220 protein-coding genes, 4 tRNA genes and 2 pseudogenes (2 of these 226 only partly in view) are annotated in these 228,358 nt (G+C 69.9%); 130 read left to right on the forward strand and 96 right to left on the reverse strand.

Going from position 1 to position 228,358, the window contains the following annotated elements; translation table 11 throughout:
• The 6 genes in view from DDV73_RS18115 to DDV73_RS18140 are tightly spaced (at most 26 nt apart) and all read right to left on the reverse strand, a layout consistent with a single transcriptional unit that may run on beyond the window.
• Positions 1-1,640: the 5' portion of an Ig-like domain-containing protein gene (locus tag DDV73_RS18115; RefSeq protein WP_109508669.1), read on the reverse strand. The gene continues 241 nt to the left of window position 1, outside the view; the window shows 1,640 of its 1,881 coding nt (coding positions 1-1,640); the start codon lies at positions 1,638-1,640; the stop codon falls past the left edge of the window.
• Positions 1,637-2,899: a hypothetical protein gene (locus DDV73_RS29510; protein ID WP_109508670.1), complete on the reverse strand. Its 1,263-nt coding sequence runs from the start codon at positions 2,897-2,899 to the stop codon at positions 1,637-1,639. Before DDV73_RS29510 ends, DDV73_RS18115 begins: the two co-directional genes overlap by 4 nt.
• A gap of 1 nt (position 2,900) precedes the next feature.
• Positions 2,901-4,040 carry a hypothetical protein gene (locus tag DDV73_RS18125; protein ID WP_109508671.1) on the reverse strand — a complete coding sequence of 380 codons (1,140 nt, stop codon included), beginning with the start codon at positions 4,038-4,040 and terminating at the stop codon, positions 2,901-2,903.
• Positions 4,037-4,834, reverse strand: coding sequence for a heme ABC transporter ATP-binding protein (locus DDV73_RS18130; protein ID WP_109508672.1), 798 nt, complete (start codon positions 4,832-4,834; stop codon positions 4,037-4,039). The genes DDV73_RS18125 and DDV73_RS18130 overlap by 4 nt, the downstream gene beginning before the upstream one ends.
• Positions 4,835-4,842: 8 nt before the next feature.
• A complete protein-coding gene (locus DDV73_RS18135; protein WP_206050965.1) occupies positions 4,843-5,925 on the reverse strand; it encodes a FecCD family ABC transporter permease in 1,083 nt (360 codons plus the stop codon).
• A 26-nt stretch (positions 5,926-5,951) separates the two neighbouring features.
• Complete coding sequence (locus DDV73_RS18140) at positions 5,952-7,049, reverse strand: heme/hemin ABC transporter substrate-binding protein (RefSeq protein ID WP_109508674.1); 1,098 nt, start codon at positions 7,047-7,049, stop codon at positions 5,952-5,954.
• A 151-nt stretch (positions 7,050-7,200) separates the two neighbouring features.
• Here DDV73_RS18140 and DDV73_RS18145 point away from each other — a divergent pair, with 151 nt between their 5' ends.
• Entirely contained in the window at positions 7,201-7,671 is a 471-nt protein-coding gene (locus DDV73_RS18145) for a hypothetical protein (RefSeq protein ID WP_109508675.1), read from the forward strand.
• A 33-nt stretch (positions 7,672-7,704) separates the two neighbouring features.
• On the opposite strand, the gene DDV73_RS18150 is transcribed toward DDV73_RS18145, so the two are convergent.
• From DDV73_RS18150 to DDV73_RS18160, 3 genes are read right to left on the reverse strand one after another with little or no spacing between them, the layout of a single operon-like run.
• The gene (locus DDV73_RS18150; RefSeq protein ID WP_109508958.1) at positions 7,705-8,847 is read right to left on the reverse strand and encodes a 5'-3' exonuclease H3TH domain-containing protein; all 1,143 of its coding nucleotides are present in this window, start codon (positions 8,845-8,847) and stop codon (positions 7,705-7,707) included.
• Positions 8,848-8,874: 27 nt separating this feature from the next.
• Positions 8,875-9,843, reverse strand: coding sequence for an NAD(P)-dependent alcohol dehydrogenase (locus tag DDV73_RS18155; RefSeq protein WP_109508676.1), 969 nt, complete (start codon positions 9,841-9,843; stop codon positions 8,875-8,877).
• Positions 9,844-9,899: 56 nt separating this feature from the next.
• Positions 9,900-10,790 carry a LysR family transcriptional regulator gene (locus tag DDV73_RS18160; protein ID WP_109508677.1) on the reverse strand — a complete coding sequence of 297 codons (891 nt, stop codon included), beginning with the start codon at positions 10,788-10,790 and terminating at the stop codon, positions 9,900-9,902.
• A 70-nt stretch (positions 10,791-10,860) separates the two neighbouring features.
• On the opposite strand from DDV73_RS18160, the gene DDV73_RS18165 reads away from it, so the two are divergent.
• The 8 genes from DDV73_RS18165 to DDV73_RS18200 all read left to right on the forward strand — a co-directional run bounded on the left by DDV73_RS18165 (position 10,861) and on the right by DDV73_RS18200 (position 16,914).
• A complete protein-coding gene (locus tag DDV73_RS18165; RefSeq protein WP_109508959.1) occupies positions 10,861-12,105 on the forward strand; it encodes a pyridoxal phosphate-dependent aminotransferase in 1,245 nt (414 codons plus the stop codon).
• 61 nt (positions 12,106-12,166) lie between these two features.
• Positions 12,167-12,643 carry a GNAT family N-acetyltransferase gene (locus tag DDV73_RS18170; protein ID WP_109508678.1) on the forward strand — a complete coding sequence of 159 codons (477 nt, stop codon included), beginning with the start codon at positions 12,167-12,169 and terminating at the stop codon, positions 12,641-12,643.
• A gap of 53 nt (positions 12,644-12,696) precedes the next feature.
• Positions 12,697-13,293, forward strand: a complete 597-nt coding sequence (locus DDV73_RS18175) for a TetR/AcrR family transcriptional regulator (protein ID WP_109508679.1) — start codon at positions 12,697-12,699, stop codon at positions 13,291-13,293.
• Positions 13,290-14,864 carry an FAD-binding oxidoreductase gene (locus DDV73_RS18180; protein WP_206050946.1) on the forward strand — a complete coding sequence of 525 codons (1,575 nt, stop codon included), beginning with the start codon at positions 13,290-13,292 and terminating at the stop codon, positions 14,862-14,864. The genes DDV73_RS18175 and DDV73_RS18180 overlap by 4 nt, the downstream gene beginning before the upstream one ends.
• 107 nt (positions 14,865-14,971) lie before the next feature.
• Positions 14,972-15,514 (forward strand): hypothetical protein, encoded by a 543-nt coding sequence (locus DDV73_RS18185; protein ID WP_109508680.1) that lies wholly within the window; start codon positions 14,972-14,974, stop codon positions 15,512-15,514.
• A gap of 31 nt (positions 15,515-15,545) precedes the next feature.
• The gene (locus DDV73_RS18190) at positions 15,546-15,797 is read left to right on the forward strand and encodes an antitoxin (protein WP_109508681.1); all 252 of its coding nucleotides are present in this window, start codon (positions 15,546-15,548) and stop codon (positions 15,795-15,797) included.
• On the forward strand, positions 15,798-16,178 hold the full coding sequence (locus DDV73_RS18195) for a type II toxin-antitoxin system VapC family toxin (RefSeq protein ID WP_109508682.1): 381 nt from the start codon (positions 15,798-15,800) through the stop codon (positions 16,176-16,178). It begins immediately after the preceding gene.
• Between the two features lie 13 nt (positions 16,179-16,191).
• Positions 16,192-16,914, forward strand: coding sequence for a suppressor of fused domain protein (locus DDV73_RS18200; protein ID WP_109508683.1), 723 nt, complete (start codon positions 16,192-16,194; stop codon positions 16,912-16,914).
• A 153-nt stretch (positions 16,915-17,067) separates the two neighbouring features.
• Here DDV73_RS18200 and DDV73_RS18205 read toward each other — a convergent pair whose 3' ends face one another.
• Positions 17,068-17,739, reverse strand: coding sequence for a class I SAM-dependent methyltransferase (locus tag DDV73_RS18205; protein ID WP_206050947.1), 672 nt, complete (start codon positions 17,737-17,739; stop codon positions 17,068-17,070).
• 54 nt (positions 17,740-17,793) lie between these two features.
• On the opposite strand from DDV73_RS18205, the gene DDV73_RS18210 reads away from it, so the two are divergent.
• On the forward strand, positions 17,794-18,207 hold the full coding sequence (locus DDV73_RS18210; protein WP_154402803.1) for a hypothetical protein: 414 nt from the start codon (positions 17,794-17,796) through the stop codon (positions 18,205-18,207).
• Between the two features lie 27 nt (positions 18,208-18,234).
• On the opposite strand, the gene DDV73_RS18215 is transcribed toward DDV73_RS18210, so the two are convergent.
• Entirely contained in the window at positions 18,235-20,076 is a 1,842-nt protein-coding gene (locus tag DDV73_RS18215; protein ID WP_109508685.1) for an LVIVD repeat-containing protein, read from the reverse strand.
• Positions 20,077-20,236: 160 nt separating this feature from the next.
• On the opposite strand from DDV73_RS18215, the gene DDV73_RS28260 reads away from it, so the two are divergent.
• Positions 20,237-20,899 carry a DUF305 domain-containing protein gene (locus DDV73_RS28260; protein ID WP_161962451.1) on the forward strand — a complete coding sequence of 221 codons (663 nt, stop codon included), beginning with the start codon at positions 20,237-20,239 and terminating at the stop codon, positions 20,897-20,899.
• Positions 20,900-21,010: 111 nt separating this feature from the next.
• Here the strand turns inward: DDV73_RS28260 and glnA are convergent, their stop codons facing one another.
• Positions 21,011-22,429 carry a type I glutamate--ammonia ligase gene (gene glnA / locus DDV73_RS18225; protein ID WP_109508686.1) on the reverse strand — a complete coding sequence of 473 codons (1,419 nt, stop codon included), beginning with the start codon at positions 22,427-22,429 and terminating at the stop codon, positions 21,011-21,013.
• Positions 22,430-22,619: 190 nt separating this feature from the next.
• Between glnA and DDV73_RS18230 the strand changes: the two genes are divergently transcribed.
• Complete coding sequence (locus DDV73_RS18230; RefSeq protein ID WP_109508687.1) at positions 22,620-23,030, forward strand: RDD family protein; 411 nt, start codon at positions 22,620-22,622, stop codon at positions 23,028-23,030.
• A gap of 72 nt (positions 23,031-23,102) precedes the next feature.
• Positions 23,103-23,993: an SCO4651 family lipoprotein gene (locus tag DDV73_RS18235; protein WP_109508688.1), complete on the forward strand. Its 891-nt coding sequence runs from the start codon at positions 23,103-23,105 to the stop codon at positions 23,991-23,993.
• A gap of 1 nt (position 23,994) precedes the next feature.
• Here the strand turns inward: DDV73_RS18235 and DDV73_RS18240 are convergent, their stop codons facing one another.
• From DDV73_RS18240 to DDV73_RS18270, 7 genes are all read right to left on the reverse strand, one after another.
• Complete coding sequence (locus DDV73_RS18240; protein WP_109508689.1) at positions 23,995-24,267, reverse strand: hypothetical protein; 273 nt, start codon at positions 24,265-24,267, stop codon at positions 23,995-23,997.
• 19 nt (positions 24,268-24,286) lie between these two features.
• On the reverse strand, positions 24,287-24,991 hold the full coding sequence (locus DDV73_RS18245; RefSeq protein ID WP_109508690.1) for a DUF4191 domain-containing protein: 705 nt from the start codon (positions 24,989-24,991) through the stop codon (positions 24,287-24,289).
• 37 nt (positions 24,992-25,028) lie between these two features.
• Positions 25,029-26,009, reverse strand: coding sequence for a lipoyl synthase (lipA, locus tag DDV73_RS18250; RefSeq protein ID WP_109508963.1), 981 nt, complete (start codon positions 26,007-26,009; stop codon positions 25,029-25,031).
• 69 nt (positions 26,010-26,078) lie between these two features.
• Entirely contained in the window at positions 26,079-27,056 is a 978-nt protein-coding gene (locus DDV73_RS18255) for an ABC transporter permease subunit (RefSeq protein WP_109508691.1), read from the reverse strand.
• The gene (locus tag DDV73_RS18260) at positions 27,053-27,997 is read right to left on the reverse strand and encodes an ABC transporter ATP-binding protein (RefSeq protein WP_109508692.1); all 945 of its coding nucleotides are present in this window, start codon (positions 27,995-27,997) and stop codon (positions 27,053-27,055) included. The genes DDV73_RS18255 and DDV73_RS18260 overlap by 4 nt, the downstream gene beginning before the upstream one ends.
• 45 nt (positions 27,998-28,042) lie before the next feature.
• Entirely contained in the window at positions 28,043-28,792 is a 750-nt protein-coding gene (gene lipB / locus DDV73_RS18265) for a lipoyl(octanoyl) transferase LipB (protein WP_240617352.1), read from the reverse strand.
• A 157-nt stretch (positions 28,793-28,949) separates the two neighbouring features.
• Positions 28,950-29,366, reverse strand: coding sequence for a DUF2000 domain-containing protein (locus tag DDV73_RS18270; RefSeq protein WP_206050948.1), 417 nt, complete (start codon positions 29,364-29,366; stop codon positions 28,950-28,952).
• Between the two features lie 49 nt (positions 29,367-29,415).
• Here DDV73_RS18270 and DDV73_RS18275 point away from each other — a divergent pair, with 49 nt between their 5' ends.
• Complete coding sequence (locus DDV73_RS18275) at positions 29,416-30,216, forward strand: helix-turn-helix transcriptional regulator (RefSeq protein ID WP_109508694.1); 801 nt, start codon at positions 29,416-29,418, stop codon at positions 30,214-30,216.
• A 62-nt stretch (positions 30,217-30,278) separates the two neighbouring features.
• Positions 30,279-30,788: a hypothetical protein gene (locus tag DDV73_RS18280; protein WP_109508695.1), complete on the forward strand. Its 510-nt coding sequence runs from the start codon at positions 30,279-30,281 to the stop codon at positions 30,786-30,788.
• Between the two features lie 287 nt (positions 30,789-31,075).
• Here the strand turns inward: DDV73_RS18280 and DDV73_RS18285 are convergent, their stop codons facing one another.
• Positions 31,076-31,966 (reverse strand): TIGR01777 family oxidoreductase, encoded by an 891-nt coding sequence (locus DDV73_RS18285; protein ID WP_109508696.1) that lies wholly within the window; start codon positions 31,964-31,966, stop codon positions 31,076-31,078.
• 61 nt (positions 31,967-32,027) lie between these two features.
• Here DDV73_RS18285 and DDV73_RS18290 point away from each other — a divergent pair, with 61 nt between their 5' ends.
• Positions 32,028-32,852: a hypothetical protein gene (locus DDV73_RS18290; protein ID WP_154402804.1), complete on the forward strand. Its 825-nt coding sequence runs from the start codon at positions 32,028-32,030 to the stop codon at positions 32,850-32,852.
• Between the two features lie 9 nt (positions 32,853-32,861).
• Here the strand turns inward: DDV73_RS18290 and DDV73_RS18295 are convergent, their stop codons facing one another.
• The 5 genes from DDV73_RS18295 to lpdA all read right to left on the reverse strand — a co-directional run bounded on the left by DDV73_RS18295 (position 32,862) and on the right by lpdA (position 39,299).
• Entirely contained in the window at positions 32,862-34,526 is a 1,665-nt protein-coding gene (locus tag DDV73_RS18295) for a copper resistance CopC/CopD family protein (protein WP_109508698.1), read from the reverse strand.
• Entirely contained in the window at positions 34,523-35,293 is a 771-nt protein-coding gene (locus DDV73_RS18300) for a YcnI family copper-binding membrane protein (protein WP_109508699.1), read from the reverse strand. The genes DDV73_RS18295 and DDV73_RS18300 overlap by 4 nt, the downstream gene beginning before the upstream one ends.
• Before the next feature lie 142 nt (positions 35,294-35,435).
• Entirely contained in the window at positions 35,436-35,975 is a 540-nt protein-coding gene (locus DDV73_RS18305; protein ID WP_109508700.1) for a hypothetical protein, read from the reverse strand.
• A 49-nt stretch (positions 35,976-36,024) separates the two neighbouring features.
• Positions 36,025-37,854: a 2-oxoglutarate dehydrogenase, E2 component, dihydrolipoamide succinyltransferase gene (gene sucB / locus DDV73_RS18310; protein WP_109508701.1), complete on the reverse strand. Its 1,830-nt coding sequence runs from the start codon at positions 37,852-37,854 to the stop codon at positions 36,025-36,027.
• Between the two features lie 68 nt (positions 37,855-37,922).
• On the reverse strand, positions 37,923-39,299 hold the full coding sequence (lpdA, locus tag DDV73_RS18315; protein ID WP_109508702.1) for a dihydrolipoyl dehydrogenase: 1,377 nt from the start codon (positions 39,297-39,299) through the stop codon (positions 37,923-37,925).
• Between the two features lie 161 nt (positions 39,300-39,460).
• Between lpdA and DDV73_RS18320 the strand changes: the two genes are divergently transcribed.
• On the forward strand, positions 39,461-39,778 hold the full coding sequence (locus DDV73_RS18320) for a hypothetical protein (protein WP_109508703.1): 318 nt from the start codon (positions 39,461-39,463) through the stop codon (positions 39,776-39,778).
• A 6-nt stretch (positions 39,779-39,784) separates the two neighbouring features.
• Here DDV73_RS18320 and DDV73_RS18325 read toward each other — a convergent pair whose 3' ends face one another.
• Entirely contained in the window at positions 39,785-41,296 is a 1,512-nt protein-coding gene (locus DDV73_RS18325) for a leucyl aminopeptidase (RefSeq protein ID WP_109508704.1), read from the reverse strand.
• Between the two features lie 54 nt (positions 41,297-41,350).
• Here DDV73_RS18325 and gcvT point away from each other — a divergent pair, with 54 nt between their 5' ends.
• From gcvT to DDV73_RS18340, 3 genes are all read left to right on the forward strand, one after another.
• Entirely contained in the window at positions 41,351-42,493 is a 1,143-nt protein-coding gene (gene gcvT / locus DDV73_RS18330) for a glycine cleavage system aminomethyltransferase GcvT (RefSeq protein ID WP_109508705.1), read from the forward strand.
• A 77-nt stretch (positions 42,494-42,570) separates the two neighbouring features.
• Positions 42,571-43,101 (forward strand): RNA polymerase sigma factor, encoded by a 531-nt coding sequence (locus DDV73_RS18335; protein ID WP_109508706.1) that lies wholly within the window; start codon positions 42,571-42,573, stop codon positions 43,099-43,101.
• Positions 43,101-44,264 carry a hypothetical protein gene (locus DDV73_RS18340; RefSeq protein ID WP_154402805.1) on the forward strand — a complete coding sequence of 388 codons (1,164 nt, stop codon included), beginning with the start codon at positions 43,101-43,103 and terminating at the stop codon, positions 44,262-44,264. The genes DDV73_RS18335 and DDV73_RS18340 overlap by 1 nt, the downstream gene beginning before the upstream one ends.
• Before the next feature lie 6 nt (positions 44,265-44,270).
• On the opposite strand, the gene DDV73_RS29750 is transcribed toward DDV73_RS18340, so the two are convergent.
• From DDV73_RS29750 to DDV73_RS18380, 8 genes are all read right to left on the reverse strand, one after another.
• Entirely contained in the window at positions 44,271-44,792 is a 522-nt protein-coding gene (locus tag DDV73_RS29750; protein ID WP_109508708.1) for a DUF4189 domain-containing protein, read from the reverse strand.
• A gap of 118 nt (positions 44,793-44,910) precedes the next feature.
• The gene (locus DDV73_RS18350; protein ID WP_109508709.1) at positions 44,911-45,426 is read right to left on the reverse strand and encodes a DUF4189 domain-containing protein; all 516 of its coding nucleotides are present in this window, start codon (positions 45,424-45,426) and stop codon (positions 44,911-44,913) included.
• Between the two features lie 157 nt (positions 45,427-45,583).
• The gene (locus DDV73_RS18355; protein ID WP_240617354.1) at positions 45,584-46,336 is read right to left on the reverse strand and encodes an adenosylcobinamide-GDP ribazoletransferase; all 753 of its coding nucleotides are present in this window, start codon (positions 46,334-46,336) and stop codon (positions 45,584-45,586) included.
• Positions 46,333-46,857, reverse strand: a complete 525-nt coding sequence (locus tag DDV73_RS18360) for a bifunctional adenosylcobinamide kinase/adenosylcobinamide-phosphate guanylyltransferase (protein WP_109508710.1) — start codon at positions 46,855-46,857, stop codon at positions 46,333-46,335. The genes DDV73_RS18355 and DDV73_RS18360 overlap by 4 nt, the downstream gene beginning before the upstream one ends.
• Positions 46,854-47,672 carry an ECF transporter S component gene (locus DDV73_RS18365; RefSeq protein ID WP_109508711.1) on the reverse strand — a complete coding sequence of 273 codons (819 nt, stop codon included), beginning with the start codon at positions 47,670-47,672 and terminating at the stop codon, positions 46,854-46,856. Before DDV73_RS18365 ends, DDV73_RS18360 begins: the two co-directional genes overlap by 4 nt.
• Positions 47,669-49,285 carry an ABC transporter ATP-binding protein gene (locus DDV73_RS18370; protein ID WP_109508712.1) on the reverse strand — a complete coding sequence of 539 codons (1,617 nt, stop codon included), beginning with the start codon at positions 49,283-49,285 and terminating at the stop codon, positions 47,669-47,671. The genes DDV73_RS18365 and DDV73_RS18370 overlap by 4 nt, the downstream gene beginning before the upstream one ends.
• Entirely contained in the window at positions 49,282-50,400 is a 1,119-nt protein-coding gene (locus tag DDV73_RS18375) for an energy-coupling factor transporter transmembrane component T (protein WP_109508713.1), read from the reverse strand. Before DDV73_RS18375 ends, DDV73_RS18370 begins: the two co-directional genes overlap by 4 nt.
• Positions 50,401-50,572: 172 nt before the next feature.
• The gene (locus DDV73_RS18380; RefSeq protein ID WP_109508714.1) at positions 50,573-51,307 is read right to left on the reverse strand and encodes an SCO2322 family protein; all 735 of its coding nucleotides are present in this window, start codon (positions 51,305-51,307) and stop codon (positions 50,573-50,575) included.
• A gap of 216 nt (positions 51,308-51,523) precedes the next feature.
• Between DDV73_RS18380 and DDV73_RS18385 the strand changes: the two genes are divergently transcribed.
• Positions 51,524-51,781, forward strand: coding sequence for a hypothetical protein (locus DDV73_RS18385; RefSeq protein ID WP_109508715.1), 258 nt, complete (start codon positions 51,524-51,526; stop codon positions 51,779-51,781).
• Positions 51,782-51,859: 78 nt separating this feature from the next.
• On the opposite strand, the gene DDV73_RS18390 is transcribed toward DDV73_RS18385, so the two are convergent.
• Entirely contained in the window at positions 51,860-52,435 is a 576-nt protein-coding gene (locus DDV73_RS18390) for a class F sortase (protein ID WP_161962453.1), read from the reverse strand.
• Between the two features lie 16 nt (positions 52,436-52,451).
• On the reverse strand, positions 52,452-52,697 hold the full coding sequence (locus tag DDV73_RS28265) for a hypothetical protein (protein WP_161962454.1): 246 nt from the start codon (positions 52,695-52,697) through the stop codon (positions 52,452-52,454).
• A 195-nt stretch (positions 52,698-52,892) separates the two neighbouring features.
• On the opposite strand from DDV73_RS28265, the gene DDV73_RS18395 reads away from it, so the two are divergent.
• Together DDV73_RS18395 and DDV73_RS18400 are read left to right on the forward strand one after the other, a co-directional pair.
• Positions 52,893-53,687 (forward strand): thymidylate synthase, encoded by a 795-nt coding sequence (locus tag DDV73_RS18395; protein ID WP_109508717.1) that lies wholly within the window; start codon positions 52,893-52,895, stop codon positions 53,685-53,687.
• Positions 53,677-54,171 carry a dihydrofolate reductase gene (locus DDV73_RS18400; protein WP_240617355.1) on the forward strand — a complete coding sequence of 165 codons (495 nt, stop codon included), beginning with the start codon at positions 53,677-53,679 and terminating at the stop codon, positions 54,169-54,171. The genes DDV73_RS18395 and DDV73_RS18400 overlap by 11 nt, the downstream gene beginning before the upstream one ends.
• Positions 54,172-54,200: 29 nt before the next feature.
• Here DDV73_RS18400 and DDV73_RS18405 read toward each other — a convergent pair whose 3' ends face one another.
• The 6 genes from DDV73_RS18405 to DDV73_RS18430 form a co-directional block, all read right to left on the reverse strand.
• Complete coding sequence (locus DDV73_RS18405; protein ID WP_109508719.1) at positions 54,201-54,704, reverse strand: GNAT family N-acetyltransferase; 504 nt, start codon at positions 54,702-54,704, stop codon at positions 54,201-54,203.
• Positions 54,701-54,979, reverse strand: a complete 279-nt coding sequence (locus DDV73_RS18410; RefSeq protein ID WP_109508720.1) for a type II toxin-antitoxin system TacA family antitoxin — start codon at positions 54,977-54,979, stop codon at positions 54,701-54,703. The genes DDV73_RS18405 and DDV73_RS18410 overlap by 4 nt, the downstream gene beginning before the upstream one ends.
• Positions 54,980-55,076: 97 nt before the next feature.
• Entirely contained in the window at positions 55,077-55,505 is a 429-nt protein-coding gene (locus DDV73_RS18415; protein WP_154402806.1) for a hypothetical protein, read from the reverse strand.
• A gap of 9 nt (positions 55,506-55,514) precedes the next feature.
• On the reverse strand, positions 55,515-56,003 hold the full coding sequence (locus DDV73_RS18420) for a dihydrofolate reductase (RefSeq protein ID WP_240617356.1): 489 nt from the start codon (positions 56,001-56,003) through the stop codon (positions 55,515-55,517).
• Between the two features lie 36 nt (positions 56,004-56,039).
• Positions 56,040-57,134: a CapA family protein gene (locus DDV73_RS18425; protein WP_154402807.1), complete on the reverse strand. Its 1,095-nt coding sequence runs from the start codon at positions 57,132-57,134 to the stop codon at positions 56,040-56,042.
• 27 nt (positions 57,135-57,161) lie between these two features.
• Positions 57,162-58,262, reverse strand: coding sequence for a CapA family protein (locus tag DDV73_RS18430; protein ID WP_161962455.1), 1,101 nt, complete (start codon positions 58,260-58,262; stop codon positions 57,162-57,164).
• Positions 58,263-58,308: 46 nt separating this feature from the next.
• Here DDV73_RS18430 and dapA point away from each other — a divergent pair, with 46 nt between their 5' ends.
• From dapA to DDV73_RS18445, 3 genes are read left to right on the forward strand one after another with little or no spacing between them, the layout of a single operon-like run.
• Positions 58,309-59,208: a 4-hydroxy-tetrahydrodipicolinate synthase gene (gene dapA, locus DDV73_RS18435; RefSeq protein ID WP_109508725.1), complete on the forward strand. Its 900-nt coding sequence runs from the start codon at positions 58,309-58,311 to the stop codon at positions 59,206-59,208.
• A gap of 9 nt (positions 59,209-59,217) precedes the next feature.
• Positions 59,218-60,909, forward strand: a complete 1,692-nt coding sequence (locus DDV73_RS18440) for a ribonuclease J (RefSeq protein ID WP_109508726.1) — start codon at positions 59,218-59,220, stop codon at positions 60,907-60,909.
• A 54-nt stretch (positions 60,910-60,963) separates the two neighbouring features.
• Entirely contained in the window at positions 60,964-62,031 is a 1,068-nt protein-coding gene (locus tag DDV73_RS18445; RefSeq protein ID WP_109508727.1) for a hypothetical protein, read from the forward strand.
• On the opposite strand, the gene DDV73_RS18450 is transcribed toward DDV73_RS18445, so the two are convergent.
• Both DDV73_RS18450 and DDV73_RS18455 read right to left on the reverse strand, forming a co-directional pair.
• A complete protein-coding gene (locus DDV73_RS18450; RefSeq protein WP_109508728.1) occupies positions 62,006-63,418 on the reverse strand; it encodes an MFS transporter in 1,413 nt (470 codons plus the stop codon). The genes DDV73_RS18445 and DDV73_RS18450 overlap by 26 nt on opposite strands.
• A gap of 10 nt (positions 63,419-63,428) precedes the next feature.
• The gene (locus DDV73_RS18455) at positions 63,429-64,178 is read right to left on the reverse strand and encodes an SDR family NAD(P)-dependent oxidoreductase (RefSeq protein ID WP_109508729.1); all 750 of its coding nucleotides are present in this window, start codon (positions 64,176-64,178) and stop codon (positions 63,429-63,431) included.
• A gap of 150 nt (positions 64,179-64,328) precedes the next feature.
• On the opposite strand from DDV73_RS18455, the gene DDV73_RS18460 reads away from it, so the two are divergent.
• The 3 genes from DDV73_RS18460 (at position 64,329) to DDV73_RS18470 (ending at position 66,342) form a co-directional block, all read left to right on the forward strand.
• A complete protein-coding gene (locus tag DDV73_RS18460; protein WP_109508730.1) occupies positions 64,329-65,378 on the forward strand; it encodes an RNA polymerase subunit sigma-70 in 1,050 nt (349 codons plus the stop codon).
• 40 nt (positions 65,379-65,418) lie between these two features.
• Complete coding sequence (locus DDV73_RS18465; protein WP_109508731.1) at positions 65,419-65,928, forward strand: hypothetical protein; 510 nt, start codon at positions 65,419-65,421, stop codon at positions 65,926-65,928.
• Between the two features lie 81 nt (positions 65,929-66,009).
• Positions 66,010-66,342 (forward strand): cupin domain-containing protein, encoded by a 333-nt coding sequence (locus DDV73_RS18470; RefSeq protein ID WP_109508732.1) that lies wholly within the window; start codon positions 66,010-66,012, stop codon positions 66,340-66,342.
• Between the two features lie 9 nt (positions 66,343-66,351).
• Here the strand turns inward: DDV73_RS18470 and pdxR are convergent, their stop codons facing one another.
• Positions 66,352-67,755: a MocR-like pyridoxine biosynthesis transcription factor PdxR gene (gene pdxR, locus DDV73_RS18475; RefSeq protein ID WP_109508733.1), complete on the reverse strand. Its 1,404-nt coding sequence runs from the start codon at positions 67,753-67,755 to the stop codon at positions 66,352-66,354.
• A 71-nt stretch (positions 67,756-67,826) separates the two neighbouring features.
• On the opposite strand from pdxR, the gene DDV73_RS18480 reads away from it, so the two are divergent.
• From DDV73_RS18480 to DDV73_RS18490, 3 genes are read left to right on the forward strand one after another with little or no spacing between them, the layout of a single operon-like run.
• Positions 67,827-68,705, forward strand: a complete 879-nt coding sequence (locus DDV73_RS18480; RefSeq protein ID WP_109508734.1) for an NAD(P)-dependent oxidoreductase — start codon at positions 67,827-67,829, stop codon at positions 68,703-68,705.
• Positions 68,702-69,484, forward strand: coding sequence for a metallophosphoesterase (locus DDV73_RS18485; protein ID WP_109508735.1), 783 nt, complete (start codon positions 68,702-68,704; stop codon positions 69,482-69,484). The genes DDV73_RS18480 and DDV73_RS18485 overlap by 4 nt, the downstream gene beginning before the upstream one ends.
• Positions 69,481-70,263, forward strand: coding sequence for an inositol monophosphatase family protein (locus DDV73_RS18490; RefSeq protein WP_109508736.1), 783 nt, complete (start codon positions 69,481-69,483; stop codon positions 70,261-70,263). The genes DDV73_RS18485 and DDV73_RS18490 overlap by 4 nt, the downstream gene beginning before the upstream one ends.
• 25 nt (positions 70,264-70,288) lie before the next feature.
• Here the strand turns inward: DDV73_RS18490 and DDV73_RS18495 are convergent, their stop codons facing one another.
• Positions 70,289-71,449 carry an alpha/beta fold hydrolase gene (locus tag DDV73_RS18495; protein WP_109508737.1) on the reverse strand — a complete coding sequence of 387 codons (1,161 nt, stop codon included), beginning with the start codon at positions 71,447-71,449 and terminating at the stop codon, positions 70,289-70,291.
• Between the two features lie 145 nt (positions 71,450-71,594).
• On the opposite strand from DDV73_RS18495, the gene sph reads away from it, so the two are divergent.
• Positions 71,595-72,572: a sphingomyelin phosphodiesterase gene (gene sph, locus DDV73_RS18500; protein ID WP_109508738.1), complete on the forward strand. Its 978-nt coding sequence runs from the start codon at positions 71,595-71,597 to the stop codon at positions 72,570-72,572.
• A 1-nt stretch (position 72,573) separates the two neighbouring features.
• Here sph and DDV73_RS18505 read toward each other — a convergent pair whose 3' ends face one another.
• Both DDV73_RS18505 and DDV73_RS18510 read right to left on the reverse strand, forming a co-directional pair.
• The gene (locus DDV73_RS18505; RefSeq protein WP_109508966.1) at positions 72,574-73,311 is read right to left on the reverse strand and encodes an SDR family NAD(P)-dependent oxidoreductase; all 738 of its coding nucleotides are present in this window, start codon (positions 73,309-73,311) and stop codon (positions 72,574-72,576) included.
• 183 nt (positions 73,312-73,494) lie between these two features.
• Positions 73,495-76,917 carry a M4 family metallopeptidase gene (locus tag DDV73_RS18510; protein ID WP_161962456.1) on the reverse strand — a complete coding sequence of 1,141 codons (3,423 nt, stop codon included), beginning with the start codon at positions 76,915-76,917 and terminating at the stop codon, positions 73,495-73,497.
• A gap of 274 nt (positions 76,918-77,191) precedes the next feature.
• Here DDV73_RS18510 and DDV73_RS18515 point away from each other — a divergent pair, with 274 nt between their 5' ends.
• The 7 genes from DDV73_RS18515 (at position 77,192) to pgsA (DDV73_RS18540) (ending at position 86,668) form a co-directional block, all read left to right on the forward strand.
• Positions 77,192-79,807, forward strand: coding sequence for a DNA translocase FtsK (locus DDV73_RS18515; protein WP_109508740.1), 2,616 nt, complete (start codon positions 77,192-77,194; stop codon positions 79,805-79,807).
• Positions 79,804-81,576, forward strand: a complete 1,773-nt coding sequence (locus DDV73_RS18520) for a helix-turn-helix domain-containing protein (RefSeq protein WP_109508741.1) — start codon at positions 79,804-79,806, stop codon at positions 81,574-81,576. Before DDV73_RS18515 ends, DDV73_RS18520 begins: the two co-directional genes overlap by 4 nt.
• A gap of 326 nt (positions 81,577-81,902) precedes the next feature.
• Positions 81,903-82,553 (forward strand): OmpA family protein, encoded by a 651-nt coding sequence (locus DDV73_RS29515; RefSeq protein ID WP_154402809.1) that lies wholly within the window; start codon positions 81,903-81,905, stop codon positions 82,551-82,553.
• A 10-nt stretch (positions 82,554-82,563) separates the two neighbouring features.
• Positions 82,564-82,713: a hypothetical protein gene (locus tag DDV73_RS28465; protein ID WP_170126039.1), complete on the forward strand. Its 150-nt coding sequence runs from the start codon at positions 82,564-82,566 to the stop codon at positions 82,711-82,713.
• A complete protein-coding gene (locus DDV73_RS29755) occupies positions 82,713-84,500 on the forward strand; it encodes a sunset domain-containing protein (protein WP_109508743.1) in 1,788 nt (595 codons plus the stop codon). The genes DDV73_RS28465 and DDV73_RS29755 overlap by 1 nt, the downstream gene beginning before the upstream one ends.
• Before the next feature lie 105 nt (positions 84,501-84,605).
• Positions 84,606-86,069, forward strand: a complete 1,464-nt coding sequence (rimO, locus tag DDV73_RS18535; RefSeq protein ID WP_109508744.1) for a 30S ribosomal protein S12 methylthiotransferase RimO — start codon at positions 84,606-84,608, stop codon at positions 86,067-86,069.
• On the forward strand, positions 86,066-86,668 hold the full coding sequence (gene pgsA / locus DDV73_RS18540) for a CDP-diacylglycerol--glycerol-3-phosphate 3-phosphatidyltransferase (protein WP_109508745.1): 603 nt from the start codon (positions 86,066-86,068) through the stop codon (positions 86,666-86,668). The genes rimO and pgsA (DDV73_RS18540) overlap by 4 nt, the downstream gene beginning before the upstream one ends.
• 61 nt (positions 86,669-86,729) lie before the next feature.
• On the opposite strand, the gene DDV73_RS18545 is transcribed toward pgsA (DDV73_RS18540), so the two are convergent.
• Positions 86,730-92,303, reverse strand: a complete 5,574-nt coding sequence (locus DDV73_RS18545; protein ID WP_161962457.1) for a VWD domain-containing protein — start codon at positions 92,301-92,303, stop codon at positions 86,730-86,732.
• Positions 92,304-92,451: 148 nt separating this feature from the next.
• Between DDV73_RS18545 and DDV73_RS18550 the strand changes: the two genes are divergently transcribed.
• The 5 genes from DDV73_RS18550 to DDV73_RS18570 all read left to right on the forward strand — a co-directional run bounded on the left by DDV73_RS18550 (position 92,452) and on the right by DDV73_RS18570 (position 101,787).
• The gene (locus DDV73_RS18550) at positions 92,452-93,615 is read left to right on the forward strand and encodes a hypothetical protein (protein ID WP_109508747.1); all 1,164 of its coding nucleotides are present in this window, start codon (positions 92,452-92,454) and stop codon (positions 93,613-93,615) included.
• A 241-nt stretch (positions 93,616-93,856) separates the two neighbouring features.
• On the forward strand, positions 93,857-99,103 hold the full coding sequence (locus DDV73_RS18555) for an ExeM/NucH family extracellular endonuclease (protein ID WP_161962458.1): 5,247 nt from the start codon (positions 93,857-93,859) through the stop codon (positions 99,101-99,103).
• Between the two features lie 67 nt (positions 99,104-99,170).
• Positions 99,171-99,680: a CinA family protein gene (locus tag DDV73_RS18560; protein WP_170126038.1), complete on the forward strand. Its 510-nt coding sequence runs from the start codon at positions 99,171-99,173 to the stop codon at positions 99,678-99,680.
• A 57-nt stretch (positions 99,681-99,737) separates the two neighbouring features.
• Positions 99,738-100,049, forward strand: a complete 312-nt coding sequence (locus tag DDV73_RS18565) for a helix-turn-helix domain-containing protein (protein WP_109508750.1) — start codon at positions 99,738-99,740, stop codon at positions 100,047-100,049.
• A gap of 403 nt (positions 100,050-100,452) precedes the next feature.
• On the forward strand, positions 100,453-101,787 hold the full coding sequence (locus tag DDV73_RS18570) for an alpha/beta hydrolase (RefSeq protein ID WP_276310137.1): 1,335 nt from the start codon (positions 100,453-100,455) through the stop codon (positions 101,785-101,787).
• Positions 101,788-101,956: 169 nt separating this feature from the next.
• Here DDV73_RS18570 and DDV73_RS18575 read toward each other — a convergent pair whose 3' ends face one another.
• From DDV73_RS18575 to DDV73_RS18595, 5 genes are all read right to left on the reverse strand, one after another.
• Positions 101,957-102,145 (reverse strand): hypothetical protein, encoded by a 189-nt coding sequence (locus tag DDV73_RS18575; RefSeq protein WP_109508751.1) that lies wholly within the window; start codon positions 102,143-102,145, stop codon positions 101,957-101,959.
• A 25-nt stretch (positions 102,146-102,170) separates the two neighbouring features.
• Positions 102,171-102,962, reverse strand: a complete 792-nt coding sequence (locus DDV73_RS18580) for an Fpg/Nei family DNA glycosylase (protein ID WP_109508752.1) — start codon at positions 102,960-102,962, stop codon at positions 102,171-102,173.
• Positions 102,955-107,502, reverse strand: coding sequence for an ATP-dependent helicase (locus DDV73_RS18585; protein ID WP_109508967.1), 4,548 nt, complete (start codon positions 107,500-107,502; stop codon positions 102,955-102,957). The genes DDV73_RS18580 and DDV73_RS18585 overlap by 8 nt, the downstream gene beginning before the upstream one ends.
• 114 nt (positions 107,503-107,616) lie before the next feature.
• On the reverse strand, positions 107,617-108,783 hold the full coding sequence (locus tag DDV73_RS18590; protein ID WP_109508753.1) for a hypothetical protein: 1,167 nt from the start codon (positions 108,781-108,783) through the stop codon (positions 107,617-107,619).
• 2 nt (positions 108,784-108,785) lie between these two features.
• Positions 108,786-109,385: an RNA polymerase sigma factor gene (locus DDV73_RS18595; protein WP_109508754.1), complete on the reverse strand. Its 600-nt coding sequence runs from the start codon at positions 109,383-109,385 to the stop codon at positions 108,786-108,788.
• 110 nt (positions 109,386-109,495) lie between these two features.
• Here DDV73_RS18595 and DDV73_RS18600 point away from each other — a divergent pair, with 110 nt between their 5' ends.
• Entirely contained in the window at positions 109,496-109,876 is a 381-nt protein-coding gene (locus DDV73_RS18600) for a hypothetical protein (protein ID WP_109508755.1), read from the forward strand.
• A gap of 89 nt (positions 109,877-109,965) precedes the next feature.
• On the forward strand, positions 109,966-110,742 hold the full coding sequence (locus tag DDV73_RS18605) for an SDR family oxidoreductase (RefSeq protein WP_109508756.1): 777 nt from the start codon (positions 109,966-109,968) through the stop codon (positions 110,740-110,742).
• An 18-nt stretch (positions 110,743-110,760) separates the two neighbouring features.
• On the opposite strand, the gene DDV73_RS18610 is transcribed toward DDV73_RS18605, so the two are convergent.
• The 8 genes from DDV73_RS18610 to DDV73_RS18645 form a co-directional block, all read right to left on the reverse strand.
• Positions 110,761-111,978, reverse strand: a complete 1,218-nt coding sequence (locus DDV73_RS18610) for a hypothetical protein (protein ID WP_109508757.1) — start codon at positions 111,976-111,978, stop codon at positions 110,761-110,763.
• Between the two features lie 6 nt (positions 111,979-111,984).
• On the reverse strand, positions 111,985-112,488 hold the full coding sequence (locus DDV73_RS18615; protein WP_109508758.1) for a SigE family RNA polymerase sigma factor: 504 nt from the start codon (positions 112,486-112,488) through the stop codon (positions 111,985-111,987).
• A 141-nt stretch (positions 112,489-112,629) separates the two neighbouring features.
• Complete coding sequence (locus DDV73_RS18620; protein WP_109508759.1) at positions 112,630-113,769, reverse strand: M23 family metallopeptidase; 1,140 nt, start codon at positions 113,767-113,769, stop codon at positions 112,630-112,632.
• Entirely contained in the window at positions 113,766-114,278 is a 513-nt protein-coding gene (locus tag DDV73_RS18625; RefSeq protein WP_109508760.1) for a SigE family RNA polymerase sigma factor, read from the reverse strand. The genes DDV73_RS18620 and DDV73_RS18625 overlap by 4 nt, the downstream gene beginning before the upstream one ends.
• A 100-nt stretch (positions 114,279-114,378) precedes the next feature.
• Entirely contained in the window at positions 114,379-115,296 is a 918-nt protein-coding gene (locus DDV73_RS18630) for an NAD-dependent epimerase/dehydratase family protein (protein ID WP_109508761.1), read from the reverse strand.
• Between the two features lie 25 nt (positions 115,297-115,321).
• Positions 115,322-115,897: a dihydrofolate reductase family protein gene (locus tag DDV73_RS18635; protein WP_240617357.1), complete on the reverse strand. Its 576-nt coding sequence runs from the start codon at positions 115,895-115,897 to the stop codon at positions 115,322-115,324.
• Between the two features lie 26 nt (positions 115,898-115,923).
• Complete coding sequence (locus DDV73_RS18640) at positions 115,924-117,252, reverse strand: FAD-binding oxidoreductase (protein WP_206050950.1); 1,329 nt, start codon at positions 117,250-117,252, stop codon at positions 115,924-115,926.
• Positions 117,253-117,262: 10 nt separating this feature from the next.
• Positions 117,263-118,117 (reverse strand): helix-turn-helix domain-containing protein, encoded by an 855-nt coding sequence (locus tag DDV73_RS18645; protein WP_109508763.1) that lies wholly within the window; start codon positions 118,115-118,117, stop codon positions 117,263-117,265.
• Between the two features lie 90 nt (positions 118,118-118,207).
• Here DDV73_RS18645 and DDV73_RS18650 point away from each other — a divergent pair, with 90 nt between their 5' ends.
• From DDV73_RS18650 to DDV73_RS18690, 9 genes are all read left to right on the forward strand, one after another.
• Positions 118,208-119,161 (forward strand): ABC transporter ATP-binding protein, encoded by a 954-nt coding sequence (locus DDV73_RS18650; RefSeq protein ID WP_240617358.1) that lies wholly within the window; start codon positions 118,208-118,210, stop codon positions 119,159-119,161.
• Between the two features lies 1 nt (position 119,162).
• Positions 119,163-119,978, forward strand: coding sequence for an ABC transporter permease (locus DDV73_RS18655; RefSeq protein WP_109508765.1), 816 nt, complete (start codon positions 119,163-119,165; stop codon positions 119,976-119,978).
• Positions 119,975-120,754: an ABC transporter permease gene (locus DDV73_RS18660; RefSeq protein ID WP_240617359.1), complete on the forward strand. Its 780-nt coding sequence runs from the start codon at positions 119,975-119,977 to the stop codon at positions 120,752-120,754. The genes DDV73_RS18655 and DDV73_RS18660 overlap by 4 nt, the downstream gene beginning before the upstream one ends.
• 87 nt (positions 120,755-120,841) lie before the next feature.
• Positions 120,842-121,261 (forward strand): DM13 domain-containing protein, encoded by a 420-nt coding sequence (locus DDV73_RS18665; RefSeq protein ID WP_240617360.1) that lies wholly within the window; start codon positions 120,842-120,844, stop codon positions 121,259-121,261.
• Positions 121,262-121,310: 49 nt separating this feature from the next.
• Positions 121,311-121,937 carry a class I SAM-dependent methyltransferase gene (locus DDV73_RS18670; protein ID WP_240617361.1) on the forward strand — a complete coding sequence of 209 codons (627 nt, stop codon included), beginning with the start codon at positions 121,311-121,313 and terminating at the stop codon, positions 121,935-121,937.
• The gene (locus tag DDV73_RS18675) at positions 121,934-122,128 is read left to right on the forward strand and encodes a DUF3046 domain-containing protein (RefSeq protein ID WP_109508767.1); all 195 of its coding nucleotides are present in this window, start codon (positions 121,934-121,936) and stop codon (positions 122,126-122,128) included. Before DDV73_RS18670 ends, DDV73_RS18675 begins: the two co-directional genes overlap by 4 nt.
• A complete protein-coding gene (locus tag DDV73_RS18680) occupies positions 122,125-123,369 on the forward strand; it encodes an MFS transporter (protein WP_109508768.1) in 1,245 nt (414 codons plus the stop codon). Before DDV73_RS18675 ends, DDV73_RS18680 begins: the two co-directional genes overlap by 4 nt.
• Positions 123,370-123,421: 52 nt before the next feature.
• Complete coding sequence (locus DDV73_RS18685; RefSeq protein WP_109508970.1) at positions 123,422-124,216, forward strand: S-methyl-5'-thioadenosine phosphorylase; 795 nt, start codon at positions 123,422-123,424, stop codon at positions 124,214-124,216.
• Positions 124,213-125,253, forward strand: a complete 1,041-nt coding sequence (locus tag DDV73_RS18690) for an NAD-dependent epimerase/dehydratase family protein (RefSeq protein WP_109508769.1) — start codon at positions 124,213-124,215, stop codon at positions 125,251-125,253. Before DDV73_RS18685 ends, DDV73_RS18690 begins: the two co-directional genes overlap by 4 nt.
• 128 nt (positions 125,254-125,381) lie before the next feature.
• Here the strand turns inward: DDV73_RS18690 and DDV73_RS18695 are convergent, their stop codons facing one another.
• Positions 125,382-126,713 carry a hypothetical protein gene (locus tag DDV73_RS18695; RefSeq protein WP_109508770.1) on the reverse strand — a complete coding sequence of 444 codons (1,332 nt, stop codon included), beginning with the start codon at positions 126,711-126,713 and terminating at the stop codon, positions 125,382-125,384.
• 147 nt (positions 126,714-126,860) lie between these two features.
• Here DDV73_RS18695 and DDV73_RS18700 point away from each other — a divergent pair, with 147 nt between their 5' ends.
• The 14 genes from DDV73_RS18700 (at position 126,861) to DDV73_RS18765 (ending at position 137,539) form a co-directional block, all read left to right on the forward strand.
• Entirely contained in the window at positions 126,861-127,391 is a 531-nt protein-coding gene (locus DDV73_RS18700) for a hypothetical protein (RefSeq protein ID WP_109508771.1), read from the forward strand.
• A gap of 101 nt (positions 127,392-127,492) precedes the next feature.
• Complete coding sequence (locus DDV73_RS18705; RefSeq protein WP_109508772.1) at positions 127,493-128,152, forward strand: glycosyltransferase family 2 protein; 660 nt, start codon at positions 127,493-127,495, stop codon at positions 128,150-128,152.
• A 98-nt stretch (positions 128,153-128,250) separates the two neighbouring features.
• The gene (locus DDV73_RS18710) at positions 128,251-128,892 is read left to right on the forward strand and encodes a TIGR04282 family arsenosugar biosynthesis glycosyltransferase (protein WP_206050952.1); all 642 of its coding nucleotides are present in this window, start codon (positions 128,251-128,253) and stop codon (positions 128,890-128,892) included.
• A complete protein-coding gene (locus tag DDV73_RS18715; protein WP_109508774.1) occupies positions 128,892-129,527 on the forward strand; it encodes a class I SAM-dependent methyltransferase in 636 nt (211 codons plus the stop codon). Before DDV73_RS18710 ends, DDV73_RS18715 begins: the two co-directional genes overlap by 1 nt.
• On the forward strand, positions 129,527-130,672 hold the full coding sequence (locus DDV73_RS18720; RefSeq protein ID WP_109508775.1) for a molybdopterin-dependent oxidoreductase: 1,146 nt from the start codon (positions 129,527-129,529) through the stop codon (positions 130,670-130,672). Before DDV73_RS18715 ends, DDV73_RS18720 begins: the two co-directional genes overlap by 1 nt.
• Complete coding sequence (locus DDV73_RS18725) at positions 130,669-131,091, forward strand: hypothetical protein (RefSeq protein WP_109508776.1); 423 nt, start codon at positions 130,669-130,671, stop codon at positions 131,089-131,091. Before DDV73_RS18720 ends, DDV73_RS18725 begins: the two co-directional genes overlap by 4 nt.
• Positions 131,069-131,764 carry a response regulator transcription factor gene (locus tag DDV73_RS18730; protein ID WP_109508777.1) on the forward strand — a complete coding sequence of 232 codons (696 nt, stop codon included), beginning with the start codon at positions 131,069-131,071 and terminating at the stop codon, positions 131,762-131,764. The genes DDV73_RS18725 and DDV73_RS18730 overlap by 23 nt, the downstream gene beginning before the upstream one ends.
• Positions 131,761-132,882 carry a sensor histidine kinase gene (locus tag DDV73_RS18735; protein WP_109508778.1) on the forward strand — a complete coding sequence of 374 codons (1,122 nt, stop codon included), beginning with the start codon at positions 131,761-131,763 and terminating at the stop codon, positions 132,880-132,882. The genes DDV73_RS18730 and DDV73_RS18735 overlap by 4 nt, the downstream gene beginning before the upstream one ends.
• A gap of 175 nt (positions 132,883-133,057) precedes the next feature.
• Positions 133,058-134,104 (forward strand): recombinase RecA, encoded by a 1,047-nt coding sequence (recA, locus tag DDV73_RS18740; RefSeq protein WP_109508971.1) that lies wholly within the window; start codon positions 133,058-133,060, stop codon positions 134,102-134,104.
• Between the two features lie 2 nt (positions 134,105-134,106).
• On the forward strand, positions 134,107-134,748 hold the full coding sequence (locus tag DDV73_RS18745; RefSeq protein ID WP_109508779.1) for a regulatory protein RecX: 642 nt from the start codon (positions 134,107-134,109) through the stop codon (positions 134,746-134,748).
• A 27-nt stretch (positions 134,749-134,775) separates the two neighbouring features.
• Positions 134,776-135,480 (forward strand): GNAT family N-acetyltransferase, encoded by a 705-nt coding sequence (locus DDV73_RS18750; RefSeq protein ID WP_109508780.1) that lies wholly within the window; start codon positions 134,776-134,778, stop codon positions 135,478-135,480.
• Positions 135,481-135,492: 12 nt separating this feature from the next.
• Positions 135,493-136,362, forward strand: coding sequence for a polyphosphate kinase 2 family protein (locus DDV73_RS18755; protein ID WP_420818483.1), 870 nt, complete (start codon positions 135,493-135,495; stop codon positions 136,360-136,362).
• Complete coding sequence (locus DDV73_RS18760) at positions 136,359-137,132, forward strand: HipA family kinase (RefSeq protein ID WP_109508782.1); 774 nt, start codon at positions 136,359-136,361, stop codon at positions 137,130-137,132. Before DDV73_RS18755 ends, DDV73_RS18760 begins: the two co-directional genes overlap by 4 nt.
• Positions 137,129-137,539, forward strand: a complete 411-nt coding sequence (locus DDV73_RS18765; RefSeq protein WP_109508783.1) for a DUF3037 domain-containing protein — start codon at positions 137,129-137,131, stop codon at positions 137,537-137,539. The genes DDV73_RS18760 and DDV73_RS18765 overlap by 4 nt, the downstream gene beginning before the upstream one ends.
• A 91-nt stretch (positions 137,540-137,630) precedes the next feature.
• Here the strand turns inward: DDV73_RS18765 and DDV73_RS18770 are convergent, their stop codons facing one another.
• The 3 genes from DDV73_RS18770 to DDV73_RS18785 all read right to left on the reverse strand — a co-directional run bounded on the left by DDV73_RS18770 (position 137,631) and on the right by DDV73_RS18785 (position 141,104).
• Positions 137,631-138,374, reverse strand: a complete 744-nt coding sequence (locus DDV73_RS18770; RefSeq protein ID WP_109508784.1) for a sirohydrochlorin chelatase — start codon at positions 138,372-138,374, stop codon at positions 137,631-137,633.
• Between the two features lie 85 nt (positions 138,375-138,459).
• Positions 138,460-139,203 (reverse strand): phosphoadenylyl-sulfate reductase, encoded by a 744-nt coding sequence (locus tag DDV73_RS18775; protein WP_109508785.1) that lies wholly within the window; start codon positions 139,201-139,203, stop codon positions 138,460-138,462.
• A gap of 185 nt (positions 139,204-139,388) precedes the next feature.
• The gene (locus DDV73_RS18785) at positions 139,389-141,104 is read right to left on the reverse strand and encodes a nitrite/sulfite reductase (protein ID WP_109508787.1); all 1,716 of its coding nucleotides are present in this window, start codon (positions 141,102-141,104) and stop codon (positions 139,389-139,391) included.
• A gap of 403 nt (positions 141,105-141,507) precedes the next feature.
• Between DDV73_RS18785 and DDV73_RS18790 the strand changes: the two genes are divergently transcribed.
• On the forward strand, positions 141,508-142,983 hold the full coding sequence (locus DDV73_RS18790) for a glycine hydroxymethyltransferase (protein WP_109508788.1): 1,476 nt from the start codon (positions 141,508-141,510) through the stop codon (positions 142,981-142,983).
• A gap of 59 nt (positions 142,984-143,042) precedes the next feature.
• On the opposite strand, the gene DDV73_RS18795 is transcribed toward DDV73_RS18790, so the two are convergent.
• From DDV73_RS18795 to DDV73_RS18810, 4 genes are all read right to left on the reverse strand, one after another.
• A complete protein-coding gene (locus DDV73_RS18795) occupies positions 143,043-143,732 on the reverse strand; it encodes an anti-sigma factor family protein (RefSeq protein WP_109508789.1) in 690 nt (229 codons plus the stop codon).
• Positions 143,729-144,286, reverse strand: coding sequence for a sigma-70 family RNA polymerase sigma factor (locus DDV73_RS18800; RefSeq protein WP_109508790.1), 558 nt, complete (start codon positions 144,284-144,286; stop codon positions 143,729-143,731). Before DDV73_RS18800 ends, DDV73_RS18795 begins: the two co-directional genes overlap by 4 nt.
• 20 nt (positions 144,287-144,306) lie before the next feature.
• Positions 144,307-145,170 (reverse strand): DUF4394 domain-containing protein, encoded by an 864-nt coding sequence (locus DDV73_RS18805; RefSeq protein WP_109508791.1) that lies wholly within the window; start codon positions 145,168-145,170, stop codon positions 144,307-144,309.
• A 410-nt stretch (positions 145,171-145,580) separates the two neighbouring features.
• Positions 145,581-145,838: a hypothetical protein gene (locus DDV73_RS18810; protein ID WP_109508792.1), complete on the reverse strand. Its 258-nt coding sequence runs from the start codon at positions 145,836-145,838 to the stop codon at positions 145,581-145,583.
• Positions 145,839-146,402: 564 nt separating this feature from the next.
• On the opposite strand from DDV73_RS18810, the gene DDV73_RS18815 reads away from it, so the two are divergent.
• Positions 146,403-147,290: an NsdA family TPR-like regulatory protein gene (locus tag DDV73_RS18815; RefSeq protein WP_154402810.1), complete on the forward strand. Its 888-nt coding sequence runs from the start codon at positions 146,403-146,405 to the stop codon at positions 147,288-147,290.
• Positions 147,291-147,343: 53 nt separating this feature from the next.
• Here DDV73_RS18815 and DDV73_RS18820 read toward each other — a convergent pair whose 3' ends face one another.
• Positions 147,344-148,084, reverse strand: a complete 741-nt coding sequence (locus DDV73_RS18820; protein ID WP_109508794.1) for an SDR family oxidoreductase — start codon at positions 148,082-148,084, stop codon at positions 147,344-147,346.
• Between the two features lie 94 nt (positions 148,085-148,178).
• On the opposite strand from DDV73_RS18820, the gene DDV73_RS18825 reads away from it, so the two are divergent.
• The gene (locus tag DDV73_RS18825) at positions 148,179-148,706 is read left to right on the forward strand and encodes a SigE family RNA polymerase sigma factor (RefSeq protein WP_109508795.1); all 528 of its coding nucleotides are present in this window, start codon (positions 148,179-148,181) and stop codon (positions 148,704-148,706) included.
• Positions 148,703-149,824 carry a hypothetical protein gene (locus DDV73_RS18830; RefSeq protein WP_109508796.1) on the forward strand — a complete coding sequence of 374 codons (1,122 nt, stop codon included), beginning with the start codon at positions 148,703-148,705 and terminating at the stop codon, positions 149,822-149,824. The genes DDV73_RS18825 and DDV73_RS18830 overlap by 4 nt, the downstream gene beginning before the upstream one ends.
• Before the next feature lie 17 nt (positions 149,825-149,841).
• Here the strand turns inward: DDV73_RS18830 and DDV73_RS18835 are convergent, their stop codons facing one another.
• Positions 149,842-151,992 carry an alpha/beta fold hydrolase gene (locus DDV73_RS18835; protein ID WP_109508797.1) on the reverse strand — a complete coding sequence of 717 codons (2,151 nt, stop codon included), beginning with the start codon at positions 151,990-151,992 and terminating at the stop codon, positions 149,842-149,844.
• 37 nt (positions 151,993-152,029) lie between these two features.
• Entirely contained in the window at positions 152,030-153,118 is a 1,089-nt protein-coding gene (locus tag DDV73_RS18840; protein ID WP_109508798.1) for a class I SAM-dependent methyltransferase, read from the reverse strand.
• 123 nt (positions 153,119-153,241) lie between these two features.
• Here DDV73_RS18840 and DDV73_RS29520 point away from each other — a divergent pair, with 123 nt between their 5' ends.
• The 9 genes from DDV73_RS29520 to DDV73_RS18885 all read left to right on the forward strand — a co-directional run bounded on the left by DDV73_RS29520 (position 153,242) and on the right by DDV73_RS18885 (position 164,016).
• Positions 153,242-156,016, forward strand: a complete 2,775-nt coding sequence (locus DDV73_RS29520) for an ATP-binding protein (RefSeq protein ID WP_276310132.1) — start codon at positions 153,242-153,244, stop codon at positions 156,014-156,016.
• 7 nt (positions 156,017-156,023) lie between these two features.
• Complete coding sequence (locus tag DDV73_RS18850; RefSeq protein ID WP_109508799.1) at positions 156,024-156,707, forward strand: 4'-phosphopantetheinyl transferase family protein; 684 nt, start codon at positions 156,024-156,026, stop codon at positions 156,705-156,707.
• A 10-nt stretch (positions 156,708-156,717) separates the two neighbouring features.
• The gene (locus tag DDV73_RS18855) at positions 156,718-158,505 is read left to right on the forward strand and encodes a hydrolase/aminopeptidase (RefSeq protein WP_109508800.1); all 1,788 of its coding nucleotides are present in this window, start codon (positions 156,718-156,720) and stop codon (positions 158,503-158,505) included.
• A gap of 78 nt (positions 158,506-158,583) precedes the next feature.
• Positions 158,584-159,744, forward strand: a complete 1,161-nt coding sequence (locus tag DDV73_RS18860; protein WP_240617362.1) for a YhjD/YihY/BrkB family envelope integrity protein — start codon at positions 158,584-158,586, stop codon at positions 159,742-159,744.
• A 5-nt stretch (positions 159,745-159,749) separates the two neighbouring features.
• Positions 159,750-160,097: a hypothetical protein gene (locus DDV73_RS18865; protein ID WP_109508801.1), complete on the forward strand. Its 348-nt coding sequence runs from the start codon at positions 159,750-159,752 to the stop codon at positions 160,095-160,097.
• 10 nt (positions 160,098-160,107) lie between these two features.
• Positions 160,108-161,202, forward strand: coding sequence for a potassium channel family protein (locus DDV73_RS18870; protein WP_109508802.1), 1,095 nt, complete (start codon positions 160,108-160,110; stop codon positions 161,200-161,202).
• Positions 161,199-162,542, forward strand: coding sequence for a TrkH family potassium uptake protein (locus tag DDV73_RS18875; RefSeq protein ID WP_109508803.1), 1,344 nt, complete (start codon positions 161,199-161,201; stop codon positions 162,540-162,542). The genes DDV73_RS18870 and DDV73_RS18875 overlap by 4 nt, the downstream gene beginning before the upstream one ends.
• 8 nt (positions 162,543-162,550) lie before the next feature.
• Positions 162,551-163,210, forward strand: coding sequence for a potassium channel family protein (locus DDV73_RS18880; RefSeq protein ID WP_206050953.1), 660 nt, complete (start codon positions 162,551-162,553; stop codon positions 163,208-163,210).
• Between the two features lie 5 nt (positions 163,211-163,215).
• Entirely contained in the window at positions 163,216-164,016 is an 801-nt protein-coding gene (locus DDV73_RS18885) for a peptidoglycan-binding domain-containing protein (RefSeq protein WP_109508805.1), read from the forward strand.
• Positions 164,017-164,031: 15 nt separating this feature from the next.
• Here DDV73_RS18885 and DDV73_RS29525 read toward each other — a convergent pair whose 3' ends face one another.
• The 5 genes and pseudogenes from DDV73_RS29525 to DDV73_RS18910 form a co-directional block, all read right to left on the reverse strand.
• Positions 164,032-164,727, reverse strand: coding sequence for an acyltransferase (locus DDV73_RS29525; RefSeq protein WP_276310134.1), 696 nt, complete (start codon positions 164,725-164,727; stop codon positions 164,032-164,034).
• Positions 164,728-164,749: 22 nt separating this feature from the next.
• Positions 164,750-164,836, reverse strand: a pseudogene (locus DDV73_RS29760) (excalibur calcium-binding domain-containing protein); the annotation flags it as partial.
• A 30-nt stretch (positions 164,837-164,866) separates the two neighbouring features.
• A complete protein-coding gene (locus DDV73_RS28030) occupies positions 164,867-165,574 on the reverse strand; it encodes a PASTA domain-containing protein (RefSeq protein WP_240617363.1) in 708 nt (235 codons plus the stop codon).
• Positions 165,575-165,649: 75 nt separating this feature from the next.
• Positions 165,650-165,754: pseudogene (locus DDV73_RS29765) on the reverse strand (DUF2510 domain-containing protein); the annotation flags it as partial.
• Between the two features lie 166 nt (positions 165,755-165,920).
• Positions 165,921-166,994, reverse strand: coding sequence for a serine hydrolase domain-containing protein (locus DDV73_RS18910; protein WP_240617364.1), 1,074 nt, complete (start codon positions 166,992-166,994; stop codon positions 165,921-165,923).
• 166 nt (positions 166,995-167,160) lie between these two features.
• Between DDV73_RS18910 and DDV73_RS18915 the strand changes: the two genes are divergently transcribed.
• Positions 167,161-167,550 (forward strand): VOC family protein, encoded by a 390-nt coding sequence (locus DDV73_RS18915; protein ID WP_109508807.1) that lies wholly within the window; start codon positions 167,161-167,163, stop codon positions 167,548-167,550.
• A 63-nt stretch (positions 167,551-167,613) separates the two neighbouring features.
• Here the strand turns inward: DDV73_RS18915 and DDV73_RS18920 are convergent.
• The 3 genes from DDV73_RS18920 to DDV73_RS18930 form a co-directional block, all read right to left on the reverse strand.
• Positions 167,614-167,688: transfer RNA gene (locus tag DDV73_RS18920), tRNA-Val, on the reverse strand.
• A 1-nt stretch (position 167,689) separates the two neighbouring features.
• Positions 167,690-167,760, reverse strand: a tRNA-Cys gene (locus DDV73_RS18925).
• Positions 167,761-167,784: 24 nt separating this feature from the next.
• Positions 167,785-167,857 (reverse strand) — tRNA-Gly (locus DDV73_RS18930).
• 134 nt (positions 167,858-167,991) lie between these two features.
• On the opposite strand from DDV73_RS18930, the gene DDV73_RS18935 reads away from it, so the two are divergent.
• Positions 167,992-168,813: an aminotransferase class IV gene (locus DDV73_RS18935; RefSeq protein WP_109508808.1), complete on the forward strand. Its 822-nt coding sequence runs from the start codon at positions 167,992-167,994 to the stop codon at positions 168,811-168,813.
• Between the two features lie 40 nt (positions 168,814-168,853).
• On the opposite strand, the gene DDV73_RS18940 is transcribed toward DDV73_RS18935, so the two are convergent.
• Positions 168,854-169,291, reverse strand: coding sequence for an SsgA family sporulation/cell division regulator (locus DDV73_RS18940; RefSeq protein WP_109508809.1), 438 nt, complete (start codon positions 169,289-169,291; stop codon positions 168,854-168,856).
• A gap of 160 nt (positions 169,292-169,451) precedes the next feature.
• Between DDV73_RS18940 and DDV73_RS18945 the strand changes: the two genes are divergently transcribed.
• Both DDV73_RS18945 and DDV73_RS18950 read left to right on the forward strand, forming a co-directional pair.
• Positions 169,452-169,931, forward strand: coding sequence for a TIGR02611 family protein (locus DDV73_RS18945; RefSeq protein WP_206050955.1), 480 nt, complete (start codon positions 169,452-169,454; stop codon positions 169,929-169,931).
• 65 nt (positions 169,932-169,996) lie between these two features.
• A tRNA-Val gene (locus DDV73_RS18950) sits at positions 169,997-170,068 on the forward strand.
• A gap of 236 nt (positions 170,069-170,304) precedes the next feature.
• Here the strand turns inward: DDV73_RS18950 and DDV73_RS18955 are convergent.
• Entirely contained in the window at positions 170,305-171,357 is a 1,053-nt protein-coding gene (locus tag DDV73_RS18955; RefSeq protein ID WP_161962459.1) for a helix-turn-helix domain-containing protein, read from the reverse strand.
• 88 nt (positions 171,358-171,445) lie between these two features.
• On the opposite strand from DDV73_RS18955, the gene DDV73_RS18960 reads away from it, so the two are divergent.
• Positions 171,446-171,736: a hypothetical protein gene (locus DDV73_RS18960; RefSeq protein ID WP_154402812.1), complete on the forward strand. Its 291-nt coding sequence runs from the start codon at positions 171,446-171,448 to the stop codon at positions 171,734-171,736.
• 27 nt (positions 171,737-171,763) lie between these two features.
• On the opposite strand, the gene DDV73_RS18965 is transcribed toward DDV73_RS18960, so the two are convergent.
• Complete coding sequence (locus DDV73_RS18965) at positions 171,764-172,984, reverse strand: helix-turn-helix transcriptional regulator (RefSeq protein ID WP_109508813.1); 1,221 nt, start codon at positions 172,982-172,984, stop codon at positions 171,764-171,766.
• 127 nt (positions 172,985-173,111) lie between these two features.
• Between DDV73_RS18965 and DDV73_RS18970 the strand changes: the two genes are divergently transcribed.
• From DDV73_RS18970 to DDV73_RS18985, 4 genes are all read left to right on the forward strand, one after another.
• Complete coding sequence (locus DDV73_RS18970; RefSeq protein ID WP_109508975.1) at positions 173,112-173,315, forward strand: hypothetical protein; 204 nt, start codon at positions 173,112-173,114, stop codon at positions 173,313-173,315.
• Positions 173,312-173,590 (forward strand): hypothetical protein, encoded by a 279-nt coding sequence (locus DDV73_RS18975; RefSeq protein ID WP_109508814.1) that lies wholly within the window; start codon positions 173,312-173,314, stop codon positions 173,588-173,590. Before DDV73_RS18970 ends, DDV73_RS18975 begins: the two co-directional genes overlap by 4 nt.
• Positions 173,591-173,711: 121 nt before the next feature.
• Complete coding sequence (locus tag DDV73_RS29770) at positions 173,712-174,128, forward strand: Imm1 family immunity protein (protein WP_109508815.1); 417 nt, start codon at positions 173,712-173,714, stop codon at positions 174,126-174,128.
• 30 nt (positions 174,129-174,158) lie between these two features.
• A complete protein-coding gene (locus tag DDV73_RS18985) occupies positions 174,159-174,710 on the forward strand; it encodes a GNAT family N-acetyltransferase (RefSeq protein WP_109508816.1) in 552 nt (183 codons plus the stop codon).
• On the opposite strand, the gene DDV73_RS28470 is transcribed toward DDV73_RS18985, so the two are convergent.
• Genes DDV73_RS28470 through DDV73_RS29530 form a run of 4 tightly spaced genes read right to left on the reverse strand, consistent with a single transcriptional unit; the run spans position 174,686 to position 177,078 of the window.
• Positions 174,686-175,246, reverse strand: a complete 561-nt coding sequence (locus DDV73_RS28470) for a collagen-like protein (protein ID WP_109508817.1) — start codon at positions 175,244-175,246, stop codon at positions 174,686-174,688. The genes DDV73_RS18985 and DDV73_RS28470 overlap by 25 nt on opposite strands.
• A gap of 40 nt (positions 175,247-175,286) precedes the next feature.
• The gene (locus tag DDV73_RS18995; RefSeq protein ID WP_154402813.1) at positions 175,287-175,841 is read right to left on the reverse strand and encodes a hypothetical protein; all 555 of its coding nucleotides are present in this window, start codon (positions 175,839-175,841) and stop codon (positions 175,287-175,289) included.
• 2 nt (positions 175,842-175,843) lie between these two features.
• Positions 175,844-176,446, reverse strand: coding sequence for a hypothetical protein (locus DDV73_RS28475; RefSeq protein ID WP_109508819.1), 603 nt, complete (start codon positions 176,444-176,446; stop codon positions 175,844-175,846).
• A complete protein-coding gene (locus DDV73_RS29530; RefSeq protein ID WP_276310135.1) occupies positions 176,443-177,078 on the reverse strand; it encodes a hypothetical protein in 636 nt (211 codons plus the stop codon). Before DDV73_RS29530 ends, DDV73_RS28475 begins: the two co-directional genes overlap by 4 nt.
• 76 nt (positions 177,079-177,154) lie before the next feature.
• On the opposite strand from DDV73_RS29530, the gene DDV73_RS19010 reads away from it, so the two are divergent.
• Positions 177,155-177,739, forward strand: coding sequence for a CG0192-related protein (locus tag DDV73_RS19010; protein WP_109508821.1), 585 nt, complete (start codon positions 177,155-177,157; stop codon positions 177,737-177,739).
• Positions 177,740-177,838: 99 nt separating this feature from the next.
• Complete coding sequence (gene thrS / locus DDV73_RS19015) at positions 177,839-179,818, forward strand: threonine--tRNA ligase (protein ID WP_109508822.1); 1,980 nt, start codon at positions 177,839-177,841, stop codon at positions 179,816-179,818.
• A gap of 94 nt (positions 179,819-179,912) precedes the next feature.
• Here the strand turns inward: thrS and DDV73_RS19020 are convergent, their stop codons facing one another.
• A complete protein-coding gene (locus DDV73_RS19020; protein ID WP_109508823.1) occupies positions 179,913-183,272 on the reverse strand; it encodes a S8 family serine peptidase in 3,360 nt (1,119 codons plus the stop codon).
• 138 nt (positions 183,273-183,410) lie between these two features.
• Positions 183,411-185,051: a helix-turn-helix transcriptional regulator gene (locus DDV73_RS29535; RefSeq protein WP_161962460.1), complete on the reverse strand. Its 1,641-nt coding sequence runs from the start codon at positions 185,049-185,051 to the stop codon at positions 183,411-183,413.
• Between the two features lie 138 nt (positions 185,052-185,189).
• Here DDV73_RS29535 and DDV73_RS19030 point away from each other — a divergent pair, with 138 nt between their 5' ends.
• From DDV73_RS19030 to DDV73_RS19055, 6 genes are all read left to right on the forward strand, one after another.
• On the forward strand, positions 185,190-186,023 hold the full coding sequence (locus DDV73_RS19030) for an alpha/beta fold hydrolase (RefSeq protein ID WP_109508825.1): 834 nt from the start codon (positions 185,190-185,192) through the stop codon (positions 186,021-186,023).
• Positions 186,020-187,075, forward strand: a complete 1,056-nt coding sequence (locus DDV73_RS19035) for a trypsin-like serine peptidase (RefSeq protein WP_109508826.1) — start codon at positions 186,020-186,022, stop codon at positions 187,073-187,075. Before DDV73_RS19030 ends, DDV73_RS19035 begins: the two co-directional genes overlap by 4 nt.
• A gap of 183 nt (positions 187,076-187,258) precedes the next feature.
• Positions 187,259-187,795 carry an HIT family protein gene (locus DDV73_RS19040; protein ID WP_240617365.1) on the forward strand — a complete coding sequence of 179 codons (537 nt, stop codon included), beginning with the start codon at positions 187,259-187,261 and terminating at the stop codon, positions 187,793-187,795.
• Complete coding sequence (locus tag DDV73_RS19045) at positions 187,792-188,568, forward strand: inositol monophosphatase family protein (RefSeq protein ID WP_240617366.1); 777 nt, start codon at positions 187,792-187,794, stop codon at positions 188,566-188,568. Before DDV73_RS19040 ends, DDV73_RS19045 begins: the two co-directional genes overlap by 4 nt.
• A 75-nt stretch (positions 188,569-188,643) precedes the next feature.
• Complete coding sequence (locus tag DDV73_RS19050) at positions 188,644-189,123, forward strand: DUF3995 domain-containing protein (protein WP_109508828.1); 480 nt, start codon at positions 188,644-188,646, stop codon at positions 189,121-189,123.
• Positions 189,120-190,022, forward strand: a complete 903-nt coding sequence (locus DDV73_RS19055; RefSeq protein ID WP_109508829.1) for an endonuclease/exonuclease/phosphatase family protein — start codon at positions 189,120-189,122, stop codon at positions 190,020-190,022. Before DDV73_RS19050 ends, DDV73_RS19055 begins: the two co-directional genes overlap by 4 nt.
• A 10-nt stretch (positions 190,023-190,032) precedes the next feature.
• Here DDV73_RS19055 and DDV73_RS19060 read toward each other — a convergent pair whose 3' ends face one another.
• Positions 190,033-190,497: a hypothetical protein gene (locus DDV73_RS19060; RefSeq protein ID WP_154402814.1), complete on the reverse strand. Its 465-nt coding sequence runs from the start codon at positions 190,495-190,497 to the stop codon at positions 190,033-190,035.
• Positions 190,498-190,634: 137 nt separating this feature from the next.
• On the opposite strand from DDV73_RS19060, the gene pgsA (DDV73_RS19065) reads away from it, so the two are divergent.
• The 8 genes from pgsA (DDV73_RS19065) to DDV73_RS19100 all read left to right on the forward strand — a co-directional run bounded on the left by pgsA (DDV73_RS19065) (position 190,635) and on the right by DDV73_RS19100 (position 198,460).
• Positions 190,635-191,267: a phosphatidylinositol phosphate synthase gene (pgsA, locus tag DDV73_RS19065; RefSeq protein WP_109508831.1), complete on the forward strand. Its 633-nt coding sequence runs from the start codon at positions 190,635-190,637 to the stop codon at positions 191,265-191,267.
• Positions 191,268-191,420: 153 nt separating this feature from the next.
• Positions 191,421-191,954, forward strand: coding sequence for a hypothetical protein (locus DDV73_RS19070; RefSeq protein ID WP_109508832.1), 534 nt, complete (start codon positions 191,421-191,423; stop codon positions 191,952-191,954).
• 59 nt (positions 191,955-192,013) lie between these two features.
• The gene (gene pdxS / locus DDV73_RS19075) at positions 192,014-192,928 is read left to right on the forward strand and encodes a pyridoxal 5'-phosphate synthase lyase subunit PdxS (protein ID WP_109508833.1); all 915 of its coding nucleotides are present in this window, start codon (positions 192,014-192,016) and stop codon (positions 192,926-192,928) included.
• Complete coding sequence (locus DDV73_RS19080; RefSeq protein ID WP_109508834.1) at positions 192,925-193,503, forward strand: DUF6891 domain-containing protein; 579 nt, start codon at positions 192,925-192,927, stop codon at positions 193,501-193,503. Before pdxS ends, DDV73_RS19080 begins: the two co-directional genes overlap by 4 nt.
• Positions 193,503-194,078: a pyridoxal 5'-phosphate synthase glutaminase subunit PdxT gene (pdxT, locus tag DDV73_RS19085; RefSeq protein WP_109508835.1), complete on the forward strand. Its 576-nt coding sequence runs from the start codon at positions 193,503-193,505 to the stop codon at positions 194,076-194,078. Before DDV73_RS19080 ends, pdxT begins: the two co-directional genes overlap by 1 nt.
• 395 nt (positions 194,079-194,473) lie before the next feature.
• Positions 194,474-194,680 carry a hypothetical protein gene (locus tag DDV73_RS19090; RefSeq protein WP_109508836.1) on the forward strand — a complete coding sequence of 69 codons (207 nt, stop codon included), beginning with the start codon at positions 194,474-194,476 and terminating at the stop codon, positions 194,678-194,680.
• 110 nt (positions 194,681-194,790) lie between these two features.
• Positions 194,791-197,622: an AfsR/SARP family transcriptional regulator gene (locus tag DDV73_RS19095; RefSeq protein WP_109508837.1), complete on the forward strand. Its 2,832-nt coding sequence runs from the start codon at positions 194,791-194,793 to the stop codon at positions 197,620-197,622.
• 73 nt (positions 197,623-197,695) lie between these two features.
• On the forward strand, positions 197,696-198,460 hold the full coding sequence (locus DDV73_RS19100) for a YebC/PmpR family DNA-binding transcriptional regulator (protein ID WP_109508838.1): 765 nt from the start codon (positions 197,696-197,698) through the stop codon (positions 198,458-198,460).
• Positions 198,461-199,044: 584 nt separating this feature from the next.
• Here DDV73_RS19100 and DDV73_RS19105 read toward each other — a convergent pair.
• Both DDV73_RS19105 and DDV73_RS19110 read right to left on the reverse strand, forming a co-directional pair.
• A complete protein-coding gene (locus DDV73_RS19105; RefSeq protein ID WP_109508839.1) occupies positions 199,045-199,596 on the reverse strand; it encodes a TetR/AcrR family transcriptional regulator in 552 nt (183 codons plus the stop codon).
• Positions 199,596-200,390 carry an alpha/beta fold hydrolase gene (locus tag DDV73_RS19110; RefSeq protein ID WP_154402815.1) on the reverse strand — a complete coding sequence of 265 codons (795 nt, stop codon included), beginning with the start codon at positions 200,388-200,390 and terminating at the stop codon, positions 199,596-199,598. The genes DDV73_RS19105 and DDV73_RS19110 overlap by 1 nt, the downstream gene beginning before the upstream one ends.
• Positions 200,391-200,506: 116 nt before the next feature.
• Between DDV73_RS19110 and ruvC the strand changes: the two genes are divergently transcribed.
• The 8 genes from ruvC (at position 200,507) to DDV73_RS19150 (ending at position 208,999) form a co-directional block, all read left to right on the forward strand.
• The gene (gene ruvC, locus DDV73_RS19115; RefSeq protein WP_109508840.1) at positions 200,507-201,037 is read left to right on the forward strand and encodes a crossover junction endodeoxyribonuclease RuvC; all 531 of its coding nucleotides are present in this window, start codon (positions 200,507-200,509) and stop codon (positions 201,035-201,037) included.
• 4 nt (positions 201,038-201,041) lie between these two features.
• Positions 201,042-201,644 (forward strand): Holliday junction branch migration protein RuvA, encoded by a 603-nt coding sequence (gene ruvA / locus DDV73_RS19120; RefSeq protein WP_109508841.1) that lies wholly within the window; start codon positions 201,042-201,044, stop codon positions 201,642-201,644.
• Between the two features lie 4 nt (positions 201,645-201,648).
• A complete protein-coding gene (gene ruvB / locus DDV73_RS19125) occupies positions 201,649-202,719 on the forward strand; it encodes a Holliday junction branch migration DNA helicase RuvB (RefSeq protein ID WP_109508842.1) in 1,071 nt (356 codons plus the stop codon).
• 83 nt (positions 202,720-202,802) lie between these two features.
• Positions 202,803-203,075, forward strand: coding sequence for a preprotein translocase subunit YajC (gene yajC / locus DDV73_RS19130; protein WP_161962461.1), 273 nt, complete (start codon positions 202,803-202,805; stop codon positions 203,073-203,075).
• 3 nt (positions 203,076-203,078) lie between these two features.
• Entirely contained in the window at positions 203,079-204,806 is a 1,728-nt protein-coding gene (gene secD, locus DDV73_RS19135; protein WP_109508844.1) for a protein translocase subunit SecD, read from the forward strand.
• Positions 204,806-206,056 (forward strand): protein translocase subunit SecF, encoded by a 1,251-nt coding sequence (gene secF / locus DDV73_RS19140; RefSeq protein ID WP_109508845.1) that lies wholly within the window; start codon positions 204,806-204,808, stop codon positions 206,054-206,056. The genes secD and secF overlap by 1 nt, the downstream gene beginning before the upstream one ends.
• 4 nt (positions 206,057-206,060) lie before the next feature.
• Positions 206,061-206,603 (forward strand): adenine phosphoribosyltransferase, encoded by a 543-nt coding sequence (locus DDV73_RS19145; RefSeq protein WP_109508846.1) that lies wholly within the window; start codon positions 206,061-206,063, stop codon positions 206,601-206,603.
• 164 nt (positions 206,604-206,767) lie between these two features.
• On the forward strand, positions 206,768-208,999 hold the full coding sequence (locus tag DDV73_RS19150; RefSeq protein ID WP_109508978.1) for a RelA/SpoT family protein: 2,232 nt from the start codon (positions 206,768-206,770) through the stop codon (positions 208,997-208,999).
• Here DDV73_RS19150 and DDV73_RS19155 read toward each other — a convergent pair.
• From DDV73_RS19155 to DDV73_RS19165, 3 genes are all read right to left on the reverse strand, one after another.
• Positions 208,989-209,612, reverse strand: a complete 624-nt coding sequence (locus DDV73_RS19155) for a class IV adenylate cyclase (RefSeq protein WP_206050956.1) — start codon at positions 209,610-209,612, stop codon at positions 208,989-208,991. The genes DDV73_RS19150 and DDV73_RS19155 overlap by 11 nt on opposite strands.
• Positions 209,576-210,427 (reverse strand): helix-turn-helix domain-containing protein, encoded by an 852-nt coding sequence (locus DDV73_RS19160; RefSeq protein WP_109508848.1) that lies wholly within the window; start codon positions 210,425-210,427, stop codon positions 209,576-209,578. Before DDV73_RS19160 ends, DDV73_RS19155 begins: the two co-directional genes overlap by 37 nt.
• Before the next feature lie 517 nt (positions 210,428-210,944).
• Positions 210,945-212,180 carry a DUF349 domain-containing protein gene (locus tag DDV73_RS19165; RefSeq protein WP_109508849.1) on the reverse strand — a complete coding sequence of 412 codons (1,236 nt, stop codon included), beginning with the start codon at positions 212,178-212,180 and terminating at the stop codon, positions 210,945-210,947.
• A gap of 104 nt (positions 212,181-212,284) precedes the next feature.
• Here DDV73_RS19165 and DDV73_RS19170 point away from each other — a divergent pair, with 104 nt between their 5' ends.
• The 14 genes from DDV73_RS19170 to mltG form a co-directional block, all read left to right on the forward strand.
• Positions 212,285-212,995: an MBL fold metallo-hydrolase gene (locus DDV73_RS19170; RefSeq protein WP_109508850.1), complete on the forward strand. Its 711-nt coding sequence runs from the start codon at positions 212,285-212,287 to the stop codon at positions 212,993-212,995.
• 4 nt (positions 212,996-212,999) lie between these two features.
• Positions 213,000-214,367: a histidine--tRNA ligase gene (gene hisS / locus DDV73_RS19175; RefSeq protein ID WP_109508979.1), complete on the forward strand. Its 1,368-nt coding sequence runs from the start codon at positions 213,000-213,002 to the stop codon at positions 214,365-214,367.
• Complete coding sequence (gene aspS / locus DDV73_RS19180) at positions 214,364-216,136, forward strand: aspartate--tRNA ligase (RefSeq protein WP_109508851.1); 1,773 nt, start codon at positions 214,364-214,366, stop codon at positions 216,134-216,136. The genes hisS and aspS overlap by 4 nt, the downstream gene beginning before the upstream one ends.
• A 140-nt stretch (positions 216,137-216,276) precedes the next feature.
• The gene (locus DDV73_RS19185; RefSeq protein ID WP_109508980.1) at positions 216,277-217,308 is read left to right on the forward strand and encodes an ABC transporter permease; all 1,032 of its coding nucleotides are present in this window, start codon (positions 216,277-216,279) and stop codon (positions 217,306-217,308) included.
• 130 nt (positions 217,309-217,438) lie between these two features.
• Entirely contained in the window at positions 217,439-219,103 is a 1,665-nt protein-coding gene (locus tag DDV73_RS19190; RefSeq protein ID WP_161962462.1) for an ABC transporter substrate-binding protein, read from the forward strand.
• A 244-nt stretch (positions 219,104-219,347) separates the two neighbouring features.
• The gene (locus tag DDV73_RS19195) at positions 219,348-220,364 is read left to right on the forward strand and encodes an ABC transporter permease (protein ID WP_109508853.1); all 1,017 of its coding nucleotides are present in this window, start codon (positions 219,348-219,350) and stop codon (positions 220,362-220,364) included.
• A gap of 9 nt (positions 220,365-220,373) precedes the next feature.
• Positions 220,374-221,456, forward strand: coding sequence for an ABC transporter ATP-binding protein (locus DDV73_RS19200; protein WP_109508854.1), 1,083 nt, complete (start codon positions 220,374-220,376; stop codon positions 221,454-221,456).
• The gene (locus tag DDV73_RS19205; protein ID WP_109508855.1) at positions 221,456-222,679 is read left to right on the forward strand and encodes an ABC transporter ATP-binding protein; all 1,224 of its coding nucleotides are present in this window, start codon (positions 221,456-221,458) and stop codon (positions 222,677-222,679) included. Before DDV73_RS19200 ends, DDV73_RS19205 begins: the two co-directional genes overlap by 1 nt.
• A gap of 89 nt (positions 222,680-222,768) precedes the next feature.
• Positions 222,769-224,178: a replication-associated recombination protein A gene (locus DDV73_RS19210; protein ID WP_109508856.1), complete on the forward strand. Its 1,410-nt coding sequence runs from the start codon at positions 222,769-222,771 to the stop codon at positions 224,176-224,178.
• Positions 224,179-224,201: 23 nt separating this feature from the next.
• On the forward strand, positions 224,202-224,678 hold the full coding sequence (locus tag DDV73_RS19215) for a hypothetical protein (RefSeq protein WP_154402817.1): 477 nt from the start codon (positions 224,202-224,204) through the stop codon (positions 224,676-224,678).
• Positions 224,675-224,929: a DUF6167 family protein gene (locus tag DDV73_RS19220; protein ID WP_109508858.1), complete on the forward strand. Its 255-nt coding sequence runs from the start codon at positions 224,675-224,677 to the stop codon at positions 224,927-224,929. The genes DDV73_RS19215 and DDV73_RS19220 overlap by 4 nt, the downstream gene beginning before the upstream one ends.
• Positions 224,929-227,640: an alanine--tRNA ligase gene (gene alaS / locus DDV73_RS19225; protein WP_109508859.1), complete on the forward strand. Its 2,712-nt coding sequence runs from the start codon at positions 224,929-224,931 to the stop codon at positions 227,638-227,640. Before DDV73_RS19220 ends, alaS begins: the two co-directional genes overlap by 1 nt.
• Positions 227,637-228,098 carry a Holliday junction resolvase RuvX gene (gene ruvX / locus DDV73_RS19230; protein ID WP_109508860.1) on the forward strand — a complete coding sequence of 154 codons (462 nt, stop codon included), beginning with the start codon at positions 227,637-227,639 and terminating at the stop codon, positions 228,096-228,098. Before alaS ends, ruvX begins: the two co-directional genes overlap by 4 nt.
• 170 nt (positions 228,099-228,268) lie before the next feature.
• A protein-coding gene (mltG, locus tag DDV73_RS19235) for an endolytic transglycosylase MltG (protein ID WP_109508861.1) crosses the window boundary here: on the forward strand, positions 228,269-228,358 show its 5' end (the start). 1,428 nt of this gene lie beyond the right edge of the window; only the first 90 of its 1,518 coding nucleotides appear in the window; its start codon is at positions 228,269-228,271; its stop codon lies beyond the right edge, outside the window.

Consider the following 228,358-nt stretch of genomic DNA (forward strand, 5'->3'; position numbering starts at 1 on the left):
TTCCCGGCCTTGGTCGGCGTCGGCTTGGTGAGGAGCTTGCCGGTCAGCGCCGGCTTGGCCTTGGCGACGGTGACCCGGACCGTGGAGGTCGCTGCCTCGGTGGCCGCGTCGCCGCCGTACGTCACGCTCAGGGTGTGCGTGCCGGCGGCGAGCAGCCGGCTGACCGTGACCGTGGCCTTGCCGGCCGTGACGGTGCCGCTGCCGAGCGTGCTGGTGCCCTTCTTGACGGTCACAGTGCCGGTGGCGGTGGTCGCCCCCGCGCCGCTCAGGGTGGCGGTCACCTTGGCCGACGTACCGAAGGTGCCCTTGGTCGCGGTGGCCTTGAGCGTCGGCTGCGCCTTGCTGAAGGTGATCGGCGTGGCGGTCTCGTACGGCGCGTGGACGGCGCCGCTGCCGGCGTAGGTGTAGATGCCGTAGTTGCCGGTGGCGGAGGCCGCGTCGGCGGCTGCCTTGTCGACGGTCAGGGTGGCGGTGAAGGTGCCGTCCGGCTCCAGCTCCACGGCGCCGGCGGCGGGGCCACCGATGGTGCCCATCTGCGCGGCCGGGACCGCCCACTTCTGGGTGACCGCGACCCGGCTGCTCGACGGCGCGCCGGCCGACGGCCGCCAGGTGTCGGCGAACTTGCCGAAGATGACGTACGCGCCGGAGGGCTGGCCGGCCAGCGGCGGCCGGGTGCCGAGCGGTGTTGCCGGGTCGAAGCCGGAGCCCTCGATGGTCACCTGGTGCTGGCCGGTGGGGGACAGGTCGGTGTCGGAGACGGTGACGGTCGGTGTCTCCACCACCGGCTCGATGCCGAGGTCCAAGTCGACCGGCAGCGGCGGCTTGTTGTCCTGCATGCCGCCGCAGCCGGTGGAGTAGAAGTGCGGGCGGACCGAGGCCGGCACCGTGGTCACGAACTCGGCCGGCCAGGAGCCCCACCAGCCGGTGGCGGTCTCGCTGGGCGTGCAGTTGCGGACCTGCTCACTGCCGTCCGGGACCGTGACCTCCACGCCCTGATAGCCCGGCGTCAGCCGGAAGCCGTCGGGGGTCGCCGCGTCCGAGCCGGCGCCGAACGTGAGCAGCGTGAGCCGCCCGAAGTCCTGGGCCGGGATCGGGTTGCCCTCCATGTCCACGCCCTCGCCGAGCGCGAAGTTCATGGTCAGCTCGCCGGAGCCGTCCGCGGCGATGTCCAGCTCCGGGTTGGAGTAGATCTCGTCCGGTGCGCCGAACTGCGGCGGGTAGGCGTTGACGGTGTAGCTGCCGGTCCAGGACAGGTCGGCGGCGCCGGTCTCCGGGTCGGCGGTGCCGGCGCCGGCGGTGAACTTCACCGCGTTCGGCGTCTTCTGGGTGCCGGAGTTGGCGGGCATCGAGGTGACCGGGACCGGGTCGACGGCGTACTCGGTCTGGGTGCCGCCGGAGACCGAGCCGACCAGCTGGGTGACGTTGCCGGTCAGGTCCGAGAAGGTCCACGGCCCGAAGATGCCCTTCTGGGCGTAGCCGCTGAGCCCCCAGGTCAAGGTGGCGTCGTCGGTGGGCGTCACGGCAGCGTGCGCCGCTGCGGTCCCGAGTCCAGTGGTGGTGAGTCCGGTGGTGAGTGCGGTCGTGGCGACAGCGGTGGACACCGCGGCCGACAGCAGCCGCCGCATGGAGGTGGCGGTCATCGTGTTCCTTTCAGGAGCGAGCTGAATGTGGTGAGCGCTGCTGCAGCGAGCAACAGCAGCGAGCCGAGCCACCACTGCCAGCGGTGGTCGGAGTCGGAGGTCCCCGGCTGGGCCGCGGACGAGGTGTGGGCGTAGACGACCGGGGGTGCCTGTTGCGCCGCGATCGTGGTGGCCGGTGGGGTGGTGGTCTCGACGACGCTCGCTGGCGCTCGCTGCTCGACCACCCGGGGTGCGGTCGGCGCCGGCGGCTGTGTCGGTGCCGGAGGCTGGCTCGGCGTTGGCGTCGGGCTCTCCGAAGGTGGCTCCGGGGCCTCGGGCTGGGTCGGGGTGCCGGGGCCGGGCGTCGGGGGCGGTGGCGCGGGTGGGTCGACCGGGTCGCCGGCCGAGTAGCTCACGGTGATCGGCAGCGCGATCTTGTGGGGGTCGGCGGCTCCGCCGGAGGAGTACCAGTACGGCGCGGCGCCGGCCTTGACCATGAAGTCGACGTACGACGTCGGGAACGAGCCCCAGTCCGGCCCGCTGCGGACGTGGTCGGTGCCGCCGTCGGGGGCGTCGTACCGCACGCCTCGGTATACCGGGGTGGCGTTGAAGCCGCCCTCGTCCGGCAGCTCGAGACCGGCCCGTGGGATGTTCGCCAGCGTGGCCTGGGTCGGCGGCAGCGGCACCCACTTGTCTGGGTCGTTCCGGTCGGTCTCGAAGCCGCCGAGCGTGCCCAGCAGCCGGGCCGAGGTCGCCGTCACCACCAGCCGCGGATCGGTCACGGTGAAGTAGGTGTAGCCGGAGTAGTAGAGCACCGTGAACGTGCCCTGCCACCGGATGTCGGCGGTGCCGGCCTCGGGGTCGACGGTGCCGTCACCGCCGCCGATCACCACCTGGTGGCCGCTGTTGCTGCCGCTTCCCGCCGCGCCGAGCGGTGCCCCGTTGGTGTCGGTCTGGGTGCCGGCGTACGTCGCCCGCGCGTAGCTGCCGTCGGCGCGCCGCTTCTCGAGCCACACCTGACCGGCCGTCGCCCGCCAGTCCTCCGGCTTGATCGCGACGCCGCCGCGCCCCGGGTTCGGGATCTCACCGGCCGAGAACAGGTTGTAGGTGCCGGGCGCGAACGCGCGGCTGTTGCTCTCCACGTTGAGGCCCCAGCGGAGCTGGGCGTCGTCGATGGTGAACGAGGCCGGCTCGTCCTCGGCGCTCGCGCCGGCGACCAGGCCGACGGTGACCGCAGCGGTGGCGAGGGCGAAGGCGACGGTGGTGTGTAGGAGCCGCATCTCAGTGACCTCCCAGCAGGGCCGGGCGACGGCGGCTCCGCGCGACCCTGAGTACGGCGGCCACCAGGGCCACCACGAACACCAGGCCGGCCGCGCCGAGGAACAGCGCCGACAGCGGCCAGTCGCGCTCGTCGTCGAACTCGGCGTCGGCCGACGACGTGCTCGCCTCGGTGGTCGCCGCCTGGACCGGGAACCGCTCGAGGACCTTCACGCCAGACGCCGCACCGGTGAGCCGGAGCTCGTGGGTGCCGACCGGCAGGTCGGCCGGGAGCCGGAGGATCCCCGCCACCTCGCCGCTGAGGCCGGCGACCAGCGGTCCGAGGGCGGCGACCCCGTCGTCGAGCACCGCCAGCACCTGCTCGCCCGGCTGGAACCCGGTGCCGGTGAACGCCAGGGCGTGTCCGGCCTTCGCCGTGGTGCGGTCCGTGACCACGGCCGGCTTGCCGCGGCGGGTGGTCGGCGGGCTGCCGGTGGTCGTCCCGGGCGCCGCCTCCTCGGCCGGCTCGCCGGACGGCCGCGTCGGCTCCGCGCCGGGAGCGGGGGTCTCCGAGGGCGTCGGCGCCGGCGGTGCGTCGTACACGTTCCCGAACCGGACCGGGGTGAACGTCTCGTTGCGTGGGTTCTTCACGCCGTGGGCGCCGATCGTGATCACGCCGCAGGTGACCTCGCGGCAGTCGATGTCGCTGACCTTGCCGGCGCGGTCGACGCTGCGGAACACCGGGCCGGGCACGGTCAGGTCGACCGAGAAACCGCCGCTCGCCGACATCACCGCGTTCGCCTCGGCGGCGGTGGAGCTGCCTGGAAACGCGACAAAGCGGAGGTAGCCCTGGTTGTTGGCGCTCTCGGAGTCGGGCAGGTAGCGGTAGTCCTTGCCGGTGACGCCACCCCGGGACGGCTTCCACGAGTCGCCGGCCGGGTCGTCGACCCACCCGAACATCACGTAGACGCCGCCGAAGCCGCCGCGGACCGCCTGGAAGCCACTTCCGGAGATGGTCAGCGGGGTCCGGTACTTGCCGTCGGCCTGCGCCGTACCGCGGTCGTTGATGACACCGATGCGAGGGTCGGCGGCGTCGGCCGTCGGTGCGATCAGCAGCTGACCGGCGAGCGCGACGGCGGCCGCCGACAGGACAAGGCTCTTCACAGGAGGCTCCTCTGGGCGTGCCGGTCCGGCAGCACCAACAGGTCGCCCTGTCCATCCGCGCCGGGCCGGGTGATCACGGAGATCGGGTGGTCGTAGACCTCGGACAGCAGCTCCGGTCGCAGCACCGCGCTGGGTGGCCCGTCGCTGACCACCCGGCCCTGGTGCAGGAGCACGATCCGGTCCGACCAGGCGGCGGCGAGGTTGAGGTCGTGGAGTACGGCGACGGCCGCGGCGCCCTCCCGGACCCGGGATCGCACGCTGTCGAGCAGCGTCTCTTGGTGCCGCAGGTCGAGTGAGGCGGTCGGCTCGTCGAGGAGCAGTACGCCGGTCTGCTGGGCCAGCACCCGCGCGTACGACGTCCGCCCCTTCTCGCCGCCCGACATCGAGCCGAAGGCGCGGTCCGCGAGGTGGGTCACCTCGGCGGTGTGCATCGCTGCGGCGACCTCGAGCTCGTCGAGGTCCTCCTCGGGCCGGCCGCGCCAGGGCGCCCGGCCCATCGTGACGACCTCGCGGGCCGAGAACGGGAAGGCGATCCGCTGCTCCTGGGTGAGCATCGCGCGCTCGCGGGCCAGCGCCCGCAGCCTCCATTCGGCGACGGGCCGGCCGAGGATCTCGACGGTGCCCGAGGTCGGCTCCTGGTCGCCGGAGAGCATCGCGAGGAGGGTCGACTTGCCGGCCCCGTTCGGCCCGACCAGCGCGACCAGCTCGCCCCGGTCGACGCGCAGGTCGACGCCGGCCAGCACCTCGGCGGCGCCGTACCGGACCACGACGTTGCTTGCGGTGAGGACGCTCATGCCCGCCGTCATGCCCAGCCTCCCGCGGTCCGGCGCGCCCGGCGCAGCAGCCAGAAGAAGAACGGGCCGCCGACCAGTGAGGTGAGCATCCCGAGCGGGAGGTCGGCGTAGGCGACGAGCGTGCGGGCGACCAGGTCGGCCACGGCCAGGACCAGACCGCCGGCCAGGCAGGAGCCGACGAGAAGCATCAGATGGCTCGGGCCGGTCACCATCCGGACCAGGTGCGGCACCACCAGGCCGACGAACGCCACGATCCCGCAGAAGCTGACGGCCGCGGCGGTGAGCAGCGCGACCACGACGATCAGCACGATCCGCAGCCGCTCCACGTGTACGCCGAGGTGCCGGGCCGAGCGCTCGCCGAGGGCGAGGAGGTCGAGGCTGCCGGCGGCGAGGAACGCGACCAGGATGCCGGCCGCCGCGATCGGCGCCACCACCCAGACGTACTGCCAGCGGCTGCCGCCGAGGCTGCCGAGCTGCCAGAAGACGATCTGCTCGCGGGCCTGGGTGTCGCCGAGGAACATCAGCAGCGCGAGCACGGCGCCGGCCACCGCGTTGACCGCGATCCCGGTCAGCACCAGCGTGACCACCTCGGTGCGGCCGTCCGAGCGGGACAGCAGGTAGACCAGCAGGGTTGTGGCCAGACCGCCGACGAAGGCGCAGGCCGCGATCGTCCACGCGCCGGCAAAGCCGAGGCCGAAGACGATCGCGGCCGCGGCCGCGGCGGCCGCGCCCGATGAGACGCCGACGACGCCCGGCTCGGCGAGCGGGTTGCCGAACACGCCCTGCATCAGCGCGCCGGCCACCGCCAGCGTCGCGCCGACCAGCAGCGCCATCGCGATCCTGGGGAAGCGGACCGTCCAGAGCGTCGCGTCGCCGCGCGGGTGGCTGGGCATCGGACCGAGGTCCAGGTGCAGCCGGTGCAGGATCGAGCCGGCCACCTCGTCCGGCGCGATCCGGAGCTGGCCGGACCCTGCCGAGACCAGCACCACCGCGACCAGGGCCACGACCAGGCCGGTGAGGAACAGCGTGGCCCGGGTGCGCCGTACCGCCGGCGGCGCGGGAGTACGGCGGCCGCGGTTGGCGGTCGACACCTTGGAGACCGGTGAGGCCGTCGCGGTCACAGCGCCTCCGGCGCGTAGAGCGCCACCGCGAGTGCATTGAGTACGCCGGGAGTCCGGGGCCCGAAGCTGAGGATCTGGCTGTCGCTCATCGCGACCACGCGCTCGTTCTCGCCGGCAGGGGTCTGCGCCAGCGCCGGGAACCGCTCGACCAGGCCCTCCACGCCGCCGACCGACTCCAGGCCCTTGCTCATCATCAGGATTACGTCGGGCTGGGCGGAGATCAGCGCCTCGTCGTTGACCGGCCTCATCCCCTTCCAGCCGATCTCCTTGCTGACGTCGTACCCGCCGACCGCGTCGATCAGGGTGTCCGCGCCGGAGCCCTGGCCGAACATGTAGTAGACGCCGGCCTGGCCACGGAGGTAGAGGAAGACCGTGCGCAGCCGGCCGGTCAGCTGCTCGGGCACGGCGTCCGCAATGGCCGTCTGCACCTCGGTGGTCTCGTCCTCGATCCGCTGGCCGAGCCGCTTGCCCTCGTCGGGCAGGCCGAGCGCGTCGCCGACCTCGCGGGTGAGCGAGGACAGGTTGTCGAGGGTGCGCTCGGAGTCCATGACCACGACCGGGATGCCGACATCGCGCAGCTGGAGGATCACGTCCCACGGGCCGAGTGAGGTGTCGGTCAGCACCACCGTCGGGTCGAGTTCGAGGATCGCCTCGGCATTGAGCTCATGGCCGTTCTGGGTGACCAGCGGCCGGTCCTCGATCTCTTTGAACGACGACGACACGTCCCGGCCGACGACGTTTTCGCCCAGGCCGAGCTCGAACACGGTCCGGGCCAGCGTGCCGTAGATGTCGAGCGCCAGGATCCGGCTGGTGTCCATCACCGTGACCGTGGTGCCCTGCGCGTCCTTCACCGTGGCCGGCAGCTGCGGCGCCGGGTCGTCGGCGATCGGCTCGACGGGCTCGTCGGGCAGCTCGATGTCGATCACACCCTGGTGCGCGCGGACGTCGTCGGCCGGCTGCACGTCGGCGATGTGAGGGACCGAGGTGGAGGGCCCGGAGTCGTCGCCGTGGTTGGGGGAGTCGATCAGCGGGCCGCAGGCGGACAGCAGCAGCGCGAACAACGGGACCAGGACGCTCGAGGCGGCGCGATGCATGGCAGGGAGGTCGCTCTTCGTTGGCCGCCCGGATGGCGACGGGGGCTCAGGCTATCGCAAATAAGGTAAGGCTTACCTAATTTCTTGCCTGGCCTGTCTTCAGTTGCGCGTGGCAAAGTGGGCTGAACGTCGGTCTCCGAGAGGACGGATCATGGGCGAGCCCGCGAAGTTGGACGCCGCTGCCAAGCAGCGGATCAAGGATGCGCTGGTGGCGCATGTCGCGGCTCACCTCGGCGCGGCCGGTGAGACGGCCGCTTACGAGCGCGCCGCGGCGCAGCTGGACCAGGCGGCGTCGCACTCGGTCGACGACCTCTCGCAGTCCGACGAGGAGGGCGAGCTGTCGGGCCTGATCGCGGCGGCCGGCGAGCGGCAGCAGGCGAATCTGGCTGCCATCCGCGACCTTGACTTCGGGCCTAAGGACGTCGTGGAGCCCGGAGCGGTCATCGCCTTCGGTGGCGACCACTACGTGGTCGGCGCGGTCGCCGACGCCTTCGAGTGCGACGGGGTCACCTACGAAGGCGTCTCGGCCGACTCGCCGGTGTACGCCGCCAGCGCGGGCCTGCTTGCGGGCGAGACCTTCACCGTCAACGGGCGCGAGCACCGTCTCGACCTGGTCACCTAGTCCTTGTCCGCTGTCGAACGGCTGCAGCGTCAGTCACCAGAGATGGTCCGCGCCATCCTCAACACCCGGCTCTCGGTCCTGTTCACGGAGCGAATGCTGATCATGCTCGGCCTCGACCCGACTGAGGCCGCCCGCCTGGTCGCCCTGGACCTGCCCACCGCTCCGCAGCCCACCTGACGCGGAGGCGGGATTGGTGCTGAGCACCCGGATCGCCAGGTCTGTGGTGGCCTGGACGTTGAGGAAGCCGACGACCCGGGTCACCCGGTCGAGGTCGAGGGGGAGCAGTCCGGGGCTGCCCGGGACGTCGGGAGTGAGGCCGAGGTCGAGGTCGTCGCGGCCCGACATGATCCGGACGTTGAAGTCGTAGCGCTCGCGGGCACCCGGCGCGGACAGTCGGCGCACGATGGTGGCGCCGGTACGACGGCCGCCGGTCTCCTCGGCCCAGCTGTCGAGGGCGGCGACCACGGCCCGTCCGTCGTTGTGGTCGATGTCGGCCCAGACCGTGTCCATCGAGCCGGCCTGCTCGAGCAGCACCGCCGCGGACTTCTCCCCGATTCCCGAGACGCCGGGCAGGTTGTCGCTGGCGTCGCCGCGGAGGGCGGCGTACTCGAGGTAGCGGTCGGCGGAGACGCCGTACATCAGCCGTAGCTTGGTCGGGTTCAGCAGCGGTGAGCCGTTGATGCCGCCGTCGATCAGGCGCAGCACCTGCGTGTGCTCGCTGATGTGGGCGAAGGCGTCCCGGTCGGAGGTGATGATCACGCAGTTCCAGCCGTTGCGCTCGGCCCAGGTCGCGCCGGATGCGTTGACGTCGTCGGCCTCAAGACCCGGGGGAGTGAGGGTCGCGAGGCCGAGGGCGTCGAGCAGGCCGCCGGCCCGCTCGAGCTGGTCGACAAGCTCGGGATGCTTCTCGGCCCGTCCGGCCTTGTAGTCCGGGTAGAAGTCGCGGCGGACCGATGCCGTGCGGTCGTCGAGCCCGAAGATCACCGCGTCCGGTGCGAAGCCGTCGATCGACTCGATGATCTGCCGGAGCATGCCGTGCAGCGCCCACGCCGGCCGTCCGGAGCGGTCGGTGATGCGGGTGTAGGCCCGCGCGTGGTGGTTGCGATGGAGCAACGAAGGCGCGTCGACGACTAGCAGCAGCTTGCGAGGGCGGTCGTACGGCTCAGATGTCGGCATGGCGATCGGCGCCATCGTAGGCCGAACTCAGAGGACGATGGCGACCTTGCCGCGTACCTGTCCGGACTCGAGGTAGCGCATCGCCTCCGGGACCTGGTCGAGTGGATAGGTGCGGTCGACGCTGGGGATGACCTTGCCGGCCTCGAGGAGCGGGGCGAGGAGCTCCAGGTCGCTCGCGCGCTCCTTGCTGACGAGCATGGTCAGCCGCTGACGCACGAAGAGCGAGAGCAGCGGCGCCCGAAGTGACTGGCCGAACCCGCCCGTCACCTTGCCGCCGTCCTCGCCGCCGACGATGACGAGCGTCCCGGTCGGCGTGAGCGCCCGGCGCAGCCGGGGGAGCGACGGGTTGCCGCCGATGTCGAGGATGAGGTCGTAGGTGTTGGTGCCGTCGGCGAAGTCCTCGCGGGTGTAGTCGATGACGTGACTGGCGCCCAGGGCGCGGACCAGGTCGAGCTTCGGCGTGCTGCACACGCCGGTGACCTCGGCGTCGAACGCCTTGGCGAGCTGTACGGCGAAGCTGCCGACTCCACCGGATGCGCCGATGATCAGGACCCGCTGACCTGCCACGACGCGGCCGGCATCGGTCAGGGCCTGCAGCGCCGTGCCCCCAGAGATCGGGACGACGGCGGCTTGGTCGAATGTGAGGCTGGCCGGCTTGCGGGCCACCTTGTCCTCCCGCGCGGCGGCGTACTCGGCGAAGGACCCGCGGGAGATGCCGTATACCTCGTCGCCCTCGGAGAATCTGGTGACCGAGGCCCCGACCGCCGTGACGGTGCCGGCGACGTCGAGGCCGGGTACCGGGTTCCTCGGGCCGCGGAACCCGAATGCAAGTCGCATCAGGTACGGCAGGCCGGCCATCAGGTGCCAGGTCCCGCGGTCCAGGCCGGCTGCACGCACCTTGATGAGCACTTCGTCTTCCGCGATCGCGGGCCGGTCGACCTCGCCGAGGCGCAGGACATCGGCCGACCCGTACTTGTCCTGGACGATGGCGCGCATCAGGTGACCCTCCCGCGGTCGACCATACGCACCCGGACGCTCGTGGTTCAGCGGAATCAGCGCTTGGCTCGCAGGCTCCGGCGCAGATCAGCGGCGACCTCGCGGACCGACGGCGCAACAGCCCGTGCGTCGCGCACCGCCAGGCACACCGCACGTGCGGCGTTCAACCTCGTGTGCGGTGTCTCGGCGCGGCTGGCCAGCACGGAAGCGGGGAGTACGCCGTTTCCCAGCCCCGCCTCGACCAGCTCGGCGATCGTCGCCAGGCCCTCGAGCTCCCAGCGCGCCCGGGGTACGGCGCCGGCCGAGGCGAGCAGCGCGTCGCCGTACTCACGCGACGGGTGTCCGGCGGGCGGGCACAGCCACGGGTGCCCGGCGACGATCTCGGGCAGCCGCGCGCGCAGGCTGGATCGCCCGGTCGCGGCCGGGCCGGCGAGCACCAGACGCTCGTCCACGAGGCGGTGGACGGTCACGCCGGGCCAGGCGGCCTGCTCGTTGCCTGGCCAGAGGTCGATGACGGCAAGGTCCAGCCGTCCCTGGGCCACCAGATCGCCGGCTGGTCCCGACTCCACCTGGTGCAGAGCGACCCGTAGGTCCGGGAAGCGGCTTGAGGCGGCCGCAATCCCACGTGCGGTCCGGCCGGCGAGGGTGGGGACCGACCCGACCGTGACCGCACCACCGACCTCACCGGAGGCGGCCTTCACCTCCGACTCGACGTACTGCGCCTGCGCCAGGAGGCCGAGTGCGTGCTCGGCGAGGACGACTCCGGCACCGGTCAGCCGGGCGCTCCGCGGGCCGCGTTCCAGCAGAGCGGCTCCGACCTCGCGCTCAAGTGTCGCCAGCTGCTGGGAGACCGCGGACGGCGTGAAGCCCGCCTCGTCGGCCACAGCGGCGATGCTGCCGAGCCGGGCGAAACGCGCCAGCAGGTCGACCCGATCCAGACTGAGCATAAGCAGACCTTAGTCCCGGGATCAGATTTTCGCGCTTTACCTGATGCTCGACACCGTCGATGATGGACGTGTGACAGTCTCCGCCACCCTCGCCATCAACCAAGAGATCGCCCGCCGCCGAGCCGCCGGCCACGACACCATCCCGCTCGGCTTCGGCGAGGCGAGCATTCCGATCCACCCGGAGCTCACTCGCCGCCTTGGCGTGTACGCCGAGCTCGGCGGCTACGGCCCGGTCGCGGGCATACCCGCCCTCCTCGACGCCGCAGCCGGCTACTGGTCCCGGCGCGGGGTGCCGACCCGCGCCGACCAGGTGGTGGCCGGTCCCGGCTCCAAGCCGCTGCTGTACGCCGTCCTCCAGGCGCTGGGCGGCCCGGTCGCGCTGCCCCGGCCCAGCTGGGTCAGCTACGCCGCCCAGAACGCGCTGCTCAACCAGGAGTCCGTGCTGATCGACACCTTGCCCGGGCAGGGCGGGGTGCCGGACCCGAGGGCTCTCGAGGTCGAGGCCGTCCGTCGCCGGCGAGCCGGGGCCCCGCTCAGCTGCGTCCTGGTCACCATGCCCGACAACCCGACCGGGACGGTCGCCGCGCCCGCCGTCGTACGAGAGCTGTGCGCCGTGGCCCAGCGCCAGGACCTCATGGTCATCTCCGACGAGATCTACCTCGACCTGGTGCACGATGCCGCGACCTCGGTGCTGACCCCGTCCGAGCTGGTCCCGGACCTGACGATCACCACGACCGGCCTGAGCAAGAGCCTGGCCCTCGGCGGCTGGCGGATCGGGGTGGCCCGCTTCCCGGACACCGACCGCGGCGCACTCCTGCAGCAGGCCGTCACCACCGCGGCCAGCGAGATCTGGTCGACGCCGGCGCATCCGGTGCAGGCGGTCGCGGCCTGGGCGTTCACCGAACCCGTCGAGCTTCGGGACCACCTTGCCCACAGCCGGCGCCTCCACGGGGCAGTGGCCTGGGCCGCGGCTGAGGTGTTCCGGGCCGCCGGCGCCTCTGTGCCGCAGCCCGCGGCGGGCTTCTACCTCTACCCGGACTTCACCGGATCCCGGGCCCAGCTGGCGAGGCTCGGGATCCGTACCAGCGGCGACCTGGCCGCCCATCTGCTCGACAAGCTGGGGATCGCGACCCTGCCCGGCTCGGCGTTCGGCGACGTACCGGAGCGGCTCACGCTCCGCATCGCCACGCCGATGCTCTACGGACCGGACGAGACCCGGCGCTGGCAGGCCCTTCGCGCGGAGGACCCGACCGCTCTTCCCTGGCTGGCCGAGTCACTTGCCACGGTCGGAAAGGCCGTTTCTGGGATGCTGTGAGCGTGGCAGGCGGATCCGTGGTGGGCCGACTCGTCCGGACGCCTGCGGATAGCCTCGACGGGTGGACTCACTAGAGGTCGGGGAGCGTCGGCTGACGATCGACCGCGCGACGGAGTCCGACGTGCCGGAGCTGGTTGCGCTGCTGGCGGACGACGTCCTCGGCGCCGGCCGGGAGGTGTCCGAGCTGGAGCCGTATCTCGCGGCCTTCCGGGACATCGACAGCGACCCGCACCAGTACCTGGCCGCGGTGCGGGACGTTGACGGCAGCCTCGTCGGCACGATGCAGCTGACGCTCATTCCTGGGCTGGCACGTGGCGGCGCCAAGAGGCTTCAGATCGAGGCGGTGCGTCTCGCCTCGAGTGTGCGGGGGACGGGACTCGGCACCGCGCTGTTCGCATGGGCTCACGACTATGGCCGCCAGCATGGCGCATCCCTCGCCCAGCTGACCTCGGACAAGACGCGCGTCGACGCCCTCCGCTTCTACGAGCAGCTCGGCTACCAGGCCAGCCACGAAGGCTTCAAGCGCCACCTCTGTTGACTTCGGAGTAAGTTACCGAGAATTCAATAAGGGCGGTAGGGTCTCTGCCGTGACTGTCACCACCGCCCGGCGCATGCAGCGCCGATCGTGAACGCCAGCTTCTTGACGTAGCCGCCGCAGAGTTCGGTGCCCGTGGCTACGCCCATGCCTCCATGGACCGGATCGCCGAAGAGGCCGGGGTCACCAAGCCGCTTCTCTACAACTACTTCGGGTCCAAGGACGGTCTGGCCGTAGCGTGCGTCGACCACGCGGGGGCGCGGCTGGTGGAGGCTGTCGCGGCCGCGCAGACCGGGCCCGCTCTCGGTCGGGTCACGCAGACGCTGACCGCGATCTTCCGGATCCTCGAGGGCAGCCGGTTCGACTGGGCGGTCCTGTACGACGCCACCCTGCGGCCCGGCACCGAGCCTTGGGAGCGTGCCCGCAAGCATCGGCGGGCGCTCGCTCGCCTCAGAGCCGACGGTGTGCGCGAGGTGGTGCCGGCCGGCGACCGGCTCGACGCGGACCTCGCCACCCACCTGTGGTTCAGCGGCGTGTCGGCCGCCGTCGCCTGGTGGCTCGACCATCCCAGGGAGTCCGCTGACGCCATGGAACGGCGGCTCTCCCGGATCGCGGCGGCCCTGGTCGAGGCGCTGGCCGAGGAGGCGTTGTGAGCAGGTCCTGGTGGGGCTGGGGAGACGAGGAGGCGCAGCTCGGAGCGGCGGAGGTCGCGACGCTCACCGAGCGGGTGAACATGCTCCTGCCCGACCATGACCTCACCGATCACCAGCCGCCACGCCCGGCCGACCTGGTGCTGCCCGAACCGCGGATCGACGCTCCGGCTGCCCTCGCCGAGCTCTGTTCGACCACGCCTGCGGACCGCCTGGGCCATGCCCGTGGCAAGGCCTTCCGTGACGTCGTACGCAACCTGCTCGGGGACGTCGGCCACCTGCCTGACCTCGTCGTCCGTCCGCGTTCGGAGCGGGACATCGTCGATGTCCTGGACTGGTGCAGCGGTGCCGGCATCGCGGTGCTGCCGTACGGCGGCGGCAGCTCGGTTGTCGGCGGAGTGGAACCACGCTTCGACGGGCCGTCGATCAGCCTCGACCTCGAGCGCCTCGACCAGGTGCTGGAGATCGACGCCACGAGCCGCGCGGCGCGGGTGCAGGCGGGCGTCTACGGCCCGGCGCTCGAGGACCAGCTGCGACCGCACAGCCTGACCCTGCGGCACTTCCCGCAGTCCTTCGAGTTCTCCACCCTCGGAGGCTGGCTCGCCACCCGCGCAGGCGGCCACTACGCCACGCTCTATACCCACATCGACGACCTGACGGAGTCGATGCGGGTGGTCACTCCTCAGGGGATCAGCGAGTCACGTCGCCTGCCGGGGTCCGGAGCCGGACCGTCGCCGGACCGGTTGTTCCTCGGCTCGGAGGGCACGCTCGGTGTGATCACGGAGGCTTGGATGCGCCTCCAGGACCGGCCTCGCTGGCAGACGACGGTCTCGGTCTCGTTCGCGACGTACGACGAAGCCGTCGAGGCGACGCGGGCCATCGCCCAGTCGGGGCTGTACCCCACGAACTGTCGGCTACTGGATCCGGGGGAGGCCCTGGTCAGCGCCGGCGTCGCCACCGGCGGACTCCTCATCATCGCCTTCGAGTCCGCCGACCATCCGGTCGAGGCGTGGATCGCCAGGGCTACCGAGATCGCGCTCGGCCACGGCGGCACGGTCGAGGCGACCCGGGACCGAGGGGAGCAGGACGGCGACTCCGCGGGCACCTGGAAGTCGAACTTCCTGCGCATGCCCTACCAGCGTGACGCACTCGCACGCCGGAGCATGGTGGTCGAGACGTTCGAGACGGCGTGCACCTGGGACCGGTTCTCCGCCTACGACGCGGCCATCCGAACCGCGGCCCAGGGCGCCCTGGATGAGATCTGCGGAGGCGGACTGATCACCTGCCGCTTCACCCACGTGTACCCGGACGGGCCGGCGCCGTACTACGGGATCTACGCCCCGGGTCGCTGGGGCAGCACGCTCTCCCAGTGGGACGAGATCAAGGCCGCCGTCTCGGAGGCGATCGCGACCAACGGCGGCACCATCACCCATCACCACGCCGTCGGCCGCGATCACCGCCCGTGGTACGACCGCCAGCGACCCGATCCGTTCGCGATTGCTCTCACCGCAGCCAAGCGAGCGCTGGACCCGGCCGGCGTCCTCAACCCCGGCGTACTGATCGACCTGGACTGACCCCTCGGTCTACGCCGTACGTCGCCAGGGTTCGCCGAGTCGGAGGTTATCCACAGCCAAGCGAAGCGGCCTTGTTGACGGGCGGGGCTGAGCGGAGGGTTGTGTCCATGGGATACCAGACAGACTTCGTCGGCTACCTGCACGTCGATCCACCACTCAACGCCCGTGAGATTGAGCTGATCAACAGCATCTCCCACTCGATCTACCTCGACCGGCGGCCAAGCGGTCCTCGGGCGCTGGGCGAGGACGAGGGGGTGATCAACGCGGTGAAGGCGGAGGCGCCATGGGGGTGGTCGAACTGGACCTCGTGCGCCAAGGGCTGCTGCTTGAGCTATGACGGCGGCGACAAGGCCAACCAGATGGTGCCGTGGCTGAAGTACCTGATGGCGTCCTTTCTCGTGCCGGGTGCAACGGTGCAGTCGTTGCCGGAGGCCGGGGCGCTGACCTGTGACCACGTGCTCAACGGGATGGTGGTCGGCTCTCGCCGCGACAACCGCGAGCTCTACTCGATCACCGTGCGCGACAGCGCCGTCGAGGTGGAGCTTCTCTGGCCCGGGGTCAAGGAGTGGAGCGACTATCCGCCCCTGGCGTACCAGGTCGAGATCGACCGCTTCCGCGCCTGGGTGCTCGAACGCCGCCGAAGCACATGAGCTGAGCAGCGATAGGCGTATGGTTAGGCGTATGCCACGCATGCAGGTCTACTTGCCCGATGCGCTCTACAAGCAGGTGAAGGAGCGCGGCCTGCCCGCGTCCGAGCTGCTTCAGGAGGCGATCGTCGCTGAGCTGCGCCGGCAGGAGCTCGAGACGCGTGCCGACGAGTACCTCGCGGACCTGCTCGCCGAGGTCGGCGAGCCGACGGAGACCGAGACCGCCCGCGCGGACGCGATCGCCCGGCGACTTCAGGAACGAGCGCTGTCCGCAAGGGCAGGCTAAATGCTGGTTCTTGATTCGGGTGGTCTGAGCCGTCTCGCGAAGCGCGATCGCCAGACCGCCGCGTTGCTTCTGGCCCTTCGTCGACGCGGACTCTGGCCCGCGGTGGTTCCGACAGTTGTTCTCGCGGAGTCGCTCACCGGCTCACCACAGCGGGACGCGAACGTCAATCGGCTTCTGAAGGCCTGCGACATGCGGCCGGCCGTCTCTGAGCGGATGGCACGCCGGGCGGCGGAGCTGCGCACGAAGTCTCGCCGCGGCTCTGCTGTCGACGCGCTGGTCGTCGCCATCGCCGAGCCCGGGAGTACCGTGCTGAGCTCCGACGGGGAAGACCTTGGCGCCTTGGCGGCTAACGCTGCCGATGTCTTCATCGAGATTGTCTGAAGGGAGGATCTGAATGAAGCTCCGACGGAGGAAGAACGGCAGCAGGGTCCTGCGTCACCAGCCCCGGGACCGTGAGTTCGAGTACGCGGGTGGCGGCTGCAGCGAAACCATCGACGCCATCGACCGTCATCTGGCGACCCACATCGGACCGGTGGCGACCGTGTTCCACGAGATCGTCTCCGACCTCGTCCACATCGACGTGCACCTGGTGCCGGCTGCCGCCGACCGCCCGTTCCACACGTTGGTCACCTCAGGCATGAGCGACCTCCCGATGTCCGTCCCACCAGACCTCGTCGGCGACGTACCCGAGCACGTTGAAGTGATGATCCTGCTCCCGGAATCCTGGCCGACCGACGAGGAGTCATGGCAGGACGAGCGTCACTACTGGCCGATCCTGACGCTCAAGATCCTGGCCCGCTTGCCGCACGAGTACGACACCTGGCTGGGCGCCTGGCACTCGATGCCGAACGGCGATCCGGCAGCGCCGTACGCCGATGACACCGACTTCTGTGGCGTGATGCTTGCGCCGCCGCTCCGCTTCCCGCGCGAGTTCGGCTCGCTGCGCACCGACGACGGCCGCGAGATCCACCTGCTGGCGGTGCTTCCGCTGCTTCCCGATGAGCTCGCGGCCAAGGTCGAGCGGGGCTCCGACGTACTCCTTGACGGGTTCGACGAGCACGGCATCAGCGAGCTGTTCGACCCCCACCGCGGGTCCGTGCTGCAAGCTCGCGGCTGACTGCGAAGGCTAGCAACGCGAAACGGCGGCTGACGCTGTGATGTCGCAAGAGTGATCGAACTCAGGCGTGAAAAGACGCCAGTTTCAGCGTTTGCTGACACATCGATGGCACAGAAGACATCATCGACAGGCGCGGAGCCGGCCACGAAGGCTTCAAGCGCCGCCTGTAGTGGCGCCCGCGCCGCCCTTTGCCGCGAGCAGTATCACCTGGTCGTCACGTTCGGCGCCGACCGGACGGCGATCGAAGCGAGCGATCGCTGGGAGTCCTGCGGAGGTGAGCCACTCGATCACTTCCTCGGCTTGGAAGCGGTAGCGGACCAGAGTGACGTCGTGGCCGTACGGCGCGTAGGTGGCCGAGGTGTCGTGCATGCCCTCGCCGGCCTGGAATCCAACAAGCAGGTGGCCGCCGGCACGCAGGACGCGGCCGGCCTCGTCGTACAGCCGCTGCTGATGCTCGCGCTCGGTGTGGATGGTGGAATACCAGAGAAGGACGCCGTCGAACACGCCGCTCTCATACGGCAGGTCGCTGATCGAGCCGACCCGGAACCGGAGATCCGGATGGTCCCGGCGGGCCATCGCGACCATGCCGGGAGACAGGTCGACCCCCTCCACCGCGAGGTCGCGATCGGCGAGATAGCGGCTCAGCCGACCGGCGCCGCAGCCGGCGTCGAGCACCCGCCCTCCTGAGCCGACGGCCGCGACGAACGCGTCCACCATCGCGAGGTCCAGCGTCGCCTCAGGACGCAGGTCCGGGATCAGTGCCGCGTAGCTCTCCGCGACGGTGTCGTAGGCGTCCTGCACACTCGCGTACCGCTCGGCTTTCACGGTGCGACCGTAGACGCAACCCAGCGGGGAGAACGATCTGGGTAGACTTCGAACATGCGTTCGGGCCGGTCGGGTGTGGGTGAGGAGCCGCTTCCGTTCGAGTTGGAGCCTGGTCCGGAGCGACCGGCCAAACAGCCCCGGCCACCCCGTGCGGTCCGCGTGCCGGTCGCGGTCCGGATCGGCGACGAGCTCGCTGTCGCGCGCGGGTGGCCGGCCGGGACCGAGGTGGTCATCGATCGGTCCAGGCGGGCGGTCCGCGGCGACGTCGTACTCTTCCGCGAGCGCGGGGTGCTGGCTGCTGCCACGGTCGATCGGCAGTTCGGTCGCCCGGTGTTGCGCAACGACAGGGGGATCTCGTGGATAGGCCTCGGCGCCGACGTCGTCGGCGTGGTCGTCCTCGTCGGCCAAGCGCTGTGCCAGCTACCCCCGGCCCCCGACGTTGCGGAGCCCGAGGCCGACGTTCTCTGATGAGAACAGCGTCGCCGGGGCTCCGCTCTACGGACGCAGCGAGTCGCGCAGGGCCGCCAGTGCGTCTCGCAGGTCGGAGTCGTCGAGCACCCGGATCGCCTTGTTCAGCTGATCGATGGCCGAGGCCGCCTCGCCGTTGGCGACCAACTTCTCAGCCTTCGCGAGGTGTCCGCCGACCTTGGCCTCGGTCTTCTCGGCCAGCGAGCCAGCTCGGACCGCCTGGTCGTAGTACGCCCCTGCGACGTTGAAGCTCGGCGCCCAGGTGATCTCCGTCTGGTGCTGGGCGTTGAACTCGTCGACCTGGTACTCCTTCGCCGCCCCGAGCTCGTTCTCTGACAGCAGGTCGCTCTCGAGCAGCCCGAATGTGTCGAAGCCGCGGGCGATCTCGGTGCCGTAGACCTTGCCGTTGTACCAGTAGGTCGCCCACAGACCGCCGAGGTTCAGTCCGGTGGGGTTCTGCGGGACCGCGATGGGTCCGCGGTCGAAGTAGCCGATCTCGACCGGGTTCGCCGCGTCGGTGAAGTCCACGAGCGAGAGGCCGCCCTGGTACCAGGCCTGAACGAGGATGTCCCGGCCCGGCACGGGTACGAGCGAGGCGTTGTGCGCCACGCAGTTCTCCTGCGAGGTCTGCACAGCCGGCATCTTGAAGTAGCTGGCGAACTCCATCTGGCCGCCGTTGATCTCGTAGAAGGAGTCCGCGCCCCATTCGAGCTGGTCGGTGGCGCGGCAGCGCGCGCTCGTCCCGCCGCCCCACTCGTCGGTGAACATCGCCGTCGTGCCGTCGTTGTTCAGTGTCGCCGAGTGCCAGTAGGAGTAGTTCGGATCACTGACGGCGTCGAGCCGAACCGGGTTCACCGGGTCGGTGATGTCGAGCAGGATGCCGTTGCCCTGGCATGCGCCGGCGAGGACACCGAGCTCGGGGTAGGCCGTCATGTCGTGACAGGTGTTGGTGTTCGGCAGCGGCGAGTACCCGGTTCCCGACGGGTGTGTCTGCTCCGGTGTCGGGGGTACGCCAGGCACGAGGGGCGGCGTGTTCTGCAGCCCGTTGAAGGCACCTGTGACGGGATCCGTGAAGATCCGCGGCTGGCTGACGATCGACGCCGTTTCCGGAGCAGCCAGCGGGACCTGGATGACGTCGATCCGCCACTGCGTCGGGTTCCCCGTGGTCACCGGGTCCTTGGTGAGCGCGGCGTTCTCACACCCGGCCAGCTCGGCCGCCGGCCGCACGCCGGCTGTGCCGGAGTTGTAGATGTAGACGTTGTCGGGGTCGTCAGGATCGGTGACGACCGTGTGCGTGTGGGACCCCCGGCACGTCTGCACACCGGGCAGCTGCACCGGGTTGTCGATGTCGCTGATGTCGAAGATCCGTACGCCGCGGAACCTCTCGGCACTGACGGGCGTGCCGGGAGGGAAGCCCTGGGTGCCGCAGTCGATCCGGCCGCGGGTCTCCTCAACGGAGATGAAGAGCAGGTCGCCGTAGACCGAGGGGTCGCCCTGGCCACCGGGGCACACGAAGCTGGTGCGCAGCGTCGGGTCGTCCGGGTCGGAGATGTCGTAGACCTGGAAGCCGTTGAAGCTGCCGACGATCGCGTGGTCCCCGGTGAAGGCGAGGTCGGAGTTGGCCGTCGCGATGCCGGTGAAGCCGATCGGAGGGGTGTCGAACGCGCCCGCCCGCGGGTCGTTGTCGAGATGGTCGACGTTGCTGGACACCTCGGTCCACGGGAAGTACCCGGGGGACAGTCCGACCCGCGGATCATTGGGGTCCGGTGGGTCCGCCAACGCCGATGTCGGCGCCAACGTCGCAACCAGCACCGCGGCACCTGCCCCCGCGATGGTGCGGCCCACCAGACTGCGAAGCTTGCCGTTCATAGCGACGTCCTCCCACCGTGTGCCGGTCCGGTCGCCCACGGGGTCGCAGATATGCGGCGTGGGAGCCGAGAAGGACCTAGTCTTAGGCAGACTAGTGTCGTTCGTCGTGACACGCCAGAGGCGAGCCACGTCTCGAAGTAGATGCGAGGGACCTGATCTGATGCTGACCCGCCCGCGGAACCTTGCGGCTCAGGCTCTCGCGCTGGCTGCCCTGACTGTCCTCTCGGCATGCACCTCCGACGGTGGGGACGAGTCGGAGGACCGGGCACCTGTCGTCCAGCTCGGCGGTCCCGGAGGCACCAACCGGGAGCTGACCGAGGACGAGGTCGATGCGATCGAGGAGCCGACGCACACCAAGGCGGACGTCGCCTTCGTGCAGAACATGATCCCGCACCACGAGCAGGCGCTGACGATGATCGACCTGGTTGACGCCCGCGCCGACAGCGCCGACCTGCCGAAGCTCACGAAGCGGATGGCCATCTCGCAGCTGGACGAGATCACCCAGCTCGAGACCTGGTTGACCCAGCGAGGCGAAGACTTGCCCGGGGCCCATCACGAGCACGGCAGCGGGCACGACATGCTGATGCCGGGGATGCTCACCGAGGCCGAGCTTGCTCAACTGCGGGGAGCGCGCGGGGCGCGGTTCGACCGGCTGTTCCTGCAATACATGATCCGCCACCACGAGGGCGCGGTCATCATGGTGCAGGACTTGCTGAACGGAGGCGGCGGACAGGAGCCGGCGATCTTCCAACTGGCCCAGCACATCGAGTCTGACCAGACGATCGAGATCTCCCGGATGAAGCACCTGCTCGTCGAGAAGTAGCAGCTGTGATCGCTGACCGACGATTCCGCGCTTCCAACTGACGGTGGCCCCCGGGAGGAGTCTCGGGGGCCACCGCTCGATCGAATATGAGCGATCCGATCAGTTTACGACCTAGATGTCGTAGTAAAGCTCGAACTCGTGCGGGTGGGGGCGGAGGGCGACGGGGGCGATCTCGCTCTCGCGCTTGTAGTCGATCCAGGTCTCGATCAGGTCGGGGGTGAAGACGCCACCCTCGAGCAGGAAGTCGTGGTCGGCCTCCAGCGAGTCCATGACCGCCGAGAGCGAGCCGGGGACGGTGGGGATGTTGGCGTGCTCGTCCGGCGGCAGCTCGTAGAGGTCCTTGTCGACCGGCTCGTGCGGCTCGATCTTGTTCTTGATGCCGTCGATGCCGGCCAGCAGCATCGCGGAGAACGCGAGGTACGGGTTGGCCGACGGGTCGGGGCAGCGGAACTCGACGCGCTTGGCCTTCGGGTTGGCGCCGGTGATCGGGATCCGGATGCAGGCCGAGCGGTTGCGCTGGGAGTAGACCAGGTTGACCGGGGCCTCGAAGCCGGGGACCAGACGGTGGTAGGAGTTCACGGTCGGGTTGGTGAACGCCAGCAGCGACGGCGCGTGCTTGAGCAGGCCGCCGATGTAGTAGCGCGCCATGTCGGACAGGCCGGCGTACCCGGTCTCGTCGTAGAACAGCGGCTCGCCGCCGTTCCAGATCGACTGGTGGCAGTGCATGCCCGAGCCGTTGTCGCCGAAGATCGGCTTCGGCATGAAGGTCGCGGTCTTGCCGTTGCGCCAGGCGACGTTCTTGACCAGGTACTTGAACTTCATGACGTTGTCGGCGGTGACCAGCAGCTCGTCGAAGCGGAAGTTGATCTCCGCTTGACCGGCGGTGCCGACCTCGTGGTGCGCACGCTCGACGACCAGGCCGGAGGCCTCGATCTCCTTGACGATCTCGTCGCGGAGGTCGCCGAAGTGGTCGTACGGCGCGACCGGGAAGTAGCCGCCCTTGTACTTCACCTTGTAGCCGCGGTTGTTCTCCTCCGACCCGGTGTTCCAGGCGCCCGCCTCAGAGTCGATGTGGTAGAAACCGGCGTTCTGCTTGGTCTCGAAACGGACCGAGTCGAACACGTAGAACTCGGCCTCGGGCGCGAAGTACGCCGTGTCGCCGATGCCGGTGGACTTGAGGTACTCCTGCGCCTTCCGGGCAATGTTGCGCGGGTCGCGCGAGTACGCCTCGCCGGTGAGCGGGTCGTGGATGAAGAAGTTGACGACCAGCGTCTTCGCCTCGCGGAACGGGTCGAGGTACGCCGTGGTCGGGTCCGGGAACAGCGACATGTCGGACTCGTGGATGGCCTGGAAGCCGCGCACGGACGAACCGTCGAAGTTCACGCCGTCGTCGAAGACCGACTGGTCGAACGACGACACCGGGATCGTGAAGTGCTGCATGACACCGGGCAGATCGCAGAAGCGGACGTCGACCATCTCAACGGCCTCGTCCTTGAGGTACTTCAGCAGCTCGTCGCTGTTTGCGAACATTCGTCCTCCTTGGCCGCGCGCGAGGGCTGGCCGGTTGCTATGCGGTTGGAGCGTCGGTGCCACGCTGCATCGATCTCCCCGCAACCTAAGCAGGGGCAGTTTCTTGACCGTATCTGGTTTGTTTCGGGCACGTAACAGGTCTGACGGAGCACGTGCGCTCGGGCGTGGCGCCGGGGCATAGGGTGCAACGGTGATCGAGACCGCTTCCTGGCTCCGCCGCATCGTGGCCCTGCTGGTCGACTGGTTCGCGTGCATGCTGGTCGCGGTACTGCTCGTCGAGACCGGCGCGCTGCCCGGAAACCCCAACGGGTTCTTCACCCTCGGCCTGTTCGTCGTCGAGTCGACGCTGCTGACCGCGCTGATGGGAGGCTCGTTCGGCAAGCTCGCGACCCGGCTCCGCGTCGTACGCATGGACGGCAGCGGCCGGCCACCGGACCTGTTGCGCTCGCTGCTGCGGTCCGTGCTGATCTGCCTGGTGATCCCGCCGCTGGTTTTCCGCCCCGACGGCCGCGGTCTGCACGACATGCTGGCGGGTTCGGCGACGGTGGAACTGGGTAAGAACCGGGCCGGATCCGGCACCGGCTCAGGGTCCGAGGGCTAAATTCGTCAAAGCACAGCATTCGATCCCAGACCGTACGTCGAGCACCGGAGCGACCTCATGCGCCGTCCGTCCATGTCACCGCACAGGATCCGCCGCCTGGCCGCGCCCAGCGTCGCGGCGCTGGCCCTGGTGGCCGTCACCGCCTGCGGTGCCCAGCAGAACGACGGCGACGCCGATGCGGCCGACGCCAACAAGTCCGCCAGCCAGGCCGGCGCGAACGCCGTACCCGCTGACGCGCCGGCGGCTGCGCTGGCCGCCGACAAGGACAGGGAGAGGGTCGACCCGGACATCTTCGTCGCCGACCTGCGCGCCGCCCTGGCCGAGGCGGAGACCGGACACCTGGTGGTTACCGCCGACCTGTTCGGTACGCCGTTCGAGGTCAGCGGCGACGTCGACTTCCGCGGAGACACGCCCGCCGTGGCCGGCGTGGTGAGCGGCGGCATGGCCGGCGAGGGAACCGAGGTGCGGCTGGTCGACGGCGTGCTCTACGCCAAGGTGCCCGGCATCTCCGACGGCAAGTTCCTCAAGCTCGACCTGGGCAGCCTCGGCAGCTTCGGAGGACTCGGCGAGATCGACTCGATGTCCGACCCACTGGCGGCCCTGGACGAGTACAGCGACGTGATCAGCTCGGTCACCCTGGTCGGGACCGACACCATTGACGGCGAGCCGACCGAGCACTACCGGGTCCGGCTCGACCCGGCGAAGCTGAAGAAGCACGACCGGATGTCGGCCGGTCACGAGCTGCCGAAGAACGTCGCGTTCGACGTGTGGGTCGGCGCGGACGACAACCTGGTCCGCAAGCTGGTCGTCGACCTGCCCCGCATGGGCGACTTGTCGCTCCGGGCATCCGACTGGGGACAGGACGTGAAGATCACGGCGCCCAAGCCGTCCGAGGTCACCGACCTCACCTTGGGTGACCTTCTCGGCGACCTGAGCGAGCTCGGCGCCGGCTACGACTCCTGAGCTACGCCGAACCGTTGACGGAGAACCGCTCGACCTCGCCGTCCGCGGTGACCGTGGCGTTCCAGTAGCAGGATCCACACCGTCTCTTCACGACGATGTAGGACTCTTCCCATGACATGTCGCTGACGTCGCAGAGCGCGTTGATGGCCGCGACGTAGTCGGCAAAGCGCGCGACCGGCCGAGCCTCGGTCGCGATGCTGGGTCCGTCGTCGAGACCACGGCTGCTCCAGTTGAGTGGTCTCGACGACGGTTGCTGCGCAACCTGCTCGACCACCGACGTGCAGCCAGACGTCTTAGCGGCCGCGCATGTTCTGGCGGGCGCCCTTGAGGTTGGTCGGGATCGGGCCCTTCGGCAGCGGGATGTTCGGCCGGTTGGCGTCCAGTGCCTTGAGCCGGTTGAGGATGTCGGTGATCTCCGCGGGCTTCACCTGGCGGCCGAGCTTGGTGATGTGCTTGACCAGCTTGGAGATCGGCACCTCGCCGTCGTCGTTGCCGCAGACGACCTCGTGGACCGGCGTCTCGGCGGCCACCCGCTCGTGCTTGCGGCGCTCGGTGGCGAGCAGTGTCTTGACCCGGTTCGGGTTGCCCTCGGCGACCAGCACGATGCCGGGCGGGCCGACCACCCGGTGGACGACGTCCTGCTGCTTGGTGAAGGCGATGACCGGGTCGGTCTTCCAGCCGCGCCGGAGCATGCCGAGGGCGGCGGCGGCCGCGCCGGGCTGCCCCTCCATCTGCATGTACGCCGCCTTCTGGGCGCGCCGGCCGAACAGGATCACGACCGCGAGAAAGCCGACCAGCACGGCTCCGACGACAGCGAACACCCACTGCAGGATCCCGCTGCCGGGCAGGAACCAGAACAGCGCGAAGCCGAGGCCGCCGACCACCAGGAAGGTGAGCAGCAGCAGCCACCCGATCCTCGGGTCGCTCTTCTTGGTCATCCGGTAGGTCTGGACGACCTGCTGGCGACGGCTCAGGTCGGACGGCGCGGGGGTAGACATGTTGCTGCCTTTGCTGGAGATGCGGGGACGAGATCGATTATCGCGCAGCGGATGCCGCGGTACTCATGGACGGGGTCACGGCGTCGCGTGCCTCCATGGCCTGACGGTACAGGCGCCCAGCCCGGTACGACGAGCGGACCAGCGGACCGGACAGGACGCCGGAGAAGCCGATCTCCTCGGCCTCGGCCGCGAGCTCGACGAACTCCTGCGGCTTGACCCAGCGCTCCACGGGGTGGTGGCGCACCGACGGGCGGAGGTACTGGGTGATCGTGACCAGCTCGGTGCCGGCGTCGTACAGGTCGCGCAGCGCCTGGCTGACCTCCTCGCGGGTCTCGCCCATGCCGAGGATCAGGTTGGACTTGGTGACCAGGCCGAAGTCGCGGGCGGCGGTCAGGACGCCGAGCGAGCGGTCGTAGCGGAACGCCGGCCGGATCCGCTTGAAGATCCGCGGCACGGTCTCGACGTTGTGAGCCAGCACCTCGGGCCGCGACTCGAACACCTCGGCCAGCAGGTCCGGCTTGCCGTTGAAGTCGGGGATCAGGTTCTCGACACCGGTGCCGGGGTTGACCTCGTGGATCACGCGCACGGTCTCGGCGTACAGCCAGGCGCCGCCGTCGGGCAGGTCGTCGCGGGCGACGCCGGTGATCGTGGCGTACTTCAGGCCCATCTTCTGCACCGACTCCGCGACCCGGCGCGGCTCGTCGCGGTCCAGCGGCTGCGGCTTGCCGGTGTCGATCTGGCAGAAGTCGCAGCGACGGGTGCACTGGTCGCCGCCGATCAGGAACGTCGCCTCACGGTCCTCCCAGCACTCGAAGATGTTGGGGCAGCCCGCCTCCTGGCACACGGTGTGCAGGCCCTCGGACTTCACCAGGCTCTGCAGCGCGGTGTACTCGGGGCCCATCTTCGCCCGGGTCTTGATCCACTCCGGCTTGCGCTCGATCGGGGTCTCCGCGTTGCGGACCTCCAGACGAAGCAGCTTGCGACCTTCAGGGGCGGGACTCGTCGGCGCTTGGGTCACGTCAGCCAACTGTACGCGGCAGCTCAGGGCCACCCAATTCAGCCGGCCGTCGGCCGGCTGCGGCGTCGATCACGGTACGTCGCGGCGGTGGAACAGCCACAGCGAGAGTACGGCGACGATCGCCAGCGGGACCCCGAAGTAGAGCATGCCCTGGGTGAGCGTGATGACCTTCTCGATGCCGTCGCAGGAGTCGTCCATTCCGCTGCACGGAGGGAAGAAGGTGTACTCGTAGCGGCCGGCAAGGACGGCGTAGATGTTGGTCGGAGTGAGCCACCGCTCGGAGTCGTCGAGTGGCAGGAGACCGATCAGGATGTTCCCGGCGACCGCGATCCCGAACATCAGCGAGATCGTGGCGACCGTGCTCCGGAACAGCATGGTCAGGGCGTAGCCGGCCAGGGCGGCGCCAGCGCCGACCAGGACGCCGCGGCCATTGAGGGCGAGGATCTTGCGCCACTGGTCGCCGGACACCGCGATGTCGCGGGACTCGGTGAGCGCCCAGATGCCGAGCCAGAACGCCGCGAGGATCGCCGCGCTGGCGAGCGCGGCGACCAGGGCCACCGCGGCCGCCTTGGCCAGCCAGACCCGGACCCGGCGTGGCTCGAACAGCAGCTGGTTGCCCATCGACCCGGTCGCCCAGTCGTGACCGGCGTAGGTCACCGACGCGATCATCAGCAGCGCCGCGACGACGCCGGCCAGGCCGACGCCGATGCCGGTGCGGGCCTCGCCGATGTCGAGCGGCTGCCGGGAGACGTAGAACTCCGCGCGCGGGACCACCGCCTCCTCGCAGTCTGCCTCGCTCGCCGTACCGGGCAGGCCCCAGTTGCTGGGGTTCTCGATGCAGTCCCGCAGCGACTCCTCGACCCAGGGCTGGTTGGCGTCGGCAGCGGCCTGCCGCTCGGCCTGGGCCAGCTCTTCGTCGGACACCGGTCGGCTGTCCCAGGCGGTGCCGGCGAACATCAGGATGGCGATCACCGCTGCCAGTCCGAGCAGCACGAGTACGGCGCGGCGCAGGCGGAGTCGGGTCAGCTCGACGGTGAGGAGCCTCACTGGTTGTCTCCCTTGGCTGCCTCGGCACCGAGCGTGTCGCCGCTGGTCAGGTCGAGGAAGAAGCTCTCGAGATCCTGGCGGACCGGCGTCAGCTCGGCGACCCAGAGGTCGTGGCTGGCGAGGTGCCGGGTGATCTCGGCGGGTGACCGGTCGGTGTCGACCCGGACGATCTCGCCGTCGAGGGTGGCGGGCAGCTTGACCTCGTTGAGCACGGCCACGGCGCGCTCCGGGTCGGCCACCCGGACGGCGTACGACGTCCCACGGGCGAGCAGGTCGTCGACCTTGCCCGACGCGAGCACCCGGCCGTTGCCGATGATGGTCGCGCTGGTGCAGACCTGCTGCACCTCGGCCAGGATGTGCGAGCTGAGCAGCACGGTCACGCCGGACTCGCCGAGGACCCGGATGGTCTCGCGGACCTCGCGGATGCCGGCCGGGTCCAGCCCGTTGGTGGGCTCGTCGAGGATCAGCAGCCGCGGCTGTTTGACGAGCGTCGCGGCGATCGCGAGCCGCTGCTTCATCCCGAGCGAGTAGGACTTGTAGCGGTCCCGGTCGCGGCCGGTGAGCGAGACCGTCTCGAGCACCTCGTCGACGCGCTCGTCCGGCGTACCGATCGCGCGGCCGAGCAATTGGAGGTTCTGGCGGCCGCTGAACGTGGGCGAGAACTTCGGCGCCTCCACGACGGCGCCGACCTGGGTCATCACCTCGGGAAGGTGATGGGGGACCGGTCGCCCGAACAGCGCCATCGTGCCGGCCGTCGGCCGGGCCAGGCCGAGCAGCATCCGGATCGTGGTGGTCTTGCCGGAGCCGTTGGGGCCGAGGAAGCCGTGCACGCCGCCGGCGCGCACGTTCAGGTCGAGGTTGTTCACCGCCACCAGGCGGCCGCCGCGGCGCGACACGAACTCCTTGCGTAGCCCGGTCGTCTCGATGACGAAGTCGCTCACGAGCGCCCTCCCCGTTGATGGTGGGGAGGATCCTGCCAGAACGAGCTAGCCCGCGGGCGTAACCAGCTCGATCCGGGGATGGCGGCCGGGCTCGGGGCGGGGCTCGTAGTCCGGCGTCCTGGTGTACGGCGCCCACGCGAGCAGCTCGCTCAGGTGTCGTCGTACGCTCGGCAGCACGTCGCGAACCGTCACCTCGCGGCCCAGCTCCCGGCTGAGCGAGGTAACGCCGGCGTCGGCGATCCCGCACGGCACGAACCGGTCGTACCAGCCGAGGTCGATGTCGCAGTTGATGGCGAAGCCGTGCATGGTGATGCCCCGGCTGACCCGGATCCCGATCGCCGCGAGCTTCCGTTCCGGCCGTCCGGTCGCGGGGTCGGCCTGCATCCAGACGCCGCTGCGGCCGGGCACCCGGGCGGTCTCCAGCCCGAGGTCTCCGCAGACCGCGATCAGCGCCTCCTCGAGGCGACGTACGTAGTCGACGACGTACACGTGGGCAGGCAGCCGCACGATCGGGTAGCCGACCAGCTGGCCGGGCCCGTGGAAGGTGATCTTGCCGCCGCGGTCGACGTCGATCACCGGCGCGCCGCCAGAGTCGAGCGGCCGCTCGTCGGGGGTGGTGCGCTTGCCGGCGGTGAACACCGGTGGGTGCTCCAGCAGCAGCACCGTCTCCGGCCCCGTGCCGGCGTCGACCGCCGCATGCCGCGCGCGTTGCAGGTCCCACGCGGCGAGGTAGTCGGTCGCGTACTCGCCGAACCCGACCTCCTCGAACCGCAGCTCGGTCTTCACGTCGCTCACCCTGCGAGCCTAGATCACCAACCCCAAGGGCTCGCTTGCTGCCGTCGGCCCGCCCTCCCAGGGGGCAACCCCCGTCCTCCGGCATCATTCAACCGCGGCTCGGCGCGCGACGGGCGCCGGCGCCACCTGCCTGTGGACAGATCGGCCTGTGGATAGGTCAGCGGTGCAGGTGGGTTCCCTTGAGGATCTTGTCGACCGCATTGCGCGGCGCGTGGACGGCCAAGCCGACCAGGTCGAGGTGGTCGCGGCCGACCGCGCGCACGACGGCCCGGTTGTCGTCGTCGTTGCCGGTGCGGAACATGTCCGAGGTGAACACCGCGGTCGCCGCCTCACGCCGTACGGCGCGGGCGTGGGCCTCGGTGATCGCCTCCTTGGACCCCTCGAAGACCAGCACCGGCTGCCCGAAGACCGCGAGGTACGGCGTGCCGTCGGCGTCCTCGTAGGGCTCGCCGATGATCTGCGGGAACGCGGCGGCGATGCCGCTGGCGAGGAACGCGGTCACGTTGAGCCGCTGCCAGGTCTCGAGGTCGTCGCGTAGGACGATGGCGATCTTGGTGTCGAAGCGTCGGTCCATGCCCTGATCGTCGCCCGGCGCGGTGTGGCCGGTCTTGTACGTTCTTGACATGGCGCCGGCAGCACAGGTGCGAGCGTGGCGGCCTCCGGTCGAGGGCGTGGCGGAGGTGCTGCATGCCCGGTTCCACGACCACGCCTACCCGCTGCACACCCACGACACCTGGACGCTGCTGATCGTCGATGACGGCGTCGTCACCTACGACCTGGACCGGCATCCGCACGGCGCGCTCGACGGCGTGGTCACGCTGCTCCCTCCGCACGTGCCGCACGACGGTCGGGCGGCGGTGGCGGGCGGCTTCCGGAAGCGGGTGGTCTACCTCGAGGAGGACCAACTCGACCTGGGCCTGGTCGGTGCCGCCGTCGACCACCCCGGGTTGCGCGATCCGGAGCTGCGGGCCGCGGTCGCGGCGCTGCACACCTCGCTGGCCGCGCGTGGCGACGAGCTCGAGTCCGAGTCGCGGCTCGCGATGGTCCGCGACGGCCTGGTACGGCGGCTTCGCCCGGCGGCCGCGCCACCCGTCGTACCCAGCGACCCGGCCTTGGCGGGCCGGCTCCGCGAGCTGCTCGACGCACGCGTCGTCGACGGCGTCTCGCTCGACCAGGCAGCAGCCGAGCTGGGCGCCGCGCCGACCCACCTGGTGCGCAGCTTCGGTCAGGCGTACGGCATCGCCCCGCACCGCTACCTCACCGGCCGCCGCGTCGACCGGGCCCGACGGCTGTTGCTCGACGGCCGACGTCCCGCGGAGGTTGCCGCGGAGGTTGGCTTCTACGACCAGGCCCATCTCTCCCGGCACTTCCGCCGAACACTCGGCGTCACGCCGGGTGCATTCGCGAACGGTGCGCGCGGCTGAGCCAGATCGGGCCTGTGGATAACTTTCGACGGGTTTCGGCGGATTCCGGCAGGCTGAGCCGGGTGAACCTGCACCGTGCGCTGCTCCTGGTCGCCTTCCTCCTGGGCGTGGCCGCCATGCTCACCGGTGCGCTGTGGCAGCTCGACCGGGCGGGTCGAGCCGAGGCTCCGGCCGAGTCGCGCCAGGAGTCGCCGCCGTCCGAGCGGGAGCGGGCACTCATGGTGCTGCGCGACTGGGACGCCCGACGATCCGAGGCCTACGCGACGGCCGACGTCACCGCGCTGATGCGCCTGTACGCCGCCGACTCATCGGCCGGTGCCAACGACGTCGCGATGCTGCGCCGGTACGCCGCCCGCGGACTGCGGGTCACCGGCATCCGGACCCAGATCCTGGCCGCCGACGTACGAGAGCTCTCGGCCACCACGATGCGGTTGCGGGTCACCGACCGGATGGTGGGCGCCCGTGCGGTCAGCCGCTCGGAGACCGTCGACCTGCCGCGCGACCGGGCCAGCACCCGCACCATCTCGTTCGTACGCCGCCACGGCAGCTGGGTCGTCGCCGAAGTCCGCTGAGACGGATCCCCGACCCGGCCCGTCTTCACGCGGTACGGCGTCGACCCGGCCGGTGTTCACGGGGTACGGCGTCGACCCGGCCGGTGTTCACGGGGTACGGCGTCGACCCGGCCCGTCTTCACTCACCCAAGCGTCAACACGGGCCGGGTCGGCGCTTCCAGGCGTTAACACGGGCCGGGTCGACGCTTCTAGGCGTTAACACGGGCCGGGTCGGCGCTGGTAGGCGTGAAGACGGGCCGGGTCGGCGCTGGTAGGCGTGAAGACGGGCCGGGTCGGCGGTGGCAGGTTCAGGAAAGCGCGGCGGCGATCACGTCGATCGCGTCGTGGTCACGGAACTCGAAGCCGGCGTCCTGGAGCGCCATGGGGCGGACACGCGTCGAGCCCAGCACCTCCGGCGCCAGCCTCCCGGCAAGGGTGCGCAGCACGGTCGCCGGCGCCGCGAGCCGGGCCTTCCGGCCGACAGCGGACGCCAGGGCCTGGGTGAACTCGCGGTTGGTCGGCGCGATCGGACAGCTGACGTTGTACGGCCCCGCGGGCAGCTCGGACTCGGCCAGGAAGGTGACCGCCGCCAGCCAGTCGCGTAGCGAGACGATCGGGAAGAACTGCGACCCGTCGCCCAACCGGGCGCCCAGGCCGAGCCGCCAGGGGAGCAGCATCTGCTTCAGCGGCGGTGCGGCTCGGTCGATGACCGGGGAGGTCCGCAGCACGATCACTCGGGACCCGTGCTCCGCGGCCGGCTCGGTAGCCGCCTGCCACTCCCGGCAGACCTCGGTCATGAAGGAGTCGCCCACGCTCGCGGTCGACTCGGTCACCTCCCGGTCGCGGTGGTCGCCGTACCAGCCGATGGCGTTGCCGGCCACGAGCGTCGGCTTGCCGGTCCCGCCGGCGATGGTGTCGGCGAGCACCCGGGTGGTGACGACCCGGCTGTTTCGCAGCTCGCGCGCCCACTTCTTGGAGTGCGGGTTCCCGGCGGTCGGGGCGCCGGCGAGGTTCACGACTACGTCGGCCTGGCGGACCAGCGTCCGGTCCAGGGTCCCCGCGTACGGGTCCCACCGGGACTCGGACGGCGAGGTCGGCTCGCGCCGTACCAGCCGGGACACCTCGTGGCCCCGGGCCTCCAGGTGCGTCACCAGATGGCTGCCGAGGAAACCGGACGATCCGGCGATCACGAGGTGCATGACACCACTCTGGCATGGCCCGGAGTACGCCGCCCGCAGACCGCTTTGCCAGAATCGAGCGGTGCGTCGGTTTCTGTGTCTGCTCGTGTGCGTGCTGGTCGTCACCGGCTGTTCCGACGAGCCGTCGCCGGAGCCGGCGGGGCACACCCATTCCGGCGGCGCATCTGTGTCACTGCCCGTCGGCGACGGCACCGCCCGTTACGAGGTCGGCTACGAGATGGCCCGGGTCGGGCTGCCGGAGCGGGCTGGGACTGCCGGCGAGCTGACCTTCCGGATCCTCTACACCGGCCGCGCACAGACCAGGTTCCTGTTCGAGCAGACCAAGAAGATGCACGTGTACGTCGTCCGCGACGACCTCGCGGTCTTCCGGCACGTGCACCCGGAGATGACCGAGGACGGCACCTGGAAGGCGCGGCTCACGCTGCCGTCCGGCGGCGGCTACCGGGTGGTCGCGGAGTTCGTCGCCGAGGACGACGGCGGCAACGGCGACCACCTGATCCTCGGCGACACCATCTACGTCGCCGGCACGACGACCCCGGCGCCGAAGCCGCCGACCCGGCAGGCCGACGATGGCATCGTGCAGGCGGCGGTCAACGGCGACGGCAGCGTCGGCGAGCAGGGCAGGCTGTCCATCACGGTCGGCCGAGCCGGCGGTGGCGGCGTGCGCCTGGGCACCTACTTGGGCACCTACGCCCACCTGACCGGCTTCGCGGAGAGCGGGGCGATGGTGCACATGCACCCGCTCGGCTCGCCCGAGCCGGACGCAGGCGGCTCCCAGCTCCAGTTCCACTCGGCGTTCGCGCAGGCCGGGAGGTACCGGCTGTTCGTCCAGGTGCGGGTGGACGGGCTGGTACACACGGTGCCGGTCGCCGTTACCGTCCGATAGTGGTCGCGCCTACTCCGGTACGGCGATCTCGAGCGTGGTCACCGGGTTCTCGAACTCGCTGACCTTGACGCTCACCTGGACCTCCCAGGTCCCTGCGGTCGGCAGCACGACCGAAGCGGTGTAGGTGCCGCTGTCGACGGCGGTGAGCGGCAGCGAGCCGAGGTCGACGCTGCCTGACCTGACCGATACCTCCGGCGCCGCGGGAGGTTCCCAGGGCTCGCCCCGGTCGTCCTGGAGCTGCACGGTCAGCGTGTTGCTGCCGACCTTGCGTGGAGTCATCACGGCGAGCACCCGGAGCTCGCCCGCTGTCTCGGCGACCACGCCGGTCGGTTCGGCCACCGCGGTCGCCGCCTCGCCGCGGGGCGGCTTGTGGACCAGATAGCCGGTGACCATCAGCAGCGCGACCAGCAACGCCGCCTCAACCCCGACCGCGGTCCGCAGCAGCGTGGCTACCTGCCGGCGGTCGGTGTCGCCGACGGCGTTCTGGGCCCGGGGCAGCAGCACGAACCGGTTCCAGGCGGCCACCAGCCCGACGACTGCGGCCACGCCGATCTTCACCAGCAGCAGCCGGCCGTACGCCGTACCGAAAAGGTTGTCCCACGACCCGACCAGCCGCCAGGCGAGCAGGCTGCCGCAGACGGTGACCAGGCCGAGCAGGACGGCGGCCGTCGCGGAGAAGCGGCTCAGCAGCTCCGCGGCGACCCGCTCCCGGCCGGCGAGGGCTACCAGGCACAGGATCAGACCGAGCAGTCCGCCCAGCCAGACCGCGCCCGCGGCCACGTGGAGGACGTCGGTGACGGTCAGCAGCGGGCTGGGGGAGTAGGCCCGGTTGTGGCCGACCACCGCCGGGCTGATCACCGCCAGGGCGGCGCCGGCGAGCGGGGCCCGCCGCCACGCGCTCCCGGCCGGCGTGAGCGGCAGCGTGAACGAGCTGAGCGCTAGGCCGACCACCAGCAGCCCGGCCGCGAGCAGCTCGGAGCCGACCAGGTCGGGGGAGATCGTGACGAGCCGGACGTCGCCGAAGTCCTCACCGAGTTTGTCGAGCCCGGCGATCGGGACCGTGATCGCCGCGGCCACTCCGGCCACGGCCGTCGCGACCCGGATCGTGCCGCGCAGCTGGCGGCGTACCCGGTCCAGCCGGTGGCGCTCGGGAAGCAGGAGGCAGGCGAACGCGGTCAGTCCGGCGGCGACGAACAAGCCGACGTACATCAGTCCCTGCACGACGTCGCCGACCCGGGTCACCCAGACCGAGGTGGTCCGCACCTCCGGCTCCTCGACGACCGCGCTCGGCGCGCCGACCGCGAAGCTCAGCGACCCGGCCACTGGATGTCCGTCGGCCGAGATCACCCGCCAGGCCACCACGTAGCTGCCCTCGGCGAGGTCCTCGGGTACGTCGACGGTCACCACCTTGTCGACCGCACGGGCGTCGCTGTCGAGCTCACCGGCGGCGTCGTAGGTGCCGACCGCATCCGCACCGAGCCGGACCGGCTCACTGAACGTCAGGGTCACCTGGTCCGGGGCCTCGGCCAGGACCGCGCCCTCCGCCGGGTCGGTGCTGACCAGCTCGGCGTGTGCGCTGGCAGGCGTCGCCACGCCGAGGACCGACGCGGCGACGACCAGGGCGAGGACGGCGAGCCGCGCGGCCCACCGTCCCCGCCTCGTTGGGTCGGTCACTGGCGGCGGCGTACCTGGAGCAGTGCGGCACCGCCGGCCAGCAGACCGAGGACTCCGGCGCCGAGGCCGGTGTAGCCGACTGCGGGGGAGACGTCGTCGGAGTCGTCACCGGAGTCGCCGGACTCGCTCGACTCGGCGCTGTCGTCGGCGTCGTCAGCAGCCTCGTCGGGCTCGTCAGGCGCCTCGTCCGCCTCGCCGTGTGCGTCGTCCGCGTCGGCCTCCGTGACGACGAAGACGGGTGCCGGGTGCTCCAGCTCCTCCGCGTTCCCGCCGTCCGCAGCCACCTCGGTCCATCCGGTCTGACCCTTGGTGCAGGTCTGGATGGTCGGGAAGGCGAGCGTCTCGCCCGCGGTCTCCGGCAGCTGCAGCGAGAGCTCGAAGGTGTCCCGGACTCCGTCCGGCAGAGGGGACTTCGCGGTGTAGGTGACCGTGGCGACGCGCTCGGTCACCTCGTTGCCGTGCGCGTCCTGGACCGGCGTGGCGAGCTTCTTCATCTGGATCGACTCGGTCCAGAACGAGTTCCGGGTCGGCGTCACCGACAGGATCGGCTCGGGGATCTGGATCGCGACCTTGGTGGTCGGCGAGCCGTCGCAGCCGTGCGGGACGCTGACGGTCAGCACGGTGTAGGCGCCGGCGGCGGTCTCGGACGGGGTGATGGTCACGTGGGCGTTGGCGGTCCCCGCGGTGGCGAGGGTGAGCACGCCGACCGCGGCCGGCAGCGCGGCCAGTCGGAGCAGCGGGCGCGCGAGAGTACGTCGGGTTGTCATGGGTCTTCTTTCGTCGTTTTCGTCCGGTCGGGAGCAGGCCCGTGTCCGGGCGCTTGAACGATCGTTCGTTCAAAGAACGCCGCATGAACGAACGGTCGTTCAAAGCGCGGATGGGCTCAGTGTCGTATCGGTTCTTGCGCACTCAAGGGCGCGCGAGAGCGACCGGAGGCCCGCGGGGAGCAGCGCAGAGCTCGACAAACCTGGCGTGCGGCCGGGTCGGCGTACGCCGGAGGACGGGGACCGCGCCGACCGGGGCGGCGGGCCCGGCCCGCAGCCAGCCGACGGCCGCCTCGAGGGCACGAGCGCGCAGCGACCAGACGGCGGCCACCACCAGCGCGCTGACGGCGTGCGCCAGGATCATGCTGCCGCTGGGCACCGCCGCGCCGAGGTCGACGGCGGTGGTGCCGACGGCGGTGTCAACCGCAGGGCCGGCGTGGGCGCCATGCGCCGCGTGCGGTTCGGCGCTGGCCGGGAGGGCGGCGTACCCGATGTGGACAGCGACCTGGGCCAGCGAGCCGACGGCGACCGCAGGCAGGTAGCCGATCCGGCCGCGCAGGAACGCCGCCGACAGCCCGAACACCAGCAGCGTCAGTGCCGCGATCGTCCAGGGGTCGGGCAATGACCCACCCGCGAGCACGTGTGCGGCGGTGACGCCGAAGACGATCTCAGCGGTCGCCAGCAACGCCGCCGGGAGCCACCGGTCGGCACGCCGGATACGGACTGCTCGCAGATCAGACCTCGAACTGGCCGGACTCGAGCCGGGCCTTCACATCGGTGAGGAACCGCGCGGCGTCCGCACCGTCGACGAGCCGGTGGTCGTAGGTGAGGGCGAGGTAGACCATCTGCCGGACCGCGATCGTCTCGCCGAGGTTCGGGTCGTCGATCACGACCGCCCGCTTGACCACCGAGCCGGTACCGAGGATCGCGACCTGCGGCTGGTTGATGATCGGGGTGTCGAACAGTGCGCCGCGACTGCCGGTGTTGGTCAGCGTGAAGGTGCCGCCCGCGAGGTCGTCCGGACCGATCTTGTTGTTGCGGGTCCGGTCGGCGAGGTCGGCGATCTTCTTGGCCAGCCCGGAGATCGACAGGTCGCCGGCCTCCTTGATCACCGGCGTGAGCAGGCCCTTCTCGGTGTCCACGGCGATCGCGAGGTTCTCGCGGTCGAAGTAGGTGACCTCGCCCTTCCCGCCGTCGATCGTCGCGTTGAGCGACGGGTGCACCTTCAGCGCGTCGATCGCTGCCTTGGCGAAGAACGGGAAGTACGAGAGCTTCACACCCTCGCGCGCCGCGAACTCGGCCTTGACGCTGTCACGCAGCCGCGAGATCGCGGTGACGTCGACCTCGACGACCGTGGTCAGCTGGGCGCTGGTCTGCAGCGACTCGACCATCCGCGCGGCGATCACCTTGCGGAGCCGGGTCATCGGCTCGGTCTTGCCACGCAGCGGCGATGGCGCGGCCGGTGCAGCGGCGGCGGGGGCACCGGCGGCAGCAGCGGCCGGCGCAGCGGCGGGGGCAGCCGCCTCCTTCGCCTTGGCGGCGTCGACGACGTCCTGCTTGCGGATCCGTCCGCCTACGCCGGTACCGGTCACGGTCGCCAGGTCGACACCGTGCTGGGCGGCGAGCTTGCGGACGAGAGGGGTGACATAGCCGCTCGGCTCCGCCGCCGTCGCGATCGGCGCGGCCGGCTCGGCGGGGGCCGACGGCTGCGTGGGTACGGCGACCGGCGGCGCTGCCGGTGCGGCCGGTGCCGCAGGAGCGGGTGCGGCCGGCTGAGTAGGCGCAGGCGCAGGCGCAGGCGCAGGAGCCGGGGCTGCCGGGGCCGGCGCCTCGGGGGCAGCGGGTGCGGGTGCCTCGGCGGCGGGGGCTTCTGGCTGGGCCGGCGCAGGGGCGGCTGCGGCGGCGCCGGAGCCGATGATTGCGAGTTCGGCGCCGACCTCGACGGTCTCGTCCTCGGCCACCTTGACCTCGAGCAGCGTCCCGGCCACCGGGGAGGGGATCTCGGTGTCGACCTTGTCGGTGGACACCTCCAGCAGCGGCTCGTCGACCGCAACCTCTTCGCCGACCTGCTTCAGCCAGCGGGTGACGGTGCCCTCGGTGACCGACTCACCGAGCGCCGGCAGCGTGATCGACGTACCGCCGCCACTGGGTGCGGCCGGAGCCGGCGCGGCTTCCTGAGCGGGAGCCTCGGCTGCGGGTGCCTCCGCGGCAGGAGCCTCGGGCGCGGCCGGTGCCTCGGCGGCGGGCTCTTGCGCGGCGGGCTCCTCGGCGGGAGCGGCCTCGGCGGCCGGTGCCTCGGCCGCAGGCGCGGAGCCGGCGCTCTCGCCGTCCGCACCGATCACAGCGAGGATCGCGCCGACCTCGACGGTGTCGTCCTCGTTGGCCTTGATCTCGAGCAGGGTCCCGGCCACCGGGGAGGGGATCTCGGTGTCGACCTTGTCGGTCGACACCTCCAGCAGCGGCTCGTCGACGGCGACGGCCTCGCCGACCTGCTTCAGCCAGCGGGTGACGGTGCCCTCGGTAACAGATTCTCCGAGAGCCGGGAGGGTTACTTCAGTGGCCATTGCTGTCCTTCGCTCAGTCGGTGACGATCAGACTCTAGTGACACTAGCCAGTGAAACTAGTCAGTAACTCAGGCGTGGGCATGGAGGGGCTTACCGGCCAGCGCCAGGTGGGCCTCGCCGAGGGCCTCGTTCTGGGTCGGGTGGCCGTGGACCAGCGGCGCCACGTCCTCGGCGTACCCCTCCCAGTTGTAGATCAGCTGGGCCTCGCCGATGAGCTCGCCGACACGGGCGCCGACCATGTGGATGCCGACGACCGGGCCGTCCTTGGCCCGGATCAGCTTCACGAAGCCCTGGGTCTTCAGGATCTGGCTCTTGCCGTTGCCGCCGAGGTCGTAGGTGATCGACTCGATGCCGTCGGCGCCGTACTTCTCCGTGGCCTCCGCGGTGTCGAGGCCCACCGAGGCGATCTCCGGGTCGCTGTAGGTGACCCGCGGGATGCCGGCCTCGTCGATCGGGGTCGGGTCGAGGCCGGCGATGTCCTCGGCCACGAAGATGCCCTGCTGGAAGCCACGGTGGGCAAGCTGCAGGCCGGGCACGATGTCGCCGACGGCGTACACGCCGGGCACGTTGGTGCGGCAGCGCTCGTCGGCGAGCACGAAGCCGCGCTCCATGGCGACGCCCTGCTCGTCGTAGCCGAGCCCGTCGGTGGTCGGGCCGCGCCCGACCGCGACCAGCAGCAGCTCGGCCTCGATCACGTCGCCGCCCTGGACGGTCACCGCGACCCCGGAATCGGTGGTCTTGACCGACTCGAACGGGGTGCCGGTGAGGAAGTTGATCTTGCGCTTGCGGAACGCCCGCTCCAGCGCCTTCGACGACGCCTCGTCCTCGGCCGCAACCAGCCGGGGGAGCGCCTCGACGATGGTGACCTCGGCGCCGAACGAGCGCCATACGCTCGCGAACTCGCAGCCGATCACGCCGCCGCCGAGCACGATCACCGACGCCGGCACCCGGTCAAGGGTCAGCGCCTGCTCGGAGGTGATCACCCGCTCGCCGTCGATGTCGAGGCCGGGCAGCGACTTGGAGTAGGAGCCCGAGGCGAGCACCACGTTCCTGCCCGTGTACGTCGTGTCGCCGACCGTGACCGCGTTCGGCCCGGTGAGCCGGCCCTCACCCTCGATGACCGTGATGCCGCGCGAGGCGATCAGGCCGGTGAGGCCCTTGAAGAGCCGGGAGACGACGCCGTCCTTGTACTTGTTGACGCCGGCCATGTCGATGCCGTCGAAGGTGGCCTGGACGCCGAACTGCGCGGACTCACGAGCCAGGTCGGCGACCTCGGCAGCGTGCAGGAGGGCCTTGGTCGGGATGCAGCCGACGTGCAGGCAGGTGCCGCCGACGTTGCCCTTCTCGACAAGCGCGACGTTCAGCCCGAGCTGGGCCGCTCGCAGCGCACAGGCATAGCCGCCGGAACCTGCTCCCAGGATGACCAGGTCGAACTCGTCGGACACGTCAGGCCCCTCTCTCCACGTTGCGGTCGCCGGATCGCGGCGTACTCGTCGGCCATCTTCGCACCCTTCGCCAGTCGAACCACACCGGCCTCCTCGGGCTTCGGTGCCACACTGTGCGCATGGGATTGTTTGATCGGTTCCGCGGCACGTCGGGACCGCGCATGAGTCGACCGTCCGGCGACCGCAGGGGCACCGGCTCCACGCGGGTCCGCGCCGCCGACCGCGACGACGAGCAGCACCTGCTGGACTTCGTCACCTCGCGCCGCGGCGTCGAGGGGTTCGTGGAGCCGCGGACGGCCGTCAGCGACGTGACGCTGCTGCTGGTCGCCCACGACGGCGAGTGGACCCGCCGGCGGGTGCCGTCGGTGCAGTGGGCGCACAAGTTCGCGAACAAGCACCAGGTGCCGTCGTACGACGCGGCCGTGGTCGGCATCCCGCAGCGGATGCGTGAGTACAACCGCCGCCAGAAGGAGCGCTAGCCCCGCCTACGCCTCGGCCAGGCCGCGCGCGTAGTCGACCAGCGTGGTGATCGCGAACCCGGTGCCGCCGGAGGTGACGTGGCCCCACGCAGCACCTGAGTTGAACGCCGGGCCGGCGATGTCGAGGTGTGCCCACGGCACCTCGCCGGTGAACTCCCGCAGGAACGCCGCCGCGAACAGCGCGCCGCCCCAGCGCACCCAGTCGTGCTGGGAGAGGTCGGCGATCTTGCTGCTGTGCACGCGCTCGGTCATCTCGGGCGGGATCGGCAGCGGCCAGAACGCCTCGCCCGCGGACTCGGCGGCCGTGGTCACTGCTCCGACGATGTCGTCGGAGCCCATCACGCCGGCCATCCGGGTGCCGAGCGCGGCGACCATATGGCCGGTGAGGGTGGCTACGTCGATGATCACGTCCGGCTCTGCTTCGGTGGCCAGATGCAGGGCGTCGGCGAGGATCAGCCGGCCCTCGGCGTCGGTGTTCGCGATCTCGACGGTGCGGCCGCCGTAGATCGTGATCACGTCGCCGGGCCGCATCGCGCTGCCCGAGATCATGTTCTCCGCGAGCGGGAGGTACGCCGAGATACGGACCGGCAGCCCCAGTTTGGCGATCGCCAGCGTGGCCTGGGCGACGGCGGCCGCGCCGGCCATGTCGCTCTTCATCTCCGGCATCGAACCGGACGGTTTGATGGTTAGGCCGCCGGAGTCGAAGGTGATCCCCTTGCCGACCAGTGCGACGTGGGCCTTCGGCTCGTCGGGGGTGTAGTTGAGCTGGACCAGTCGCGGCGGCGCGTCCGAGCCCTTGCCGACGCCGATGATGCCGCCGTACCCACCCTTCGCGAGTGCCTTCTCGTCGAGCACCTTGATCGTCAGCTTCGGGGCGTCTGCGTCCTTGGTGGCCGCGGCGTGCGCCTCGGTCAGCCGGTCGGCGAGCATGGGCGGCGTCAGGTCGCCCGGCGGCTCGTTGACCCAGTCGCGGGCGGTGATCACAGCGTCCGCCAGCACCTGGGCCAGCTCGAACGCCTGGTTCGCGTCCTGGGTGCGCGCCGCCGGGCTGAGCACCACGATCTCGCCGGGCCGGGTGTCCGGCTTCAGGCTGTCGCGCTGGTACGTCGTGAACGTGTAGCCGCCGAGCAGGAACCCCTCGGTCGCCGCCCGCACCAGCTCCGGCGAATCAGCCGGCAGCGCCAGCGCGACCGAAGCTGCATTCGTGACCGCGCGAGCCGCCACACCGGCGGCCTGTCGGACCGCGTTCGGACCGAGCTTGTCCTGGTCGCCGAGCCCGACGATCACTAGGAGCGGCGTGGTGACCTGGTCGCCGGTCGGAACCAGCGCCTTCTCACCTGCCTTGCCGGTCAGGCCGAGGGTCGCGAGCAGCGGACGGAACTTGCGCCCGTACGCCGACACCACCTCTTCGGAGCCGGGTGCCGGCGCCACGCCCTTGGCGGTCTTAACCACCCCGATGACCACGGCGTCGGCGCGCGTCTTGGCAGGACTTGCGTTGCGCAAGGAGTACGACGTCACCGACGCATGTTAGCGATGCGCGGACGAACGACCGCATTGCGATAGGTTCCAGCCATGTCTGAGCAGACTCCCCAGGAGCCCGGTCCGGAGGCCGCGGGCACCCTCCTTACCTCGCCGCTGCACGACCGCCACGAGGCGCTCGGCGCGAAGTTCGCGGAGTTCGGCGGCTGGTCGATGCCGCTGGAGTACACGACCGGCGTGGTCAAGGAGCACACCGCCGTTCGGGAGGCGGTTGGCATCTTCGACGTCAGCCACCTCGGCAAGGCCATGGTCACCGGCCCCGGCGCGGCGGCGTACGTCAATGCGACGCTGAGCAACGACCTCGGCAAGATCAGCCCGGGCAAGGCCCAGTACACGCTCTGCTGCGACGCCGAGACCGGCGGCATCGTCGACGACCTGATCGCGTACCTGCAGAACGACGAGCACGTGCTGCTCATCCCGAACGCCGCCAACACCGCCGAGGTGGTACGCCGGCTCGCCGCGGAGGCGCCCGAGGGTGTCTCGATCACCGACCACCACCAGGAGTACGCCGTACTCGCGGTGCAGGGCACCAAGTCCGACGAGGTGCTGGCCAAGGTCGGGCTGCCGGTTGGCCACGAGTACATGTCGTTCGTCGAGGCCGACTTCGGCGGTACCGGCGTGGTGGTCTGCCGCACCGGCTACACCGGCGAGCGCGGCTACGAGCTGGTCGCGAAGAACCAGGTCGCCGGCGAGCTCTGGGACGCGATCGTGGCGGCGGGCGAGGAGTTCGGGCTGCTGCCCGCTGGGCTCGGTGCCCGCGACACGCTGCGGACCGAGATGGGCTACCCGCTGCACGGTCAGGACATCACCCTCGACGTCACCCCCAACCAGGCTCGCCTCGGCTGGGCCGTCGGCTGGAAGAAGGACGCCTTCTGGGGCCGCGACGCGCTGCTGGCCGAGAAGGAGGCCGGTCCGAAGCGGCTGCTGCGTGGCCTGGTCGCCGTCGGCCGCGGCATCCCGCGGCCCGGCATGGGCGTCACGCTCGTCCAGGACGTCCCCCTCTGCGACATCACCTCCGGCACCTTCTCCCCAACCCTGAAGAAGGGGATCGGCATGGCCCTGGTGCCGACCATGGTCAACCCCGACGCCGAGGTCGGTGTCGACGTCCGCGGTCGCCGCGAGATCTTCCAGCTCGTGAAGCCGCCGTTCGTCGACACCTCCGTCCGCGAAAGCTGACTACGGATCCAGCCAACCTTCTCGGTCGCAGCGTCGTATCTACGGTGTGACCGCTAGCTCGGGCTGAAGGAGATCGGGTGGGGCGTAGGGACGACGGGAGGTACGCCGAGTTCGTGGCGGCGTACCAGCACCGGTTACGAGGTACGGCGTACCTGATGACCGGTGACTGGGCGACGGCTGCTGATGTGACTCAGGAGGCGTTGATCCGGGTCTATGTGGCGTGGCCGCGGTTGCAGAAGGACGGCGCCGGGGTGTCGGCGTACGCGCATCGGGCGTTGCACTCGGCGGTGGTCGACCAGTACCGGAAGAACTCGCGTCGGGAGAAGAACGAGGACCGAGTTCCGGTCGTGGCTACCGTTGCAGATGGCGCCGAGGAGCGCGCGGACCGTGATCTGTTGGCGCAGGCGCTGCGTGCGTTGCCGGAGCGGCAGCGGGCGTGTGTGGTGTTGCGGTACTTCGAGGACCTGAGCATTGCCGATGCTGCGGCAGCGTTGAAGGTCTCGACCGGGACGGTCAAGAGTCAGACCTCTCACGGTCTGGCCGCGTTGAAGCAGGAGCTGGCGCGGCTTGGCGGCCCGGATCTGGTGGGCATGGGAGGTGAGGCGTGATGGATGAGCTTCGTCGAGCCATGCTGGACGCCGGTGCCCCTCGCGATGAGTGGCAGGCCGACCTGACCGGTCTGATGGCTGCGGGTAAGCAGCGGGTGCGCAAGCGCCGGATGATCGCCACCGGTATCGCGGCCGCCGTCGTTACGGTGATCGGTACGACCGCTGCCCTGGCCGGCGTGCCCGGTCTGAACAAGTCCGACCCCGACCCGGTCAAGGACCGGCACAGCGGCGTGTACGTCGAGGAGCGCATCTCCCCGGCCGAGGTTGATCGCCGGTGCAACATCGTGCTCGCGCTGAAGGGGATGAAAACCCAGAATTGGGTGGCCGGCGTCGGCCGGGATGGGCGCGCTGTTCCAGCGTCGGAGTCGTCCCGTACCGTCGAAACTCGCGTCGGTTCGCTGATTGATCTCGCACCCGAGGGAGCGCAGGTGAGCGTCAGTACCGACGGCGGCGCTGGCGGATCGCCGAGCGACAGGTCGGCCGAATGCATCATCCCGCAGATCAACATGCTTGACGCCGACGCGTGGCGCGGAGGCACAGGGCTGCCCGATCTTGATGACAATGCTCGAATCGCGGAGGTGTGCTCGCGAGTGGCTCGCTATGACCTCGAAGGATGGGAGGTCCTCGTTAGTTCGGAGAGCAGAACCACGAGAGTGGCGATATTGATGTCTGACAATGGCTACTCATCAGTGTGTGAGTTGTGGCATGGCGGCGGACGCGTCAGCATCGACCCGCAGCCGTGGAGTGATAGTAGCGGCCAGCCAGTCCTCCCCGATGCAGACAGCGGACCAGAGGACCCTGATCGGTACCGAGGATTGGTGCCCATCTGCGCCATGGACGGCGTCGGCATGGCGGACTGCAGCCTTGTGGCGGTTATAGCCGGTCTTCCCGACGGATTTCGCGTTGAGACCATGCTGCCCGACGGCACGTACGTCGGTGCCAAGACGGTGCGGGGTGCGGTTGCCTACCGTTTTAGCGCACGTGAGAACCACATCAGCAACTGGCAGTTCCCCGTACGAGTGCTGGATTCACGCGGAGCAGAGGTCTGGTCGGGTCGGCCGGAGAACCAGACCCAGCCTGGCGGCGGCGTGGCATCTAGCGAGGTCTTTATGCCTGGTCCTGCCACGCACCACGGCGGCGGGAAGCGTGGCAGGACCAGGTGATGCGACTCAGTAGTTGCGGGAAGTGCAGAACCAAGCGCGAGCTTCGGCGCCATTGGCGGCGCGCCGCGCCTTCCGCTTCGCCTGCTTCACCGTGTACCCGGCGGCTGAGTGGATCCAACCACGGACCGTGCCGTCCTCACGACGTCGGTAAGCCGTCGCACCACAGCCGTTGCGAACCGAGATGACGGTCGCGCACTGTGATGGGTAAGACTCTCGGCGGCAGGCTTGGTACACGGCGCGTCGCACGCCGTCCCGGCCCCGTTCGTGCGCGTAGTTGTAGGCGAGGACCCAGTAGCCCGTGTACTTGTTTACGGCGATTGCCCCCCAGCAGTTGGGGCGCTGGCAGCGGCGGGCGGCGAGCTTCATACCTGCGTCTGTCTTGGCGATTGTGACTGGTTGATGGGGGGCGGTCCCGTCTGAGCCGGATTGCGTCACCGCAGAGCTAGTGGCGGCTGTCCCGGTGACGACGAGGACGGCGGTGAGAAGTGCGCCAAGGACGAGGCGTGTTTGCACCCTGATTGGGTTCATTGAAACTCCTGGTTCGGTAGTTCGACAGGTGCCACTACCCTTACCAGTCGATTGCGTTTGCAAACCTGTCGGGTGCGGCGAGCCTGCGTTTCGTTCGAACGCAGGCTCGCCACATCTCCTAGCTGGGCCGGTAGCGGCTCGTGCATGCCCGTCCGCGGGTCTGAGCGCCTGGACCGGCTTCCTTCTTCGCGCGGCGCACAGCGTCCCACTCGTTGTAGTAGTTCTTGCCGTAGCCCCAGCTCACAACCTGACCTCCCGAGTAGACGAGGGCAAGGGCCGCGCAGGTGTTCCTGAAAGTGGTGATGCGACGGCAAGTTCCGGAGTGCTTGGCGCATTCCTTGTAGGCCCTGCGGTTGGCGTAGGTCGCGTTTCTGTAGTCGGTGGAGAAACCCACAGCGTCGCGCGACGGGCTGTAGTAGATCGCGCCGTAGCACGCTAGGCGATGAGGCGGCGCGGAGGTGTTGCAGCCGTAGCTGCTGGCAACCCTCGTCGAACGTTCGGAGGTGCCGGGGACGATCTCGCGGTTGGTCCCTGCATCGGGCTTCGCGATTGCGGTCGTCGTGCCCGCCACGATCAGGCCGATGGCGAGGAGCGCACCGACGAGAACCCGCGCGGGTGTGGTCAAGCTGTGCATAGAGGGATCTCCTGTGTCTTTTCGGACATTGGTTGGTGGCGCACCAGCACGCAGCCGCGGCACCCAGGAAATCCCTCAAACGGCACGTGCCGAACACGTGCGCCATCGATAATGTCACCCTACTTAGTTGACTTTAAACTCGACCCTAGGGTTGGACTCAGACCGCGAACGCGGCAACCATCAGGGCAGCGGTGAAGGTGACCTCGACGCAGGCGCCGTACACGTCGCCGGTGAGGCCGCCGAAACGCCGCCGAGCGTGGAGCGCAAGTCCGACGCCGGCAAGCAGGCCGAGGGCGGCGAATCCCAACCGTGGCGCATCGTCCACCACGAGTACGCCGACCACCAGCGCCGCGGCGACCAGGAGGCTGACCAGGGCGCGAAGGGGAGGGACGCTCCCGGCGACCAGGCTGCCGAGGCCGTCCGCTCGGGCAGCGGGGAACCACGCCGTACACAAGACCGGAAGCACGGTGCGGCTGACCACGAGTGCGACAGCGAGGGCGGCGGGCGCGTGCGCACCGCACTCGGCCAGCGCCGCGACCTGGATAAGCAGCGACAGCACCAGCGCGACGACGCCGAAGGGCCCGATGTCGGACTTCCGCATGATCGCGAGCGCCTCGTCACCGCGCCGCCCGGAGCCGAGGCCGTCGGCGGTGTCGGCGAGGCCGTCGAGATGCATGGCCCGGGTGAGTACGGCGAGTACGGAGACCGCGAGCGCGCCCATCAGCAGGGGCTGGCCAAAGCCGTCGTACTCCATCGCCAGTGCCCACGGGCCCGCGACCAGCAGCGCCAGCACGCCGCCGGCGAGCGGCGCGAGCGTCATCGCCCAGCTCGCGACCGGTCGCGAGACGGTCGTGGGCGGGCGCACCGGGAGGATCGTCAGCGTCCCGAACAGCAGGCGGAGTGCGTTCACAGCCGGACGACTCGTCCGGCGATGCACCACAGCACGTCCTCGCACACGTCGGCAACGGCAGTGTTCAGCAGCCCCATCTGGTCTCGGAACCGACGCCCGGACGGGGTCGCGGGGACCACACCCTGGCCGACTTCGTTGGTGACGAGTACGACGTCACGCGAGGTCGCTCGGAGCGCCGCGACCAACCGGTCGCCCGCGGCCTCGACGGCGGCGACCGCGGCGGTAGGCTCGTCCGCCCACGCACCCGCGTGATCCATCGTCCGGGTCAGCCACAGCGTGAGGCAGTCGATGAGCAGCGGCCCGCCGTCGACGCCCAGCAGCGTGACCAGGTCGGTGGTCTCCACGGTCGCCCACTCGGCCGGCCGGCGCTCCTGGTGGATCCGGACCCGCTCCTGCCATTCGACATCGTCGCCGGGCGAGTAGGCGGTCGCGACGTAGGTGACATCGTCGCGCCCGGTCAGCAGCCCTTCCGCCGCGCGCGACTTGCCCGACCGGGCGCCACCGATCACCAGGGTCTTCACGACAGCTCCTTCACAGGGTCAGCAGGTTCGAACCGCACCGGTACGTCGAACGCGGCCAGCCGCGACACCCTGCGCAGCGCTCGCAGCAGCGGTGCACCCGCCACCAGGATCACCAGGCAGGTGAAGACGCCGCGGCTGACGTCCCAGATGACCGAGGTGGCGGCGTAGTAGCGCGCATAGCGGGCCAGGTTGCCGACCGCGGACGAGGTGGCCTCGTAGCTCAGGCCCTCGCCGTAGTGGGCGAACGGCCAGAACCACAGGTTCATCAGCGCGCCGTACACCACCCCGAGCAGGAATCCGACCGCCGCCAGCATCAGCACCTCCCACCGGCCGCGGACCCGCGGCAGCGACCCGGAGACCATCCCGACCCAGCCGGCCGCGATCATCTGGAACGGCAGCCACGGCCCGACGCCGCCGGTCAGCAGCGCGCCCACGAACAGCGTCAGGCAGCCCTGCACGAACCCGAACCCGCGCCCGAACACCCGGCCGCCGAGCATGATCACCGCGAAGCTCGGCTCCAGACCGGCGATGCCGGGGGAGAGCGCCCGGAGGGCGCCCCCGATCGCCGACAGCATGCCGAGCAGCGCGATCGCCTTCGCATCCAGCCCGCCCGCGTTCACCTCGCCGAGCACGATCATGGCCAGCAGTGGCAGCACCAGCACGAAGATCCACGGCGCGTCCGCGGAGTGCGACGACGCCTCGGCGACCGTCGACGGAGGTACGACGAAGGGCCAGCCGAACGCGCCCAGCGTCACGATCGACGCCAGCACTAGCGCGATCGTCGCCGTCCAGGAGAACCGGATCACGCCCGTCATCGTTCCTCCGGCGTGGTCTCGACGACGCTCGCCGGCGCTCGCTGCTCGACCACCGAAAGGGCGTCCGCGACGTCGCGCGCGGTGAGCCACGGCTGCGGGGCCATCACTTTGGCGACCTGGGGGGCGAAGGCAGGCGAGGAGACCACGACGTCGGGTGCCGAGCCGTCGGCGACCACCTCGCCGTCGGCGAGTACGACGACCCGCGAGGCCACCTCGGCGACCAGCTCGACGTCGTGGGTGGCGAGCACGATGCCGTGCCCATCGTCGGCCAGCTCGCGCAGGATGCTCACCAGCCGCCGCTTGGCGGTGTAGTCCAGCCCGCGGGTCGGCTCGTCGAGGAGCAGCAGCTTGGGCCGGGCGGCGAGGACCACGGCCAGCGCCAGGGTCAGCTTCTGGCCCTCGGACAGGTCACGCGGGTGCTGCTCGTCGGGCACGCCGGGCGCCAGTCGCTCCAGCAGCGCGCGGGTGGTGCCGGGCGCTGCGCCGGCGTCGCGGTCGGCCGAGGCGCACTCGGCGGCCACGCTGGCGGCGTACAGGATGTCGGAGGGGACCTGCGGGACCAGGCCGGCGGCCGCCACGTCCACCCGGCCGGAGGTCGGCTTGTGGATGCCGACCACGGTCTTCAGCAGCGTCGACTTGCCGGCACCGTTGCGGCCCATCAGCGCGACCACCTCGCCCGCGCGGACCTCCAGCGTCAGGCCGCGAAGCACCGGCCTCCGGGCATAGCCGGCGACCAGGTCGCGGCAGCTGGCAACCGGATCGCCAACCGTGGCGGCGCGGTGCGCGGGCGGCTCGGCGCCGGCCAGCCGGTCGCGCAGCTCGCCGGCCCGGCGCCGCGCGTCGCGCACGGTGAGGGGCAGTGGTGACCAGCCCGCGGTGCGGCCGAGCTCGACGACCGGCGGCGCGATCGGTGTACCGGCCAGCACCTCGGCGGGTACGCCGTCGACCGGCGCCGCGCCGGCACCGGGCAGCCAGACGATCCGGTCGGCGTGCTGAACCACCCGCTCCAGCCGGTGCTCGGCGAGCACGACGGTCAGCCCGAGGTCGTGGACCAGCCGCTGCAGCGTGGCCAGCACGTCCTCGGCCGCGAGCGGGTCGAGCGCGGAGGTCGGCTCGTCGAGGACCAGGATCCGCGGGTGCGCGGTGAGCACCGAGCCGATCGCCACCCGCTGCTGCTGGCCGCCGGACAGGTGCGCCAGCGGCCGGCCGCGCAGGTCGGCGAGGCCGAGCAGGTCCAGCGTCTCCTCGACCCGCTTGCGCATCACCGGCGCCCGCACGCCGAGCGACTCCATCGCGTAGGCGAGCTCGTCCTCGACGTTGTCGGTGACGAACCCCGCGACCGGGTCCTGCCCGACGAAGCCGACCACGTCGGCCAGGTCGCGCGGGCGGTGGGTACGGGTGTCGCGGCCGTCGACCTCGACCTTGCCGCGGAGGGTGCCGCCGGAGAAGTGCGGGACCAGGCCGTTGATCGTGCGCAGCAGCGTGGACTTGCCGGAGCCGGTGCTGCCCATGACCAGCACCAGCTCGCCCTCGGGCACCTCGAGGTTGACGCCGGCCAGCACTGGCGTGGTCGCTCCGTCGTAGGTGACCGAGACGTCGTGGAAGCGGATCATGCGGCCACCTCGAACGCGGCCGAGCTGACCGGGTACGGCGGCGCGAGCACGGCCGGCAGCAGACCGGCCAGGATCCCCACGCAGGCCAGCACCGGAACCGGCGGTACGTCGGTCGGCGAGGCGAGCGTGAGCAGCGCAGGGGAGTGGTCGGCGGTCCAGAACATGGCCGCGGCCACCAGCACTCCGCTCCCCGCGACCAGCACCTCGGGCAGGGCCCACGGGTCCGGCCGGTACCGGGTGCGTCCGGTACGGCGACCGCCCAGCCACAGCCCGGCGACGCCGAGCGCGGCGCCGGCCAGCAGCAGCGGGGTGCCGAAGGAGTGCGCGGTGAGCAGTCCGTAGACGCCGACCATCAGCCCGAACGCGCCGATCAGGACCAGCGCCGCGGTGGTGCGCCGGGCAGCGGCCGACTCGCCCGTCGTACGGCCGTAGCCACGGGAGTCCATCGCGGCCGCCAGGTCCACCGACCGCTCCAGCGAGCCCTCGAGGATTGGCATCGCCAGCCGACCGAACGCGCGCAGACCGCGTCGCGAGCCGCGAAGCCGCCCCGCGGACCGCACCCGGGCGGCGTCGGCGGCCAGCTGCGGCGCGAAGGTCAGCGCGATCACGCAGGCGATCCCGATCTCATAGAGCGCGCCCGGCACGTATCGGAGCAGCCGGCGGGCGCTGCCGAGGGCATTGGCCGCGCCGATGCAGCAGAAGATCGTGGCCAGCTGCAGGCCGTAGTAGACCGCGGTCAGCACCGCCTCGAGCGTCACCGCGCCGCCCAGCTTGATGCCGGTGGAGTCGGGCAGCGGGATCTCCGGCAGCGTGAACAGCACGGCCAGCCCCTGCGCCTGCGAGGACAGCAGGGCCTGGAAGAAGACGTGGATCGCGATCACGATCAGTGCCAGCCGGAAGAACAGCCCGTAGGAACTGGCCCAGGGGGTGTCGCCGCGGCGCGCCGTCACCACGAACCAGGTGACCGCGATGATCAGCACCAGCGGCACCGGGTTCGTCGTACGCGTCGCGGCCGCCGCAAGCCCGAGCGCCCACAGCCACCAGGCGCCCGGGTGCAGGACACGCGGGTAGTAAGTGCCCCGAATGCGAAGTCTCTTCACGCGTGGCGCGCCCATGGCGCGCACCTCGCTGCGTTGGCGACCCTCGACAGACAAACCCGGTCTGCCTTGGTGTCGCCGCCTTGCGATGCGCACACCCTGAGCACGCCACGCACGAAGCGACTTCGCATTCGGGGCACTCGGAAGGTGGTGGGGACGCACGGGCTCTCGGTTCGCGGCGGTACGCCGCTTACGCGGCGGTCTTGTTGCGGCGGCTCAGCAGGACGCCGCCGACGATGATCGCGAGTACGACCGCACCGATCGCGGCCAGCAGCGGGACGTTGCTGCCCTCGTCGCTCTCCTCGGCCGATGCGTCGGTCGAGGCGCCACCGTCCTCGTGATGGTCGCCCTCGTGGCCGGCCAGCTCGAACTCGACCGGGTCGGCCGGGTCAGCCGGCGTCGCCTGCTCCACCAGCACCGAGCAGCCGGCGGCCGGGTAGCCCTCGATGGCGCAGAGCAGGCCCTCCTCGGCGCGGGTCTTGGCCACCGCGCTCAGAACCTGGAGGCCGGTCGCCTTCTCGTCGGCCTGCGCGCAGGCGGCGGTCGGCGCGGGCGGCTCGGCGCCACCCTCGGCGTCCTCGGGTACGCCGTAGTCGATGATCACCGCGACCCGCTTCTTGCCGTCGGCGGCGTCGACGTGCTCGCAGATGGTGTCGAAGGTGAGCTCGCCGAGGTCGGCGCGCGGCAGGTTGGGCTTGGTGAAGTCGGCCGGTGCGGCGAACCGGTAGGCCTCGATCGAGCCGTCGGCCGGGACGGTGGCGCCGACGCCCTTGGTTGAGGTGACGAACTCACCGTCGGTGACCTGGAAGTAGGTCCAGTAGCGGTAGATGTCGGCCCTGGCCTCAGCCGGGCTGGTGGCGACGAGTCCGCCGCAGATGGTGAACAGCGTCGCGAGCAGCGCTGCAAAGAATGCTTTCCGGGCCATGAGTGGCACCCTTCCGTAGACCTCGACGGTATTGAGTGGAGCCGTGACCCCACTCGGTGTTCCGGCTCACCTCGCGCGGTCTGCGCGGGCCTACGGTTGCGGGTCAGCGCCGGACTTCGACCGGCTTCCCCGAACGGGATACAACCGATGAAGTCTTGCTCGCGCCACGGCTCCCCGTCAAAGCGGTCGGCGCCGTTCGCGCGTTAATCTCGACACATGACGCTGCCCGAACAGCCGCCGACGTTCCGCCCGGCCCCGGCCGCCGCCCGCCCGTGGTGGTGGCGCCTCGAGGACGCCGCGGGTTCCGAGGTCAAGGTCAAGGGCCAGCTCGCCGGGGTCCGCTTCGCCTCCCAGGCCGACGCCGAGTCGTGGGTGGGGGAGTTCTGGGCGGAGCTGGCCGACCTGGGCGTCGACGGGGTCACGCTGTTCGAGGCCGACCGTCAGGTGTACGGGCCGATGTCGCTGCACGCGTGACGGCGGCCTTGGTTTACTTCGAGACGGTCGCTGCGCGACCTCCTCAGCACAAGTCGAGACGGTTGCTGCGCAACCTCCTCAACCGGCAGCGGTAGCGAAGACCACGACGTTGTCAAGGTAGCGACCGGCGCGCCGGTCGTAGGCGCCGCCGCAGGTGATCAGCCGCAGCTCGGCGCCCGGTGTGGCGCCGTACACGCGGCGGGTCGGGAAGCGCTCCTGGGCGAACCGGCCCACGCCGGTGATGGTGAACGTCCGGGACCCGCCGTCATCGAGGCGCACCACGATCCGATCGCCACGACGGGCCTCGCCGAGCCGTGCGAACACGTCCGGGCCGTGCGCGGAGTCGAGGTGGCCGGCGATCACGGCGGCGCCCTTCTCGCCTGGCTCCGGTCCGGCGGCGTACCAGCCGGCGATGCCGTACGGCGGCGGCTTGAGCTCGCCGTTCGTGCCGAGTAGCAGCGGCCGGAGACCGGCCCGGATGCCGAGCCGCGGCACTGAGACCCGGCTCGGGTCAGCGACCTCCGAGACGGGTGCCGCGGTAGCGGTGGCTGTCGGACCGGCCGATCCGGACGTCGTTTGGCCGCCGTTCGCACATCCACCGCCGGTCGTGACCAGGGCGAGCACCAGGCCGGTGGCGGCGGCTGCGCGCCGCACCGGCCCGATGCTGGGACTAGTGGCTGGCAAGGCCCCCGCCTCCGGTGTCGACTCCGCCACGCGGCGCCTGCCCGTCGTCGCCGTCGTCGCTGTCGTCATCGTCAGCGCCGTCGTCGTCATCGTCGTCGTCGTTCACGACGGCGGTGTACGACGAGCCGTGCGTACCCGGCGCGGCGTTCGCGGCGGCCGACGTCAGGCCGGCTCCCGTCAGGGCAGCAACGAGCACCGCTAGGGCGATCAGCGTTCTCTGGATCAGCTTCACGTCAGCTCCTCCTTGGTCGAAGCAGCGGGCCTCTGGTCCGGTCCGCCGTCGGTCTTCACCGTGGTGGGCGCAGATGGGGTCAAGGTGAGGAGCGGCTGAGAGCCCTTCATGTCCGATAGCGGATAGTTCTGGCCTGTTGTGGGCTGGGTCTTGGTTCAGCGGCCACGGCGCGGGATCGCAAAGTAGGCTGGCGATGTGCAGGCCTATCTCGATCTGGTACGACGGATTCTCGACGACGGCGTGACCAAGGACGACCGCACCGGCACCGGCACGCTCAGTGTCTTCGGCCATCAGATGCGGTTCGACCTGCGGGCCGGATTTCCGCTGGTCACGACCAAGAAGATCCATACCCGGAGCGTGTTCGCCGAGCTGTTGTGGTTCCTGCGCGGCGACACCAACGTGAAGTGGCTGCAGGACCGCGGCGTCACGATCTGGGACGAGTGGGCCGACGAGGCCGGCGACCTCGGGCCTGTCTACGGCTACCAATGGCGGTCCTGGCCGGCCCCCGATGGCCGCCATATCGACCAGATCGCGCAGATTGTGTCCAAGATTCGCAACGATCCCGACTCGCGTCGCCACATCGTCAGCGCCTGGAACGTCGCCGACATCCCGCAGATGGCGCTGGCACCGTGCCACACGATGTTCCAGTTCTACGTCGCCGATGGTCGCCTTAGCTGCCAGCTCTACCAGCGCAGCGCGGACGTGTTCCTCGGAGTCCCGTTCAACATCGCGTCGTACGCGCTGCTCACCCACATGGTCGCCCAGGTCACCGGCCTGGAGGTGGGCGACTTCGTGCATACCCTCGGCGACGCACACCTCTACTCCAACCATCTCGAGCAGGCCCGGCTGCAGCTGACCCGCGAGCCGCGGCCGCTGCCGTCGCTGTGGCTCGACCCGACGGTGACCGAGCTGGATGCCTTCGACCTGGAACACATCGAGGTCCGGGCCTACGACCCGCACCCCGGCATCAAGGCTCCCATTGCCGTCTGAGGGGGAGGTCTCGGGCAAGCGCGTGGTGATGGTGGCCGCGGTCGCTGACAACGGAGTGATCGGCAAGGAGGGCGGCGTACCCTGGCACCTGCCCGAGGACATTGCGCATGTACGCCGGGTGACCACCGGCCACACGATGGTGATGGGTCGGCGTACCTTCGAGCAGATCGGCCACCCGCTGCCGTTCCGCACGAACGTCGTGATCACCCGGCAGCCGTACTGGAGCTTCCCTGCCACCTTCGCCGCGCGCGACGTCAACGATGCGCTCAGCCTGGCCGATCGGTTCGACGGTGATGTCGTGATCTTCGGCGGCGGCGAGGTCTTCGAGGCCGCCTTCCCGTTCGCGACGCACCAGATCCTCACCGAGGTCCATCAGTCGCCCGAGGGCGACACCTTCTACCCCAAGTGGCACCGGGAGGACTGGAAGGAGACCCGCCGCGAGCCTCACGACGGCTACGACTTCGTGTGGTGGGAGCGCGCTTAGCACCGCTCGTTGCTCACCAACCTGCAAGATCAGGTGGCGTCGAGAGAAGCGCGAGCGTCCTTGATGAGCAACATCAGGTGAAGCGGGTCGGTGGGTGACGACTCGAAGCCTTCGCGTGCGTAGAACTCACGTGCCCGGTCGTGCAGGGCATGAACCAGGAGGACCCGGACGCCGATCAGATCCGCCGCCTCTATGGTGCGGCGGATCGCGTCCCGCAGCAACTGTCTGCCCAACCCGCTGCCTTGATGTTCTTGGTCGACGGCGAGTCTCGACAGGAGTACGCCAGGTACTGGGTCGGGCATGTTGCGGCGCACGCGACCGCGCAACTCCTGGTGGTAGATCGCAGCGGACGCGAGCGCGTAGTAGCCGACGACCTGTCCACCGTGGGTGGTGACGATGCAACGCGACGCGCCCTCTAGATGGTTCGAGAGAGCGCGCTTGCGGAGGTACTCGTCCAGGCTCGGCTCACCGCTGTCGAATGCCGCGACTTCGTCATCAGCAGCCAGTGCGCGCGGGCGCGTGTACCCGGTCATGCCTCGTCGACGAAGACCGACGGCTCGGCGAGCAGCTCGACCAGCGCGGGGTTCGTCTGAACCGGACGGTCGAGCACAGCGCGGAAGTCCGCCCAGGCGGCGTCATTGAGGACGAACACGTGCCGGTCGGCGAGAACGTCGATCGCATGAGTGACGGTGGCCCTGACCGTAAAGTCCGTAACAGTGGCACCTTCGGACTCTGCGGCACGCTTGATCAGTGCCTCCTGGTCGGCAGAGAGGCGCACGGCGATTCTGGAGTCTTTGGTGACAGCCATGGCAGTCAGTGTGTGCCTACCAGGCACACAAGGTCAAGGTGACAGGCAAGCCTGATAGGCGACGGCTACGACCTCGTGCGATGAGAGCGGCTGTAGATCAGCAGAGCTCGGCCGGGAGTACCCACGCCAGTGAGCCCGCGGCAACGAGCACCCCGACGGCCGCGAGCGCCGGTGCGCCGTACTTGACCGCCGAGTTGCCGCGGCGCCAGGCCGGCGCCAGCTCGACGCCCGCTGAGAAGGCGCTCGCCCGCTTTCGAAGGATGAGCACCACAGGAAAGAACGCGAGGATGGCCGCGACAGCGACAGCTGCCAGCCAGACCTGGTCGTTGAAGATGAGCACAATCAGGCATCCGGCGCTGAACAGCGCCGCAATCCCGTCGAGGTAGGTCGGCCTTCTTTGCTGGAAGGCGCTCGACGGAAGCCAGGCCAGCGCGCACCCGATGAGAGCGACTATCGCAATGGAACCGCTAGCGAAGACAACAAGCATTGCCGTGTCGATCTGGTGCTCGGTCAGGCATCCGGCCACGGGCATACCTCAGTCCGCGCGCTCGTAGGTCACCCAGCTGAACTCGTCGCGGTCGTCGGTGGCCACGACGACCCAGCCCGACGGGTCGATCTCCGGGAAGAACGTGTCGGCGCCGTCGACCTTGTCGTGGACGTGGGTGAGCTCGAGGCGGTCGGCCAGGTCGAGGGTCGCCCGGTAGATCTCCGCGCCGCCCACCACCATCACGGTCCGGTCCGGCTGCAGGGTGGCTGCCAGCTCGATGCCCTCGTCAACGGTGTGTACGACGTGCACGCCGGGCGGCGCGGGCCAGTCGAGCTGCCGGGTGACCACGATTGTCGTCCGGCCCGGCAGCGGCCGCCCGATCGAGTCGTAGGTCTTGCGGCCCATCAACAGCACGTGGCCGAGCGTCAGTTCCTTGAACCGGGCCAGGTCGGCCGGCAGCCGCCACGGGAGGTCGCCGTCCTTGCCGATCGCGTTGTTCTCGTCCATCGCGGCGACGAGGGTGAGTGGATGCGGCACGAGCCGGAGTCTAGGCGGTGACATCCGGCCGGACCGTCAACCCCGCTGGCGCTTCGGCGGTCCGGAGAGGCTGATCGCGGCCTCGCCGTGGGGTGCGGCGGACATGTCGAAGTGGGTCGGGATCGTGCTCAGCTTGACGACCTTCGCGGGCGCGTCGCCGAGCTGGCTGAGGGTCACGACGGCGATCAGGCCGTCCATGGTGCCGGGCGCCACACCCTCCTGGTCGCCGACGATGTTGCCGAGGCCGTAGACCACCCACTTGCCGTTGACCTTGCCGATCTCCTGGACAACGTGGGCGTGGTGGCCGTAGACCATGGTGATCGCCTTGCTCTTGGTGAGCTGCTCGGCGATCTCGGTCTGGTAGGCGCTGGGCTCGGTGGTGTACTCGTCGCCCCAGTGCAGCGCGACCAGGACCGCGTCGGCGCCCTCGGCGCGGGCTCGCTTGGCGTCCGCGATGATCCGGTCCGCGTCGATCAGGTTCACAGACCACGGCTTGTCGGAGTCGACCGGCATCCCGTTGGTGCCGAAGGTGTAGCTCAGCCAGCCGATCTTCATGCCCTGCTTCTCGAAGAAGGCGATCTTCTTGGCCTCCTCCGGGGTGCGCGCGGTCCCGGTGTGCTTCAGCCCGGCCTCGTCGAGCGCGTCGAGCGTGCTCTCCACGCCGTCGAAGCCCTGGTCGACGCTGTGGTTGGACGCGGTCGAGCAGGCGTCGTACCCGATGGCCTTCAGGTCGGGCGCGATCTGCGGCGGCACCGAGAACAGCGGGTAGCTCTCGTACGGACCGCCCTCGCGCGCGATCGGCGGCTCCATGTGGCAGATCCCGATATCCGCACCGGAGATCGCCGGCTTGATCGCGGCGAACATCGGCCGGAAGTCGAAGTCACGCTGGCCGCCCTCGCGAGCCGCGGTCTGCGCGGCCGAGCCCCAGACCGTGTTGTGGAGGAGTACGTCGCCGGTCATCGCCAGCGTGACCTTGGTCGGCTTCGGAGGCGCCGACTCGCTCGCCGATGGCGCTCCCTGCGGGTCGTCGCCCTCGCCGGAGCCCGACGAAGAGGAGCAGGCGCCCAGGGCGAGCGCGGCAAGCGCCAGCCAGGCAGCCGTGAGTTGGGTGGCCCGAGAACGAGTAGTCACGGGGTCCAAGGAAACCACAGCTCCCTATCAGGGCCGCTGGGGCCCGCCGGTCAGCCGCACCCTGGTCTCGCCGTACGGCGGCAGGTCGTGCTCGATCACCGTACGCCGGGTCACCAGCTTGCTCACCTTGGCCTGCCGCTCGCCCCTCTGCGTGAGGGTCACGATCGCGACGAGCCCGTCGTTGACGCCGTCGGCCTCGGTCTCCTGCTTGGCCAGCGAGTTGCCGAGGCCGTAGACCACCCAGGTGCCGTTGACCTTCTCGACCGGCTGTACGACGTGTGCGTGGTGGCCGTAGACCATGGTGATCGCCTTGCTCTTGGTGAGCTGCTCGGCGATCTCGGTCTGGTAGGAGCTGGGCTCGGTGGCGTACTCGTCGCCCCAGTGCAGCGCGACCAGGACCGCGTCCGCGCCTTCCGCACGTGCTTGCTTGGCGTCGGCGATGATCCGGTCCGGGTCGATCAGGTTGACCGACCACGGCTTGTCGGAGTCGACCGGGAGCCCGTTGGTGCCGAAGGTGTAGCTCAGCCAGCCGATCCTCATGCCCTCGGCCTCCAGCACCGTGGGCTGGTCGGCCTCGGCACGGCTGCGAGCGGTGCCGGTGTGGACCAAGCCGGCACGGTCCAGCGCGTCGAGCGTGGTGGTCACCCCGTCGAAGCCCTGGTCGACGCTGTGGTTGGACGCCGTCGAGCAGGCGTCGTACCCGATGTCCTCGAGGTCGGCGGCAAGCTGCGGCGGCACCGAGAACTGTGGATAGCCGGAGTAGGGCCCCCCCTTGGGGGCCAGCGGCGTCTCCAGGTGACAGATCGCGAGGTCGGCCTCGGCGACGACCGGCCGCAGTCCCTTGAGCATCGGCCGGAAGTCGAACTGGCGCGCCCCGCTCTTGCGCTCGGCGTTGTCGGCGGCAACCTCGAAGAGCGTGTCGTGCGCGAGTACGTCGCCGGTCAGCGCGATCGTCACCTTGGTGGGCCGCGGCTTGCCCTGGGCGGCGGTGGGCGACACCGACGCGCTCGGGACCTCCTCCGGTCCGGTCTTGCCGGAGTTGCCGATCAGGGCCGCGTAGACGGCGGCTGGGACGCACACCAACGCGAGACCCGCGACGGCTAGCACCCAGCCCGTTGGGTTGCGCACGAGGATGCATGAAACCACAAACGTGATCAACGGATAACCTTGCACCATGACGGTCTCTTCCCCTGCTGCCCCGTTCGGCCGGATGCTCACGGCCATGGCGACCGCCTTCCACGACGACGGCACGCTCGACCTGGACGGCACCGCCCGGATCGCGGCCCACCTCGTGGACAACGGCAACGACGGCGTCGTGGTCTCCGGGACCACCGGCGAGTCGCCGACCACCAGCGTCGAGGAGGACGGCCAGATCCTGCAGGCGGTCAAGGACGCGGTCGGCGGCAGGGCCAAGGTCGTGGCCGGCGTCGGCACCAACGACACCCGACACTCCGTCGAGCTCGCGGTCCAGGCCGAGAAGATCGGCGTCGACGGCCTGCTGCTGGTCACGCCGTACTACAACAAGCCGTCCCAGGCGGGGCTGGTCCACCACTTCAAGCAGGTCGTGGACGCCAGCGACGTACCCGTGATGCTGTACGACGTGCCGCCGCGCGCGGCGGTCAAGATCGAGCTCGACACCTACCTTCGTGCCGCCGAGTGGGACACCGTGATCGCCGTCAAGGACGCCACCGGCGACCTGACCAGGGTGCCCCGGCTGATCGACGCCGGGTACGCCGTCTACTCCGGTGACGACGCCGCGACGCTCGGCTTCCTCGCCCACGGCGGCTGCGGGCTGGTCAGCGTGGTCGGCCACGTCGCCGGCCGCGAGCTCGCCGAGATGATCGACACCTTCCTGGCCGGCGACCACGCCGCCGCCCTCACCATCTTTACGCGGCTGCTCCCCGCGTTCGACGCCGTCATGGGCGTCCCCAACTACGGAGCAACCACCGCCAAGGCAGCTCTCCAGCTGCGTGGCGTGCTCGACAACCGCAACGTGCGGTCCCCGCTCGTTCCCCTCACCGACGACGAGGTGGCCGCTCTCCGAGCGGGCCTCGAAGCGTCCGGCCTTATCTAGGAGTCTGTATTGAGTCATCCGCACCCCGAACTCTCCGCGCCAGCCGAGCTGCCGAAGGGGGGACTGCGGATCATCCCGTTGGGCGGCCTCGGCGAGGTCGGCCGCAACATGACGGTCTTCGAGTACGACGACCGGCTGCTGATCGTGGACTGCGGGGTCCTCTTCCCGGAGGACCATCACCCCGGAGTCGACCTGATCCTGCCCGACTTCGACGCGATCCGCGGCAAGCTCGACAAGGTCGAGGCGCTGGTCCTCACCCACGGGCACGAGGACCACATCGGCGCCACGCCGTACCTGCTCCGTGAGCGCGAGGACATCCCGCTGGTCGGCTCCGAGCTGACCCTGGCCCTGCTCGGCAGCAAGCTCCGCGAGCACCGGCTCAAGGAGACCGTGCACCACGTCGTCCGCGAGGGTGATCGGATCGCCTTCGGGCCATTCGATCTGGAGTTCGTCGCGGTCAACCACTCGATCCCCGATGCGCTGGCGGTGGCGATCCGCACCGGTGCCGGGCTGGTCCTGCACACCGGCGACTTCAAGATGGACCAGCTGCCGCTGGACAGCCGGATCACCGACCTGCGGGCGTTCGCGCGGCTCGGCGAGGAGGGCGTGGACCTGTTCATGACCGACTCGACCAACGCCGAGGTGCCCGGCTTCACGACCGCGGAGAAGGAGATCTCGCCGGTCCTCGACCGGGTCTTCCACCAGAGCAACCAGCGGATCATTGTGGCCTGCTTCGCCTCCCACGTGCACCGGGTCCAGCAGGTGCTCGACTCTGCGGTCGCCCACGACCGCAAGGCGGCGTACGTCGGCCGGTCGATGGTGCGCAACATGGCGATCGCCAAGGAGCTCGGCTACCTCAACGTGCCGGCCGGGGTACTCGTCGACGCCAAGGACCTCGCCGACCTGCCACCGGAGAAGCAGGTGCTGATCTCCACCGGCTCCCAGGGTGAGCCGCTGTCCGCGCTCAGCCGGATCGCACAGCGCAACCACAACTTCGTGCACATCGAGGAGGGCGACACCGTCGTGCTCGCCTCGTCGCTGATTCCCGGCAATGAGAACGCCGTCTACCGGGTGATCAACGGCCTGGCCCGGTGGGGTGCGAACGTGGTCCACAAGGGCAACGCACTGGTCCACGTGAGCGGCCACGCCAGCGCCGGTGAGCTGCTCTACTGCTACAACATCGTCAAGCCGCGCAACGTGCTGCCGATCCACGGCGAGATCCGGCACATGCGGGCCAACGCCGCGCTGGCCCGGGAGACCGGCGTACCGGACGAGCATGTCGTGATCGCCGAGGACGGCGTGGTCGTCGATCTGATCGACGGCAAGGCGGCCATCGCCGGCAAGGTCGACTGCGGCTACGTCTTCGTCGACGGCTCCTCGGTCGGTGACATTACCGAGACGTCGCTGAAGGACCGCCGGATCCTCGGCGAGGAGGGCTTCATCTCGGTGATCGTGGTCGTCGACTCGGTGACCGGGAAGGTGTGCGGCGGACCGGAGATCCACGCCCGCGGCTTCGCCGAGAACGACACCACCTTCGACGCGATCAAGCAGCCGATCATCGACGCCCTGGACCGTGCGGTCGCCGACGGCGTCGACGACTCCTACCAGCTGCAGCAGACGATCCGCCGCGTGGTCGGCCGCTGGGTCAGCAACACCCACCGGCGCCGCCCGATGATCATCCCGGTCGTCCTGGAGGCCTAGGGGAGGGCACCCACTCCTAGGGAATGCCGGGCGGCGGGAGGTAAGTTTCGTCGCGTGGCCGAGTCGCTGAGGGAGCTTCGGGACGCGCTGCTCCTGGCGGTGCGTGCTCCTGCGGCGTCGGCGGACGACGCCCGGACCCGGGCCCGGCGGTTCATGGAGGCGGTCGAGAAGGCGTCGCCGGACGACGCTGAGCACGCGGTTCGCGAGTACGCCGAGGTGCTCACCGACGTCGACCTCGAACGGCTGCCGTTCGCCGCGATCATCGGGGGAGCGCTGGTCGAGCGGGGTGCCGACCCGGACTGGGTCGAGCCGCGGCTGACCGGCCGGCTGGCCGTCGTACTCGAGGACGCGGTGCCGGTCGCCGACCTCGCCAACGCCCGGATCAACCGGGCCGACCCGGACGAGGACACCGACCAGATCTTCGCCGGCGTCCGCGAGGAGCTGAAGACCGCGCATCCCGACCAGCTCGCCGCGCTCGACGCCCTGGACCGGATGCTGCCGCCGTGCATGGCGATCTACCAGCGCAGCGCGCACGCCCGCCGGTACGGCGGCGGCCTGCTCGACCGGTTCGAGGCGATCGGTGACTGGAGCGAGACCGCGCACTGGATGTCCCGGCTGCTGAAGGTCCTCGACAACGAGCCGTTCGTGGCGATCGAGCCCGCCACCGGGCTGGGCATCGAGGGCCGCCTCAACGGAGTCTCCGACAACTTCCAGCTGCACACGCTGCTGATGGACGCGTTCCCGCTGGCCAACGGCTCCGTACCGCCACGCCTGAGTCCGTCGGTCGCCGCCACGGCGTGGGGCGTGGGCGAGGTCGACGCCGGCGTTGAGGTGGTCGGTACCTGGAACCTGCACTCCGCCGCCGCCCTCACCAGTGAAGGCCGGGTCCCGTCCGGGGTCGAGGGAATGAGCACCTGGATCTGGAACGAGGGCACGCCCGCCGACATCCCGCCGCTGGACGGCTACCGGGTGGTCCTCCTCGGCCCCGCGTCGTACGAACGGCTCTGGCCGGCCCGCCGGATGTTCGCCAACCTGCGGGCCGAGCTCGGCGCCCGGGAGCTGGCGTACGACGAGATCTCGGGCTGGCTGGGCCGGATCATCGCGACACGGCGTCCCTCGTAGGCAGGGCGTCGGTGACGCGAGCCTCTCGGGGAAAGCCCAGGAGTGCGGTGACGGCTCCCAAGGTCGCGATGGTGAAGATCACCCAGATGGCGGCGTGGAGACCGTCGAGACCGGTCTGGGCGATCAGCACAGTCGACACGGCCGCCACCCCGACCGCTCCGCCGATCTCGCGGGAGGTCTCCACCAGCCCGGATGCGAGTCCGGTCATCGCGCCGTCGACTCCGGCCAAGGCGCCGATCTGCGCCGCGGGGGCAGCAGCTCCCACGGCGATTCCGGCCAACAGGAAGGCAGGGAGCAGGTCGGCGGCGTACCCGGCGTCGGCGGGGACGCGGGCGAGCAGGACCATCGCGGTCGCCAGGAGCGTGAGCCCGCCGACCAGCACCCGACGCACGCCCCAGGCTTCGGCGAGCTTCCCGCCGGTGATCGCCGCTGCGAAGAACGAGATTCCGGACGTGGCCACCCAGGCGACACCGGTGCGGGTGGGTGAGTAGGCGAGGACCTGTTGCATCAGCAGCGTGCCGACGAAGATGAGGGCGAAGAACGCTCCGAAGGTGAAGAACGCCGAGAGGTTCGCCGCAAGGAGTGTCCGGTTCCGTACGGCGGTCGCAGGGACGAGCGGCGACCGGGACCTGATCTCCACGACGACGAAGGCGACCAGCAGGGCTGCTGAACCTGCGAACAGACCGGCTGTCGAGGTCGAAGCCCAGCCGTGCTCGGCTCCCCTGCTCAAGCCGTAGACGAGGAGGAGCAGCCCACCGGTCACGGTGACGGCGCCGGCGACGTCGAACGGCTCCCGGGTGCGTGAGGGCGTGTCCATCGGGAGAGATCGCAAGGCCGTCGCCACGAGGGCAACTCCGATAGGGACGTTGATCAGGAAGATCCAGCGCCATCCGGGTCCGTCGGTCAGCAAGCCGCTCGCAATCACGCCGACCGTTGCAGAGATGCCGGCGACGGCGCCGTACAGGCCGAGAGCCCGGTTCCGCTCGGCGCCCTCGTCGAACGTCACGGCGAGAATCGACAGCGCTGCGGGGGGAATCATGGCCGCCCCGAACCCTTGGAGCGCGCGGGCACCGACCAGGAGCTCGGCCTGCCCGGCTGTCCCAGCGAGGAGTGACGCGCCAGTGAAGATCGTGAGGCCGGCGACGAGGATGCGGCGACGGCCGAGATGGTCGGCGAGCCGGCCGCCCAGCAGAAGGAAGCCGCCGAGCGTGAGACCGTACGCGACAACGACCCACTGCAGGCCGCTTTGGGTGAACCCCAGGTCTGCCCGGATGGTCGGGAGCGCGACGTTCACGATCGCGATATCGAGTACGACGATGAACTGAGCCGCGCAGGTGAGCGCCAGAAGGAGGCCCTTGTGGGTCGCGACGGGGGTGGTCTGGGTCATCAGAGATCTCCTAGTCGTCCGTGCTGCCGAGGGTGAGATTGATGGTGGTGCCGGTGAGGCCGCTGCCACGGTCGGAGGCCACGAACGCCGCAGTGGAGGCCATCTCGTCGAGGGTCATGAGGCGGTGCGGATGCGTTCGGCTGGCTAGGAGCTCCTGCCACTGCTCCCAGGTCACGCCAGTTGCCTTCGCGCGCGGCTCGAACGCCCGCTTGATCGTGCTGCTCTCCGGCATCCCTTGTGGCCGGAGTCCGACGACGCGAACACCGTGCTGGGCGAGTTCCGCCGACAGGTGGCGAGTGAGCGCCTCCTTGGCGGCCTGTGCGGGTCCGTACCCACCGACCAGCGGTACGCCGATGCGCGAGTGCAGCGCGGAGACGGTCATGATCACGCCGGACTTCTGCTTGACCATCCGTCGCGCCGCAAGGCGGGCCGTGAGGAAGTACGACGTCACGTAGTTCGTCAGCGGGGTGCTGAATCCGTCGACGTCGAGGTCGGTCAACGGGACGCCGAGAACCTCCTGGTCGTGCAGACCGACGGCATTGAAGGAGATGTCCACGCGACCGTGCTCGTCAACCACCGTCTCGAGGTGCGCGTCGATCGACCGTTCGTCGAGCGCATCGACGACCGCAGTCACCGATCCTTCGCGGCGCCCGGTTACGTGAACGATCGCTCCCTCGTCGGCGAAGGCACGAGCCACCGCGCCGCCGATGGAACCGCCGCCGCCGTAGATCACCGCCACCTTGTCCTCCAACAACCTCACCGGTTTCCTCGCTTTCGTGGGTCGACAAGCCGTCAATCGATACAGAGGCCGGGTGGTCCGGAAACTGGGCGGCGACCGACCGCCCAGTTTCTGTCCGCCCCGGAGTCGACCTAGGTGACGCGCACGAACGACGACAGGAGACTCGGAGTCATGACCGCAGCCGCGACGCTGATAGAGCGTGCCCAGACCGGTGACGGCGAGGCGTTCGGGGAGCTCACCGAGCCGTTCCGCCGCGAACTGCAGGTGCACTGCTACCGGATGCTCGGGTCGCTGCAGGATGCCGAGGACGCGGTCCAGGACACGCTGGTCGCCGCGTGGCAGGCGTTGGCCGACTTCGAGGGGCGCTCGTCGGTGCGCACCTGGCTCTACCGAATCGCGACCAACCGCTGCCTCACGCTCCGGCGTGCCGCCAGTCGGCGTCCAGCAAAGGAGTGGAACGTGCCGAGCGTCGTACCGCCCGAACCGACAAGCTATGGCGAGGTCCCGTGGCTCGAGCCGTACCCGGACAGCCTCCTGGATGGCGCCCTTGCAGGCCCCTTGGGCCCGGAGGCGCGCTACGAACAGGCCGAAGCCGTCTCTCTCGCATTCATCACCGCGCTCCAGGCGCTGCCGCCCCGCCAGCTGGCTGTCCTCATCCTGCGCGATGTCCTTGGCCTTCGCGCGAAGGAGACTGCCGAGATCCTGGATGCCACCGTCGATACGGTGAACAGCCTTCTGAAACGGGCGCGTTCTGCCCTCGGGTCGCATCGAGCGGCTGGGACGACCATGCCGCCGGCCTCGGTGGCGACAGGCGCGGAGGAAGCGATCGTGCGGCGGTTCGTGGATGCCTACCAGGCAGCGGACCTGGACCGCGTCGTCGCCCTCCTCACCGACGACGTGTTCATCTCCATGCCTCCGATGCCCTTCGAGTACCAGGGCAGAGACACCGTGGCGCGGTTCCTGTCGAGCATCTTCGACGCCGGCCGGCGGTTCGACCTGGTCGCGACGCGGGCGAACAGACAGCCGGCCTTCGGCGCCTACGTCCGTTCCCCGAACGGGATCTCTCACGGGGCCGGGATCTATGTGCTCACCCTCAACCCCAGCGGAAACGCCATCGCGGCCCTCACCCGATTCGAGAACACGCTGCTCCCGTGGTTCGGCCTACCGCGCACGTTGAGCGGGTTCCCAGATCCGAGCGCGGCTCCGAAGACGCGCCACTGATCGCCGGTATCAGCAGGCGCGCCGGCACCCTCCTACTGGCATGGACAACAACTGGGCAGGGCTGGTGCCGCGGGCGGTACGCCGTGACCTCGAGCGCGCCCGGTACGTCCTCGCCCATGACCAGCGGCTGACCGCGGAGCGGCGCGAGGCGCTGGCCGGGCACGTGCGCTGGATGCTCCGGCTGGTCGCGACCGGCGATGCCCAGCTGGCCGCCGCGGTACGCCGTACCGCCGAGGCCGCGAGTGCCGTCGGCGCCTGCCACGAAGGCACGCCGCGCCGCGACGCGGTCGTCGCGATCACCGAGCTGTGCGACCTGCTCGATCGGCGCCGGGTCGTCGCCGCTACTGCCGCGCTGCCGACCGTGGCCCGCCAGGTGCACTGGCTGGTCGACGGGATGAGCGCCGCGGACTGCGAGCACATCACCCGGGCCCTGGTCCCGAGCCGCCGCAAGCCGCTGCTCCGCCCGCTCGCCGTCGCGTACCGGCGCCGCAAGCAGCTGCTCTGGGGGACCAGCCACGCCCCCGACGTGCTGCCTGCCCTCGCCGGCTGAGCGCAGCGCCGGCCACCGACACCGGGTAGCTCAGCCCGGATCCAGTTGCCGCAGCGGAGCGGCGCCGCCAGAGTTCTCCGCGTGGAGATCATCGAGCGAGCCGGCCGCTGGGCCGAGCCCGACAGCACCGGGGCGACGTACGTCGAGCACTGGGCGACCCCTGACCTCAGCGTGGGCACCTACTCGCTGCGCGCCGGGGCGGCCGACCCGCAGAGCCCGCACACCGAGGACGAGGTGTACGTCGTTACCGGCGGGCGTGGGCGGTTCACCAGTGACGGGCGAACGGTCGACGTCGCTGCCGGGACCGTGCTCTTCGTCGGCGCCGGTGAGGTGCACCGCTTCCATGACATCGTCGAGGATCTGGCCGTGCTGGTCTTCTTCGGGCCGGCATACGGGTCTCGCGCCGCGGACTGACCTCGCGGTCTAGTGGTAGAACTCGGTGAGGACCGCGACCAGCGTGTCGAGGGCGGGCCGGTAGCCGGAGTCGGACGGTGCGGCGAAGCCGACGAGCAGGCCAGAAGGCCGCGGGTGGGTATGGTCGTCGTACAGCTCGCTGAGGCCACGCAGAGCCAGTCCGCGCGTGGCCGCGGCTGCCAGCACCTCCGCCTCCGGGGGTCCTCCGGCCGGCAGAGCCAACAGGGTGTGCAGGCCGGCCGGTACGCCTTTCGCCGTGACTGCAGATAGCGCACCGAGTCGCTCGAGCAGCATCTCGCGCCGACGGCGATAGCGCAGGCGGCTGGCCCGGATGTGGCGGTCGTAGGCGTGGCTGGTGATCAGGTCGGCGAGCACCAGCTGGCCGAGAGTCTCGGTGAACTGGTCGTCGTCGGCCTTCGCCCGTACGACGGGCCCGACCAGCGCCTGCGGCAGCACCATCCAGGCAAGTCGCAGGCCCGGCCCGAGACTCTTCGACGCCGTACCGCAGTAGGCGACGTGCTCGGACGCCATGCCCTGCAGTGCGCCGACCGGCCGGCGGTCGTAGCGGTACTCGCCGTCGTAGTCGTCCTCGAGAACCAGCCCGCCGGTCGCCCGCGCCCACCGGGCCACCTGCTGACGGCGCGACGGGTGCAGTGGCACACCAACCGGATACTGATGCGACGGCGTGAGCAGGGCCGCCGAGACCGCGGCGCCGAGTGTTTCCACCACTGCTCCGTCGTCGTCGACGGGCAGCGGCACGGTCCGCAGCCCGCTGCGCCGGACGACGCTGCGGAAGGCATCGTGGCTGGGCTCCTCGATGGCGATGGTTCGCGCCCCAGCCGCTGTGAGCGCCATGCCCAGCAGTTGCAGCGACTGGAAGTAGCCGGAGGTGATCACCACTCGGTCCGGCCCGGCGATCACGCCGCGGGTCCTGCCGAGGTAGTCGGCGATCGCCGTGCGTAGCTCGATCCGGCCCTGCGGGTCTCCTGGTCCGAACACGTCCGGGCGCGCGGCGGACAGCACTCGGCGGGTCGCGGTGAGCCAGGCACGGACGGGGAATGCGCTGAGGTCGGGCCTACCGGGGCGCAGGTCGTGGGTCGGCGCGAGGTCGCCGCCACCGGCGGACACCGGCCCGGGCAGGTTGGGCGGCAGCGCTGCGACGGTGGTCCCGGACCCAGCACGAGCGGTGAGGTATCCCTCCGCAGCCAGCTGGTCGTACGCCGCCGTCACGGTGCCGCGGGCCACGCCGAGCTGGTGCGCAAGGACGCGAGTGGAGGGCAGCGCCGTGCCTCGGGCGAGCCGTCCGGCGCGGATCGCGTCCCGGATCGCGGCCTCGAGCGCGGACCGCCGACCGCGCACGGAGGCGACGTCCAGGTGCAGGTCGATCCCAAAATCGGACCAAGAACTTGGCATAGAACTGGACCTTAACCTGGTCCGATCTGAAGCCTAGATTCTCGACATCGACGAGAGGATGGGTTCCAAGGATGGGCAACGAGAAGGTAGCGGTCATCGGGCTCGGGGCAATGGGCGAGCCGATCACTCGCAGGCTGCTGGCCACCGGGCGGGAGCTGACGGTCTGGAACAGGTCGCCGGCGCCTGTCGCCAGGCTGGCGCGAGCGGGTGCGGCCGCGGCTGCGTCGCCGGCAGCCGCGGCCGCCTCCGCGGACATCGTGATCGTGATGGTCTCGGACTCGGTGGCGCTGCGTGCAGTGACTGCCGGCCCCACGGGACTACTGGCCGGCCTCCGGCCTGGTGCCGTGGTGGTGCAGATGTCGACGGTCGCGCCGACCGACGTCGTGCGCCTGGGCGAGGAGCTCCCGGCCGGCTCCGAGCTGCTGGACGCTCCGGTCCTCGGCAGTATCGGTGAAGCACGCGACGGCACCCTCACCATCTTTGCGGGCGGCGCTACCTCGGTCGTGGAACGCACCCGCACGGTGCTGGCTCACCTGGGCGAGGCACTGCATGTCGGCCCGCTCGGTGCAGGTACCGCTGCGAAGCTGGTCGCCAACCAGTCGCTGCTCGGCGTACTTGGTGTGCTCGGCGAGTCACTCGCTCTGGCAGGCACTTTGGGGTTGTCGCCGGACGCGGCGTACGACGTCTTGGACCGCACTCCGCTCGCAGCCCAGGCTCACCGCCGCCGCCTGTCGATCGAGGAGGACGTCTACCCGCCGCGGTTCCGGCTGGCCCTGGCCCGCAAGGACGCCGACCTGATCGTCGGGGTCGCACGACGAGGCCGGCTGCGACTGGCCGAGGCAGTGGCGAGCTGGCTGGCCGAGGCAGAAGCGGCCGGCCGTGGCAGCCAGGACTACACCGCGCTGCTCGCACACATCGCCGAGCCTGCGGTGAGCGGAGGCTCGCGATGATCGTGGTTGCCCACCTCAGCGACATCCACATCGACGCCGGACAACGCAGTGTGGATCGCGCTCGTGCCGTCATGGACTACCTGGAACACCTGCCTCACGACCTGGACGCCGTGGTGGTGACCGGCGACATCGCGGACCACGGCCTGCCCGACGAGTATGAGACCGCCGCGCAGCTACTGACCTCACGGCACCCGGTGCTGGTCTGCCCCGGCAACCACGACGCCCGTGCCCCCTTCCGCCGGCACCTGCTGGGCGTACCGCCGTCGGACGAGCCGGTGAACACGCTGTACCGAGGCAGCGGCTTCACGATCGCGTTGTGCGACTCGTCCATACCCGGTCGGGACGACGGTCGCTTGGACGACAGCACGATCGCCTGGCTGGACGGCGGTCTCGAGGAGGTGCCGGCCGACGAGCCGGTGCTGGTCGGCTTCCACCACCCGCCGGCCGAGCTGCACGAGCCGTTCGTCGACAGCATCCGGCAGTTCGACACCGAGCCGCTCGCCGCACTGGTCAAGCGTCGTCCGAACATCGTGGCGCTCCTGTGCGGTCACGCGCATACGGCGGCCGCCACCAGCTTCGCCGATCGCCCGATGCTGGTCGCCCCCGGCGTTGTCTCGACCCTGCGACTACCGTGGGAGCGCGCAACCGCCGAGACCCCGTTGGCCTCCCACGACGACCCTCCGTCGCTGTCGTTCCACGTGCTCGCCGACGGCCGCATCACCACTCATCATCGGAGCGTCATGACCAACCTTCCAGTGCCTCGCGAGCGAGAGTCGTGAGGGACGCCGGAGACGACCTCGAGCTCGCATTCGAGGCCTCCGATCAGGCAGCGGAGCTCGCTCTCGCGCACTTCACGTCCGGTGTCTCGGTCACCGAGAAGGCTGACGGCAGCCCGGTTACCGAAGCCGACCGAGCGGTTGAGCGGCTGCTGCGGGAGGCGTTGTCCGAGGCGCGACCCGATGACGCGCTACTCGGCGAGGAGCTTGGCGCCCTCGGTGAGTCCGATCGGGTCTGGATCCTCGACCCGATCGACGGCACCGGCTTCTTCGCTGGCGGTGATCCGAACTGGAGGATCCACGTCGCGCTCGAGGTCGACGGGGACACCGAGCTCGCAGTCGTCACCTCGCCTGCGCTGCGACGCTGCTGGTGGGCGACGCGAGGTGGCGGCTCCTTCGAATGCTCCTGGCCGCGCCAGGACGACCAGACACGGCGCCTCGAGGTGAGCACGACCTCGGCACTCGAAGGCGCCCTCCTCGATGCGCTCGACGACGAGTCCAGAGCTCGCCTCCCACACACCGCGACCCGCCCAGCGACAAGCCCATTGCCGCTGGTCGAGCTTGTTCGTGGGGAGATCGACGCCTTCCTGGTCGAGCGCTTCCACAAATGGGATCACGCGCCGTGGGTTCTCCTCGTCGAGGAGGCCGGCGGCCGCTTCACCGACCGGGCAGGCGGCCGGTCCAGCGACCAGGGCGGCGGGCTGTACTCGAACGCCAGCCTCCACAGCCGACTACTCGCCACGCTGAACTACCCGGTTCCACGAACGAGTCGTCGGCCGTGAGACGCGGTGGCTGGTCGGCCTGACCTCAGCAGTTGCCCGAGGTTGGCTTTCCGGCGAGCCGGTCGGCCACCCAGCTGGTGACCTGCGGACTCATCACGGCCGCAGTGAACGCGTGCGCGCCGGTGTTGGTGCGCCAGTAGGTCACGTTGCCGCCGCGACCGCACCACGCCGTACGCAGGCTGTCGCTCGTCGCGATCGGGATGATCTCGTCGCCCTGCGAGTGGTAGAGGAGGGTCGGCGCCTTCGGCTTGATCTTGCCGAGGTCCTGCTCGGCCACGCGGGCCGCCCAGTCCGGCCGGTTCATCAGACCGGGGGAGGTGGTGTAGGAGTCCATCGACTGGCCGGCGTACTTCTCGAAGTCGGCGGTGCAGTCGTCGGCGATGTCGGCCGCCGCGGCCGTCCCGGCCGCGTTGAGGTCGTCGGCCAGGTCCAGCTCGGGGTACGCCGCGTCCAGGCCGACGCCGGCGGCGAAGACGAAGCCGGCCTCCGCGTCGCCGTTGTTGTACTCGGCGACCGCGCGCAGATCCGACGGCGGAGCGCCGGCGGCGAACGCCTTGATGTTGAGCTCCGGTGCGTACGACGCCGCCAGCTCGGCCGCCCAACCGGCGGTCTGCCCGCCCTGCGAGTAGCCGACCACGCCGACCGGCGCGTTGTTGCCCAGCCCGGAACCGGTGACGCGCTGCGCGGCCCGTACCGCGTCGAGTACGGCGTGGCCCTGGGAGCGCCCGACCGAGTAGGTGTGCGGGCCGGGTGCGCCGAGGCCCTCGTAGTCGGTGACCACGACCGCGAACCCCTTGCGGGCGTACTGGTGCATCAGCAGGCCCTCGTTCTCGTCGCCGGCGCGCAGGTGCCGCGACGGCGCGCACGGGTCGCCGAGGCCATGGGTGCCCGGCGCGTAGCCGACGATCGGGGTAGACGCTGTGGAGCCGTTGGGCACGACCAAGGTGCCGGTGACGGTGTTGCTGGTGCCGGTGGCGGAGGTCGAGCGGTAGGTGAGCTGCCAGACCTTGGCGTACTCGAAGCCGGGCGCCCAGATGCGGGACGCCGAGACGACGTCGCCGGGTGCCGCGAAGGCGGGGCCGGACGGAGCGGATGCTGCAGCTGTGGCTGGTGTGGCAGCGGCGAGGGCGAGACCGGCCGTGGCGATAGCGGCCGACCGGAACGAGGACCTGAGAGAACCGAACATGGGCACTCCTCGAAGGGAAGTCGGGCCTGCGGGGGTGCGGCCCGCTCTTGACCATCTTTGTGGCCCAGGTCACATCTGGGCAAGGGTCCAGGGCATCCGACTTGGTCTATTGACCGGACAAAGTGAAGTCCGTCACCCTGACCCCATGACGATCTCGCTGTCCCTCCGTGCCGGACTGCTCACGGCTGCCCTCGCCCTGTCTTCGGCGGCCGCTGCGCCGGCAGCGACTGCGTCCGGCCCGTCGGCTGTCGCGGCGCCGCGGATCGCGTCGTACAACGTGTTCATGCTGGCCCGCTCGCTCTACCCCAACTGGGGTCAGCTGACCCGCGCCGACCTGATCGACCGGGAGCGGGTGCTGGACGGTCAGGACGTGGTGGTGCTGCAGGAGCTGTTCGACAACGAGGCCGGCAACCGCCTGCTCGCGAACCTCAAGGACACCTACCCGAACCAGACCCCGGTCGTCGGCCGCTCGCGGAGTGGCTGGGACCAGACGCTGGGGGAGTACTCCGGCGCCGCCCCGGAGGACGGCGGCACCGCGATCGTCAGCCGCTGGCCGATCGTGCGCAAGATTCAGCACATCTACACCGAGGCGTGCGGGGTCGAGGAGTTCTCCAACAAGGGCTTCGCGTACGTCGAGCTCAGGTCGCCTGACGGGCCGGTCCATGTGATCGGCACCCACGCGCAGGCGACCGACTCGACCTGTGACCTGGCGCCGGCGGAGGTCCGGTCGATCCAGTTCGGCGAGATCGCGGACTTCATCGCGGCCCGGGGCATCCCCGCCAGCCAGCCCCTGTACGTCGTCGGCGACCTCAACGTCGACCGCTACACCCCTGAGTACGCGGACATGCTCGACCGGCTGGACGCGGTCGGTCCGACGCACACTGGCCACAGCCACTCCTGGGACTGCGACGACAACAGTGTGTGTCGCGACCAGTACGGCACCGGCTGGCGGTCCGAGCACCTCGACTACGTGCTGCCGATCGCCGGCCACCCGGCGCCCGCGACGTACGTCAACGAGACCCGGCGGGTGAAGAGCTCGGTCTGGAAGGTGACGTCGTGGTGGACGACGTACTCCTACAACGACTACTCGGACCACTACCCGGTCTTCGGGTACGCCTCCTAGGTCAGAGGCGGGCCAGCACCATGCCGCCGTGGATGCCGACCACCTGACCGGTGGTGAAGCCGGCCTCGGCCGAGGCCAGGTGGGCGACGAGGGCGGCGATCTCGGCGGGCGTGCCGGGGCGGCCGACCGGCGTCTTCGAGACACGATCGGCGATCAGGGCGTCGGTACGCCGGCTGTCCCAGAAGCCGGTCTCCGGTACGAAACCTGGCGCGACCGCATTGACTGTGATCCCCTCGGGCGCGAGCTGTCCTGCGAGATCGGTGACCCAGTTGTTGACCGCAGCCTTGGCTGCGCCGTACGAGCCGGCGCCCTTGAGGGAGGCCACCGAGCTCACCGCGACGATTCGGCCGCCCGGCCGGGTGAGTCGGGGGAGTAGTGCTTCGGTCAGCAGCACCGCGGAGACGACGTTGAGGCGGTAGGTCTCGATCCACCGCCGCGCTGTGCCGGCGAGGGACTCATCGTCGACGGTGACGCTTCCACCGGCGTTGTGGACGAGTACGTCGACGTGGTCAGGCAGCCCGTCCGCGAGTGCGGTCACGTCGGCCACCGAGGTGACGTCGGCAGGCCAGGTGAAGACCCGGTCGGCGCCGACCTGGGCGTTGATCTCCTTCGCCGCCTCGTCGAGCACATCGGCCCGCCGGCCGACGATGACGACCCGGTCGCCGTCGCTCGCCATCCGCTCCGCGATCGCCCGTCCGATCCCCGTCCCGCCACCGGTCACCACTGCCAGTCGTGTCACGGCAGCGAACCTATCGCCCGGTTGGTCGAGCAGGTTGCGCAGCAACCGTCGTCGAGACCACCACCTCGCTGCTCGACCACCCAGAAAAGGCGGAAGCCCCCGCCGGATCGCTCCGGCGGGGGCTTCGTGCCTTGGTTTCGAGATGGTCGCTAGCGCGACCTCCTCAACCAGCGGCTGTTGGTGTTACCTGGTGACCTTGATGGTGACCGAACCCTGGCTGGCTGCCACGGTGGTCGATCCGGCGTACTTCACGGTCAGCTTGTGTGAGCCGACGCTGAGCGAGCCAGTGCCGACGGTGATCTTCACGGTGCCGCCGACCAGCTTGCCGGAGGCGAGCAGGCGGGTGCCCTTGAAGATCTTGACCGAGCCGGTCGGGGTCACGCCGGTCGCGGTGACCTTGGCGGTCACCACGAACTTGTTGCCCTTCTTGACCGACGTCGGCTTCACCGTCGCCGTGGTCTTGGACGTCGCCTTGACCACGGTCGCCTTGGCGGTGCCGGTAGCGGCGTCGTAGTTGGCGTCGCCGCTGTAGTTGAGGGTCAGCGTGTTGGTGCCGACCGCCAGCGTCTTGGGCAGGGTGAGCGAGCCGGTGCCGGTCGCCGAGAGGGTGACCGTGCCGAGCGTGCTGCTGCCCTTCTTGACCACGACCGTGCCGGACGGCACGTCGCTGCCGGACGGGCCGGCGACCTTGACGTTCAGCTTCGACGCGGTGCCGAACTTCGACGGCTCCGGGACGTGCGTGCCCGTCACGGTCGCGGCGATCTCGCAGAGCGCGATCTTGATGTCGTCGACATACCAGCCGTCGTTGCCACCACAGCCGTCGCGACCCACAGCAAGCCGGAGCTTGATGGTGTCGCCCGCCGCCACGCCAGCCGCGGCGAGGTCGATCTGCGACTCGCCCCAGCTGCCGGTGACCTTGCCGCCGTCGGTGCCGGTGAAGCCGTCCTGGCCGGCCAGCGGGTTGGTGTTGCCCCCCGCCGCCGAGGTGAACTTGCCCGGCTCGTTGAAGAGGTACGCCGCCGCCGGGACGGTCGCGAACGCGCCACCGTTCTTGCTGATCTGCACGGTGCCGCCGTCGAACCCGAGCTCGGTGGCGACGTAGTGGCGGAACGACAGACGCGGGTTCATGCCCTCGGCCGTGCCGACCACGATGTCACCGCTCGTCAGGTAGTTGACGCTGGAGAAGTCGGACGTGCTGCCGTCGCACTGACCGAAGTCCGGGGCCGGGCCCTGGGCGCCGATCGTGTTGTTCGTGCCCGGCATCTCCGAGTCGGTCTTCCAGTCCTTGGTCGGGCCGCCGAACGGGTTCTCACCCGAGGTGGTCCAGCCGGTCAGACCGTCTTCGAAGTCCTCCTCGTAGACGACGTCCTCAGCGGTGCCCGGGCCGCAGAGCGCCGGGGCGTTCGGGTCGAGCAGCGGCTGGTAGTTGCACTGCGCCGGGTCCTTGCGGAGCTCCACGGCCTTGGCCATCTGCTCGACCGCCGCGCAGTCCGCCGCGCCGATCTTCAGCTGCGACGGCTGGTAGGTGTTCGGCTCGGTGGTCGGCTCGTTGATCCGCTTGCCGGTCAGGTCCGCACACGAGGCCGCAAGCGCGTCCGCGTGGTCGGCGAAGCCGCTGGCCGGGGTCTGGTACTCGTTCTGCGCGCGCCAGTAGATCGCGGCAGCCTTGGTGAAGCCGACCGCCGGAACCGTGATGCCGTTGTAGGTACCGCCGTCGACCAGCAGGGCGTAGCCGTGGTTCGGCACACCCGAGTTGCTGTGTACGCCGCCCGCGTCGCCGGTGCCGCAGAAGTACTCCGCGTCGCTGACCTTTCCGGGGTGGCCGTAGCAGGTCGGGTTCCACATATCGCGGATCGCGCCGCCGAAGGCGTCGGACTTCTCACCCATCAGCCAGCGGAAGGAGTCGACCCGGTCACCGCTGGCGTCCTTCATGGTCACGTTGACCGTCCCGGTGGCCGTGTTGATGGCCTCCCAGTCGGTCCGGTTGATCATGACCGTCGAAATGGTCGGGTCCGGCTGCGCATCGCCCGACATCGGGAACACCGCGGGGTCACGGTTGGCGATGACGACAGCGATGGCGCCGGCGGCCTGGCCGTTGCGGGCCTTGACCTCGAAGCCACACAGGCCGCGGTTGAGGAGCACGACCTTGCCGGCGACGTCAGCTGCGTTGGTGAGCGGGCTGCAGCCGTCGAACGTGCTGCCCTCGAGGTCGAACGGGTTGGGGTCGCCGTCGCCGTCCTCGTCGGCGTCCAGTCCCTTGACCAGATCACCGGTCACGCCGGTGCCGGTGAGCTGCGGACCGAAGGCGGCACCAGCGGTGTCGCAGTCACGGGCGATCGGGGCCGGGCTGTTGATCGTGAGCAGCGGTGTGGCGGGGGAGTGCGTCGAGCACTGGCCGGCCGGGCGCTTGGCGTTGATGTCGCCCTCGCCCTCGTCGAGCCGGCCGTTGAGGAGGTCGACGGTCTCGCCCCAGATGTCGGAGTAGGCCTCGTTGAGGGCACCCGGCTGGTACTGGTAGATCAGGCCGTGGGTGTACTCGGTGTACGCGTGACCCCACTCGTGGGCAACCACGTCGTCGGAGGAGACGCCGTCACAGTAGTTCGTGGTGACACCGTTCCAGTTGGCGTTCGGGCAGCTGATGGTTGGGTCGTTGTTGACCGTCAGCATCGTGGTGCCGTCGCCGGTGTAGGAGTCCCGGTTGAAGGTGTTCTTGAAGAACCAGTAGGAGTCGCCGGTGGAGCGGACCAGACTCTCTTGGTCGGCGTTCAGCGTCCCGGGAAGCGGGTCGCCCTCCTCCCAGACCGGCTCGGTCTCGCGGCTCACCTCGTAGAGCTTGCGGTCGAGCTCGTTGTGGATCATGGAGTACCGGTTGACCACCTTGCCGCTGTCCGCGGCAACCAGCACGACGTCGCGGATGTTGCGCTCGTTGGTGACCTCGACCTGGTAGACCAGGCCGGTCTTGCCGCCGGCCTGTCCCTTGATCAGGCCGGTGCGGTAGACGTACAGCTCGGTCGCCTTCGCCTTCAGGCCGGAGGTGTTGACCTTGCCGCGGTCCTGGCTGTCCGGCGGGTCCGCCTTGACCATGCGTACGGCGCGCTCGCCGGCCTCGGTCTCCGAGAGCCGCGGCGTGGTGTCGAGCCCGCTGACGGGAGCCGCCTCACCGTTGACGCTGGTCAGCTGGCCGTCGGCGTCGACGTGGGCGCGCAGCTGGGTGCCCCACACGGGGATGCCCTTGTAGGACTGCGCGAAGCTCACCGTCCAGCCGTGCCCGTTCTTGCGCACCGACTGCTGGCTCAGCTGGTCCGCCTTGGCGCCGAACGCCGCGGCGTACTTGCGGACGTAGCTGGTGGCCTTCGCGACCGGGTCGCCCTTGCCGGCCTTGCTCGGCATCAGGTCCGAGTTCTCCGCGCTGGCGCGGACGAAGGTGATTCGCCCGGTGGCCTTCTCGGAGCTGATCTTGACCGCGCCGTCGGCCTCTTCGCGGATCTGCGCGACGAGACTGTCATCCGCAGCCGGGGCTCCGGACTGCGCGGTTGCTTGCAATGCGGGCACGGCTGCTAAGCCGCCCAGCAAAGCGAGGCAGACGCCTTGCTTGAGGAACTTCACGGTGCTTCCTCCACTTTCCACGGTGAGTCGGCCGCCGGTTCTTGGGTGGTGGTGCAGGGTGACCAGCGGACACTGGGTCAACCTAGGCTGCACGTAACGGACAGGTCCAGGGTTCAGATCGGATTTCCTCGGGTATCTGGACAGACCCATCACCTGTGCGGATTCCTTACCGTGGAGCGAGAGACCTTCCTATTCGCCCGCCGATTGGAGACCGCCGTGCGACACGCTCCTGTGAAGCGTGATGCTGGTGTGACTTTCCCGTACGTTCGAGACCATGGCGACCCGTACGTCTTCCCCGCCGGGTTCGCGGAGCAAGGCCGTGCCTAAGAAGCAGTCCAAGAGGCAGGGTTCGAGCACCCGATCCCGGAGTACCGGCAGCCAGGCCCGGAAGCAGCAGCCGACGCAGGCGAAGCGGACGCCCACCAAGGCGACCCGCACGCCACCGCGAGCGGTGCGCAACGGACCTGGCCCGATCGCACGCCTGTTCACTGCGCTGGCCCGCGCCATAGCCGCGATCTGGCTCGGCGTCGCCCACGCGCTCGGCGCCACCGCTCGCAGCATCGGCCGGACCGCGCGCGACCTGGAGCCGGAGCACCGTCGCGACGGCTTCGGGCTGCTGCTGGTCGGCTTCGCGCTCGTCGCCGCCGCCGCCGTCTGGTGGCGGCTGCCCGGCGGGATCATGGACGCCACCCGCACGGTCGTCGAGGGCTCGGTCGGCAAGATCGGCTGGCTGGTGCCGGTGCTGCTGGTCTTCGGCGCCTGGCGGAACATGCGCGACCCCGAGCACAACGGCCCGGTCGGCCGTCAGGTGATCGGCTGGGCGGCGCTCGGCTTCGGCGTGCTCGGCATCGTGCACATCGCCAACGGCAGCCCGACCCCGGACAACGGCAACGCGGACCCGCTGCGCGACGGCGGCGGGGCGATCGGCTTCGTGGTGTCCAGCCTGCTGCTGGACCTTCTGCGGACGCCGTACGTCGTGGTGCCGCTGCTCATCCTGCTCGCGCTGTTCGGCGTACTCGTGATCACCGCGACCCCGGTCTACAAGATCCCCGAGCGCCTCGCGCACGCCCGCGACTGGCTGCTCGGCCGCGACCACTTCGACGAGGACGACGTCGACACGCAGCCGATCCGCGCGCGCGGCCGGCGTTCGGGTCGCGGCGGAGACGACGAGATCGACCCCGAGATGGGGGACCCGGCGTACGACACTCCGGTGCTGTCGGACCGCGAGCTGAAGAAGCGCCGCAAGAGCCTCGAGAAGGCCGAGCGGGACGCGCTGGACGTCGCCATGGAGGAGGACGACACCGCCGACCAGGCGGCCGTCCCGACCGCTGTCGGCCGCACACCCGGAAAGAAGGCCGACCTCGAGCCACCGCCGCACACCCAGCTGCCGCAGCGCGTCGAGCAGCTCGCACTGTCCGGCGACATCGCCTACATCCTGCCGTCCAGCGACGTGCTCAAGCCCGGCTCGGTGCACAAGGCGCGCTCCAAGGCCAGCGACGCCGTGGTGGAGCGGCTGACCCAGGTGCTCGAGGACTTCGACATCGACGCCCAGGTCACCGGCTACACCCGCGGCCCGACCGTCACCCGTTACGAGGTCGAGCTCGGCTCGGCGGTGAAGGTCGAGAAGGTCACCGCGCTCTCGAAGAACATCTCGTACGCCGTCGCGTCGGCCGACGTCCGGATCCTCAGCCCGATCCCCGGCAAGTCCGCGATCGGCATCGAGATCCCGAACTCCGACAAGGAGATCGTCTCCCTCGGCGACGTGCTCCGGTCCAACACCGCACGCAGTGACCACCACCCGATGGTGGTCGGGCTCGGCAAGGACGTCGAGGGCGGCTTCGTGGTCGCCAACCTGGCGAAGATGCCGCACCTGCTGGTCGCCGGCGCCACCGGCTCCGGTAAGTCCAGCTTCATCAACTCGATGATCACCTCGCTGCTGATGCGGTCCACTCCGGACGAGGTGCGGATGATCATGGTCGACCCGAAGCGGGTCGAGCTGAACGCCTACGAAGGCATCCCGCACCTGATCACGCCGATCATCACCAACCCGAAGAAGGCAGCCGAGGCGCTGGCCTGGGTGGTGCGCGAGATGGACATGCGGTACGACGACCTCGCCAACTTCGGCTTCCGGCACGTCGACGACTTCAACAAGGCGGTGCGGGCCGGCAAGGTCCAGGTGCCGCAGGGCAGCGAGCGGGTGCTGGCGCCGTACCCGTATCTGTGCGTGGTCGTCGACGAGCTCGCCGACCTGATGATGGTCGCGCCGCGCGACGTCGAGGACGCGGTCGTCCGGATCACCCAGCTCGCCCGGGCCGCCGGCATCCACCTGATCCTGGCGACCCAGCGGCCGTCGGTCGACGTGGTCACCGGCCTGATCAAGGCCAACGTGCCGTCGCGGCTCGCTTTCGCGACCTCGTCGCTGGCCGACTCGCGGGTCATCCTCGACCAGCCCGGTGCCGAGAAGCTGGTCGGCCAGGGTGACGGTCTCTTCCTGCCGATGGGCGCGAGCAAGCCGGTGCGCGTCCAGGGCTCGTGGGTCACCGAGGCGGAGATCGCCCAGGTGGTGAAGGCGTGCAAGGAGCAGCTCGCGCCGACGTACCGCGAGGACGTCACGGCCCCGGCCGCCGCCAAGCGCGAGCTCGACGACGACATCGGCGACGACATGGACCTGGTGATCCAGGCGATCGAGCTGGTGGTGTCCACGCAGTTCGGCTCCACCTCGATGCTGCAGCGCAAGCTCCGGGTCGGCTTCGCCAAGGCCGGCCGGCTGATGGACATTCTCGAAAGTCGTGGCGTGGTCGGGCCGAGTGAGGGCTCCAAGGCACGCGACGTCCTGGTCAAGCCTGACGAGATCGACGGAGTCATCGCGACCCTCCAGGGGGAGATGTGAGTACCGCAGAGGCCTTTGCCCGGACCAACGAACCCACCGGCCCCGACGAGACCACCGGCGAGCGGCTGACGGTCGCACCCCAGGCGGTGGAGGTACGCCGCAACAGCGGCCTCGCCGCCGCTGTGGGCGCCTGCGCCTCGGCGGTCGCGATCGGCTACCTGGCCCGCGCGGCCCAGACCGGTCACCTCCTGGACTGGCTGCTGGTCCTGGTGATGGGCGCCATCGGCGGGCTCCACCTGCGGGCCTTTGTCGATGCCCGCACCCCACTGCTGGTGGCCGACCCGCACGGCGTGCGGATCCGGCTCGGGCGGACCTGGCGCGGACTGCCGTGGGGCGCCCTCGCCGCGGTGGAGCACAACCCGCGCCGCGGGCTGCTGCGCGACGGCCGGCTGACCCTGGTGCCCCACAACCCGCAGCGCGTCCTCGACGAGCTGGACGCCAACGGGCGCTGGCAGACCCAGATGAGCGAGAAGCTGTACGGCGCCCCGTTCGCCGTACCGCTGGGCATCGGCACCCGGGTGACCGGCGTCGGGACCGACCTGACCGAGGCGCTTCAGAGCGTCGCGGGGCCCGCGGCAGCGGTCGTGCAGGTGCTGTCTCCCGACACCGACGAGTCACCGACGCGAGCGATGCCCGAGTGGCTGGCCAAGCCGCGTGACCCGCGGCCCGCGCTCGCACACGCGATCGGTGCCGTCGCCGACCGCCTGCAGCGGGAGCGGACCGACGACCTCGATGAGACTTACGTCGATGAGCCGGAGGCGCCTGAGGCCGAGGTCGAGGCCGCGGCCGAGGTTGAGTCTGCCGAGCCCGCGATCGTCGCGAGCGCTACGCCGGCGCCGCTGCGCGAGCCGACGGCGGGGCAGCGGGCCGAGGTACACCGGTCGATCGACGAGCGGCCCAACACCGAGCCCGAGCCGCAGCCGAGCGGCAAGGAGCTGCGCCGGCCGGGCAGCGTGAACCTGGTCGAGGAGACCGTCGCGTGGGGCGACCGGGTGCGCCCGATCGCCCAGGCGCAGGCGCCGGTTGAGCCGCTGGTGATCGAGGACTTCGCCGTCGAGCCCGCCGACAACCCGGTGATCGGTCCGGAGCTGGCCGCGGCCCGCACCCGGATCGGGCTCACCGTCGACCAGCTCGCCGAGCGCACCCGGATCCGCCCGCACGTGATCGAGTCGATCGAGGTCGACGACTTCGCCCCGTGCGGCGGCGACTTCTACGCACGTGGCCATCTCCGGACGCTGGCCCGGGTGCTCGGTGCCGACATCGGCCCGCTGCTCGCGGCGTACGACGAGCGGTACGCCGACGCACCGATCAACCCGCGCCGGGTGTTCGAGGCCGAGCTGGCGACCGGCGCCAACGGCACCATCCGCGGTACCCGTGGTGGCCCCAACTGGTCGCTGGTGGTGGCGGCGGTGATGACGCTGGTCCTCGCCTGGTCGATCGCCCGGCTACTGCTCGACGAGCCGGAGACGATGCGCCAGGAGTCCCCGTCGATCGGCAGCCAGCCGCCCGCCGCTCCGGCGCCGGCCGGTCCCATGAAGGTGGAGCTCACCGCAGCCGACGGTCCGGCGCATGTCGTCGTACGCAACGGCAACGGGCGCGTGGTTGCGGCTCGCGATCTCGCCGAGGGCGGCGTGGTCCGGCTGCAGGCAGGGGCGCCGGTGACCGTCGAGGTGACCTCGGGAGCGGTCCAGGCGACCGTCGCCGGCCGCGACGAGGGCCTCATCGGCGGTGCAGGACGGGCGGCAAAAGCCACCTTCCGGGCGGGATAGGGAGACAGACCGGATAAATCGGCCTAGTGGCGTGTCGACGCGCCACGCGGATCGTTGGGCCGATGCCGGGGCCTAAGGGAGGCATCCCTTAGGTTCCATTCCGACTATTGTGTCCCTTCAACTCGGGAGTCTTGATGGCTGACCGTGACGATGCGACGAGCTCGTCGTCCTACACACAAACTGATCGCGATACAGATACGCGATTCGCTCACAAGAACCTGGGCTGGCCGTGGCTGCTGGCCCTTTTGCTTGTCCCGCTACTACTGGCTGCGATGCTAGCCGGGCTACGTGGCGGTGACATCGAGTCGGACCTCAAGGACCGCTCCTTGTCCGACCTGAAGGCCGAGGGCATCGACGCCGACGGCATCGATCTGGAGTTCGACGGTCGCGACGCCACGCTGAAGGCGGCGTCCGGCGCAGGCCTGAGCAAGGCCGACCTCGACAAGGCGAAGGACGTCGTCGCGGATGTGGAGGGCGTTCGAGTCGCCGACGTCGACACCGCCGGCCTGGCCGACTCCGGTACCGGCGCAGAGCCGGGCGACGACCCAGCGGGCGAGCCCACCGACGAGCCGACGGCGGAGCCGACCGAGGAGCCCACCGAGGAGCCCACGGCAGAGCCGACCGAGGAGCCGGCCGCCTGCGATGTCGCCACTGTCCAGGGCGAGCTCACCCGGATCCTCGGCGCGGACTTCATCAAGTTCGGCAGGGGCAAGGGCGACCTGGCCGGGTCCGGTGCGACCAAGGTCGCGGAGATCGCTCCGCTGCTCGCGCCGTGCACCGACGCCGCGGTCACCGTGACCGGCTACGCCGACCTGTACGGCAAGGACGGACAGTTGCCGATGCTGCGCGCACTGGCCGTCAAGAACGCACTGGTCGAGGCCGGCGTCAGCGGCGACATCATCACCGCGGCCGGTGGCGGCGAGGGTGAGTTCGCAAACCGCAACCAGAACCGCTACGCGGTCATCGAGATCGGCTGAGGAGACAGAGATGACTTGGTTGTTCGGAGAGCTTTGGTTCTTGATCCTCTTGGCATTCCTGGTGGGCTCGGTCCTCGCGTGGCTGGTGGCGAAGATCGCCCTGCCGCACGTCGAGGACGTCGAGCGTGAGACCGGCCAGCGGGCGGAAGGTGTCCTCTGATGATGTGGCTGATCAAGGAGAACTGGATCTGGCTGCTGCTGGCAGCGATCCTCGGGGCGGTCATCACCTGGCTGCTCATCATTCGCAAGGTTGCCGTGAGCAGCGTCAGCGAGCGGACGATGACGGCGGCCGCCGGTGGTGCGGCAGTGGGCGCGGCCGGTGCGGCCGGCGCCGGGCTGGCGCTCGACAAGCCCGACGCCGATGCCGACCTGGACGCCGACGTGGACGTGCCCAGCGCGGACGCGGACGTCGATCTGGACAAGCCGAGCTTCGGCCTGGACAAGCCCGAGGCCGAGGCGCCGAGCGTGGACGCCGACCTTGACACCCCGAGCTACGACGCGGACTTCGAGGACACTCGGATCCGCCCGGCCGTCGACCTGTCAGGTGACGCGCCCTCGGGTGACCTGCCGTCGGGCGATCTGCCCGAGGCGAGCGGTGGCCTGGACGTCGGTGACGGCGCACTCGCCGGCGGTGCTGGTCTGGCCGGTGCCGGTCTGGCCGGCGCCGCATACAGCGGTGGCGACGAAGACCTGGACGCCGGGGTCGGCGAGACCACCCGGATCCGTCCGGGTGGTAGCCACCGGGCCGACATCGGCGACCTGTCCGCGTCGTCCGACGCTGACCTGTCGGCCTCTGACGCCGACCTGGCAGCTCCCGAGGCTGACCCCCTATCGGCCCCGGCGGCCGACCTGTCGGCGCCTGAGGCGGATCTGTCCACGCCCGAGGCCGACCTTGCAGCGCCGGAGGCCGACGTCGCAGTTCCCGATGCGGGCACCGACGCCGACGCAGGCGCGGACGCCGGGGACCTCGGTGCGGCAGCCGGCCTGGCCGGCGTCGCCGGTGCGGGCGGGTTCGTAGCCGGGAAGTACGCCGGCTCGGCCGCGCCGTCGGCGGACGGGTCGGCACCCGCCGGTTACACCGTCAAGGGCAACGAAGACTCGATGATCTACCACTCCACCGAGTCGCCGTACTACAGCCGGACCAAGGCCGAGGTGTGGTTCGACTCCGACGCGAGCGCCGAGGCCGCCGGGTTCCGGCGCTGGAACGCGCCCGACTTCCTGGGTGGTGGCGCGGCCGGCCTGGCCGCGGTACCCGCGGCGGGTGCGTACGGCGAGGGTTCGGCCGACCCGCTCGAGGGTGGGGACTCGCCGCACGAGTCGTTCACGATCAAGGGCAACGCGGACTCGATGAAGTACCACACCACCGAGTCGCCGTACTACGGGCGGACGGTTGCGGAGACGTGGTTCAACAGCGAGGACGCCGCCCGGGGTGCCGGCTTCGTCCGTTGGGACGACCGCTCCGCGGATGAGGCTCCAGCTGCCTTCGCGGCGCTGCCTGCTGCGGGCGCGTACGGCGTCGGTTCGGCGGACCCGCTTGAGGGTGGGGACTCGCCGCACGAGTCGTTCACGATCAAGGGCAACGCGGACTCGATGAAGTACCACACCACCGAGTCGCCGTACTACGGGCGGACGGTCGCGGAGACGTGGTTCAACAGCGAGGACGCCGCCCGGGGTGCCGGCTTCGTCCGTTGGGACGACCGGTCCGGTGCGGCGGCCGAGCCCGCCACGCTGGTGAGCGTGCCCGAGGGCCAGTTCGGCCCGGGCTCGGCGGACCCGCTCGAGGGCGGGGCGTCGCCCGACGGATCGTTCACGATCAAGGGCAATGCGGACTCGATGCTGTACCACACCGAGGAGTCGCCTTACTACGGGCGGACGATCGCGGAGACGTGGTTCAACAGCGAGGACGCCGCCCGCGGGGCCGGCTTCGCCCGTTGGGACGAGCGCTGACCACAGGCAGACCCAAGACCGCTGAGTCGGCGCCGGTTCGCGAAACCGGCGCCGACTCCGCGGTTAACGGCCCGGTGCGGTAAGGCGGCATACTCGGGGGCGATTATGACGACGACTGATGCTGGCCACGCCGCCGACGAGCTGCTCTCGGTGGCCATGGTGACTCTCGGGTGCGCCCGCAACGAGGTCGACTCCGAGGAACTCGCGGGGCGGCTCGAGGCCGACGGCTTCCGCCTCGTCGCCGACCCCGAGGACGCCGACACGGTGGTCGTCAACACCTGTGGCTTCGTGGAGTCCGCCAAGAAGGACTCGGTCGACACCCTCCTGCACGCCGCCGACCTCAAGGACGGCGGTCACGCCAAGGCGGTGGTGGCCGTTGGCTGCCTCGCCGAGCGGTACGGCAAGGACCTCGCCGCCGAGCTGCCCGAGGCCGATGCGGTGCTCGGCTTCGACGACTACCCCGACATCGCCGCGCGGCTGCGCGCGATCGTGGCGGGGGAGACCCACCACCCGCACACCCCGCAGGACCGCCGCAAGCTGCTGCCGATCTCCCCGGTCGAGCGGGATGCGAGCGGGATCAGCGTGCCCGGCCACCTGGAGATCGCCACGGTCGATGAGATCGGCGACCACGCACCCGAGTCCGGCCCCCGCGCCGTACGCCGCCGGCTTGACGGCGGCCCGATGGCGCCGCTCAAGCTGGCCAGCGGCTGCGACCGCCGGTGCTCGTTCTGCGCGATCCCGAGCTTCCGCGGCTCGTTCGTCTCGCGCCGGCCCAGCGACGTACTCCACGAAGGCCAGTGGCTCGCCACCCAGGGCGTCAAGGAGCTGTTCCTGGTCAGCGAGAACTCCACGTCCTACGGCAAGGACCTTGGCGACCTCCGGCTGCTGGAGACGCTGCTGCCCGAGCTGTCCGCGATCGACGGCATCGAGCGGGTGCGGGTGTCGTACCTCCAGCCCGCCGAGACCCGGCCCGGGCTGATCGAGGCGATCGCGCAGATGCCCGGCGTCGCGGCGTACTACGACCTCTCCTTCCAGCACGCGAGCGCGACCGTGCTGCGCCGGATGCGCCGCTTCGGCGACCCGGACAGCTTCCTCGACCTGCTCGAGCGGATCCGCGGGCTCGCCCCCACGGCCGGCGTCCGCTCCAACGTGATCGTCGGCTTCCCGGGCGAGACCGAGGACGACCTGCAGACCCTGTGCGACTTCCTCGAGGCCGCGCGGATGGACGTCACCGGCGTGTTCGGCTACTCCGACGAGGACGGCACCGAGGCCGCGTCGTACGACGGCAAGCTGGACGCCGACGAGATCGAGGACCGCACCGCCCACGTCACCGCACTGGTCGAGGAGCTCAACGCCCAGCGCGCCGAGGAGCGGATCGGCGAGCAGGTCGTGGTTCTCGTCGAGAGCGTCGACGGCGACGCAGCCGAGGGTCGCGCAGCCCACCAGGGCCCCGAGGTCGACGGTACGACGACGCTCGAGACCGCCGCCGGCGTCGCAGTCGGGGACCTGGTCACTGCCACTGTCATCGCCACCGACGGCGTCGACCTGATCGCGAGGCCCGTGCTGTGACCGAGACCCAGACCGTCTCCAACTGGAACATCCCCAACGTGCTCACGAGCCTGCGGATCGTGATGGTGCCGTTCTTCGGCTACGCGCTGCTGCAGGACGGCGGCGACTCGATCACCTGGCGCTGCGTAGCGTTCGCGCTGTTCACGCTCGGCATGATCACCGACAAGATCGACGGCGACATCGCCCGGGCCCGCAACCTGGTCACCAACTTCGGCAAGATCGCCGACCCGATCGCCGACAAGGCGATCACCGGGATGGCCTTCATCGGGCTGTCCATCGTCGGCGACATCTGGTGGTGGGTGACCATCATCGTGCTGCTCCGCGAGTGGAGCGTCACCCTGCTGCGGCTGTCGATCCTCAAGAACGTCGTGATCGCGGCCGCCCAGAGCGGCAAGATCAAGACGGTGCTGCAGGCGATCGCCCTGTCCACGCTCTGCCTGCCGCTGCGTCAGGTCGACGGCTGGCTCGACGTACCCGGCGACGTGATCTTCTACGCCGCCCAGGTGCTGCTCGCCGGCGCGGTCGCGATGACGATATGGTCCGGCTACGAGTTCTTCCGCGACGTCTGGAAGCAGCGTTCCGCCGTCCGCACCTCCTAGCGACAGCGCGGACGTTGGTGTCGAGTCCGTCCGTCTGTTCTCTCAGATAGAGGGGACGTCGTCACTCAAGTTCCCTGCCGCAGCACTCCCAAGCGAGCGTGAACCCATACGGTCCCGGGGTCTGTGTCGGAAACACAATCCGGAAGTCAGAACAGTTCGGGAGCTGCTGCGAGAGACACGACGAGTCTTCGGCGGCATAGATTCGGGCGGAGCCTTGGCCACTGTCGACCACCTCTTGGTTCCACTCCTGGACTAGTTGCCATCGCTTGTTACCTGTGAGACTGAACCAGAGGTATTCGTTTCGGTCGCCGCCGAGGCTGAAGTTGTAGATATCGCTGGCGGCAGCGTTCTCCAGGTTCCCGGCTCCGGGCTCCGGGCTCCCATCGGCAACCGAGGCGGGCAGTTGTTCTAGCTCAAACTCCTGCGGGACCTCCGCCAGCTTGAACGAGTACGTTCTGCTGTTGCTGTTCGCGGGGTCGACGAAAAAGTCGAGCACGTAGTCGCCAGCCGGCAGGGTCATATGACCCGCGTGCCCGACTCCTTCACGCAGAGTCTCGTCCCAGGTCATGAACGGATCGACCGATCCCGCGTCCCGAAGCGCCCAGAGCGCTCCGCCCGCCAGGATGTTGAGTCTCAGGGGTGTGCTCGGATCAGTCACGGTGAACTCGTACTGATCAACTGATCCGGGCGTCTCGAGGTTTCCCGAACCGGTCCATGGGGTCCCGTTCGAAACCTCCGTCCCCAACTGATAGTTGAAGACATCCGGAGGAGGCGGTGGCACCTTGAGGCGGAACGAGTACGCGCCCGGCGGATGCCAGTGCGGGTAGGCATAGAAGTCCAGCTGGTAGTCCCCGGCGGGAAGCGTTCTCGCCGATCCGTCCTGATTGAAGTACTCATCACGGCCCGTAGTGAGGTTGGTCAGCCTATGGATGGGCTGTCCAGCAAGTACCTCGTACTGGACGGCGAGGCCCCCCGCCGGGATGGTGAACCGGTATCTGTCTGTCGAGGCGAATTCTTCGATGTATCCGGCGCCCGGCGCAGGCACCGCGTCGGAGACAGTCGACCCGATCTCATAGTCGAAAACTTCAAGGGCAGGCGCCTCGTAGATCGAGTACGTGTATGACCATGGGTACCCCTGAGCGAAGATCTCCGCACGATAGCGGCCTGCGGGTAGGTCGAACTTCGAGTACGGCGTCGTACTTGCTATGAGTGCCCCCGTCGTGTCGTTGTACAAGCGGTACGACATGAAGGAGGAGCCATCTCCCAGCTGGACTCGAGCGCCGCCCTCTGGCACCGAGAATCGATACACGTCTGTGGACGCGCCAGTTTCCAGCTTGCCTGCGCCTGGGCCTGGCACGCCATCTGAGATTGCCTGCCCGAGTTCGACATCGAACTCCTGCGGCGGCGGGACCTCGTAGATCTTCATCGTGTAGGTCGTCGTGGACGGGGTCGTGAAGTTCGCGACCGTGATCGTGTAATTGCCTGCGGGTAGGGTGTGCTGGCCGAGGGTAAAGCCGGTGCCGACGGTTGCGCCATTTGCGACGTTGGTGATCGTGTAGGTCCTCATATGGCTGGCGGGCGGATCATGCGGGATCTCTACCTGAACCTTCATGCCGCCTGCGGGAATGGCGAACCGGTACACGTCCTTCGAGGCGCCGGTTTCCAGCCGTCCAGCACCAGGACCCGGAACGCCATCCGTGACTGTGCTGCCCAACGTGTAGTCAAACTGCTGGTCCGGAGGCGTCTGATAGAGGGTGAATGAGTACTTGCCAGGCTCCTGCTCTGGAAAGATCAGCTTGTAGTTGCCCGCCGGCAGGTCATGCTGATGCCGGTAGTTCCCGGACCCGACTGTCGTGCCGGTTCCATCCACGATTCGGTACATCATGTAACCGGAGATCGCCTCGTACTGAAGACTCGTTCCCCCATCCGGCACCGTGAACGTGTAGACGTCGCTGGACGCATGCGTCTCAAGGTTGCCAGCGCCCGCGGCGGGGACACCGTCGGAAACCGTCGTCCCGAGTGTGTACTGGAAGACCTGTGCCTCCGGCGTCTCCTGAAGGACGAACGAGTACGTTTTCGGTCCGCCGCTCGGGTACTCAAGCACGTATGCGCCGGGTGGGAGCACGATCCGATCACCGCCATCGCGGGCGTGCAGCACCACTTCGCCCGAGCTGGCGTTCCGGATCTCCCAGGTGAGGGGCCGTTCGAGCTCATCGAGTCGGAGGGGCCGCATGGCAGCGGTCACGTTGAACCGGTAGTGGTCAGACGAGCCGGCGGTTTCCAGGTTTCCGGCGCCTTGCCAAGGTTGCCCATCCGAGACAACGGTTCCCAGCGGATAGTCGAAGACTTGGGGGGCTGGTACCGGATACAGATTGAACGAGTACGGGCCAGGTAGATCGCGGGTGATCTCAAGCCGATACTGGCCCGCCGCAAGTGTGATCCTTCGATTCGACGCAGACCTGACGACGACCTGGCCGTCGGATCGGTTGGTTACGGTCCAGCCCGGATCAGAGGTGAGCTGCTCGTACTGCAGTTGGAGCCCGCCTGCGGGAACAGTGAAGTCGTACCTGTCGCTCGACGCGTACGTCTCAAGGTTGCCGGCGCCGGGCCAGGGGCTGCCATCGGCGACCACAGTGCCGAGTTCATAGGCGAACACCTGTGGGTCCGGCACGCCCGAGATACGGAAGGAATAGGGACCGGCGAAGTCACCGGTGACCTTGAGTTGGTACTCGCCGGCCGCTAGGTCGAACGCCTCGTTGCGGTTCCCGGTCGCGACTACCGCACCACTAGCCACCCGCGTCAGCGCGAACTCGGCGTGACCCGCAAGTTCCTCGTACTGCATCGAGCGGCTGCTCGGGACGGTGAAGCGGTACTGGTCGACGGACGCTATGGTCTCCAGATTTCCGGCGCCAGCTGACGGCACGCCATCCGAAACCACCGACCCAACGGTGTAGTCGAAGATCTGAGGAGCCGGCACCTGCGCCAGCGAGAGCTTGTACGTTCCGATGGCTGTGGCAGTCGCTTCGAGGCGGTAGGGGCCTGGGTCGAGTTCGGGGGTTGTGAAGTCTCGGCAGATTGACTTTGTGCGCGCCCCAGACGCGACATTCACCACCGCGAGCGTTAGGCCAGCCGTGCACTGCGTCATGTCCACCACGAGAGACGATCTCGTGGTCAGGTTGAAGACGTAATCGTCCTGACCACCCGGCTCCTCTATCGCGCCGGCACCGCTCCCGCCCGGAGCCTGGGTCGACGGCACGGTCAACGGGAGTGCGACGTCGAAGCGATCGGGCTCGGGCACGACCAGAGAGAGCCGAACATTGTCGACTCCGAGAGATGTATTCAGTACACCGCGGAAGTTCTTCGGAACGAACCTCAGGTCAAGCGACGAGGTCGAGTGTGGAATGTTCACATCGAGCGCAAACTTACTGAACGGCGTCCCATTGGTCGTCGTGTTCACCGCTGTTCGTTCCACGGTGCCGGTCAGGCCGCCTGAGAGCGTCGGCCCTGCGGCCGCGTCGAAGTTGACGCGTCCGAGCACGGTGTCACCCGACCGGAGCTCTAGGGCCTGCGCGATCGAGTCGTCCCCGATGTTGCCGAACGCGTAGAGGTCGGTGACCAGTCTCAGTGACTGGTGACGTCGGATCTCACGCGCAGTCACCTGATAGCCGGGCGAGTCGAAGAGGGGCCCAGCGATACGGGAGGTATTCGCGTCTCGCAAGTAGCGTGGCGCGGCGAAGTTGGACCCGACAGTGCCCTCGAAATCTTCTGCAAGGTTGCCGGCGTCGTCGAATGGCTTGGCGGCCGGGTCGACCAAGACATCGTCCACGACAGCTGCTTGATCCGCATACGCCTCGTCGCCGGTGGCGACCACATCGAATACGCAGTCCTCGAACTGTGGGCCAGGCGCTACGTCCGCGTCCTGGCAAACCTGGGTGGCGGCGGCGATCTCCTCCTCTGAGAAGTCGGCGAGCGTGATGATGTTCTGGGGAAAGGCGAGGTCCGTGTAAGTCGCAGTCGACTCTCCGTTGACGTACGCGAAGACGGATTCCTCGTCGGTGATTCGCCAGGAGTCGGCGAACCGACCGTGCAATTCAGCGGCCGAGGTGGCCGCATTGAGCTGAGTGCCGTCGCGGAGCGCAAGGTCGTCCTGCGGGTCACCGTTGTTGTTTCCGAGCAGGCCTCGGGTCGTTGCGCCCTCGGGCACGCGGAAGCCGACGCCCATCGCGCCGCTCCAGCCATCCACCAGCATGGTCAGCCGCTCGCCGTGGCCGGGCCAGGTCACCGCGAACTTCCGGCCGTTGCGGACGACAGACGCTCCGTCGCCGAGATCGAAGATCTCCCCAGTAACGAGTGGTTGAACCTCGCCATCTATGCGCAGAGTCTCGCCCTTGATTTCCACGAGGACGTCGTTGATTTCGGCCGCAATTGACTTCATGGCGGAGATGTTGTCCCCGCGCGGTCCGAATCTAGCCTGCACATCGATCCCGTCGTCCGGAACCTCAAGCAAGTGGAACTCGCCCACGGACTGCAGGTCGTAAGCCAGGCCGTCCAACGTGGCGATATGCGGATCGCCGAACACATTCCAGTACGCTTGGCTGGCCAGGAGGTTGAACATCAGTGAGCTCAACTGTGCAATGGTCGTAATTGCGGATTCCGCCGTGCGCAGGATTGTGCTAATTGTCTTGAAACACTCAACGGCACCGCACAACTCGGCAACAGCAACAAGCATCGCCGCCACTGAGGCAACCAACTCGTAGTCGTCCTGTGAACTTGGCGAGCCGCTTGGATCTACGACCCAGGGGAAGTCGAATTCCGGATACTGCTTCTTGAACCACTCCCAGAAGTCATCCTCGCCGTTGGCGTTTCGGTCCGCGCCTGGTGGAGGGACATAACAGATGGCGGCCACTGGGAACTGGCATAGCTGCCGATCGTCCTGCTTGGTTCCGTCCGAGCACTTGATCACCTCGATCGACGGATTGGTCACCAGCAGCACTCCGGGTGCTGACGAGGACGTCACATACTGCCGGACTTCACGCGTGCCCTGCGCGTTCGGACAGTCCCGCGCCACGATGCGGAACTCGTCGGTGCCCTTGTCCAGGGGCAGGATGTAGCGACCACGTGGGCGTCCTGCCGAACCTGGCGCCCAGTTGGTTACGTAGTCGGTCACCTGCCGAGCCGCGCCGACGGCATCGTGCAACTTGGCTTCGACCATCCCAAGCTGCTTCGAGGGATCGTGGCGGTCGTAGTACACAACGTCGACCCGCTTGTTGAACCTCGTCCGGACCTCCCACTGCACGTCCGGCGACGCTGGGCCACCGAGGCGGGCGATGAGCCGTGACTGCGCGACCGCCTCCGCCTGGATCGTCTTGAGACCCTTGCACTCGCCGAGCCGATACTCCGCGTTCGGCGTGAGTGCTTTGGCCCAGCAGTCCTTGAGGTAGCCCCGGCTTGACCGGAGTGCCTCCGCAATGCAGCGGACCGCGGAGACCGTGGAGGGGTCCTCGGAGTTCGGCGGGCAGCCTTCGGCAGTGTCCGCCGCGGCGGCGGCAGGCGATGCGGTGGTGGGCGCGGCCGCCGACGGTGAGGCTGGCTGGGTCGTTGCGGAGATGACGGCGAAGCCGAGGATGGCGATCAACAGGATGCGACGTAACGGTTGCATGAATCCCCCGTACTGAGTGCCCGGTCACTGGCTATCGTTGCCGAGGCAACATGCCGGTGACCGTACAACGGATTCGGGGTACGGCGCCGGGAATGCCGCAACATCGGGGAACGGGAGACGAACAATGGCGGGATCCGTGAAGGTCCAGTTGGCGTCGATCAAGAAGGCGTGGCGTGATTCGCCGTCACGGGAGGCGTGGGTCGCCCTGCGCACCAATGACGGCACCTTGGAGTCGTTCTGGGACGCCTTGGACGCCACTAACCACCGGCTGGTCGAGCGGTACGGCGCCGAACTACCGGTCGAGGCAGCCGGGCTGACCGTTGTCCCCGGTGGGTACGCCACCCAAGTGGGTGCCGACGAGCTTCGACCCGAACTCCTCGACGAGTGGGCCATCCTGGTCGTCCCCGAGCTGGAAGTCCGCGGGTTCACCGGAACTCTGGGCGGAGCGAAATATCAGAACCCGCCGGACTGGACCGTACTAGGACCGCCCTGCCTGACGGTGTTCGTCGCCTATGGGATGGACCTGGCAGCCCGGGCGCTGGACCCGGAGTCAGGAAACTGGCACGTGCCGCACGCCGCCACTGACCAGATCGTCCGGTTTGCCGCAGACTGGGCACAGCTCCCGGACGCCCGGGTGTTCCTTACCCAGCAGGTGTTCTCCTTCGAAGCGGCCCCCGACACTGAGGTCGCTACGCCTCTGCTGAACGCAGTGCAGTCGGTGAGTAGCGCCTCCGTGACTTACGTCGACGAGCCACATCGGCACGCGACCCGAGCATGGGTCGGCGCCAACTCCCGAGGGGTCTTCAATGTCGTTGGGGATCCGCCGCCCAACAACTCGGCGGCCGACGGTTGGGTCCGCCGGGTAGACGCGCTTTGCGAGGTCGTGCGAGCGGTGCCCGAGCACGCGGACCTTGCCGTACTCAGGATCGCATACCCGCTGGCTTCCGTTTGGGGCGACCTCGGTCAGTTCCAGCCGCTGCCGGATGGCGAGACCGGGTCCCGGCTTGAGGATCGCGCCGACTTGTTTGCGTCTTACGTCCCTGACGCGCATGGCGTCCAACTCCTCACCGGTCGTCACCTAGAGCGTGCTCGAAATCTCTCGACCTGGCAGATCACGGACCTCGGCCGCGACCGCTACCTCGTGGAGGCCCCAGACCTGGCGCCCTGGTACGCCCAAGAACTGCCCGATCCCGCCGTGCTTGCTCAAGCGCGCGCAGACTTCGGCGACATGATCCTCACAGTGCAGACAATCAAGGAGAATCCGGTCACTTGGACCCCCTCGATCTGAAGCCGTCGTCCACCGGCTCGACATGCGGTCGACGGTGTTCCCACGTCACACCCACCTAGGGACCCTGGCCGCAACCGGTCGTTCACCAGAAGGGGCAACCCTGACCCCCATCTCGGGGTTATCGTGACGCGGTCACGCGTCTGGTCATCGCCCGAAAGGTCGCCAAACTTTGTCCTCCCCTGCCAACGGCCCCGCAATCAGCCGGGCACGTCACCACCGTCGCGCGCTCGGGGCGCTCGCCGTGGCTGCACTGGTCGCTTCGCCACTTGCCGCCTCGCTCACGTCCTCGTCCGCCAACCCGGCCGGCACCGGCCTGGTCATCAGCGAGGTGTACGGCGCCGGTGGCAACTCGGGGGCCGCCTACAACGCCGACTACGTCGAGCTCCACAACCCGACGGCTGCCGAGATCTCGCTGAGCGGGCTGTCGATCCAGTACCGCTCGGCCACCAACGGCTCGGGCGGTACGCCGTACGCGCTGACCGGCACGGTCCCGGCGGGCGGCCGCTGGCTGGTCCAGATGAGCGGTACCGGCGCCACCGGCGCCGCGCTGCCGACCCCGGACTCGGTCGCGACCCCGGCGTTCAACATGGGTGGCTCCGCCGGCCAGGTCGCGCTGATCAACGGCACTGCGCCGTTCACCGGCACCGGCAACGTCGCGGGCAACGCCGGCCTGGTCGACTTCGTCGGGTACGGCGGCACCGCGGTGACCTTCGAGGGCACCGGGCCGACCGCTGCCCCCTCGGCGGCGGCCTCGGTCAACCGCAACGACGCGGGCGCGGACACCGACCAGAACGGCGCTGACTTCGTGGCGGCCGCGCCGAGCCCGCAGGGCCAGGGCGGCGACCCCGAGCCCCCGGAGGAGTTCGAGGGCACGATCGCGGAGATCCAGGGCACCGGCGCGGCCTCGCCGCACCTCGGCAAGAACGGCACCACCCAGGGTGTGGTCACCGCGACCTACCCGACCGGTGGCTACAACGGCTTCTACATCCAGACGCCTGGCACCGGCGGCGCGACCGACGCGACCCCGGGCGCCTCGGACGGCCTGTTCGTCTTCGGCCCGTCCTTCGACGAGAACACCCTCGCACCGGGCGACCTCGTCGAGGTGACCGGCCCGATCAGCGAGTTCGAAGGAACCACCGAGATCACCGTTGCCGCCGATGGCGTCACAGAGTTGGCCGACGCTCACGACCCGGTGACTGCCCTGGCGGCGGCCTACCCCACCACCGAGGCGGACCGCGAGGCTCACGAGGGCGAGCTGCTTGCGCCGACCGACAACTTCGTTGTGACCAACTCGTTCGAGACCAACCGGACCGCGGCCATCGGCTTGGCCACCGGCGGCAAGCCGCTGCTCCAGCCGACGGACGTGGCACGGCCGGGTACGCCGGAGCTGCAGGCGGTCAAGGACGACAACGCGAGGCGTGGGGTCCTGCTGGACGACGGCGCCAAGATCGACTTCCTGCCGAGCGGCGGGGGCGCCAATCAGAACATTCCACTGCCGTACCTCAAGGCCGACAAGTCGATCCGGGTCGGTGCGAAGGTGACGCTGACCGAGCCGGTGATCCTCGACTTCCGGGCCGAGTCCGGCAGGGCGAGCACCGCGGCGTGGCGGCTCCAGCCGCGCCACCAGGTGACCGCGACCGACGCCGGCCCGGCGACGTTCGAGGACACCCGGGCGGCCAACGCCAGCCCGCAGCCCGTCCCCGGTGACCTGCACCTGGCCACCTTCAACGTGCTGAACTACTTCAACACCACCGGCGAGGCGTTCGTGGCTGCGGGTGGTACCTGCACCTACTTCAACGACCGCGCCGGCAACCCGGTCGCCAACAACCAGTGCACCCCGAACGGTCCGCGCGGCGCCGCGCAGACCGAGGACTTCGAGCGGCAGCAGGCCAAGATCGTCACCGCGATCAACAAGCTGGGCGCCGACATCGTCGCGCTGGAGGAGATCGAGAACTCGGTCAAGCTGATCGGCGAGACCAACCGTGACGACGCGCTCTCCGCGCTCGTCGCCGCGCTCAACGCGGCTGCGGGCAGCGCGGTCTGGGACTACGCCGTCTCGCCGGCCGCCGCCGATCTTCCGGCGCTCGACGAGCAGGACGTCATCCGCAACGCGTTCATCTACAAGCCGGCGACCGTCGGCCTAGTCGGCCCGTCCAAGGTGCTGACCGGCAGCGCGCCGTTCGCCAACGCGCGCGAGCCGCTGGCGCAGGCGTTCAAGCCGGCCGGCGCCGAGGACTCCGAGGCGTTCGCGGTGGTCACCAACCACTTCAAGTCCAAGGGCGGCTCCGGCACCGGCGACAACGCCGACACCGGCGACGGCCAGGGCGCGTTCAACGGCGACCGGACCCGGCAGGCGGCGGCGCTGGTCGAGTTCGCGAACGCGTTCGCGGCCGAGCGCGGCACCGACAAGATCTACCTCGCGGGCGACTTCAACTCGTACAGCAAGGAAGACCCGATCCAGGTGCTGGCAGACGCCGGCTTCACCAAGATCGACTCGGACACCGAAGGGGAGGCGTCGTACAGCTTCTCCGGCCTGTCCGGCTCGCTCGACCACGTGCTGGCCAACCCGGCCGCGCTGGCCACCGTGGCCGGTGCCGACATCTGGGAGATCAACGCCAACGAGCCGGTGGCCTTCCAGTACAGCCGGCACAACTACAACGCGACGCTGTTCTTCGACGCGGACAGCCCGTTCGCGGCGTCCGACCACAACCCGGAGATTGTCGGCATCAACGCCGACGAGCCGACCGGCCCGGTGACGCTGAACCTGCTCGGGGTCAACGACTTCCACGGCCGGATCAACGCCAACACCGTGAAGTGGGCCGGCACCGTCGAGCAGCTGACCGCCGAAGGCGGCGAGGACAGCACGGTGATGGTGGGTGCCGGTGACCTGATCGGTGCCTCGGAGTTCGCCTCCGCGGTCGCCGGCGACCAGCCGACCATCGACATGTTCAACGCCCTCGGGCTGGACGCGTCGGCGGTGGGCAACCACGAGTTCGACAAGGGCTGGGTCGACCTGCGTGACCGCGTGATCGGTCCGGAGAACGACCGGAACGCGCTGTGGAGCTACCTCGGCGCGAACGTCTACGCCAAGGGCACCCAGGACCCGGTGCTGCCGGAGTACGCGCTCTACGAGATCCAGGGCGTGACTGTCGGCGTGGTCGGCGCTGTCACCGAGGAGACCGGCTCGCTGGTCAGCCCCGGCGGCATCACCGAGATCGAGTTCGGCAACGCCACCGAGGCGGTCAACCGGGTCGCGGGCGAGCTCAGCGACGGTAACGCCGAGAACGGCGAGGCCGACGTGATCGTGGCTACCTTCCACGCCGGCGCCACCCAGGGCGTGGGCTCGAACTACGAGACCGAGGTCGCCAAGGGGGGCGAGTTCGGTGACATGGCCAACCTGGTCGCGACCGTCGACGTGATCTTCAACGGTCACACCCACCAGGCCTACGCCTGGGACGCGCCGATCCCGGGTCAGCCCGGCAAGTCGCGGCCGATCATCCAGACCGGCCAGTACGGCGACAACGTCGGCCAGGTGAAGCTGACCGTCGACCGGGAGACCGGCGACGTGCAGTCCTACCAGTCGCGCAACGTCGCCCGGACCACCGTGCCGGACGCCGACCTGGTCGCGCAGTTCCCGCGCGTGGCCCAGGTCAAGACGATCGTCGACCAGGCGCTCGCCAACGCCGCTCAGATCGGCAACCAGCCGGTCGGCGAGGTGTCCGCGGACATCACGACGGCGTTCCTCAACGGCAGCTACGTCAACGGCAAGTACACCGGCGGCACCCGCGACGACCGGGCCTCGGAGTCCACGCTCGGCGACCTGGTCGCCAACGCGCTGCGCGACGGGCTGCCGGCCGAGATGGGCGAGGCGGACCTCGGCATCGTCAACCCGGGCGGTCTGCGAGCCGAGCTGCGGTACGCCGGCGACACCGCCAACAACCCGGCCAACACCGACGGCGTGGTCACCTTCGCCGAGGCCAACGCGGTACTGCCGTTCGTCAACAACATCTGGACCGTCGACCTGACCGGCGCCCAGCTGAAGGCGGTGCTCGAGCAGCAGTGGCAGCCGGACGGCGCCTCGCGTCCGTTCCTGTCGCTCGGCCTGTCCGACAATGTGCGGGTGGTCCAGGACCCGGCGCAGCCGCGGGGCTCCCGGATCGTCTCGGTCGTCGTCGGCGGCGAGCCGCTCGACCCGGCGGCGACGTACACGGTGTCGACGTTCAGCTTCCTGGGCACCGGCGGTGACAACTTCACCGCCTTCACCCAGGGCACCTCGCGCGACACCGGCCTGGTCGACCGTGACCTGTGGATCCAGTACCTCCGGGACCACAAGCCGCTGGCGCCGGACTTCGCTCGCCAGCAGGTGGTGGGTGCCGGCATCCCGGCCGATGTCGCGGCCGGTGACCAGGTCCACTTCACGCTGAACAAGCTGAACCTGACCTCGCAGGGCAGCCCGGAGAACACCTCGATCGACGTGTTCCTCCGCAACGCCGAGGAGACGGTCAAGGTGGCGACGGTGCCGGTCACCAACGGCTCGGCCACGGTGGACTTCACCGCGCCGTCGAACCTGACCGGCCGGTTCACGGTCGCCGTCCAGGCGACGCCGTCCGACACCTTCGTCGGGCTGCCGCTGACCAGGACCACGACCACGACCACGGCGACCGCCGACGAGATTGTGTACGGCGCCGGCGGCGGTGTGCACGTGACCGTCCAGGCGGAGACCACGGCCACCGGTGACGTGAACGTCTACGAGGGCGACACGCTGCTCGGCACCGGCAGCCTTGCCGGTGGCGCGGTCGACGTACCGCTGGCCGGGGACCTGCTCGACATCGGCACCCACTCCCTCCGGGTGGAGTACGTCGGCGACGAGAACAACCGCCCGTCGTCGACCACGCTGACGGTCAAGGTGGTCAAGGCGACGCCGCAGATCAACGCGGTGATCTCCCCGACCACGCTGAAGGTCAAGAAGGACACCGCGTCGGTCTCGGTGACGGTGACCGCCACCGGGTTCACGCCCACCGGCGTGGTCGCGGCGTACGTCAACGGCCAGCTGGTCGACGCGGTCAACCTGGAGGACGGCAGTGGCTCGCTGGTGGTCGGGCCGTTCGGCCAGGTCGGCGACCGGCCGGTGCTGATCCGCTACTTTGGTGACGACTTCGCCAAGGCCGGCGAGGTCACCAAGACGGTCAAGGTGGTCAAGCAGACGCCCAAGCTGACGCTGACCCACTCGCCGTTGAAGGTGGTCGTGAACGAGACCAAGGCCAAGCTCAAGGTCGAGGCCGTCGCCAGCGGCCTCGTGCCGACCGGCACGGTCACCGTGAAGATCGGTGGCACGGTGGTCAAGACCTCCTCGCTGTCCGAAGGCCAGACGACCGTCACGCTGCCGACCTTCGGCAGCACCGGCAACAAGACGGTCACCGTCACCTACAGCGGCAGCGGTACCGCCAACCCCGTCACGGCCACCCACACCATCCGGGTCACGCGCTAGACCAGGTCGTCCCTCTCACCGAGTGCCACTGCGCACGGTGAGGGGGACGACTGCGTATTCTGCGGCTGTGCACGAGCTGGCGGCCGCTGCGATCACAGCCCTGAAGGATGAGGGGGCGACGCTGGCCACCGCGGAGTCGCTGACCGGTGGGCTGCTTGCGGGGCGGGTGACGGGGGTGCCGGGCGCGTCTGCGGTGTACGTCGGTGGCGTGGTGTCCTACGCGACCGCGGTGAAGCAGCGGCTGCTCGGCGTACCCGACGAGGTCGTCGCGGAGTACGGCGTGGTGTCGGCCGAGTGCGCGACCGCGATGGCGGAGGGTGCTCGCGCGCTGCTGGGCTCGACGTACGCGGTCAGCACGACCGGCGTCGCCGGACCGGACCGGCAGGAGGACAAGCCGGTTGGCACCGTGTACGTCGCGGTCGCGGGGCCGTCGGGCACCACGGTCGAGGCGCTGACGCTGGCGGGGCAGCGGGCAGCGATCCGAGACTCGACCTGCGCGGCCGCGCTGGCGACACTTGTGGCAGCTTTGTCCACAGATCAGGCCGGCACTGCCCGGGAAGAAACACCTCTCGGGTAGCGTTGGCCGTGGTCAGAGTCGGAAGCAGAGCAAGACCTCACAGGAGAGGATGGGCCCATGGTGCTTTTTCGTCGGCTGCTCGGCGACGTGCTCCGCAGCCAGCGGGTACAGCGCGGCATGACCCTGCGCCAGCTCTCCGCCGGTGCCCGGGTGAGCCTCGGGTACATCTCTGAGATCGAGCGCGGCCAGAAGGAAGCCTCCTCCGAGCTGCTCTACTCGCTCTGCTCCGCGCTCGACGTGCCGCTGTCCGACGTGCTCCGTGAGGTCAGCGATGCGGTGGCGCTCGAAGAGGCCGCCCTGGTGGCGCCGGTGAGCATTGGCTCGCCCGCCCTCAAGCGCGCCGACAGCCCGGACTTCGCCGCCGCCTGAGCCCGCGGCCGGTTCCTGCCATTGCCGGAATACGCCAGCCTGCTGGCTGGACTTAAGTGCGGCCGCCACGACAGGCCGACCGGGCTTTTGTCAGCAGCCCAGGGAGCAGACTTGAAAACGCATTGCAGCCGCCTTGTCGGCCGTCACTTTGACCCTTGGCCTCACCGCGAGCACCATCGCGGCCGATGCCACCCCAGCCCGCACCGCCGCACCGGCTACCGCCGCCGCGGCCGGCTACGTGCCACCGCCGATCCAGTAGCAGGCGTGCACCGACCCCGACCTCGTTGAGGCCGGCGCCAAGTGTGGCTACCTGACCGTCCCGGTCAATTACGCGAATCCGGGCGGCAAGAAGATCAAGCTCTACGTCTCGCGGATCCTGCACAAGTCGTCCGATGAGGACTACCTGGGTGTCGCGCTCACCAACCCGGGCGGCCCGGGTGGCTCCGGCGTACGCCTGTCCCGCCTCGGTGGCTGGATCCCGAACGGCGTCGGTGACCGCTTCGACTGGATCGGTTTCGACCCGCGCGGCGTCGGCCAGTCCAAGCCGGCGCTGACCTGCAGCAAGACCTTCCCCGGTGGCGACGACCGTCCCAACTACGTCCCGCACCGGGCCGCGGACAAGCGCTACTGGAGGACCCAGACCGCCAAGTACGCCGCCGCGTGCGGCCGCTCGGCCGTCGCGAAGATCGGGCTGCTCAACCACCTGAAGACCAAGGACTCGGTCGCCGACATGGAGAGCATCCGTAAGGCTCTCGGGGTCAAGAAGATCAGCTACTACGGCTTCTCCTACGGCACCTACCTCGGCCAGGTCTACGCCACCAAGAACCCGACCCGGGTCGACCGTTTCGTCTTCGACGGCAACGTGAACCCGGGCAAGGTGTGGTATCAGGCGAACCTCGGCCAGAACGTCGCGTTCGACCTGAACATGGACCGTTACTGGAAGTACCTCGCCAAGAACCCGGACGCCTACAAGCTCGGCACGGACTGGCGCGCCATCAAGCGCGGCTACTACGCGTTGCTCAAGAAGCTGGACCGGAAGCCGGCGTACCAGGGCAAGCTCGGTCCCGACGAGCTCAGCGACGCGATGCTCGGTGCCGGCTACTACGTCTACGGCTGGGTCGAGACCGGCCTGGCGTACTCCAAGCTGGCCCGCGGCAAGGGCGGCAAGGCCGTCTACGACATGTACGGCGGCGGCGGGCTCGGCGACGACAACGGCTACGCGATGTACAACGCCACCCAGTGCACCGACGTGCAGTGGCCGAAGAGCTGGGACCGCTGGGAGCGTGACGCGTGGCGCCAGCACTCCAAGCACCCGTTCCTGACGTGGGGCAACACCTGGTACAACGCGCCGTGCCTGAACTGGAAGGCCAAGGCCGGCACGCCCACGAAGGTCACCGGTCGCAACGTGAAGTCAAAGATCCTGCTGATCAGCGAGACCTTCGACGCGGCGACGCCGTACTCCGGGAGCCTGGCGGTGCGCCGCCTGTTCCCGACCGCCTCGCTGATCGAGGGCGTCAACGGCACCACGCACTCCGGGTCGCTGAGCGGCGTCCCCTGTACCGACAACACCGTCGCGCGCTACCTGGCCACCGGCCAGGTGCCGAAGCGGCTCGCGGGCAGCCGCTCTGACAAGAAGTGCCGGCCGGTTCCCGCGCCGCAGCCGGGTGCCACACTCGCCCGGCCCGGCATCCCCGCCGAGGACCGTGCCGCGCTCCTCGGCACCATCCCCGGCCTCTAACCGACCCGGCCCTTCTTCACGCCGGACGACGCCGACCCGGCCCTTGTTGACGCAACCCGCGTTAACAAGGGCCGGGTCGACGCGTTTCTACGTGAAGACGGGGCGGGTCGGCGTGTTTGTGCGTGAAGACGGGGCGGGTCGGCGTGTTTGTGCGTGAATACGAGCCGGGTCAGCGGGACTGGGCGGCGAGGAGGGCGAGGACGATGAGGGCGAGGAACGCCCAGACCACCCACGAGCCGAACAGACCTGAGCCTGAGCGACCTTTGCTACCGCGACCGAGCGCGAAGGTGTACAGCGCGCGGACCAAGATCACGATGCCGACGATCAGTAGCAGTGTCTTGGCGGCATCGTCGCTCATGGGCGTCTCCTTCGATTGACGGCAGTCAGGGTGCCGGCTGGCAGGCCGGGCACCAGTATGTCGCCCGCTCGCGGCCGGGCTCGCCGGTCATGGTGACCTCCACGGTGGTGTCGCACCGCAGGCACGGCTGCCGCTCGCGGCGGTAGACCCAGGTACGGCGGCCGCGCCGCAGGTCACCGGTCGTGGTCTGCTCGGCTCGCTCCTTGTTGGCCTCCAGCATCGCCTTGGCCCGATGCACCATCCGCTCCAGCTCGGGTACGGCGGCGACCGGCGTGGCTGGATGTACGCCGCTGGTGAAGCACAGCTCGCTGCGGTAGAGGTTGCCGATGCCGGCCAGGCAGGTCTGGTCCAGCAGCGCCTCGGCGATCGGCCGGTCCGGGTGCGCCCGGAGCCGGCGTACCGCCTCGGCCTGGTCCCAGTCCGGCCCGAGCAGATCGGGGCCGAGGTGGGCCACCGCGTCGGGTTCGCGCTCGCGGGGGAGGAGCTCGACGATGCCGAGCGAGAACCCGACCGCCTGGCGGACCGCGGTGGTGAGTACGACGCGGGCCTGATGGGCCGGCCGGCGCCAGCGGTCGCCCTTGGCGTAGACCTGCCACATCCCCTCCATCTTGAGGTGGGTGTGCAGGGTCCACAGATGGTCGCCGTCGATCCGGGTGAGCAGGTGCTTGCCGCGGGTGGTGGTGCCGACGACGGTGGCGCCAGCGAGGTCGGCGGTCGCCAGGTCGGGTACCCGGAAGTCCGTTTTGGTGAGCACCTGGCCGGCGAGCGCGCGGTCGAGTACTCGGGCCGTCCGCCAGACGGTGTCGCCCTCAGGCACGGATCCGCAGTCCTTTGGGGGTGGCGACGAAGCCGGCCGCCTGCAGCGCCACCCGCAGTGGAGTGGAGCCCGCCCCGAGCAGCTGCTCGCCGTCGGCCTTCTCCACCGTCAGCCGGCCGAGCTCGCCCCGGCGGACCGCGTCGGCCAGGGCCGTTGCTGCCGGGACGAGATGGTCGGAGTCGTCGGTGAACGTCAGCAGCGTGCGGCCGCCGCGCTCGACGTACAGCGTCAGCTCGCCGTCGATCAGCACCACCAGGGCGCCGGCCTTGCGACCGGGGCGGTGTCCCGCGCCGTCGCCGTCTGCTCCTGCCGTGGCCCGGTCCGGCCAGGGCAGCGCGGCACCGAAGGGGTTGGCCGGGTCGGTCGCTGCCAGCGTCACCGCGACCGGCTTGGCGTCGGGCGGGGGCTCGGCGAAGGTGCGCAGCCGGTCGATCGCGCCGGCTGTGCCGAACTGCGCCGCTCCCAGTCCCTCGACGAAGTAGCCACGCCGGCACCGGCCCGAGTCCTCGAAGGCCGACAGCACCTTGTAGACGGCTGCGAACCCGCCCGGCAGTCGCTCACTGACCACGCCGCCGCGGGTGACGATGCCGTGCCGGTCGAGGAGGGCCTCGGCCGCGGCGTGGGCCCGGCGGGTCGGGTCGGCGTCCACCTCAGGAAGCAGCGACCAGCGGCCGGCTGTCTCGGGCGGGCCCGTCCGCGAGGGCATCGCAGCCCTGCCGACACCGCGGGACGGCCCTCGGACGCCGCGGGTCCGCGGCGGTGGCCGGCGGGTGCGGTGGGCAGTGCCGCCGGCGCGGGTGAGCGCACGCAGCGGGGCCAACGTGTCGTTGCTGACCCGGGACGCCCAGACCAGCTCCCACAGGGCGTCGGCCAGCTCGCGGTCCGAGGTCGACCCGACCGCGTCCGCGAGCTGGCGGAAGAACCAGGCGCCTCCGGGCGCGAGCGCGTCGAGGATCGCCTGGTGGAGCTCGGAGTGCTCGAATTCCTGCGGCTCGGGCATGGTCAGCTCGGCCTGGTCGGCGAGGTGGAGCGAGACCCAGCCGTCGGTGCCGGGCAGCGAGGCGTGGCCGGCCCAGACCGCCTCGCCGGTCGCGGTCAGCTCGTCGAGCATCGCCGGCTCGTAGTCGCGGACCCGGGCGGCCAGCACCAGTGGCTCCAGCGCCGAGGCCGGCACCGGGCAGCCCGCGAGCTGCTCGATCGCGGTGAGTACGCCGTCGACGCCGCGCAGGCCACCTCGGTTCGTCGTCACCTGCTGCCAGGCGGGGAGGAACCGCGCCAGCGCCGCGGCCGGCACCGGCTCCACCTCCTTGCGCAGCCGGGCCAGCGAGCGGCGGCGCAGCTTGCGCAACACCTCGGCGTCGCACCACTCGCTGCCGGAGCCGGCCGGGCGGAACTCGCCGTCCAGGACCCGTCCCTGCGCGGCGAGCCGCTGCAGGGTGTGCCGGACCACGGCCGCGCCCAGCCCGAGCCGGGTGGCCACGTCGTCGGTGGTGAACGGGCCGTGGGTGCGCGCGAACCGCGCGACCAGGTCGCCGAGCGGGTCCTCGACCGGATCGGTGAACGCCTCGGGAGTGCCGGGCGGGACGGGAGTGCCGAGCCCGTCGCGGAGCCGGCCGATGTCCTCGACGGCGACCCAGTGGTCGGCGCCGGCTATCCGGACCTCGACCGCGCGTCGTACGTCGGCGAGGGCGGTCAGCCAGGCAGCCGCGTCGCTTCCGTCGAGACAGCGCGCCTGGACCTCGTCGGTGGTCAGCGGACCGAGAAGGCGGAGCAGGTCGGCGACACCTTCGGCGTCGCGCACGCGTCGGTCGGGCGCCAGCCGTTGCAGCTCGGCCTCGACCTCGGTGAGCACCGCGGGGTCGAGCAGCTCGCGCAGCTCCGCGCGGCCGAGCAGCTCGGCGAGCAGGCCCTGGTCGAGGGTGAGCGCGGCGGCCCGGCGCTCGGCGATGGGGGAGTCGCCCTCGTAGACGAACTGGGCGACGTACCCGAACAGCAGGCTGCGCGCGAACGGCGACGGCTGTGGAGTGGCCACGTCGACCACCCGCACCTCGCGCCGCTCGACCCTGCGCATCAGCCCGGTCAGCGACGGCAGGTCGTAGACGTCCTGTAGGCACTCGCGCACCGCCTCGAGGACGATCGGGAACGACGGGTACCGGGCCGCGACCTCGAGCAGCTGGGCGGAGCGCTGGCGCTGCTGCCACAGCGGCGAACGGCGCCCCGGATCGCGGCGGGGTAGCAGCAGCGCGCGGGCCGCGCACTCGCGGAACCGGGAGGCGAACAGCGCCGACCCACCGACCTCGCTGGTGACGATCTCCTCGATCTCCTCGGGGTCGAACACGATGGCGTCGCCGCCGGGCGGGTCGGCGTCGGTGTCGGGGATCCGGATCACGATCCCGTCGTCGGAGGCGATGGCCTGGCCGTCGACGCCGTACCGCTCGCGCAGCCGGGTGTTGATCGCCAGCGCCCACGGCGCATGCACGGGCGTGCCGTACGGCGAGTGGACCACCAGCCGCCAGTCGCCGAGCTCGTCGCGGAACCGCTCGACGAGCAGGGTGCGGTCGCTCGGCAGCAGGTTGGTGGCCTCGCGCTGCTCGTGGAGGTAGGTGACCAGGTTGGCCGCGGCGTACTCGTCGAGGCCGTCGGCCCGGACCCGCTGCTCGGCCTCGGCCTGGGGCAGCGCGACCAGCTCGCGGGTGAAGGTCCCGATGGCCTCGCCGAGCTCTGCGGGGCGGCCCAGGGTGTCGCCCTTCCAGAACGGCAGCCGCGCGGGGATGCCGGGCGCAGGCGTCACCAGCACCCGGTCGTGGGTGATGTCCTCGATCCGCCAGCTGGTGGCGCCGAGCGCGAACACGTCGCCGACCCGCGACTCGTAGACCATCTCCTCGTCGAGCTCGCCGACCCGGCGCCCCGGACCGGAGCCGCCGACCAGGAAGACACCAAAGAGTCCACGGTCGGGGATCGTCCCGCCGCTGGTCACCGCCAGCCGCTGGGCGCCGGGCCGGCCGGTGAGGGTGCCACTCACCCGGTCCCACACGATGCGGGGGCGGAGCTCGGCGAACTCGTCGGACGGGTAGCGGCCGCTCAGCAGGTCGAGGGTGGCGTCGAAGGCGCTTCGCGGCAGCTGGGTGAACGACGCGCTCCGGCGGACCAGCTCGAACAGCTCATCGACCGGCCACGCGTCGAGCGCGGTGGCGGCGACGACCTGTTGGGCGAGTACGTCGAGCGGGTTGGTCGGCACCCGCAGCGACTCGATCGCGCCGTTGCGCATCCGGTCGACGGCGACCGCGGTCTGGGCTAGGTCGCCGCGGTGCTTGGGGAACAGCACCCCGCGCGACACCTCGCCGACCTGGTGGCCGGCCCGGCCCACGCGCTGCAGGGCACTGGCGACGCTCGGCGGCGACTCGATCTGGATCACCAGGTCGACCGCGCCCATGTCGATGCCGAGCTCGAGGCTAGAGGTCGCGACCACGCACGGCAGCCGGCCGCGCTTGAGGTCGTCCTCGATGATCGAACGCTGCTCCTTGGAGACCGACCCGTGATGGGCCTTCGCGATCACCGCCGGCGCGGCGTACGACGCGCCGGACTGGGCCATGATCTCGGCCGGCGACTCGACCGCGCGGTCGACGGCCTCGCCGGCCCGCTCGGCGGCGATCTCGTTGAGTCGGGCGGTCAGCCGCTCGGAGGTACGGCGGGAGTTGGCGAACACGATCGTCGAGCGATGCTGCTCGATCAGGTCGACGACGTGCTCCTCGACATGGGGCCAGATCGAGGAGCTGCGGGCGTCGTCCTCGAAGTCGCCGCCGAGCGCCGTCATGTCCTCGACCGGCACCACGACCTTCAGGTCCCAGCGCTTCTCTGACGGTGGCGCCACGATGTCGACCGGCGCCGTACCGCCGAGGAACCTGGCCACCTCCTCCAGCGGCCGCACGGTCGCCGACAGCCCGATCCGCTGCGCCGGCTTGGGCAGCAGCGCGTCCAGCCGCTCGAGGGTGATCCCGAGGTGGGCGCCGCGCTTGGTCCCGGCGACCGCGTGCACCTCGTCGACGATCACGGTCTCGATCCCGCGCACCGCGTCGCGCGCCTGCGAGGTCAGCATCAGGAACAGTGACTCCGGCGTGGTGATCATGATGTCCGGAGGTGTGGTCGCCAGCTTGCGGCGCTCGCCGGCAGGGGTGTCACCCGACCGGACGCCGACCCGGACGTCGGGCACCGGCGCGCCCAGCCGGTCGGCGGTGTGACGGATGCCGGTCAGGGGCGAGCGCAGGTTGCGCTCGACGTCGACCGCCAGCGCCTTCAGCGGGGAGACGTAGAGGACCCGGCAGCGCGCGAGCTTGTCGGCGGGCGCAGGCGTCGAGATCAGCCGGTCGATCGACCACAGGAACGCGGCCAGGGTCTTGCCGGAGCCGGTCGGCGCGACCACCAGCGCGTTGCGGCCGGCACCGATCGCCTCCCAGGCACCTTCCTGGGCGGGCGTCGGCTCGGCGAACGCCGCGCCGAACCAGGCGCGGGTCGCCTCGCTGAATCGGTCGAGTGCGGCCATGTCGCCCATCTTGACGCACGGCACCGACAGTCAGCGCCGGGTAGGCCCGCTGGTTGAGGGGGCCTTGGTTTCGAGACGGTTGCTGCGCAACCTCCTCAACCAGCGGTGTCTGGTCTAGGCGCAGCCCCAGCCCTGGCGCCAGCTGTCGAAGGTGCGGTCGTCGGCGAGCTCCTGGACGAGGTCGGCCGTCACGTCCGCGTAGTCTCCGTCGTCCATCGCCTGCAGCACCGCCCAGTCCGCGCTGCCCTGGAGAGTGTCGAGCGCGGCGTCGTCACCGTCGATGTACCGCTGCGCCCAGCCACACAGCACTTTGGACGCGAAGCTGGCACGGGCGTGGTAATCCGACTGCGGCAGCTCAAGGTCGGCCACCGTCACCGTCATGCCCTGTGGCAGCGGCACGCCCTGGCCAGCCTGGTCGAGGAAAGCCTGGCCCTCACCAGGGGTAACGGTCGCCCGGTCGATTACGGCGTTCCAGGCCTGACCGTTCACGCGGGAGAGCTGCGCCATTACGGCGTCGTACTCCGCCTCGTCGATCACGGAGGCGTCGAACTCCAGGAAGAAGTCACCGACCGGCGGCAGAACCGTCATCACGCGCAGGTTGTTGCCCGGGTCCTCCCCGTCCGGTCCAAGTGTCGGCTCGGTTTCCACGTAGAGGCTCTGGTCGCCCGACTTCTTCAGGTCGATGGCCTGATGGAAGGCCTCACCCTGCTGGCCGAGGACGGTGGCGTCCCGCGCCGGCCCGATGTCGCGCCGGTCGGCGAGGTAGGACTGATACTCCGAAGCGGGGTACCACGTCACCTGCAGCGCCTGCTTGCCCTTCGACCAGGACAGCGAGCCGCCGTACACCTCGTCGTTGTTGAGGTTGCTGATCTGCCACGCGCCGTCGTTGAGTACGACGTGGTACAGGTTCTCGGGCGTCGGCGGCAGGCCGGGGTCGGCCTTCGGCGGCTTGGCCTGGGCGCGGTTCTTCTCCAGGCCTGGTTTCGGGTCAGCCTTGACCGAGCTCGCCGGGCCTGGGTTGGCCGGGCCGGCGCCGTCATCACCCCCGCGGATGACGACACCTCCTGCGACCACCGCGGCAACGGCAGCCGCGGCCGCCACCGGCAGCACCCACCGCCCGTGCCGGCGCAGCAGCGGGTGCGCCCGCAGCGGGGTCTTCTCTTTCGTCGTGGACATGATCTCCTCCATCAGCTCGCGACCCTCGGCATCGAGGTCGAGGGCTACCCGGGAGGGCGCGTACGGGTCCGCGGCCTGCATGGCTCGGACATCGTCGCTGGTCATGTTCATCGCCCCTTTCCGGGTGCGGGTTGTGGGAGCGAGGCTCCCTGGACGTCGAGTTCATGTCCGCCAGCGGCGCGGGCGTCTCTTCCTACTTTCGAGCTGACCTCCGGGCCGAGCTCGGCACGGAGCCTGGCCCGGGCCCGGGACAGACGGGTGCGGGCGACGCGGGGAGCGATGCCGAGCACGATCGCGATGTCCTGCGGCGCCAGGCCCTCCCAGGCGGAGAGCCGGAGCAGCTCGCGGTCGCTCGAGCTGAGCCGCTCCATCGCGCTGTTCACGCTCAGCCGGAGCGTGACGTCGCCCGCCGGGTCGGGTACGACGCGCGTGGCCAGGGTCGCTCTCAGCCGGGCGCCGAGCCGCTCGCGGCGCAGCGCCGACCGGGTCTGGTTGGCCAGCACCTTGCGGCACACGCCGTACAGCCAGGGGAGTGCCTCGCCGCCGTACGGCACCCGGTCCAGCCGCCGCCAGACCACGGTGAATGTCTCGGCCACCACGTCGGCGGCGTCCTCAGGCTGCGGTGTCCGGCGGAGCGCGAACCGCAGGACGTCACGGAAATGGGCGTCGTAGAGCGCACGGAAGCGCTCTTCGGGCGGGCCGCTCATGTCATCTCATGTCCGGCTGGGTGGACGGCGTTACAGCGCATCCAGAACCGATGACGTCATCCAGTCGGCACGAAGCGAACGCAGCGGTCATATCGGTACATTTCTCCAGCATGAAGAATCTCGGGAAGTACTGGGGTTACGTCGCCCTCATTGTCCTCATCAGCGCGTGGTGGCTCAGCGAGGTCGGGCCGCTGTTCCTAGTCGTCTTGTCGTTGGCCGTCACCCTCTACTTCCTCTTTCAGGCTCCAGTCTGGTGCGGTGCCATGACCCGCAAGAACCAGTTCTGCAGGAACAACTCTTCCGGTCTCCTGTTGGGCTGCAGCAACCGCCAGCACAAGTGGCAGAAGCTCAAGCTGACCGTCGTGCCGCCAAAATGGCGCGAGCTGACCCAGGGGCTCTGGACCAATCCGTCGACCTGCTTGGCGACAGTGGCCACCGTTCTCGGCATCCTCTCGACCGGCGCGGCGCTCGTGAAGACCGTGATGGCCTGAGGCCGGATAGTCCTCGGGCCATCGCAGACTTTGGTCAGCGCTTCGGCTGGCACCTGGCGCGGAGATAGAACACGTTCTACTCTCAGTGCATGATCCTCGACGGCAAGACAATCCTGATCACGGGCGTCGGCGATGGGCTGGGGCGGGAGTGCGCGGAGAGCGCATATCGTCAGGGCGCCAACGTGGTGATCGCCGCCCGCAGCGCCGACAAGCTCGCCAAGTTCGCCGAGGAGCTGGACCCGAGCGGGGAGCGGGTGCTCGCGGCCCCCACCGACATCACCGACCAGGAGGCGTGCGACGCGCTGGTCGCCGCGACGGTCGAGCGGTTCGGGACGGTCCACGGGCTGGCCCAGGTGGCGGCGTACGAGAACGCCTGGGGCGGGCTCTACGACGCCAAGGACCAGGACTGGCACCGGGCGCTGGAGATCAACGTGCTCGGCCTCTACAACGTGCTGCGGCCGGCCGCGAAGGTGATGAAGGCGGCCGGCGGCGGCTCGGTGGTGGTGATCGGCTCGCAGTCGATGTTCAAGCCGTCGCTGCCACAGGTCGGGTACGCCGCCAGCAAGGGCGCGCTGCTGACCTCGGCGTACTACCTCGCCGACGAGCTCGGCCCGGACAACATTCGGGTCAACATGGTGGTGCCGTCGTGGATGTGGGGGCCGCCGGTGGAGCTGTACGTCGACATGCTGGCCACCGACGGCAAGACCCGCGAGGACGTGCTCGGCGAGATCACCGGGAAGTTCCCGCTACGCCGGATGGCCGAGGACGGAGAGGTCGCCGACGTGGTCGCCTTCTTCCTCTCCGACCTGGCCAAGGCCGTCACCGGCCAGCACCTGCAGGTCAACTGCGGGGAGCTGAGCCGGTGACCGCTCGGGCCTAGCCGCTCACCGCTGCCAGCCGGCGTCGGCGGCGATCTGGGCCAGCTCGTCGAGGGTGAGCGCCCCCTGACCGCCGGCCGGCAGGTAGTAGCTGAGGTAGACCCGCCGCTGCTCGCCCTCGACCAAGACCAGCTGGAAGTTGCCCGGATCCTGGTTGAGGACCGACCAGGTAGTGACCGTCTGGCCGTCCACCGTGCGCTCCTCGCAGACGGCCGGCTCGTCGGGCTGGCAGCCGTCCGCCGGCACCAGGTCCGCGGTCATCTCGTCCAGGTCGACGCTCAGGGTGCCGCCGCCGGCGAACGTGCCCTCCAGCTTCGTCCCGTCGTCGTCGGTTCCAGACTTGTGGCGGTACGTCGCGGCGTCGTCGCCGAGTGCCTGGAGCAGTGCCCGCTTGGCGTCGGTCGCCGACATGCCCGGGACCACCCGCACCTGCTTGAGCGGCGGGTCCAGCTCCTCGGCGGTGAGTACGGCGGCGATCTGCCGGTCGGAGATGCCCCAGTCGTAGGTCGCCTCGGTGTCCCAGTCGGGCCTGAACTTGGGCGCGTCGCCGCCGTACTGCATCCCCATGGAAAGCTGGATCACCGTGCCGTCAGGCTGCTTGTAGGCGTACGAGGCGTGCTCGTCGTCACCCTTGGTACCGATCATCTTCGCCACCACGCCACCGGGTAGCTCGACCTCGCGACACTGGTTGCCGTCGTCCGGCTTCGATCCACACTCTGCGAGGGTGCCACCCCACCCATTGGCGATGGAGACCTGGACGATGGGCCGCGCATGGGGATCGGCCGACTGGGGCACGCCGGGATGCTGCCAGACGAAGTAGAGCGACGCGCCGATCTCGCCGGACTCGCTGCCCCCGCCACAACAGCTGGCGCTCGGCTTGCCGACGACGTACTGGTTGTCGGCGTCGATGATCCGGCGTACGACGCCGATGTTGGCGTCGTTGACCCGCTTCTCGTTGGCGGAGTCCATGACGACCCACTTCGACTCCTCGGCCCGCGGCTGCGGGCTGGCCGGAGCGGTGTCGTCGGGGTTCTCGGGAAGTGCGGCACGCGCGCCCATCGCGCCACCGACGAGTACGGCGGCGGCCAGGACCGTGGCACCGCCGGCGGCGTACCGGTGCCGCCGCTTCGAGACCTGCGCGCGATGCAGGAGATCGGGCACCTGAATGCCGCTGGTGTGGCCGTCCGCGGCGTCGCGAAGGCGGGTCCGGAGCTGTTCGGTCATGGTCGGCTACCTCGTCTCGGTGAGTTCGATGTCGAGCTGGTCCCGAAGGGCACGCAGGGCGTCGGACGTCTGCCGCTTCACGGTCCCCTCCGCGCAGCGCAGGGTCTCTGCGGTCTCGGCGATGGAAAGGTCGGCGAAGTAGCGCAGCACGATGCAGGCCCGTCGCCTCGGCGTGAGCGTGGCGAGCGCCCGCACGATCTCGTCCCGGTCGTCGATGCCTCCGGTCTCGTCGGCGACCAGGCGTACCGGAAGGTCGTCGGTGCTGGTCTCGCGGCGCCAGGGCCGCCGGGATCCGTCGATGAGGACCCGCACGGTGGCGCGCCGGGTGTACGCCAGCAGGCTCTCGCGCCGCTCGACGCGGGGCCACGCGCGGTACACCTTGATCAGTGCCTCTTGGACCGCGTCCTCGGCCCGATGCCAGTCGCCACATATGAGATAGGCGGACTTACTGAGTCCGGGGATTGCGGCGGTGGCGAAGGCCGCGAAGTCCGCGTCGTACGACCGGGTCACGAGTGCTCCTTCGTTCGGTGGTGTCACTCAGGAGACGGAACAGGTCATACGCCGGGTTGAGTGGTGTCGCGCTGTTATCGAGACGAGACAAGGGGCGGATCCGTTTCCGGACCCGCCCCTGGTGCTCGTGCAGCGGCGGCCTCAGTCGCTGAGGTCGACCTTCACGCCGTGCTGGGCCAGTGCGTGGGCTGGGTCCACCGGGTCGCCACCGCCCGGCCTGACCTCGAGATGGAGATGCGGCACGACGGAGTTGCCGGTCGAGCCGACGTACCCGATCACCTGGCCGGCCCGCACCCGGTCGCCCTTCTTGACCTCGAACCCTGACATGTGGGCGAACCACAGCTCGGTGCCGTCCTTCAGCTGGATCACGACCCGGTTGCCATAAGCACCCTTGTAGCCGGCGGCGGTGACCTTGCCGGCGGTGACCGCCTTGATCGGCTTTCCGTACTTGCACTTGAAGTCCAGACCGGTGTGATACCCGCTGCTGTAGTAATCCTGGCGCTGGCCGAACGTGTCTCCGATGCGGCACCCCTCGACCGGCCTCACCCACTGCGCTTTGTCGGTGGTCTGGCCCGACGGTGCCTCGGGTCGGCCGGGGGGCCTCGACTTGGGGGCGTTCACGTGGACCCCGTGCTCGGCGAGCACCTTGACCGGGTCGAGTGGCTTGCGGCCGTCCGGCCTGACCTCGAGGTGGACATGATCACCGAAGGAGTTCCCGGTGGAGCCGACGTACCCGATCACCTGGCCGGTGCGGACCCGGTCGCCCTTCTCGACCTCGAACGCCGACAGATGGTGGAACCGCAGCTCGGTGCCGTCCTCCAGCTTGAGGACGATCCGGTTGCCGGCCTCGCCCTGGTAGCCGACGGCGGTGATTTTGCCGGCGGTGATGGCCTTGATCGGCGTGCCGTAGCTAGTGGCGAAGTCGAGGCCGGCGTGGAAGCCGCTGCTGTAGTAGCCGCCTTCCATACCGAAGGTATTGGTGATCCGGTAGCTGTCGACCGGCAGCACCCACGGCTCGCCTTGTCGGGGCTCCGCCGCGGCGGACTTCGACGGTGCCTGGGCCGGGTCCGGCGCGGCGCCGCCGGACGAGGCGAGCGCTTGGAGGCCGAACCCGCCGCCGGCGAGTACGACGGCCGTGGTGGCCGCGGCGGCGAGGCTGACCCTGGTCCGGTGGCTGCGCCGGTCGGCGCGGGCCCGCCGCAGCAGGTCAGGAAAGTCGGTGCGCAATGGCACGCCCTCGTCGTCGGCGGCCTGGGTGAGTCGGTGGTGAATGTCGTTCATCGTGAGCTCCCGTGTTCCACAACCTCGCTGACGAGCGGACGCAGCGCCTTGAGCGCGTCGGAGGTCTGGCTCTTCACCGTGCCCTCCGAGCAGCCAAGTGCGCGTGCGGTCTCGGCGACCGACAGGTCGTGGTAGTAGCGAAGGACGACGCAGGCGCGCCGCCTTGGGGTCAGCGACGACAACGCAACGAGTACGGCGTCCTGCTCGACGTACGCGGTGGCCGGGTCGGCCACCGCGTGGTCCAGGTCGGCGTGCCCGCTGGTGCGTTCCCGGCGCCAGGGGCGCCGCGACTCGTCGACCAGCACCCGTACCGCGGTTCGTCGCGCGTAGGCGAGCAGGCCTTCTCGCCTCTCCACGCGACGCCACGAGCGGTAGGTCCGGATCAAGGCTTCCTGCGCCGCGTCCTCGGCTCGGTGCCAGTCGCCGCAGACCAAGAAGGCGGTACGCCGCAGCTGTGGCAGCGCAGACGCCGCGAACGACGTGAACTCCTCGTCGTGGGACTTGCTCACGCCGGATCCTCTCACCAGGGGTCAGGTTGTCGTCGCCCCACAGACGGAAACCGCGGCCCGCCCGGTTGGGCGGACCGCGATTTTTTCTTCTCTCGCCGGCTCAGCGAGGGTTGTCGGCGCGCCAGGCGACGTAGTCGGCGACCGCCGCGGCGACGTCGTACTCGGGCGCGAACCCGGTCTCCCGGGTGAGCCGAGTGATGTCGAGGTAGGGATCCTCGCCGGGGCCATGCTGGCGGCCGGGCAGGAGGTCCAGATCCAATCCCGGTGTGACCGCCCGCAGCGCCTCGGTGAGCTCGCGGTTGGTGTACGGGCGGCCGCTCGACACGTTGTAGGTGTCATGCGCCAGGGTGTCCGCGGTCGTCAGCAGCGCGATCGCTCGGCCGGCGTCCGGTGCGTAGCAGACGTCACCGCCGTCGTCGGCGTACAGCGGCTTCGGCTGCTCGCCGCGGAGCACCGCGCTGATGTACGGCGGGACGTAGCAGAACGGCGACTCCGGGTCGACGAGCGGACCCCAGACGGTGCCGATCCGCAGGATCACGGGCTGTACGCCGCTGCCGGCGAGCGCGTTGGTGGTGAGCGGCTCGACCGCCTTCTTGAACGCGATGATCAGGTGCGGCAGCTCGGTCGTCGGCAGGTCGAGCCCTTCGTGCCACGGAACCTCGTTCCGGCCGATGTAGGCGCCCAGGCTGCTGGCGACCGCGAACCTGCCCACGCCCCAGGCCCGGGCGGCGTCCAGCGCGTTGAGCAGCCCGGTCAGGTCGGTCCGGAAGTAGTCGACCGGATCGTCGGGGATGGAGCCGGCAAGGTGCACGATGTCGCTGATCTGGTGGCGGTCACCGAGGGCCAGGAAGGCGTCCCGGTCGTTGGTGTCGAGCCGTTCCACAGTGACCCGCCCAGCGAGGAACGACGGGACCTCGGCCCGGCGGTGCGAGGTGACCACGACCTCGTGGCCGAGGTCGACGAGCGCGCGGGCGGTGTGGGCGCCGATCATGCCCAGCCCTCCAGTGACCAGGATCATCGGACCACCTCGTAGTGCAGGTGGGTCACGCCCGGCGCCGGGATCGCCTGCAGCAGCCGCAGGTGCACGTGCTCGGGAGCTCGTTGAAGAACCGCCGGCCGCCGCCCAGCAAGACTGGAATCTGGTGCAGCACCACCTCGTCGACAAGCCCGGCGGCGAGCGCCGCGGTGGCGACCCCGCCGCCCATCAGCCCGATGTCCTTGCCGCCGGCGATCTTGCGCGCCGCGGCGATGGCGTCCTCGATCCCGGTGGTGACCAGGGTCTGCGCGTCGCTGATCGCGGCTACGGGTCCGTGGCTGAGGACGACGAGTGGTGCCGTCGGGTGGGGGCTGCCGCCGCCGAAGTTGCTGGAGTGCTCGTAGGTCACGCGCCCCGCGACCGTTGCTCCGTCGCGCTCGGCGAGGGCGTCGAAGAACTGCGCGCTGGGCTCGCTGAGCTTGAACCCGTCGAACACCTCGCTCGGCGTGTCCCCGTTGAAGTACCAGTCGAAGAGCATCGGCGCGTCACCGAGACCGCGGCCGAACTCTTCTTTGCCGTCCGGCGTACGGCCGCTGATGTAGCCGTCGACCGAGACGGAGTGGGCACTGATTACCTTGCTCATGTATCTCCTTCTGCTCTGTTGTCTGCTCAGATGGCTTGCGGGAAGTCGAAGAACCGGTGTGGGTCGTAGCGGCGCTTGACCGCTGCCAGCCGCGGGTAGTTACCGGCGTGGTACGCCGCGGCGCCATCCTCCAGCGCCGGGTCGGGGAAGTTCGGGTAGACCCGCCCGGTGCCGTCGGTGTGCGCCGTCGCCCAGGAGCGGTCGACCCACGGGTCGGCCGCGTCGGCGATGTGCTCCAGCAGGAAGCGTGCGCCGCGATGGGCGAAGGCGGTCGCCTCCTCGGCGACCCGGTTGTAGGCGCCACCCATCGCGGTGAACGCGAGCTCTCGGCGGCCGGAGGTCCTGGGTGCGGCGAGCTGGCGCAGCAGCGAGGCGACGGTCGGCTCCGCCATCGGGGCGGTGAAGAACTCCGACCGGAGCCTTACGGCGTGACCGGGTGCCTCGAGCGGGTCGAGGTCGGCGAGGGTGTGCTTCAGCCGGTGGAATGGCAGACCAGCGCGCAGGTCGAGCTCCGGGGTCGCGCCGGCCCGCTCGGCGAGCTCCCGCAGCAGAGCCCGGGTCGGTTCCTCGTCGAGGGTCGCGGCGCCGACGAGACGGGCCTGGACCGGAGCGCCGGGCTCGGACGTCAGGGTCAGGTTCACGGTCAGCTCGTCCGGGGCGTCCGGTGCCCAGGCCTGCCAGGCCGCCACCAGCTCCGGAACGCCGGAGTCCGTCCAGCGCGCCTCGATCCGGGTGGTTAGCGGCTCCGGGACCGCGGCGAACCGGAGCGAGGTGACCACGCCGAACTGACCGCCACCCGCGCCGCGAAGCGCCCAGAACAGGTCGGCGTCGTGGTCCTCGTCGCACTCCACCACTCGGCCGTCGGCGAGCACCACCTGCGCGCCGACGAGGCGGTCGCAGGTCAGGCCGTGCTGACGGCCGAGCAGCCCGATCCCGCCGCCGAGGGTGAGGCCGGCGATGCCGACGGTCGGACCGCACCCGGCCGGGAGGGTGCGGCCCGCGGCGTGCAGGTCGGCGTACACCTGGCCGAGGCGGGCGCCGGCGCCGATGGTGGCTGTCCCGTCGGCCGCCACGGTGACGCCGGCGAGGCCGGAGGTGTCGAGCACGATCCCGTCGGTCGACGAGCGGCCCGCGAAGCAGTGCCCGCCGCCGCGCGGGACGAGCCGGTCGCCGCTCGCCGCGGCGTACCCGATGACGGTGACGACGTCCGCGACCGAGTGACACACCACCACCAGCCGCGGACGCACGGCCTGGTACGTGGCGTTGACCGGGCGTCGGACCGCGTCGTACGCCGGCGAGTCGGGGCTGAACAGGTCGCCATCGAGTGAGTCGGCGAGCTCGGCAAGGACTGGCACAACGCCGAACCTAGGCGCCGGGGCTCCGTCGGTTCTTGAACAAATCGCGCCTGTTCCGGGTCGCGAGGAAAGGCTGGTACGACGCGACATGATCGTGGCCGCAGCTGCACCGGTCGAGGTCACCGCCGAGCAGTTTGCGTGGGGTCAGGCCGGTCAGCCGGAGGCACTCCCGACTGAGGTGGGCCTGGTCGGCGTACCCCGTGTCGACCGCGAGCCCGGCCACGCCGTCCGCGCCGGGCCGGCCGGTCGCCGTGGCGCCGGCCTGGGCCAAGGCGAGGAAGCCCTGGAACCGCAGCGTGCGCTGCAGCGCCTTGGGGCTCATCCCGACCGCGTGCAGGCAGCGGCGGCGCAGCTGGCTGGTGGAGAGAGCCAGGTGCGTGGCGAGGGTGTCGATGTTGACCGGGTGCCAGGGCATCAGCGCCAGTACGGCGGCACCCACGAGCGGGTCCGGCCGGTTCGCCGCGCGGTACTCCTCGACGAGGTGTGCCTGCAGGAACATCAGCGCCCGCTCCGGCGTCCCGGCCGCCGCCATCGCGTCGACCAGGCGTTCCGTCGTACGTCGCCACAGATCGGTCAGGCTCAGCCGCTGGTCGACCAGGTCGTCGAGCGCGGCCGGCAGCGGTGGCGCGGCCCCAGGATGGAAGCGAACTCCCACGAGCGTGGTGTGTGGGGGCATCAGCTCCAGCACCGGGCCGGTCAGCGGGCCGAGCAGCCACGGCTCGCCGCCGATCGGGAAGTGGATCTCGATGCCGCCCGTCGGTAGGTGGCGCTGCAGGTACGGCGCGTCGCCGGTGCGCTGGGTCCAGACCGTCCGCACCACTCCCGCAAGCTGCGGGAGCGGCGGCCGCTCGACGTAGGACTCCATTGCCGGTCATCGTCGCACCTCGGGTGCTCGACCACCGAGGTGCGACTAATCCGGATGAGACTGTCGGAACCGGCGTCTAGGGTCACTTGGGTGAGCGACTCCTTGATCTACGCGGCGGGCCTGCGCAAGTCGTTCGGCGGCAAGTCGGGTGACGCCGTCGAGGCGGTGCGCGGCGTCGATGTGGAGGTACGCCGCGGCGAGGCGTTCGGCTTCCTCGGGCCCAACGGCGCCGGCAAGTCGTCGACGATGCGGATGATCGCGGCGGTGTCGCCGCCGAGCGGCGGCGTACTCCGCGTGCTCGGGATGGACCCGGCGGTGTCCGGCTCGGCGATCCGGGCCCGGCTCGGCGTCTGCCCGCAGGAGGACACCCTCGACAACGAGCTGAACGTGCGCGACAACCTCTGGATCTACGGCCGCTACTTCGGGATCCCCCGGCCCGAGCTGAAGGAGCGGGTCGACGAGCTGCTGGAGTTCGTGCAGCTGACCGAGAAGGCGAGGAGCAAGGTCGAGGACCTCTCCGGCGGCATGAAGCGCCGGCTCTCGATCGCGCGTTCGCTGGTCAACCGGCCGGACCTGCTGCTGCTCGACGAGCCGACCACCGGGCTCGACCCGCAAGCGCGGCACGTCGTGTGGGAGCGGCTGTTCCGGCTCAAGCAGACCGGCGTCACGCTGGTGCTGACCACCCACTACATGGACGAGGCCGAGCAGCTCTGCGACCGATTGGTGGTGATGGACAAGGGCCTGATCGTGGCCGAGGGGTCACCGCTCGACCTGATCCGCGAGCACTCCACGCGGGAGGTCGCCGAGCTCCGGTTCGGAGTGGCCAGCGATGGTGACAGTCACGAAGCACTCGCCGCGAAGGTGGAGGACCTGGCCGTGCGGGTGGAGGTGCTGCCGGACCGGCTGCTGCTCTACAGCGAGGACGGCGAGGAGACCCTGGTCAAGGTTCACGAGCGCGGCCTACAGCCGGCGGCGGTGCTGGTCCGTCGCTCGTCGCTGGAGGACGTCTTCCTGCGCCTCACCGGCCGGACGCTGGTCGACTGACATGGCTGTCATCGAGAAGGCGGCCGCGCCCGACGCCGCGAGCCCGGAGTTCATCGGGCGCCAGCTCGACTACTGGCTGATCGTCTACCGGCGGACCTGGAAGGGCACAGTCATCTCGTCGTTCGTGGCACCGGTCTTCTACGTGCTGGCGATGGGTGTGCTGCTCGGCGAGTACGTCGATGCCGATCCGGACCAGCTCGACGGCGCCACGTCGTACCTCGCCTTCATCGTGCCGGGTCTGGTCGCCAGCCACGCCATGCAGACCGCGGTCGGCGAGGTGACCTACCCGGTGATGAGCATGATCAAGTGGCAGAAGGTCTACGACTCGATGCTGGCCACGCCGCTGCGGGTCCCCGACGTGGTCGCCGCGAACCTGCTGTTCGTGCTGTTCCGGCTGGTCACCACGTGTGGGGTCTTCATGCTCGCGCTGGCGCCGTTCGGGGTCTTCGAGACCTGGTGGGGCGCGGTGCTGGCGTTCGGCGCGCAGGTGCTGGTCGGGATGGCGTTCGCGGCGCTGGTCTACGGCCTCACCGCCGGGATGAAGTCCGAGGAGGGCTTCGGGCTGATCTACCGGCTCGGTGTCTTCCCGCTCTTCCTGTTCAGCGGCGCCTTCTTCCCGGTGAGCAACCTCGGCCCGGTCCTCGCCTGGGTCGCCCGGGCCACGCCGCTGTGGCACGGCGTCAACCTGTCTCGGATGCTGACGCTGGATAACGTCGACTGGTCGCTGGCGGCGGTACACGTGCTGGTGCTGCTCCTGCTCACCGCGTTCGGCTGGTGGTGGTCGGTACGCCGGCTGACGGCGAGGTTGGTCTCGTGAGCGACGTCGCGGCGACCGCGCCTGGCGCGCAGATGCTGATCCTGCGCAACTACCTGGCATACAAGGGTGCCTGGAAGCTGTTCGTCACCGGGTTCCTGGAGCCCGTGTTCTACCTGTTCTCGATCGGCATCGGTGTCGGTCAGCTGATCGACACGTTCGAGTTCAACGGCCAGACCATCCCGTACGCCGAGTTCGTGGCGCCGGGGATGCTGGCGGCCTCGGCGATGAACGGCGCACTGCTGGACTCCACCTTCAACGTCTTCTTCAAGCTGAAGTACCAACGTCTCTACGACCAGGTGCTGGCCACCCCGCTCACCACCCGCGACGTCGCCGCCGGCGAGATCGCGTGGGGGCTGATCCGCGGCAGCGTGTACGCCGCGGCGTTCCTGCTGGTGATGACGGCGATGGGCCTGACCGGCTCGTGGTGGGCGATCCTGGCGCTGCCGGCGGCGGTACTGATCGGGTTCGCCTTCGCGGCGGTCTGCATGGCGCTGGCGACGTACATGAGGAGCTGGCAGGACTTCGACAAGGTCACGCTGGTGCACACGCCGCTGTTCCTGTTCTCGGCGACGTTCTTCCCGGTGACCGCGTTCGACGGCTGGCTGCGCTGGGTGGTGGAGGCGACGCCGCTGTACCGCGGTGTGGTGCTGTGCCGCGAGCTGACGACCGGTGCGGTGTCCTCGGCGTCGCTGGTCTCGGTGGCCTACCTGCTGGTGATGGGCGTGGCCGGGCTGCTCGTCGTACGTAAGCGACTCGACAGCCTTTTGCTCACCTAGGCGACACGCCCTGAGCGCCGCGGCCGCTGCCATGATGGGCGGCATGCGGGGTTCTTGGTGTTTGGTGCGATCGTCGCCTCGGCCGCAGTGATCGTAGGGCTGTGGGCCTTCGAGCCGTGGCGGCTGTTCACCTCCAGTGAGGTCAACGAGGCGGCGCCGTCGAGCAGCCGGGTGCTCGACAGCGCTGAGTTCGAGGACGCCGAGCACGACACCAACGGCCGGGTGGAGATCCTCGAGCTGGCCGACGGCCGCCGGTTCGTGCGGCTGGAGGAGCTGGCCTCCTCCGACGGCCCGGACCTGCAGGTGTGGATCACCGACCAGCCCAGCGGCGGCGAGTGGGGCTCCTACGACGACGGTCGCTACGTCAAGCTCGGTGAGCTGAAGGCGACCCACGGCAACCAGAACTACGAGATCCCCGAGGACGCCGACCTCGACGGCCTGAAGTCGGTCGTCATCTGGTGTGACCGCTTCAACGTCGCGTTCGGTACCGCACCCGTCACTCTCTGACCCGAAAACCGGTTCGGCCGGACAGCCGGTCGGCTGGCAGGATCGGCCTGTGCCCACCACCAGTCCGCAGGACGCCACCATCGCCGCATACGCCGAGGACGCGGCCGCCTACCGCGACGCGACCGCCTCCCTGAACCAGCACACCGCACGGCTCGCCGACGCGTTCGCTGCCGGCCTTCCTGCCGGCGCCCGCGTGCTGGAGGTCGGCAGCGGCGGCGGCCGGGACGCGCTCGCTCTGGAGCAGCGCGGACTGAGCGTACGGCGCACCGACATCACGCCGGCCTTCGTCGAGCTGCTGCGGGCCGCGGGCCACTCGGCCGACCTGCTCGACCCGCTGCACGACGACCTGACCGACCCCGGCCGGGAGTCGCCGTACGACGGGGTCTGGGCGAGTGCCTGCCTGCTGCACGTCGCGCGGGCCGACCTGCCGACGGTGCTGCGGCGGCTGGCCGCGGCGACCACTCCGGACGGCCTGCTCCATCTCTCGCTCAAGGAAGGCGACGGCGAGCAGTGGTCGACGCACGGCTCGATCGCCGGCGCCCGCCACTTCACCTACTGGCGCGAGGCGCCGCTGCGCGCCGTACTCGACGAGGTTGGCTGGACGGTGCAGGACGTCGGCCGCTACGAGTCCGCGAACGGCACCGACTGGCTCGACGCGTTCGCGAGCCGCCGATGAGGCACACCGAGTTCTGGGCACGGATGGAGGCGGTGCTGGGACCGGCGTACGCCCGTAGCTGGGCCGAGCAGCAGGTGCTCGCCGACCTGGAGTCGCGCACCGTGGTCGAGGCGCTCGCCGCCGGCGAGCACCCCAAGGCGGTCTGGGCGGCGGTCTGGCGCCGGCTCGAGCTGCCGGAGTCCGAGCGATGACCGACACCGTCGCGGTCCAGCGGCGCACGATCCGGACGCTGGTCACCGCCCAGGCGGTCGGCGCCGTCGGCATCACCATCGGCATCGCGACCGCGTCCCTGCTCGCCAAGGACATCTCCGGATCCGAGAAACAAGCCGGCCTGGCGCAGACCTTCCAGGTCGTCGGCGCCGCGGTCGCGTCGTACCTGCTGGCCCGGATGATGGCGCGCCGCGGCCGCCGGATCGGGCTGATGTCCGGCTACCTGATCGGAGCGGTCGGCGCCGGCACCTGCGTGCTGGCCGGAGTCGTGGAGTCGATGGCGCTGCTGCTGGTGGGGGCCACCATGCTCGGCGCAACGACCGCGGCCAACAACGGCGCCCGGTACGCCGCCACCGACCTGGCCGAGCCGCGGCACCGTGGCCGCGCGCTGTCGATCGTGGTCTGGGCGACCACCATCGGTGCCGTGGTCGGCCCGAACCTCACCGGCGTCTCGGCCGACGTCGCCGAGGCGCTCTCGATCCCGGAGCTGACCGGTCCGTTCGCGCTCGGCAGCATCGGCCTGCTGGCGGCCGCGCTGGTGCTGTTCGTGTTCCTGCGACCCGACCCGTTGCTGCTGGCCCACGCACAGGCCGGTCTCGACGCCTCACCACCGACCGGCACCTCTTGGGGGCGGGTGCGCTCCGTCCTCGCCACGCGGCCGAGCGTGGCCGCCGCGATCGGCGGCATGGCCGGCGCGCACGCCGTGATGGTCGCGGTGATGGTGATGACGCCGCTGCACATGGAGCACGGCGGCGCCACGCTGCGGATCATCGGCGTGGTGATCAGCCTGCACGTGCTCGGGATGTTCGCGTTCGCTCCGGTGGTCGGCATCGCCTCCGACCGGCTCGGCCGGGCGCCGGTGCTGTGGGCCGGCGGCGGCATCCTGCTGGTCGCCCTGCTGCTCTGCGGCGCGGCGCCCGAGGGCAGCTCGTGGGAGATCTTCTCCGGCCTCTTCCTGCTCGGCCTCGGCTGGTCGGCCGCGACCGTGGCCGCCTCCACGCTGCTGACCGAGCACTCACCCCTCGACGCCCGCACCGACGTCCAAGGCGCCGCCGACCTGATCATGGGCCTCACCGCGGCGGTCGCGGGAGGCTTCGCCGGCCTGATCGTCGGCTCGCTGGGCTACGCGTGGCTCAACGGCTTCGCCTCGGTCTTCGCGGTCGGCGTACTCGTTGCCGCCGCGCTCGCACACCGCCCGGACCCGGTCCTTACGAAAGCCTGACGACCGGCCGTCGAGCCTCGTGGTGGCGGCCGCCCGGTGCCACGCTGACTGCGTGAGCTCTTCGGATCGGGCCGACATCGCGGTGATCGGCGGCAGCGGCTTCTATGCGTTCCTCGACGAGCCGGAGCGGGTGACGGTCGAGACGCCGTACGGCGCGCCGTCCGCGCCGATCGCGGTCGGCGAGCTGGCCGGACGGCGGGTCGCCTTCGTACCGCGGCACGGCGCGGGACACGAGCTCCCGCCGCACCGGGTCAACTACCGCGCCAACCTGTGGGCGCTTGCCTCGCTCGGGGTGCGCCAGGTGTTGGCGCCGTGCGCGGTCGGCGGGCTGCGCCCGGAGGTCGCGCCCGGGGACATCGTCGTACCCGACCAGCTCGTCGATCGCACGAGCGGCCGGGTGCAGACGTTCGTGGACAGCGGTGCCGTGCACGTGCCGTTCGCTGACCCCTACTGCCCGCGGCTGTCCGCGGCGGTGGCTGCCGAGCCGGGGGTGAGCCGCGGCGGCACCATGGTCGTGATCGACGGGCCGAGGTTCTCCACCCGCGCGGAGTCGCGGTGGTACGCCGCGCAGGGCTGGTCGTTGGTCAACATGACCGGACACCCCGAGGCCGTGCTGGCCCGGGAGCTGCGGCTCTGCTACGCCGCAGTCGCGCTGGTGACCGACATGGACGCGGGCATCGAGGCCGGGGAGGGCGTGGGACAGGCCGAGGTCTTCGCGATGTTCGCGCAGAACGTCGAGCGGCTGAAGGGGATCCTGGCCGCAGCGATCTCCGAGCTTCCGGACCCGGACGGCTGCGGCTGCTCGGCCTGGGCAGACGGCCTCGACCTCACCTACGAGGCATCGTGAAGGTCCTGCTCACCGGCTCGGCCGGCTTCATCGGCTCCGCGATCGCGGTCGCACTGGAGGCGCGCGGCGACGAGGTGGTCCGGGTGGACGCGATGCTGCCGGTCGCGCACGGCGCGGCGGCCGCCCCCGCGGGCACCCACCTGCTCGACGTGCGGGACGCCGGCGCCTGGACGGACCTGCGGGGGGTCGACGCGGTCTGCCATCAGGCGGCGCTGGTCGGCGCCGGCACTGACGTGGCCGATCTGCCGGCGTACGCCGCGCACAACGACCTCGGCACCGCCGCGCTGCTCGCCGCGATGGCGGGTGCCGGTGTCGACCGGCTGGTGCTGGCCTCCTCGATGGTCGTGTACGGCGAGGGCCGGTACTCCTGCACCGAGCACGGCCGCCAGGACCCGCCTCCGCGGGTTCGCGCCGAGCTGGAAGCGGGGGAGTTCGACAACCGCTGTCCGCGCTGCGGGGCCGCGCTGGCTTGGCAGCCGGTGCCCGAGGACGCACCGCTTGACCCGCGCAGCAGCTACGCCGCGAGCAAGGTCGCCCAGGAGCACTATGCCCGGGCCTGGGCCAGGCAGACCGGCGGCAGCGTGGTCGCGCTGCGCTACCACAACGTCTACGGGCCGGGGATGCCGCGGGACACGCCGTACTCGGGCGTGGCGGCGCTGTTCCGGTCGTCGCTGGAGCGCGGCGAGGCGCCGCAGGTCTTCGAGGACGGCGGCCAGCTGCGCGACTTCGTGCACGTCGTCGACGTCGCCCGCGCCAACCTGGGCGCGCTGGACGCCCTCGAGGACCGAGGCACCGGCAAGGTCGCGGCGTACAACGTCTGCTCCGGCGTCCCGATCTCGATCCTGGAGGTCGCCGGCCTGGTGGCGCTGGGGAGCGCGACACCGCGGTGCCCCGTGGTCACCGGCGGCTACCGGCTCGGCGACGTCCGGCACGTCGTGGCCTCGCCCGACCTGGCCGCGCGTGAGCTCGGCTTCCGCGCGCGGATCCGGCCCGAGGCCGGGCTTCCCGACTTCGCCACCGCGCCACTGCGCGCCTGACCAGGACGTCATACGGATCGCGAGCAATAGGGCTCTCGGTGTATGACGTGCCGCGCGACGTCATGCGGTGCGCATGCAGTAGCTGTCGTTTCGTATGACGTCCGGCCCGAGACGCCGCCCCCGCGCCGTCACCAGGTGGTGCGCAGGAGGTGTTGGACGGCGACGGCGAGCACGATCTGCAGGACCAGGCCGGCCCGGCGCCAGCGCTCGGGCAGCAGCGCGCATGCGACCAGCAGCCACGGCACGAACGGCAGCCAGATCCGCTCCACCTCGGCCTTGCTCATCTGCGAGGCGTTCGCGGCCAGCACCATCGCCGCACCCGCTCCTGCGAGCCAGAGCACCACTCGCTCCTCGACATCGGCGATGGTACGTCGAACCCGGGTCGCGGCGTGACCGAGTGCCGCGCCCGCGAGCGGGCCGGCGCTGAAGAACAGGCAGGCGAGGTTCGCCCAGGTCCAGTACGCCGCCGGCCGCGCACTCGCGACGCCGGCCCAGTAGCGCTCGCGCAGCACCGGGAACGCCTCCCACCAGTAGAACCCGTACGCCGCGTACGCGAGGACCACGGTGAGCGCGGCGGCGACCGCCGGCACCAGCGGACGCCACGACCGGGCCACCACCAGCACCGCGACAGCGAGCAGGCCCAGCAGCGGCAGGCCGTAGGACAGCATCACGCAGTAGCCGAGCAGCAGCCCCGCGGACACCGACCAGGCCAGGCTGCGGCGGGTCGCGGCCAATGCCAGGGCGGCGACGCCCCACGCGGCCACTGCCGCGAACATGCCGTCCGCCGAGACGCACTGCCAGATAGCCGCCGGCCCGAACGTCAGGAACGGAGCCGCCCGGCGGGCGGCGCCCTCCGCGCCGAGAGTGCGCATCGTCGACATCACCGCCACCGCCGTCGAAGCCGCGAAGGCGGTCACCACCAGCCCGGCCGCGAAGCCGCTGCCCAGCCCGATCCGTACCAACACCACGAAGAAGGTCAGCGCGCCGGGCGGGTGGCCGGCGATGTGCACCGGCCAGTTGGACGGCTCGGCGTCGAACGGGATCCGGCTGACGTAGATCTCTAGGGTCGCCGGTAGGTCGTCGGTGGCGCGGGCGGTGCCGAGGTACTCGTACTGGGTGTTCAGGATGTCGCCCACGCCGCCGGGACCGTCCACGAAGGCCAGCGCGAGCAGCCAGGCCAGGCCGGCGGCGTACACAGCCGTCAGCAGGCGCGGCCAGCTCAGCCGCTCGGCCAGGTCGACAGCCCGCAGGCTGGCGAGTACGGCGAGCAGCACCGCCGGCAGCGTGCCCGGGCCGAGCCGCGGGTCGAGGTAGGCGTGCAGCGGCGGGAACGAGCGGACGTGGACGTTCCAGTCGAACAGGGGCGGGATCGTCAGCGCCGCCAGCATCAGCGCCACCGCGACCGCCAGGCCGGTCCGCGCACCTCGGGTGGTCACGGTCGCGAGCTGGGTCGTCGCCATGCCGCCGACGATAGGACCGACCGACCGGCCAGCGGACGTCGTACCCGGCTTCGTCAGCGTTTCGTAAGGGGTTTGGGTCCCTGGGCCTACGAGCAGGGTCGCCGCTGGTGCCAGCCTGCTGAGAGGTTCCTTCTACAGGAGGCAGACATGCATCAGAGCACTCGGACCTGGCGTGCCTTCACCGCGCTGCTGACCGGACTCCTCATCGTCGTCGCGACCTCGCTGGTCGCGGCGGCACCCGCCGAGGCGCGGGCAACCAGGCTCTCGCACCGCGAGGCCGCCAAGAGCCTCCGCGCCGCCAACATCACCTGGTCCTCCACGGGTGGCTGCAGCGACCGGAACAACCCGACCTGTACGTCGTTCTCCAAGATCCGGCGCTCGACGGTCCGCGGCATCAGGACCTTCAAGCGCGCCAGTCACTGCCGGGTCCACATCACCGGCGCCACCGAGACCGGCCACGACACCTCCCTGCGCTACAGCCACTGGCGGGGCTGGAAGGTCGACATCTCCAAGACCCGCTGTGTGAAGCGGTACATCCGCAACAACTTCCGCAACCTCGGCCTCACCCGAGGAGTGCCGACGTGGCGCTCGTCGGGCGGCAACGTCTACCGCGACGAGGGCGACCACTGGGACATCGCCTACTGCTACCACCAGCCCCGCTGTGTGAGTGGGTCCTGATGGCTAGCAGCCGGACGGCGTCGGTGGTCCGCGTGACCACCGTCAGCGTTCCGTAAGGCTTTACGGGCCCGCAGGGCCTCGCGCGTTCCTAGCGTGAAGTCATGCGAACAGACTGCACGCTGATCCTCCCGTGCCGGGACGAGGCAGCGGCGCTCCCGGGAGTCATCGCGACCGTGCCGGCGGGCCTCGCCGTGATCGTGGTCGACAACGGCTCGACCGACGGTACGGCGGACACCGCTCGCCGGCTCGGCGCCACGGTGGTCACCGAGCCGGCGCCCGGGTACGGCGCCGCCGTGCATGCGGGGGTGCTCGCCGCGAACGGCGAGTACGTCGCGGTGATGGACGGTGACGGCTCGTTCGACCCGGCCGACCTGCTCCCACTGCTCGACGACGTGACGGCCGGACGAGCGACGATGGCGGTTGGCCGGCGCCGTCCAGTACGGCGTGCGGTGTGGCCGTGGCATGCCAGGCTCGGCAACGGGCTGGTCGTGGCCTGGTTGCGCCGTACCGCCGGGCTGCCGGTCCACGACATCGCGCCGATGCGGGTCTGCCGGCGCGCCGACCTGTTGGCGCTCGGCGTACATGACCGGCGGTTCGGCTACCCCGTCGAGCTCCTCCACAAGGCCACGCTGGCCGGCTGGCGGCTGACCGAGCACGACGTGGCCTACCACCCCCGTGCCGCCGGCACTCGCTCCAAGGTCTCCGGCTCGGTCCGCGGCACCGCACGCGCAGCCCGCGACTTCTGGCGGGTGCTCGCATGACCAGCCTCCCCGACGGGATAGTCCAGTACGTTCCGCATCACTTTCGGCCGGAAAGTGATGTCAAACGGCCTGGACTATCCCGACCTCGCGCCCTGGTGGTGGCCAAGGCGCCGGTGCCGGGGGAGGTGAAGACCCGGCTGGGGCGGGAGGTCGGGATGGCGGTCGCGGCCGAGCTGGCCGCGGCGGCGCTGGCCGACACGCTCGACGCGTGCGCGATCGCCTTCGGCCCACGTCACTGTCACCTCTCCCTCGCCGGGGACCTCGACCAGGCGATCGACGCCGACGAGATCCTGGCCAGGCTCGCCGGCTGGACGATCCACGAGCAGGCAGGCGACGGGCTGGCTGCCCGCCTGGCCCGGGCCCATCAGGACGCGGCCGCCGACGGTGACGTCGTCGTCCAGATCGCGATGGACACCCCGCAGGTGACGCCGCGCCAACTGCGCGCGGTCGCCGCTCGGACCGCTGAGGGCCACGCCGTGCTCGGCCCTGCGACCGACGGCGGCTGGTGGGTGCTCGCCGTCGCCGAGCCGGACGCGCGTGCGACGGCGGCGGCGCTGGTCGACGTACCGATGTCCACCGCGCAGACCGGCCATGCCACCCAGGCCGCGCTCGAGCGCGCGGGTCTGCGGGTCAGGCCGACCTACTTGCTGCGCGACGTCGACACCGCTGCTGACGCCCGGGCGGTCGCTCGGGCGATGCCGGCTGGCCGGTTCAAGGCAGCCTGGGAGCGGGTTACCTGATGACCGTTCTTCCGTTCTCCGCGGTCTGGTCGTCGGCGCTGCGAGGCGAGCCGTGCACGGTCTGGGGACTGCACGCGCTGCCCGAGCTGGTGCCGCTGCCGCACTGGCACGGCCATCCGGTCGCGGCCGACGAGGCCCTGCTCGGCCACTGCGTCGGAGCCACCATCGACATCGGGTGCGGCCCCGGTCGGCTGACCGCGCACCTCGCCCGTGAGGGCCACACCGTGCTCGGCATCGACGTGGTCCCGGAGGCCGTCCGACAGACCCAGGCGCGGGGCGGACCGGCGATCGTGCGCAGCGTGTTCGAGGCGCTGCCCGGCGAGGGTCGCTGGCAGACCGCGCTGCTCGCCGACGGCAACATCGGCATCGGCGGCGACCCCGCCGTGCTGCTGCGCCGGACCCGGACCCTGCTCGCGCCCGGCGGTCGCGTGGTCGCGGACCTGGCGCCGCCGGGGACCGGCGTCCAGTCGCAGCCGCTGCGGATCGAGACCGCGACCGGCCTCAGCCGGCCGTTCCAATGGGCGCTGGTGGGAGCCGATGCGGCCGCCGCGGTCGCCCGGGAGGCCGGGCTGAGCGTCGAGCTCCTGGAGCAGTACGACGACCGCTGGTTCGCCGTACTCGGGAGGGGCACCTGATGCGACTGCCCGACGAGAGGGACTTCAGCACCCGCCTCCGCGACCCGGCGATCACCTCACGGGTCGGCCTCTGGCTCGGCATCAGCTTCGCGACCTGCTTCCTCACCGGCCTGGTCAGCCACTGGGCGCAGTCGCCCGACCCGTGGCTGGCGTTCCCGACCCGCCCGGTGTGGGGATACCGCCTCACCCAGGGCCTGCACGTCGTCTCCGGGACGATGGCGGTCCCGCTGCTGCTGGTGAAGCTCTGGACGGTCTACCCGAAGCTCTTCGCGCGGCCGCCCCGCCGGGTCCGCGAGCTCGCTCTGCACGGCGCCGAGCGGGTCTCGATCGCGGTCCTGATCTCGGCCGCGATCTTCCAGCTGGCGACCGGCCTGGCCAACTCCGCGCAGTGGTACCCGTGGGCGTTCCGCTTCGTTCCCACCCACTACGCCGTGGCGTGGATCGCGATCGGGGCCCTCGCGATCCACGTCGCGGTCAAGCTGCCGATCGTCCGCGCCAGTCTGGGTCGAGCAGGTCGCGCAGCGACCGTCGCCGAGACCACCACGCTCGAAGATGGGCTCTCTCGCCGCGGCCTGCTCCGGACCACCTGGCTGGCCGCCGGCGTGGCCGCACTCGCGACCGCCGGCAGCACGGTGCCGCTGCTCCGGCACGTCTCGGTCTTCGGGGTCAGGTCCGGCGACGGCCCGGGCGGCATCCCGATCAACAAGTCGGCGAAGGCGGCCGATGTGGTGGCGGCGGCGACCAACCCGGCGTACCGCTTGAGCATTGGGTACGGCGACCGCGAGCTCACCCTCTCCCGTGACGACCTCGCCGCGATGAGGCAGACGACCGAGGACCTGCCGATAGCGTGCGTCGAGGGCTGGAGCGCGAGCGGCGCCTGGACCGGGGTGCGCGTGCGTGAGCTGCTCGACCTGGTCGACGCGCCGCGGGGGAGCGACGTCACCGTCACCTCCCTTCAGCCCAAGGGCCCGTACCGGGTCATCTCCCTGCCGGCCGACTTCGCCGACGACCCACTGACCCTGCTCGCTCTCGGCCTGGAGGGCGAGCCGCTCTCGATCGACCACGGCTATCCGTGCCGGCTGATCGCGCCCAACCGGCCCGGCGTACTCCAGACCAAGTGGGTAGCCAGGTTGGAGGCGACATGACGCGCGTTGCGCTGATCGGGACCGGCCTGCTCGCCGCGGCGTACGGCGGCTGGCTGCTGCTGGACCTGGGCTGGGACAACCTGGTCGCGACCGCTAACTGGCTGGTGGCGGGCGTGATCCTGCACGACGCCGTACTGGCTCCGGTGACGATCCTGGCAACCGTCGTCCTGGCCCGGTTGCTGCCCAGTGCGTGGCGAGCGCCGGTGACCGTCGGAGCGATCGTGCTCGGCTCGCTGACGCTGCTGGCGATCCCGGTCCTGGGCCGGTACGGCGCGAAGGCCGACAACCCGACCCTGCTCGACCGGAACTACACCGGCGGCTGGCTGGCGGTCGCGGCACTAACCTGTGCGGGAGTCGCCGTGGCGGCACTCGCGAACGCTCGCAGGAGGAGGAACGATGGCCAGGATCCTGGTCGTTGACGACGACCACACGGTGCGCGAGGTGGTCGTGTCCTACCTCCGCGCCAACAAGCACGACGTGGACGAGGCCGCCGACGGCGAGGCCGCGCTGCGCGTGATGCGGGCCGCGCCGGCCGACCTCGTCGTACTCGACCTGATGCTGCCGGGAATCGACGGGCTCGAGGTCTGCCGACGACTGCGCGAGGCGAGCGACGTACCCGTGATCATGCTGACCGCGCTCGGCTCCGAGACCGACCGGGTCGTGGGCCTCGAGCGCGGCGCCGACGACTACGTCACCAAGCCGTTCAGCCCCCGCGAACTGGTGCTGCGCGTCGACTCGGTGCTGAGGCGGGCGGGGGACCGCGGGCCTGAGGGCCCCGAGCAGGTGACCGACGGCGACCTGGTCGTCGACAGCGAGCAGCACCTCGCCACGCTGGCGGGGGGGCGGCTGGCGCTGACGGCGCGTGAGTTCGACCTGCTCCGGCATTTGGTCTCGAACCCCGGCAAGGCATTCTCCCGCGAGGACCTGCTGCAGCAGGTGTGGGGCTGGTCGTTCGGCGACCAGTCGACAGTCACCGTCCACGTCCGCCGGCTGCGGGAGAAGGTCGAGAAGGACCCGACCCGGCCGCAGCGGCTGGTCACGGTGTGGGGCGTCGGCTACCGCTGGGAGCCCTCCGAGATGGTGTCGTCATGAGCGACCAGGTGCAGGTGGTGCTGATCGCCGCGGCGTGGGCCGGCGGTGTCGGCGTACTCGGGCTGGGCCTGGCCTGGCTGCTGCGCCGGCTGTCGGTGCGCTGGCTGGCGACCCTGGTGGCCGTGGTCGCCGTCGGCGCGGTGGTCGCTGGCATGGTCGGTACGGCGCGCGCGATGTTCCTGTCCGACCACGACTTCGGCGTCGTGCTCCTGGTCGCGCTGGTCGCCGGCGTCGTCGCCGTGACCGTGGCGATGGCGGTCGGCGGTGCCTTCGCCGGCTGGTCCCACTCTCTGCAGCAGGACGCGCGGCGCTTCGGCGAGAGCGGTGAGTTCGTGGGCGACTCGCGTGGCCCGGCGGAGCTGCGGGCGCTCTCCGACGAGCTGGCCCGGACCAGCGCCAAACTGGCCGAGTCGCGCACCCGGGAGGCGCGGCTGGAGGACTCGCGGCGGGAGCTGGTCTCCTGGGTCTCCCACGACCTGCGCACCCCGCTGGCCGGCCTGCGGGCGATGACCGAGGCGCTCGAGGACGGGCTGGCCGAGGATCCCGGGCGCTACCACCGCCAGATCAGGTCCGAGGTGGACCGGATGGTGCGGATGGTCGACGATCTGTTCGAGCTGTCCCGGATCCATGCCGGGGTGCTGCGGCTCAGCCTGCAGCCGGTCGCCCTCGGCGACCTGGTCAGCGAGGCGCTCGCGGGCGCGGACCCGGTCGCACGGGCGCGGAAGGTGCGGCTGGGCGGCAGCGTCGAGGACGGGCTGTTGCTCCATGCCGACCCGGCCGAGCTGTCCCGGGTGCTGTCGAACCTGCTGATGAACGCGATCCGGCACACGCCGGCCGACGGCGTGGTGGAGATCCACGGCCGCGCCGTACCGGAGGGCGTCGAGCTGAGCGTCACCGACGGCTGCGGCGGGCTGTCCGCGGAGGACATGGCGCGGGTCTTCGACGTGGCCTGGCAAGGGAGTACGGCGCGTACCCCGCACGCGACCGACGGGCCGGCAGGCTCGGGCGCCGGGCTTGGCCTCGCGATCGTCAAGGGGATCGTGGAGGCGCACCGGGGCCGGGTTGCGGTCGCCAACCACGCGCCCGGCTGCCAGTTCCTGGTGCAACTGCCGACCTGACCCGCGTGTCGCACACGGTCGAACACCTGTTCGGGCTAGTGTTTTCCACAGATTGACGTAGGGGTCGTTTCTCCACAGGCAGCACAGTCCGATGAGCGACTGTCGGCGGCCTCGTCTAAGTTCGGCGGCAATGAAGAAGACGCGCAAGAAACCCACGGAACGGACGGACAACAACATGGCTGGTGGAGACCGCGAGCAGGCCCTCGACGCCGCACTCGCCAACATCGAGCGACAGTTCGGCAAGGGCTCGGTGATGCGCCTCGGCGACGAGACGCGCGCCCCGCTCGAAGTGATCCCGACCGGGTCGATCGCCCTAGACGTCGCGCTCGGCCTGGGTGGTCTGCCGCGCGGCCGCGTGGTCGAGATCTACGGACCTGAGTCCAGCGGTAAGACCACGGTCGCGCTGCATGCGGTGGCCAACGCGCAGAAAGCCGGCGGCATCGTGGCGTTCATCGACGCGGAGCACGCGCTCGACCCTGACTACGCCAAGGCGCTCGGCTGCGACACCGACGCGCTGCTGGTCTCCCAGCCGGACTCAGGTGAGCAGGCGCTGGAGATCGCCGACATGCTGATCCGCTCCGGTGCCCTCGATCTGATCGTCATCGACTCGGTCGCCGCGCTGGTGCCGCGCGCCGAGATCGAGGGCGAGATGGGCGACTCCCACGTCGGCCTCCAGGCCCGGCTGATGAGCCAGGCGCTGCGGAAGATGACCGGTGCGCTCAACAACTCCAAGACCACCGCGATCTTCATCAACCAGCTCCGCGAGAAGATCGGTGTGATGTTCGGTTCCCCGGAGACCACCTCCGGTGGCCGGGCGCTGAAGTTCTACTCGTCGGTGCGGCTCGACGTGCGCCGGATCGAGACCCTCAAGGACGGCCAGGACATGGTCGGCAACCGGACCCGGGTCAAGGTCGTCAAGAACAAGGTGGCCCCGCCGTTCAAGCAGGCCGAGTTCGACATCATGTACGGCAAGGGCATCAGCCGCGAGGGCGGTCTGGTCGACGTTGGTGTCGAGACCGGGCTGGTCCGCAAGTCCGGCGCTTGGTACACCTACGAGGGCGACCAGCTCGGCCAGGGCAAGGAGAACGCGCGCTCCTTCCTCCGCGACAACCCCGACCTCGCCAACGAGCTGGAGAAGCGGATCCTGGAGAAGCTCGGCGTCGGCCCGCAGGTCGACGGTGAGGCCGACGCTCCGGCCGAGCCCACCGGCATCGACTTCTGACGATGCCGTCCAAGACGGGGGCCGTTGACCCGTGGCAGGGCGACGTAGCGCACGGGGTGGCCGCGTGGACACGCGCGGCCGTCCCGGCCCAGCCGGAGGAGACCGCTCCGCCGGACTCGAAGGCGCAGGGCCCTGACGCCGACCCGGAATCGGTGGCGCGCACGATCCTGCTCGACCTGCTCGCCACCAAGGCCCGCAGCCGCAAGGAGCTCGCCGACAAGCTGGCCTCTCGCAACGTGCCGGAGGATGTGGCCACGCGGGTCCTCGACCGGTTCGAGGAGGTTAGCCTGATCGACGACCGGGCCTTCGCCCGGTCCTGGGTGGAGTCGCGCCAGGCGGGCAAGGGCCTGGCCAGGCGGGCGCTCGCCCAGGAGCTGCGTCGCAAGGGCATCGACGACGAGATCGCGCGCGAGGCGCTCGACGAGCTCGAGCCCGACGACGAGGAGGAGTCGGCCCGGCTACTGGTCCGCAAGAAGCTCCGCTCGTTGCGCGGCGTCGACCAGACGACCGCGACCCGGCGGCTGGCCGGGATGCTCGCCCGCAAGGGCTACTCGTCCGGCGTGGCGTTCGCGGTCGTCCGCGAGGAGTTGGCAGCCGCGGGCCTCGAAGCCGCCGAGCCGACGAATCCTGAGTTCGACATCTGACGCGCACTCTCCGTCTACCCTCGAAGCATGAGCGTCCGGGTACTGGTAGCACACGGTGACCGGGAGCTGGCCGGGGTTGCGCGCGCGGACGAGTCCTGGTGGGCGGCGGCGTGCCGGATCGCGATGACGGTCCACGGCGACCCGGTGGCCGTCGATCTGTCCGGCGAGGACAAGCGGTTCGCGATTGACCACGACCTCAAGGTCACCATCCGCCCGATGACCCGGGGCGACCTGCCCGACGTGACCCGGTGGCGGCAGGCCGAGCACGTTCATCGCTGGTGGGTCGCCGACGGCCACCCGACCGCCGACAACGTCGCCGCGCAGTACGTTCCCGATATCGACGGCCTGACCCCGACCCGGATCTGGGTGTCGGAGGTGAACGGCCGCTCGGTGGGGTTCGTGCAGGACTACCGGATCGGCGACTACCCCGAGTACGCCGTACACGGTCCCGACCCTGACGCGATCGGCGCCGACTACGCGATCGGTGAGGAGAAGTGGTGCGGCCGGGGCATCGGTACCCGGGTGATGTGGGCCTGGCTGCTGAAGAGCCGGCACCGGTTCCCGGAGGCCACCACCTACTTCGCGGCGCCCGACCACCGCAACGAGCCCTCGCTCCGGCTCCTCGACAAGCTCGGCTTCACCCGCGGCGTGTGGTTCGACGAGCGGAACGCCGACGGCAGCAGCACCACAGTGGTGGGCTGCACCTTCGACGTGCGGCGCGTGCTCGGCTGAGCGCCCAGCGGCATGCGCGATAGTTCTTCCATGACTGCCCCGACCCTCCGCCTGCCGCCGGGCCCCGTCGACCTGGCGTCGATCGCGACCGACGCGGCGTCCGGCTTCGACGGCAAGAAGGCCGACGGCGAGGCGGCGCTGGCGGAGCTCGGTCCCGAGCTGTCCGAGCTTCAGGAGCGGTTGTTCGCCCAGCGCGTGACCGACTCGGCGCAGCGGATCCTGCTGGTGCTGCAGGGCATGGACACCTCCGGCAAAGGCGGCGTACTCCGGCACACGGTCGGCCTGGTCGACCCGCAGGGAATCCGGATCACCTCCTTCAAGGCGCCGACCGAGGAGGAGCGCAAGCACGACTTCCTCTGGCGGATTCGCAATGCCGTGCCAGGTCCCGGCTACATCGGCGTCTTCGACCGCTCTCACTACGAGGACGTGCTGATCGCCCGGGTACGCGAGCTCGCCGATGCCGACGAGATCGAGCGCCGGTACGACGCGATCAACGACTTCGAGGCCGAGCTCGCCGACCAGGGCACGGTCGTCATCAAGTGCATGCTGCACATCTCGGCCGCGGAGCAGAAGGAGCGGCTGCTGGCTCGACTGGAGGACCCGACCAAGCACTGGAAGTACAACCCGGGCGACCTCGACGAGCGCGCGCTGTGGCCGGCGTACCAGGAGGCCTACGAGATCGCGCTGGAGCGCACCAACACCGACATCGCGCCCTGGCACGTCGTCCCGGCGGACAAGAAGTGGTTCCGCAACCTGGCCATCGGCCGGTTGCTGTTCGATGCGCTGCAGGGTCTCGGCCTGGAGTGGCCGAAGGCCGACTTCGACGTCGAGGCGGAGAAGAAGCGGCTCGCCACCAGCGACCCCGGAGCGCCGGCCACGTGATCCCCGAGGTCGCCGTCACCCGCTACGTCACCCCGCTTCGCGAGGGCGGCAGCCTGCCCGGGATCGTCGAGGCCGACGACCTCGGCACCTATGTCTGCAAGTTCCGCGGCGCCGGCCAGGGGCTTCGGGTGCTGGTCGCGGAGGTCGTCGTCGGCGAGCTGGCCCGGCGCCTCGACATCCCGACTCCCGAGCTGGTGGCTCTGCAGCTCGACCCGGAGATCGCCCGGTTCGAGGCCGACGAGGAGGTGCAGGACCTGCTCAAGGCCAGCGTCGGCCTCAACCTCGGGGTCGACTTCCTGCCCGGCTCATTCGGCTACGACGCCTCCGCCGAGCCGGACCGCGAGCTGGCGGGCCGGATCCTCTGGCTGGACGCATGTACGGCGAACGTCGACCGCAGCTGGCGCAACCCGAACCTGCTGCTGTGGCGGCACCAGCTCTACGCGATCGACCACGGCGCGGCGCTCTACTTCCACCATCTGTGGCCGAACGGCGGTGGCAGTCCCGGGCGATTTGCCACGCAGCCGTACGAGGCGTCCGAGCACATCCTGCGCCACTACGCGGCGGAGGCGGCTGCGCAGGATGCGGTCCTGGCCGGTGCGGTCGGGCCGGACCTGCTCCACGAGGTGTTGGCGCTGGTCCCCGACGAATGGCTTGAGCCGGTGCCCGGCGCCGAGTCCGCGGGAGCGGTCCGGGCCCGCTACATCGAGTTCCTCGCGGCGCGGGTGCAGGGTGAGCGCGGCTGGCTGCCGCAGGTCGAGGTGGCCGAGTGAGCGCCTACCAGTACGTCGTCCTCCGCTGCGTCCCGCGCGTCGAGCGCGAGGAGTTCGTCAACGTCGGTGTGGTGCTGTACTGCCCGACCCAGGACTTCCTCGCCGCACAGTGGCTGATCGACGACGCCCGCCTCCACGCTGTCGACGCGAACCTGGACCTGATCGCTGTCCGCTCCGCGCTCGAGGCGGTGGACAAGGTATGTCGCGGCGACGCACACGTCGACTTCGGGCTGGGCCAGCGCGCCACGTCGTACGGCGTCCGCGTCGGGAAGGACGACCAGAGCACCCGGTTCGGCTTCCTCAAGGCGCCGCGCAGCACCGTCATCCAGCCCGGCCCGGTCCACGGCGGCCTCGCCCGCGACCCCGCCGCCGAGCTACAGCACCTGCTCACCACCCTCGTCACCTAACGCCGCCAGCGGAGCTCCGGGTCGAGGCGCGTTGACCCGGCCCGTCTTCACACCAAATGCCGCCGACCCGGCCCGGAGCTCCGCTGGCGGGTTAGACGGGGACGAGCTCGACGGCGCCTACGGCGTACCTGGCGAGGATGGTGCGGGCCAGGACGGGGTGGGCGCCGAGGGGTTCGGACACCGCGACCGCGCCGGCCTCGACCGCCAGCTCGGCGGCCCGGTCGGGCAGGAAGCCGGGTGCGAGGAACAGCGAGGCGACGGCGACGTGCCGCCGGCCCTCGCCGCGGAACGCGCGCACGGCCTCGCCGGTCGCCGGGGGAGCGGACGACGCGAAGGCCGCCGACACCGGGAGCTTGTGGTGCGTGCCCCAGACTCGCGCCAGCCGGGCGACTGCCTGGTTGGCGAGCGGGTCGCTCGACCCAGCAGCGGCGAGTACCAACGCGTCGAGCTCACGGACCCGCGCCGCCTTGAGTGCCTCGCGCAGCCGCAGGTCGAGCACTTCTAGGAACGCCGTTTCCAGGCCGAGGATGTCGGTCGCCCGGATCTGCACTCCGGCGTGCCGCTCGGAGGCGGCGGCGATGGCGGACGGTACGTCGACCTTCGCGTGGAACGCCTCGCTGAGCAGCAGCGGGACCACGACGATCTCGTCGAACCCGGCCCTCGCGAGCTTGGCGACGACCTGGTTGAACGTCGGCTTGGACAGGTCCAGGAAGGCCGTCTCGATCCGGAGGTCGGGACGCATCGTGCGGACCTCGGCCACGAGGGCCTCAATCGTCGCGGCCGACCGCGGGTCGCGGCTTCCGTGGGCCAGGGCTACCAGTGCAGGAGCGGCCATTGTGGCGATCTCCCTTCGGTGGGGAATCGTGGGTGACCGACCACGTTGTCGGCCTGCGGGGCTTTCCCGAGATGAATGCGGGCGCTCATGAGTGGATCCCGCATTCGGTCTTGTTGGTGCCGGCCCAGCGGCCGCTGCGCGGGTCCTCGCCCGGCGCGACGCGGCGGGTGCACGGCCAGCAGCCGATCGACGGGTACCCGTCGTACACCAGAGGATTGACGAGTACGCCGTTCTCGGCGATGTAGCGCTCGACCTGCTCGTCGGTCCAGCGTGCCAGGGGCGAGACCTTGACCTTGCCCTTCTTGGCGTCCCAGCCGATCACCGGCGCGATCACCCGGTTGTGGGTCTCGGCGCGGCGCAGCCCGGTCGCCCAGGCGTCGTACTCGGCGAGCGAGTCCTTGAGCGGCGCCACCTTCCGCAGCGCGCAGCACAGGTCGGGGTTGGTCTTGTAGAGGTCCTTGCCGTACTCGGCGTCCTGCTCGGCCACCGACTGGACCGGCGTGATCGTCAGCAGGTTGACCGGCATCGTGGCCTGTACGGCGTCGCGGGTGCCGATCGTCTCCACGAAGTGGTAGCCGGTGTCCAGGAAGACCACGTCCAAGCCGGGCGCGACCTTGGAGGCCACGTGCGCCAGTACGGCGTCGCCCATCGACGACGTGACGCAGAACCGCTCGCCGAACGTAGCGACCGCCCACTCGATGATGTCCTCGGCGGGTGCCAGCTCCAGCTCGGCGCCCCAGTGCGAGACCAGTTCGCGCAGCTCCTCGGGGCTGCGGCCGTCGGTGTGGATGCCGCGGTTGGCGCGCGCGGCTGCGGTGGTTGCGCTCATGACCTGGTCTCCGATCCTGGAACGACGGGCCCAAGCCCGGTCGGTCGGATCAGGCCGAGCATCTTCAGCGAGAACGCGCGCAGGCAGGAGTGGCATTCCCACGACCCCGCGTCCGCGGTGTGCGGCCGGAGGTTCTCGTCCCCGCAGTAGGGGCAGTGGAAGGCCACCGCACGCTCACTCATCGGCTACACCCGCTCCAGGCTCTTGTCGCCGCGCAGCAGTTCGTCGTCGGCGCGCTGCACCCACGAAGCGAAGGTCTCGCCGTCCTGCCGGTCGGCGAGGTAGTTGGTCACCACGGTGGTCACGTAGTCGCCGAGGCCCTTGCTGGTGACCTTGTGGGCGCGCAGCTTGCGGCCGAAGTTGGCGCCGAGCGCCAGCCCGCCGCCGAGGTGCACCTGGAAGCCCTCGACCTGGTTGCCGTCGGAGTCCAGGACAAGCTGGCCCTTGAGCCCGATGTCGGCGACCTGGGTGCGCGCGCAGGCGTTGGGGCAGCCGTTGACGTTGATCGAGATCGGGGTGTCGAGGTCGGGGATCCGCCGCTCCAGCTCGTCGATCAGGTCAGTGGCCCGGGCCTTGGTCTCGACGATCGCGAGCTTGCAGAACTCGATGCCCGTGCAGGCCATGGTGCGGCGCCGCCAGTTGGAGGGGGTCGCGGTCAGCCCGATCTTCTCGAGGTCCGCCGCGAAGGCGTCGGTGTCGGCGCCGGCGACGCCGATCACCACCAGCTTCTGGTACGCCGTCAGCCGGGCGCCGCTGGCGCCGTACTTGTCGACGAGGTCGGCCAGGCCGACCAGGATGTCGCCGTTGACGCGCCCGACGATCGGCGCGGCGCCGAGGAAGAACTTGCCGTCCTTCTGCTCGTGCACGCCCATGTGGTCGCCCTGCTTGTCGGGCACCTCGGGGGAGGGGTTGGAGACCAGGTCGCGCTTGAGGTACTTGGTCTCGAGGACCTCGCGGAACTTGTCCTTGCCCCAGTCGGCGACCAGGAACTTCAGCCGGGCGCGCGAGCGCAGCCGCCGGTAGCCGTAGTCACGGAAGATCGACGCGACGCCCTCCCAGGCGTCCGCGACCTCCTCCAGCGGGATCCACACGCCGAGCTTCTGGGCCAGGTGCGGGTTGGTGGACAGGCCGCCGCCGACCCACAGGTCGAAGCCCGGCCCGAACTCCGGGTGCACGGTGCCGACGAACGAGATGTCGTTGACCTCGGGCGCCACGTCGTGGCTCGGGTGGCCGGTCAGCGCGGTCTTGAACTTGCGCGGCAGATTGGAGAACTCCGGGTTGTTGAGCGCCCGGCGCTTGATCTCCTCCAGCGCCGAGCTGCCGTCGATGATCTCGTCCTTGGCGATGCCGGCGACCGGCGAGCCCAGGAACGGGCGCGGCGAGTCGCCGCAGGCCTCGATCGTGGTCAGCCCGGCGCCCTCGAGCCGCTCCCAGATCGCCGGGACGTCCTCGACCTCGATCCAGTGGTACTGGATGTTGTTGCGGTCGGTGATGTCGGCGGTGTTGCGGGCGTACTGCTGCGCGACCTCGCCGAGCGCGCGCAGCGCTTGTCCGCCGAGGATCTGGCCGTCGGTGCGCACCCGCATCATGAAGTAGCGGTCGTCCAGGTCCTCCTCTTCGAGGGTGGCGGTCTTGCCGCCGTCGAAGCCGGGCGCGCGCTGGGTGTACAGGCCCATCCACCGGAAGCGGCCGCGCAGGTCGGCCGGGTCGATGGAGTCGAAGCCCCTCTTGGAGTACGTGTAGAGGATGCGGTCGCGGACGTTGAGCGGGTTGTCGTCCTTCTTGGACTGCTCGTTCTTGTTCAGGGGCTCGCGGTAACCCAGCTCCCACTGGCCTTCACCGCGCTTGGGGCGCGGGATCTCCAGCGGCTGCGGTTCGACCGGGCTGCGTTGATCAGTCATAGCGGAGCGATTCCTTAACGAGTGCTGGAGACGCACGATTCGCGAGGGTTCCGACTCCGTCGTCGGCTGCTACTGCTGAGCCCTGCGACCTGCGCCCGGAAAGTAGGGGGATCGGGCGTCGCGCGCAGCGGAAAACTGAGCGCGGGTCAGTGGGGCCAACACATCATGCTGCGCGTACGCCCGTAGTCCACGTGGCGTCGAACCACGAGGTAGGCGTGCGTTGCAGCGCTGATCATGCGAAGAGTCTCAGCGGTTGGACGCCTCTCACACAAGCCGAGTTCTCATGATGTGAGATTGTGCGCCAGAATATGAGATCGTCCGGCGCTTTACCCCCACAAATCCCGCCTGAGCGAACGCCATGGCGAGGTCTGCATCACACCGCGCGGCTACTACCATGTGCGCCATGACTGACGCTCCCGCCGGCCTCCCCGCCTCCGCCCCCGTCGACAGCGCTCTCGTGAGCAGTGCCTACCAGCAGGCGCTCGAGGTGATCGGCTCGGTCGAGCCGCGGATCGCCGAGGCGACGCGCCAGGAGCTGGTCGATCAGCGGGCCTCGCTCAAGCTGATCGCGAGCGAGAACTACGCCTCGCCTGCGGTGCTGCTGACGATGGGCACCTGGTTCAGCGACAAGTACGCCGAGGGCACCGTCGGGCACCGCTTCTACGCCGGCTGCCAGAACGTCGACACCGTGGAGGCGCTCGCGGCCGAGCACGCCCGCGAGCTGTTCGGCGCGCCGTACGCCTACGCCCAGCCGCACTCCGGCATCGACGCCAACCTGGTCGCGTTCTGGTCGATCCTGGCCCACCACGTCGAGACCCCGTGGCTGGAGAAGTTCGGCGCCAAGAACGTCAATGAGCTCAGCGAGGCGGACTGGGAGTCGCTGCGGCACGAGTTCGGCAACCAGCGCCTGCTCGGCATGAGCCTGGACGCCGGCGGCCACCTGACCCACGGCTTCCGACCGAACATCAGCGGCAAGATGTTCCACCAGCAGCAGTACGGCACCGACCCGGAGACCGGCCTGCTCGACTACGACGCGGTGCTCGCGAAGGCCAAGGAGTTCCGGCCGCTGGTGCTGGTCGCCGGCTACTCGGCGTACCCGCGCCGGGTGAACTTCGCCAAGATGCGCGAGATCGCCGACGAGGTCGGCGCGGTGCTGATGGTGGACATGGCGCACTTCGCGGGCCTGGTGGCCGGCAAGGTGTTCACCGGCGACGAGAACCCCGTCCCGCACGCCCACATCACCACCACGACCACCCACAAGTCGCTGCGCGGCCCGCGCGGCGGGCTGGTGCTCGCTCAGCAGGAGTACGCCGCCGACGTCGACCGCGGCTGCCCGATGGTCCTGGGCGGCCCGCTCTCGCACGTCATGGCGGCCAAGGCGGTCGCGCTCGCTGAGGCGCGGCGGCCGGAGTTCCAGACCTACGCCCAGAACGTCGCCGACAACGCCAAGTCGCTGGCCGACGGCTTCCTCAAGCGCGACGCGAAGCTGGTCACCGGTGGCACCGACAACCACATCGTGCTGCTCGATGTCACCAGCTTCGGGCTGACCGGGCGGCAGGCGGAGTCGGCGCTGCTCGACGCCGGCGTGGTCACCAACCGCAACTCGGTCCCGGCCGACCCCAACGGCGCCTGGTACACCTCCGGCATCCGGTTCGGCACGCCCGCCCTGACCACCCGCGGCTTCGGTCACGACGAGTTCGACCGGACCGCCGAGCTGGTCGTCGACGTGCTGTCCAACACTGAGCCCGGCACCACCAAGGCGGGCGGCCCGTCGAAGGCGTCGTACAAGCTGGCCGACGGCGTCGCCGACCGCACCAAGGCCGCCTCGGCCGAGATGCTCGACAAGCACCCGCTGTACGCCGGACTCGAGCTTGGCTGACCGGTCCAGGTGCTGCCAAGGGTGCGGACTCGACCTGGTCTGACGAGCTGAGCTGCTGGTCAGGCGAAGTCCGACCTCACGACAACCGTGCCGTCGGCGTCACGCACCTCGAACCCGTCCGCGCGGTCCCTGACCACGGACGAGTTCAGGTTGCACAGCATCTCCTTCGTGCCGGTTCCCACGAACTCGCCGGCGGGATAGCGACGGCCGTCAAGGCCGAGTACGACGACTCGGTAGCGGTCGCCCCGCTCGAAGCCACGCGCACGCAGCTTCACCTCCACGCCCCAGGTGTGCGGGACTACGTTGGCGGAGGCGGTGACGGCCGGATCCAACACTGTGACCGGCACCGCCTCCAGCGGGCCGGGTGGCGCCTCGTCGGGCTCGGTCAGCCGGAGCCCCGCGACCAGGACGATGGCGGCCACCGCAGCGGCGACACCGGCCAGCGACGCCGTCCGCAGCCACCGGTTGCGGGCGTCACGGCGGCGGGCCGCGTCGACCGACTCCACGACCCGGTCGCCGAGGTCGGTAGGGGCAGCATCGACTGGAGCGAGGCCGCCTCCGGCACGGCGTACATCGGCGAGCGCGGAGGCTACCGGGAGGAGCTCGTCGCGCTCGGCGCGACAGTCCGCACAGCTGGCGAGATGCTCCTCGACGCGACGCGCCTCCTCATCGGACAGCTGCCCCAGCACGAACGCGCCCAGGCTGGTCCGTAGCTGGTGGTGCTCCGCCGAGTCGTCGTGGTCGTTCATAGCGACACCTCCATCTCCTCCAGGACAACGCGCAGCGCCTTCAACCCGTAGAACACCCGACTTCGCAGGGTGCTCTCTGGGATCCCGAGCTCACCCGCGACCTCGGCGTACGGCCGATCGTTGAGGTAGGTCTCGGTGAGCGCGTGCCGATGGTCCTCGCCGAGGCGGCGCAGCGCCTCCTCAACCAACCAGCGCTGCATGAGGGCCTCCCACTCGTCTGGACTGCTGGGCGATGACCGTTCCAGAGTCTCGTGGTCGGCGAGGTCATTGAGCCAGGCACGCGAGCCGCGCGCCCGATGGAGGTCGATCACGACGTTGCGGGCGATCCCGAACAGCCACACCCGCATACCGGCGATCTGCGGGTCGTAGCGCTCTCGAGCTCGCCACGCTCGCAGGAACGTCTCTTGTACGGCGTCCTGCGCGGACCCCGGGTCACCGAGACCGCGCAGCGCGAAGCGGTAGATCTCCGCACCGTGTGCGGCGTACGCCTCGCGCACCCCCTCTTCCCGTGAGAAGAGCGAGGTGCGCGAGGCCCCTCCCCACGGTCGCGCCATCGCCAGTCCCGTCGTGTCGGTCAGTGATCGAGCTTCACGGCCAGGTCGGTCACCTGGGCGTGCCGCGGGAACCGGCCCTCGATGTGGGCCTTGCCGGTGAGCAAGGAGACCGAGTAGAGGGCATATTTCCCGTTTACGCCGAGTGTTGCCCATCCCCGGACACTCTGTGTGGTGCCGTGCCTGGTGTCGCTGAAGATGTCGAAGCCCGCGTCCGGGCCGGCGTCGACGCCGAGCTTGCCGGTGGCGGCGAGCTGGCCGGAGTTGGCCGGCGACTGCAGCGCGACTTGGTCGAGGGTGGTGTCCAGGTCGAACAGGGTGGTCGCCGTGGTCGGGTCCAGGTCGTTGTTGGTGTACGCCGCGGCGCTGATGCCGGCTGCCGGTGTGATCGCGGGCGGGTAGGTCAGGTGGCTATCGATCACCGTCGCGCCGCCGGGGTTCACGTCATGGCGGAGGTTCTGCCCGGTGTCGCTCACGACGCGGAGCCGGTCCGCCGCTGGGTTGAAGTCCACGCCGAACTTCGCGCCAAGAAGCGGGACCGTGAGCTGGCTGACCTTGGTGGCCTTTGCCGACCACGTCGAGATCGTGTAGACGCCGCCGGCGTTGCCAACGCCGTACAGCTTGCGGTCCTGCACTCGGTAGTCGACGCCCACCAGGGCGGTGTCACCGGTGAGCCCGCTGATCTTGCCGATGGTTCGGGGCACCTCGGGCAGGCGCAGATGGAAGGCCACGAGCTTGCCGGAGCCGGTCAGGCCGATGGCGAGGTTGCCCGAGCCGCCGAACGAGCGGCCGGAAGCTGGTCCGGCGCTCGCGGCACCGGGCATGAGGGTGGCGGCGAGGGCGAGGCTTGCGATGCCGGCAAGGGCGCCAGCGGTGGTGCGCTTCATCGGATTCTCCTGTCGCGGATGCATGAACGGGTCCACCGGTAGATACGGATCAGGCGCCGGACCTGTTGAAACGACATTGCCGATCGGAAAGTCGGCTGCACCGAGTAACCCGTGCCAAATGTTTCGCGGGAGTAGGTGACGGAGGCGGTTCGATCGCACGCACCTACGACCAGGAGTACGCCGAGGTACTGGACCTGGACGCCGACTGGCGGCACGCCGCAGCGTGAGACAGCGGTTGCTCGCGATCCGGCACGGTCGGGCAGGATTCGCCGGTCGCCGTCACTCAACGGAGTTTCTCGGGTCGTACACCACAGCACCGATTCCCACGAGAACTCCGAGAAGGAGGATGGCGGGGTGCAGCCAACTGAGCAGGAGACCGCACAGGATGGCGGCCGCGAACGAGGTCAACTTCACGGCGTGAGCTCCCAGAGCCGTTCGCTGGGCAGGGCGTCCAGGCGGCCCGCCGCATCGCCCCTGAGCGGCGCCGAGTCGACGGTCACTCGGAGACCGAGGAAGCGCCGGCTCATCGCCTCGACGTAGCGCTCGGCCTGGGTCTGGCCGGCGGCGTGCTCACGGACGATGTGGGAGCCGAACCAGACTCGGACCCGGCGGACGCTGGACTCGTCCGGCTCTGCCGCCAGACGGTGCTGCTGCTTTGTGGAGGACATGTTTCGAGCCTGAGCGACCGCGGCCCGACAGGGGAGTAGGGTCAGGGCACCGCAGCGTTTAGCGTGTTTAAACGGACAGAACGGGACGAACTGACGATGCCGCGGAACCACCAGTTGGCGGCGGTGATTGCTGAGGCTGGCTGCTCGTATGACGTGCTTGCCCGCGCGGTCACTCGGGTCGCCGCAGAGAATGGTGACCGGCTCCGCACCAACCGATCCTCTGTGGCGCACTGGCTCGGTGGAACCCGGCCGGCTGGCCGAACACCGGCGTACGTCGCCGAGGCGCTGACCCGTCTGACCGGGCGGGCCGTCGGGATCGCCGAGGTCGGTCTCGGCGACGCACAGCCCGTGCCGACTGCGTTCGGCTCGGACCCGCATGCTTTAGCCAGCCTCGGCAAAGACGACCTTTTCCTCCGGCTTGATCGTCGGTCGATCCTGTACTCGGCCGCCCTCTTGCCGATGTCGCTTGCCTGGCTACAGGAAGCCGATGCTCGCGGCCGGGGGCGTCGGACTACTCCTGGCGGCAGGCTCGTCGGCGACGCCGAGGTGGCCACCGTTCTTCACATGGTCGACGCCTTCGAGCAGGCCGATGAGATGTTGGGCGGCGGCCACGGCCGCGCCACGGTCGTCCAATACCTCGTGACCGACGTCGACGGCTACTTGCGCGCTCGCTACCAGAAGGAGGCGAGCCGCGCCGCGATGTTCGAGGCAGCCGCGCGGCTGGCCTACCTGGCCGGATGGAAGGCGCACGACCTTGGCCGCGAGGGCCTGGCGCAGCACTACTACGCCCACGCCCTGCAGCTGGCCCACGAGGCGGACGACCCGGTTCCGGCCGCGTGGGTCCTGCGGATCCTTGCGCATCAGGCGCTCGACCTCGGTCGCCCGGACGAGTGTGTGGCGCTGGCAGAGCAAGCCTGTCGGATGGTCAACGGGCGGGTCTCACCGAGCACCGAGGCTGTCTTCACCATCACGTCTGCTCGAGCTCACGGTGCTGCTGGCGACAAGCGCCGGGCCGCCCGCAGCGTCATCAAGGCGGAAGACCAGCTGACACGAGCCGAGGGCGGCGAGCCCAACCCGGCGTGGCCGATCAGCGGACCACCGGCCGGGACGGTTGCGTCGCACACCGCGAAGACCTGGGCCGCGCTCGGCGACCACGCGGCGGCCGAGCAAGCGCATCTCGCCGCGGTGCGGGCCCGCTCGCCGGTCGGCTATCGGCGTGTCCATGCGCTCAACCTCGCCGCGGTCGGGGCGCAGCAGGCGGCCCAGGGCAAGGCCGACGAGGCCTGCGCATCCTGGCAGCAGGCCTTCGAGTTCATGACCGGCGTCGCCTCAGCCCGGCACCGGGCAGCGATCCTCGATGCGCGCCACCACCTCCGCGCCTTCGTGCGGCGCGGCGTACCCGGTGCCGGCGCTCTCGACCACCATTGCCGCCAGCTCCTGACGCCGAGCTGACCGATTCGGTCGGGACGATCTGGCGGGGCGGTCTCGCGGAACAGACGCCGAAGTCAGCGGCCGCCGGCGACGTCGACCATCGAGCCGGTCATGTACGACGCACCATCCGACGCCAGGAACGCGATCAGCGCCGCGACCTCGTCCGCCGTGCCCGGTCGCCCGAGCGGCGGCGTGGTGCCGATCCGGTCCAGGCGCCCCGGCTCGTGGATCTCGGTCTCGATCAGGCCGGGCCGGATGCCGAGCACCCGGATGCCTTCCTTCGCGACCTCGTTGGCCAGCCCGACCGTCAACGTGTCCACCGCCGCCTTGCTGCTCGCGTAGTCGACGTACTCACCCGCCGAGCCGAGCACCGCGCCCCGCGATGACACGTTGATGATCACGCGGCCCCGGCCGCCGCGCTCGGTGGACATCCGCCGTACGGCGGACCCCGCGACTAGGAACGCGCCGATCGTGTTGATCCGGAACACCCGCTCCAGCCGCTCGACGTCGTAGTCGGCGACCCGCCCGGCCGGCGAAACCACGCCGGAGTTGTTGACCACCGCCCCGATTAGACCGAGCTCGGCCGACACCGTGTCGAACAACCCCTCGACCTCGGCCGGCTCCGACACCTCAGCCTGTACGGCGACCGCCCTCCGCCCGAGCCTCTCGCGGGCGGCGACCACCTGCTCGGCATCCTCCGACCGCGTCCGGTAGCTCACACCGACGTCCCAGCCGTCCGCCGCCAGCGCAATCGCCGCCGCCGCGCCGATCCCGCGGCTGCCGCCCGTCACCACTGCCGTTCCGCGATCCGTCATGCGGCCAGCGTTGCAGGTCGGCGGAAGCGATTCGGGCCGTCGAGCAACCCTTTGCTCGTTGCCTCCGTGAGAGTAGGTGAGGTCAGGAGGTTCGATGGGCCGTACGTACGACCACGAGTACGCCGAGTTCGCCACCGGGGCGATGCGCGACCTGCGCCGGATGGCGTACCTGATGTGCCATGACTGGCATCGGGCCGAGGACGTCGCGCAGGACACGCTGCTCAAGATGTACGACGCGTGGCCCAGGATCCGCGACCACGAAGGGCTGATGCCCTACGCCCGGCGGGTGCTGGTCCGGGCGTTCATTGACAACCGGCGCCGGCCCTGGCATCGGGAGGCACTCGTCGAGCCGCCCAACCCACCGGCGGTGAGCGCCGACATGGACGGGGTGGCCGACCGGATGCTGGTGCTCGCTGCCCTCTCCGAGCTGCCCCCGCGGCGGCGCGCCTGTGTCGTGCTGCGCTACTACCTCCAGCTCAGTGTGGCCGAGACGGCGATCGTGATGGCCTGCGCCGAAGGCACTGTCAAGAGCCAGACCAAACGGGGACTCGAGGACCTGCGCGACGCGCTGGAACGACGCGGGTTCACCAACGTCGACTTCTCCGGAGGTGTAGTCGCATGACCGACGACCTGCACACGCTCCTGCGCGACGCAGCCGACGACAGGGCGGTCGCGGAACCGGCCACCGGACCGCAGCTGCTCGCCCGGGCCCGGGAGCGGTCCCGCCGCCGGCGTGCCCGCCGAATGGTCGTCGGTGCCACCGTCGTCGCCACCTCAGCCGCAGCGGCGGCCGCGGTCGTGCTCGGCGGGGGACCCTTGCCCGGGCTGCGCAGCGTCGATGAGGCCGGGCCGGATCCAGACTCCGGCGTCGGCGCCTACCACCCGATCGAGCTGAGCCTCGAGGAGGCGCTCGAACGCTGTGCTCCCGTACTGGAGTCCCAGGGTTACCCGCCGGACGCCGACTGGAGGCTCGCGTCCGACTCCGAGCCACTCCATGTGGGGGCTGCGATCGTGCTTGGCCGGGCCGACCGGGGGAGCCTGACTGCCGACAGTGACTTCGTTGGGTGTGAGGTGCCATTCACCAAGTCCGAGCGGGACCGGCACCGGATCACCGAGCCAATCGCGGACAGTCACGATAGCGCTGGTTTGCTCCGACAATGCGGCGCCGTCGCCGGCTACGACTTCGCCGGTTGGGAGGTGGTCAATGCGGTCGGTGCCGCTGAGGGAGTGGAGGCAGTGCTGCGCTCGACCAACGACTACGTCGCGTACTGCTCGCTTGAGCCTGACTGGGGAAGGGCGTGGGCCAGCAGGAGTCCATCGCCACAATCACCGATCCAAGGGTGGACCGGCCAGACGGTACTGCTGCCGACCCGGACCGAGGCCGAGGAGAATGAGCATGTGCAGTCCCCGGTGCCGGGCTCCTCGCCGTTCGGCTTCGGGCTCTCGTGCGGCGACACCAGGCAGATCATGGTCGACAACCAGCTGGACGACGGGCTTCTCTGCAGTGGTTCCGGCAGCCTGCACGACGTCTACGGCGTGCGCGGCCATAAGGCAATGAATGCAACGGTGCTCGAGGTCACCATTCGCGGTGGCGGGGATGCCTTCGTGATCCCAGTGGTTGATGGCCACTTCGCAGCACGCTTCCTGGATCCGGCCGCTGACCGCAACGACGACACCTACGACTACGTCGTCAAGGACGAGTCGGGGAATGTCCTCTATCGAGGTATCGGCGGAACCTGACCAACTTCAAGCACCGTTCAGAGCAGGTCGGCCAGGAGGGCGGCGGCGCGGACGGCGCCGTCGGTCTCGACTGGCAGCCAGTCCGGGGTGCGCCGTACCTCCGCGGCCAGCGCCTCGGCCAGTAGCGCCGGGTCGCTGGCGTCGTCGTAGCTCAGGCAGCGGCCGGCGCCGTACCGCTCCAGCCGGTGCCGGACGTGGAAGTTCTGCTCGAAGTGATGGCGCAGCGGCACGTACAGGAACGGCACCCGGTGCGTGGCCAGCTCCATGCAGGTGGTGAGCCCGCCCTGCACGATCGCGACGTCGGCGGCGCCGAGGTGGCGGTGCAGGTCGGGGAGGAAGCCGCGGACCTTGACTCCGTTGCGGCGGGGGAGTGAGGCCGGGTCGATGCGCGGGCCGCACACCACCAGGAACTTCAGCTCCGGCACCGCCCGCCGCGCCGCCGGTACGGCGTCCAGCACCCGCTGCAGAAGCGGGGCGCCCACCCCGGACCCGCCGACGGTCACCACACAGAGCAGGTCATCGTCGCGGTAGCCAAGCTGCGCCCGCAGCAGTGCCCGCTCGCCGGCACCGAGCGGCTCGAAGCCGGTGACGTAGCCGGTGAACTCGAAGTTGGCCTCGGTCCACTCACGGATCGCGGGCAGCCCGGCCCCGAACCCAGCCGGTACGACGTCCTCGGGGCCGCCGACGAACAGCGACCGGTCCCGCAGCCGGTGGTAGCGCGCCCGCTGCTCGATCATCTCCGCGTTGTAGTCGGCGGTCAGCGCCTCCTCGGCCGCGCCGCCGTCGGGCATCGGCAGCCAGCCGACGAAGTCGGTCAGCCAGGCGTAGGAGAACCGCTTGCGCTCGGGGTTCTCGTGCAGGAAGTAGTCGACGTCCCACGCCTCGTCGCCGATCACCAGGTCGTAGTGCTGGTCGCGGACCAGGTCGTCGAAGACCATGAAGTTGTTGACCAGGATCTCGTCCATTCGGCGGATCGCCTGGAAGGCGTGCAGGTCGTGCTCGGCCGCCTCGTCCTCGATGTGTGCCGACTCGTTGGCCAGCCACGCTGACGCCGGGTGCACGCGCTCGCCGGCCGCGCGCAGCATCGAGGTCACCGGCTCCTGGGTCAGCCAGTCGACCTGGAGGTCGGGGTGCAGCTTGCGCAGCTGGTCGGCGATCGCCAGGTCGCGACGGGCGTGCCCGAGGCCGATCGGCGAGGACAGGTAGAGCGCCCGCTTGGGCCGGCGTACGGCGCGCACCCAGGTCCGCTTGGTGGGCCGGGGGACCACGCGGTCGACGAAGTCTTTGAGCAGCCGGTTGACGAGGACCGGGTCGCGGGCGTGCGGGGCGTGGCCACCGCCCTCGACGGTGATCAGCGTCCCGCCGGTCACCTGGGCGAGGTGCACGCCCTCGGCGTACGGCCGGATCCGGTCGTCGTCGCCGTGGATCACCAGCACCGGCGTCTCGACCTCGGCGATCCGCCGGGCGAACTCTGGGCTCCGGCACAGCGAGCGGGCCTCCTCGGTCTCCACGAGCCGCTCCGGCGGGATCTCGTGGCCCCACCCGACCATGTCCTCGATCTGCTTGGTCGAGTGCGGTTCGGCGACCAGCCGGCCGAAGAAGAACCGCAGGAACGCGTCGTAGTCGCCCTCGAGCCAGTTGTGCCGGTTGTACTTCGCCCACGACTCCGGCTTCGCCAGCTCCTCGTCGGCCGGTCGCTCCTCGAAGGCGTGCCGGGTCCGCTCCTCCAGACCCGGCACCAGCCCGACCGCGGCGCCGATCGCGACCAGGCCGAGCACCCGCTCCGGCGCCTCGATCGCCAGCAATAGCGACCACGGGACGCCACACGAGAAGCCGACGACCACGGCCCGCTCGGTCTCGGTGGCGTCCAGTACGGCGAGCGCGTCGGCCACGAACTCGGCATCGACGTACGCCGCAGTGCCGACCGGCCGGTCCGAGACACCGGAGCCGCGGCCGTCGAAGGTGACCACCCGGAAGTGCCGGGCCAGGTAGGGCACCTGCGCCTTCCACGACCGGGAGGAGACGATCGACCAGGTCGGCATCAGCAGCACCGTCGGCGCGGCTGGATCGCCGGGGTCACCGGCGTCAGCCGCCTCGAAGACCTCGTAGCCGACCCGGACGCCGTCGCGCTCGACGAAGCCGTGGGCGTCGGGAGTTCGTGCTCGCATCGGTCACCGTCACAGGGTTTCGTCGTGACTCAGTGTGTCACTTGCGGACTTCGAGAACCCGGTTGAACGGGGTCTCGGCCGCCGACCGGAACCCGCTGAACCCGGCGGCGGTCGTGATGTCGCGGATCCGCGCTGGCCCGGCCTGGGTGCCGATCGCCAGCCCGACCTCCTGGGACAGCGACGCCGGCGTGCACAGCAGGGTCGAGAAGCCGTAGTACGCGCGGCCGACCGGGTTGAAGTTCTCCTCGACGCGGTCTCCGGCCATCGGCTCGACGACCATCCAGGTTCCGTCATCGGCGAGCGCGTCGTACACCTGCCGCGCGGCGCCCACCGGGTCGCCCATGTCGTGCAGGGCGTCGAAGGTGGTGACCAGGTCGAAGCCGGTGCCGGGGAAGGACTGGGCGCTGGCCACCTCGAAGCTCACCCGGTCGTCGACGCCGGCCTCGGCCGCGCGCTGCCGGGCGACCTCGATCGAGGCCGGGTGGTAGTCCGAGCCCACGAACGTCGAGTTCGGGAAGGACTGCGCCATCAGCACCGTCGAGGAGCCGTGCCCGCAGCCGATGTCGGCGACCCGGGCGCCGGCGTTGAGCCGGTCGACCATGCCGATGGCGGGCAGCCAGTCGGCCACCAGGTGGGCGTTGTAGCCGGGCCGGAAGAACCGCTCGCAGCCGTGGTGTACGTCGGCGTTGTGCTCGTGCCAGCCGAGGCCGGCGCCGTCCCGGGCCGCGGCGACGATGCGGGCGGAGTCGGCCACGGTGCCGAGCGCGATCTGGAACAGCCCGGGCAGGTACGCCGGACTGGACTCGTCGGTGAACGCCACCGCCTGCTCCGGCGGCAGCGTGTACCGCCCGGTGCCCGGGTCGTAGCTCACGAACCCGCCCGCGGCCTGGGCGTTCAGCCACTCGCGCGCATAGTGCTCGCCGGTGTCGGTCGCCTCGGCCAGTCCGGTGGGTGTGATCGGACCGCGGTCGGCCATGGTCTGGTAGTAGCCGAGCTTGTCGCCGAGGACGACCAGGCCCGCGTTCAGCGTGGCCCCGACCTCGTCGACGGCTCGGAAGACGAACGACATCAGCTTGTCGGGGTCCAGCTGCGGGGTGGCGGTGGGTGACTCTTGTACGTCGGTCATGACGGGTGCTGCTCCTTGGTTGCTGCCCGAGGCTGTGGTGGGAGCAATGACGCTAGGAGCGCGGGCGCAGCCGCCGCATCAGGTGACCCCCCTGGTCTGCGTCGGCTGGCTACGATCGAGACCGTGCTCGTCGGGAGGGAACTGGTCGGACGGGAGCGCGAACGGCGTACCGTCGACCGGCTGCTGGCGGCCGCCCGGTCCGGTTCGAGCGGCGCCCTGGTGGTCGTGGGCGAGGCCGGGATCGGCAAGACCGCGCTGCTGGCCCACGCCCAGGCCATGGCCGGCGACACCGAGATGCAGGTGCTGCACACCGTCGGCGTCGAGTCGGAGACCGATCTGCCATTCGGCGGGCTGTCCCGCCTGCTCCGCCCGCTGCTGCCACTGCTCGACAAGATCCCGGAGCCGCAGGCCGAGGCGCTGTCTCGGGCGCTGGCACTGCGCGCCGGCGCCGCACCGGACCGGTTCGCCGTGGCCGCGTCGGTGCTCAGCCTGGTCTGCCGCGCCGCCGAGGACCAGCCGCTGCTGGTGGTCGTCGACGACATGCACCACCTGGACCGGCCCTCGCTCGACGCGGTCTCCTTCGTGGCACGGCGGCTGCTCACCGACGCCGTAGTGGTGCTGATCGGCGTCCGTCCCGACCTCGGCGTCGAGGAGCTCCTCGGCGACCTCGACCGGCTGGAGCTGAGCGGCCTCGACCTGGCTGCCAGCCGCCGCCTGGTGTCCGACCGGCCGCTGACCACCGAGCAGCTGCAGCGACTGCACCAGGTCACCGGCGGCAACCCGCTCGCCGTACTCGAGATGGTGGCGCTGCCGGAGGTGCTGGAACGGGAGGGACCGGGCGGGCCGGTGCCGGAGCTGATCGTCCGGGCGTACGCCGCCCAGCTGGGCAGCCTGGAGCCCGCCGCCCGGACGGCGCTGCTGCTCGCGGCCGCCGGCGACGTCGACCTGGCCACGTTGGAGCGGGCCTGCGCGGCCAGCGGCACCCAGATCGCCGCACTCGCCGATGCCGAGCGGATCCGGCTGCTGGAGGTGGACCCGGTGGCCGGCCAGGTCAGGTTCCGGCACCCGCTGGTCCGGGCCGCGATCTACCAGGCCGCCGACCCGGCCCAGCGCCGGGGAGCCAACCGGGTGCTGGCCAACGCCCTGACCGACGGAGACCCCGAGCGCCGCGCCTGGCACCTCGCCGAGGCCACGCTCGGGACCGACCCGGAGGTGGCCGCCGTCCTGCGCGGGGTGGCGGAGTCGGCCGCGAACCGCAGTGCCCACGCCGTCGCGACCCATTACTTCGAGCGGGCCGCCCGCCTCGACACCGATCCGGTCGGCCGGGCCGACCTGTTGCTGGCCGCCGGTGAGGAGGCCTGGGCAGGCGGGCTCTCCGACCGGGCGGTGGCCCTGCTCGACGAGGCGGGCCGGAGCGCGGGCGGAGAGGCGGTGCGGACGGCCGCGCTGGCCCACCAGGGCATGGTGCTGGCGCGCTGCGGATCGCTGGAGGACGCCAGCGCGCTGCTCCTCGAGGCCGGCCGGGCCGCGGGCGCCGACGATCCCGACCAGGCGACCATGCTGCTGGCCGAGCTGGTCTACTCCAACATCTACCTCGGCCACATGGACACCATCCGGATCGGCGTCGCCGAGCTGGCCAAGCTGGCCGGGCGGCAGCTGACGGCGCGGGCACGCCGTACCGGCGACCTGGCGTCCGGCATGGGCATGATCATCAACGACGACGGAGAGGCGGGGGTGCTCCGGATCCGGCGCGCGGTCGCCGATGCCGCGCTGGACGGCGATCCGGACACCGAGGACGCTGAGTGGCTGACCTGGCTGGTCCGCGGTCACCTGTGGCTGCGCGAGACCGGCGTGACCCGGTCGCTGCTGGACACCGTGATCACCCAGGTCCGCTACAGCGCGGCCATCGGCAGCCTGCCCTACCTGCTGTTCCACGTGGCCCGCGACGACGCGACCACCGACCGCTGGGCGGCCGCCGACGCCACCTACCGTGAGGCGGTCACCCTCGCCCGGGAGACCGGCCAGCGCACCGAGCTCGGCGCGTCGCTGGCCGGCCTGGCCTGGCTGCTGGCCCGCCAGGGGCGGGAGGCGGAGGCCCGGGTGACGGCCGGTGACGGCGAGCTCGCCTGCCGGCACAGCCGCAACAACCTGGGCCGGGTCTGGCTGCAGTTCGCGCTCGGTGACCTGGAGGCCGGAATCGGCAACACCGAAGCTGCGCTGGACCACTATCGCTCCGCGCACGCGCTCACCAGCGAGCTCGGCGTCCGCGACGCCGACCTGTCGCCGGCGCCGGAGGTGGTCGACTGCCTGATGCGGACCGGCCAGGAAGAGGCCGCCGTGGCGGAGGCCCGCGGCTTCCAGGCGGTCGCCGCTGCGAAGGGCCAGCCGTGGGCGCTGGCCCGGGCACACCGTGCGCTCGCCGTCGCCGGAGTGGACCCGGACCACAACTTCACCGCGGCGCTGGCCCTCCACGCCGACACCGCCGAGGTCTACGAGCGGGCACGTACGGCGCTGGCCTACGGCGCCTACCTGCGCCGGGACCGCCGCCGCAGCGAGGCCCGCGACCACCTCCGTCGCGCGCTCGCCGACTTCGACCGGCTCTCCGCCCGGCCCTGGGCCGAGGCCGCCGCCACCGAGCTCGCGGCGACCGGGGAGCGGGTGCCTCGGCGCGCCGGCGCGGTCACCCAGCAGCTGACCGCGCAGGAGTTCCAGGTGGCGCGGCTGCTCGCCGACGGACGCACCACCCGCGAGGCAGCGGCGGCGCTGTTCCTGAGCCCGAAGACCGTCGAGTACCACCTGCGCCACGTCTACATCAAGCTCGGGATCTCGTCGCGGCGGCAGCTCGCCGAGAGCCTCTCGAGCGTCGATCACGCGCGGTCGAGCACCGACCCGGCATGATCCGGGCATGACCGCGCTCGTCGACATCTGGGTTCTCCGCATCACCGGTGCCGCCCTCGACCAAGGGCCGCTGAGCCCGGCCGAGCGGGAGCGGGCAGCCCGCTACCAGCGGCCCGAGGACGCGGCCCTGTCCGTGGGCGGTGCGCTGCTGGTGCGCACGATCGCGGGCCGTGCACTCGGAGTCGGGCCGGCCGAGGTCCGGGTCGAGCGGGTTTGCCCCCAGTGCGGTGGTCCCCACGGCGTCCCGCGCGTCGCGGGCGCGCCGTACCTCTCGGTCGCGCACTGCTCCGGCTCGGTCCTGGTCGCCGCCTGCGCCGGCCACCAGGTCGGCGTCGACGTCGAGGACGCCGCACGCAGCGACATCGGGGACGTGACCGAACAGCTGCTCGCACCGGCCGAGCGGCGGCGGGGCCTCACCGCCAGCGACCTGCTGCGGTACTGGGTGCGCAAGGAGGCGGTGGTCAAGGCCACCGGCATCGGCCTGTACGCCGACCTCCGGACGGTGCTGGTGAGCCCACCGGACGCAGCGCCCGCAGTGCTGGCGTACGGACCCGACCCGGAGCAGCGGTTCGCGCTCGCCGACGTCGAACTGCCGGGCGTCCTGTGCTCCGTCGCGCTCCTGTCCGATCCGCTCACCGACGGCGATCTGTCCGTCACCGTCCACGACGGCGCGGAGCTCCTCGCCCGCTAACCTGACGGCCATGCCTCGCCCGTATGCCGACGACCCCCATTCCTACGCGCTTCCGAACGAGATCGCGGTGGCACATCTCGCGCTCGACCTCGTCGTCGACTTCGACGACCAGCGGCTGACCGGAACCGCCGCGTTCGACCTCGACCGCCGCTCGCCCGCCGCCGACCGTGTCATCCTCGACACCTGGCGGCTCGACGTCCTCCGGGTGACGGACGCCGACGGCGTGGAGCTGCTGTTCGAGCTGGGCGAGCACGACCCCGTGCTCGGCCAGAAGCTGACCATCCGAGTGGGACGGTCCGACCGGGTGGTCGTGCACTACGCCACGACCGACGACGCGCGAGCACTCCAGTGGCTGGCGCCTGAGCAGACCGCGTCCGGGAAGCGCTTCCTCTTCACGCAGGGCCAGGCGATCCTCGCCCGCTCCTGGTTCCCCTGTCAGGACAGCCCGGGCGTGCGAGCGACCTACGACGCTGTCGTCCAGGTGCCCGCCGACCTGCTCGCCGTGATGAGCGCGGAGAACCCGACCGAGCGCAACGTGGACGGGGTCTACCGCTTCTCGATGCCGACGAAGGTGCCGTCGTACCTCGTCGCTCTGGCGGTCGGCGACCTGGAGTTCCGGCCGCTCGGCGACCGCACGGGCGTCTACGCCGAGCCGACGGTGGTCGACGCGGCGGCGTGGGAGTTCGCCGAGACCGAACAGATGGTGGAGGCGGCCGAGGGGCTGTACGGCCCGTACCGCTGGGGCCGTTACGACCTGCTCGTGCTGCCGCCGAGCTTCCCGTACGGCGGCATGGAGAACCCGCGGCTCACCTTCGCGACGCCGACCATCCTCGCCGGCGACCGCTCGCTGGTGACGCTCGTGGCCCACGAGCTCGCGCACTCGTGGTCGGGCAACCTGGTGACCAACGCAACCTGGGACGACCTGTGGCTCAACGAGGGGTTCACGGTCTACTTCGAGACCCGCATCGACGAGGAGGTGTTCGGTCCTGCGTTCACCAGCATGCTCCTCCGCCTCGGGCGTCAGGAGCTGGACGACGCGATCGCCCAGCTGACCCCGCGCGAGACCTGGCTGGTGGCGGACCTCGCCGGCAAGGATCCGGAAGGCCCGGTGAAGGTGCCGTACGAGAAGGGGTCGCTGTTCCTCCGCACCGTCGAGGCGGCGGTCGGGCGGGAGCGGTTCGACGCGTTCCTGCGCGGCTACTTCGACCGGTTCGCGTTCGAGTCGATGGACACCGAGACCTTCTTGGCCTACCTGCGCAGCGAGCTGCTCGTGCCGGCCGGCGTGACCGACCAGGACCTGCAGATCGAGGCGTGGATCCACGGCCCCGGCGTACCGAGCAACGAGCCGCACTTCCCGTCGGACGCGTTCGATCGGGTGGACGCCGAGGTCGCCGCGCTGCTCGCCGGCAGCTCCGCCGAGTCCCTGGCGACGTCGGACTGGGTGAGCCAGCAGTGGGTGCACTTCGTCCGGGCCCTTCCGAACGATCTGGGGACGAAGCGCTTCGACGAGGTCGACGACCTCTTCCGGTTCAGTGGGAGCGGCAACATCGAGGTCGCTACCGCCTGGCTGGAGAAGGCGATCGAGTCCGGCTACCTGTTCGAGCGCCCAGCGGTCGACCAGGCGATGTTCGACTTCCTGTCTCGCCACGGTCGGGCGCTGTACATCAAGAAGGTCTACGCCAAGCTGGCCGCGACGTCCGCGGGGCTCGAGCGTGCTCGCGCCGTCTACGCGACTTGCCGGGCGTCGTACCACTCGGTGTCGCAGGGTGTGATCGACCGCATCGTCGGCCGACCATGAGCCTGGCCGACCTCCGAAATCACGCATCTCATGCCTGACCTCCGCAGCGCCAGCCGCAACGATCGCTACGGTAGGCGCATGGTTGACCGGGCGGACGCGGACGACCGCTCCGACCCCGACACCGTCCCCGTGATGAAACCCGAGACCAAACCGAAGACCCAGTCCCAGGCCCAGCCCACGGCCCAGCCTCAGGCCCAGCCCAAGGCGCAGCCGAAGACTGAGCCGAAGACTGGGCCGACTGAGCCGAAGGTCGAACCGGCGGCGGGCGGGTACAGCCGCGCCCTGCCCAAGGCCGAGCCGAGGGCGGACGACCTGACCCGCTCGGTCTTCACGCGGGTCCGCCGCGACATCTGGCGGCTGATCGTGGCGACGGCCGCGTCCTGCATGCGCTACCGGGTGACCGGGCTCGCGGCGGAGGCGGCGTTCTTCGCGATCCTGTCGATCCCGCCGCTGGTCTTCGCGCTCGCGGGCGCGATCGGCTACGTCGCCGACCGGTTCTCCGCGGCCCAGGTGGAGGACGTCCGGCAGGCGGTGATCGACCTGTCCGAGCGGGCGCTGACCGACGCGGCCGCGGAGAAGATCATCGTGCCGACCATGGACAGCGTCCTGCAGGGCGGCCGCTTCGACGTGATCTCGATCGGTTTCGTGCTCGCGCTGTGGTCCGGCTCCCGAGCCCTCAACGTCTTCGTCGACACGATCACGATCATGCACGGGCTGGGCGGCCACCGCGGGATCGTGAAGACCCGGGCCCTGTCGTTCCTGCTGTACGTCCTCGGGCTGATCACCGGGATGGTCTCGATCCCGCTGATCGTGGCCGGCCCGTCGCTGGTCGACCACTGGCTGCCGGATCGGGTCGACTTCCTCAACCGGCTCTACTGGCCGACGGTCGTGGTGCTGTGCATCTGCTTCCTCGCGACGCTGTACCACGTGAGCGTGCCGGTGCGGACAAGCTGGAGCTTCAACCTGCCGGGCGCGACGTTCTCGTTCATGTGCTGGGTGCTCGGCTCCTACCTGCTGCGCGAGGTGCTGACCGCGACCGCCGCCGACAGCAAGTCGATCTACGGACCGCTCGCCGCGCCGATCGCCGTACTCATCTGGCTGTACCTGCTCTCGATCGCGGTGCTGATCGGTGCGGCCGTGAACGCCGCCTTCGACACCGTGTTCCCGCAGAGCACGACGACGCGCGCACGACTTGAGCTCGTGCAGCGTCTGAAGTCCCGGATCACCATGAAAGACTGACGCCTGTGGCCAACGTGAACCTGCCTGCCCCGATCCTGGTCGCCGGTGGCGCTCTCTGTCTGCTGGGCGGCTATCTGATCGGCGTCGTTGCGGGCCCCGACACGCCCGACCGCACCACCGGCACCGTCACCTCCTGGGAGGCGTCGAAGGGCCGGCTCTGCCTGTCAGGCGACAACGTCGCCGACCAGGACGGCGCCGACGAGGACGGCACGCTCTGCGGCCGCTGGCAGCGTACGGCGGGCGCCAAGACGCCGCGCGAGGGCGATACGTTCCGCTTCGTCTCGGTGCAGCGGCCGGGGAAGTCCGAGGACGACCCGGACCAGGTGGTCATCTACGGCGACGTGGTCGACTAGCGTCAACCCCGTGGCCGTCCCCTTCAGCGAGCGCACCCACGGCCGGGTAGCGCTGCCCGACCCGGCTCGCTCGCCGTGGTGGGAGCTGGGCCGGCGACTGCTCGCCGCGCTGGCGATCCTGGTCGGCACCGTGCTCCTGGTCTACTTCGACCGCAGCGGCTACCGCGACGGCAACGACCCGCTGCACGACTACAGGGTCGATCTGCTCGACTCGATCTACTACACGACCGTCACCCTCAGCACGACCGGGTACGGCGACATCGCGCCGGTCTCCGAGCGGGCGCGGATGGTCAACGCGTTCGTCATCACCCCGTTTCGCATCGGCTTCCTCGTGCTGCTGATCGGCACCACCCTGGAGGTACTCGCCTCGCGGGGACGGGAGATGTTCCGGATCGCCCAGTGGAGGAAGAAGATGAGTTCCCAGGACCACGTCGTGGTGATCGGCTACGGCACCAAGGGCCGAGCGGCCGTCGAGACCCTGGTCAGCAACGGCTGGCAGCGCAGCTCGATCGTCGTCGTCGACCCCGACGCGACGGCTCTCGAGGAGGCCCATACCGACGAGCTCGCGGTGATCGTCGGCGACGCGACCAGGCGAGAGGTGCTGCGCCGCGCCGGAGCCGCGCGGGCCAGCCAGGTCATCATCACCACCGACCGCGACGACTCCAACGTGCTGGCCACGCTGACGGTCCGCCAGCTCAACCCGGACGCGTGGATCGTGGTGTCGGCCCGCGAGCAGGAGAACGTCGAGCTGATGCGGCAGAGCGGCGCCAGCTCGGTGGTCACCTCGTCGGACGCGGTGGGCCGGCTCCTCGGCCTCTCCACGGTCTCGCCGGCCCTCGGTGAGGTGATGGAGGACCTGCTGACCTACGGGGTCGGCCTGGAGGTCGCCGAGCGCGACCTGCTGGTTAACGAGGTCGGCAAGCAGCCCCAGTCGCTGCCGGACCAGGTGATCGCGGTGATTCGCGACGAGCGTGTGTACCGCTACTTCGACCCGGTCGTCACCATGCTTGCGCGCGGCGACCGGCTGATCGTCGTCCGCTCCGCGAAGGAGCTGCCCTGGGCACCCCGCCCCGGCACCCACGACGAGGACCTGGCCGTCGAATGAGCAACGGCGCGCACTGGATCATGGCCCGCCCGTCCCGGGTCGTCGTGGTCTCGTTCGCGGGCTTCCTGGCTCTTGGCACGCTGATCCTGCTGCTACCGGTCTCGCGCGCCGGTGACGACGGCAGCGGCGCGCCGTTCATCGTCGCTATATTCACCGCCACCGGGGCCAGCTGTGGGGCACTCACGATCGTCGACACCGCGACGTACTGGAGCACCTTCGGCCAGGTCGTGATCCTGGCGCTGATCCAGCTCGGCGGCTTCGGCATCATGGCGCTCGCCTCGCTGCTCGGGCTGGCGGTATCGCGGCGGATGGGGCTGCGCTGGCGGCTGACCGCTGCCGAGGAGACCCAGACGGTCGGGCTCGGCGACGTCCGCACGGTGCTCACCGGCGTATTCAAGGTGACGCTGGTGATCGAGGCCGTGCTTGCACTGATCCTGACGCTGCGATTCTGGCTGGGGCACGACCAGAGCCTCGGCCGGGCGCTCTGGCATGGCGTGTTCCACTCGATCTCTGCCTTCAACAACGCCGGCTACGCGCTCTACACCAACAACATGGTCGACTTCGTCGACGACCCGTGGATCATCATCCCGATCGGTCTCGGCTGCACCCTCGGGGCGCTCGGCTTCCCGGTGATCTTCGAGCTGATGCGCCGTACGCCGCGCCGGCGGTGGAGCCTGAACACCCGGATGACGCTGTGGGGCACCGCAGTGATGATGCTGGGCGGCGGCGTCTGCGTCACGATCTTCGAGTGGAGCAACCCGGCCACCATGGGTGAGCTCGACCTCGGCGGGAAGCTGCTGGCCGGGTTCTTCCAGCCGGCGACCGCGCGCACGGCCGGCTTCAACTCGATCGACTACGCCCAGGCCCACGAGGAGACGCTGCTGGTCACCGACATCGTGATGTTCGTCGGCGGCGGCTCTGCCAGCACCGCCGGCGGAATCAAGGTCACGACGTTCTTCCTGCTGCTGTTCGTGATCCTGGCCGAGGTGCGCGGCGACGCCAACGTCACGATCGGCGACCGCCGGATCGACCCGCGTGCCCAGCGGCAGGCGCTGACCGTCGCGCTGGTCGGGGTCGCGGTGGTGGTCGCGCCGACGCTGGTGCTGATGGCGATGAGCGACCAGTCGCTCAGCAAGGTGCTGTTCGAGGTGATCTCGGCGTTCGGCACGGTCGGGGCGTCGAGCGGCGTCACTGCCGAGTTACCGGCCGCCGGGCACCTGATCCTCATATTCTTGATGTTCCTGGGCCGCGTGGGCTCGATCTCGCTGGTCTCCGCGCTGGCGCTGCGCGACCAGTACCGTGCATACGAGTATCCGGAAGGACGGCCCCTCATTGGCTAGGTACGACGTTGGCTAGGTGGGAGAGCTCGGGCGTAGTGGTGATCGGCCTGGGCCGCTTCGGTGAGGCGCTGGCTCGCGAGCTGGTCGACAGCGGGACCGAGGTGCTCGCGATCGACGCCGACCCCAAGCTGGTCCAGCAGTACGCCGGCGTCCTCACCCACACGGTGATCGCCGATGCCACCGACGAGCAGGCGCTGCGGCAGCTCGGCGTACAGGACTTCGACCGGGTGGTGGTCGCGATCGGCAGGATCGAGGCGTCGATCCTGGCCTGCTCGATCCTGGAGACGATGGGCGTCCGCGACGTCTGGGCGAAGGCGCTGACCGAGGCGCACGCGCGGATCCTCAGGCAGATCGGCGTCCCGCACGTCATCCTCCCCGAGCACGACATGGGCCGCCGGGTCGCGCACCTGGTCGCCGGCCGGCTGATCGACTACATCGAGTTCGACGACGGCTACGCGATCGTGAAGATGTGGCCGCCGGCCGAGATCCTCGACGTACCGCTGGGGGAGTCGGGCGTTCGCAGGCGGTACGGCGTTACCGTGGTCGGCGTGAAGCGCAAGGGCGAGGACTTCACGCACGCCACCCAGGACACCGTCGTCAACGACGGCGACCTGATCATCGTGTCCGGCCCGAAGCGCCAGGTCGAAGACTTCGCGGAGATGCGCTGAGCCGGATGCGTTCGGTCAGCGGGCGGACGGCCGCGATCCTGGCCGGGATGGTGCTGGTCGGCGGTGGCGGCGGCTGGCTGGTCGCCCACGACCGTGGTGAGGACGACCCGCCCGGCCCCTCGGCCTCACCCACCGACCAGCCTTCAGAGTCGCTGTCTTTGCAGGTCTTCTCCTGCGATGCGCTGGAGGGAGCGCTCATCGCGACGTTCGTGCTCCAGGACGACGATTCCGCGCCCGGCGAGGAGCTGTTCCCGCGGGTGACGGTGCGCAACGAGGGCGAGGTCGACGTACTGGTGGCGCTGCAGGGGAGTGCGGCGGCCGGGCCCGACAGCACGGTCGAGTGGCCGGCCGACGACAGCCCGCTCGCGGTCGCGGCCGGCGACACGCGGTCGCGGACCCTCGGCGGCGGCGACGGGACCACGCTCACCGTGGCCGCGGGCCAGTCGGTCACCGAGGTCACGATCTCCGGGACGGCCGAGGCCGCGTCCGGCCGGCCGGCCGACTGCCTGGTGACGGCTGAGCGTGCCAGCACCGCCGTGGTCCCGGTCTGTCTCGATGTCACGCCGCCCGCGGCGCGGCCTTATCCCGGCGTACCGCTCTCGACGACCAGCGGCACCGACCTGGTCGACGACGTGAAGGCGCTCCAGCAGCAGCTCAATACCCTGGGCGGCGAGTGCACGGTCATCGACGGCATCTTCGGCCGAGAGACCCGGCGGATCGTGCGTGAGTTCCAGCGCACCTCCGGCCTGCGGAGGACCGGCATCGTCGACAAGGAGACCTGGGACGCGATCTTCGCGGCGTCCTAGTCCTGCTGTGTGCGGCTAGGCGGGCTCGATCTCGCCGGACAGGACGCCGGCCACCTCGTCGCTGGACCAGACCGGTCTCACCTCGCCAGTGCCGTCCGGCGTACTCCAGCCGACCCCGGGCTCGAGGCGCCGGATCACCCGCGCCGGTACGCCGCCGACCACCGCATGGTCCTCGACCATCCCGCGGACCACCGACCCGGCGGCGACCACGACGTTCCGGCCGATCCGGGCACCGGGCAGGATCACCGCGCCATGCCCGATCCAGGAGCCCGACCCGATGCTGACCGGCTGGTGCAGCCCGAGCTGGGCGCCGATCGGCGTCTCCGGGTCCTGGTAGCCGTGGCTGGCGTCGGACACGAACACGTCCTGCCCGAGCCACACGTCGTCACCGAGCACGATCGACTCGTGGGCGGTCATGCTGGTGCGCGCGCCGACCACGCACCGGTCGCCGATCACCAGCCCCCGCTCCGGCAGCGTGGTCTCGTCGGGGGAGTAGCCGACGCTCAGCGTGCAGGACCGCCCGATCAGCGTCCCGGTGCCGATGTGGATGGACCGCACGCCGTACAGGGTGGCGGTGGGGAACGCCAGGCAGCTGCCCTCGCCGAAGCCTCCGAACTCGCCGGCCAACCGGGTCCCCGGCGCGGTCGCACCCATCCGTTGCACCCATACCCACAGCGCGTGGATGAGCCGGTTGACCAGTCGTCGCAGCACCGGGAGAGGCTAACTCAGGTGGTCAGGTCTCACACGCGACGCCGTCGCCATCTCGGTCCAGGTCGTACGGATCAGAACCGGTGACGTAGACGGGTCCGTCCGCGTACGCCGGCCCGTCGCCCGATCCGCCCGCGCAGTCCTAGTCCGAGGCCGGTGTCAGGCAGGGCCTATAGCCAGACGTGCAGTTCTGGGCGGGTGGGGCGAGGGGCCGGATGATGGAGGACACCACGATGGTGACGGTCGACTGCGGCTTGGCGCGGTCCGTGCCCACCGGGTTCTGCCGCAGGACGACCCCGTTCTTGCCCGACGTACGGGTTTCGACCGTCACCTTGACCTGGAAGCCCGCGCTGCGGAGTCGACTCGAGGCGTCGGACTTGGATCGGCCGACGACCGAGGGCACGCGTGGGTACGGCGCAGCCACTACCAAGACCACCGCTGATCCCGCGGGCAAGGACGCTCCGACCTTCTTGCCCTGGCGCAACACCGTGCCGCGGGGCCGGGCCGAGGGGACCTGGCGAACCTTGCTCACGACGAGTCCCGCCTCGGCGAGCGCCTTCTCCGCCTGACTGCGCGGCAGCCCTGCAATCTTCGGCATGACCGACACAGGCGGCTCCGTCACCTCCGGCTGCGCCTCGTCCGTCGGCGACGGCGCGAGCCCGGAGGCGTTCGCATCTGCTGTGGGTGCGGCTTCCTCCTTCGGCGGCGAGGTGCCGTCGTCGGTCAGGCCCACGCCAACGAAGAGCGCGACCGTTGCCAGCGTCACGCCGACTCGCAGCCAGAGAGACAGGCCGGGTCTGCGCCACAGCCCGACCAATCCGAACGGCAGGCAGATGAGAAGCCCCGGCACGACCGCCCACCAGGTTTGCCACCAAGACAGGGGCTTGGGCGGGGCGGCGCCCCAGCCCTCACTCTTGGGCAGGGTATGAACGGTCCACCTTCGACCATCCCAATATCGGACCAGCCCAGCATCGCTCGGGTCTGCATACCAGTCCGGTCTCGCGCCGGTGCCCCACCCTGACGTCGCCATGACATTGCCTCCCCTGTGACGGCGACCCTCACCGTTTCAGACACCGGCTGGTCACGTGAGGCGAACGCGGACAGCAAAGGCAAGATGACTCTGGTTAGTCACCTTGTCGTGCAGAGGTGAGCTACAGCGCCGCGCCCGTTCGGCCGACCTCGGTGACCAATGTGGGTCAGTCGCAGAATGCCTCGTCCAGCAGTGCCTCGACGGCGTCGTCTGGGTCGCCGTCGAAGTTCGGGGTGGCGACCACGGTGACCTGGCGGCGCAGGTCCTCGGAGGTGAACGCCCAGGACTGGTAGCTCAGGGCGTCGCCGTCGTTGCCGTAGGCGCGGACTCCGCACGTGGTGTCGATCCAGGCCAGCCCGAGGCCGTACTTCCGGCCGCCCGGGACACCCTGCTTCTTCATCTCGTCCAGGAGGTGGTCGGGCAGCAGGTGCCCGCCGAGCAGCGCTGCGAAGAACGTGCTGAGGTCCTTGGTCGTGGAGATCAGCTCGCCGGCCGCACCGAACAGGGACGGGTTCATCTCGGTGAAGTCGACCAGGTCCGGCTTCTCGCCGCCGCGGTCGACGGGTGCGTAGCCGCGCGGGTACGGCCCACGGATCCACGGCGACGTCCCCGGCATCGTGGTCTGGCTCAGCCCCAGCGGCCAGATCAGCCGCCGCTCGATCTCCTTGGCGTACGACCGGCCGGTGACCTTCTCGACGATCATCCCGAGCAGCGTGTAGTTGGTGTTGGAGTACTCGAAGACCGTGCCCGGCGGCTCCGGCCGCGGCGGCCTGGCCACCGCGCGCGCCACCTGCTCGGCGGGCGTCCAGGTCCGCCACCGGTACTCGAGGAACTCCGGGCTCGGCGGCAGCTGCAGCGTGCGCCGGAAGTCGAACAGCCCGCTGGTGTGGTTGAGCAGGTGCCGCACCTTGATCTTGTCCCCGCCGGGTACGACGCCCGGCAGCCACCTCTCCACCGAGTCATCGAGCCGCAGCCGATTCTTGTCGACGAGCTGCAGGACGACCGTGGCCAGGAACGTCTTGGTGATGCTGCCCGCCCGGAACCTGCCGTGGAGCGGCACCGGCCGGTTCGTGCCGAGCGCGGCGACCCCGCTGCGCGCCCGGTGTACGCCGTCCTCGTCGTCGCGTACCTCCGCCAGCGCGCCGACCGCGCCGGCCGCCACCACGTCGTCCAGCCGCTCCTGCAGCCCGAGGCGGTCTGCGTCCTCGCGTTGGGCAACGGCCGCTGCCGGCGCAGCCACCACCGCCAACGTCGTTGTCGCCGCCACCATTGCCCGCCGTACCTGACCCATTGCCGCTCTCCCGTCCGCAGTGCTTTACCTACGAGCCTTGCGGGGGAGCAGCGACCACCCCATCGGGGAATGCCCTGGTTGAGCACCCAGTTCACCCGACTCCTAGGGTGAACCAATGACATCGGTTAAGGAGATTCAGATCGCCTTCGACTGCGCTGAGCCGGGGCGCGTTGCCCGCTTCTGGTGCGAGGCGCTGGGGTACGTCGTACCTCCGGGAATGGAGGGCGACGAGTCATGGGCGGCCTGCGTGGATCCCAACGGCGTCAGCCCGCGGTTCTACTTCCAGCGCGTCCCCGAAGGCAAGGTCGTCAAGAACCGGCTGCACATCGATGTGCGCACCGCCACCGGGCTGGTGGGGGAGGAGCGGGTAGCCACCCTCGAGGCCGAGTGCACCCGCCTGGTCGCGCTCGGCGCGACCCGCGTGGAGCTGCTCCTCGCCGATGAGGAGAACGAGTCGATCATCGTGATGCAGGACGTCGAGGGCAACGAGTTCTGCCTCGACTGAGCCGCCGCTCCGTGACACGAAGAAGCCCCTCAGCCAACTTGGCTGAGGGGCTTGTCTGTGCGTTGGTGGGCGATACTGGGTTTGAACCAGTGACCTCTTCCGTGTCAAGGAAGCGCGCTACCACTGCGCCAATCGCCCGAGGTGGAGACGGGATTTGAACCCGTGTACACGGATTTGCAGTCCGTTGCCTCGCCTCTCGGCCACTCCACCACCGCGGAGGCTTCGACCTCTCCGAGCGGACGACGAGGCTCGAACTCGCGACCTCAACCTTGGCAAGGTTGCGCTCTACCAACTGAGCTACGTCCGCTTGCGATCCCTGACGAAGTGGCTCCGTCTGGGCTGCGTGAGAACATTAGCCCAGACCCAGGGACATGCAAAATCGGTTCCACGGAGGCGTGTCCAGGCAGCAGTCGGAGCCGGGCTGAGGTCTAGATTGTGCGCATGCGGGCGTGGATGAACGGTGAACTACTCACCGACCCGGCTGTCCCGGCGATCGGGATCAGTGACCACGGTCTGACCGTCGGCGACGGGGTGTTCGAGTCGGTCAAGGTCCTCGACAACGTGCCGTTCGCGCTGACCCGGCACATCGAGCGGCTGGTGCGGTCGGCCGCGGGGCTGGGACTGCCGCCGGTCGACCGGGAAGCGGTACGCCGCGGGGTCGCGGCGACACTGGAGGGGCAGGACCTGCCACTGGGTCGGCTCCGGGTGACCTATACCGCCGGTCCGGGGCCGTTCGGGTCGGGCCGCGGAGGCGGTCCGCCGACGCTTCTGGTGGTGGCCGACGCGATGCAGCCGTGGCCGGCGACCACTGCGATCGCCACCGTGCCGTGGCCGCGCAACGAGCGGGGCGCGCTCGCCGGCCTCAAGACCACGTCGTACGCCGAGAACGTCCTCGCGCTGGCCCGGGCCCGCGAGGCGGGGGCGACCGAGGCGATCTTCGCGAACACCCGCGGCAACCTGTGCGAGGGCACCGGCTCGAACATCTTCTACGTCGTCGACGGCGAGCTGCGGACGCCGACCCTGGAGAGCGGCTGCCTGGCCGGAGTGACTCGGGCCCTGCTCCTGGAGTGGTACGGCGCGCGCGAGGTCGACGACCCGATCGAGATCCTGCACGGAGCGAGCGAGATCTTCCTGGTGAGCACCACCAGAGACGTCCAGGGCGTGCACACCTGCGACGGCCGCGAGCTGGCGGCGCCGGGGCCGATCACTGCAGCGGCGGCCGCGGCCTGGCTGGCCGGAGAAGCACAGGACCTCGACCCCTAGTCGGGTCGAGGTCCGCGGCTGAGCGCCAGACGGGTTGCGATCAGTTCGTGCGGCCGAGGAGCGCCTCGACCAAGGTCTCGATGTCGATGTTGCTCGACTCGGAGCCGGCGGGGACCTGCGTCAGCGTCCGGCTCACGAAGTGCTGGACGTCGGCGGTGCGGGCCTGTGCCATCAGCTCGCCGTCGGGCGAGGAAAGCTCGATGATCACGACCGCGCGGCCCTGCGTGTCGAGGCAGGGCCAGATGTGTACGTCGCCCTCGCCGGCCGGGTTGTTCATGCCCTGGATCAGCAGGTCACGACCGAACATCCAGGTCACCGCGGCGTGCGGAGTGCGGAACGTCATGGTCACGGCGTACGGGTCCGAAGGATCGAATCCGAACGTCACGTCGAGGGTCGTGACGCCGCCGGTGCTGTCGACGCAGTCAACCGTCAGGTCGTGGGAGACGACCTGAACGATGTCTCGATGCTGGTAACTCATGGGACCTCCGGGTTGCCGTTACACCGTTGGAACGGGTGACCTCTGCGGACATGACGCGGTTTCCGCGAAACTGAGTTTTTGTACGAATTGCGTGATCTGTGATGCTTTAACGGCGGATGGTGCACGTCGCTACGCTCGACTTGTGTCAGCTGGAGGTGCAGTGTCCGAGTCGCCCGTTCCCGAGAGCCCCGAGGACGGGCCTGAGCTCAAGGAGCCCGGGCCGCTGAAACGGCTGCATGAGCGCATGCACCGCAATCCGGTCACCGGCCTGATCACCAAGATCGTGGTCACCATCGCCGGGGTCGTGGTGCTCACCGCCGGGGTGATCATGATGGTGACACCCGGCCCGGGCATCGTCGGGATCGCCCTCGGCCTCGGCATCCTTGCCACCGAGTACCACTGGGCGCGGCGGCTGCTCCACTACGCGAAGCGCAAGGCGGAGGAGGCCGCCGCCAAGGCGAGGGCGGTCGATCCCGCCGTACGCCGCCGCCGGATCATCCTCGGCACCCTCGCCGTCCTCGTGGTCGTCGGCGGGGTCGCGGCGTACGTCTATGCCTACGACTGGCCGAACTACGCCGTCGACGGCTGGGACTGGGTGCAGGACATCGCCGGCTTCGTGCCGGAGCTACCTGGAATGTGACCGGCCGAATGTGAATGGGCCTCGGCGATGCGCTAATGTCTCCGACGCACCGCAGCAACATCAGCGGGCGATTGGCGCAGTGGTAGCGCGCTTCGTTCACACCGAAGAGGTCACTGGTTCGAACCCAGTATCGCCCACCGAAGGTATTTTCGACGTCGTGGTAGCGCGGCTCTGCCGGTCGCACCGAAGAGGTCACTGGTTCGAACCCAGTATCGCCCACCGAAGGTCCCTCGATGTCGTGGTAGCGCGGCTCTGCCGGTCGCACCGAAGAGGTCACTGGTTCGAACCCAGTATCGCCCACCAGAATCCCCCAGAGCCTCCGCCGAATCGGCGGAGGCTCTCGTGCGTCTTCCGTGTGACCGAAGCGCTCGTGTCAGCCAGCGCCCAACGCTCGCGCGGCCAACGCCTGCCGCGTCCGCGCCCCGGCTTTGGCCAGCACGGCCTTCACGTGGTCGTTGGCCGTGTGCTCGGAGATGACGAGCCGGCCGGCGATCTCGGCCGAGCTGAGACCGTTTCCGAGGAGCGTAAGGACCTCGGTCTCGCGGCCAGACAGGCCGTTGACCCTCGCGAACAGGTTCAGCCGGAGCTCGGCACTGGTTGGCTCGATCGAGACGGCGATGTCGCCGGTCGTGTCGACGCCGAGGCGTGATGCCTTGACAGTCACCCAGCGGTTTCCGCCCAGCTGGACCCGTGCCCAGGGCTCGCCGATCGGGAGCCCCTCCTCCTGGGCGATCAGCGCGGCGGCGCTGTTGTACGCCGCGGCCGGGATCGGCGGCATCGGCTCGTCGGGTGGCAGGAGCCGGAGCAGGGCCGCGGCGGCATCTTTGGTCTGGCTGCGCACCTGCAGGTCGGGCCCGAGGACGACGACTGCTGGGCCCGGCGATGTCGCGGGCTCGGACGGCTCGTCGAAGGTGCGTGCGAGTGCAGCGCGCAAACCGGCGGTCACCGTAGGGGCAAGCCCGGCGAGTACGGCGATCTCGGCAGCACCGAACGTCTGCGTGCTCCGCCAGAGCTCGAGGAAGCCCCAGGCGCCGTAGCGGTCGCCGAACGCGACAGTCGCCGTGTCCCTCACGCCGAGGTCGCGCTGTACGTGCGACCAGGCCGGCGACTCGGCCGGGTCGGTGGTCGAGGTCAGCAGCGACGTGGCCGGCGGTCCGGGAGAGTCGAGGAGCCGGTCCCAGCGGTTACCGACAGAAAGGTAGCGCCACCGGATCATCTCGGGCAGCCGCGGCCACGGCAGCATCGGCAGGTCGGCATGCGGCGAGATCGCGACGCGGGTAACAGGATCGGTCAGCGCAAAGATGTGGCCGTCGAAGGCCAGCTGCGGCCGCAGCAGCGCGACGATCCGCTCGCGCAGCCGCTTGGTTGTCGTCGCGGCTCGGCACGCGTCCTCCGCACGGCGTACCAACTCGCTGCTCACCGACACGTTCCGAGCGTAGATCCCCAGGATCTGGGATACGACCGGAGGCCAAAGACGCCCACGCTGAAGGCCCAACCAACCTAGGAGGCACATCATGACCACCCTGCACATCGAGAACACCGTGCACGACTACGACGAGTGGAAGGCCGTCTTCGACAAGTTCGAGCGGTTCCGCACTGACCACGGCGTCCGGTCCTACCGGGTCTCCCGACTCGCCGACGACCCGCAGCGGGTCAACGTCGACCTCGACTTCGCCACCGCGGACGCGGCGGTGGAGTTCCGCGGCGAGCTGGAGAAGATCCGGCGTACGCCGCAGTCCCAGGCACAGCTCATCGCACAGGCCGCACCACAACTGTTCGAGGTCGTGGAGCAGCGATCGCTCTGAGACCCAGGGGCGGTCCGAATCAAGCGCTCAGCCGAGTGCGGTTAGGTCTCGGACATGTCGCGCGAAGGCTGAACTCTCGGCCGGCGCCGTGGCGGCAAGTGCGCGGGTCACCTCGTCGGCAACCAACAGGAGTTGCGGTTCTGAGCGGCGGTCCGGGTTGAGGGCCTTCTCGGCCAGGCGGACTGCCTCGGGGACGTCGCCGGACGACGCCAGCACGACTGCCTTGGTCAGAAGTGCCTCGGAGAGCCGCATCGGAGCGATTGGTGTTCCGTCCGGACGCACCGAGGTCGCGATGACCGTATCTGCGAGCGCGTCGGCCATGCGGTGCAGGCCGAGCACTCGGTAGGCATCCATGGCGTAGAACGATGCCTTGGTCGGGTCGACCGAGAAGTGGTTGCGCAGGTTGTCGGGCGTCGGCGCACCGTCGAGGACCAGCCGCACCCCTTCAAGGGCGACGACGGTCTTGTGTTGGTCGCGCATCCGGGCGTAGGCCTTGGCCTTCTGCGCGTGCAGTTGCGCGGCCACCGGGGCGTGCGGACTGTGCCTGATCCCGGCGTCGGCTGCCGCAATGACCTGCGGCATATCGCCCTGTGTAAGTGCGATCCAGGCGCGCAGCTCCCAGGTCCAAGCGTGCATGACCGCGTCGTCGAGATCGGTCGCGAAGCCTTCGGCCGCGACCCGGGCATGCTCGGATCCGACCTGGTCGCCCTGATCCCACGTCAGACACGCGCGGAGGAGCGACAACCAGCCTGCCAGCCGGAGCACGCGGCGGTGACCGTCGAGGTTGACCCGTCCATCGTTGACTAGTTCCGCGCAAGTCCGGATCCAGTCGTCCACTTCGCCGGTCAGGACGGTCGCATCCTGTACCGCGTAGGTCGAGCAGAGCCGCTCGACTTGGGCCTCGGCCTGGTCGAGGTGCGCGCTTCCTACCCTCGCCATGCGCAGGGCCGCCACCAGTTCGTTGAACTCGTCAGGCGCGAGCCGCTCCGGAACGGCCTGGTCGCGTAGGGGGCGCTCGGGAAAGAAGTCGGCGACCGGGAGATCGAACATCGAGGCAATAGCGCGCTTGGTCTCGGGCGTCGGCTCGGATATCTCGCCCCGCTCCCACCGGATGATCGACCGGCGTACCGTCTCGAGCTGGTTGACGGTGTGCATCTCGCTAGCCGCAACGAATGCTGTCGCGGCTTCCTTCAGCGACCAGCCCTTGCCGGTGCGCAGACGAACGAACCTCTCGTGCCACGGCTCCATGGCGACAAGCCTCCCGTCGCAATCGGGCCAAACGTAACACCGACACCCGCGACACCGGGCCTGTCACCGCACTGCCACTGCCTCTGTCACTGGTCTAGGGCGGCCAGGTCGATCCACGGTGGTCGACATGGCTATTCGGGAGCGCAGGGTGCGCGTTTGGTTCGGCGAACACGTCGTGGCGGACTACGTGGCCGACTGGGATCGAGCCGCTCTGTACGCCGAGGCCATGAGTCGCCGTTTCGCCGGCCTACAGGTCACCAACGAACCTGTCGATTCGTCGCTCATGTCACGGCCGGTACCGTCCGAGCGCCTGTGGGAGCTGGTCCCGTGACCTTCGACGGGCAACCAGACGCGCGGCCGATTGTGCTCGGCTACCTCAGTGCAGACCCGCTGACCAGTGATCGTGAACTCGCGCTCGGAACGGCGGAGCTGGCCGCCTTCGCACATAGCGAGGGCTATGCACTCGGCACGGTCTTCATAGAGCGGTCGGAGAGGCCGCCGGCCGCGTTCGAGGCGATGCTTGCAGAAGCGGCGCGGGTTGGCGCGCGGGCGATCGTGATGCCAGGGCCAGTGCTATTCGCCTGCGCGTCGTCCCGCCATCCGTGAATGGCGTCCGCGGTGAGCAATTCCTGCAGGATCGGTACTCGACGTGCGTTGTCCCGAACGAGCAAGGTGGAACGACTACCTGGCGACTCACCGGTGGTGAGAAGGGTTGGAAGGAACTCTGATGACAGTCAGCTTGCAATGGTGGTCGCCAGATGGCGCTGAGCACGCAGTCGAGGTTGAGTCAGTCGCCGATGTCGAGAGAGTCGCAGCTGACGCGGCAGGCCAGTTCCGGAGTACTACCTCCGCGCCCGGCCTTGAGCTCCGCCGTTCCGACGCCACAGAGGACAACCCCGCTTCGCTGTCGATCGCGGTGGCTGATGGCCGCTGGGCGTTGGTCCACACCGACAGCGAGATGACTCAGCACCGGACCGACTCCGGGGGGACGGGAGATGGCACACACGACGTCCAATGGGAAGAGGTCACGCCGCTGCCCAGCGCGTGGTTCGTGCCGCTGTCTGAAGCCACGGCGGCCGTCAGCGAGTGGATCGGGAGTGCAGTCCTTCCCGAAAGTGTGACCTGGTCCGATCAGACGGCGTAGGGGACGTGCAGGGTCGACTAGCCTGCGCGGGTGGCAGACCTGGGACCCGTCGAGTGGCCGCCTTCTCCGATCAGGACCGAGCGACTTGTGCTCCGCGGACCCGAAGCCCGGGATCGTGCGGCGTTCATCGAACTGTTGGCCTCGCCGGAGGTGCACACCTACCTCGGCGGCCCCCGCCCGCGCGACGAGCTCGAGCGCGAGCTGCCCGGCGTACCCGAGCGGTGGCCGGGGAGCTTCGTCGTTGATCTCGACGGGGTGATGATCGGCCAAATCCTGCTCCGGAGAACAGCCGAGGACGCTCGCCCGACTGCTGCTGGGAAGGCCGACCTCGGCTACCTCTTCCTGCCGCGCGCGTGGGGCTTCGGGTACGCCACCGAGGCGTGCGCGGCGGCACTCGACTGGTTCGACGGCGCCCTTCCCGGCGAGCCGGTGGTGATCTTCACGCAGACCGCCAATGTCGCTTCGATGCGCCTCGCGGCAAAGCTGGGGTTCACCGAAGCTGAGCGGTTCCATGCCTGGGATGCCGAACAGTGGCTCGGCCTGCGGTCCCCGAGTCGTCAGAGCGCTGTGACCGTGAAGTAGGAGTCGATCGGGGAGCCGTTGTGGATCGTCTGCACGTGCAGCTTTCCCGGGCAGGCCTGGCTGTTGTGGTAGAGCTCCGGAGTGCGGCCGCCGGCAACCGTGACGACGTACCCGGTGATGTCGCCGTCGTAGAACGGAGAGCCGATGCAGTACACGCCGGGCGACGGCCGGGTGACTGGGCCGACGACGCCGTCGGACTCTAGAACGACGCCGTTGCCCTGCACGCCCAGCCAGCCACGCAGAGCCGGCGTTCCGGACGGGCCCTGCGGTCCCTGTTCGCCCTGCGGTCCCTGAACACCCTGCGTTCCTGTCGCGCCCTTGGGGCCGGCGGGTCCGCGGAGGAGTGTGCCGGGCCGGAAGTCGGTACGGCGGAGGGTGCCGTCCTTGACCTTGGTGGAGACGACGGCGTTGTTCTTGAGGTGCTTGGTGCCGACGCTGTTGGCGGCCAGGCCGGCGGCGTACGCGCTGGTCGAGGTGGCCAGCACCAGCAGCACGGTCGTGACGATCCAGGCGGGTGAGATCCGGGGTAGGCGCATATCAGCAGCGTCCTCTGCAACCGTTCGGGAAAGGTTCGGATCAGAGGGACGCGATGATGAAGGCGCTGTCGATGGGTGTCTCGTCGAACGTGATGTTGACCTTGACCGCGTTGCCGCACTCGGCGGAGTTGGCGTACACGTGGGTCGCCTCGTAGCCGCCGTCGGAGTTGATGACGCTCAGGAGGTAGCGTCCGCTGCCGGTCGCTGCGATGAATGGCCCGGTGACGCAGTACAGGCCGGTCGCCGGGTGGGTGACGGTGGCCGCGACCCCGGACGTGTGCCCGATCGTGCCATCCGGGGCGATCACCATCCAGGGACCGGCGACACCCTGCTTGCCCTCATAGCCGCGAAGTCCGCGCGGACCAGTCGGACCAGCTGGGCCACGTAGGAGGGTGCCGGGGCGGAAGTCGGCCTTGCGGAGGGTGCCGTTCTTGACTTTCTCCGAGATGACGGCGTCCTTCTTCAGGTGCTTGGTGGCGACGCTGTTGCGGGCGAGGGAGACGCCGGCGACGGCGGTGCCGGAGGAGGCGACCACGAGGGCCAGTACGGCCACCCACATCGCCGGGCTGATTCGGGGGAGCTGAATGCGTGCCATTGTCAGAACACCGGTGCGATCACGAAGGCAGCGTCGGCGGGCGCTCCGGCGAGGTCGTAGGTGTGCACCACCAGGTCGGCCTGGCTGGCGTGGCAGCCCGGAGGGTCGGAGTAGACGCCGTTGTTGACCGTCGCGGTCCGGGGGTGCGTGTGTGCCGCGACGACCGTCGCGACGTAGGCGGCGTCCTCGACGACGAAGTCGGGGTCGGAGATGCACCAGATGCCGGTGGCCGGGTGGGTGATCACCGCTCCGTCCCCGGTCCCGCCGGACTCGAAGATGAAGCCGCTGGCATTGGGCGTGGCGAAGATATAGCCGGTCGTCGTGCCGGGCTCTCCCTGCGGCCCCGGCGGGCCGGCCGGGCCGGGGCCGCCCTTGGGACCGGCAGGTCCGGCGGGTCCGGTCGCTCCGCGCAGGAGCGTGCCGGGCCGGAAGTCGGTACGGCGGAGGGTGCCGTCCTTGACCTTGGTGGAGACGACGGCGTTGTTCTTGAGGTGCTTGGTGCCGACGCTGTTGGCGGCCAGGCCGGCGGCGTACGCGCTGGTCGAGGTGGCCAGCACCAGCAGCACGGTCGTGACGATCCACGCCGGCGAGATGCGCGCCTTCACAGTGCCACCACCGTGAAGTACTTGTCGTCGAGGGTGCCGGTCGTGTGGTAGGTGACCACTTGGATTTCGCCGGTATCGCAGGAGTTGTTCGACTCGTCCCAGTTGACGTTCGCGAAGCCGGTGAAGGGCCCGGTCACCGACACGACGTACGCCTCGCTGGCCGACGCGAAGGGTCCGCTCAGACAGAACCGTCCCTCGCCGAGGCGCTCGGCGCTGACAGCTGGCCCGGCATTGTCGATGACGTTGGCGAGCACATTCACAACCACCCACCCCTTGGCGGTGCCGGCAGGTCCTTGTGGCCCTGGCGCCCCCTGTGGGCCCTGGGCGCCTTGCGTGCCTTGCGCGCCCTGCGGCCCTTGCGCGCCCGAGGGTCCGGCCGGCCCGGGATCTCCCTTCGCCCCGGCTGGACCGGCTGGGCCACGTAGGAGCGTGCCGGGGCGGAAGTCAGCCTTGCGGAGGGTGCCGTTCTTGACCTTCTCCGAGATGACGGCGTCCTTCTTCAGGTGCTTGGTGCCCACGCTGTTGCGGGCGAGCGCGGCGCCGGCAACGGCGGTGCCGGAGGAGGCGACGAGGAGGGCCAGTACGGCCACCCACATCGCTGGGCTGATCCTGGGGAGACGGGTGCGTGCCATGAACGACAGCGTCGTCCGGCACCGTTCGGGAAAGGTTCGGGTGGGACGGCAGGCGCCCGGTTTGTAGGGTCCGGGCATGGCGATTGTGCACAAGGCGACCCTGACCCCGACCAAGCTCGAGCTCGTGGCCACCTGGCTGGAAGGGCAGCCCTGGGCCGGCGCGGGCGAGCTCGTCGGCCTCGGGAGCTACCGGTTCGACGACCCGGACGGCGAGGTGGGCGTCGAAGGTCTGCTCGTCGGCCGCGACGACGTCGTACTCCACGTGCCAATGACCTATCGCGGCGCGCCGCTGGCAGGTGCGGAGGCGCACCTGCTCGGGACGATGCAGCACTCGGCGCTGGGGGAGCGGTGGGTGTACGACGCCACCAGCGACCCGGTCGCCGTCGGCTGCTTCCTCCGAGCGCTCCGCGGTGAGCAGCAGCAGGCGGCGATCGAGATCTGGGACGGCGACGTGCTGGTGGGGCATCGCGATCCGGACACCACCGTGCGCAGCGAGGCCGGCGGCGCGACGACTGTGCCGGCGGAGGCCGTCGTGGTCGAGGTGGACGGCTCGCGGCTGACCATCGGCCGCGTGGTCGGTTCCGGTCTGGACGGCCCGTTGCGGCTCACGGCCGAGTGGGCGGGCGGCGCCGGCGTGCTCGCCGCCGCGGAACTCGGGTGAGGGCTGCCACCGTCGACGGATACGATCAGCCGGTCCGAATTTTCTGGTCTCGACACGGTCGCTGCGCGACCTGCTCGACCACCAAGTACAGGAGTCACTGTGTCCGATATCAAGGTCGCCCTCGTCCACGCCGACGCGCGTGAGGAGCGGACCGTGACGACGGGCACCAAAGCCTGGGAGCTGTACGCCGAGCAGCAGGACGTGATCGCGGCCCGGGTGGGCGGCGTACTCAAGGACCTGGCCTACGAGCTCGCCGACGGTGACGAGGTCGAGGGCGTGGCGATCGACAGCAAGGACGGTCGCGACATCCTGCGGCACTCGACCGCTCACGTGCTGGCGCAGGCGGTGCAGGACCTGTTCCCCGACGCCAAGCTCGGGATCGGCCCGCCGGTGGAGAACGGCTTCTACTACGACTTCGACGTCGAGACCCCGTTCGTGCCCGAGGACCTCGAGAAGATCGAGTCCCGGATGCGCAAGATCATCAAGGAGAACCAGCGGTTCTCGCGCCGGGTCACCAACGACGACGACGCGCGCATCGAGCTGAAGGACGAGCCGTACAAGCTGGAGCTGATCGGGCTCAAGGGCAACGCGGCCGACGCGGCTGAGGGCGCCGGTGCCGAGGTCGGCGCCGGCGAGCTGACCATCTACGACAACCTCAACCGCAACGGCGAGGTGGCGTGGAAGGACCTCTGCCGCGGCCCGCACCTGCCGACCACCAAGCGGATCCCGGCGTTCAAGCTGATGCGCAGCGCCGCGGCGTACTGGCGCGGCAACGAGAAGAACAAGCAGCTGCAGCGGATCTACGGCACCGCCTGGGAGACCAAGGAGGCGCTCGCCGACCACCTGCACAGGATCGAGGAGGCCGAGCGGCGCGACCACCGCAAGCTCGGCCGCGAGCTCGACCTCTACTCGTTCCCCGACGAGATCGGCTCCGGGATGGTCGTGTTCCACCCCAAGGGTGGCGTGATCAAGCGGGAGATGGAGGACTACGTACGCCGTCGGCACCTGGAGGAGGGCTTCCAGTACGTCGGGACCCCGCACATCTCCAAGGAGGGCCTGTTCCACACCTCCGGCCACCTGCCGTACTTCGCCGAGGGCATGTTCCCGCCCATGGAGATGGAGGGCGCGAACTACTACCTCAAGGCCATGAACTGCCCGATGCACAACCTGATCTACCGGTCGCGCGGGCGGTCATACCGGGAGCTGCCGCTGCGGCTGTTCGAGTTCGGCGGGGTCTACCGCTTCGAGAAGTCGGGCGTCGTCCACGGGCTCACCCGAGTCCGCGGGATGACCCAGGACGACTCGCACTCCTACGTCACCCCGGAGCAGGCGTCGGCGGAGATCAAGCACCTGCTCGACTTCTGCCTCGGCCTGTTCCGCGACTTCGGGCTCGACGACTTCTACCTCGAGCTGTCCACCCGCGACGACTCCAAGGACAAGTTCGTCGGCGACGACGACGAGTGGGAGGCGGCGACCAAGGTGCTGGCCGACGCCGCCGCTGAGTCCGGCCTGGAGCTGGTGCCGGACCCGGGCGGCGCGGCGTACTACGGCCCGAAGATCTCGGTCCAGGCGCGGGACGCGATCGGCCGGACCTGGCAGCTCTCGACCATCCAGTACGACTTCAACCAGCCGCGCCGCTTCGAGCTGGAGTATGTCGCCCCCGATGGCTCGCGGCAGCGCCCGGTGATGATCCACTCGGCGAAGTTCGGGTCGATCGAGCGGTTCATCGGCGTACTCGTCGAGCACTACGCCGGGGCCTTCCCGCCCTGGCTGGCGCCGGTCCAGGTGCAGGGGATCCCGGTGGCCGAACGACACCTCGACCACCTGCACGAGGTGGCCAAGAAGATGCAGGCTGCCGGCGTCCGAGTCGAGGTCGACGACTCTGACGACCGGATGCAGAAGAAGATCCGCAACGCCCAGCTGCAGAAGGTCCCGTTCATGGTGATCGCCGGTGACGACGACGTCGAGGCGGGCGCGGTGTCGTTCCGCTACCGCGACGGCCGCCAGGACAACGGCGTACCCGTCGACGAGGCGATCGCCCGCGTGCTCGCCGCGATCGAGTCGCGCGAGCAGGTCTGAACGCGGGCCTTCGGCCCGCCGAAGGCGTGGAACCGCCTTCGGCGGGCTGATGCCCTGTTCCGCGGAACAGGCTCGCTTCGCTCGCGGTCCGCGGTCAGCGCAGCAGGTACGCCGCGATGATCGTCTGCTTGGCGGTGTTGCCCTCCTTGTCGGCCACGGTGGCGCGCAGCGACACCGACTCACCCTTCGGGGTGGCGAAGACCGCGAGGTAGCGGCCGTCGCCGGTCCGCTCCACCAGCGCCTTGCGCCAGGTCTTGCCGTCGTCGCCGGAGACCTCGACCACGACCGTGGTCACCTTCGCGGCGTCGTTCCCGAGCTCGGACTCGACCCGGATCGGCAGCTTGGTCACCGGCCGGCGCTCCATGGCATTGAGGCCGTCGACCTTCGGCCGGTAGCGGACGGTCCAGAGCGGCAGCGGGTCGCCGTCCGGGTTGTCGCTCGCGGCCGAGGTGAACGTCCAGGTCGAGTCCACCGTGGTCGAGAGCGGGCCCGATACTGCCGGGTCGCTGACCACGCTGGTTTCGAGCCGGAACGCGCCCCGCTCTGCGGGAACCTCTGCATAGAGCTCAGGCCAGTCCGACTCGGCCAGCAGTTCGCCGTCGCGGTATAGCTTCGTGGACGCGCTCTCGGGTCGGAAGAACCACGGACTGTGGCCTTCGCTGTCGACGAACGGGGAGGCGCCGAACCCGAGTTCGTTGCCACTGCGCCTGGCGTACGTGGCGTCGGCCGCCAGACCGAGCACGGCTTCATTCCAGTTCTCGCGGTAGGTCTTGCCGGCCTGGTACGACGCGGGCTCTGCGTCGTACACAAAGGCCCAGTCCTCGCCCACGAGGTCGTCGACGATCAGCTCGCCCCACCACTTCACCTCGGGCGCCGCGTGGAGGTACTCCGTCCGGACCGACGGCAGCGGCCCGTCGAAGAGCACGGCGGTTGAGCCACCCCCGCCGGGTACGACAGGGAAGAAGCCCTTCGAGCCCGTTGTCTCCGCTCCCGACGCGTTCACGGTGGACACGACCTTCGCCAGCTCATCGACCTCTGGCGTCATGGTGTGGCCGGTGAGGTAGTTGCCGCGCCGGTAATCGAAGAGCGCGTAACTGGTCGGCCCGCTGGAGGACTCGGCTGCCCAGTGCGACGAGATGGTGCCGACGAACTCGGCGTCCGGTCGCCCCTCACCAATCGCCCGGGTGTATGCCCGGGTGTTCGAGCCGAGGATCCAGATGCCGATGCTCGCACTCCCGCCGGCAACCTCGAAGTCCGAGGTCAGGTCGAGCAGACTGCGGACGGCGTTCTGATCCGGCACCGAGTGCGTGACCGGCTCGGTCGTCCGAGCGTCAGCATCGATCGTGATGTCCTTGTCGAGTGACACGAGCGGCTGGACGACGTGGTACACCGACTTTCCGTCCTCGGGGAAGAACATCGAGTCGAGGTGATAGCGGCCCTTGGGCAGCCTCGCCGTGACCTCGCCGTCCTCGTCCCACAGGTCGGACCAGCTTTGCTGGTCGATGCCCACCAGGCTGCTGAAGCCGATGTCGGTCGGCACGCCGTCCGGACCGAGGTGACGCACGGTCAGGTCGTAGCTCTCCACTTCCTTGTGCACGCCCACGGGCACGCTGACCGCTCGGCTGCCTTCGTCGGTGGCGACGACCCGACCGGTGTAGGTGCCGTCGGCTCCGTCGTGCTTGGTGTTCATGGTGACCTGGGCGCTGGCCTCACCACCGGCGGGGACGGTGACCTCCGAAGCGCTCAGTGAGATCGCGCCGTCCGGTGCGGGCACACCCTCGGCGTCGGCCAGGCTGGCGGTCAGCTCGAGTGAGACGGCGGCGTTGCCGGTGTTGCGGTAGGTGAGGGTCTTGGTGACCGGAGCGTCGTCGTCGTGCGGCCAGATCGCCGTACCGAACGACAGGCTCGGCGTGGTGGCGAAGATCGTCTGCTCGATCGCGGCAGCAGCGTCGACCCGGCCGGCTCCTTGTTCGAAGACGCCCTGCTCAGGGTGTGCCTTCGCGGACGCCATCAGCGCCGCCTTGAGCTCGGTGGCCTCCCACTCCGGGTGTTGTTGAGCGAGCAGTGCTGCTGCGCCCGCCGTGTGCGGAGTGGCCATCGAGGTTCCGGAGAGCCTCAGGTACTGCTCGTCGACCGGCTCGCCGATCCAGGCATCCTTCGACTTGGCCGCAACGATGTCCACCCCGGGCGCGGTGAGGTCCGGCTTGAGGCCGCCGTCACCGACCCGAGGACCGCGGCTGGAGAAGTCGGCCAGTTCGTCGGACTTGTCGACCGCGCCGATGGTCAGCGCGGCGTCGGCACTGCCGGGTGAGCTGACTGGCTCATCCCAGTATCCGCCGTTGCCGGCCGCGATCACGAACAGCGCTCCGGTCTGCTCGCTGAGCGTGTTGACGGCCTCTTCGAGCGGGTCGATCTCGGGCGTGTCGGTGCCGCCGAGGCTCAGGTTGATCACGTCGGCGTCCTTCTCGGTGGCCGCCCACTGCATCCCGGCCAAGATGGCCGACTCCGTGCACCACCCGCCGTCCTCGCAGACCTTGCCGTCGAGGATGGTGGCGTCCGGTGCTACGCCCTTGCGGCGGCCGTCGGAGGCGGAACCGGTGCCCGCGACGGTGCCGGCGACGTGGGTGCCGTGGCCGTCGGGGTCGCCGGCCGGGGACTCCGAGAAGTTCTTCGACTCGGCGACCTGGCCGGTGAGGTCCGGGTGGGTGGCCTCGACCCCGCCGTCGAGTACGGCGACCTTCACGCCCTCGCCGGTGTAGCCGGCCTCCCAGGCGGCGGGGGCGCCGATCTGCGGCACGCTCTGCTCCAGCAGCGGCTTCCGCTTGCCGTCCAGCCAGACCTTCTCGACGCCGGCTGCGAGTCGCGCCTCCGCACGCGACCCGGCCACCGACTCCAGGAAGGCTCCCGCCTGCTTCTTCTCCACCTTGACGGCCGCGCCGTTGATCGACGGCAGCTGCCGGGTCTGGTCGGCACCGGACGAATCGACGGCGCCGCGGCCGGCCTTGCCGCGATAGGTGACGATCACTGGGATCGCCTTGGCGTCCTTGTCGTCGTACCCGTCGGCGGCCAGCCCCGCGACATCGAACAGCCGCCGGTCCAAGGTCCCCTTCGCGACCAGCGCCGCTACGTCGGACGGGATCACGTACAGCTGGTCGCGAGCCCGGAACGTCCGGAAGACGACATCGTCGCGTCCCTTGCCACGGTCGATCGAGGTTCGCCACGTCTCCTTCGGCCCGGCGATCAGGGTCACCCGGTCCCCGGTGATCAGCGTGACCCGGTGCACCTCCCGAGACGGTGCCGTCCTCTCGAACGCCTCGGCGCTCGGCTTGGTGTCATCCGGCGCCGGCGGTGGGCCGGCCGTGCCACCGGCCACCCCCATGTTCGCGGCCATCAGGCCGATCGTCAGTCCACTCGCCACCGCTGCTACGGCGGCACCCTGCCATCTTGCGTGCATCGCTTACCCCTTCGCTTGCCGACAAGAGCCCCTCACCGACGAAGACGGATGAGTCACCGCTTGGGGTTTGCGTGCGCTCGGCGGATGGCGGGATATCGATGGTCATCGCCCGCGCGCCATTCTTGGCGAGCCTGATGTCTAGAGGGTGCCCATCTCGACGATGCGGTGCTTGATCGCGTAGGAGACAGCGGCGGTACGCGAGTCGACTCCGAGCTTGGCGAAGATGTTGGACACGTGGCGATGGACCGTGCGCTCGCTCAAGTGCAATTCGCTGGCGATCGCGCGGTTCGCCCTGCCGCGGGCGACGAGCCGGAGGACCTCGACCTCCCGACGCGTGAGCCCGTGGGTCTCGGTGTGAGCGTCCGTGGCCGCGACGATCCCGCTCAGGTGCGCCAGATCCGGACCGGCGCCGAGCCGTTCGAAGGTCGCCTGAGCCGCTGAGAATTCCAGCCGCGCGCCGTCGTGGTCGCCGAGCGCGTGGCAGGCCTGCCCGATCAGGACGTTCAGCCGGGCCGCCTCGTGCGGGGCGCCCTGTGCCCGCCAGAGGCCGACGGATCGCCGGAGGAGCGGCAGCGCCCCTGCGGGGTCGCCGTCGGCGAGGGTCAGCGCACCCTGTACGGCCGACCGCTCGGCCTCGATCGCGGGCGTCGTCAGCTCCCCAGTGAGCTCCTCGAACTCGGTCACCGCGTCCCGCGCCGCCTCGATCTCGCCGGCCTCGAGATGGATGGTGACCGCGGCCTTCAACAGGTCCAGGCGGTCGGGTCTCGCGGTCACCTCGGCCAACGCCCGGCGGACGCCGGCCGAAGCCGCGTCGAGGTCACCCTCGGCGAGCCTGAGGAGGCCGAGCCCCGGCTGCGTCGGGCAACCGTGTTCCGTCGCGCGGCGGTAGGCGTCCTCGGCGGCCTCACCTTCGCCGCGTAGCCGCCGTACCTCCCCGAGCTGGTAGTACGCGTGGCCGCAGACCCAACCGGTGTAGCCGTCGAGGTCGTCACAGACCGCGGCGATCTCGTCGAGAGCGTCGGGCCAGGCACCGCTGAGGCACATCAGCCGGGAGCGGTAGATGCGGCAGTTCCCGAGGTAGGCGCCGCCCAGACTGCTCAGCGAGTCGAGCCACCTGGACATCGACCGGTTCCAGGCTCGGGCGCGTGCAAAGTCGCGGGCCAGACAGCACCCGCGGACGGCGGCGCAGTAGATCCAAGGGGTGACGCGCGGTGACAGGCCGTGGCTCTGGAGGATTGCCATCGCCTCCTCCAGATGGTCGAGCCCGTCCTGGAGCTGGCCCGCGTCGATCAGGGTCGCGCCCCACATGCACAACGTCCACGGAACAATCTCGCCCCGCCCCTCGTCGACGATCGCGCCCAGCAGCTCGGCAGCGCCGGCGCGGTCACCCATGGCGCCACTGAACATCGCCTCGGGAATCCTGAGCCACAGGCTGGCGGCCATCTCCTCGCCGAGGATGCGACCGGTCTGCTGGAGCCAGCCGTTGGCCTGGACGACCTCGTTGGCGTTCAACAGCACCCACCACAGCCAGAACGCGACCTGCGCCGCGTCATCGAGCTCGCCGGCAGCGACCCGGAGGTCGAAGACCCGGCGGAGCAGCGCGACTGCCTCGTCGCCCCGGGCGGAGACCTGGGCCGCCTCCGCGAACGCCTCCAGGTCCTCGACGGCGAGCGGTTCTTCGGCATCCGCCGCGGCGTACTCCGCGCACGCCGCCTCCCAACGGGAGGCCTGGTGAAGCTCCCGGGCGCGGGTCAGGTGTGCCGTGGCGACGGCATCCATGGCTCCAGCATGGCCGCAGGACGAGGCCTTGGGTAGTTGTACCCATCCCCTCCGCGGCAGGTTGGCGGCCATTGCCGATCCCGGCGGCCGCCCCGCCGGCCAGGCTCGAATCAGTCCTTCGAGCAAAGGGGTTTGGCAATGAAGACAGCACACACGAACGGCATCGAGCTGGCCTACGACGTCCGGGGTGTTGGGGAACCGGTGCTCTTCATCCACGGCGCGATCTGGGCGGACTTCCTGCGTCCGCTGGCTGAGCAGCCGGCGTTCGGCGAGTTCCAGACGATCCGCTACCACCGGCGCGGGTACGGCGAGAGCGGAGGACCGGCCGGCGGCTTCGACACCCAGGCGGCCGACGTCGTCGCTCTGTTGGACCACCTCGATGTGGATCGGGCACATCTGGTCGGCCACTCCGAAGGCGCGATGATCGCGCTCGTACTCGCGGCCTCGCATCCCGATCGGGTGCGATCCCTGACGTTGATCGAGCCGCTGCCGTCGAGCGGCTGGCTGGCCGCGAGCAAGTTCGCGGACCTGCTGGACTTCCTGGGCCCGGCGTTCGAGGCGATGGTGGGCCGCTACCAGGCGGGTGACGTAGCGGGCGCCTTCGACGCGCTGTTCGAGCCGACCGGCCTGGACTGGCGCACGGCGGCGAAGGCCGTGGGGCCTGGCGTCCTCGAGCAGGGCGTCGAGGATGCGGCCACCTTCGTGGAGGGCGAGGCTTCCGCATTGGTGGGGTGGAACTTCGGGGTCGAGCAGGCGGCGGCGATCGACAGCCGAGTGCTGTCGTGGGCCTGCTCTGTGGAGAACCCGATCACCCCGGCGACCCGAGCGTTCCTCTTCGAGCTGTTCCCGCAGCGCGAGGAGGTCGTTCTCGAGGGTGGAGATCACTTCTCGGTCGCGACGGACCCAGCGGCGGTCGCTGAGCCGATCGCCGACTTCGTCTCGCGCCAGAGCGCGGCCGCCCCGCTCAGGTGAGCGGGGTCGAGCTCACCGAGACTAAGCTCCACCCCGACGCGTACGCCGTCCAGGCCAGCGGCGTGGTCCAGCAGGGGCTGCCGGTCATGGAGAGCAACGTCGGTGAGGTCTACACCCGGAGCATGGCCGAGCGGCTCGAGGCCGCCGCCCTGCGGAACCGCGGCGAGCGGGCCACCAGCGGGGGAGTGGCATCGCTGCCGGGGTACCGGCCCAAGGGCGTGCCGATGGCAAACCCGAAGCAGGTCGCCTCGCTCGGCGAGCCGCGCTACGGCGTCAACGCGCGCGGGGCCAAGACCCAGCTGTCGGCCGAGCCGCACAGCACGATCATCAACGGTGAGTCACGCTCACTGGTCTACCCGAACAGCTTCCCGTACACCGCGGTCTGCAAGCTCTACGTCAGCTACCAGCCGACTCCGGACGCGGCGTGGATCCACAACACCAGCCAGGCCACCGGCTTCATGATCGGCCGGCACACGATGATGACCAGCGGTCACATCCAGCCTCCCGCCGGGCACGCCTGGATGATCCGGGTGATCCCGGCGTGCTGGAACGACCAGTCGGTGTTCGGCGCCGGCTTCGTCAGCTACGTGCGGTCGAGCTGGTGGTGGCACTCCGACTCGGGCAGCGACATCCAGATCTGCGAGCTGTTCGACCCGATCGGCGACACCACCGGCTTCTTCGGCGCCAAGGTCTACGACTCGTCGTGGGAGGACGGGGAGTACTGGACGATGGCCGGCTTCCCGTGGGACGTGAACCTCACCCACATGTCGCACGAGCAGGCGATCGCGGTCAAGGACGACGATGACGGAGACGACATCGGCGTCAACGGCACGACGTACGACACCACCCAGGTCGAGAGCGACGCCGACGAGGGCTCGGGGGCCTCGGGGGCGCCGCTGTGGGGGCAGTGGGGCGACCAGTTCCAGGCGATCGGCGTCCATCACGGCGTGGAGCACGACGGCACCGTGTGGGGCACCGAGACCCTGTCCTGCGCCTCGGGCGGTGACGGCTTCGTTGCCGCGGCGACCTGGGGCCGCAACATGTGGGGCTAGATGACCAGTTCCAAGGGCTCGCGCGCTGCGCGCCGCTCATCACGCACGCTGGCGGCGTTGCCGTCGCTCGACGGGCCGCCGGCCCGCCTTCGCTCCGGCGCCTTGCCAGCGCACGCGCTGAGCGACGCTCGCATGCGCGCCCCCTTGGAACTGGTCATCTGGGCCACAGGACACAATGGCGGCGTGACGGACCCCTTCCGGCAGGACGGCGCAGGCAAACCCGACGAGCTCGACCGGCTCTGGACTCCGCACCGGATGGCCTACATCCGGGGCGAGAACAAGCCGGTCGACGAGTCGGTGGGCGAGTGCCCGTTCTGCCGGATCCCGGGACTGGATGACGAGGCGGGCCTGGTGGTACGCCGCGGCGAGCTGGCGTACGCCGTACTCAATCTCTATCCGTACTCACCCGGCCACCTGATGATCTGTCCGTACCGGCACGTCGCCGACTACACCGACACCACCGACGCCGAGGCCGCCGAGATCGCCGACCTGACCCGCGCCGCGATGCGGGTGGTCCGGGAGGTGTCGGGCGCTCACGGCTTCAACATCGGCATGAACCAGGGCGCGATCGCCGGCGCCGGAATCTCGGCGCACCTGCACCAGCACGTCGTACCGCGCTGGGCCGGCGACCAGAACTTCATGCCGATCATCGGCCGCACCAAGACGCTGCCCGAGCTGCTCACCGACACCCGCGAGCTGCTCGCGAAGGCCTGGTCGTGACGGCCGGCCTCGATGACGCCGCACTGGCCGCCGACCTGGTCCGGGAGGCGGGTGCGCTGGCGCTGAAGATGCGCCAGGACGGGCTGACCGCCGACCACAAGACCTCGGTCTCCGACCTGGTGACCGCGGCCGACCACGCGGCCGAGGAGCTGGTCCTGACCCGGCTGCGCGCGGCCAGGCCGGCCGACGGGGTGCTCGGCGAGGAGGGCACCGACCAGGTCGGCAGCAGCGGCCGGACCTGGGTGGTCGACCCGGTGGACGGCACCTACAACTTCTTCCACGGCCTCACCTGGTGGTGCTCGGCGCTGGCGCTGACCGCGGGCGACCAGGTGGTGCTGGGCGCGGTCTATCACCCGCACGACGACGTCCTATGGCTGGGCGGACCGGGCCTGCCGACCACCCGGAACGGCGTCCCGGTGGCCGTGATCGACGACCAGCCGGTGGCCGGGCTGAGCGCCGCGAGCTACCTGCACCCGCCGTACTTCTCGCGGCCGGAGGTCGTCGGGGCCTGGAGCCGGGCGGTGCGCGGAACCGCGGCCATGCGGATGCTCGGATCCGGGTCGATGGACCTGGCGGCGGTCGCCGATGGCCGGCTGGGCGTCTGGTTCCAGCACAGCGTCCCGGCCTGGGACTGGCTGCCCGGCCAGGCCCTGGTCGAGGGCGCCGGCGGCTGCACCCGGCGGACGACGGCAGGCGGGGTGGTCTGGTCGGTGGCCGGACCGCCCACCGCGGTCGACGAGGTGGTCGCCGCCCTCGGGGATGCGCCGGTCTGAGTCCGGGCCGAGCCAGCGTCGGGCCAGGGGAGTCACCCATGTGGCGGCGGCCTCGCCCTGTCTACCGTCGGTGATATGTCCCGCCAGCCCGGAGACCGCTTCCTCTTCCTCGCCTGCGTCGCCGGCCTCGTGCACGCCGCGTTCAGCTTCTACTGGGCGTTCGGCGGCCGCTGGCTGCTGAACACCGTCGGCGAGGGCGCGGTCGAGCTCGCACGCGAGTCGCCGATCGTGGCGTTCGCCATCCTGTTCGCCGCCGGAACGGTCAAGGCGGCCGGTGCGGTGGTGCCGCTTCTGGTCGAGCAGGGCACGCTGCCCGGCCGGCGCTGGTGGCGGCGGCTGGAGTGGGCGGGCAGCGCCCTGCTGATCTTGTACGGCGGCGCGATCAGTGCGGTCTCCTGGGCCGTCCTCGCGGGCTGGATCGAGGTCGAGGGCGGCTACGACAAGACCGGCCAACTCGGCCACGCGGCGCTGTGGGACCCGCTGTTCTTCCTCTGGGGCGTGGCCCTCGCGATCGGCCTCTGGCGCACCCGCAAGCCCGCTAATCTCGCCGCATGACGGCGATCCGGGTGGCGACGTACAACATCTATCTCGGCGCGGAGCTGTCGCCGCTCGTGCTTCTCGAGCCCGGCAAGCTGGACGAGCACGCGCAGACGCTGCGCGCGACCCTGCGGCGTACCCACTTCCCGTCCCGCGCGCGAGCGATCGCGAAGCTGCTGGTGCGGGAGCGGATCGACCTGGTCGGGCTGCAGGAGGTCACCACCTGGACCGAAGCCGGTGAGGTCTTCTCCGACGCTCTGGCCGAGCTGACCGACGCCCTCGAAGAGCTAGGCGCGCCGTACGACGTACACGCGTTCAACCGGTCGTTCGGCGGCTCCGCCAAGAGCGGCACCCTGGACATGTCCCTGACCGGTGGCTGCGCGATCCTGCGCCGCCGGGACTCGGCAGCGACGGTGGTGGGCGAGTCCGTCGCCGTCTTCGATGCGACGATGACGCTGCCGCCGTCGCCGGAGGTCGAGATCGCGGTCACCCGCGGCTGGTCCCGCGTCGACCTCGACGTAGACGGTCGGCCGCTGACGTTGGTCAACACCCACACCGAGGCGTACGACGACGACATCCGCGACGCGCAGCGCGAGCAGATGGTGGCCGGCCTCGGCGACGGGCCGACCGTGGTCGTCGGCGACTTCAACGCACTTCCCGACGACGTCGGGATGCCGAAGGAGTACGCCGACGCCTGGCTCGCCGCCGGCAACGACCCAGCCGGCGGCCTTACCTGGGGTCAGGCCCCCGACCTGTCGAACCCCGAGAACACCGCCTCGCTGCGGATCGACTTCGTCTTCGTCCGCGACGCCGAGGTCACCGGGTGCAGCGTGGTCGGGTTCGACCCCGCCGACCGCACCGCCGACGGCGTCTGGCCGTCCGACCACGCCGGCGTGGTCGCCGAGATCCTGGTCTGACCGAGATGCTCTAGCCAAGCCTGGTTCCGACCGCGCCGAGGAAGATCCAGCAGTTGTTGGGGCTGTTGACCGCGATGTTCATCCGGGTGCCCGGGGACTCGAACACCTCGGAGATGTTCTGGAACTGACCGATGGTCCAGCCCCGGACCTGGACGCCGTTGATCGAGATCAGGATGTCGCAGCTCTGGGTCCCGCTGGCGCCGTTCGCGGTGATCCGGATGCTCTCCAGCGACCGGGTGCTGAAGCTGTAGAACTTGCTGTTGCCGGGCGTCACCTGCTCCGCCGAGCTCGGGGTGCGGAGTACGACGCCGACCCGGCCGGTCCTTGCGGTGACTCGGCCCTTGACCGTGGCCGGCTGCACCAGCTTCGCCTTGACCGGGTTGGCCGCGGAGTTTTTGACGATGACGCCCTGCAGGGCCCGAGCGGCATCGGCGGTCGTCGGCGCCCAAGCGAGGCCGAGGACGAAGGCAAGCATGACAATCACGGTGGTTCGGGTGGGTTTGCGCATGACTTTGCTTTCTCTGGGAGGGACCTCGATCGTGCTCCTCCCTGCCGGCGCCATGCCAGTGTGTGTGCAAGGGCTGGGGTGACATGCCCTAGGCTGCAGCCGCCATGCTCGATCGATTCAAAGCCTTCTGGACCGGCATCTTCCAGCCCGTCATCAGCCTGCTGCTGCGCCTCGGCGTGAGCCCGGACGCCGTCACGCTGGTCGGCACGGTCGGGGTGGTCGCCGGTGCGGTGATCTTCTTCCCGCAGGGCGAGCTGTTGATCGGCGTACTGGTGATCACGGCGTTCGTCTTCTCCGACCTGATCGACGGCGCGATGGCCCGCCAGTCGGGGCGGTCCAGCGTCTTCGGCGCGTTCCTGGACTCCACGCTCGACCGAGTCGGCGACGCCGCGATCTTCGGCTCGCTGGCGATGTACTACGTCGGACCGGGCGACAACGACTGGCTGGCGGCGCTGGCGCTGTACTGCCTGACCATGGGCTCGGTGACGTCGTACGCGCGGGCCCGGGCAGAGTCGCTCGGGATGACAGCGAAGGTCGGCATCGCCGAGCGCTCCGACCGGCTGGTCTCGATCCTGGTGATCACCGGCCTGGCCGACCTGGTCAACCGCCTCGGCGCCGGCGAGGACGCGCTGATCCTGATCCCGATCACGCTCGGCCTGCTTGCGGTGGCTAGCACGATCACCGTCGTCCAGCGGATCCTGACGGTCCGCGACCAGGCTCGCGCCGCGGCCCCGTGACCAGCTGCCTCGTAACCATCTCAAGCGCCCACCCCCAGGGGGTGCTTAAGCTGGTCTGATCCCTACGGGTTGACCCGATCGCGTCATTGCACTGGAGACCGAGTCGCGGAAGGGTTCACCGAAGGTGCGGGGGTCGGGCACCGAGGAGGACCAATGAAGGTCATCAGGAGCATCGGCTCAACGGCACTCGCCGGGGCCTTGATGGTTGCCGTCGGCGCGGCGCCGGCAGGAGCGGCAAAGCCGGAACGGATCCCGTTCGAGGACCGTTTCGAGTTCACCGTTGAGGACTTCTGTGACGAGCCGGGTCTCGACGCTGCGATCGAGGGTGTCGCCTCAGGCGTGGCCACGATCCGTACGCGTGACGGGTTCGACTACGTCACCGAGCACGTCCGGGTCCGGCAGACCATCACGGCGGCTGGTGTGACTACGACGTACACGGAGAGGACGCTGTTCGCCGACCACACCATCTCCGACCTGGGCGACACGATCGAGGTGATCGTCCTGGCCACCGGCAACTCCACCCTTTACGGACCGGACGGCAAGGCGATCGCCCGAGGGCCCGGACAGGTGCGGTTCCGCGTGGTGCTCGACGAGGCCACGGGGGAGGAGCTCAGCTTCGAGCTCATCAAGGGCTCGACGGGGCGCAACGACGACTTTTGTGCGGCCGAGCTGGCCGTGCGCTCCTGACGATTGCCGGGCGCTAGCGGATTCAGCGTCTGGTAGTTGCCCGCCGTAGGCTTGGGGGCATGTCAACCGTTACCCCCAACCCTGCCTCGGGGCACACCACCGGCACCGCCGCCGTCAAGCGCGGCATGGCCGAGATGCTGAAGGGCGGCGTCATCATGGACGTCGTCACTCCGGAGCAGGCCAAGATCGCCGAGGACGCCGGCGCGGTCGCCGTGATGGCGCTCGAGCGCGTCCCTGCCGACATCCGCGCCCAGGGCGGCGTGTCCCGGATGAGCGACCCGGACATGATCGACGGCATCATCGAGGCCGTCTCGATCCCGGTGATGGCGAAGGCCCGGATCGGCCACTTCGCCGAGGCGCAGGTGCTGCAGAGCCTGGGTGTGGACTACATCGACGAGTCCGAGGTGCTGACACCCGCGGACTACGCCAACCACATCGACAAGTGGGCGTTCACGGTGCCGTTCGTCTGCGGCGCGACCAACCTCGGTGAGGCGCTGCGCCGGATCACCGAGGGCGCGGCGATGATCCGCTCCAAGGGCGAGGCCGGCACCGGCGACGTCTCCAACGCGGTCACCCACATGCGCACCATCCGCGCCGAGCTGCGCCGGCTCGCGGCGCTCGAGGATGACGAGCTGTACGTCGCGGCGAAGGAGCTGCAGGCGCCGTACCAGCTGGTCAAGGAGGTCGCCGAGAACGGCAAGCTCCCGGTCGTGCTGTTCACCGCAGGCGGCATCGCGACGCCCGCCGACGCGGCGATGATGATGCAGCTCGGCGCCGAGGGCGTCTTCGTCGGTTCGGGCATCTTCAAGTCCGGCAACCCGGCCCAGCGCGCCGAGGCGATCGTCAAGGCCACCACCTTCCACGACGACCCCGACGTTGTCGCCAAGGTCTCGCGTGGCCTCGGCGAGGCGATGGTCGGCATCAACGTCGACGAGATCCCGCAGCCGCACCGGCTGTCCGAGCGCGGCTGGTGAGCTCGCCGGCCCGAGAGCGTGTCGAGCAGGACCTGCAGGACTTCGCGCGCCTGCAGGTCCGCGCCGGCCTGCTCTCCGAGGCCGACGCGCTGCGCGAGGTGGTCGAGGCGATCTCGGCCGAGCTGCCGGGCATCGACGCCCAGGTGCTCGCCCGGGCCTGGCTGGCCAAGGCCCGGGCCGACCTGCGTGGCGACCAGGCGGCGTGGCCCGAGGTGACCGACTACGACCGGCTGCAGTCGGTGTTCGCCGAGTGCGAGCCGCACGACGTACGCGTGCTGCAGGGCGTGGACGACCACTGGTCGGCGAAGGCCGAGCTCGACCGGCTCACCGCCGCCGACAGCCAGCCACGCGGGCTGGCGTGGTTCACCCAGACCGACGTCTGGCACGCCATCGACGACGGCATGCTCGAGGTCAACCTCTGGCACGGCACTACGGCGAACGTCGCTCCCGGCGACAGCCTGCTGACCGCCGTCCTGTCCTGCTTTGGCCGGCACGGGCTCAAGGCACACTTCGACGAGGGCCGGATCGAGGTCGCCGCCCACTGGCACCGTCGCGCCGCGGAGTCGGAGTCGTGATGGCCGCCCCCACCATCGGTGTCTTCGCGCTCCAGGGAGACGTTCGTGAACACCTCCGCGCGCTGACCGAGCTCGGCGCGACCGCGATCTCGGTACGGCGCCCCTCCGAGCTCGACGCCTGCGACGGCCTCGTGCTGCCGGGCGGGGAGTCGACCACGATGTACAAGCTGGCCCGGGCTTTCGACCTTTTCGAGCCGCTTCGGCAGCGGATCAAGGACGGGATGCCCGCCTTCGGCACCTGCGCCGGCATGATCATGCTCGCCGACCGGGTGGTCGGCGGCACCGCGGACCAGGAGACCCTCGGCGGGCTCGACATCACCGTCCGGCGCAACGCCTTCGGCCGCCAGGTCGACTCGTTCGAGGAGGACCTGAAGCTCGACGGCCTCGACGACCCGGTCCACGCCGTCTTCATCCGCGCGCCCTGGGTCGAGCAGGCCGGCCCGGACATCGAGGTCCTCGCCGAAGCCGCCGGCCACCCGGTCGCCGTACGACAGGGCGCGCTGCTCGCCACGTCGTTCCACCCCGAGGTCGGCAGCGACCTCCGCCTGCACGAGCTGTTCCTCGGACTGATCTGAGGCGTCTGGGCAGAGCACCTGACGAACGTTGTCAGACTCCTGTCAGGCCGTGGTCAGTCCGGCTTCCTAGCGTCTTCGGCGGCTCACCGATCCCATTCGGGGGCCGCCGACCGGATACCCGACGCACATGGAGGAACTCACGATGATGACGAAGAGACTGACTGTCGGCCTGGCAGCAGTGACCCTCGCCGGCAGCACGCTCGCGACGATCGGAGCGGCCCAGGCGGGCTCCTGACAGTGGCGCGAATGCCGGTGCCGCAAAGGCGGAGTCGGCGCGGGCGACGTCGGTCTGCCTCTACCGGCTGTACGCCGACAACACCGAGGACTGGACCGGCACCGACGAGCCGTACCACTACCGTCCGGCTTGGAGCCGGACGATCTGGGGCCCGAAGGAGATGGAGGCCGGCACCTCCCGCTCGGTCAACATCGCAGTCGGTGTCGGTGCGGTCATCCACCTGTTCGACAACGACGACCCGGATGCCGACGACTTCCTGGGCGCCAACACGATCGACAGCGTGGACGGCGAGGTCGACGTGTACACGTTCGCAGACTCCGACTACAAGTACCGGCTGAGCGTGCGCCCGCGGAGCTGGTGCTCGTAGTCCGTTCCCCTCTCCTAGGCCGAGCCTGGGTCGCCGGCGCCGCCGACGGCCCAGGCTAGGCTGTTGCGCCGGGCGGCCGTCGGGTCGAGCAGGCGACACCTGGGGGTGCGATGGCAGTAGCCAGTTCCGCAAGCCTCGAGGTTCGGCTGCTTGGGCGGGTCGAGGCCATCGTCGACGGCGAGCCGGTTGAGTTGCCAGGACGTCGGCCGCGGGCGCTGTTGGCGGTGCTGGCGCTGTCGGCGGGGGAGTCGGTGCCGGCGGAGTCGCTGTACGAGCGGGTCTGGGGACACGACCAGGCGGGCGACGTGCGCGCCAGTCTCTACACCTGTGTGAGCCGGCTACGCCGTGCGCTCGGTGACGATGCGATCGGAACCGAGTCCGGCCGGTATCAGCTGCGGGTCGAGCCGGAGCGGGTGGACGCGGTGCACTTCGGGCGGCTGCTGGACCGGGCGGGCCGACGGGGCACGGACCCGGAGCCGTTGCTGCGCGAGGCACTCGGCCTGTGGCTGGGGGAGCCGTTCGGAGGCGAGCCGCTCTCCGACTGGCTGGCCGAGCACGAGTCGCGGCGGCTGACCGAGCGGTGGCTGGCAGCGGTTCAGCAGCGGACCGACTTCGACCTGGCGGCCGGCCGGCACGGTGAGCTGGTCGCCGAGCTGGAGCAGCTGACGGCGGCGTACCCGCTGCGTGAGCCGCTGTGGGCCAGATATCTGCTGGCACTTGACGGATCCGGTCGGCCGGCCGATGCGCTGGCGGCGTACGAGCGGGTCCGAGTGCGGCTGGTCGACGAGCTCGGGATCGACCCGAGCCCGGAGCTGCAGAGCCTGTACGCCGGTCTGTTGCGCGGCGAGCGGCTGACGGTGACCGCAGCCGGGCCGGCGCTGGCGGTGCCGCGGCAGCTGCCTCCGGACGCCGGGACCGTCACCGGCCGTGGCGACGCCCTGACCGAGCTTGACGGGCTGCTCGACAAGCTGCCCGACGAGGCGAGCCGGAGCCAGGTCGTGCTCGGGGTGCTGCACGGCATGGGCGGGGTCGGAAAGACCACGGTCGCGGTGCACTGGGCGCACCGGGTCTCGGACCGGTTTCCGGACGGCCAGCTGTTCGTGAACCTCCGTGGCTACGGGCCCGGTGAGCCGATGGAACCCGCGGCCGCCCTCGACCTGCTGCTCCGCGGCATCGGTGTGCCCGGCTACCGGATTCCGGGCGGCGTGGATGCCCGAGCCGGCCTGTGGCGCAGCAGCGTGTCGGCCAAGCGGGTCCTGGTCCTGCTCGACAACGCCCGTGACGCCGAGCAGGTCCGGCCACTCCTGCCCGGCGCCGGCTGCATGGTCCTGGTGACCAGCCGGGCCCAGCTCGGTGGTCTGGCTGCTCGGGACGGTGCGCATCGGGTGCGGCTGGACGTCCTGCCCGAACGAGAGGCGACCTCGCTGCTGCGGTCACGGCTGGTCACCGATTCCGTCGACGAGTCGGCCGTGGCCGAGCTTGCCGCGCTCTGCGGTCGGCTCCCTCTCGCCCTGACGGTCGCCGCCGAGCGTGCCAACCAGTACGCCGATCGACCGCTCGCCGAGCTGACCGCCGAGCTGCGCGACGAGCGGCAGCGTCTCGACGCCTTCGCCGACCCGGACGACGCACTCGCCGATGTCCGCGCCGTACTCTCCTGGTCAGTCGACGCGCTCGATGCCGATACCGCGCGACTGTTCCGACTCCTCGGACTGGCGCCGGGGGCGGACATCAGCGTCGACGCGGTCGCCGCACTCGCGGGCGAGCCGCCGGCTGTCGCTCGTCGCCTCCTGCACCGGCTCACCGATGCGAACCTGGCAACGGCGACGGCGGAGGGCCGGTTCCAGATCCACGACCTGGTTCGTGCGTACGCCGCTGAGGCTGTGAAGCTCGAACCAGCCGGCGTGCAGCGCGAGGCCCTGCGGCGCTTCTACCAGTGGTGCCTGCGCACGGCCACCAATGCGGAGCGGGTGTTCTCGCCGCACATGTCGATCCTGCATCCAGACGACGAGGTGCCCGGCGTACCTGATACCGACTTCGGGAGCGACCAGGCGGCGGTCGTGGCCTGGTTCGACGAAGAGACCGACTTCCTGCTCGCGATCGCCGAGGCCGCGGTGCAGTCGCATCCATGGGTGACGGTGGGAATCGCGCATGCCCTGTGGGACGAGATCCGATGGAATCGGCCATGGGAAGAGGCTCTCGACCTGCATCATCTCGCCACGCATGCCGCGCAGACGCTCGGCAGCGACCTGGCCGAGGCCCGGACGCTCAACACCCTTGGTCTCGCGTACCTCGGCGGACAGGCGCCCGACGAGGCGGTGAACGCGTTTGAGCAGGCGCTTGCGCTCTTCGAGAAGCTGACGGAGGTCGCTTGGCAGTCACGTGTGCTCAACAACCTCGGCATGGCTTCTGGTGATTGCGGCCAGCCGATGGCGGCACTCGACTACTACCGACGAGCGCTCGCGCTGAAGCTGCAACTTGGCGACCTCCGCGGCGAAGCCAACGTGCGTAACAACCTCGCGTACGACCTCACCGATCTGTCGCTGCACGACTCGGCGATCGCCGAAGCTCGACAAGCGGTGGCGCTCTACCGTCATGCCGGTTCGCCTATTGACCAGGCCAAGGGCCTGGACACGGTTGGTGCTGCACTGCTGGCGAGCGGCGACGGCCAAGCGGCGCTCGACTGTTTCGTAGAAGCCCTGGAGCTCGGCCGAGACCGGATCCTGGCCCGCCCACACGCGATCATCCTCACGAACCTGGCCCGCAGCCAGCGTGCGGTCGGCCGAACCGCGGAGGCGCGCTTCACGTTGCGGTCGGCCATCGCCTTCATCGACGAGCACGCGATCAGCGACACCCGCGACCTGCGGCGGGCGGATCTGGTCGAGCTGCTTGCGTCGGTGCCCGGCGACCCGACGCGACGAGAGGACGCACGCGTCGACAGGTAGGCTGCGGGGGTGCCGACTCGGGCCGCTCGGGCCCCGTACGTGTCGGCGTACCTGAGACCAGAAGAGGATCTGCATGTCCGGCCACTCCAAATGGGCCACTACCAAGCACAAGAAGGCGGTCATCGACGCCCGGCGCGGCAAGCTTTTCGCCAAGCTGATCAAGAACGTCGAGGTCGCCGCGCGCATGGGCGGTGGTGACATCAGCGGCAACCCGACGCTCTACGACGCCGTACAGAAGGCGAAGAAGTCGTCGGTGCCCAACGACAACATCGACCGCGCGATCAAGCGTGGCTCCGGTGCGGAGGCGGGCGGCGCGGACTACCAGACGATCATGTACGAGGGCTACGGCCCGTCGGGCGTCGCGATGCTGGTCGAGTGCCTCACCGACAACAAGAACCGCGCCGCCATGGAGGTGCGCACGGTCATGACCCGCAACGGCGGCTCCCTGGCCGACGCCGGCTCGGTGTCGTTCCTGTTCCACCGCAAGGGCGTGGTGATCGTCCCGGTCGAGCAGGACGACAAGAAGGTCACCGAGGACGACGTCCTCGAGGCCACGCTCGAGGCCGGCGCCGACAGCATCAACGACCTGGGGGAGTCCTTCGAGGTCGTCTCCGAGGCGAGCGACCTGGTTGCCGTCCGCTCCGCGCTCCAGGCCGCCGGGATCGACTACGACTCCGCGGAGGCGTCGTTCGTGCCCGACATGCAGGTCGAGCTCGACAAGGACGCGGCGGCCAAGATCTTCCGGCTGATCGAGCTGCTCGAGGACCTCGACGACGTCCAGAACATCTTCGCCAACTTTGACGTCTCCGACGAGGTCATGGCGCAGCTGGACGCGTGAAGCCGCACCGACCCGGCCGGTGTTGACGCCCAGGTACGTCGACCCGGCCGGTGTTGACGCCCAGGTACGTCGACCCGGCCGGTGTTGACGCCCAGGTACGTCGACCCGGCCGGTGTTGACGCCCAGGTACGTCGACCCGGCCGGTGTTGACGCCCAGGTACGTCGACCCGGCCGGTGTTGACGCCCAGGTACGTCGACCCGGCCGGTATTGACGATCCGTATGAGCATGGGCCGGGTCACCGCTGTCGCATGTGAACACGGGCCGGGTCACCGCTGTCGCATGTGAACACGGGCCGGGTCACCGCTGTCGCATGTGAACACAGGCCGGGTCACCGCTGTCGCATGTGAACACGGGCCGGGTCACCGCTGTCGCATGTGAACACGGGCCGGGTCACCGCTGTCGCATGTGAACACGGGCCGGGTCACCGCTGTCGCATGTGAACACGGGCCGGGTCACCGCTGTCGCATGTGAACACGGGCCGGGTCACCGCTGTCGCATGTGAACACGGGCCGGGTCACCGCTGTCGCATGTGAACACGGGCCGGGTCACCGCTGTCGCATGTGAACACCGGCCGGGTCGACGCTCAACGCAGTCCGCTGATGACCATCCCGATGAGCAGCTCGTAGCTCTCCTCGAGAGGCTCGGGCAGCCCGAACCCGCCTGATGCCTCCAGTACGGCGAACCCGTGGACGGCCGAGCGCAGACAGCGGGCAGCGTGGATCAGGGCCGGCCCGTCGAGGTCGTAGCCACGCAGCACCGCCAGTACGGCGCCGAGCAGGCGGTCGGCCGCGGCGGCAAGTGGCGGCTCGGTCGCCGGGGTCTGCTCCATCGCGGCATAGCGGCCGGGATGGTCCACGACGTAGGACCGGTAGGCGCGCATCACCGCGCGCACGGCGTCGTCGCCGGACCGGCCCATCGCCGCCTCGCTGACCCGGTCGGCAAGCTCGTCGAGGACCCGGAGTGTCACCAGCTGCCGGAGCTCCGCGAGGCTGCGCACGTGCTTGTACAGCGACGGCGTCGCGACGCCGGCGGACCCGGCAACGGCCGAGAGCGTGAGGGCGGCCGCTCCGTCGGTGTCGACCAGATTGATGGCGGCGTCGACGACCCCGTCGGGGGAGAGCCCGGCACGCGGCATCAGAGCCGCCCGAGGAAGGCCAGGATCGCGGCGCTGGTGTTCTCGGGGTACTCGTGGTGCGGGTAGTGACCGGCGCCGTCGACCATCACGATCTCCGTCGTCCCGGCCAGCGCGGCGGCGATCGACTCCGCCTCGGCTCGCGGGTCGGCGAAGTCGGGGCTCTTGGTGCCGTAGACGGCGAGCGCGGGGGCGGTGACCCGCTCCAGCCGGCCGGCGAGGTCGTCCTTGGTGCCGAGCCCCATCGTGCGGGCGGCGGCCATCCGTCCCGTCTCGCCCAGGTTCTTCTTCATCGCGGCGACGTGCTCGGCGAGGTCGGCGGGCTTCGGCCCCTTGTGCAAGGACTTGTAGTACATCGCCCAGAGAATGGGCGAGCTGAGCACCAGCCGTGCGAGCTGCTTCATGAAGGCGTTGATCGTGACGGGCTTGGTGAACGCCTCGAGGAGTACGACGCCGCGCACCAGCTCGGGATGCTCGGAGGCCAGCCAGACCGCGCTGCCACCGGAGAAGGAGTGGCCGACCACGACCGCCGGGCCGGCGTCCAGGTGGCGGATCAGCGCGGCGAGGTCGGCGCCGGTGGCGGAGTTGGTGTACTCGTCGAACGGCACGCTCGACTCGCCGTGGCCGCGCAGGTCGACGGTCACCACTCGATAGCCGGCCTCGGCCAGCTCCGGTGCCACCAGTCGATAGCTGGATCGCAGGTCGCCCATCCCTGGGCTGAGGACGAGCAGCGGCCCGGCGCCGGTGGTGTCGTCGTACGCGATCCGGCCGCCGGGAACCTCGAGGTAGTGAGTCATAGCCAAAAAGCTAATCGAATTAGCCAAAGCCGTCAAGCGCGTGTCGCCGTGAGTACGGCGCAAGCCAGCCCGTAAGGTCGGGTCCGAACAGGTGTTCGGGCAAAGAGGGGTGAGGTATGCGGGTGCTCGGCATCGACCCCGGTCTGACCCGTTGTGGTCTCGGGGTCGTCGACGGCGACATCGGCCGGCCGCTGACGATGGTCGACGTGGGCGTGGTCCGGACATCTGCGGACGTCCCGGTCGCGATCCGGCTGATCACCATCGAGAAGGGCATCGACGCGTGGCTCGACGAGCACCGGCCCGACGCGGTGGCTGTCGAGCGGGTGTTCGCCCGCTCCGACTCCAGCACCATCATGGGCACCGCCCAGGCCAGCGGCATCGCGCTGGTCGCCGCGGCCCGGCGCGGGATCCCGGTCGGCATGCACACGCCGAGCGAGGTCAAGGCCGCCGTGTCCGGCAACGGCCGGGCCGACAAGGCTCAGGTCGGCGCGATGGTGACCCGGCTGCTGCGGCTGGAACAAGCACCCAAGCCCGCCGACGCCGCCGACGCGCTGGCGCTGGCGATCTGCCATGTGTGGCGTGGCGGTGCGCAGGCCAGGATCGACGCCGCGGTGGCGAAGTCGAAAGCCATGACAGGGAGGAAATAGAGCAGTGATCGCGTTCGTTTCCGGCACGGTCGCCCAGGTGTCGCTCACCGGGGCCGTGATCGAGGTCGGCGGCGTCGGCCTGGAGCTGATGTGTACGCCGAGCACGCTGGCGACGCTGCGTGCCGGCCAGCCGGCCACGCTGCCCTCGTCGCTGGTGGTGCGTGAGGACTCGCTGACGCTGTTCGGGTTCGTCGACGAGGACGAGAAGGCTACGTTCGAGCTGGTGCAGACCGCGAGCGGGGTCGGTCCCAAGCTCGCGCAGGCGATGCTCGCCGTACTCTCGCCCGATGACCTGCGCAGTGCGGTCGCCGGCGACGACGTCAAGACGCTGACCCGGGTCCCTGGCATCGGCCAGAAGGTCGCGCAGCGGATCATCCTCGAGCTGAAGGACCGGCTGGGCGTGGTGGCCGGCGGGGGAGCCAGCCGTGTCGGCGCCCCGGCGGCGGCTGCGCCCTGGCGCGACCAGGTCCATCAGGGTCTGGTCGGGCTCGGCTGGTCGACGAAGGAGGCCGAGAAGGCCGTCGACGCTGTCGCCCCCACGGCCAACGGCAACCCCGATGTCGGCGTCCTGATGCGCGCCGCCCTGCAGACGCTGAGCAAGGCCTGAGGCGATGGACCATCTCGAGGCTGCCGAGGAAGCACACTTCGCCTCGCTGACCGCCGCGGAGGCCGAGGGCGACGAGCGCGCGGTCGAGGCGGCGCTGCGGCCGCGCACCCTCGACGAGGTGATCGGGCAGACCCGGGTTCGCGAGCAGCTCGGGCTGGTCCTCGAAGCCGCACGCAGGCGCGGCCGGGCGCCGGACCACGTGCTGCTGTCCGGTCCGCCCGGACTCGGTAAGACCACGCTGGCGATGATCATCTCCGCCGAGATGAGCGCTCCGCTGCGGCTGACCAGCGGCCCGGCGATCACCCACGCCGGGGACCTGGCGGCGATCCTGTCCGGCCTGAACGAAGGCGACGTGCTGTTCGTCGACGAGATCCACCGGATGTCGCGACCGGCAGAAGAGATGCTCTACATGGCGATGGAGGACTTCCGGGTCGACGTCGTCATCGGCAAGGGGCCGGGTGCGACCGCGATCCCGCTGGAGATCCCGCCGTTCACTCTGGTCGGCGCCACCACCCGCGCCGGACTGCTGCCCGGGCCGCTGCGCGACCGGTTCGGTTTCACCGCGCACCTGGAGTTCTACGAGCCGAGCGAGCTCGACCTGATCGTGCACCGCTCGGCCGGGCTGCTCGGCGTCGAGCTGACCGACGATGGCTCGGTGGAGATCTCGTCCCGGTCGCGCGGTACGCCGCGGATCGCCAACCGGCTGCTGCGCCGGGTCCGCGACTATGCGCAGGTGCGCGCCGACGGCGTGGTCACGCTGCCGGTCTCGCGCGCCGCGCTCGACCTCTACGAGGTCGACGAGTCCGGGCTCGACCGGCTCGACCGCGCCGTGATCGGCGTACTCTGCCGCCGTTTCGGAGGCGGTCCGGTCGGGATCAGCACGCTCGCCGTGGCGGTCGGGGAGGAGCGGGAGACGGTCGAGGAGGTCGCCGAGCCGTTCCTGGTGCGCACCGGTCTTCTCGCCCGTACGCCGCGGGGCCGGGTGGCGACTCCGGCCGCCTGGCGGCACCTCGGACTGGCCGTCCCGCCGATGCCGGACGGATCGTTTGGGGATGCGACTCTGTTTGAGGACTGACCGCGGTTACACTTCACCGTTGGTCGGCCTTGGCACCTCTGCTGAGCGGCCATATCCAGCTTTCCGAGAGGCATCCCAAACCCGTGTCCGATCTCTATGCGCTGATCCCGCTCGTCGGCATCGTGCTCCTGTTCTGGCTGCTCATGGTGCGACCGGCGGCACGACGTAACAAGGAACTCGGCCAGATGCAGGCCGAGCTCGCCGTCGGTGACGAGGTGATGATCGGCGCCGGCGTCTTCGGGAAGATCCACAGCGTCGACGGCGACGACCGGCTCAAGCTCGAGATCGCCGATGGCGTCGTCGTCGAGGTCGCCCGGGGTGCCGTGGTCAAAGTCGTGAACGACAGGAGCAAGTGAACAGTGGCTAAGAACTCGGCGCAGCAGCCAGTGCGCACCCTGGTGGTGTTCTTCCTGGCCATGGCCGTCCTGTTCGGGCTGGTTGCCCTGGCCGGAGCGTGGAAGCCGAAGCTCGGCCTCGACCTCCAGGGCGGCACCCGGATCACCTTGACCGCCAAGGGCGACGTGGAGTCGGCCAGCCTCGAGGAGGCCGCCGGCATCATCGACCAGCGGGTCAACGGCTCCGGCGTCGCCGAGGCCGAGGTCACGACCCAGGGCTCGAAGTACATCAACGTCGAGATCCCCGGCAAGAGCCGGCGCGACCTGGTCGCGACTGTCGAGCGCCAGGCGCAGCTGCGGTTCCGGCTGGTCGGCGCGTCCTCGCTCTCGGGCAGCACCGGCGACCCGACCCAGCAGATCCCGGGCAGCGGCGTACTCTCGCCCGAGCAGGAGCAGCCGCCCGCCAACGAGCAGCCGGAGCAGGAGCCGAGCGGCACCGCCACTCCGAAGAGCCGGCCGCCGGTTGGCTTTGCCACCGACCCGACCGAGACGCCGAGCAGCAGCGGTACGCCCTCCGGGAGCACCACGTCCAGCCCCTCCGCGCCCACCGATTCGGAGGCGCCGGCCGATGAGCCGGAGACGACCGGGATCGATGCCGCGCTGGGCTGGCAGAATGCACCGGACGACGAGTCGATGCAGGCCTATAACGCGTACCAGTGTCCGGCCGAAGGCGAGGTCGCAGAGGTAGTCGACGACCCGAAGAAGCCTCTTGTCGCCTGCGACGACCGGGGCACGAAGTACCTCATGTCGGCCGCGGTGATCGAAGGCACCGACCTCGACGACTCCACGGCGGACTACGACCAGCAGCAGCTGCAGTGGTCGGTGGGCCTGAAGTTCAACGGCGACGGCTCCAAGGTGTTCTCGAAGATCTCGCAGACCCTCTTCGGCACCCAGAAGCTGTTCGCGATCGTGCTGGATGGCCAGGTGCTCTCCGCGCCGACGATGAACGACCCGAACCTGAGCGACCGGGCGAGCATCTCCGGCAGCTTCAACGAGTCCTCCGCGAACAGCCTCGCGACCAGCCTCAAGTACGGCGCGCTGCCGGTTGCGTTCGAGAAGAACCCGAACGTCGAGACCGTCGGCCCGTCGCTGGCCGGCAACCAGCTCACCGCCGGCATCACCGGCGCGGTGATCGGCCTGGGCCTGGTCATGCTGTACTGCCTGTTCTACTACCGCGGCCTCGGCCTGGTCGTGATCGCGTCGCTGCTCCTCGCCGGCGTTGCGACCTACGGCTTCGTGCTGCTGCTCGGTGAGGCCGCCGGGTTCACGCTGTCGCTGCCCGGCATCGCGGGCCTGATCATCGCGGTCGGCATCGTCGCGGACGCGTTCGTCGTCTTCTTCGAACGAATAAGAGACGAGATGCGCGAAGGCAAGTCGATGCGGGTCGCCGTGGAGAGCGGCTGGGTCCGGGCCCGGTCCACCCGAATCGCGGCGAACACGGTTTCGCTGCTCTCGGCGACCGTTCTCTACATCTTCTCCGTCGGCGTCGTAAAGGGCTTCGCGTTCGCGCTCGGCCTGAGCACGCTGATCGACCTCGCGGTCTTCTTCTGGTTCACCAAGCCGATGGTGTCGTACCTGGCGACGTACAAGTTCTTCAGCAGTGGCCACAAGTGGTCGGGTCTCGACCAGGAGGCCCTCGGCGTGTCAGGGGCCCCGGCCCCGGTTGCGGCGACGGTTGGGGGGAAGGCCTGATGAGCAAGTTCACCCGTCTCGGAAACGACCTCTACGAAGGCCGGGTCTCGGTCGACTTCGTCGGCAAGCGCCTGGTCTGGTTCGCGCTGTCCGGCGTGCTGATGCTGGTGGCGGTCGCGGCGCTGGCCGTCAGCGGCCTCAACTTCGGCATCGAGTTCGTCGGTGGATCCGAGTACAAGGTCACGCTGCCGGCGGACAAGGCCACCCAGAGCCTCGCCGACGACCTGCGCAAGGACGTCGCCGACACCGGCATCGAGGGCGCCAAGTCACCGGTGGTCACGACTGCCGGTGAGAGCTCCATCCTGGTCCAGACCGAGCAGCTTACCGACGCCGAGAACGCCGAGGTGGTCGACACGATCCTGGAGACCACCGGGGCCAGCCAGACCGATCTCCAGGTATCCGAGATCGGCGCCAGCTGGGGCAAGGAGGTCGCCAAGCGCGCGATCACCGGCGTCGTGGTGTTCCTGATCCTGGTCAGCCTCTTCATCGCCATCTACTTCCGCGAGTGGAAGATGTCTGTCGCCGCGCTGATCGCGCTCGCTCACGACATCCTGATCACGATCGGCGTCTACTCACTGTCCGGCTTCGAGGTGACGCCGGCGACGGTGACCGGCGTACTCACGATTCTCGGCTTCTCGCTCTACGACAAGGTCGTGGTGTTCGACAAGGTTCGCGAGAACACCCGGAACCTCCGCCAGGTCCGCCAGACCTACCGGCAGGCGGCCAACCTGGCGGTCAACCAGACCCTGGTCCGCTCGATCAACACCTCGCTGGTCGCGCTGCTCCCGGTCGCCGGCCTGCTGTACGTCGGCGCCGTCCAGCTCGGCACCGGCCCGCTGAAGGATCTCGCGCTGGCGCTCTTTGTCGGCATCGCGGTCGGCTGCTACTCCTCGATCTTCATCGCGCCGCCGCTGCTGGTGATGCTGAAGGCCAACGAGAAGGACGTCATGGACGCGGAGAAGCGGGCCAAGGCGCGGGCACGTGCCAAGAAGGCCGACCCGTACGCCGCGGTGCCGTCGTTCAGCGAGGACATGCCGATCCAGGACGAGCCGGGTGCCGAGCGCGACGACGCCCCCGCCCGGCGGGCTCCGCTGGTCACCACGACCAAGGCGCCGGCCGCGGCGCGGCGGCCGGAGACGGCAGGCAGCGGTCGGGTCGCGCCGTCCGCACACGGGCCGGTGCAGGAGAGCCGCTCCGCCGGCCGGGTGCAGCCGACCCGGAAGCCACGCTCCAAGCGCGGCAAGAAGTAGCACGATGTTCGAGCCGCCCGAGATCGCGCTGCAGCGGCTGGTGCGTGACGTCCCCGACTTCCCGGAGCCGGGGGTCGTCTTCAAGGACATCACGCCGCTGCTGGCCGACCACACGGCGTTCGCCAACGTGATCGCCGCGCTCGCCGACGTCGGCCGTGACGCCGACGGCAACCCGGCGGTCGACAAGGTGGTCGGCATGGAGGCGCGCGGCTTCATCCTCGCCGCGCCGGTCGCGCTGGCCCTCGGTGTCGGTTTCGTGCCGGTCCGGAAGGCCGGCAAGCTCCCCGGCGCGACCCACGCCGTGTCCTACTCGCTGGAGTACGGCGAGGCGACGCTGGAGATCCATCAGGACGGCGTCGCTCCCGGCGACCGGGTGCTGCTGGTGGACGACGTGCTGGCCACCGGCGGAACCGTCGCGGCGACCGAGGAGCTGGTCACCAAGTGCGGGGGAGCGGTGCATGCCGTCGCCGTACTCATGGAGCTGTCGTTCCTCCCCGGACGGGCCACGATCGGTGATCTGCCACTCACCGCGCTCGCCACGATCTGACGTCGAGAAATCCGTCTTTTCACAATGAGTGACGCTTCGGTGCGCAATGTCTAGACCTGCCCCATAGACTGGGTCAGGTGACCGAGGAGCGGAGTGCCATTCAGGCGGAGGAGCGCGCCCCCGAGCGCGCCCCGGAGCCGATCGGCGCGCAGTCCGCGCGGCGGATGCGGGCCCGTCTGGCCCGCCTCGGGACCCGGTCGCAGGCGAGCAACGCCGTCCTCGAGCCGCTGTTCCGGGTGGTCCGGGCCAACCACCCGAAGGCCGACCTCGCGCTGCTCGAGCGGGCCTATCTGACCGCCGAGAAGCTGCACGGCACTCAGATGCGCAAGAGCGGCGACCCGTACATCACCCACCCGCTCGCGGTGACCACGATCCTGGCCGAGATCGGCATGACCGAGCCGACGCTGGTGGCCGCGCTGCTGCACGACACGGTCGAGGACACGCCGTACACCCTCGACCAGCTGCGCGCCGACTTCGGCGACGAGGTGGCGCTGCTGGTCGACGGAGTGACCAAGCTCGACAAGGTCAAGTACGGCGACTCCGCGCAGGCCGAGACGATCCGCAAGATGATCGTCGCGATGTCCCGCGATATCCGGGTGCTGGTCATCAAGCTCGCCGACCGGCTGCACAACATGCGGACGCTGCGCTACGTGAAGCAGGAGACCCAGGAGCGGAAGGCGCGCGAGACCCTCGACATCTACGCCCCGTTGGCGCACCGGCTCGGCATGAACACGCTGAAGTGGGAGCTCGAGGACCTCGCCTTCGCGACGCTGCACCCCAAGATCTACGACGAGATCGTGCGGATGGTGGCCGAGCGGGCGCCGTCGCGCGACCAGTTCCTGGCGCAGGTCATCGACCAGGTGGAGACCGACCTGAAGGACGCCCGGGTGCGGGCGACGGTGACCGGCCGGCCGAAGCACTACTACTCGATCTACCAGAAGATGATTCTCGGCGGCCGCGAGTTCACCGACATCTACGACCTGGTCGGAATCCGCGTTCTCGTCGACGACGACCGCGACTGCTACTCGGTCCTCGGCGTGATCCACGCCCGCTGGAACCCGGTGCTCGGCCGGTTCAAGGATTTCGTCGCGATGCCGAAGTTCAACATGTACCAGTCACTGCACACCACCGTGATCGGCCCGCAGGGCAAGCCGGTGGAGCTGCAGATCCGGACCTTCGGCATGCACCGCCGCGCCGAGTACGGCGTCGCCGCGCACTGGAAGTACAAGGAGGACGGCCGCGCCGGCCTCGACACCGACCGCCAGGCCGATGCCGACGACATGACCTGGATCCGCCAGCTGCTCGACTGGCAGAGCGAGGTCGAGGATCCGGGCGAGTTCCTGGAGTCGCTGCGGTTCGAGATCAACCGCGCCGAGGTCTACGTGTTCACCCCGCGCGGCGACGTGGTCGCGCTGCCGGTGGACTCCACGCCCGTGGACTTCGCCTACTCGGTGCACACCGAGGTCGGTCACCACACCATCGGCGCCCGGGTCAACGGCCGGCTGGTGCCGCTGGAGTCCACGCTCGAGAACGGCGACGTGGTCGAGGTCTTCACCTCGAAGGCGCCGACCGCCGGCCCGTCGCGCGACTGGCTGCAGTTCGTGAAGTCGCAGCGGGCCCGGTCCAAGATCCGCCAGTGGTTCACCAAGGAGCGCCGCGAAGGCGCCATCGACCGCGGCAAGGACCAGATCGCCCGGCTGATGCGCAAGGAGGGTCTGCCCCTCAACCGGCTGCTGTCCCACGAGTCCCTGTCGCTTGCCGCCGAGCATTTCAAGCTCACCGACGTGACCGCCCTGTACGCCGCGGTCGGCGAGGGCAACATCAGCGCCCAGGCCGTCGTCCGGCACGTGATCGACCTCCACGGTGGCGAGCGCGGCGCTGAGGAGGACCTCTCCGAGGCCGTCACCATCACCGGACGCCGCGGCCGGACCAAGGCCACCCCGGTCGGCGACTCTGGCGTGATCGTGCGGGGCGCGGCTGACGTGTGGGTCAAGCTCGCCAAGTGCTGTACGCCGGTGCCCGGCGACCCGATCCTCGGCTTCGTGACCAAGGGCGCGGGTGTGTCGGTGCACCGCAAGGACTGCACCAACGCCGCCAACCTGCAGGCCGAGCCTGAGCGGCTCATCGACGTCGAGTGGGCGCCGACCTCGCAGTCGACGTTCCTGGTCAACATTCAGGTCGAGGCGCTGGACCGGGCGCGGCTGCTGTCGGACATCACGATGGTGCTCTCCGACGTCCACGTGAACATCCTGAGCGCCTCCCTGAACACCACTCGCGACCGCGTCGCCAAGTCCCGCTTCACCTTCGAGATGGCCGACGCGAAGCACCTCGACACCGTGCTCCGCGCCGTACGCTCCGTGCCCGGCGTCTTCGACGCCTACCGGGTCACGCAGTAGATGGCGGGTGGATCACCGCTCGGCCTTGCTTACGGGCGCGCATGACAGCGTCCGAGTACTGCGCGGCAGTCAGGTCGCCCTCGTTGATACCGAGTTCGGCAAGCGTCGCCCGGACGTCGGCGATCGCCGGGTCGACCTCGTCGATGTCTGCCATCGTCTCCAGTTCGAGGAAGGTCCCGTCGATCTCGGGAACGGTCACCATCGTGGCGAGCATGTCCCGGCCGCGAGCGGTGAACCGATAGTTCACGCATTGCTTTGTGAACGCGACCAGCTCGACAGCGCCCAGCGCACGGAACGCGGTGTCGACCACGCCCGGGTCTGCGAGCACCGTCTCGTGCTCTGGTTTGGAGCCGGATGCCCGGTCGACGGCGGGCTCCTTGTACGTCAGCATGCTGGACCGCATGGTGGCGGTCTCGACGGTTCGGATGCGAACCTCCCGCCCTTCCCTGGCGAGGGAACGGTCATGTTGGTCGTAATAGACGTCTCGGTACGTGCTCGGCTCCGCTCTAGCCAGCTCGGATAGCTGGGCGCGCAGTGCCTCGGGATCGCGCACCCGCGCCTTCAGCTCACACTCGATCATTTCGTCCTTTCCGGGAGGCGTGCCCGACACCACAGGTCGTCGAAGTACCGCCGGAAGCCAGAGTGAAGCACACCGTTCGCCGCAGCGGCGAGCTCATAGACCCCCGAGCGATGACCTTCGTGCGTTGTGCCAAATGCCGACAGGTACAGCGTGTCGTCGAACCCGACCAGCCGCCACGTCGGCAGGTCGCCGTACAGCCGCGCATCAAGTCTGACGGTTGGGTGGTCGTCCAGCTCGGCGAGGCGCGCGAGTGATAGCCGGATCCCGGCCTCAAATGCCTCGGTTGACTCGCCGATCTCCTCGGCCCGCGTCGACGCTGCTGCGGAGACCGGGTCGAGCAGCAGCACACGGACCTGTACGGGTGTTTCCCGACTGGTGAGCGGGCCGTGCAGCAGGGAGTCGCTGAGCGCGACGAGGCCAAGCGCGCGCACGGCGAGGATGTCCACAAGGGCTGAGGTAGCCGCCAAGCGCCGCAGTTCCCGAGCAACGTCCGCCTGGCTCGGGTACGCCCGCGCGATCTCGGCCTGTCCGGTGAGGGTGCCGGGTGCGATGGGGCGCGTCGATGCGAGCCCAAGTACGGCGCGCGCATCAGTGGGCATTGTCAAGCCCTCGGCGATGCGCTCGAACACGTCGATCCGGGTCACCGACCGCTTGCCGTTGATGATCTCGTTGACGCGGCCTTGACCGAGGCCGACCGCAATCGCCAAGCGGGCCTGGCTAACTCCGGCATGCCGCTGGACAAGCCGCAAGAGTGCCGCCATGTTCCGATCTGCGAGCGCGGCACGTGTATCGATCCGCTGCCAGACCGAGGCCGGAAGCTCAATGGGACCGTACGCCGCACCATTCATCTCACAGGCAGACTACATCTCACCGTGAGATACCCGCTGGAGGATCGAGTCTCGCGGATCCGGGCGAGATCGTCTCCCCATGGTGAGACATCGGATCGGTCCTATTCGGCGGTGGCGGGAGTGTTGAGCGACGAGGCATACCTGACTGCCCGTGAGGCGCTCGACTCCTTCGCGGTGTTGGAGCAGTGCGGGGATCGCGAGCCTGGTCCACACGCTGGCTGCGCGGCATGGCATGAATGGAATGTCCAAACGTACCGATCGGCGTACGGCAGGTGGGCTCATGCAATGGACCGCCTGGAAGTGTTGTTGGGCGACCGCTTTCCGGGTCGCGAGTCCGGCTCGTGGGTCTCGTTCTGCGTCCGAATCCTCAGCGGTGAGATGAGGTGATCGAAGCCGCGTTGGCCATCACGGGCGTCGTACTCGCGATCCTGTGGAGCTTCGCCGAGTTTGGGCGTGCTACGACGAGCCAAGGCAGGCGCCGCCGCACTCGCAGCACCTTGACCACAGGCGATGACTATTAGGAGAAGTCTTGGGCGGCGCGGCGGGCCATCTCGAGGAACTGCTGGCGGGACTCGAGGTTGTCCTCGAGCTCGGCGACCTTCTTGTCGTTGCCGGCGGCCCGGGCCTTCTCGAGGTCCTTCTGTACGCCGGCGATCGCCTTCTCGAGCTTGGAGATCATGTCGTCGGCGCGGGCGGACTTCTCGGGGTCGGACTTCTTCCACTGCTCGTCCTCGACCCCGCGGATCGCCTGCTCGACCTTGCGGATCCGGCCCTCGAGCTCCTTCATCCGGTCCCGGGGGACCTTGCCGGCGGCGTCCCAGCGGTCCGCGATATCGCGGAACGCCTTCTTGGCCGCGTCCAGGTCGGTGACCGGGACCAGGGCCTCGGCCTCGACCAGCAGCTGCTCCTTGACCTCGGCGTTGGCCGCGAACTCCTGGTCGAGCTGCGCGTTGGCGGCGTCGCGGGCGCCGAAGAACTGGTCCTGGGCGCCACGGAACCGCTTCCACAGCGCGTCGTCCACCTCGCGCGGGGCCGGTCCGGCGGCCTTCCAGTCCCGCATCAGGTCGCGGAACTTGCCTGCGGTGGGGCCCCACTCGGTGGAGTCGGCGAGCTTCTCCGCCTCGGTGGCCAGCTTCTCCTTGATCACCCGAGCGGCGTCGCGCTTCTCGTGCTGCTCGGCGAAGTGCGACTTGCGGTGCCGGGTGTACGCCGTACGCGCGGTCGAGAACCGGCGCCACAGGGCGTCGTCGGAGGCGCGGTCGAGCCGGGGGAGGCCCTTCCACTCCTCGAGCAGATCGCGGAGCCGGTTGGCGCCGTTGCGCCAGTCGTTGCTCTCGGCGAGCTGCTCGGCCTCGGTCACGATCCCCTCCTTGCGGGTCCGCGACTCGGCGACCTTCTGTGCCCGCTCGGCCTTGCGGGCCTCACGCTGGGTGCCGATCACCTCGCTGAGCGCATCGAGCTTGGTGACCAGGGAGTCCAGGTCACCCACGGCGTGGGCGTCGACGAGCTGCGAGCGGACCTTCTTCACCGACTCGACCGCCTCGTCGGGGGAGAGCACGCCGGACTTCACCCGCTGCTCCAGCAACTCCACCTCGAAGGCGAGCGCGTCGTACCGTTCGGTGAAGAACTTCAGCGCCTCCTCGGGGGTGCCAGCGGGGTACTGCCCAACGGGACGTTCACCGTCCGAAGTCTTGACGTAGACGGTGCCGTCTTCGGCTACCCGACCCCACGCCGACTGCTCCTGCGCGCTCATGGTCGCCCATCGTAGTCACGGTCGAGCCGTGTGCGCAGGCGCAGGTAGGCTCTTCCAGTCATCGCTCACATACTGATCCAACTGATCATCAGAAGGACTCCTCGTTGTTCATCGCCGGCTTCCCCGCAGGACCCTGGGGGACCAACTGCTACGTCGTGGCGACCGCTCCGGGTGCCGAGTGCGTGGTCATCGACCCCGGCAAGGACGCAGCGGAGGGCGTCGACCAGGTGGTGCGCGAACACAAGCTCAAGCCGGTGTCGGTGCTGGTCACCCACGGACACGTCGATCACATGTGGTGCGTTGCGCCCGTGGCCGGCACGTACGACGCCACGGCCTACATCCACCCCAAGGACCGGCACCTGCTGTCCGACCCGATGCTCGGCATGTCCCGTGAGACCACCCAGATGCTGCTCGGCGGTAGCTATTCGTGGGCCGAGCCGGACGACGTCCAGGAACTGGACGACCTGCAGACCATCGAGCTGGCCGGCGTCAGCTTCGTCGTCGACCACACCCCCGGACACACCGAGGGCTCGGTGACCTTCCGTACGCCGTACCCGGCCGCCGACGTCAGCGAGGTGATGTTCTCCGGCGACCTGCTGTTCGCAGGCTCGATCGGCCGCACCGACCTGCCGGGCGGCGACCATCCGACGATGATGCGCAGCCTGGCTACGAAGGTGCTGCCGCTGGCCGACGACATCGTCGTCCTCCCGGGCCACGGCGAGCAGACCTCGATCGGCCGTGAGCGCGCCACCAACCCGTTCTTGCAGGATCTGGCCGACACTGGTGCGGCCGACCAAGTCACTCGAGGTCTCTGAACACATGAGCAAGCCCACGCCGCTGAGCGGCTTTCCTGAACTCCTGCCCGAGCAGCGCTTCGTCGAGCAGCAGGTGATCGCCACCCTCGCTCACACCTTCGAGCTGCACGGGTTCGCCAGCATCGAGACCCGCGCGGTCGAGCCCATGGACCAGCTGCTGCGCAAGGGGGACACCTCCAAGGAGATCTACCTCCTGCGCCGGCTTCAGGAGGACGAGCGTCAGGACTCCGCGATCAAGGCCGGGGTCGGGCTTCACTACGACCTGACGGTGCCGTTCGCGCGCTACGTGCTGGAGAACGCCGGCAAGCTGGAGTTCCCGTTCCGCCGGTACCAGATCCAGAAGGCATGGCGCGGCGAGCGGCCGCAGGAGGGCCGGTTCCGCGAGTTCACCCAGGCCGACATCGACATTGTCGGCCGCGACGTGCTGCCCTTCCACCACGACATCGAGGTCACCCGGGTAATGCTCGACGCGCTGTCGCGACTCGCTGACCCCAAACTGCTCGGTCTGCCGGCGTTCCGGCTGCAGGTCAACAATCGCAAGCTGCTGCAGGGCTTCTACCTCGGCATCGGCGCGCCCGACGTCGACGAGGCAATGCGGCTGGTCGACAAGCTCGACAAGCTGCCCGAGGACGAGGTCCGCAAGCTGCTGGTCGCCGAGGCCGGGCTGAGCGAGGAGCAGGCCGACCAGTGCCTCGCCCTGGCCCGGATCTGCACCGCCGATGACTCCTTCGTCGCCGAGGTGCGCGCACTCGGCGTCTCCCACGAGCTGCTTGACGAAGGACTCGACGAGCTGGCGGCGCTGGTCCGCGGCTGCGCGGGCTTGGTGACCGACCGTGTCCGGATCGAGGCGGACCTCAAGATCGCCCGCGGCCTGGACTACTACACCGGCACCGTGTTCGAGACCCGGCTCGACGGCTTCGAGTCGCTCGGGTCGATCTGCTCGGGCGGCCGGTACGACGCGCTCGCCAGCGACGGCAAGACGACGTACCCGGGCGTGGGCATCTCGCTCGGCGTCAGCCGGGTACTGGTGCCGCTGTTCCAGCGCGGTCTCCTGGTGGCCGACCGGTCGGTGCCGAGCGCCGTACTCGTCGCCCTGAACGACGAGGAGTCGCGCGAGGCGGCCGACCTGGTCGCGGGCGCACTGCGCGGCAACGGCGTGCCGTGCGAGGTCGCGCCGACGCCGGCGAAGTTCGGCAAGCAGATCCGGTACGCCGAGCGCCGCGGCATCCCGTACGTCCTCTTCACCACTGACTCCGGCCACGAGGTGAAGGACATCCGCACCGGCGACCAGGTGCCGGCGGACCCGGCGACCTGGACCCCATCCACTCAGGACCTGCGTCCGCAGGTGACTATCAAGGAGCAGAACTCGTGATCCGCACCCATGACGCCGGCGCCCTCCGCGCCGAGCACGTCGGCCAGACCGTCACCCTCGCGGGATGGGTGGCCCGGCGGCGCGATCACGGCGGGGTCGCCTTCATCGACCTGCGCGAGGCCAGCGGCGTGGTGCAGGTCGTGATCCGCGACGAGGAGGTCGCCCACCACCTGCGCAGCGAGTACTGCCTGAAGGTCACCGGTGAGGTCGTCGCCCGCAAGGAGGGCAACGAGAACCCCAACCTGGCCACCGGCGCGATCGAGGTCGTGGCGGCCGACGTCGAGGTGCTGAGCGCGGCCGCGGCGCTGCCGTTCCCGATCGACGACCACATTGACGTGGGGGAGGAGGCGCGGCTCCGGCACCGCTACCTCGACCTGCGCCGTACCGGTCCCAACCAGGCGATCCGGCTGCGCAGCAAGGTCAACAAGACCGCGCGCGACGTACTCGACCGGCACGGCTTCGTGGAGATCGAGACGCCGACGCTGACCCGCTCCACGCCCGAGGGCGCGCGCGACTTCCTGGTCCCGGCGCGGCTGCAGCCCGGCAGCTGGTACGCGCTGCCGCAGAGCCCGCAGCTGTTCAAGCAGCTGCTGATGGTCGCCGGGATGGAGCGCTACTTCCAGATCGCGCGCTGCTACCGCGACGAGGACTTCCGCGCGGACCGGCAGCCGGAGTTCACCCAGCTCGACGTCGAGATGAGCTTCGTCGAGCAGGACGACGTGCTCGCGCTGTCCGAGGAGATCCTGACCGCGCTCTGGGGGCTGATCGGGGTGGACGTGCCGACCCCGCTGCCGCGGCTGACGTACGCCGAGGCGATGGCGCGCTACGGCTCGGACAAGCCCGACCTGCGGATGGGTCAGGAGCTCGTCGAGTGCACCGAGTTCTTCGCCTACACCGGCTTCCGGGTGTTCCAGGCGCCGTACGTCGGCGCGGTGGTGATGCCCGGCGGCGCCGGCCAGCCGCGCAAGCAGCTCGACGCCTGGCAGGAGTGGGCCAAGCAGCGCGGCGCGAAGGGCCTCGCCTATGTGCTTGTGCAGGAGGACGGCGAGCTGGGCGGCCCGGTGGCCAAGAACCTCACCGACGCGGAGCGGGCCGGCATCGCCGAGCACGTCGGCGCGAAGCCGGGGGACTGCATCTTCTTCGCGGCCGGCCCGGTGAAGTCGAGCCGGGCGCTGCTGGGCGCGGCGCGGCTGGAGATCGGCCGGCGCGGCGGCCTGATCGACGAGGACGCGTGGAGCTTCCTGTGGGTCATCGACGCGCCGCTGTTCGAGCCGGCCGATGAGGCGACGGCCGCCGGCGACGTGGCGGTCGGCAGCGGCGCCTGGACCGCCGTACACCACGCCTTCACCTCGCCGCAGGACCTCGAGGCGTTCGACAAGGACCCTGGTAACGCCATCGCCTGGGCGTATGACATCGTCTGCAACGGCAATGAGATCGGCGGCGGCTCGATCCGTATCCATCGCGAGGACATCCAGAAAAGGGTCTTCGAGGTGATGGGCATCGGCGGGGACGAGGCCGACGAGAAGTTCGGCTTCCTGCTGGAGGCCTTCAAGTACGGCGCGCCGCCTCACGGCGGCATTGCATTCGGCTGGGACCGAATCGTTGCCCTGCTTTCGCGCAGTGAGTCGATCCGCGATGTGATCGCGTTCCCGAAGTCCGGAGGTGGCTTCGACCCGCTCACCGCCGCTCCTGCGCCGATCACCCCAGAACAGCGCAAGGAAGCCGGTGTGGACGCCGTACCACCGAAGGATGTGTCGCTCTCCGAGTGATTCCCTCGACCGGCGGGTCGTGTCCAGATCGTTACGCGTAGGTGATCGCGAGTGCGTTCCGCGTCACATAGAGTCGCCGACGGCACGGACGATCTTCGCGCCACGGACCATCCCGAACGACGACCGCCGACGAGGTGACCATGAGCAGCACTCTCTCCGATCTGGAGACACATGCGATTGAGGAGCACCCTGAGGGCGATTCGCTAGCGACAAAGGTTGCGGGCCGGTCTCCGACCCAGCTGGCGCTGGCACGATTCCGCAAGGACAAGCTGTCCATGGCCGCGTTCACCGTGGTCGCCCTGGTCTTCATCGCGGGCATTATGGCGCCGTTCCTGGTCATGTCCGGCTTCCTGGACCCGACCTCGTTCCACAACACCAGCAGGACCGGGCAGCTGATCGACCCGTCGACCGGGCTGGCGACGGGCAAGTGGGGCGGAATCTCCGGTGACCACTGGCTCGGCGTCGAGCCCGGCACCGGCCGCGATGTGCTCTCCCGGATGTGGTACGGCATCACCTTCTCGCTGGCCATCGCCATCTCGGGAGCCCTCTTCACCGTGACCGTCGGCACCGCCGTGGGCATCGTCGCCGGCGCGAGCGGTGGCTTCGTTGACGCCGCCATCGGCCGGTGCATCGACCTGGTGCTGTCGTTCCCGGTCACGCTGATGCTGCTGGCGCTGTCCAGCCCGGGTGTGGTCTTCCTCGATGAGACCCTGCACGTGCCGTCCGGTCCCAACAAGAGCTTCGTCAACGGCCTCTATGTGGTGCTCGTCCTCGGGGTGTTCGGCTGGCCCTACGTCGCGCGCCTGGTGCGCGGGCAGGTGCTCTCGCTGCGCGAGCGCGAGTTCGTCGAGGCGGCGAAGCTGATCGGCGCTTCCAAGTTCAGGCTGTACTTCAAGGAGATCCTGCCCAACCTCTGGGCGCCGGTGCTGGTGATCTTCACGATCACGATGCCGACCTACGTCTCGGCTGAGGCCGCGCTCAACTTCCTCGGAGTCGGCATCAAGCCGCCGACCCCGACCCTCGGCAACCTGCTGACCGCGTCCGACGACTACGCCACCAGCGCCTTCCTGTTCTTCCTCTTCCCGGCCTTCCTGATCATGGTCATCGTGGTGAGCTTCAACCTTCTCGGAGACGGCATCCGGGACGCGCTCGACCCGAAAGGCAACAGGTAGCAGTCGTCAACACAGTCTCGGGCTGAGAAACCAGCAAGTAGATATCCAAATGAAGACGTGGCATGGCCGGCACCAGCCGGCACGTGTCCAGGTGACGGGCGACGGGCCCGCACGCATCAAAGGAGAGGCAATGGCCAGAATTACCAAGCGGGCCTTGGCCGCGACTGCAGGGATCGTCATGTTGTCGACGACGCTCGCCGCCTGTGGCGGCGACGAAGGCGACAACGGCGACGGCCCCGGCGGCACCGCAGGCAAGGGCGGCACTCTGTACGTCAAGGCCGAGGACGCAATCGAGCACCTCGACCCCCACCGGACCTACATCGGTCTGCACATCAACATGCTGGCCCGGACCGTCACCCGTGGCCTGCTGACGCAGAGCACTACCGACGACCCGGCCCCCATCCCGGACATCGCGACCGACACCGGGACGATGGCGGCCGGCGGCAAGGAGTGGTCGTTCACCATTCGCGATGACGTGAAGTGGGAGGACGGCGAGGCGGTCACCTGTGAGGACTTCAGGTACGGCTACTCCCGTAACTTCGCCACCGACGTGATCACCGGCGGGCCATCGTTCTACCCGCTGAGCTTCACCGACATCCCCGGCGCCGCCGAGGGTGCGCCGGAGTACTCGGGTCCGTACACCGAGAAGGGTCAGGACCTGTACGACAAGGCCGTCACCTGCGACGGCAACACGATCACCTACCGCTTCAACAAGTCGTGGCCCGACTTCAACCTCGCGGTTGCGGCCCTGCACTTCGCTGCGCCGTACCGGGCGGACCAGGACAAGGGCGACAAGTCCAACCTGGAGATCTTCTCCAACGGCCCCTACAAGCTCGAGGGCGAGTGGGACAAGGAGTCCGGCGGCACGCTGGTCCAGAACGAGAACTACGGAGCCGACGACACCGGCACCCGCAAGGCGCTGCCGGACAAGATCGTCTTCCAGCTCGGTGACAAGGCGGAGACCACCTACGAGGAGATCATCGCCGACGCCGGACCGGCCAAGACGACGATCAGCTTCAACCGGCTCCCGGCGTCGATGTTCAGCCAGATTGGGAACGAGATCCCCGAGGACCGGTACCTGAACGTGGCGAGCCCGTTCATCGACTACCTGTGGTTCAACACCGAGAAGCTGGACCCGGCACTCCGCCAGGCGCTGGCGGTATCGACCGACCGTGAGGCCTGGATCAACGCGAGTGGTGGCGAGCGGTCGTACAAGATCGCGGACTCGATCATCAACCCGAACGTCCCCGGCTACGCCCCGAACTCGGTCTGGAAGGACGTGCCGCCGAGCGGTGACGCCGACCAGGCGAAGACGATCCTCGAGGACGCCGGCATCGACACTCCGGTAAAGGTCAGCCTGCAGTACCCGCAGAGCGAGGGCGCTGACAAGCAGGCCGCCGCGCTGCAGGACTCGTGGAACAGCTCCGGTCTGTTCGAGGTGGAGCTCAAGCCTGAGGGCGACGTCTACTACACCAACATCCAGAAGCCCGACCACGACTACGAGATCGGCTGGGCCGGTTGGGGTGCTGACTGGAACTCGCCGTCGACCGTGCTCCCGCCGCTGTTCGACTCGCGGGCCAACATCCAGGGCGGCTCGCTCGGCCAGGACTACGGCAAGTACCGCGGCGACGAGTTCAACAAGAAGCTCGACGAGGCATCGATCGCTGCCGGTGCCGGTGACGACGCGGCACGGGACAAGGCCTACCAGGAAGGCGGACACGATCCTCGCCAACGACGTGGTCTACTTCCCGCTCGAGAACGCGCTGTTCAATTACGCCTGGGGCTCGGATGTTGACTTCCACGTCACGCCTGCCTCGGCGGAGCAGCCGGACCTTGGTCTGATCGGCGTCACTGAGTGACCAGCTAGTCAATCCAGGTAGTTCAAAGCAGTATTCGTGTCCGGCCGGGTCGTTACGGCGGCCCGGCCGGACATGAGCCCAAGGACGTCTGCGTCGCCGATGCGGTCGTCAAAGCCATGAGGGCTGCAGCCGCCACAAGCGCAGGCAGTCCTACCCAGGGCCTAGTGGGAGTGGAGTCTGATGCTGGCCTATTTAGTCCGCCGTCTGTTCGCGGGCGTGATCTTGCTGCTGGTGATGACACTGGTGGTGTTCATGTTGTTCTTCGCCTCGCCGGTGGATCCGGTGCAGTTCTCCTGCGGCAGGAACTGCTCGCCGGAGCTCAAGAAGCAGACGGAGAAGGCGCTCGGCTACGACAAGCCGGCGGTGGTCCAGTGGAAGGACTTCGTCCAGGGCATCGCGGTCGGCCGCGACTACCCGGACGACCCGGAGCTCCGGGCCGCCGCTCCCGAGCTCGTCACCGAGTGCAATGCGCCGTGCTTCGGCTACTCGACCTTCAACACCAAGACGGTGAACGAGGAGATAGCTGAGACCTTCCCGATCTCGCTCTCGCTGGCCATCGTCGCTCTGATCATCTGGCTCACCGGCGGCGTCTTACTCGGGGTGACAGCCGCCTTAACCAAGGGAAGCATCCTGGACCGGGGCCTGGTTGGCGCCTCGCTGATCCTGTATGCCTTCCCCACATTCTTCATCGGCCTGTTCGCGCTGAAGTTCATCGCCATCAAGTGGGGGCTCTGGGATAAACCGGTGTACACACCGATAGCCGAGGGCGGCATCGGTGAATGGCTGTACCACCTGCTCATGCCCGGTGCCGTGCTGGCGGCGGTCTTCATGGCCGCGTATGTCCGCATGACCAGGGCGTTCGTCCTGGAGTCGATGACCGAGGACTACATCAGGACCGCCAAGGCCAAGGGTGTCCGCCCGCGGATCGTGCTGTTCAAGCACACCATGCGCGCGGCGTTGACCCCGCTGGTCACGATGACCGGCCTGGACTTCGCCGGCCTGATGGGCGGCGCGATCATCACCGAGACCGTGTTCAACTTCAACGGGCTGGGCAAGCTGGCGGTCGACGCGAACAAGGTCTACGACCTGCCAACGATTATCGGGCTGGTCGTGCTGCTGGCGGCGTTCGTGATCATCGCCAACATCATCGTCGACGTGCTGTACGCCGTGATCGACCCACGAGTGCGGCTGGGCTAGGGCGGGAAGATGACTGAGTTCTCATTGACCAAGAGCGGATCCGGCGAGGACGCCTTCCTCTCGGTGCGCGACCTCAAGGTGCACTTCCCGACCCAAGACGGCATCGTGAAGGCGACCGACGGGCTCTCCTTCAGCCTCGAACGCGGGAAGACGCTGGGCATCGTCGGCGAGTCGGGATCCGGCAAGTCGGTCTCCAGCTCGGCCATCCTCGGGCTGCACAGCGGCAGCAACGCGAAGATCAGCGGCGAGATCATTCTCGACGGCGAGGACCTGCTCTCGCTGAGCGAGGAGGAGATGCGGCAGCGGCGCGGCAAGGACGTCGCGATGATCTTCCAGGACCCGCTGTCGGCGATGCACCCGTACTACACGGTCGGCAACCAGATCGCGGAGGCCTACCGCGTCCACAACGACGTGACCAAGGCGGCCGCGAAAGCGCGGGCGGTCGAGATGCTGGCTCGAGTCGGCATCCCGCAGCCGGACCGGCGGGTCGACGACTATCCGCACCAGTTCTCCGGCGGTATGCGTCAGCGCGCCATGATCGCGATGGGCCTGATCAACGACCCCGGTCTGCTGATCGCCGACGAGCCGACGACCGCACTGGACGTCACCGTGCAGGCACAGATCCTCGACCTGCTGCAGGACCTCCAGCGGGAGTTCAACTCGGCCGTCATCATCATCACCCACGACCTGGGTGTGGTGGCCGAGATGGCCGACGACGTACTCGTGATGTACGCCGGGCGCGCGGTCGAGTACGGCCCGTGCAAGGAGATCCTGACTCACCCGGAGATGCCGTACACCTGGGGACTGCTGTCCAGCGTGCCCGAGGTCACCGGCGACACCGACGCTCCGCTGATTCCGATTCCCGGTAACCCGCCGAGCCTGCTGAACCCGCCGTCGGGCTGCGCGTTCCACCCCCGCTGCCCGCACCGGGACAAGGTTGCAGACGACCTCTGCAAGACCGAGCTGCCCGAGCTGCTGCCGGGCGGTCGCGGCCCGGGACACACCAAGCGATGCCATCTGGCGAACCCCGATGAGATCTATCAGACCGAGGTGCTGGCGGAGATCGCGCCGGACCTGGTCAAGGAGTCATGATGGATGACGTGAACCTGGAGAAGCCTGCGGACCTGGAGGCCGAGGAAGGCACGGTCGTCACCGCGGCCGAGGAGAAGGCCCCGGGCGAGACAATCCTCGAGGTCGAGAACCTGCAGATGTACTTCCCGGTGAAGTCGTCCGGCATCATCCGGCGCACCGTCGGGCATGTGCAGGCGGTCGATGGCGTCTCCTTCCAGCTCGGCGCGGGCGAGTCGCTCGGCCTGGTGGGGGAGTCGGGCTGTGGCAAGTCGACGACCGGACGGTTGATCACCCGGCTGTACAAGCCCACCGGCGGGTCGATCAACTTCGACGGCAAGGACATCGCAAAGTACACACCGCGCGAGATCAAGCCGATCCGTCGCGAGATCCAGATGATCTTCCAGGACCCGTACACCTCGCTGAACCCGCGGCACACGGTGGGTTCGATCGTCGGCGCCCCGCTGGCGATCCACAAACTGGTGCCGCGCAACAAGATCCTGGGCCGGGTCCAGGAGCTGCTGGAGATCGTCGGCCTCAACCCGGAGCACTACAACCGCTACCCGCACGAGTTCTCGGGCGGTCAGCGTCAGCGCATCGGCATCGCCCGGGCACTCACCCTGCACCCGAAGGTGCTGGTGGCCGACGAGCCGGTGTCGGCGCTCGACGTGTCGATCCAGGCTCAGGTCGTGAACCTGCTCAAGGACCTGCAGAAAGAGTTCGGGATCGCGTTCCTCTTCATCGCGCACGATCTCGCCATCGTCCGGCACTTCTGCCCCGAGGTCGCGGTCATGTACCTCGGCAAGATCGTCGAGGTCGCCGACCGCGAAACGCTCTACAACCGGCCGCACCACCCGTACACCCAGGCCCTGCTGTCCGCCGTACCGGACGTCAAGCAGGCCGCGATCGGTGGCCGGCGCGACCGGATGCGGCTCGAGGGCGACGTCCCGAGCCCGATCAACCCGCCGTCGGGCTGCCGGTTCCGGACCCGCTGCCCGCTCGCGCAGGAGATCTGCGCGAAGCAGGAGCCGCCGCTGCTCCAGATCGGCAAGCGGCACAAGGTCGCCTGTCACTTCGCGGGTGAGCTCGGTCGGCACCCGATGCAGCCGGTCACGGCCGGTGTGCTCGGCGTCGACAGCCAGGGCAACCCGGACCCGAGCGTGACTCCGATCGATGCACCGGCGGACCAGCCAGGCTTCGCGGACACCTGGTTCGACCTGCCGAACCAGGCGATGTCCAAGGGCTGATGAGTCAGGGATGAGTGACCCCGAGCGCGTGTCGCGCTCGGAGTCACTCCTCTCATTTGCCCTGGCATCACTATGAAATAGTCGGGTCCATGACTGACTCCGCGGACGGACTGTTCGACCTGCCCGCTAGTCGGCAGAGCCGTTCGACGCCGCCGACCGGAGGCGGCTCCCTCGCTGCGATCCCGCAAGCGTCGGCGCCGCTCGCCGTCCGGATGCGACCGCGCACGCTCGACGAACTGGTCGGCCAGGACCAGCTCCGGGCTCCGGGCAGCCCGCTGCGACAGCTGGTCGAGGGCGACCACTCGATGTCGCTGCTGCTCTGGGGGCCGCCAGGCACCGGCAAGACCACGATCGCTGCGATCGTCAGCCACCAGACCGACCGCCGCTTCGTCGAGGTCTCCGCGGTGGCTGCCGGTGTGAAGGAGGTCCGGGCCGCCATCGACCAGGCCCGCGCCGAGCTGGTGCGCGGTGGCCGGGAGACGGTGCTGTTCGTCGACGAGGTGCACCGGTTCAGCAAGGCCCAGCAGGACGCCCTGCTGCCCGGCGTGGAGAACCGCTGGGTGACGCTGGTCGCGGCGACGACGGAGAACCCGTTCTTCTCGGTGATCTCACCGCTGCTGTCGCGCTCTCTGCTGCTCCGGCTGGAGTCGATCGACGACGATGGCATCCGCGCCGTGATCGCGCAGGCGCTGGTCGACGACCGTGGCCTGGCCGGCGCGCACACCCTCGACGACGACGCGCTCGAGCACCTGGTGCGCCTCGCCGGCGGCGACGCGCGGCGCGCGCTGACCTATCTGGAGGCGGCCGCGCGGGCGACCGAGTCGGTCTCGACAGGCTCGACCACCGAAGCACGAGCCATCGACCTGGAGACGGCCGAGACCGCGGTCGATCAGGCGGCGGTGCGCTACGACCGCCAGGGCGACCAGCATTACGACGTCACCAGCGCCTTCATCAAGTCGATCCGCGGGTCCGACGCGGACGCGGCGCTCCACTACCTGGCCCGGATGATGGAGGCGGGGGAGGACCCGCGGTTCATCGCGCGCCGGCTGGTGATCCTCGCCAGCGAGGACATCGGTCTCGCGGACCCGACGGCGCTGACCACCGCCGTTGCCGCTGCCCAGGCGGTACAGCTGATCGGGATGCCGGAGGCCCGGCTGAACCTCGCGCAGGCGACCATCGCGCTGGCCGTGGCCCCGAAGTCGAACGCCGTGATCAAGGCGATCGACGCCGCGAGCGTCGACGTCCGCGCCGGCAAGATCGGCTCGGTACCCAGCCATCTCCGTGATGCCCACTACGGCGGCGCGAAGGACCTCGGCCACGGCAAGGGCTACGTCTACAGCCACGACGCGCCGTACGGCGTCGCCGAGCAGCAGTACGCGCCTGACGTGGTCGCCGACGCCGGGTACTACCAGCCGACCACCCTCGGTGCGGAGGCCGCGGTCAGGGAGCGCTGGGAGCGGATTCGGCGGATCATTCGTGGGTCGGGCCGCGACACGTGAGCGCCGCGATATGGTCGGGCACTGTGAATTCGGACTGGATCGTTCCAGGGGCCCTTGCGGTGCTCGTGGCGCTGGCACTCCTCGTCCTGCTGGTGACGGTCAGGGACCGACGGCGGGTTGCTGCCGAGCTGGCGGCGACCCGGGTGGAGGCGGCCGAGCTGCGCGCCAAGGTCGACGCTCTCGCCCTGCAGAGCGCGGTGACCGACCGGCCGCCGGCCGAGTTCGTGATCACCGACATCGACCGCGCGGACCGGGTGCCGGCGACTCGGATCGAGGGCCGGCTCTTCGCGGACATCGTGCTGCGCGAGACGGTCGTCAAGGCGGCGGCGGCCGCGGCCGGCGTACGCCGCGCGCTGTCGCCGGAGGTGCGCAACCGGGTCCGGTTCGAGATGAAGCGCGAGGTCAAGCGGGCCCGCAAGGAGCGTAAGCAGGAGCTGAAGCAGGCGCGTCGCGAGCTGCATGCCCGGCAGCGGGCACGGCTCGGTGAGGACGCGGCGTGAGACGAGGCTTCTGGTTCCTCGCCGGCGCCGGCGCCGGGGTGTACGCCGCCACCCGAGCCCGCAGAGCCGCCGAGATATTCACGGTCGACGGCGCGAAGGACCGGCTGCACGGCCTGAGCCTGGGCGCCAGGCTGATCCGTGATGAGTACGTCGCCGGCGCCGTTGCCAGCGAAACCATGTTGCGTGAGCGCCTGGGCCTGGTGCCTGATGGAACTCCAGAACTTGAAGTAAGAAAGAAGGACAGCAACTGATGGAGACCGCGGAGATCCGCCGCCGGTTCGTGTCGCACTTCGAGCAGAACGGACACACCGCCGTACCCTCGGCCTCGCTGCTGCTCGACGACCCCAACCTGCTGTTCGTCAATGCCGGCATGGTGCCGTTCAAGCCGTACTTCCTCGGCCAGGAGACGCCGCCGTACAACCGCGCGGTGAGCATCCAGAAGTGCGTGCGGACGCCGGACATCGAGGACGTCGGCAAGACCACCCGTCACGGCACGTTCTTCGAGATGTGCGGCAACTTCTCCTTCGGCGACTACTTCAAGGAGGAGGCGATCCGGCTCGGCTGGGAGCTGGTGACCAAGTCCCAGGCCGACGGCGGCTTCGGCCTGGAGGAGAGCCGGCTCTGGCCGTCGGTCCTCGACGGCGACGACGAGGCGCTGGCGCTCTGGACGAAGGTCACCGGGCTCTCCGAGGACCGGATCGTCAAGCTCGGCCCGAAGGAGAACTACTGGTCGATGGGCGTGCCGGGTCCGGGTGGCCCGTGCTCGGAGATCCTCTACGACCGCGGCCCGGAGTACGGCCCCGATGGCGAGTTCGCGACCACGTCGCGCACCTCGATGCCCACCGAGCTCGAGGACCGCTACCTGGAGATCTGGAACCTGGTCTTCATGCAGGACGAGCTGAGCGCGGTCCGTTCGAAGGAGGACTTCGACATCGCCGGCTCGCTGCCGAAGAAGAACATCGACACCGGCATGGGCCTGGAGCGGGTGGCGTACCTGCTGCAGGGCAAGCAGAACATGTACGAGATCGACGTGATGTTCCCGGTCATCGAGAAGGCCCAGGAGCTCACCGGCAAGAAGTACGGCGCCAACCATGAGGACGACGTCCGGTTCCGGGTGATCGCCGACCACGTCCGCTCCTCGATGATGCTGATCGCCGACGGCGTCACCCCGGGCAACGAGGCGCGCGGCTACGTGCTGCGCCGGCTGCTGCGCCGCGCGGTGCGCTCGGTCCGCCTGCTCGGGTACGACGACCACGCGCTCCCGGAGCTGCTGCCGGTCAGCCAGGGGCTGATGAAGCCGGGCTACCCCGAGCTCGAGGCCGAGTGGGCGCGGATCCAGCGGGTGGCGTACGCCGAGGAGGAGGCGTTCCGCAAGACGCTCCAGGCCGGCACGCAGATCTTCGACCTCGCGGCGGGTGAGGTGAAGGCGAGCGGCCAGACCCGGCTGGAGGGCGCGAAGGCGTTCGCGCTGCACGACACCTACGGGTTCCCGATCGACCTGACCCTGGAGATGGCCGCCGAGCAGGGCCTGAGCGTCGACGAAGAGGGCTTCCGCAGGCTGATGGCCGAGCAGCGCGAGCGCGCGAAGGCCGACGCCAAGGCGAAGAAGGGCCAGCACGCCGACACCAGCGTCTACCGCGGCATCCTCGATGCGAACGGGCCGACCGAGTGGCTGGCCTACGAGACCCTCGCGACCGAGTCCCGGCCGCTGGCGCTGCTCAGCGGCGGCAAGGAGACCTCCGTCCTCGGCAACGGCGAGGTCGGCGAGCTGGTGCTGGACCGCACCCCGTTCTACGCGGAGTCCGGCGGCCAGGTCGCGGACGCGGGGATCATCGAGTTCGACGGCGGCCGGCTCGAGGTGCTCGACGTCCAGCGCCCGGTGCGCGGCCTGGTCGTGCACCAGGTGCGGGTCGTCGACGGCGAGTTCCACCCGACCGTGGGCGGTCACGCGTTGCACGCGCAGGTCGACCCCGAGTGGCGCACCGGAGCGCGCCAGGCGCACTCCGGGACCCACGTCGTACACGCGGCGCTGCGGGAGGTGCTCGGCCCGAGCGCGCTGCAGTCCGGTTCCTACAACCGGCCCGGGTACCTGCGCCTCGACTTCGGCTGGACCCAGTCGCTCACCGAGCAGCAGATCCGCGACATCGAGCACATCTCCAACGCCGCGCTCCGCGCCGACCTGCCGGTCGGCTGGGAGTACATGACGCTCACCGAGGCCAAGGACGCCGGCGCGATCGCGCTGTTCGGTGAGACGTACGACGACCAGAAGGTGCGCGTGGTCGAGATCGGCGGCCCGTGGTCGCGTGAGCTGTGTGGTGGCACCCACGTGGACCGCTCCTCGCAGATCGGCACCGTCGTGGTCACCGGCGAGGCCTCGGTCGGCTCCGGCAGCCGCCGGGTCGAGGCGCTGGTGGGCATCGAGGGCTTCGACTACCTGGCCCGTGAGCGGGACGTTGTCGCCCAGCTGACCGGCCTGCTCAAGACCCAGCCCGGCGACCTCGTCGGCCGGGTCGAGGAGATGGTCGAGCGGCTCCGGGTCTCCGAGAAGGAGCTGGAGCGGGCGCGGCTGACCCAGCTGCTTGCCGCGGCCGGCGAGATCGCGGCCGGCGCCAAGGACCTCGGCGGGATTCAGGTGGTTGCCCACCGGATCGACGGCGCCGGCGGTGGCGACGTACGCACGCTCGCCCTGGATATCCGCGGCCGGCTCCCCGGGGATGCCCCGGGTGCGGTGGTCGTGATTGGCGCGGCCGACGGGAAGGTGTCGGTGGTCGCTGCCGTCAACGACCAGGCACGCGAGCGCGGAATCAGCGCGAACGAACTGGTCCGCGCCGTCGGGCCGCTGGTGGGCGGCAAGGGCGGCGGCAAGGACGACGTGGCGCAGGGCGGTGGCAGCGACGCCAGCCGGATCGATGAGGCCCTGGCGTTGGTCGAGGCTGAGGTCGTTCGCCGGGCGGCCTCTTGAGACACGGCGTACGGTTGGGGATCGACCCGGGCGACGCCCGGATCGGGGTGGCGCGCAGTGACCCGTCAGGGTTCCTGGCGACACCCGTCGAGACCGTCCGCCGCGGCAAGGGTGATCTGGCCCGGATCGCGGCGATCGCCGAGGAGGAGAACGCCTTCGAGATCGTGGTGGGCCTACCGCGCTCGCTGTCCGGCCGAGAGGGCCCGGCGGCGGCGAAGGTGCGCGATTTCGCTGCGGCTCTCGCCCGGCGGGTGGCACCGTTGCCGGTGCGTCTGTGCGACGAGCGGCTGACCACAGTCAGCGCAGAGTCAATGCTCCGCGACCGGGGGAAGAAGGGTGAGAAAAGGCGCTCAGTGGTCGATCAGGCCGCTGCGGTGTTTATTCTTCAGCAGGCGCTGGACACCGAACGCGGTGCTGGGAGCGCGCCAGGGGAGATCGTCGAGGAGGGGCCGAAGTGAGCGAACGTTCGCCGTTCGATGAACAAGGCTTGGGGCTGGGCTCGAACGAGTACGACCAGTACGGCGCCGATGACCCCCTGTTTGGAGCCCGTCCAGGCTCCTACACCCCACCCCCGCCACCCCCTCCGCCGGCACCACAGTCCCCGCCTGCCGGAGCGCGCTTCGACCCGATGACCGGCGAGCCGCTCTATCCCGCCGAGGAAGAGCTGACCTACGAGCAGCGGCGGGCGGCCCGGGAACGGCGGGCCTACGAGGAACTG

This window comes from Nocardioides speluncae (genome assembly GCF_003121585.1).
Taxonomy (GTDB): Bacteria; Actinomycetota; Actinomycetes; order Propionibacteriales; family Nocardioidaceae; genus Nocardioides; species Nocardioides speluncae.

Bases quoted from the DNA above. Each gene is read 5' to 3' on its own strand.
- sph (WP_109508738.1), top strand. From the start codon at position 71,595: ATGACGATCTCGCTGTCCCTCCGTGCCGGACTGCTCACGGCTGCCCTC.
- DDV73_RS19200 (WP_109508854.1), top strand. From the start codon at position 220,374: ATGACTGAGTTCTCATTGACCAAGAGCGGATCCGGCGAGGACGCCTTC.
- DDV73_RS19105 (WP_109508839.1), bottom strand. From the start codon at position 199,596: ATGCCGCGTGCCGGGCTCTCCCCCGACGGGGTCGTCGACGCCGCCATC.
- DDV73_RS28470 (WP_109508817.1), bottom strand. From the start codon at position 175,246: ATGCGCCTACCCCGGATCTCACCCGCCTGGATCGTCACGACCGTGCTG.
- ruvB (WP_109508842.1), top strand. From the start codon at position 201,649: ATGGACCATCTCGAGGCTGCCGAGGAAGCACACTTCGCCTCGCTGACC.
- DDV73_RS19050 (WP_109508828.1), top strand. From the start codon at position 188,644: ATGTCCCGCCAGCCCGGAGACCGCTTCCTCTTCCTCGCCTGCGTCGCC.
- DDV73_RS18405 (WP_109508719.1), bottom strand. From the start codon at position 54,704: ATGACCGGGTACACGCGCCCGCGCGCACTGGCTGCTGATGACGAAGTC.
- DDV73_RS18790 (WP_109508788.1), top strand. From the start codon at position 141,508: ATGACTGACGCTCCCGCCGGCCTCCCCGCCTCCGCCCCCGTCGACAGC.
- DDV73_RS18835 (WP_109508797.1), bottom strand. From the start codon at position 151,992: ATGCGAGCACGAACTCCCGACGCCCACGGCTTCGTCGAGCGCGACGGC.
- DDV73_RS18585 (WP_109508967.1), bottom strand. From the start codon at position 107,502: ATGGCCGCACTCGACCGATTCAGCGAGGCGACCCGCGCCTGGTTCGGC.
- DDV73_RS19100 (WP_109508838.1), top strand. From the start codon at position 197,696: ATGTCCGGCCACTCCAAATGGGCCACTACCAAGCACAAGAAGGCGGTC.
- DDV73_RS18365 (WP_109508711.1), bottom strand. From the start codon at position 47,672: ATGACGGGCGTGATCCGGTTCTCCTGGACGGCGACGATCGCGCTAGTG.
- DDV73_RS18675 (WP_109508767.1), top strand. From the start codon at position 121,934: ATGAGGCACACCGAGTTCTGGGCACGGATGGAGGCGGTGCTGGGACCG.
- DDV73_RS18645 (WP_109508763.1), bottom strand. From the start codon at position 118,117: ATGGAGTCCTACGTCGAGCGGCCGCCGCTCCCGCAGCTTGCGGGAGTG.
- DDV73_RS18850 (WP_109508799.1), top strand. From the start codon at position 156,024: ATGACCGCGCTCGTCGACATCTGGGTTCTCCGCATCACCGGTGCCGCC.
- DDV73_RS18575 (WP_109508751.1), bottom strand. From the start codon at position 102,145: ATGAGCGACGATGCCGCCAAGACACTGCTACTGATCGTCGGCATCGTG.
- pdxR (WP_109508733.1), bottom strand. From the start codon at position 67,755: ATGCCAAGTTCTTGGTCCGATTTTGGGATCGACCTGCACCTGGACGTC.
- DDV73_RS18410 (WP_109508720.1), bottom strand. From the start codon at position 54,979: ATGGCTGTCACCAAAGACTCCAGAATCGCCGTGCGCCTCTCTGCCGAC.
- pdxS (WP_109508833.1), top strand. From the start codon at position 192,014: ATGTCAACCGTTACCCCCAACCCTGCCTCGGGGCACACCACCGGCACC.
- DDV73_RS18855 (WP_109508800.1), top strand. From the start codon at position 156,718: ATGCCTCGCCCGTATGCCGACGACCCCCATTCCTACGCGCTTCCGAAC.
- DDV73_RS18805 (WP_109508791.1), bottom strand. From the start codon at position 145,170: ATGAAGCGCACCACCGCTGGCGCCCTTGCCGGCATCGCAAGCCTCGCC.
- DDV73_RS18590 (WP_109508753.1), bottom strand. From the start codon at position 108,783: ATGACCAGCGACGATGTCCGAGCCATGCAGGCCGCGGACCCGTACGCG.
- DDV73_RS19030 (WP_109508825.1), top strand. From the start codon at position 185,190: ATGAAGACAGCACACACGAACGGCATCGAGCTGGCCTACGACGTCCGG.
- DDV73_RS18145 (WP_109508675.1), top strand. From the start codon at position 7,201: ATGGGCGAGCCCGCGAAGTTGGACGCCGCTGCCAAGCAGCGGATCAAG.
- DDV73_RS29530 (WP_276310135.1), bottom strand. From the start codon at position 177,078: ATGGCACGCACCCGTCTCCCCAGGATCAGCCCAGCGATGTGGGTGGCC.
- DDV73_RS18995 (WP_154402813.1), bottom strand. From the start codon at position 175,841: ATGGCACGCATTCAGCTCCCCCGAATCAGCCCGGCGATGTGGGTGGCC.
- DDV73_RS18380 (WP_109508714.1), bottom strand. From the start codon at position 51,307: ATGGCCCGGAAAGCATTCTTTGCAGCGCTGCTCGCGACGCTGTTCACC.
- DDV73_RS29510 (WP_109508670.1), bottom strand. From the start codon at position 2,899: ATGCGGCTCCTACACACCACCGTCGCCTTCGCCCTCGCCACCGCTGCG.
- DDV73_RS18285 (WP_109508696.1), bottom strand. From the start codon at position 31,966: ATGCACCTCGTGATCGCCGGATCGTCCGGTTTCCTCGGCAGCCATCTG.
- glnA (WP_109508686.1), bottom strand. From the start codon at position 22,429: ATGTTCGCAAACAGCGACGAGCTGCTGAAGTACCTCAAGGACGAGGCC.
- DDV73_RS18735 (WP_109508778.1), top strand. From the start codon at position 131,761: ATGAGCGACCAGGTGCAGGTGGTGCTGATCGCCGCGGCGTGGGCCGGC.
- DDV73_RS18350 (WP_109508709.1), bottom strand. From the start codon at position 45,426: ATGCACAGCTTGACCACACCCGCGCGGGTTCTCGTCGGTGCGCTCCTC.
- DDV73_RS18210 (WP_154402803.1), top strand. From the start codon at position 17,794: ATGCGTTCGGGCCGGTCGGGTGTGGGTGAGGAGCCGCTTCCGTTCGAG.
- DDV73_RS28465 (WP_170126039.1), top strand. From the start codon at position 82,564: ATGACTTGGTTGTTCGGAGAGCTTTGGTTCTTGATCCTCTTGGCATTC.
- DDV73_RS19020 (WP_109508823.1), bottom strand. From the start codon at position 183,272: ATGCACGCAAGATGGCAGGGTGCCGCCGTAGCAGCGGTGGCGAGTGGA.
- DDV73_RS18550 (WP_109508747.1), top strand. From the start codon at position 92,452: ATGGCGGGATCCGTGAAGGTCCAGTTGGCGTCGATCAAGAAGGCGTGG.
- DDV73_RS18795 (WP_109508789.1), bottom strand. From the start codon at position 143,732: ATGAACGACCACGACGACTCGGCGGAGCACCACCAGCTACGGACCAGC.
- DDV73_RS29770 (WP_109508815.1), top strand. From the start codon at position 173,712: ATGACAGTCAGCTTGCAATGGTGGTCGCCAGATGGCGCTGAGCACGCA.
- DDV73_RS19185 (WP_109508980.1), top strand. From the start codon at position 216,277: ATGAGCAGCACTCTCTCCGATCTGGAGACACATGCGATTGAGGAGCAC.
- DDV73_RS28260 (WP_161962451.1), top strand. From the start codon at position 20,237: ATGCTGACCCGCCCGCGGAACCTTGCGGCTCAGGCTCTCGCGCTGGCT.
- DDV73_RS18485 (WP_109508735.1), top strand. From the start codon at position 68,702: ATGATCGTGGTTGCCCACCTCAGCGACATCCACATCGACGCCGGACAA.
- DDV73_RS18160 (WP_109508677.1), bottom strand. From the start codon at position 10,790: ATGCTCAGTCTGGATCGGGTCGACCTGCTGGCGCGTTTCGCCCGGCTC.
- sucB (WP_109508701.1), bottom strand. From the start codon at position 37,854: ATGGCCACTGAAGTAACCCTCCCGGCTCTCGGAGAATCTGTTACCGAG.
- DDV73_RS18655 (WP_109508765.1), top strand. From the start codon at position 119,163: ATGGCTGTCATCGAGAAGGCGGCCGCGCCCGACGCCGCGAGCCCGGAG.
- DDV73_RS19090 (WP_109508836.1), top strand. From the start codon at position 194,474: ATGGAGGCCGGCACCTCCCGCTCGGTCAACATCGCAGTCGGTGTCGGT.
- DDV73_RS19070 (WP_109508832.1), top strand. From the start codon at position 191,421: ATGAAGGTCATCAGGAGCATCGGCTCAACGGCACTCGCCGGGGCCTTG.
- DDV73_RS18385 (WP_109508715.1), top strand. From the start codon at position 51,524: ATGACGCTGCCCGAACAGCCGCCGACGTTCCGCCCGGCCCCGGCCGCC.
- DDV73_RS18715 (WP_109508774.1), top strand. From the start codon at position 128,892: ATGACCGTTCTTCCGTTCTCCGCGGTCTGGTCGTCGGCGCTGCGAGGC.
- DDV73_RS18375 (WP_109508713.1), bottom strand. From the start codon at position 50,400: ATGGGCGCGCCACGCGTGAAGAGACTTCGCATTCGGGGCACTTACTAC.
- DDV73_RS18785 (WP_109508787.1), bottom strand. From the start codon at position 141,104: ATGACTGATCAACGCAGCCCGGTCGAACCGCAGCCGCTGGAGATCCCG.
- DDV73_RS19210 (WP_109508856.1), top strand. From the start codon at position 222,769: ATGACTGACTCCGCGGACGGACTGTTCGACCTGCCCGCTAGTCGGCAG.
- DDV73_RS18300 (WP_109508699.1), bottom strand. From the start codon at position 35,293: ATGACAACCCGACGTACTCTCGCGCGCCCGCTGCTCCGACTGGCCGCG.
- DDV73_RS18190 (WP_109508681.1), top strand. From the start codon at position 15,546: ATGCCACGCATGCAGGTCTACTTGCCCGATGCGCTCTACAAGCAGGTG.
- DDV73_RS18270 (WP_206050948.1), bottom strand. From the start codon at position 29,366: ATGGACCGACGCTTCGACACCAAGATCGCCATCGTCCTACGCGACGAC.
- DDV73_RS18635 (WP_240617357.1), bottom strand. From the start codon at position 115,897: ATGAGCAAGGTAATCAGTGCCCACTCCGTCTCGGTCGACGGCTACATC.
- DDV73_RS19150 (WP_109508978.1), top strand. From the start codon at position 206,768: ATGCGGGCCCGTCTGGCCCGCCTCGGGACCCGGTCGCAGGCGAGCAAC.
- DDV73_RS18450 (WP_109508728.1), bottom strand. From the start codon at position 63,418: ATGACCCAGACCACCCCCGTCGCGACCCACAAGGGCCTCCTTCTGGCG.
- DDV73_RS19060 (WP_154402814.1), bottom strand. From the start codon at position 190,497: ATGCTTGCCTTCGTCCTCGGCCTCGCTTGGGCGCCGACGACCGCCGAT.
- DDV73_RS18885 (WP_109508805.1), top strand. From the start codon at position 163,216: ATGCGTTCGGTCAGCGGGCGGACGGCCGCGATCCTGGCCGGGATGGTG.
- DDV73_RS19205 (WP_109508855.1), top strand. From the start codon at position 221,456: ATGGATGACGTGAACCTGGAGAAGCCTGCGGACCTGGAGGCCGAGGAA.
- DDV73_RS18680 (WP_109508768.1), top strand. From the start codon at position 122,125: ATGACCGACACCGTCGCGGTCCAGCGGCGCACGATCCGGACGCTGGTC.
- DDV73_RS18630 (WP_109508761.1), bottom strand. From the start codon at position 115,296: ATGATCCTGGTCACTGGAGGGCTGGGCATGATCGGCGCCCACACCGCC.
- DDV73_RS18810 (WP_109508792.1), bottom strand. From the start codon at position 145,838: ATGTCCTCCACAAAGCAGCAGCACCGTCTGGCGGCAGAGCCGGACGAG.
- DDV73_RS18720 (WP_109508775.1), top strand. From the start codon at position 129,527: ATGCGACTGCCCGACGAGAGGGACTTCAGCACCCGCCTCCGCGACCCG.
- pdxT (WP_109508835.1), top strand. From the start codon at position 193,503: ATGGCCGCCCCCACCATCGGTGTCTTCGCGCTCCAGGGAGACGTTCGT.
- DDV73_RS19110 (WP_154402815.1), bottom strand. From the start codon at position 200,390: ATGACTCACTACCTCGAGGTTCCCGGCGGCCGGATCGCGTACGACGAC.
- DDV73_RS29535 (WP_161962460.1), bottom strand. From the start codon at position 185,051: ATGGATGCCGTCGCCACGGCACACCTGACCCGCGCCCGGGAGCTTCAC.
- DDV73_RS18185 (WP_109508680.1), top strand. From the start codon at position 14,972: ATGGGATACCAGACAGACTTCGTCGGCTACCTGCACGTCGATCCACCA.
- DDV73_RS18620 (WP_109508759.1), bottom strand. From the start codon at position 113,769: ATGAACGACATTCACCACCGACTCACCCAGGCCGCCGACGACGAGGGC.
- DDV73_RS18695 (WP_109508770.1), bottom strand. From the start codon at position 126,713: ATGGCGACGACCCAGCTCGCGACCGTGACCACCCGAGGTGCGCGGACC.
- ruvC (WP_109508840.1), top strand. From the start codon at position 200,507: ATGCGGGTGCTCGGCATCGACCCCGGTCTGACCCGTTGTGGTCTCGGG.
- DDV73_RS18840 (WP_109508798.1), bottom strand. From the start codon at position 153,118: ATGACCGACGTACAAGAGTCACCCACCGCCACCCCGCAGCTGGACCCC.
- DDV73_RS18245 (WP_109508690.1), bottom strand. From the start codon at position 24,991: ATGTCTACCCCCGCGCCGTCCGACCTGAGCCGTCGCCAGCAGGTCGTC.
- DDV73_RS18200 (WP_109508683.1), top strand. From the start codon at position 16,192: ATGAAGCTCCGACGGAGGAAGAACGGCAGCAGGGTCCTGCGTCACCAG.
- DDV73_RS18565 (WP_109508750.1), top strand. From the start codon at position 99,738: ATGGTGCTTTTTCGTCGGCTGCTCGGCGACGTGCTCCGCAGCCAGCGG.
- DDV73_RS18195 (WP_109508682.1), top strand. From the start codon at position 15,798: ATGCTGGTTCTTGATTCGGGTGGTCTGAGCCGTCTCGCGAAGCGCGAT.
- DDV73_RS18370 (WP_109508712.1), bottom strand. From the start codon at position 49,285: ATGATCCGCTTCCACGACGTCTCGGTCACCTACGACGGAGCGACCACG.
- DDV73_RS18515 (WP_109508740.1), top strand. From the start codon at position 77,192: ATGGCGACCCGTACGTCTTCCCCGCCGGGTTCGCGGAGCAAGGCCGTG.
- DDV73_RS18480 (WP_109508734.1), top strand. From the start codon at position 67,827: ATGGGCAACGAGAAGGTAGCGGTCATCGGGCTCGGGGCAATGGGCGAG.
- DDV73_RS18875 (WP_109508803.1), top strand. From the start codon at position 161,199: ATGAGCAACGGCGCGCACTGGATCATGGCCCGCCCGTCCCGGGTCGTC.
- dapA (WP_109508725.1), top strand. From the start codon at position 58,309: ATGACGGTCTCTTCCCCTGCTGCCCCGTTCGGCCGGATGCTCACGGCC.
- pgsA (WP_109508831.1), top strand. From the start codon at position 190,635: ATGCTCGATCGATTCAAAGCCTTCTGGACCGGCATCTTCCAGCCCGTC.
- DDV73_RS18970 (WP_109508975.1), top strand. From the start codon at position 173,112: ATGGCTATTCGGGAGCGCAGGGTGCGCGTTTGGTTCGGCGAACACGTC.
- DDV73_RS19055 (WP_109508829.1), top strand. From the start codon at position 189,120: ATGACGGCGATCCGGGTGGCGACGTACAACATCTATCTCGGCGCGGAG.
- DDV73_RS18235 (WP_109508688.1), top strand. From the start codon at position 23,103: ATGTCACCGCACAGGATCCGCCGCCTGGCCGCGCCCAGCGTCGCGGCG.
- hisS (WP_109508979.1), top strand. From the start codon at position 213,000: ATGAGCAAGCCCACGCCGCTGAGCGGCTTTCCTGAACTCCTGCCCGAG.
- DDV73_RS18815 (WP_154402810.1), top strand. From the start codon at position 146,403: ATGGTCGACGCCTTCGAGCAGGCCGATGAGATGTTGGGCGGCGGCCAC.
- secF (WP_109508845.1), top strand. From the start codon at position 204,806: ATGAGCAAGTTCACCCGTCTCGGAAACGACCTCTACGAAGGCCGGGTC.
- DDV73_RS18800 (WP_109508790.1), bottom strand. From the start codon at position 144,286: ATGGCGCGACCGTGGGGAGGGGCCTCGCGCACCTCGCTCTTCTCACGG.
- DDV73_RS18705 (WP_109508772.1), top strand. From the start codon at position 127,493: ATGCGAACAGACTGCACGCTGATCCTCCCGTGCCGGGACGAGGCAGCG.
- DDV73_RS18775 (WP_109508785.1), bottom strand. From the start codon at position 139,203: ATGAGCGCAACCACCGCAGCCGCGCGCGCCAACCGCGGCATCCACACC.
- DDV73_RS19010 (WP_109508821.1), top strand. From the start codon at position 177,155: ATGGCGATTGTGCACAAGGCGACCCTGACCCCGACCAAGCTCGAGCTC.
- DDV73_RS18495 (WP_109508737.1), bottom strand. From the start codon at position 71,449: ATGTTCGGTTCTCTCAGGTCCTCGTTCCGGTCGGCCGCTATCGCCACG.
- DDV73_RS18340 (WP_154402805.1), top strand. From the start codon at position 43,101: ATGGATGAGCTTCGTCGAGCCATGCTGGACGCCGGTGCCCCTCGCGAT.
- DDV73_RS18595 (WP_109508754.1), bottom strand. From the start codon at position 109,385: ATGAGCGGCCCGCCCGAAGAGCGCTTCCGTGCGCTCTACGACGCCCAT.
- rimO (WP_109508744.1), top strand. From the start codon at position 84,606: ATGACGACGACTGATGCTGGCCACGCCGCCGACGAGCTGCTCTCGGTG.
- DDV73_RS18460 (WP_109508730.1), top strand. From the start codon at position 64,329: ATGACCGCAGCCGCGACGCTGATAGAGCGTGCCCAGACCGGTGACGGC.
- DDV73_RS18935 (WP_109508808.1), top strand. From the start codon at position 167,992: ATGCGGGCGTGGATGAACGGTGAACTACTCACCGACCCGGCTGTCCCG.
- DDV73_RS19165 (WP_109508849.1), bottom strand. From the start codon at position 212,180: ATGAGCGCGCAGGAGCAGTCGGCGTGGGGTCGGGTAGCCGAAGACGGC.
- DDV73_RS18465 (WP_109508731.1), top strand. From the start codon at position 65,419: ATGGACAACAACTGGGCAGGGCTGGTGCCGCGGGCGGTACGCCGTGAC.
- DDV73_RS18825 (WP_109508795.1), top strand. From the start codon at position 148,179: ATGGGCCGTACGTACGACCACGAGTACGCCGAGTTCGCCACCGGGGCG.
- recA (WP_109508971.1), top strand. From the start codon at position 133,058: ATGGCTGGTGGAGACCGCGAGCAGGCCCTCGACGCCGCACTCGCCAAC.
- DDV73_RS18940 (WP_109508809.1), bottom strand. From the start codon at position 169,291: ATGAGTTACCAGCATCGAGACATCGTTCAGGTCGTCTCCCACGACCTG.
- DDV73_RS19095 (WP_109508837.1), top strand. From the start codon at position 194,791: ATGGCAGTAGCCAGTTCCGCAAGCCTCGAGGTTCGGCTGCTTGGGCGG.
- DDV73_RS18960 (WP_154402812.1), top strand. From the start codon at position 171,446: ATGACCACCCTGCACATCGAGAACACCGTGCACGACTACGACGAGTGG.
- DDV73_RS18860 (WP_240617362.1), top strand. From the start codon at position 158,584: ATGGTTGACCGGGCGGACGCGGACGACCGCTCCGACCCCGACACCGTC.
- DDV73_RS18275 (WP_109508694.1), top strand. From the start codon at position 29,416: ATGGCGCCGGCAGCACAGGTGCGAGCGTGGCGGCCTCCGGTCGAGGGC.
- DDV73_RS19190 (WP_161962462.1), top strand. From the start codon at position 217,439: ATGGCCAGAATTACCAAGCGGGCCTTGGCCGCGACTGCAGGGATCGTC.
- DDV73_RS18830 (WP_109508796.1), top strand. From the start codon at position 148,703: ATGACCGACGACCTGCACACGCTCCTGCGCGACGCAGCCGACGACAGG.
- DDV73_RS18150 (WP_109508958.1), bottom strand. From the start codon at position 8,847: ATGCCGACATCTGAGCCGTACGACCGCCCTCGCAAGCTGCTGCTAGTC.
- DDV73_RS29755 (WP_109508743.1), top strand. From the start codon at position 82,713: ATGATGTGGCTGATCAAGGAGAACTGGATCTGGCTGCTGCTGGCAGCG.
- DDV73_RS18600 (WP_109508755.1), top strand. From the start codon at position 109,496: ATGAAGAATCTCGGGAAGTACTGGGGTTACGTCGCCCTCATTGTCCTC.
- DDV73_RS18750 (WP_109508780.1), top strand. From the start codon at position 134,776: ATGAGCGTCCGGGTACTGGTAGCACACGGTGACCGGGAGCTGGCCGGG.
- DDV73_RS18755 (WP_420818483.1), top strand. From the start codon at position 135,493: ATGCGCGATAGTTCTTCCATGACTGCCCCGACCCTCCGCCTGCCGCCG.
- DDV73_RS29750 (WP_109508708.1), bottom strand. From the start codon at position 44,792: ATGAACCCAATCAGGGTGCAAACACGCCTCGTCCTTGGCGCACTTCTC.
- DDV73_RS18320 (WP_109508703.1), top strand. From the start codon at position 39,461: ATGAGTCGACCGTCCGGCGACCGCAGGGGCACCGGCTCCACGCGGGTC.
- gcvT (WP_109508705.1), top strand. From the start codon at position 41,351: ATGTCTGAGCAGACTCCCCAGGAGCCCGGTCCGGAGGCCGCGGGCACC.
- DDV73_RS18215 (WP_109508685.1), bottom strand. From the start codon at position 20,076: ATGAACGGCAAGCTTCGCAGTCTGGTGGGCCGCACCATCGCGGGGGCA.
- DDV73_RS18820 (WP_109508794.1), bottom strand. From the start codon at position 148,084: ATGACGGATCGCGGAACGGCAGTGGTGACGGGCGGCAGCCGCGGGATC.
- DDV73_RS18155 (WP_109508676.1), bottom strand. From the start codon at position 9,843: ATGCGCGCCATCGTCCAGGACAAGTACGGGTCGGCCGATGTCCTGCGC.
- DDV73_RS19195 (WP_109508853.1), top strand. From the start codon at position 219,348: ATGCTGGCCTATTTAGTCCGCCGTCTGTTCGCGGGCGTGATCTTGCTG.
- DDV73_RS18770 (WP_109508784.1), bottom strand. From the start codon at position 138,374: ATGGCCGCTCCTGCACTGGTAGCCCTGGCCCACGGAAGCCGCGACCCG.
- DDV73_RS18965 (WP_109508813.1), bottom strand. From the start codon at position 172,984: ATGGAGCCGTGGCACGAGAGGTTCGTTCGTCTGCGCACCGGCAAGGGC.
- DDV73_RS18730 (WP_109508777.1), top strand. From the start codon at position 131,069: ATGGCCAGGATCCTGGTCGTTGACGACGACCACACGGTGCGCGAGGTG.
- DDV73_RS19145 (WP_109508846.1), top strand. From the start codon at position 206,061: ATGTTCGAGCCGCCCGAGATCGCGCTGCAGCGGCTGGTGCGTGACGTC.
- alaS (WP_109508859.1), top strand. From the start codon at position 224,929: ATGGAGACCGCGGAGATCCGCCGCCGGTTCGTGTCGCACTTCGAGCAG.
- DDV73_RS18605 (WP_109508756.1), top strand. From the start codon at position 109,966: ATGATCCTCGACGGCAAGACAATCCTGATCACGGGCGTCGGCGATGGG.
- DDV73_RS18700 (WP_109508771.1), top strand. From the start codon at position 126,861: ATGCATCAGAGCACTCGGACCTGGCGTGCCTTCACCGCGCTGCTGACC.
- DDV73_RS18915 (WP_109508807.1), top strand. From the start codon at position 167,161: ATGACATCGGTTAAGGAGATTCAGATCGCCTTCGACTGCGCTGAGCCG.
- DDV73_RS18610 (WP_109508757.1), bottom strand. From the start codon at position 111,978: ATGACCGAACAGCTCCGGACCCGCCTTCGCGACGCCGCGGACGGCCAC.
- DDV73_RS18130 (WP_109508672.1), bottom strand. From the start codon at position 4,834: ATGAGCGTCCTCACCGCAAGCAACGTCGTGGTCCGGTACGGCGCCGCC.
- DDV73_RS19160 (WP_109508848.1), bottom strand. From the start codon at position 210,427: ATGAATGGTGCGGCGTACGGTCCCATTGAGCTTCCGGCCTCGGTCTGG.
- DDV73_RS18725 (WP_109508776.1), top strand. From the start codon at position 130,669: ATGACGCGCGTTGCGCTGATCGGGACCGGCCTGCTCGCCGCGGCGTAC.
- DDV73_RS18745 (WP_109508779.1), top strand. From the start codon at position 134,107: ATGCCGTCCAAGACGGGGGCCGTTGACCCGTGGCAGGGCGACGTAGCG.
- DDV73_RS18140 (WP_109508674.1), bottom strand. From the start codon at position 7,049: ATGCATCGCGCCGCCTCGAGCGTCCTGGTCCCGTTGTTCGCGCTGCTG.